160 protein-coding genes, 1 tRNA gene, 7 pseudogenes and 3 riboswitches are annotated in these 178,548 nt (G+C 72.5%); of the genes and pseudogenes, 78 read left to right on the top strand and 90 right to left on the bottom strand.

Translation table 11 applies throughout. The annotated features are described in order from the left end of the window. Window positions 1–165: 165 nt before the first annotated feature. Window positions 166–1,311 (bottom strand): baeRF2 domain-containing protein, encoded by a 1,146-nt coding sequence (locus tag ACZ7GZ_RS15360; RefSeq protein WP_471024370.1) that lies wholly within the window; start codon window positions 1,309–1,311, stop codon window positions 166–168. Window positions 1,312–1,445: 134 nt separating this feature from the next. Here ACZ7GZ_RS15360 and ACZ7GZ_RS15355 point away from each other — a divergent pair, with 134 nt between their 5' ends. From ACZ7GZ_RS15355 to ACZ7GZ_RS15345, 3 genes are all read left to right on the top strand, one after another. Next, window positions 1,446–1,607, top strand: a complete 162-nt coding sequence (locus ACZ7GZ_RS15355; protein WP_471024369.1) for a hypothetical protein — start codon at window positions 1,446–1,448, stop codon at window positions 1,605–1,607. Between the two features lie 277 nt (window positions 1,608–1,884). After that, entirely contained in the window at window positions 1,885–2,580 is a 696-nt protein-coding gene (locus tag ACZ7GZ_RS15350) for a GAF and ANTAR domain-containing protein (RefSeq protein ID WP_471024368.1), read from the top strand. Window positions 2,581–2,792: 212 nt separating this feature from the next. After that, window positions 2,793–4,901 carry a SpoIIE family protein phosphatase gene (locus tag ACZ7GZ_RS15345; protein WP_471024367.1) on the top strand — a complete coding sequence of 703 codons (2,109 nt, stop codon included), beginning with the start codon at window positions 2,793–2,795 and terminating at the stop codon, window positions 4,899–4,901. A gap of 424 nt (window positions 4,902–5,325) precedes the next feature. Here the strand turns inward: ACZ7GZ_RS15345 and ACZ7GZ_RS15340 are convergent, their stop codons facing one another. Then, entirely contained in the window at window positions 5,326–5,544 is a 219-nt protein-coding gene (locus ACZ7GZ_RS15340) for a hypothetical protein (protein ID WP_471024365.1), read from the bottom strand. A 196-nt stretch (window positions 5,545–5,740) separates the two neighbouring features. On the opposite strand from ACZ7GZ_RS15340, the gene ACZ7GZ_RS15335 reads away from it, so the two are divergent. After that, window positions 5,741–6,961 carry a metallophosphoesterase gene (locus ACZ7GZ_RS15335; protein ID WP_471024364.1) on the top strand — a complete coding sequence of 407 codons (1,221 nt, stop codon included), beginning with the start codon at window positions 5,741–5,743 and terminating at the stop codon, window positions 6,959–6,961. A gap of 330 nt (window positions 6,962–7,291) precedes the next feature. Here ACZ7GZ_RS15335 and ACZ7GZ_RS15330 read toward each other — a convergent pair whose 3' ends face one another. Next, on the bottom strand, window positions 7,292–8,134 hold the full coding sequence (locus tag ACZ7GZ_RS15330; protein WP_471024363.1) for a trypsin-like serine peptidase: 843 nt from the start codon (window positions 8,132–8,134) through the stop codon (window positions 7,292–7,294). A 626-nt stretch (window positions 8,135–8,760) separates the two neighbouring features. Between ACZ7GZ_RS15330 and ACZ7GZ_RS15325 the strand changes: the two genes are divergently transcribed. The 4 genes and pseudogenes from ACZ7GZ_RS15325 to ACZ7GZ_RS15310 all read left to right on the top strand — a co-directional run bounded on the left by ACZ7GZ_RS15325 (window position 8,761) and on the right by ACZ7GZ_RS15310 (window position 11,350). Continuing rightward, window positions 8,761–10,029, top strand: a complete 1,269-nt coding sequence (locus ACZ7GZ_RS15325) for a S53 family peptidase (protein ID WP_471024361.1) — start codon at window positions 8,761–8,763, stop codon at window positions 10,027–10,029. Between the two features lie 140 nt (window positions 10,030–10,169). Beyond that, window positions 10,170–10,586: pseudogene (locus ACZ7GZ_RS15320) on the top strand (HAD-IC family P-type ATPase); the annotation flags it as partial. A gap of 40 nt (window positions 10,587–10,626) precedes the next feature. Then, window positions 10,627–10,916: pseudogene (locus tag ACZ7GZ_RS15315) on the top strand (ATP-binding protein); the annotation flags it as partial. 41 nt (window positions 10,917–10,957) lie between these two features. After that, on the top strand, window positions 10,958–11,350 hold the full coding sequence (locus ACZ7GZ_RS15310; RefSeq protein WP_471024381.1) for an SCO5389 family protein: 393 nt from the start codon (window positions 10,958–10,960) through the stop codon (window positions 11,348–11,350). A gap of 13 nt (window positions 11,351–11,363) precedes the next feature. Here the strand turns inward: ACZ7GZ_RS15310 and ACZ7GZ_RS15305 are convergent, their stop codons facing one another. The 5 genes and pseudogenes from ACZ7GZ_RS15305 to rpmG form a co-directional block, all read right to left on the bottom strand. Next, the gene (locus ACZ7GZ_RS15305) at window positions 11,364–12,116 is read right to left on the bottom strand and encodes a class I SAM-dependent methyltransferase (RefSeq protein WP_471024360.1); all 753 of its coding nucleotides are present in this window, start codon (window positions 12,114–12,116) and stop codon (window positions 11,364–11,366) included. A gap of 20 nt (window positions 12,117–12,136) precedes the next feature. Beyond that, window positions 12,137–12,331: pseudogene (gene rpsR / locus ACZ7GZ_RS15300) on the bottom strand (30S ribosomal protein S18); the annotation flags it as partial. A gap of 20 nt (window positions 12,332–12,351) precedes the next feature. Then, window positions 12,352–13,521, bottom strand: a complete 1,170-nt coding sequence (locus ACZ7GZ_RS15295; protein ID WP_471024358.1) for a CobW family GTP-binding protein — start codon at window positions 13,519–13,521, stop codon at window positions 12,352–12,354. Further along, window positions 13,518–13,775, bottom strand: coding sequence for a type B 50S ribosomal protein L31 (locus tag ACZ7GZ_RS15290; RefSeq protein ID WP_471024357.1), 258 nt, complete (start codon window positions 13,773–13,775; stop codon window positions 13,518–13,520). The genes ACZ7GZ_RS15295 and ACZ7GZ_RS15290 overlap by 4 nt, the downstream gene beginning before the upstream one ends. A 5-nt stretch (window positions 13,776–13,780) precedes the next feature. Beyond that, complete coding sequence (gene rpmG, locus ACZ7GZ_RS15285; protein ID WP_471024356.1) at window positions 13,781–13,945, bottom strand: 50S ribosomal protein L33; 165 nt, start codon at window positions 13,943–13,945, stop codon at window positions 13,781–13,783. A gap of 81 nt (window positions 13,946–14,026) precedes the next feature. Between rpmG and rpmB the strand changes: the two genes are divergently transcribed. Continuing rightward, complete coding sequence (gene rpmB, locus ACZ7GZ_RS15280; RefSeq protein ID WP_471024354.1) at window positions 14,027–14,263, top strand: 50S ribosomal protein L28; 237 nt, start codon at window positions 14,027–14,029, stop codon at window positions 14,261–14,263. Next, window positions 14,263–14,568: a 30S ribosomal protein S14 gene (rpsN, locus tag ACZ7GZ_RS15275; RefSeq protein ID WP_471024353.1), complete on the top strand. Its 306-nt coding sequence runs from the start codon at window positions 14,263–14,265 to the stop codon at window positions 14,566–14,568. The genes rpmB and rpsN overlap by 1 nt, the downstream gene beginning before the upstream one ends. An 86-nt stretch (window positions 14,569–14,654) precedes the next feature. On the opposite strand, the pseudogene ACZ7GZ_RS15270 reads toward rpsN, so the two are convergent. Then, window positions 14,655–15,008 (bottom strand): annotated as a pseudogene (locus ACZ7GZ_RS15270) (hypothetical protein); the annotation flags it as partial. A gap of 114 nt (window positions 15,009–15,122) precedes the next feature. Here ACZ7GZ_RS15270 and ACZ7GZ_RS15265 point away from each other — a divergent pair. Beyond that, on the top strand, window positions 15,123–16,691 hold the full coding sequence (locus ACZ7GZ_RS15265) for a YibE/F family protein (RefSeq protein ID WP_471024352.1): 1,569 nt from the start codon (window positions 15,123–15,125) through the stop codon (window positions 16,689–16,691). 380 nt (window positions 16,692–17,071) lie between these two features. On the opposite strand, the gene ACZ7GZ_RS15260 is transcribed toward ACZ7GZ_RS15265, so the two are convergent. The 14 genes and pseudogenes from ACZ7GZ_RS15260 to ACZ7GZ_RS15195 all read right to left on the bottom strand — a co-directional run bounded on the left by ACZ7GZ_RS15260 (window position 17,072) and on the right by ACZ7GZ_RS15195 (window position 31,310). Beyond that, complete coding sequence (locus ACZ7GZ_RS15260; RefSeq protein WP_471024351.1) at window positions 17,072–17,314, bottom strand: DUF5302 domain-containing protein; 243 nt, start codon at window positions 17,312–17,314, stop codon at window positions 17,072–17,074. Between the two features lie 211 nt (window positions 17,315–17,525). Beyond that, entirely contained in the window at window positions 17,526–17,747 is a 222-nt protein-coding gene (locus tag ACZ7GZ_RS15255; protein ID WP_471024350.1) for a hypothetical protein, read from the bottom strand. A 189-nt stretch (window positions 17,748–17,936) separates the two neighbouring features. Then, window positions 17,937–18,740, bottom strand: a complete 804-nt coding sequence (locus ACZ7GZ_RS15250; RefSeq protein WP_471024349.1) for an intradiol ring-cleavage dioxygenase — start codon at window positions 18,738–18,740, stop codon at window positions 17,937–17,939. A gap of 118 nt (window positions 18,741–18,858) precedes the next feature. Next, window positions 18,859–20,124 (bottom strand): PucR family transcriptional regulator, encoded by a 1,266-nt coding sequence (locus ACZ7GZ_RS15245; protein WP_471024348.1) that lies wholly within the window; start codon window positions 20,122–20,124, stop codon window positions 18,859–18,861. After that, window positions 20,121–21,536: a phytoene desaturase family protein gene (locus tag ACZ7GZ_RS15240; protein ID WP_471024347.1), complete on the bottom strand. Its 1,416-nt coding sequence runs from the start codon at window positions 21,534–21,536 to the stop codon at window positions 20,121–20,123. The genes ACZ7GZ_RS15245 and ACZ7GZ_RS15240 overlap by 4 nt, the downstream gene beginning before the upstream one ends. After that, on the bottom strand, window positions 21,529–23,280 hold the full coding sequence (locus ACZ7GZ_RS15235) for a DUF3556 domain-containing protein (protein WP_471024346.1): 1,752 nt from the start codon (window positions 23,278–23,280) through the stop codon (window positions 21,529–21,531). The genes ACZ7GZ_RS15240 and ACZ7GZ_RS15235 overlap by 8 nt, the downstream gene beginning before the upstream one ends. A 20-nt stretch (window positions 23,281–23,300) precedes the next feature. Next, entirely contained in the window at window positions 23,301–24,758 is a 1,458-nt protein-coding gene (locus ACZ7GZ_RS15230; RefSeq protein WP_471024344.1) for a class I adenylate-forming enzyme family protein, read from the bottom strand. 249 nt (window positions 24,759–25,007) lie between these two features. Beyond that, window positions 25,008–26,094, bottom strand: a pseudogene (locus ACZ7GZ_RS15225) (acyl-CoA dehydrogenase family protein). After that, window positions 26,091–27,047, bottom strand: a complete 957-nt coding sequence (locus tag ACZ7GZ_RS15220) for a 3-hydroxyacyl-CoA dehydrogenase NAD-binding domain-containing protein (RefSeq protein ID WP_471024343.1) — start codon at window positions 27,045–27,047, stop codon at window positions 26,091–26,093. The pseudogene ACZ7GZ_RS15225 and the gene ACZ7GZ_RS15220 overlap by 4 nt, the downstream one beginning before the upstream one ends. 37 nt (window positions 27,048–27,084) lie before the next feature. Continuing rightward, the gene (locus tag ACZ7GZ_RS15215) at window positions 27,085–27,840 is read right to left on the bottom strand and encodes an acetoacetate decarboxylase (protein WP_471024341.1); all 756 of its coding nucleotides are present in this window, start codon (window positions 27,838–27,840) and stop codon (window positions 27,085–27,087) included. 20 nt (window positions 27,841–27,860) lie between these two features. Next, complete coding sequence (locus ACZ7GZ_RS15210; protein ID WP_471024339.1) at window positions 27,861–28,631, bottom strand: crotonase/enoyl-CoA hydratase family protein; 771 nt, start codon at window positions 28,629–28,631, stop codon at window positions 27,861–27,863. A 26-nt stretch (window positions 28,632–28,657) separates the two neighbouring features. Beyond that, a complete protein-coding gene (locus tag ACZ7GZ_RS15205) occupies window positions 28,658–29,827 on the bottom strand; it encodes a CaiB/BaiF CoA transferase family protein (RefSeq protein WP_471024338.1) in 1,170 nt (389 codons plus the stop codon). 156 nt (window positions 29,828–29,983) lie between these two features. Continuing rightward, window positions 29,984–30,889: a LysR family transcriptional regulator gene (locus ACZ7GZ_RS15200; RefSeq protein ID WP_471024379.1), complete on the bottom strand. Its 906-nt coding sequence runs from the start codon at window positions 30,887–30,889 to the stop codon at window positions 29,984–29,986. 16 nt (window positions 30,890–30,905) lie between these two features. Next, the gene (locus ACZ7GZ_RS15195; RefSeq protein ID WP_471024378.1) at window positions 30,906–31,310 is read right to left on the bottom strand and encodes a discoidin domain-containing protein; all 405 of its coding nucleotides are present in this window, start codon (window positions 31,308–31,310) and stop codon (window positions 30,906–30,908) included. A gap of 276 nt (window positions 31,311–31,586) precedes the next feature. Here ACZ7GZ_RS15195 and ACZ7GZ_RS15190 point away from each other — a divergent pair, with 276 nt between their 5' ends. The 7 genes from ACZ7GZ_RS15190 to ACZ7GZ_RS15160 all read left to right on the top strand — a co-directional run bounded on the left by ACZ7GZ_RS15190 (window position 31,587) and on the right by ACZ7GZ_RS15160 (window position 39,350). Further along, window positions 31,587–31,979 (top strand): septal ring lytic transglycosylase RlpA family protein, encoded by a 393-nt coding sequence (locus tag ACZ7GZ_RS15190; RefSeq protein ID WP_471024336.1) that lies wholly within the window; start codon window positions 31,587–31,589, stop codon window positions 31,977–31,979. A 152-nt stretch (window positions 31,980–32,131) separates the two neighbouring features. Beyond that, window positions 32,132–33,274 carry a glycoside hydrolase family 19 protein gene (locus ACZ7GZ_RS15185; protein ID WP_471024335.1) on the top strand — a complete coding sequence of 381 codons (1,143 nt, stop codon included), beginning with the start codon at window positions 32,132–32,134 and terminating at the stop codon, window positions 33,272–33,274. Between the two features lie 18 nt (window positions 33,275–33,292). Next, window positions 33,293–33,784 (top strand): molybdopterin-dependent oxidoreductase, encoded by a 492-nt coding sequence (locus ACZ7GZ_RS15180; protein ID WP_471024334.1) that lies wholly within the window; start codon window positions 33,293–33,295, stop codon window positions 33,782–33,784. A gap of 463 nt (window positions 33,785–34,247) precedes the next feature. After that, complete coding sequence (locus tag ACZ7GZ_RS15175; protein ID WP_471024332.1) at window positions 34,248–36,743, top strand: SMP-30/gluconolactonase/LRE family protein; 2,496 nt, start codon at window positions 34,248–34,250, stop codon at window positions 36,741–36,743. Window positions 36,744–37,076: 333 nt separating this feature from the next. Continuing rightward, window positions 37,077–37,868, top strand: a complete 792-nt coding sequence (locus ACZ7GZ_RS15170) for a YhjD/YihY/BrkB family envelope integrity protein (protein ID WP_471024330.1) — start codon at window positions 37,077–37,079, stop codon at window positions 37,866–37,868. 226 nt (window positions 37,869–38,094) lie between these two features. Further along, window positions 38,095–38,925 (top strand): class II glutamine amidotransferase, encoded by an 831-nt coding sequence (locus tag ACZ7GZ_RS15165; RefSeq protein ID WP_471024328.1) that lies wholly within the window; start codon window positions 38,095–38,097, stop codon window positions 38,923–38,925. 5 nt (window positions 38,926–38,930) lie between these two features. Next, window positions 38,931–39,350 carry a hypothetical protein gene (locus ACZ7GZ_RS15160; protein WP_471024326.1) on the top strand — a complete coding sequence of 140 codons (420 nt, stop codon included), beginning with the start codon at window positions 38,931–38,933 and terminating at the stop codon, window positions 39,348–39,350. Window positions 39,351–39,371: 21 nt separating this feature from the next. Here the strand turns inward: ACZ7GZ_RS15160 and ACZ7GZ_RS15155 are convergent, their stop codons facing one another. The 5 genes from ACZ7GZ_RS15155 to ACZ7GZ_RS15135 form a co-directional block, all read right to left on the bottom strand. Then, entirely contained in the window at window positions 39,372–40,763 is a 1,392-nt protein-coding gene (locus ACZ7GZ_RS15155) for a diacylglycerol/lipid kinase family protein (protein ID WP_471024324.1), read from the bottom strand. Between the two features lie 61 nt (window positions 40,764–40,824). Next, complete coding sequence (locus ACZ7GZ_RS15150) at window positions 40,825–41,253, bottom strand: DUF7144 family membrane protein (protein ID WP_471024323.1); 429 nt, start codon at window positions 41,251–41,253, stop codon at window positions 40,825–40,827. A 66-nt stretch (window positions 41,254–41,319) separates the two neighbouring features. Further along, entirely contained in the window at window positions 41,320–41,751 is a 432-nt protein-coding gene (locus ACZ7GZ_RS15145; protein ID WP_471024321.1) for an SHOCT domain-containing protein, read from the bottom strand. A gap of 66 nt (window positions 41,752–41,817) precedes the next feature. After that, window positions 41,818–43,236: an MFS transporter gene (locus ACZ7GZ_RS15140; RefSeq protein ID WP_471024320.1), complete on the bottom strand. Its 1,419-nt coding sequence runs from the start codon at window positions 43,234–43,236 to the stop codon at window positions 41,818–41,820. After that, window positions 43,229–45,139, bottom strand: a complete 1,911-nt coding sequence (locus ACZ7GZ_RS15135; protein ID WP_471024319.1) for a glycoside hydrolase family 15 protein — start codon at window positions 45,137–45,139, stop codon at window positions 43,229–43,231. Before ACZ7GZ_RS15135 ends, ACZ7GZ_RS15140 begins: the two co-directional genes overlap by 8 nt. A gap of 310 nt (window positions 45,140–45,449) precedes the next feature. Here ACZ7GZ_RS15135 and ACZ7GZ_RS15130 point away from each other — a divergent pair. From ACZ7GZ_RS15130 to ACZ7GZ_RS15025, 22 genes and pseudogenes are all read left to right on the top strand, one after another. Continuing rightward, window positions 45,450–45,707 (top strand): annotated as a pseudogene (locus ACZ7GZ_RS15130) (penicillin-binding transpeptidase domain-containing protein); the annotation flags it as partial. A 581-nt stretch (window positions 45,708–46,288) separates the two neighbouring features. After that, complete coding sequence (locus tag ACZ7GZ_RS15125) at window positions 46,289–47,767, top strand: sugar transferase (protein ID WP_471024317.1); 1,479 nt, start codon at window positions 46,289–46,291, stop codon at window positions 47,765–47,767. Window positions 47,768–47,841: 74 nt separating this feature from the next. Next, window positions 47,842–49,158, top strand: coding sequence for a nucleotide sugar dehydrogenase (locus ACZ7GZ_RS15120; RefSeq protein ID WP_471024315.1), 1,317 nt, complete (start codon window positions 47,842–47,844; stop codon window positions 49,156–49,158). Then, window positions 49,148–50,413, top strand: a complete 1,266-nt coding sequence (locus ACZ7GZ_RS15115) for a glycosyltransferase family 4 protein (protein WP_471024314.1) — start codon at window positions 49,148–49,150, stop codon at window positions 50,411–50,413. Before ACZ7GZ_RS15120 ends, ACZ7GZ_RS15115 begins: the two co-directional genes overlap by 11 nt. After that, the gene (locus ACZ7GZ_RS15110; RefSeq protein WP_471024313.1) at window positions 50,410–51,786 is read left to right on the top strand and encodes a Wzz/FepE/Etk N-terminal domain-containing protein; all 1,377 of its coding nucleotides are present in this window, start codon (window positions 50,410–50,412) and stop codon (window positions 51,784–51,786) included. The genes ACZ7GZ_RS15115 and ACZ7GZ_RS15110 overlap by 4 nt, the downstream gene beginning before the upstream one ends. Then, the gene (locus ACZ7GZ_RS15105) at window positions 51,786–53,306 is read left to right on the top strand and encodes a Wzz/FepE/Etk N-terminal domain-containing protein (RefSeq protein ID WP_471024312.1); all 1,521 of its coding nucleotides are present in this window, start codon (window positions 51,786–51,788) and stop codon (window positions 53,304–53,306) included. The genes ACZ7GZ_RS15110 and ACZ7GZ_RS15105 overlap by 1 nt, the downstream gene beginning before the upstream one ends. A 3-nt stretch (window positions 53,307–53,309) precedes the next feature. Next, window positions 53,310–55,244 (top strand): asparagine synthase (glutamine-hydrolyzing), encoded by a 1,935-nt coding sequence (gene asnB, locus ACZ7GZ_RS15100; RefSeq protein ID WP_471024310.1) that lies wholly within the window; start codon window positions 53,310–53,312, stop codon window positions 55,242–55,244. 17 nt (window positions 55,245–55,261) lie between these two features. Next, window positions 55,262–57,433 carry a bi-domain-containing oxidoreductase gene (locus ACZ7GZ_RS15095; protein WP_471024309.1) on the top strand — a complete coding sequence of 724 codons (2,172 nt, stop codon included), beginning with the start codon at window positions 55,262–55,264 and terminating at the stop codon, window positions 57,431–57,433. Then, complete coding sequence (locus ACZ7GZ_RS15090) at window positions 57,430–59,397, top strand: alginate lyase family protein (RefSeq protein ID WP_471024308.1); 1,968 nt, start codon at window positions 57,430–57,432, stop codon at window positions 59,395–59,397. Before ACZ7GZ_RS15095 ends, ACZ7GZ_RS15090 begins: the two co-directional genes overlap by 4 nt. A gap of 8 nt (window positions 59,398–59,405) precedes the next feature. Next, entirely contained in the window at window positions 59,406–60,950 is a 1,545-nt protein-coding gene (locus ACZ7GZ_RS15085) for a right-handed parallel beta-helix repeat-containing protein (protein ID WP_471024306.1), read from the top strand. Window position 60,951: 1 nt separating this feature from the next. Then, window positions 60,952–62,184, top strand: coding sequence for an O-antigen ligase domain-containing protein (locus tag ACZ7GZ_RS15080; RefSeq protein WP_471024305.1), 1,233 nt, complete (start codon window positions 60,952–60,954; stop codon window positions 62,182–62,184). 2 nt (window positions 62,185–62,186) lie between these two features. Continuing rightward, entirely contained in the window at window positions 62,187–63,431 is a 1,245-nt protein-coding gene (locus ACZ7GZ_RS15075; RefSeq protein WP_471024304.1) for a glycosyltransferase, read from the top strand. Continuing rightward, the gene (locus tag ACZ7GZ_RS15070) at window positions 63,428–64,678 is read left to right on the top strand and encodes a class I SAM-dependent methyltransferase (protein ID WP_471024303.1); all 1,251 of its coding nucleotides are present in this window, start codon (window positions 63,428–63,430) and stop codon (window positions 64,676–64,678) included. Before ACZ7GZ_RS15075 ends, ACZ7GZ_RS15070 begins: the two co-directional genes overlap by 4 nt. Next, the gene (locus ACZ7GZ_RS15065; RefSeq protein ID WP_471024302.1) at window positions 64,675–65,469 is read left to right on the top strand and encodes a sugar phosphate nucleotidyltransferase; all 795 of its coding nucleotides are present in this window, start codon (window positions 64,675–64,677) and stop codon (window positions 65,467–65,469) included. Before ACZ7GZ_RS15070 ends, ACZ7GZ_RS15065 begins: the two co-directional genes overlap by 4 nt. Beyond that, entirely contained in the window at window positions 65,466–66,113 is a 648-nt protein-coding gene (locus ACZ7GZ_RS15060) for a PIG-L deacetylase family protein (RefSeq protein ID WP_471024301.1), read from the top strand. Before ACZ7GZ_RS15065 ends, ACZ7GZ_RS15060 begins: the two co-directional genes overlap by 4 nt. 3 nt (window positions 66,114–66,116) lie before the next feature. Then, the gene (locus tag ACZ7GZ_RS15055; protein ID WP_471024300.1) at window positions 66,117–67,142 is read left to right on the top strand and encodes an NAD-dependent epimerase/dehydratase family protein; all 1,026 of its coding nucleotides are present in this window, start codon (window positions 66,117–66,119) and stop codon (window positions 67,140–67,142) included. Continuing rightward, on the top strand, window positions 67,139–68,413 hold the full coding sequence (locus ACZ7GZ_RS15050; RefSeq protein ID WP_471024299.1) for a DUF4910 domain-containing protein: 1,275 nt from the start codon (window positions 67,139–67,141) through the stop codon (window positions 68,411–68,413). Before ACZ7GZ_RS15055 ends, ACZ7GZ_RS15050 begins: the two co-directional genes overlap by 4 nt. Then, the gene (locus tag ACZ7GZ_RS15045) at window positions 68,410–69,708 is read left to right on the top strand and encodes a hypothetical protein (protein ID WP_471024298.1); all 1,299 of its coding nucleotides are present in this window, start codon (window positions 68,410–68,412) and stop codon (window positions 69,706–69,708) included. The genes ACZ7GZ_RS15050 and ACZ7GZ_RS15045 overlap by 4 nt, the downstream gene beginning before the upstream one ends. Beyond that, entirely contained in the window at window positions 69,705–70,652 is a 948-nt protein-coding gene (locus ACZ7GZ_RS15040) for a glycosyltransferase family 2 protein (RefSeq protein ID WP_471024296.1), read from the top strand. The genes ACZ7GZ_RS15045 and ACZ7GZ_RS15040 overlap by 4 nt, the downstream gene beginning before the upstream one ends. Next, window positions 70,649–71,866: a polysaccharide pyruvyl transferase family protein gene (locus ACZ7GZ_RS15035; RefSeq protein WP_471024294.1), complete on the top strand. Its 1,218-nt coding sequence runs from the start codon at window positions 70,649–70,651 to the stop codon at window positions 71,864–71,866. The genes ACZ7GZ_RS15040 and ACZ7GZ_RS15035 overlap by 4 nt, the downstream gene beginning before the upstream one ends. Beyond that, window positions 71,863–72,414, top strand: a complete 552-nt coding sequence (gene rfbC, locus ACZ7GZ_RS15030) for a dTDP-4-dehydrorhamnose 3,5-epimerase (RefSeq protein WP_471024292.1) — start codon at window positions 71,863–71,865, stop codon at window positions 72,412–72,414. Before ACZ7GZ_RS15035 ends, rfbC begins: the two co-directional genes overlap by 4 nt. 7 nt (window positions 72,415–72,421) lie before the next feature. Beyond that, window positions 72,422–73,756, top strand: a complete 1,335-nt coding sequence (locus ACZ7GZ_RS15025) for a glutamate-1-semialdehyde 2,1-aminomutase (protein ID WP_471024291.1) — start codon at window positions 72,422–72,424, stop codon at window positions 73,754–73,756. 7 nt (window positions 73,757–73,763) lie between these two features. Here the strand turns inward: ACZ7GZ_RS15025 and ACZ7GZ_RS15020 are convergent, their stop codons facing one another. Together ACZ7GZ_RS15020 and ACZ7GZ_RS15015 are read right to left on the bottom strand one after the other, a co-directional pair. Further along, entirely contained in the window at window positions 73,764–74,444 is a 681-nt protein-coding gene (locus ACZ7GZ_RS15020; protein ID WP_471024289.1) for a phosphatase PAP2 family protein, read from the bottom strand. Window positions 74,445–74,964: 520 nt separating this feature from the next. Further along, window positions 74,965–75,894 carry a helix-turn-helix transcriptional regulator gene (locus ACZ7GZ_RS15015; protein ID WP_471024287.1) on the bottom strand — a complete coding sequence of 310 codons (930 nt, stop codon included), beginning with the start codon at window positions 75,892–75,894 and terminating at the stop codon, window positions 74,965–74,967. A 56-nt stretch (window positions 75,895–75,950) separates the two neighbouring features. On the opposite strand from ACZ7GZ_RS15015, the gene ACZ7GZ_RS15010 reads away from it, so the two are divergent. The 3 genes from ACZ7GZ_RS15010 (at window position 75,951) to ACZ7GZ_RS15000 (ending at window position 77,795) form a co-directional block, all read left to right on the top strand. Continuing rightward, window positions 75,951–76,418, top strand: coding sequence for a hypothetical protein (locus tag ACZ7GZ_RS15010; protein WP_471024285.1), 468 nt, complete (start codon window positions 75,951–75,953; stop codon window positions 76,416–76,418). Continuing rightward, on the top strand, window positions 76,415–76,963 hold the full coding sequence (locus tag ACZ7GZ_RS15005; protein WP_471024284.1) for an NIPSNAP family protein: 549 nt from the start codon (window positions 76,415–76,417) through the stop codon (window positions 76,961–76,963). Before ACZ7GZ_RS15010 ends, ACZ7GZ_RS15005 begins: the two co-directional genes overlap by 4 nt. 250 nt (window positions 76,964–77,213) lie before the next feature. Further along, window positions 77,214–77,795, top strand: coding sequence for a histidine phosphatase family protein (locus tag ACZ7GZ_RS15000; RefSeq protein ID WP_471024282.1), 582 nt, complete (start codon window positions 77,214–77,216; stop codon window positions 77,793–77,795). An 18-nt stretch (window positions 77,796–77,813) separates the two neighbouring features. Here ACZ7GZ_RS15000 and ACZ7GZ_RS14995 read toward each other — a convergent pair whose 3' ends face one another. The 5 genes from ACZ7GZ_RS14995 to ACZ7GZ_RS14975 all read right to left on the bottom strand — a co-directional run bounded on the left by ACZ7GZ_RS14995 (window position 77,814) and on the right by ACZ7GZ_RS14975 (window position 81,006). After that, entirely contained in the window at window positions 77,814–78,152 is a 339-nt protein-coding gene (locus ACZ7GZ_RS14995) for a hypothetical protein (protein ID WP_471024281.1), read from the bottom strand. Between the two features lie 145 nt (window positions 78,153–78,297). Further along, the gene (locus tag ACZ7GZ_RS14990) at window positions 78,298–79,050 is read right to left on the bottom strand and encodes a CbtA family protein (RefSeq protein ID WP_471024279.1); all 753 of its coding nucleotides are present in this window, start codon (window positions 79,048–79,050) and stop codon (window positions 78,298–78,300) included. A 22-nt stretch (window positions 79,051–79,072) separates the two neighbouring features. Further along, entirely contained in the window at window positions 79,073–79,294 is a 222-nt protein-coding gene (locus tag ACZ7GZ_RS14985) for a CbtB domain-containing protein (RefSeq protein WP_471024278.1), read from the bottom strand. Window positions 79,295–79,331: 37 nt separating this feature from the next. After that, window positions 79,332–79,471: riboswitch (cobalamin riboswitch) on the bottom strand. A 198-nt stretch (window positions 79,472–79,669) separates the two neighbouring features. After that, on the bottom strand, window positions 79,670–80,077 hold the full coding sequence (locus ACZ7GZ_RS14980) for a (2Fe-2S) ferredoxin domain-containing protein (RefSeq protein WP_471024276.1): 408 nt from the start codon (window positions 80,075–80,077) through the stop codon (window positions 79,670–79,672). A 56-nt stretch (window positions 80,078–80,133) separates the two neighbouring features. Continuing rightward, a riboswitch (cobalamin riboswitch) is annotated at window positions 80,134–80,248 on the bottom strand. Window positions 80,249–80,358: 110 nt separating this feature from the next. Then, the gene (locus tag ACZ7GZ_RS14975) at window positions 80,359–81,006 is read right to left on the bottom strand and encodes a methyltransferase family protein (protein ID WP_471024275.1); all 648 of its coding nucleotides are present in this window, start codon (window positions 81,004–81,006) and stop codon (window positions 80,359–80,361) included. A 219-nt stretch (window positions 81,007–81,225) separates the two neighbouring features. Between ACZ7GZ_RS14975 and ACZ7GZ_RS14970 the strand changes: the two genes are divergently transcribed. The 4 genes from ACZ7GZ_RS14970 (at window position 81,226) to ACZ7GZ_RS14955 (ending at window position 84,735) form a co-directional block, all read left to right on the top strand. Beyond that, window positions 81,226–82,059 carry a hypothetical protein gene (locus ACZ7GZ_RS14970; protein WP_471024274.1) on the top strand — a complete coding sequence of 278 codons (834 nt, stop codon included), beginning with the start codon at window positions 81,226–81,228 and terminating at the stop codon, window positions 82,057–82,059. Further along, window positions 82,056–83,360 carry a hypothetical protein gene (locus ACZ7GZ_RS14965; protein WP_471024273.1) on the top strand — a complete coding sequence of 435 codons (1,305 nt, stop codon included), beginning with the start codon at window positions 82,056–82,058 and terminating at the stop codon, window positions 83,358–83,360. The genes ACZ7GZ_RS14970 and ACZ7GZ_RS14965 overlap by 4 nt, the downstream gene beginning before the upstream one ends. 153 nt (window positions 83,361–83,513) lie before the next feature. Beyond that, complete coding sequence (locus tag ACZ7GZ_RS14960; RefSeq protein WP_471024271.1) at window positions 83,514–84,521, top strand: radical SAM protein; 1,008 nt, start codon at window positions 83,514–83,516, stop codon at window positions 84,519–84,521. Between the two features lie 4 nt (window positions 84,522–84,525). After that, the gene (locus ACZ7GZ_RS14955; RefSeq protein WP_471024270.1) at window positions 84,526–84,735 is read left to right on the top strand and encodes a radical SAM-modified peptide, FtsH ternary system-associated; all 210 of its coding nucleotides are present in this window, start codon (window positions 84,526–84,528) and stop codon (window positions 84,733–84,735) included. Between the two features lie 33 nt (window positions 84,736–84,768). On the opposite strand, the gene ACZ7GZ_RS14950 is transcribed toward ACZ7GZ_RS14955, so the two are convergent. The 14 genes from ACZ7GZ_RS14950 to ACZ7GZ_RS14885 all read right to left on the bottom strand — a co-directional run bounded on the left by ACZ7GZ_RS14950 (window position 84,769) and on the right by ACZ7GZ_RS14885 (window position 100,698). Further along, a complete protein-coding gene (locus tag ACZ7GZ_RS14950) occupies window positions 84,769–87,936 on the bottom strand; it encodes a hypothetical protein (protein WP_471024268.1) in 3,168 nt (1,055 codons plus the stop codon). Next, the gene (locus ACZ7GZ_RS14945; RefSeq protein ID WP_471024266.1) at window positions 87,933–89,588 is read right to left on the bottom strand and encodes a hypothetical protein; all 1,656 of its coding nucleotides are present in this window, start codon (window positions 89,586–89,588) and stop codon (window positions 87,933–87,935) included. The genes ACZ7GZ_RS14950 and ACZ7GZ_RS14945 overlap by 4 nt, the downstream gene beginning before the upstream one ends. A gap of 35 nt (window positions 89,589–89,623) precedes the next feature. Beyond that, on the bottom strand, window positions 89,624–90,298 hold the full coding sequence (locus tag ACZ7GZ_RS14940) for a hypothetical protein (RefSeq protein WP_471024265.1): 675 nt from the start codon (window positions 90,296–90,298) through the stop codon (window positions 89,624–89,626). Next, on the bottom strand, window positions 90,295–90,564 hold the full coding sequence (locus ACZ7GZ_RS14935; RefSeq protein WP_471024264.1) for a hypothetical protein: 270 nt from the start codon (window positions 90,562–90,564) through the stop codon (window positions 90,295–90,297). Before ACZ7GZ_RS14935 ends, ACZ7GZ_RS14940 begins: the two co-directional genes overlap by 4 nt. A gap of 3 nt (window positions 90,565–90,567) precedes the next feature. Continuing rightward, a complete protein-coding gene (locus ACZ7GZ_RS14930; protein WP_471024262.1) occupies window positions 90,568–91,362 on the bottom strand; it encodes a hypothetical protein in 795 nt (264 codons plus the stop codon). Window positions 91,363–91,392: 30 nt separating this feature from the next. Continuing rightward, window positions 91,393–92,598, bottom strand: a complete 1,206-nt coding sequence (locus tag ACZ7GZ_RS14925; RefSeq protein ID WP_471024261.1) for an AAA family ATPase — start codon at window positions 92,596–92,598, stop codon at window positions 91,393–91,395. 39 nt (window positions 92,599–92,637) lie between these two features. Further along, on the bottom strand, window positions 92,638–94,551 hold the full coding sequence (locus ACZ7GZ_RS14920) for an ATP-binding protein (protein WP_471024260.1): 1,914 nt from the start codon (window positions 94,549–94,551) through the stop codon (window positions 92,638–92,640). Continuing rightward, window positions 94,548–95,420, bottom strand: coding sequence for a hypothetical protein (locus tag ACZ7GZ_RS14915; RefSeq protein ID WP_471024259.1), 873 nt, complete (start codon window positions 95,418–95,420; stop codon window positions 94,548–94,550). Before ACZ7GZ_RS14915 ends, ACZ7GZ_RS14920 begins: the two co-directional genes overlap by 4 nt. Further along, window positions 95,368–96,459 carry a JAB N-terminal domain-containing protein gene (locus ACZ7GZ_RS14910; protein ID WP_471024257.1) on the bottom strand — a complete coding sequence of 364 codons (1,092 nt, stop codon included), beginning with the start codon at window positions 96,457–96,459 and terminating at the stop codon, window positions 95,368–95,370. Before ACZ7GZ_RS14910 ends, ACZ7GZ_RS14915 begins: the two co-directional genes overlap by 53 nt. Beyond that, the gene (locus ACZ7GZ_RS14905) at window positions 96,452–97,951 is read right to left on the bottom strand and encodes an effector-associated domain EAD1-containing protein (protein WP_471024256.1); all 1,500 of its coding nucleotides are present in this window, start codon (window positions 97,949–97,951) and stop codon (window positions 96,452–96,454) included. Before ACZ7GZ_RS14905 ends, ACZ7GZ_RS14910 begins: the two co-directional genes overlap by 8 nt. Beyond that, complete coding sequence (locus ACZ7GZ_RS14900; protein WP_471024255.1) at window positions 97,948–98,961, bottom strand: HesA/MoeB/ThiF family protein; 1,014 nt, start codon at window positions 98,959–98,961, stop codon at window positions 97,948–97,950. The genes ACZ7GZ_RS14905 and ACZ7GZ_RS14900 overlap by 4 nt, the downstream gene beginning before the upstream one ends. A 1-nt stretch (window position 98,962) precedes the next feature. Next, window positions 98,963–99,601, bottom strand: a complete 639-nt coding sequence (locus tag ACZ7GZ_RS14895) for a hypothetical protein (RefSeq protein ID WP_471024254.1) — start codon at window positions 99,599–99,601, stop codon at window positions 98,963–98,965. Further along, window positions 99,598–100,449, bottom strand: a complete 852-nt coding sequence (locus ACZ7GZ_RS14890; protein WP_471024252.1) for a CHAT domain-containing protein — start codon at window positions 100,447–100,449, stop codon at window positions 99,598–99,600. The genes ACZ7GZ_RS14895 and ACZ7GZ_RS14890 overlap by 4 nt, the downstream gene beginning before the upstream one ends. A 102-nt stretch (window positions 100,450–100,551) precedes the next feature. After that, window positions 100,552–100,698: a hypothetical protein gene (locus ACZ7GZ_RS14885; RefSeq protein WP_471024251.1), complete on the bottom strand. Its 147-nt coding sequence runs from the start codon at window positions 100,696–100,698 to the stop codon at window positions 100,552–100,554. Here ACZ7GZ_RS14885 and ACZ7GZ_RS14880 point away from each other — a divergent pair. From ACZ7GZ_RS14880 to ACZ7GZ_RS14860, 5 genes are all read left to right on the top strand, one after another. Further along, window positions 100,693–101,631 carry a protein kinase domain-containing protein gene (locus ACZ7GZ_RS14880; protein ID WP_471024249.1) on the top strand — a complete coding sequence of 313 codons (939 nt, stop codon included), beginning with the start codon at window positions 100,693–100,695 and terminating at the stop codon, window positions 101,629–101,631. The two genes, ACZ7GZ_RS14885 and ACZ7GZ_RS14880, sit on opposite strands and share 6 nt — an antisense overlap. A 13-nt stretch (window positions 101,632–101,644) precedes the next feature. After that, window positions 101,645–102,721, top strand: a complete 1,077-nt coding sequence (locus ACZ7GZ_RS14875) for a hypothetical protein (protein WP_471024247.1) — start codon at window positions 101,645–101,647, stop codon at window positions 102,719–102,721. Then, complete coding sequence (locus ACZ7GZ_RS14870; RefSeq protein ID WP_471024245.1) at window positions 102,718–104,883, top strand: hypothetical protein; 2,166 nt, start codon at window positions 102,718–102,720, stop codon at window positions 104,881–104,883. Before ACZ7GZ_RS14875 ends, ACZ7GZ_RS14870 begins: the two co-directional genes overlap by 4 nt. A gap of 66 nt (window positions 104,884–104,949) precedes the next feature. Then, window positions 104,950–106,125, top strand: coding sequence for a hypothetical protein (locus ACZ7GZ_RS14865; RefSeq protein ID WP_471024244.1), 1,176 nt, complete (start codon window positions 104,950–104,952; stop codon window positions 106,123–106,125). Further along, a complete protein-coding gene (locus ACZ7GZ_RS14860) occupies window positions 106,122–106,655 on the top strand; it encodes a hypothetical protein (protein WP_471024243.1) in 534 nt (177 codons plus the stop codon). Before ACZ7GZ_RS14865 ends, ACZ7GZ_RS14860 begins: the two co-directional genes overlap by 4 nt. Before the next feature lie 27 nt (window positions 106,656–106,682). On the opposite strand, the gene ACZ7GZ_RS14855 is transcribed toward ACZ7GZ_RS14860, so the two are convergent. The 11 genes from ACZ7GZ_RS14855 to ACZ7GZ_RS14805 all read right to left on the bottom strand — a co-directional run bounded on the left by ACZ7GZ_RS14855 (window position 106,683) and on the right by ACZ7GZ_RS14805 (window position 120,631). Beyond that, entirely contained in the window at window positions 106,683–106,811 is a 129-nt protein-coding gene (locus tag ACZ7GZ_RS14855; RefSeq protein ID WP_471024382.1) for a hypothetical protein, read from the bottom strand. Beyond that, a complete protein-coding gene (locus ACZ7GZ_RS14850; RefSeq protein WP_471024242.1) occupies window positions 106,808–107,695 on the bottom strand; it encodes a carbohydrate ABC transporter permease in 888 nt (295 codons plus the stop codon). The genes ACZ7GZ_RS14855 and ACZ7GZ_RS14850 overlap by 4 nt, the downstream gene beginning before the upstream one ends. Window positions 107,696–107,709: 14 nt before the next feature. Beyond that, window positions 107,710–108,672: a carbohydrate ABC transporter permease gene (locus ACZ7GZ_RS14845; RefSeq protein WP_471024240.1), complete on the bottom strand. Its 963-nt coding sequence runs from the start codon at window positions 108,670–108,672 to the stop codon at window positions 107,710–107,712. After that, the gene (locus ACZ7GZ_RS14840; RefSeq protein WP_471024238.1) at window positions 108,666–110,009 is read right to left on the bottom strand and encodes an ABC transporter substrate-binding protein; all 1,344 of its coding nucleotides are present in this window, start codon (window positions 110,007–110,009) and stop codon (window positions 108,666–108,668) included. Before ACZ7GZ_RS14840 ends, ACZ7GZ_RS14845 begins: the two co-directional genes overlap by 7 nt. Further along, a complete protein-coding gene (locus ACZ7GZ_RS14835) occupies window positions 110,006–110,986 on the bottom strand; it encodes a GNAT family N-acetyltransferase (protein ID WP_471024237.1) in 981 nt (326 codons plus the stop codon). Before ACZ7GZ_RS14835 ends, ACZ7GZ_RS14840 begins: the two co-directional genes overlap by 4 nt. 48 nt (window positions 110,987–111,034) lie before the next feature. Then, complete coding sequence (locus tag ACZ7GZ_RS14830; RefSeq protein ID WP_471024236.1) at window positions 111,035–112,231, bottom strand: exo-beta-N-acetylmuramidase NamZ family protein; 1,197 nt, start codon at window positions 112,229–112,231, stop codon at window positions 111,035–111,037. A gap of 101 nt (window positions 112,232–112,332) precedes the next feature. Continuing rightward, window positions 112,333–114,702 (bottom strand): glycoside hydrolase family 65 protein, encoded by a 2,370-nt coding sequence (locus ACZ7GZ_RS14825; protein WP_471024234.1) that lies wholly within the window; start codon window positions 114,700–114,702, stop codon window positions 112,333–112,335. Between the two features lie 2 nt (window positions 114,703–114,704). Further along, entirely contained in the window at window positions 114,705–117,026 is a 2,322-nt protein-coding gene (locus tag ACZ7GZ_RS14820) for a xanthine dehydrogenase family protein molybdopterin-binding subunit (RefSeq protein ID WP_471024232.1), read from the bottom strand. A gap of 36 nt (window positions 117,027–117,062) precedes the next feature. Then, window positions 117,063–118,058, bottom strand: a complete 996-nt coding sequence (locus tag ACZ7GZ_RS14815; protein WP_471024231.1) for an FAD binding domain-containing protein — start codon at window positions 118,056–118,058, stop codon at window positions 117,063–117,065. Continuing rightward, window positions 118,055–118,594, bottom strand: coding sequence for a (2Fe-2S)-binding protein (locus ACZ7GZ_RS14810; RefSeq protein ID WP_471024230.1), 540 nt, complete (start codon window positions 118,592–118,594; stop codon window positions 118,055–118,057). The genes ACZ7GZ_RS14815 and ACZ7GZ_RS14810 overlap by 4 nt, the downstream gene beginning before the upstream one ends. Window positions 118,595–118,765: 171 nt before the next feature. Beyond that, window positions 118,766–120,631: an ABC transporter ATP-binding protein gene (locus ACZ7GZ_RS14805; protein ID WP_471024376.1), complete on the bottom strand. Its 1,866-nt coding sequence runs from the start codon at window positions 120,629–120,631 to the stop codon at window positions 118,766–118,768. Between the two features lie 162 nt (window positions 120,632–120,793). On the opposite strand from ACZ7GZ_RS14805, the gene ACZ7GZ_RS14800 reads away from it, so the two are divergent. Further along, the gene (locus tag ACZ7GZ_RS14800) at window positions 120,794–121,699 is read left to right on the top strand and encodes a lysylphosphatidylglycerol synthase transmembrane domain-containing protein (protein ID WP_471024374.1); all 906 of its coding nucleotides are present in this window, start codon (window positions 120,794–120,796) and stop codon (window positions 121,697–121,699) included. A gap of 48 nt (window positions 121,700–121,747) precedes the next feature. Further along, window positions 121,748–122,512: a crotonase/enoyl-CoA hydratase family protein gene (locus tag ACZ7GZ_RS14795; RefSeq protein WP_471024228.1), complete on the top strand. Its 765-nt coding sequence runs from the start codon at window positions 121,748–121,750 to the stop codon at window positions 122,510–122,512. A 420-nt stretch (window positions 122,513–122,932) separates the two neighbouring features. Here ACZ7GZ_RS14795 and ACZ7GZ_RS14790 read toward each other — a convergent pair whose 3' ends face one another. From ACZ7GZ_RS14790 to ACZ7GZ_RS14780, 3 genes are read right to left on the bottom strand one after another with little or no spacing between them, the layout of a single operon-like run. Next, window positions 122,933–124,231 carry an FAD-dependent oxidoreductase gene (locus ACZ7GZ_RS14790; protein ID WP_471024227.1) on the bottom strand — a complete coding sequence of 433 codons (1,299 nt, stop codon included), beginning with the start codon at window positions 124,229–124,231 and terminating at the stop codon, window positions 122,933–122,935. Continuing rightward, window positions 124,228–125,703: an FAD-dependent oxidoreductase gene (locus tag ACZ7GZ_RS14785; protein WP_471024226.1), complete on the bottom strand. Its 1,476-nt coding sequence runs from the start codon at window positions 125,701–125,703 to the stop codon at window positions 124,228–124,230. The genes ACZ7GZ_RS14790 and ACZ7GZ_RS14785 overlap by 4 nt, the downstream gene beginning before the upstream one ends. Window positions 125,704–125,710: 7 nt before the next feature. Then, entirely contained in the window at window positions 125,711–127,141 is a 1,431-nt protein-coding gene (locus ACZ7GZ_RS14780) for an FGGY family carbohydrate kinase (protein ID WP_471024224.1), read from the bottom strand. Window positions 127,142–127,392: 251 nt separating this feature from the next. On the opposite strand from ACZ7GZ_RS14780, the gene ACZ7GZ_RS14775 reads away from it, so the two are divergent. The 3 genes from ACZ7GZ_RS14775 to ACZ7GZ_RS14765 all read left to right on the top strand — a co-directional run bounded on the left by ACZ7GZ_RS14775 (window position 127,393) and on the right by ACZ7GZ_RS14765 (window position 131,274). Beyond that, complete coding sequence (locus tag ACZ7GZ_RS14775; protein WP_471024223.1) at window positions 127,393–128,379, top strand: hypothetical protein; 987 nt, start codon at window positions 127,393–127,395, stop codon at window positions 128,377–128,379. Between the two features lie 83 nt (window positions 128,380–128,462). Further along, window positions 128,463–129,995: an amino acid permease gene (locus ACZ7GZ_RS14770; RefSeq protein ID WP_471024222.1), complete on the top strand. Its 1,533-nt coding sequence runs from the start codon at window positions 128,463–128,465 to the stop codon at window positions 129,993–129,995. A gap of 175 nt (window positions 129,996–130,170) precedes the next feature. After that, the gene (locus ACZ7GZ_RS14765) at window positions 130,171–131,274 is read left to right on the top strand and encodes a mechanosensitive ion channel family protein (RefSeq protein ID WP_471024220.1); all 1,104 of its coding nucleotides are present in this window, start codon (window positions 130,171–130,173) and stop codon (window positions 131,272–131,274) included. Between the two features lie 136 nt (window positions 131,275–131,410). Here the strand turns inward: ACZ7GZ_RS14765 and ACZ7GZ_RS14760 are convergent, their stop codons facing one another. Next, on the bottom strand, window positions 131,411–131,842 hold the full coding sequence (locus tag ACZ7GZ_RS14760; RefSeq protein WP_471024219.1) for a DUF7144 family membrane protein: 432 nt from the start codon (window positions 131,840–131,842) through the stop codon (window positions 131,411–131,413). Between the two features lie 33 nt (window positions 131,843–131,875). Beyond that, complete coding sequence (locus ACZ7GZ_RS14755) at window positions 131,876–132,346, bottom strand: SHOCT domain-containing protein (protein WP_471024218.1); 471 nt, start codon at window positions 132,344–132,346, stop codon at window positions 131,876–131,878. A gap of 404 nt (window positions 132,347–132,750) precedes the next feature. On the opposite strand from ACZ7GZ_RS14755, the gene ACZ7GZ_RS14750 reads away from it, so the two are divergent. Beyond that, entirely contained in the window at window positions 132,751–134,157 is a 1,407-nt protein-coding gene (locus tag ACZ7GZ_RS14750; protein ID WP_471024216.1) for a DUF2252 domain-containing protein, read from the top strand. Window positions 134,158–134,164: 7 nt separating this feature from the next. Here ACZ7GZ_RS14750 and ACZ7GZ_RS14745 read toward each other — a convergent pair whose 3' ends face one another. The 5 genes and pseudogenes from ACZ7GZ_RS14745 to ACZ7GZ_RS14725 form a co-directional block, all read right to left on the bottom strand. Further along, window positions 134,165–134,362 carry a hypothetical protein gene (locus tag ACZ7GZ_RS14745; RefSeq protein WP_471024214.1) on the bottom strand — a complete coding sequence of 66 codons (198 nt, stop codon included), beginning with the start codon at window positions 134,360–134,362 and terminating at the stop codon, window positions 134,165–134,167. Window positions 134,363–134,462: 100 nt separating this feature from the next. Further along, window positions 134,463–134,993 (bottom strand): hypothetical protein, encoded by a 531-nt coding sequence (locus tag ACZ7GZ_RS14740; RefSeq protein ID WP_471024213.1) that lies wholly within the window; start codon window positions 134,991–134,993, stop codon window positions 134,463–134,465. A 16-nt stretch (window positions 134,994–135,009) separates the two neighbouring features. Further along, window positions 135,010–136,830, bottom strand: a pseudogene (locus tag ACZ7GZ_RS14735) (MFS transporter); the annotation flags it as partial. Between the two features lie 51 nt (window positions 136,831–136,881). Then, window positions 136,882–138,246 (bottom strand): hypothetical protein, encoded by a 1,365-nt coding sequence (locus tag ACZ7GZ_RS14730; RefSeq protein WP_471024211.1) that lies wholly within the window; start codon window positions 138,244–138,246, stop codon window positions 136,882–136,884. A 115-nt stretch (window positions 138,247–138,361) separates the two neighbouring features. Then, entirely contained in the window at window positions 138,362–139,237 is an 876-nt protein-coding gene (locus ACZ7GZ_RS14725; RefSeq protein ID WP_471024209.1) for a YhjD/YihY/BrkB family envelope integrity protein, read from the bottom strand. Between the two features lie 291 nt (window positions 139,238–139,528). On the opposite strand from ACZ7GZ_RS14725, the gene ACZ7GZ_RS14720 reads away from it, so the two are divergent. From ACZ7GZ_RS14720 to ACZ7GZ_RS14695, 6 genes are all read left to right on the top strand, one after another. Then, on the top strand, window positions 139,529–139,987 hold the full coding sequence (locus ACZ7GZ_RS14720) for a DUF6325 family protein (RefSeq protein ID WP_471024208.1): 459 nt from the start codon (window positions 139,529–139,531) through the stop codon (window positions 139,985–139,987). A gap of 39 nt (window positions 139,988–140,026) precedes the next feature. Beyond that, entirely contained in the window at window positions 140,027–140,326 is a 300-nt protein-coding gene (locus ACZ7GZ_RS14715) for an SHOCT domain-containing protein (protein WP_471024207.1), read from the top strand. Between the two features lie 32 nt (window positions 140,327–140,358). After that, a complete protein-coding gene (locus ACZ7GZ_RS14710) occupies window positions 140,359–140,769 on the top strand; it encodes a DUF4186 domain-containing protein (protein WP_471024205.1) in 411 nt (136 codons plus the stop codon). 104 nt (window positions 140,770–140,873) lie between these two features. Then, complete coding sequence (locus ACZ7GZ_RS14705; RefSeq protein WP_471024204.1) at window positions 140,874–143,093, top strand: NADP-dependent isocitrate dehydrogenase; 2,220 nt, start codon at window positions 140,874–140,876, stop codon at window positions 143,091–143,093. Window positions 143,094–143,200: 107 nt separating this feature from the next. Further along, window positions 143,201–143,980 (top strand): N-formylglutamate amidohydrolase, encoded by a 780-nt coding sequence (locus ACZ7GZ_RS14700; protein WP_471024203.1) that lies wholly within the window; start codon window positions 143,201–143,203, stop codon window positions 143,978–143,980. A gap of 148 nt (window positions 143,981–144,128) precedes the next feature. After that, window positions 144,129–145,352: a cytochrome P450 gene (locus ACZ7GZ_RS14695; protein ID WP_471024201.1), complete on the top strand. Its 1,224-nt coding sequence runs from the start codon at window positions 144,129–144,131 to the stop codon at window positions 145,350–145,352. Between the two features lie 5 nt (window positions 145,353–145,357). On the opposite strand, the gene ACZ7GZ_RS14690 is transcribed toward ACZ7GZ_RS14695, so the two are convergent. The 3 genes from ACZ7GZ_RS14690 to ACZ7GZ_RS14680 are packed head-to-tail and all read right to left on the bottom strand — an operon-like array spanning window position 145,358 to window position 147,893. Continuing rightward, window positions 145,358–145,837, bottom strand: a complete 480-nt coding sequence (locus ACZ7GZ_RS14690) for a hypothetical protein (RefSeq protein ID WP_471024200.1) — start codon at window positions 145,835–145,837, stop codon at window positions 145,358–145,360. Beyond that, window positions 145,834–146,472 carry an RNA polymerase sigma factor gene (locus ACZ7GZ_RS14685; RefSeq protein ID WP_471024199.1) on the bottom strand — a complete coding sequence of 213 codons (639 nt, stop codon included), beginning with the start codon at window positions 146,470–146,472 and terminating at the stop codon, window positions 145,834–145,836. Before ACZ7GZ_RS14685 ends, ACZ7GZ_RS14690 begins: the two co-directional genes overlap by 4 nt. After that, window positions 146,469–147,893, bottom strand: coding sequence for a S8/S53 family peptidase (locus tag ACZ7GZ_RS14680; protein ID WP_471024198.1), 1,425 nt, complete (start codon window positions 147,891–147,893; stop codon window positions 146,469–146,471). Before ACZ7GZ_RS14680 ends, ACZ7GZ_RS14685 begins: the two co-directional genes overlap by 4 nt. An 85-nt stretch (window positions 147,894–147,978) precedes the next feature. On the opposite strand from ACZ7GZ_RS14680, the gene ACZ7GZ_RS14675 reads away from it, so the two are divergent. After that, window positions 147,979–150,582: a CHAT domain-containing protein gene (locus ACZ7GZ_RS14675; protein WP_471024196.1), complete on the top strand. Its 2,604-nt coding sequence runs from the start codon at window positions 147,979–147,981 to the stop codon at window positions 150,580–150,582. A gap of 7 nt (window positions 150,583–150,589) precedes the next feature. Here the strand turns inward: ACZ7GZ_RS14675 and ACZ7GZ_RS14670 are convergent, their stop codons facing one another. After that, window positions 150,590–152,299, bottom strand: a complete 1,710-nt coding sequence (locus ACZ7GZ_RS14670) for a LuxR family transcriptional regulator AbsR2 (RefSeq protein ID WP_471024195.1) — start codon at window positions 152,297–152,299, stop codon at window positions 150,590–150,592. Window positions 152,300–152,393: 94 nt separating this feature from the next. Here ACZ7GZ_RS14670 and absR1 point away from each other — a divergent pair, with 94 nt between their 5' ends. Beyond that, complete coding sequence (gene absR1 / locus ACZ7GZ_RS14665; protein ID WP_471024193.1) at window positions 152,394–153,479, top strand: beta-glucuronidase AbsR1; 1,086 nt, start codon at window positions 152,394–152,396, stop codon at window positions 153,477–153,479. 142 nt (window positions 153,480–153,621) lie between these two features. Here absR1 and ACZ7GZ_RS14660 read toward each other — a convergent pair whose 3' ends face one another. The 10 genes from ACZ7GZ_RS14660 to ACZ7GZ_RS14615 form a co-directional block, all read right to left on the bottom strand. Next, window positions 153,622–154,995 (bottom strand): NtaA/DmoA family FMN-dependent monooxygenase, encoded by a 1,374-nt coding sequence (locus tag ACZ7GZ_RS14660; RefSeq protein WP_471024191.1) that lies wholly within the window; start codon window positions 154,993–154,995, stop codon window positions 153,622–153,624. 25 nt (window positions 154,996–155,020) lie between these two features. After that, on the bottom strand, window positions 155,021–156,241 hold the full coding sequence (locus ACZ7GZ_RS14655; RefSeq protein WP_471024190.1) for an LLM class flavin-dependent oxidoreductase: 1,221 nt from the start codon (window positions 156,239–156,241) through the stop codon (window positions 155,021–155,023). 107 nt (window positions 156,242–156,348) lie between these two features. Continuing rightward, entirely contained in the window at window positions 156,349–156,459 is a 111-nt protein-coding gene (locus tag ACZ7GZ_RS14650; protein ID WP_471024189.1) for a putative leader peptide, read from the bottom strand. Window positions 156,460–156,672: 213 nt separating this feature from the next. Beyond that, complete coding sequence (locus ACZ7GZ_RS14645) at window positions 156,673–156,909, bottom strand: hypothetical protein (RefSeq protein ID WP_471024188.1); 237 nt, start codon at window positions 156,907–156,909, stop codon at window positions 156,673–156,675. A gap of 28 nt (window positions 156,910–156,937) precedes the next feature. After that, a complete protein-coding gene (locus ACZ7GZ_RS14640; protein WP_471024187.1) occupies window positions 156,938–157,957 on the bottom strand; it encodes a transporter substrate-binding domain-containing protein in 1,020 nt (339 codons plus the stop codon). A 42-nt stretch (window positions 157,958–157,999) separates the two neighbouring features. Beyond that, on the bottom strand, window positions 158,000–158,791 hold the full coding sequence (locus ACZ7GZ_RS14635) for an amino acid ABC transporter ATP-binding protein (protein ID WP_471024186.1): 792 nt from the start codon (window positions 158,789–158,791) through the stop codon (window positions 158,000–158,002). Next, the gene (locus tag ACZ7GZ_RS14630; protein WP_471024184.1) at window positions 158,788–159,768 is read right to left on the bottom strand and encodes an amino acid ABC transporter permease; all 981 of its coding nucleotides are present in this window, start codon (window positions 159,766–159,768) and stop codon (window positions 158,788–158,790) included. The genes ACZ7GZ_RS14635 and ACZ7GZ_RS14630 overlap by 4 nt, the downstream gene beginning before the upstream one ends. Window positions 159,769–159,954: 186 nt before the next feature. After that, on the bottom strand, window positions 159,955–160,104 hold the full coding sequence (locus ACZ7GZ_RS14625) for a hypothetical protein (RefSeq protein WP_471024183.1): 150 nt from the start codon (window positions 160,102–160,104) through the stop codon (window positions 159,955–159,957). Window positions 160,105–160,137: 33 nt separating this feature from the next. Further along, window positions 160,138–160,248, bottom strand: a riboswitch (SAM riboswitch). Window positions 160,249–160,325: 77 nt separating this feature from the next. Then, entirely contained in the window at window positions 160,326–161,213 is an 888-nt protein-coding gene (locus tag ACZ7GZ_RS14620) for a glutathione S-transferase C-terminal domain-containing protein (protein ID WP_471024182.1), read from the bottom strand. Window positions 161,214–161,289: 76 nt separating this feature from the next. Beyond that, window positions 161,290–161,412 (bottom strand): putative leader peptide, encoded by a 123-nt coding sequence (locus tag ACZ7GZ_RS14615; protein WP_471024180.1) that lies wholly within the window; start codon window positions 161,410–161,412, stop codon window positions 161,290–161,292. 180 nt (window positions 161,413–161,592) lie between these two features. On the opposite strand from ACZ7GZ_RS14615, the gene ACZ7GZ_RS14610 reads away from it, so the two are divergent. The 7 genes from ACZ7GZ_RS14610 to ACZ7GZ_RS14580 all read left to right on the top strand — a co-directional run bounded on the left by ACZ7GZ_RS14610 (window position 161,593) and on the right by ACZ7GZ_RS14580 (window position 168,777). Beyond that, the gene (locus tag ACZ7GZ_RS14610) at window positions 161,593–162,762 is read left to right on the top strand and encodes an NAD(P)/FAD-dependent oxidoreductase (RefSeq protein WP_471024179.1); all 1,170 of its coding nucleotides are present in this window, start codon (window positions 161,593–161,595) and stop codon (window positions 162,760–162,762) included. After that, window positions 162,759–163,061, top strand: coding sequence for a (2Fe-2S)-binding protein (locus ACZ7GZ_RS14605; protein ID WP_471024177.1), 303 nt, complete (start codon window positions 162,759–162,761; stop codon window positions 163,059–163,061). Before ACZ7GZ_RS14610 ends, ACZ7GZ_RS14605 begins: the two co-directional genes overlap by 4 nt. After that, a complete protein-coding gene (locus tag ACZ7GZ_RS14600) occupies window positions 163,054–164,445 on the top strand; it encodes an FAD-dependent oxidoreductase (protein WP_471024176.1) in 1,392 nt (463 codons plus the stop codon). The genes ACZ7GZ_RS14605 and ACZ7GZ_RS14600 overlap by 8 nt, the downstream gene beginning before the upstream one ends. 83 nt (window positions 164,446–164,528) lie before the next feature. Further along, window positions 164,529–165,425 carry a dihydrodipicolinate synthase family protein gene (locus ACZ7GZ_RS14595; protein WP_471024174.1) on the top strand — a complete coding sequence of 299 codons (897 nt, stop codon included), beginning with the start codon at window positions 164,529–164,531 and terminating at the stop codon, window positions 165,423–165,425. A 23-nt stretch (window positions 165,426–165,448) separates the two neighbouring features. Further along, window positions 165,449–166,450 carry a proline racemase family protein gene (locus ACZ7GZ_RS14590; RefSeq protein WP_471024173.1) on the top strand — a complete coding sequence of 334 codons (1,002 nt, stop codon included), beginning with the start codon at window positions 165,449–165,451 and terminating at the stop codon, window positions 166,448–166,450. Window positions 166,451–166,484: 34 nt separating this feature from the next. Continuing rightward, window positions 166,485–167,171, top strand: a complete 687-nt coding sequence (locus ACZ7GZ_RS14585; protein WP_471024172.1) for a GntR family transcriptional regulator — start codon at window positions 166,485–166,487, stop codon at window positions 167,169–167,171. 181 nt (window positions 167,172–167,352) lie between these two features. Further along, window positions 167,353–168,777, top strand: coding sequence for an amino acid permease (locus tag ACZ7GZ_RS14580; RefSeq protein WP_471024171.1), 1,425 nt, complete (start codon window positions 167,353–167,355; stop codon window positions 168,775–168,777). 299 nt (window positions 168,778–169,076) lie between these two features. Here the strand turns inward: ACZ7GZ_RS14580 and ACZ7GZ_RS14575 are convergent. Both ACZ7GZ_RS14575 and ACZ7GZ_RS14570 read right to left on the bottom strand, forming a co-directional pair. Continuing rightward, window positions 169,077–169,150 (bottom strand) — tRNA-Pro (locus ACZ7GZ_RS14575). Between the two features lie 44 nt (window positions 169,151–169,194). Beyond that, on the bottom strand, window positions 169,195–170,622 hold the full coding sequence (locus ACZ7GZ_RS14570; RefSeq protein ID WP_471024170.1) for an MFS transporter: 1,428 nt from the start codon (window positions 170,620–170,622) through the stop codon (window positions 169,195–169,197). A 192-nt stretch (window positions 170,623–170,814) separates the two neighbouring features. On the opposite strand from ACZ7GZ_RS14570, the gene ACZ7GZ_RS14565 reads away from it, so the two are divergent. Continuing rightward, window positions 170,815–171,393 (top strand): TetR/AcrR family transcriptional regulator, encoded by a 579-nt coding sequence (locus ACZ7GZ_RS14565; RefSeq protein ID WP_471024169.1) that lies wholly within the window; start codon window positions 170,815–170,817, stop codon window positions 171,391–171,393. A gap of 22 nt (window positions 171,394–171,415) precedes the next feature. Here the strand turns inward: ACZ7GZ_RS14565 and ACZ7GZ_RS14560 are convergent, their stop codons facing one another. Continuing rightward, complete coding sequence (locus tag ACZ7GZ_RS14560; RefSeq protein WP_471024168.1) at window positions 171,416–171,931, bottom strand: hypothetical protein; 516 nt, start codon at window positions 171,929–171,931, stop codon at window positions 171,416–171,418. 130 nt (window positions 171,932–172,061) lie between these two features. Between ACZ7GZ_RS14560 and ACZ7GZ_RS14555 the strand changes: the two genes are divergently transcribed. Beyond that, window positions 172,062–172,406, top strand: coding sequence for a cupin domain-containing protein (locus tag ACZ7GZ_RS14555; RefSeq protein WP_471024167.1), 345 nt, complete (start codon window positions 172,062–172,064; stop codon window positions 172,404–172,406). Here ACZ7GZ_RS14555 and ACZ7GZ_RS14550 read toward each other — a convergent pair. After that, complete coding sequence (locus tag ACZ7GZ_RS14550) at window positions 172,396–173,403, bottom strand: LacI family DNA-binding transcriptional regulator (RefSeq protein ID WP_471024166.1); 1,008 nt, start codon at window positions 173,401–173,403, stop codon at window positions 172,396–172,398. The genes ACZ7GZ_RS14555 and ACZ7GZ_RS14550 overlap by 11 nt on opposite strands. A gap of 122 nt (window positions 173,404–173,525) precedes the next feature. Between ACZ7GZ_RS14550 and ACZ7GZ_RS14545 the strand changes: the two genes are divergently transcribed. After that, window positions 173,526–174,686: a Gfo/Idh/MocA family protein gene (locus ACZ7GZ_RS14545; RefSeq protein ID WP_471024164.1), complete on the top strand. Its 1,161-nt coding sequence runs from the start codon at window positions 173,526–173,528 to the stop codon at window positions 174,684–174,686. A gap of 30 nt (window positions 174,687–174,716) precedes the next feature. On the opposite strand, the gene ACZ7GZ_RS14540 is transcribed toward ACZ7GZ_RS14545, so the two are convergent. Together ACZ7GZ_RS14540 and ACZ7GZ_RS14535 are read right to left on the bottom strand one after the other, a co-directional pair. Beyond that, a complete protein-coding gene (locus ACZ7GZ_RS14540; RefSeq protein WP_471024163.1) occupies window positions 174,717–175,358 on the bottom strand; it encodes a poly-gamma-glutamate hydrolase family protein in 642 nt (213 codons plus the stop codon). A gap of 9 nt (window positions 175,359–175,367) precedes the next feature. Beyond that, entirely contained in the window at window positions 175,368–176,399 is a 1,032-nt protein-coding gene (locus tag ACZ7GZ_RS14535) for a LacI family DNA-binding transcriptional regulator (protein WP_471024162.1), read from the bottom strand. A gap of 218 nt (window positions 176,400–176,617) precedes the next feature. Here ACZ7GZ_RS14535 and ACZ7GZ_RS14530 point away from each other — a divergent pair, with 218 nt between their 5' ends. After that, on the top strand, window positions 176,618–177,406 hold the full coding sequence (locus ACZ7GZ_RS14530; protein WP_471024160.1) for an SDR family oxidoreductase: 789 nt from the start codon (window positions 176,618–176,620) through the stop codon (window positions 177,404–177,406). 49 nt (window positions 177,407–177,455) lie between these two features. Next, window positions 177,456–178,460: a Gfo/Idh/MocA family protein gene (locus ACZ7GZ_RS14525; protein WP_471024159.1), complete on the top strand. Its 1,005-nt coding sequence runs from the start codon at window positions 177,456–177,458 to the stop codon at window positions 178,458–178,460. Window positions 178,461–178,548 lie beyond the last annotated feature (88 nt).

Below are 178,548 nucleotides of genomic sequence, written 5' to 3'. Positions count from 1 at the left end.
CCGCCTGCCGGGCAGGGAGCGGAATCCCTATCGACACACGCCCCGGGGCGCACGCCCCAACACTGATCGGCTACACCACGAAGCGGGACGCCATCGAGGGCTGACGGGGTTGCTGCCTCGCTCCATGTCCGACACTTCCTCTTCCTTCTCCGTACTCCGCCGTCGTCACACGGCAGTCGGCTCGTACGTCCAGCGCAGCAGCGCGCCCAGACCGCCTGCCGGAACATCCTCCGCAGCGTCCCCACCGGAGGGGGGAATGATCAGTACGTCGGCGGCGGTCACGGCTGCCGCCCGCAGCAGCGCGTCGTCGGCCCGTACCGCGACCGGATCGCTCTCGCCCGGGGTCTGTACGTCGCTCCGCCGCGTCGCGACCCGGTCAGGCTCGCCGCCCACCCACGTCTCACGGGCCAGATCCGCCCCGTCGGGCCGGATGAGCAGCGTGTCGATGCGATGCTCCCGGGCGGCTTCCACCAGGGCCGGGACGCCTTCCACCGCGTCCGTGGGCCTGTCCGTGCCCACCCGTCCGGCACGGAAGCGGTCGAGCGCCTCCTCGAAGCGGTGACGGGTGTGCTCCTGCCGGGCATGCTCGATGGCCTCTTCGAGCACTGCGGAGGAGGAACCGGCGGCGCGGCCGCCGTGCTCGGTCTCCACCGTGACCCGGCGGACAGCCTCGGGAAGCCGTTCGTGCACGGCAGGCCGTTCGCGGGGGTCACCGACCAGGACGACCAGGTCGGCACGGCACTCCTCGTACGCCGAGCTCAGTGCTTCGGCGATCTCGCCGGCATTGTGCTCCCAGGTGTCCTCGACCTTGAGCTGGAAATGCCGCTCGGACCAGTCGGCCGAGGCCGTACGGTGAACCGGCCACTGCCGCCCCTCGACCTGCCCGGCGTCCTGCGGGCCGGCCGCCCCGCGCACTTCGAAGTCGGCACCGGTCCGATCGATGTAGGCCACGAGACAGACCGGGTCCTGACCGCACAGTTCCAGCAGCGGCGTCAGGCGAGGCAGAGCGGCCCAGCAGGCGATCTGGCCCTGCGGCGGCCGGGCAAGACGATGGCTGAGCACCACTTCACCTCCGGCGGCGAAGACCACCCGCCCCGCCGGGTCCTGCGCGGGGCTGATGCTCATCAGGGCGTCGCGCACCGCCTGGGTGGTCGCCGCGTCAGCGCCCTGCTCCTCCAGGCTCGCGCATGCTTCCCGCACGGACAGTTCACGCCGCTTCGCCGCCGCCTCGTCGTTCTGACCAGGGTCGAAATACACGGTGCCCCAGGGGCCGGTGCGGTCGAAGAGCGGTTCCAGGAATGACAACAGCACTGTTCCTCCTCATGGGTCCCGTTCCCGGGCCGAGTGCCCGGAGCCCGACGACGGACACGTGGTACGACAGGCCGCGAAGCGGCCAGGTCGTCGAGCCCCTCATTCGAGCCGCGAGGTTACGCTCGCCGCGATCAATGCCCGCCAAGGTCGTCTGCTCCTCCTGCGGTGAACCACTGCACCAACAGGACGTCGCGGTGCGGACCGGACCCGGCTACCCGGCCCGGCTCCTCGACAGCCCCGACATACAGGCGCGCTGCGCCATGGGGGGGCACCCCGAGCGACTCGCCAACACGTGAACCGCGTCCGTCGACTCGGCCGTGCCCGTACCGCGGCACGCGTCACCTCCACCGCCCGCCGTCCTGGCCCCGACGGCACAGCGAAAGCTCCGGCCGGAGAGCGACTGAACGGCGGCACGACGACCATCGAGGTGGCCGTGGTGCACAGGGCGTGACCGCCGCGTGATACCGCGGGAGCTGCGGGTATCAGCACTGGCGAGACCCGGCCCATGGAACGGCTTGCCGTGGGAGGTGACAGGCAGTGGACCGGTTTGGTGACAGTCAGCGGACCCTGGACATGATCGAATGGCTCCTGGAGACAGCCTCCGTCCGAGAGTTCCTGCAGCATCTCGTCGACGATGCCGTCGGCGTCTCGGCCGCGGACGGATGTGGTGTGACGGTGCAACGGCGCGGACGGCCGCTGACCGTGGTCAGCACCGGAGGCGTGGCGGACAAGCTGGACGAGAAACAGTACGGCCAGGACGACGGCCCCTGCCTGCGGGCGCTGCGGACCGGGCAGATCGTGGACGTGCCCGACACGCTGGAGGAGACCCGCTGGGGTTCCTATCCGGGGTTCGCGGCCGACCTGGGCATCCGGTCCTCGCTGTCCCTGCCCGTCCGGGTGCGCAGCCACACGGCCGGGGCGCTGAACTTCTACGCCGCGGACCCCGACGCCTTCTCCGAGGACGACCGGCACGCGCTGGTGTCGTTCGCCGCACAGGCCGGCGGCGGCATCGCCCTGGCGCAGCGCCTGGCCGACTCGGAGGAGTTCACCCGCGACCTGCAGACCGCGCTGGCCTCCCGGAGCGTCATCGACCAGACCATAGGCTCCCTCATGCAACAGCGCCGGTGCACCGCGGAGGAGGCGTTCGACCTGCTGCGCCGACTGTCCCAGGAGACCAACCTCAAGCTCCGCGACGTCTGTGCCCGTCTGCTCACCGACCTGACCGGCCGGCCCCCGACACCACGGCCGCCGCTGCGGCCGCGACCGTGATCCCATGGCGGCTCGGTGTTGTGGATGCGCCTGTCCGGAGGGCCCCCTGCTCTGTAGGGTTGTAGGTGAGGTCACGCCGCACCGGCTGATGTGCCGGTGTGGAGGCGGCGACCGCGCTGGAGACGTTCCTTCGGAGACTGGGCTCCGTAGCCCCGGTGGCACGGCGACACGACGCCCATGACGAGGCCGGTCGGCCCACGAAGGAGCCTCTGGTGAACACCGGCAACGGCTACGACAGCGCCTCCGTCATGCAGTGGCTGCTGGAAACAGAGTCGCTGGAGGACTTCCTCCAGACGCTGGCCGACGCGGCTGTGGAGCTGACCGGTGCCGAGGGAGCCGGTGTCACCATCGAACGCGAGCACCGGCCCCTCACCGTCGTCAGTGCCGGCCCGGTGGCGCCGAAGCTGGACGAGAAGCAGTACGGTCAGGACGACGGCCCCTGCCTGCAGTCCGCCCGCACCGGCGCGGAAGTCCTGGTCGACGACATGCTCGGGGAGACGCGCTGGGGTGACTACCCCGCCTACGCCGTGGCCTGTGGGATCCGCTGCTCGCTCTCCCTGCCGATCGCCGCCCGTACGCACACCGCCGGCGCGCTGAACCTGTACGCCGCCCCGCCCGCCGCGTTCGAGAACGCCGATCTCAGCATGCTGCGCTCCCTGGCCGCTCAGGCCACCGGCGCCATCGCACTGGCCCAGCGCATCGCCGACGCGCAGGCGTTCGCCGAGCAGATGCGGACGGCGATGAGTTCCCGCTCGGTCATCGACCAGGCTCTCGGGGTGGTCATGGGCCAGCGCCGCTGCACGGCCGACGAAGCCTTCGACATCCTGCGTTCCGCCTCCCAGCACCGCAACGTCAAACTCCGCGACCTGTGCACCGAACTGATCACCAACCTCTCCGGCCGCCCCCCACCAGCCCAGAACTGCGGCCCCGACCATGAGCGTCCCGACCTGTGCGCCAAGTGCCGCGGCGCCGACCGGTGGCCGGCCGCCCCGCACGCCGGGGCTTCGTCGGCGGGTGCCCTACCGCGTGGCGCCGATCGAACACCTGGGTCTCGCCGCGGGCAGGACCCGAGCGTGCGTCGCCGGCACGGGCGGGCGCCGCCACGAGGGGCGGTGCCTGTGAACCCCGCGGCGCTGGGGCGGGTACTGAGCCGACTGCTGGAGGTCAGTCACAGGGCGACGTTCGAGCAGCTGCCCGGTCTGCTCGACGCCGCTGCCCGGGACGTGGGCGCCGGTGGGGCGCGGCTGTTCGTGGCGGACCTGCAGGAGGACGTGCTGCGGGAGGTCACGGGTGTCGGGCCGGACGCCGGCCACGGCGGGCACGTGGCACATATCGAAGGCACCCTGGCCGGCCGCACCTACCAGACACTCCAGATCACCGCACCGCCCGCCGGAGGCCCCTGCTGGACGCCGGTACTGGACGGCACCGAACGCCTGGGCGTCCTGCGCGTCGACCCGCTCCCCGGCACGGCCGCAATGCCCGGCCACGACGTCGTGCAGGCGCTGGCGTCGATGGCGGGACTGCTGCTGGTCTCCAAGCGGAGCAACAGCGATTCCCACGCCCGGCTCACCCGGACCCGGGAGATGGGCGCATCGGCGGAACTGCAGTGGGCGCTCATGCCGCCGCGTACCTTCGCCAACGACCGGGTCACGATCAGCGCCGTGATGGAACCCGCCTACCGGGTGGCCGGGGACACCTTCGACTACGCCATCGCCGGCGACACCGCGCACCTGAAAATCTTCGACGCCATGGGCCACGACACCTCGGCCGGCCTGACCGCGTCCCTGGCCATGGCCACCTGCCGCAGCCACCGCCGCTCGGGCGCGTCGCTCGCCGCCACCAGTCAGGCCATCGATGAAGCTCTGACCGAGCAGTTCGGCCACACCCGCTATGTCACCGGCATCCTCGCCGACCTCGACCTGACCACCGGAAAGCTCAGCTGGATCAACCGAGGACACCTGCTGCCCGTGGTCATCCGCGGCGGGCGCTGGGCCACCACCCTGCGCTGCCCGCCGGCCGCACCCATGGGCACCGGCCTGGACCTGCCCGTCCGGGTGTGCGTCGACCACTTGGAGCCCGGCGACCGGCTGCTGCTGTTCACCGACGGCATCACCGAAGCCCGCGACGCCCAAGGCGCGCTGTTCGGCCTGGAGCGCTTCACCGACTTCCTCATCCGCCAGCACGCCGACGGCCTGCCCGTCGCCGAGACCCTGCGCCGCCTGATCCACGCCGTCCTCGAGCACCACGACGGCCGACTGGACGACGACGCCACCGTCCTGTTCTGCGAATGGCACGGCAAACACCCCGATCGCTCCCCCTGACCGGGGTACCCGGGCGGCGAAGCAGAGCCCGGTAGGAGAGGCGTCATGGCTCAGCCTCCAGGTCCTCGCCCGGCCCGCACCAGCCGGGCCACCTGAACGGATCCAGGCGTAACGTCGAAGATGTGAGGACGGGAGGTGTGACGGCCCCCGCCCTCACCCGGAGCACGCACCCAGCCCGACCATGCCCGTTGAACATCGTCCGGCCTGGCCCCGTCGGCGACAGCGTCCGGACGGCAATCACCGTCGCCTGGTCCACGGCGGCACCACCGCGGCGACGCTCAGCAGATCGAGCAGGCCGGTAGGTGACGAGCCCGCACCGGTCAAGCGCCGGCCCCGGCCCTTCCGTCAGACGCCCCTTTCGCCCATACGCCGTTCTCCTCTCCCACTCGGTGGGAGCGCGCCGGATCGGCGACTTTCTGCCTCCTCAGTCCATAGTCACCGGGTTCGGGCCCACTGTCTCGAGATGGTCGCCCACCGCCACCCGGCGCCACCGCCGCGCACCGGCCGCCCCGTCGTCGTACGCCGCAGCGAACTCCTCACCGCCTGGCTCCGCCGCCCTGTGCCTCACGCGCTCGTCCGTACCCCGGACCTGGCCGCCGACGCCCGCCGCGGCCTGCGTGAAGCCCTCGTCCGTGATAGCCACTCTCAGCCTGGATGAACAGCGCCCGCGGACAGCGTCCTGATGGCGGCTGATGCCAAGGGAGGTGTCTGCGGTGGGATCTTGCCATCCGGTAGAGAACCCTTCGCCCCAAGGGGCCACGCTCATGAACGCCGGTCCGGCCGGCCCGAAGGCGACCGGATACAGTGCGCGAGACGGCAGCCTGTCAGGGAGGGGAAGCGTGACCGACACCAGCAGCACCCGGCCCGCCGAGGGTGAAGCGCAAGCGGCGCGGCAGAGCCGACTGCACCGCCTGATGCGCTACATCCCGCTGATCGCCCCCGTCCTGCTGTGGGCCGTGCCCTGCTGGGTGCTCCTGTACACCGGCCAGCACTGGCCGCTGCCTGTCACGCTTGCCGGCACCGCCCTGTTCGTCCTCGGCCTGATATGCATGCCGCTCGCGATGGTGCGCGGCCACGGCCGGCGTCAGCAGGACCGGGCGGCGATCGTCGGTGACACCCTGCTGGGCACCAGCTGGGTTCTGTTCACCTGGTCCGTTCTGCTCGGCGTCTTCTTGCGGCTCGCCCTGACCGTGGCCGGCGTCGGCGAGAGTCAGGACCGGGCCAGAATCGTCACGTGGGCCGTCCTCGGCACAACCGCCGTGCTGCTCGGCTGGGGGTACGCCGAGGCCCGCCGCGTGCCACGCGTGCGTCGACTCGACGTGCAACTGCCCCGACTGGGTGCCGGGCTGGACGGCCTCCGCGTCGTCCTCATCACCGACACCCACTACGGCCCGCTCGATCGTGCCCGCTGGTCGGCACGGGTGTGCGAGACGGTGAACACCCTGGAAGCCGACCTGGTCTGCCACACCGGCGACATCGCGGACGGCACGGCCGAACGCCGCCGCGCCCAGGCCGCCCCACTCGGAACCGTGCGGGCCACCCGGGCCCGTGTCTACGTCACCGGCAACCACGAGTACTACAGCGAGGCCCAGGGCTGGGTCGACCTGATGGACGAGCTGGGCTGGGAGCCGCTGCGCAACCGCCATCTGCTGCTCGAACGCGGAGGCGACACCCTCGTGGTCGCCGGCGTGGACGACGTCACCGCCGAGTCCTCCGGCCTGGCAGGCCACCGCGCCCACCTCGCCGGGGCCCTGAACGGCGCCGATCCCGACCTGCCCGTCCTGCTCCTGGCACACCAGCCCAAGTTCGTCGACCGGGCGGCAGCCGCCGGCATCGACCTCCAGCTCTCCGGCCACACCCACGGCGGTCAGATCTGGCCCTTCCACCACCTCGTCCGCATCGACCAGCCCGCCGTCGCCGGCCTCAGCCACCACGGCACCCGCACCCTCCTCTACACCAGCCGCGGCACCGGCTTCTGGGGCCCGCCCTTCCGCGTCTTCGCCCCCAGCGAGATCACCCTGCTCGTGCTCCGCTCCCCGCACCCGCCCACCTCGCCGTAGCACCGGGCAGGCCAACACATCCCCTTGGAGCAGTCCACCACTGGACGTAACGGGGAGCGTAGAGACGCCTCAAGGCGTTGCGGTTCTCACGGGCCAAGGACTACGACCTGGTTCGGCGCGGGGAGTTCCCGTGCCGCGTGATACGCATCGAGCGTAGACACACGTGTCGTTACAGCGTCCTTGCTCCGTGTACTCGAAAGCAGGAGCCGGAGTACAACGGTGTCCGCGTCGGACGCTGCATGCCGCCGTAGCCCGCCGCGCGAGGAAGCCCCGCCGGAAGCACTACCGGAGTACGGCTCTTCGCCGTGAGCGGATGCGGATGAAGTGGGCTCAGTCCTCGTCCTGGGCGCGTCGGTGGAGCTTCGCGATGTCGTCGTCGAAGTACGCGGCGTAGGAGACATCATCCTGGTCGCCGCCACCCTCGTGGCCGCCCAGGACGCCGATGACCGTGCCGGTGTGGCTCTTGGGGTCGTAGTCGGCGAGCCAGGGGCTGCCGCTGGTCCCGTCCCCGAGGTCGGTGCACCGGATGCGCAGCTGGGTGTCGCTGAACTTCGTGGTGTGGTTCTGGCATGAGATCGGGGTGTCACGGCTGGTGGGATAGCCGGTGATCTCGACCTTGTTGCCGAAGCCGCGGTTTGTGCCGAGGGCGTTGCCGCCCAGGAGGTCCTGGATGTCCTTGCCGTCCTTCTGGTCGAGGACGAGGAAGGCGACGTCGAGGTCCTCGTCCTGCGACTTGGCCCAGCGGTCATCGACGACCACCTTGCTCACCTTCCACAGGCCGGTGGGCTCGTCGCCGTTGCGGTAGCCGGGGGCGAAGACCAGGTCGTTCACCGGCTGCCCGGAGTCGGCGTCGAAGGCGCAATGGGCCGCGGTGATCAGCATGTTCCGGCCCGGACTCTGCACCACGCTCGCCGTGCAGAAATGGGCGCCCTGGTCATCCTTCTCGAAGACCGCGCCGATCCGGGCGTTCTCCTCGGTCCTGCGGGGGGTGTACGCGTTGCCGTCCTCGGCCGGGGCCGTAGCGGGGAGGTCCTGGTCCTGGTCCCGCGGGGACCGGCCCGGCTCGCCGGACTTGCCGAAACCGCCGCGCCCGCCGCTTCCGGCCGTATGGGTTACCGCCGTGGCGTCGCCCACCACTGCGGCTGCCGCGACGATGACCAGCGTCAGGGGCAAGACGGATTTCCTGGCTAGCGAGCGCACAAGGTCATTATCGACGCGGGCCGGGCATCCGGGAGGTGCTTCACCGGGAGGCTCCCGTCACAATCCGCCGTCCCCAAGACACCGGCCTGCCAGCCCACACCCGCAAGGACCTGGACACCGTCACCGCCGAGCTCAATAGCCGCCCACGCAAGGCGCTGAAGGTGAAGGTGACCCATGGATCACTTCGTACAGGAGCTGGCGCGGATGATGCGCGACGCCGAGGAGAACACGCTTTCCGCTCGACCGAGCCGTCCTTCTTCCACAGCCACAGCAGCCCCGACGACTCGTTCAGGCCCGTCCGCATCTCGTGGGCAGGGCGAGGAACATGCGGGCACACCACCATCAAGGGCGGTTCACTCGCTCACCTCGGCAGCCTCACAAGACCTGCATTGGCATGACCTTGACCAGCGGAAGACGGCGGCCGCATGGTGAACCAACCGGCCCGCAGCTGACCTGACATGCCGTCTGTCAACGCTGTTTCTCGTCATGTGGCCCTTCCCAACCGCCTGAAGCCGCACGGAGGCTTGATGCACCGACGCGAGATACCCTCCGGATCCCTGGTGATCCACCGCCATCAATCGAGACGCCGGACACGGAGGATGGCAGCCGGCCTGACGGCGATGCTCACCCTCACCGTCACTGCCCTCACCGTCGGCCTGGCCACCGGTGTCCAGGCCGACGCGCTCTCGTCCACCCCGCGCGCGTCCACCGCCGCGGGTACGCCGGGCTTCGGCTGTTTCCATCCCTTGCACGCGGGACAAGCCCGCTGTTTCGGCGTCCTGAAGGCCCACCGCACCACCTCGGGCCGCATGTCACCGTTCACCACCGGATCCCCGACCACGATGGGGTACGTACCGTCCGAGCTGCGTTCCGCCTACAAACTGGGCGGTACCTCGGGATCGGGCCGGACGGTGGCCATCGTCGACGCCATGGACGACCCGAAAGCCGAATCCGACCTGGCCGCCTACCGCAGGGCCTACGGTCTGCCGTCGTGCACCACCGCGAACGGCTGCTTCCACAAGGTGAACCAGAACGGCCACGCATCGCCGCTGCCCTCCGGTGACCACGGTTGGGCCGAGGAGATCAGCCTCGACCTCGACATGGTCTCGGCGACATGCCCTGGCTGCCACATCCTCCTGGTCGAGGCAAAGTCGGCGAACGTCCCGGATCTCATGACGGCCGAGGACACCGCCGCCACCACACCGGGCGTCGTCTCCGTCTCCAACAGCTGGGGTGGGTCCGAGGACAACACCGTCACCTCCCTCGACCCGCACTTCAAGCACCCCGGCGTCGCGATCACGGCAAGCTCGGGCGACTCCGGTTACGGCGTCTCCTGGCCGGCCTCCTCCCCGTACGTCACCGCCGTGGGCGGCACCTCGCTGAGCAAGGCGTCCAACTCCCGCGGCTGGACCGAGACCGCGTGGAGCGGCGCGGGCTCGGGCTGCTCGGCGTACGAGGCCAAGCCGTCCTGGCAGCACGACTCCGGATGCGCCAAGCGCGCCGTCGCCGACGTGGCCGCCGTCGCCGATCCCCACACCGGGGTGGCGGTCTACGACACGTACAACAGCTGCGGCGGCGCGTTGTTGTGCGACACCGAGCTGCAACTCGGTCTCGCACAGGGTGCCGACGGATGGGTCGAAGTCGGCGGCACCAGCGTGTCGTCACCGATCATCGCGAGCGTCTACGCACTGGCCGGAAACACCTCTCAGGTCGCCAACGGCGCGTATCCGTACAGCCACAGGTCGGCGCTCAACGACGTCACGTCGGGCAGCAACGGCTCCTGCGGCGGCACCTACCTGTGCACCGCCGGTCCGGGATACGACGGCCCGACGGGCCTCGGCACACCCCACGGCACCGGCGCCTTCTGACGGCGGCGCCCTCCGGCCGACAAGGGCTGGGCCCGCGTCGCACCACTGCGGCGCGGGCCCAGCCCCCGCCTTCTCCCAGCCCTCCAGCGGGCCGTAGACCACACGCTCTATGCAGTGCCTGGCCAGCCGGATACGGAATGGTGGTGGCCGACGGCACGCCGGCCGGAGTCCTGGGCATCGCCGACCGGCTGCGCCCGGACGCCACCGCCACCGTCGCCTCCCTCACCGCGCTCACCGGCACCGCGCCGACGCTGGTCACCGGCGTCAATCCCCGCGCCGCCGCCCGCCTGGCCGCCGAGGCCGGCATCACCGACGTCCGCGCAGGACTGCTCCCGCAGGACAAGGTGGCCGCGGTCCGGGAGCTGGAGCGGGCCGGCCGCAAGGTCCTCGTCGTGGGCGACGGCGTCAACGACGCGCCCGCCCTGGCCGCCGCCCACACCGGCATCGCTATGGGCCGGGCCGGCTCGGACCTGGCCCTGGAGACCGCCGACGCGGTGATCGTCCGCGACGAACTGGCCACCGTGCCCGCCGTGGTGGCCCTGTCCCGCCGGGCCCGCCTCCGACCTGCCGTGGAGCGGATACCGCACGGAGCACAGCCACGTGGGCGACGGCCTCATCGCCCACTGCGAGCAGTCCTCTTACGTCCGCGCCCAGGAACAGGGCCGCAGCCACGGTGAGCGGAGCCGCACAACACCCGCACCCTGGACCTGCTGCGCACGGCTGTGGACGCCCGCACCAAGGACTGGGCGGCCTTCCAGAAGCACGCCGTGGAGTTCCACCTGCGCAACGCCACCGCCTGGGCCGACGAGGCCACCGGCCAGGACCTCACCAGCCAGGTCGACCCGGACTTCCAGCACGGTCCCGCGGCACTGGCCGCCCCCGCCTGACCCCCCACCGCCCCGAGAACCAGAGAACAGGACAGCCCTTCATGTCGCTCGACGTCTCCCCGCAGCTGCTCGCCGAGGGCGAGAACGGCGAGGTGCGAGAGGAGGACTTCGTGGAAAGGGTACGCACGTCCCTGCCGTACGCCTACGATCTCATCGCCCGCCTGGTGCACGAACTGCGCCGCGGCACCGCGGAGTTCGCCGACAACCAGACTCCGCCGCTTTCCGAGAAGGAGCGCGGCCAGCTGCTGCGCGCCCTGTCCAGTGACGCCATCCGCGGCAGCCTGGAACGCCACTCCGGCATCGCCCTCGCCTTCCAGAACTGCCACCGCGTCGCCGCCTTCCACCCCGAGGCACGCGGCGGAGACACCCGCACCCGTTTCACTTCCCAGCACGCGCAGATCCTCAACCAGTCACCGGAGTTGCGCGACTGCTGAGCCACGCGCCAGGTCAGCGGATCGCGACGACGACGCAGCTGTCGCCGTACTGCCAGACGGCGCCGGCCCGCCCGAACCCCGCCTGCCGCAGCAGGCGGATGTGGTCCGGCAGGGACAGGCGGGCGGCGCTGTCGGTGCCGGTGGCCGACTGCCGCTGGCGGCGCTCGGCGAGCAGGTCGGCCAGCTCCGCGTCCTCGGCGACGGCCGTCCACCAGGAAGCCCAGTCCTCCTGGGCGAGCACCCGCTGCCGCTCGGCCCGACGGCGCCCCACGTACCCCGCCACCTCGGCGAGCACGGCGAGCACGGCGTCATTCTGCGGGAGGTGGTCGCCGTTGACGAGGACGCCGCCCGGCCGCAGCAGCGCGGCGAGTACCCGGTAGACGCGGCGCAGCGTGTTCGGGTCCAGGTAGTGCAGGGCGGTCGTCGAAACGGCCGCCTCCAGGGGGCGGTCGGGGGCCAGGGCCTGCGTCCAGCCGTCCTCGCCGATCACCGTGTCGACGTAGCGGGCCGCGTCCGCGTGGTGGGTGCGGGCCAGCTCCAGCAGCAGGGGGTCCTGGTCCGCGGCCACGATGTCCGCGTGCGGCAGCCTGCGGGCCAGGCGGGCCGCCAGTGCTGTGGCGCGGCACCTGGACCAGTACGTGGGACTGGTCCGGGTGGCACCGATGACCCGGCGGCCACGGACCGGGCTGATCGCCGTCCGGACCGACCGACACCGGCGCGGCATCGCCCGGCGCTGCTGGCCCACGCGCTGGGTTCGCTGCCCCACTCGGGGACCGCCGCGGCATGGGCCTGCGCTGTCTGCCGCTGCTGCTGACGCGTCACGTGGGTCACCCGACGGCTGCGGATCTTTCCGCGGTCGGAGATGAACTTCCGCAGCAAGTCGGTGTCCTTGTAGTCGATGTAGGTGATGCCGGCGGCGTCCAGCGGGTTGGTGCGCTGACGCTTGGCAGTCTGACGCCGGATGCTTGTGCGTCGGGTCATGGTGAGGTCGGTCCTCTCTTTCAGGTCACGGGGTCGAGCAAGTCGTCAAAGGCGTGCGGCAGTTGCTTCCAGCGGTCCCTGCCCGCCGCGTACTCGTCGTCGGTGAGCAGGCATGAGTCGAGCAGGGCCGACAGGCCGTCGCGGTCCAGGCCGGGCGAGGTGAAGGTGAGGTACTGGCAGCGGTCACCGTGTTCGGCGTGCCAGTCCACGGAGGCGGCGAGGCGGCGCTCGGCGGGCACCATCTCCCAGGCGGCGTCGGGCAGAGCTGCCAGCCAGGGCCCGGCCGACTCCACGCACAGCGCGCCGCCGGCGGCGTCCCAGGACAGCAGGGTGTCGGGGCGGTCCGCCAGCCAGAACCGTCCACGGCTGCGGGCGGCGGCGCAGGTGAGGTCCTCAAGCGCCGCGTACAGGCGCTGCGGATGGAAGGGCCGTTCGCGCCGCCAGACGAAGGTGCTCACCCCGTGCTCGTCGCACGACTGCGGCAGCAGCGCGCACGCAGGATGCACACGGGCGGCGGCCGCTGCCACGTCGAAGCCCGCCAACAGCGCTGCGCCCAGGGCACCGGCGCTCTCCACCCGTACGATTCGTGCGCCTGGTGTGAGCTGGGCGAGCAGCGCGTGGTCGGTGTCGTCGGCGACCTCGTCGCAGGAATCGTCGTCGCCGAGCGCGATCACCGTGGGGTACTCCAGCTGCCGGGCGAAGGTGTCGGCGACCGTGCGCCGGTCGGTCGGCGCGGCGGCGAGGCCGACGTCGGCCAGATCGTCGCCGTTGGACAGGTACGGCAGGACGAGTGCCGGGTCGACCGCGGTGGCGACCCCGGTCAGGGCCAGCGGTGCGCCCGCGGCGGCGACGACTCCGGCCATGGCCTGGGGCTCGACGGAGTCCCACAGTTCCACGACGGCCAGCCGGTACGTTCCCTCCTGGGCGAGCCGCAGCAGTTCGGGGACGAGATCCTCGCGAAGTGCGCAGCACGCGCAGTCGTTCACCAGGGGTGCGTCGCCACTGCCCAGCAAACCGTCGGCGTCACGCACCGTCCGGCGCACCGCGCTGTCCACGGCGCACGTCAGGTCGTGGTGCAGCGCGACCGAGCCGGGGACCGTACGCAGGATCTGCGCTACGGCGGCCCTGCGGGCGTCGGCGTGCAACCCGCCGACGATCACCACCGGCAGCCGCGCCTGACCGCCGATCACTGCTTGCTCCGTCCGCGCCCGTAGCGCCGCTCGAAGCGCTCGACCCGCCCCGCGGTGTCCAGGACCCGCTGGGTGCCGGTGTAGAAGGGGTGGCTCGCCGAGGAGATCTCGACGTCGATGACCGGGTAGGTGTTTCCGTCCTCCCATTCGATGGTCTTGTCGCTCGTGGCCGTGGACCGGGTGAGGAAGGCGTAGTCGGCGGCCCGGTCACGGAAGACGACCGGGCGGTACTGGGGGTGGATTCCGGGCTTCACGGCTCTCAGCGCTCCTCACGGAAGTCGACGTGGCGGCGGGCGACCGGGTCGTACTTGCGCAGGGTGAGCCGGTCGGGGTTGTTGCGGCGGTTCTTGCGGGTCACGTAGGTGTAGCCGGTACCGGCGGTGGACCTCAGCTTGATGATCGGGCGCAGTTCGTTACGGGCCATGGACAGCACCATACAAGAGATTGGTTTTCATTTTCATCTGGCGCTAGTGTGCTGCTGCATCCACCCCAAGGAGGAACAGCCATGTCCGCCCACTGCCAACTCACCGGCCGACAGCCCGGATTCGGGCACCACATCTCCCGCTCGCACCGGCGCAGCAAGCGTCGCTTCGATCCGAACGTCCAAAGCAAGCGCTACTGGCTGCCGAGCGAAGGTCGCCACGTCCGGCTCACGCTCTCGGCCAAGGGCATCAAGACGGTCGACACGATCGGCATCGAGGCCGCGGTGGCCCGCATCCGCGCCCGGGGAGGGAAGATCTGATGGCGAAGAAGAGCAAGATCGCCAAGAACGAACAGCGGCGCCTCGTCGTGGCCCGCTACGCCGCGCGCCGGGCCGCGTTGAAGGCGATCATCGCGTTCCCCGGAAGCTCGGAGGAGGACCGCACTGCCGCCCAGCGGGAACTGCGCCGACAGCCCCGTGACGCCAGCGCCGTCCGCCTACGCAACCGCGACTCCGTGGACGGCCGCCCCCGTGGCTACCTGCGCGCCTTCGGTCTGTCCCGCATCCGCGTACGCGAGATGGCCCACGCGGGCGAGCTCCCTGGCGTGACCAACAGCAGTTGGTAACCCGGCACGCCAGGGACTCACAAGGTGGGTACGGCCTACCCCGCACGCGGACGGCTTCCGCGTGCGGGGTAGGCCGTACCGGACGATCAGACGGTCGTCAGGGCGGTGTCGTCCACGACGAAGCTGGTCTGCAGCGAGGAGTCCTCCACGCCGTTGAACTTCAGGGTGACCGTCTGGCCCGCCAGCGAGGACAGGTCGAAGGTCTTCTGCGCGTACCCGGAGTTGTGGTTGAGGTTCGAGTACGTCGCCAGGGTCTTCGAACCGGCGGTCACCGTCAGCTTGTCGTACGCGGTGCTGCCGGTGGTCTCCGAGGTGTCGATGTGCAGGTAGAAGGTGAGCGTGGCCTTGCAGCCGGCCGGGATCGTCACCGACTGGGACAGCGTGTCGGTGTGCGAGGAGCCGTAGCCGTCGAGCCAGGCGTAGTACGAGCCGCCGTGCGATCTTCTGGCGATGCTCGGGCTGAGACCACGGCACAGCCGTTCCCGTACTCTGCCTCAGAGCCGCCGCGCAGGACCGGCTCTGGAGGGGGCACGGACAACCGCGAGGGAGACCGCATGGGAACCGCTGACCGGCAGAGCGCCGGAGACTGGAACCGGGTCGGCGACCCGCCCCGACCCAGAGGTGGTCGTCCGAGCGAGTACGGCCACGACTACGGGTACGGGAATCCTCCTGAGTCGATACCTCACCCCGGCTACGGACCCGATGCCGGCGCGGGCCACCTCCCCTCTCAAGAGACAGGCCACAGGCACTCACCAGCGACCGGCGCCGGACACGGTCCCGGAGCGAGCGCCGACGGTCACGGACACGGCCACTCGCACGGCCACAGTCACAGCCACGGGCCCGCCGCACCGGTCTCCCGGCACCTGCGCAAGGTCATCGCCGCGATCCTGATCCCCTTCACCGCCGCGGTCGTGGTGGGGCTCGTGGTGCTGTGGCCGGGCGGAGCCCCGCCGCACAAGCGCACCGGTGTCGGCTTCGACCAGCAGACCCAGCAGGCGACGGTCACCAAGGTCGTCGAGGTGGGCTGCAAGTCGGTGAACGCCTCCGGCGAGACCCCCACCGGCGACACCTCCACCGCCGAGGGCAACTCGGCACAGCAAGAGGCGAACGGCACCTGCCACAAGGCCACGATCCGGATCGACACCGGCAAGGACACGGGTCGCACCTTCACCGAGATCGTGCAGCCCGACCAGGCACGACAGCTACACCAGGGCGAGAAGGTCGTCACCGCCTACGAACCCTCCGCGCCCAAGGACCTGCAGTACTCGGTCACCGACGTCAACCGTCGCTTCCCCATGGGCCTGCTGGCCGGCATCTTCGCCCTCGCCGTCGTGGTGGTGGGCCGACTGCGCGGCGTGATGGCGCTGGTCGCCCTGGCCATCAGCTTCCTGGTGCTGAACTTCTTCGTCCTGCCCGCGGTCCTGCAGGGCTCGAATCCGCTGCTCGTGGCGGTGGTCGGATCGAGCGCCATCATGCTGATCGCCCTCTACATGTGCCACGGCCTGTCGGCCCGCACCTCGGTGGCGGTACTCGGCACCCTGCTCTCGCTGGCGCTGATCGGCATCCTGGGCTCGGCGTTCATCGGCTGGGCCGCCCTCACCGGCAACACGGACGACAGCACCGGCCTGATCCACGGCCTCTATCCGAAACTCGACATGAGCGGTCTCCTGCTCGCCGGCGTCATCATCGGCTCCCTCGGCGTGCTCGACGACGTCACCGTGACCCAGACCTCGGCCGTCTGGGAACTGCACGAAGCCAACCCCACGATGGGCTGGCGCGGACTGTACCGAGCGGGCATCCGCATCGGCCGCGACCATATCGCCTCAGTCGTCAACACCCTCGTACTCGCCTACGCCGGCGCCGCACTGCCCCTGCTGCTCCTCTTCTCCATCGCCCAGAGCGGCATAGGCACGGTCGCCAACAGCGAACTGGTCGCCGAGGAGATCGTACGGACCCTGGTCGGCTCCATCGGCCTGGTCGCCTCCGTCCCCGTCACCACCGCACTCGCCGCCCTGGTGGTGGCGGCGGACCGGCCCGGTCCACGCGCGGAAACGGCGGCAGCGGCAGCGGGGACGGCTGGCGGAGCGACCGCCGGCCGGCGCGGGCGTCGGCGGAAGCCTTGAGAGCACCTTGTTCAAGGTGGGGCCCGGCCAGAGAGTCCTTTGCCTGGCCACGGCCGCTTCCCAGAGGCCGGCGTCGAGAATGCGGGCGGCCTTCTTTCAACGCAGCCAGGCGGCAGGCACGGATGCTGACTGCGCCGGACGACATGGTATTCCGGCTACACGGCCACCAGTTCCCCTTAGAGGACGAGGCAAGTGGCCCCGCGCAACCGGAAGGGAAGACGTACCGCCTTCGGTAAGCACCTGTTCCGCGTTCGCGGGCTCCGCCCGCACGCCCGCAACGCGCACAGCGGTACGCGCACGTTGCGGGCCACTGCACGGGGAGCGCGAGTGGGTAGCGCTCAGAGTGCGGGTGAAGCGGCCGGATACCGGGACTGATCGACTCAGCCGCCGCTCTTGCGCCTGAACGACCGCTGGCTCGCAGCCGGGCCGTGCGCCGCACGCACCTTCGACGCATCGGGGTTGGCGGCCACATCAGCGGCGTCCGCCTGCGCACCGCGCTTGCGCGCCAGGGCTTCGCGGAACTTGCGCTTGAGGTCGTAGTTGCCGTCGCTGTCCGGCGTCAGAGGGGACGTCTCCGGGGCAGCCGGCTCCGAACCTTCCGTAGGTACGGGCTCTGCGGTCATGGTGACCTCCTGGGTTCGGGGGTGGGCAAGCACAGCTTGTCATGCCGGGCGCACTGCCGGGCGCCGGTGACATCATCGTGCTCCGTTCCGGCGGGTATCCCGCTCGGGGAACAAGGAGGTTCGCCTCGCAGGTGAGGCGCAACAGAACGGCTTCGGGCCGGACCGGGGGTCGATCCCGTGGCCAGGCCATTCGCTGCCAGGACAACGGCTGTCAGCCGTTGCGACGCACGAGGGCGGCCTTGCGGGCTTCGGCGAGCTTGCGGGCCTCGCCGGCCTTTCGGGACTTGCCGCCGACGCCGCGGGAGGGGTCCTTGCCGGTGCGGGCGTGACACCCGAAGCGGTCCGTCGCCGTAGCGCCCGCTGCCGGCAGGCGCCGGAGCAGTATCGAGCCGGCCGACCCCCGTGCGGCCTCACGATCAACGTCGCACCGCACACCTCACACGTTCGACTCCGGCTCATCCCCCATTCCTGGCCGCACCGCCCCGGAACGAAACCATCGCCTCCAGCCACGGGTCTCCGCGAAGGCTGCGCCGGTCGGCTTCGGCAGGAGCAGTGCGGCCGCACTCGCGCGTGCGGTGGCCGGCACCATGGCAGGGCCGGCCACCGCGGGCATCCGGGTGCGTCAGGGTGTGGCGGCGGGGTCGATGCCGAGTACGACGGTTCCGGTCACTCCCTTGCCGAGGTCGCTGCCTGCCTGGGTGAGGGTCAGCAGGGTCGATGACCCGCCGTTGCGGTAGATGCCGTCCCGCGCGTTGAGCGTGCGGGTGGCCGTGTTGTTCCGGTACGGGGACAGGGCGGCGACCCTGGTGTTGTACGCCTCCGGGAAGTAGAGCTGGCCCGTGTGGGACACGTGGCCGCCGTGGTAGGTCCCGTTGGACACGGTGCCTCCCACATGTGTCTTGACGTGGATGTGGAGAGCCCGGCCGACGTACCAGCCGGGGTAGATGGTGGTGAATTCCGCGACACCGGCGGAGTCGGTCAGCTGCACACCGCGCAGGAAGGTGGTGTCCGGGGTGGAACCTCCGGCGACATAACCGGAGTAGACCCCGAGGGCGTCGCAGTGCCAGATGTCGACCGCCGTCCGGGGCAGCGGGGCGCAGGTCGCTGCGTCGACCACCGTCACGCGGAGGGTCAGCGGAACACCCGCCTTCCCCTCTGTGATGTCCTTGCGGACCGTCTCCAGGTCCAGGTAGTACGGCCCCTCGGTCTGCTCGGGCGTGAGGACGCAGGCGGCAGCCGGCCGGGCCGCGGCCCGGTGCTCGGTGGCGGCGGTCGCCTGCGTGGCGGCGACACCCAGCGCGGCGACGCCGAGGGTGGCGCCGCCCAAGGTGGCTATGACGGACCTGCGGGTGGCACCCGTGGGAACGTCCGACGGCTCGAGGTCGCGCCGCGGCTCCGCGGTGTTGTGGTGGGGGGTGTCAGTCATGGCGTGAGCATGGCACCTGTGACGGCCCAAGGGATCGCACGGACGACCCACCAGGCAACCGCGTTACGAAACCCTCCATCGGTGCCTCGTGCGCCTACGGGGTCGCGTCTCGTTGAGCTCACGCGCGGCGCAGGACCTTCGACCCGTGCCAGCGGCAGATCGTGAGCGCGAAGTGGAGGTCGAAGGCGTTGGCGTCGAGGTCGAGGTGATAGTGCTCGACGGCGCGCTGGACGCGGTAGTGGACGGTGTTGCGGTGGACCATCAGCTGGTCCGCGGTGGCGGCGTAGCTGCGATGGGTGGCGAGGAAGACGCGGAGCGTCTCGCGCAGGAGTTCCCGGCGGCGGTCGTCCACTGCGAGGTCGCCGAGGGTGTCGGAGACGAACTCGGCCAGTTCGCGGGGCTCGTCGACCAGGAGGGCGACGGGCGCGACGCGGGCGAAGGCCACTACTTTCGGGGTGCCGGCCCCCGCGGAGAGGGCGAGGGCCTTGGCGCGGGCGGCGGCGCGGGTGCTGCGGCGGAAGCCGTCAAGGCCTGGGCGGACGATGCCGAGGGCGACACGCACGGGTAGCGCGGCGTCGGCCAGTTCGGCGGCGACGGTGTCGGGGTCCACCGGGCGGCCAGGCCTGACGGCGAGCCAGATCCGGGCGTCTGCCTCGTCCGTATGGACCAGCAGCGGACGACCCTGTGCGGGCAGGACGGTGCACAGCAGCGAGGTCAGCCGGTCGAAGACGGCGGCGGGGTCGGTGGTCGCCGTGGTGCCGTGGAGCCAGGCCTCGACGGCCAGATGGCTGGCGGACAACCGGTAGTCGAGAGCGGCCTCCGCCTGACGCAGATCGACGCTGGGGTTGTCGAGGAGCTGGTTGACCCAGTGCTGGCGCAGCATGCCGCGGGTGCCCACCCAGCGTTCGCGCTCCTGTTCGTAGGCGCGGCCCACCTGGTCGCAGACCCGGTCCAGGTAGGCCGAGCTGAGGCTGACCAGGGTGATCACGGTACCCACCGGGTCCGGCAACCCCAGTCGGACCGCCTCGCCGAGGACCAGGTCCATGCTCTGCGCATGGCCGAGACGGTAGGCACGCAGCAGCGCGGAGAGCGGAACGTCGCGCTGGGCGAGCCGGCGGGCGTAGGAGACGGCTGAGGCGGGCGCGTCCACGGTCTGCGGATCGATGCGGTTGATGATGACGTGCAGGGCAGTGACGATGTTCTCCGTGATGCTGGCCTCGAGCAGTCCGCGCAGCGGTTCGTCGTGTTCCAGATCGGTGATCGCCGCCTCGGTGGTGGCGACGAGCCGGGCGATGAACTCGTCCCGGCGCGCCTGCATCACCCGGGCCGCGAGGACGACCGGGTCCGGTGGCCCGTCCGCCCGCCGTTCCACGGGTGCCGTCACCGGGCCAGGTACCGCAGTGCGGAGCGGGCGGCGTTCGCACCGCACATGCCGTGCGTCCCGGCGCCGGGCGGGGTGGCCGCGGAGCACAGGTAGACGCCGGGGATGCCGGTGCTGTAGGGGTCGAGGGCGACTCGCGGGCGCAGCGCAAGCTGCACCTCGGTGTTGGCCCCGCCGATGATGTCGCCGCCCACGTAGTTGGGGTTGTACCGGGACATCTCCACCGCCGAGCGGACGGAGATGCCCATGATGCGTTCCCGGAAGCCGGGGGCGAACCGCTCGATCTGGCCGAGCACTGCCTCGGTGGCATCCCCGGTGTAGCCGTGAGGTACGTGCGCGTACGCGTACACCGGGTGGACGTCCCCGGCCGAGCGGCCGGGGTCGGCGAGGTACTGCTGGGAGAGCAGCACGAAGGGTCGCTCGGGCATGTGGCCCCGACTGGTCTCCCGCTCGGCGCGGACGACCTCTGCCAGGGTGCCGCCGAGGTGCACGGTGCCGGCCTCGCGGCAGGACTCGTTGGTCCACGGCACCCCGCCCGCCACGGCCAGGTCCACCTTGAACGCCGCTGGGCCGTGGCGCCAGCGCAGATAGGCGCGCCGGACGCGCGCCGGCAGTGCCGGACCGCAGATGTCGACGGCAGCGCGCGGGACGACGTCGAGCATCACGATCCGCGCGGGCCGGAGTTCGGTCAGCGAACGCACGGGCACGCCGGTCTCGATGGTGCCGCCGAGCTCGCGCAGCAGCGCAGCGAGGGCCTCGCTGATCACGCGGGAGCCACCGCGGGCGACGGGCCAGCCGTAACGGTGCCCGGCGGCGATGAACATCAGCCCGAGCGACGCGGTCAGCGGGCGGGTGAGCGGATGGAAGGCGTGCGCCGCCGCCCCCGCGAACAGCGCCCGGGCCTCCTCGCCGCGCCAGCGCCGGGCCACCGTCGTGGCCGGCTGCAGCGCCCGCGCCCCGAACCGGCCGAGGCGGACGGGATGCGCCGGCAGGTGCACCACCGGCCGCAGGACGTCCTCCAGCAGCGCGTCGAACCCCGCGGTCAGCGGGGCGAACAACCGCTCCCAGGCCGGACCGTCCGCGCCGAGCCCGCGCGCGGTCCGCTCCACGGAGCGGACCAGCACCCCCGCCCGTCCGCCGTCCAGCGGATGGGCCAGGTCGACCTCGGGCCACGCCCATTCGACGCCGTACCGCTCCAGGCCGAGAGTCCGCAGGAACGGCGAGCCGACGCCCAGCGGATGTACCGCGGAGCAGTGGTCGTGGAGCAGTCCGGGAAGGGTCAGTTCGCTACTCCGGGTGCCGCCGCCGATCTCGTCGGCGGCCTCCAGGACGGTCACCTTCAGGCCCCGCTGGGCCAGGGCGACGGCGGCGGCCAGCCCGTTCGGGCCGGCCCCCACCACGATCGCGTCACTCATGCGCGGCCGCCACCTCGGTCACCGGTCGCGGTGCCCCGACGGGCTCGACGGGGATCGCAGGCGTCTCGTCGTCGAGCCAGGGCTGTCGGATCACCATGTCCCGTACGTTCACATACCCCTCCTCGATCACGCCGCTTGCCGCGTCCACGATGCGGTAGTGCTGGCGCTGCCGGTGCGTCGGCTGGGACTCCAGCACGACGACGCGAAGGTCGCCCGGCGCGAAGTCGCATCGCTGCTGCACGGCGGCCACCAGCTGCTCGTTGTGCAGATGGCCGTCGCCGAAGTTCCAGCCGAGGACCGCTCCCGCCACCATCTCGCCCTCGCGCACATCGTAGGACTCCACGTCCTCGACGGCCCGCGGCAGCAGCCCGATCAACGCGCGGCCGTGGCTGTGCATCGCGCGCCAGGCCAGTCCCTGGTGCAGCAGCAGTTCGGCGGCCTCGGCGCCGTACAGGCGGGTGAGCTGGTCGACCGGCAGACCGGAGGCCTTGACGATGTGCCCGTTGAGGCGGTGCTCGGTGCCCTTGCGGAAGCACCACAGGCTGGTGGCCCAGTTGCCGGCGTAGTAGCGCATCGAGGGGAGGAACGACACCAGGTCGGGGCGGACATGGCCGAGCACCGGCACCACCACCAGGCTCAGCACCAGCACCGCTGCCAGCAGCGGGGAGTGCAGGCCGAAGGCGCCGACGGCGGCGTCGTGGCCGAAGAGGACGAGCGCGGAGTAGATGAAGAAGACGTTCCACTCCAGCGGCACGCCCATGGGGAAGGTCGACATGATGTGCAGATGGAAGACGACCATCACGGTCAGGGCGATCGCGGTGACGGTCCCGCCGTGCGAGAGGACCAGGACCAGGGGCACCGCGTACTCGATGACCGTGCCGCCGTGCGCGGCCGTGGCGGCGAGAGCGGACGGCCTGAGGTCGTCGGGATGGTGCCGGTACAGCCGGCGCTTGAACCAGGCCGGGCGCAGCGGACTGTTGCTGATCATCACCGCCACCACGAACGGGAAGTGGCGGTTGAGCTTTGAGGAGGCGGCGCCCCACCACAGGGCGAGCATGACCAGTTTCAGGGCGGGGGTCATGTCGCTCACCGGGAAGAGGAAGACCAGCAGCGTCAGTCCGTAATGCTCCGCGCGGGCGGCGAGGAAGACGGTCTTGTCGCGGAGCCCGAGCAGCGCGAGCGGTGTCGCGAGGAGGGCCACGCGCCACGGAGCCGGCACGCCGGACGCACCGGGGTCGCCGCCCTCGCCCGGTGCGCACAGCAGCCACACCGCCGCACCCAGGACCGCCGCGTACAGGGCCACGTCGGCCACCGTGCGCCGGGTTCCCGCGGTGAAGGGGATCCGTCCGGGCCACGGGGGCAGTCGTACGGTGCCGGGGCGCAGCCAGTGCAGGAAGGCGCCGACCGGCGGCAGGAAGTGTGAGCTGAGCGGACCCGAGCCGCAGCCGAGGCCCAGGACCTCGTACAGCAGCGTCCAGATGACGAGTTTCTGGTAGACGATCGGCTCGGCCCACCAGGAACCGAAGTGGGCGATGCTGCCGGCCCCGGGAGTCGCGGAGACGACCGCGACGCCGCCGACTGCGTACGCGGTGATCTTCACCAGGTACAGCAGGTGCACGATGCCAGGGGTGCCGAATCCATGCGTGGCCCAGTGCTCGGCGAGCGGCCTGATCCGCTGCCGGTAGGGGAGTGTGCGCCACTGCTGCGTGTCGACGTCCGCCGTGTTCGGTGCGAGGAATCCCATGACTGCTCTCCCGCTTCGGTTCAGCCGGCCACGGTGACGGCGGTGGTCCTGGCCCGCAGCGCGGGCTTGTCCGTCTTGCCGACAGGGTTCCTGGGGAGCCGGTCGACGCGGGTGATCTCGGTGGGCACCTTGAACCTGGCCAGCCGGGCCCGGCAGTGGTCGAGCAGTTCGCCGGCGTCGGTGGCCGCGCCCGGGCGCAGCGCCACGAAGGCCACCGGTACTTCGCCGAGCCGCGGGTCGGCGGCGCCCACCACGGCGGCTTCCAGCACGTCGGGGTGTTCGGCGAGGATGGTCTCGACCTCCTGGGGGTAGATGTTCTCGCCGCCCCGGATGATCATGTCCTTGATGCGGTCGACCAGCACCAGATAGCCGTCCTCGTCGAAGCGTCCGACATCGCCCGTGTGCAGCCAGCCGTCGACCAGGGTGCGGGCGGTCTCCTCCGGGCGGCCCAGGTAGCCGCGCATCACGTTGGGGCCGCGCACCACCACCTCACCGGTCGCCCCCGCGGGCAGGATCCGGCCCTGCTGATCCATCACGGCGACCCGCTGGCCAGGGAGCGGCCGTCCGACCGTGCCGGGCTTGCGCGGGCCGTCCAGCGGGTTGGTGGTGGAGGCGCAGGTGCCCTCGGAGAGGCCGTAGCCCTCCAGGATCGGGATGCCGTAGCGGCGCTCGAACCGCTCGATGAGCGCGGGCGGCATCGGGGCCGCCCCGCAGGCGGCGAACCGCACCGACGAGGTGTCGGGCCGTACCCGGTCCGGCAGTTCGGCCAGCATCGAATAGATCGCCGGGACCGCGGAGAAGCAGGTCGGGCGCACCGCGGCGACCAGGTCGAAGAAGGTTTCGGCGTGGAATCGCCCGGCCACCGTGACCCGTCCGCCGGCCAACAGCGGGGACAGTACGCCGACCACGATCCCGTTGACGTGGAAGAGCGGCAGGATCAGCAGACTGTGGTCGGCCTCGGAGAGCCGGGCGGTCTCGATCATCATCCCCGCCATGGCGGCGAGGTTGGCGTGGTCCAGCATCACGCCCTTGGGGCGCCCGGTGCTGCCGCTGGTGTAGATCAGCAGGGCGAGCGCATGCGCGTCCGTCTCCGGCGCGGCTGTGTCTTCGTGCGCGGCGCCCAGTTCGGCGACTGCGAGACATCCGGCGTGTGGCGACGGCTCCGCGGTGACGACCACTGAGGCACCCGCGTCGCCGAGCTGGTGTCGCACCTCGCCTTCGGTGAGCGCCGGGTTGACCGGTGTGACCGCCGCGCCGAGCCGCCAGGCGGCGAAGAGCGCGACGACGAAGTCCGCCGTGTTGGGCAGCAGCAGTGCCACCACGTCCCCGCGCCCGACCCCCCGTGCCCGCAGGGCCGCCGCGGCTCGGCGGACCCGGCGGGCGAACGCCGCGTTGTCCATGGCTGACACTTCGTCGGCGGTGCAGGGACCGTCCGGGGCCCGTCGGGCCCGCAGATCCGGCAGTTCTGCGATGTGCATGTCGGCTCCTCGTGGTACGTCGACGGACGTCGGGCGGACGGTGGGCCCGTCCCGACGCGGGACGGATGTCCGGTACGTGAGGAGAGACGGTACGAAGCGGCGGTGCTCGCGGCCCATGGGCGCGGACGACGACGCTCGCGGCGCGACTTGTGCGCGGCGCACGAAACCGGAGCGCGCGCCCGCAAGGGTCCGCGCCGGCCCCGGGGCACGCTTCACTCGGGGCCGGCGCGGGGTCGTGGGGAGCCCGGGTCAGACGAAGGCGCTCTCGCCGGTGACCGCCTTGCCGACGATGAGGGTGTTCATCTCGCGGGTGCCTTCGAACGAGTAGATCGCCTCGGCGTCGGCGAAGAAGCGGGCGATGTCGTAGGTGACGTACGCCTTCGCCAGCGCGGAGTGCTCGTCGCGGAAGACGCCGGCGTCCTGCAGCCGTGCGAGCTGGACCGAACTGCCTGCGTCGCTTGGCGTGGTCCAGCGCCAGTTCGTAGGCGCCGATCATCACGCCGAGGGCCTGCCAGGCGACCCCGCTGCGGGTGGCGCGGAGGATCTCCGCCACGTCGCGGAAGGAGTCGATCCGCTGCAGCCGGTTGGACTCGGGCACCTTGACGTCGGTCAGGGTGATCTCGGCGTTCTCCACGATCCTGAACGCGATCTTGTTCTCGATCTTCACCGGGGAGAAGCCCGGGGTGCCCTTCTCCACCACGAAGCCCTTGACCCTGTCGTCCGCCTCGTCGCGGGCCCAGACCACCACCAGGTCGGCGAAGGTCGCGTTGCCGATCCACCGCTTGGCGCCGTTGAGCACCCAGTTCCCGCCGTCCCGGCGGGCCGTGGTGCGCATGCCCCCGGCCACGTCGGAACCGCCGAGCGGCTCGGTCATCGCGAAGGCGCCGATGGTCTCCAGCGCGGCCATCGAGGGCAGCCAGCGGTCCCGCTGTTCCTGGTCGCCGCCGCGGTAGATGCTGTACATCGCCAGGCCGCTGTGCACGCCGAAGAAGGTGGCGCTGGAGGCGTCGGTGCGGGTGTACTCCATCGACAGCATGCCGACCAGCAGGTTGCTCCCGGCGGGCAGGGGGTCGCCGTAGCCCTCGTAGGGGACGCCGGCGAGTCCCAGCTCGCGGAACCTGCCGATGAGCTCGCGGGGGAACTCCCCCTTCGCCCAGTACTCGTTGACCAGTGGCTTGACCTCGGTGCGCATGAACGACCGGGCCCGCAGCAGCAGTTCGCGCTCGTGCGGCGGCAGCAGCGACTCGAAGTCGTAGAAGTCCGCGGCCAGCCGCTCGTCGACGGATGTCTCCTCGGTTGCCTTCTCGGATGCCTTCTCGGGCAGCAGGGCGGTCATGACCGGGTCTCCTTCTCCAGGCTGGTGGCGCTGTCCCGGGCGGACAGCACGGCGATCTGCCTCGCGTCGCGTTCCTGGGCCAGGTCGTCGTAGGAACGGGAGCCGTAGGCGTCCTCGACGGCCGCGACGAGCCGTTCGGTCTGCTCGGGGCTCTGCTCCGGGTGGCCGAGCGAGTCCCACATCCTCTGCATCGACACGCCGATGTGCTCGGCCATGTGCCGGTAGCCGCCGGGGCCGCCGCCGAGGTGCGCGCCGAGGAACGGCCCCACCGTCGCCCAGCGCAGGCCGAGCGAGTTCACCATCACGGTGTCCAGCTCCGCCGGGCTGACCACGCCCTGCTCGACCAGGTAGATCGCCTCCCGGCTGAGGGCGTTCTGCAGGCGGTTGCCGACGAAGCCGGGGATCTCCCTGCGTTCCACGACCGGCACCCGGCCGACGAAACGGTAGAAGTCCACGGCCCGCGCCACGCTCTCCTGCGAGGTGCGCTCCCCCGGCACCACCTCCACCAGCGGCACCAGGTGCGGCGGGTTGAAGGGGTGACCGATCAGGATCCGGTCGGCCTCCTCGATGGTGTCGGTGAACGCCGTGGCCGGGATCGCCGAGGAGGAGCTGAGCAGCAGCGCGTGTGCGGGGGCCGCGCCGACCAGTGTGGTGAACAGCTCCCGCTTGAAGTCGGCGTTCTCCGGCCCGTTCTCCTGGACGACGTCGGCGTCGCGCACCGCGTCGGCGAGGTCGTCGGCGATGTGCACCCGCTCGGCGAGGCCGTGCGTGTCCAGGCCCTGCGCGGCCAGCTGCCCGGCCGCCCGGTCGAGCGCCTCGGCGACCGCCTCGGCCAGGTCCGGCCGCGGGTCGGTGACGCGTACCCGCATGCCGTGGCCGGCGAAGAGCGCGGCCCAGGACAGGCCGATCGTCCCGGCACCGACCACCGCGGCGGTGGTGAATGGCTTGGTCATCACAAGTCTTCCTTCTGCGTACGTGCCATGGCCGCGCTCATCGCACGGGGTGGGCGGGGTAGGCCAGGTAGTCGTGAACCGGTTTGACCGGTGCCAGGGTCAGGTCGGTCAGGATGTGGCTGGCGGAGACGATCTCGCGCACCGGCAGATCGGCCAGCGGCGCCAGCGCGTGGGCGAACAGTTGCAGCCGGGCGGAGCCGGTCCAGGCGCCCTTCACCGTGATGTCGGTGATCTCGGTGCGCACCAACTGCGCCACCTGAGGCGCCCCGTCGAACCCGGGGACCAGCTTCAGCATGTAGGTCGGCACACCGACCTGGGCCACGGCCTCCTCGACCGACAGCTCGTAGTGCTTGTAGCCCATCGTGGCGGTCGCCACCCGTAGGGTGCCCACGTCGAGGACACCGACCAGCGCCCCGTGATCGACGTAGAGGGCGGGCGATCCGGCGGTCTTGGGATAGGCACTGGCCTCGCGGCCGGACGTGATGGCCGGAAGGTTGTCCAGGTACATCGCGTGCAGGTACTCGCCCCGCTCGCCTTCGTGGCGGACCGGGATCGCCTGGCCGGACTCGGTGTACGGCCCGTATCCGCTGACGTCGCCCATGCGCATGACCTCGAAGCGCACCAGCGGCTCGTCGATCTCCAGCGGTTCGGGCACGACGGCGCGCAGTGCCTCGTGGTCGGTGCGGTAGACGATGTTGAGGTACTCGCGGTTGGTGAAGCGAGGCACGACCGGCGGATAGGCCGGGTTGGTGAGCGGCGTCGCGATGTGCCGGGGGATGTCGTGCTGATGCATCGTGTCTTCTCCCTCGGGGCCTACCGGCCCTGCCAGACCGGGGAGCGGCGTTCGGCGAAGGCGGTCATGCCCTCGCGTACGTCGGCGGAGGCGGCGAGCCGGGCCATCTGCCGCCCCTGGACGGCGAACGCCTCCTCCTCGGGCGCGCCGTCGGCGGCGCGGACGAGTTCCTTGACGGCGGCCAGTGCCAGCGGGGCGTTCTGCGCGATCCGCTCGGCCAACCGCAGTGCGGTGGCGACGGTCTCCCCGGCCGGCACGACACGGTTGGCGATGCCGAGCCGCCCGGCCCGTTCGCCGGTGACCGGTTCGCCGGTCAGCAGCAGTTCCATGGCCAGGTGGTACGGGATGCGCTTGGGCAGCCGGATCGCTCCGCCGCCCGCCGCGATCAGCCCGCGGCTGACCTCGGGGAGGCCGAAGCGGGCGTCGTCCGCGGCGACGATCAGATCGCAGCCCAGGGCCAGTTCGAAGCCGCCTCCCATGGCCCAGCCCTCGACGGCGGCGATCAGCGGCCTGGTCGTGCGGGCCTGCGTCAAGCCGCCGAAGCCGCGTCCCGGGATCTCGGGCGATTCACCGGCCAGCGCGGCCTTGAGGTCCATTCCGGCGCTGAACGTGCCGCCCGCGCCGGTGAGCACGCCGGCCCGCAGGCCGGGTTCCGCCTCCAACTGGTCGAGGGCCGCGGACAGTCCGGCGGCGACGGCCGCGTTGACCGCGTTGCGCGCCTTCGGCCGGTCGATGGTGATGAGCAGTGTGGAACCGATGGTCTCGGTCCGCACCTCGGTGGTGCTGTTCATGGTGGGTGTCCTTGCTTGACGGCCGGTCAGCGGCCGGCGGCGAGTTCCTGGAAGACCTCTTCGGTGTGCTGGCCGGGCAACGGGGCGAGACGGCGGACCGAACCCGGAGTGGCGGAGAACCGCACCGGGATGCCGACCGAGCGGATGGCGCCCTCGCTGGGGTGGTCCACCACGTCGAGCAGCCGGCCACCGCGCACGTACGGGTCCTCGGCGGCCCGGTCGAGTTCGAGCACGGACGCCATCGGAATGCTGTGCTTGGCGCAGACCCGCTCCCACTCCGCGGTGGTCAGGCTCGGCGAGCACTCCTCCACCAGCTCCATCAGGGCATCGACGTCGTCATCGGCGATGGACTGGCCGTTGACACGCGGGTCCGCGGCGAGATCGGCGCGGTCGGCGGCGAGGAAGAAGTCCCGGAAGTTCTGCGGGTTGTACGGGATGACGCAGGCGAGGCCGTCCTTGGTGGGCACCGCACGGTGCCCCCTCTTCATCGACAGCGGGAACCCGGTGGGCCCCTCGGGCGGTTCGAAGGCATGGCCCGCCAGATGCTCGACGAGGTTGAACGCGATGAGCGTGTCGGTCATCGGGATCTCGACGTACTGGCCGGCGCCGGTGCGGTCGCGGTGGATCAGCGCGGCGAGCACCGAGTAGACGATGGTCAGCGCGCACACCTTGTCGCCGATGATCGTCGGCAGGTACGCGGGGGTGCCCAGCGCCCGGTTGGTCACGTCCACCAGACCGGAGGCGGCCTGCACGGTCTCGTCGTAGGCCGCGTTGCCCGCCCGGTCGGAGTCGCTGCGGAATCCCTGGGCGTGGGCGTAGACCAGGCCGGGGTTGCGGGCGGCGATATCGGCGTGGCCGAGGCCGAGGCGGGCGAGCGCACCCGGGCGCATGTTGGTGACCAGCACGTCGGCGCTGTCGACGAGTTCGAGGGCCCGTGCGCGGTCGGTGTCGTCCTTGAGGTTCAACGTCACGCTGCGCTTGTTGCGGTTGACGTTGAGGTTGAGCGGGGTCATGCCGGGCGTGGTGCGGTACGGACCCACCCGAACCGTGTCGGACGGGGACTCGATCTTGATGACGTCGGCACCGAGGTCGCCCAGGATCTGCGCCGCGTAGGGCCCCATCACCACCGTTGACAGATCGATGACCCGCACACCGTTCAGCGGACCTGTGGCGCCGGCGGCCGTGATGTCCATCATCGCTCCTGTTCACGCAGTAATTTCATGGCGAATGTTTTCCACCGACGACGTTATGCGTGAACAGACGGGAAGGGAATGATCAACTGGCGAACAAGGGTATGACCACAGCGGTCACACCGGGGCCGGAATTCCACGGAAAAGACGTGTGCCAGTCAGTCAGACGTTGATGACCTCGTTGAAGATCCGTCGGGCCCGGACAGCGACCTCAGTCAGGTCCCCGCCGGCGTTCGCCCTATCAGCGCGGAACAACAGGCCGGTTGTGAGGGTGGGTTGGAAGTCCTCGACGGGCAGCACGGCCACGTTGGCCAAGCGGTACAGGTGCATGGGGCTCTCCGGCGAGAGCATGGTCATCGAGAACGCGATACCGGAGGAGATCAGTTCCGAGCTTCCGGAATAGTCCGCCATTTTTATGCGGATTCTCTTCTTCACGCCGACCGAATTGAGATGGGCATCGATTTCCTCGAAATAGGCCGGGGTGGCGTCGTTCGGCGTGGCCACGTACGACAGGTCGGCCAGCTCCTCCAGGGTGACGGACTCCCGCCCCGCGAACCGGTCGGCCGGCACCGCGGCACCCAGCACCTCGCGCATCACCTCGATGATCTCCAACGCCGGGTCGGAGACCGGCAGCCGGGCCAGCGCCATGGCCAGCCTGCCGTCGCGCACCGCGTCCGCCAGGTCCGCCGACGTGCCGGGCCAGCGCTTGAGTTCGCACACCTCCCGGCAGGCGTCCTCCAGCAGCCCGACCCGCTCGCGCAGCAGCGGATGCACTCCGGCGGGCATCCCTATGAACAGCCGGTCCAGCCGTGGGCGCACCGTCTCGCTCAGCCGCCAGGGGATCGAGTTGACCCGTTCCAGGATGTCGCGCGCCATCGGCAGCAGCGCGGCGCCCGCCGGGGTCAGATCGACGCGGTGGGTGGTTCGCTCGAAGAGCTCGTGACCGAGTTCGCGTTCGAGGTCCTTGATCCGCTGGCTGAGCGGAGAAGCCGCCATGTGCAGTCTGCGCGCCGCCTGGGAGAAGTTGAGTTCCTCGGCCACGGCGACGAAGTAGCGCAGGTGCAGCATGTCCACGCAGGTCACCCTACCCACGGCAGGACAACTGGTAGGCCTTGGCGTAGGCGGCCTCCCAGGTGAGGGTGACCCGGGTGATCTGCTGGACGGAGCCGAGGTCCACCTGGAGCCACTGGGGATCGGCGAAGGCCGAGGGCCAGCGGGTGCCGGGGTTTCCGTCAACCGCTGCGGCGACGGGGAAGGACGCGCTCCCGGTCGAGGACGCGGTGGCGGGCCGCCCTTGGGCTGCAGGTCTGCGCGTGAGCGCAGGGAGAGGAAATCTGCATGGGGGGTCTCCGGATGCCGGGTGCGCGGGCGCGAGGGCTGCAGGAACAGCAGGCGTGAGAGCGCTCTCGGGGTTTGTACTCCCACCTCTGCCCGGCGTCAACAACTGAACGCGAGGCCGGTGGAGTTCACAGGAACGGGAACGGCACACCTGCGTCTGCGACGACGGAGCCGCGCACCAGCGCTGCGCGATCTCCACGGGGCCCGTTCAATTGGCCGATCCCAAGCCCTCCTCACCCTTCACCACTTGACGTGTCTGGTACAGACCTTCTAGGTTCCGGCCGACCGGCTCCATGAACGCACGCTGACTTCAGGCCAGTTGAGCCGGTGCATCGCCCCGTGCCCCCGTGTTTCCGAAAGGCTGTGATCGTCCTCCATGGCCGGACACTCCCCCACACGTTTCACCGCGTTACGGTGCAGCCTCGTCGTGGCCGCGCTCGCACTCTCGGCCTGTCTTCCGACGGCCTCCACCGCACTGGCCGCCCCCCAGAAAGCAGGCGACCAGTGTTGGGCCACGCACTACGGGCCCCAGCCACCGGGCGCCCTCACCGCCGACGGAGAACTCTTCGACAACAACGCGGACACCGCTGCGACTTCTCTCAGCCGCCGGCCTCAGCTGCCGTTCGGCACCCGTGTCCAGGTCACCAATGTCGCCAACGGCAGGTCGCTGGTCGTGCGCATCAACGACCGGGGCACCTTCGTCCAGACGCCCCAGGAACCCAAGTGCCTCGACCTGACCGACGGAGCCTTCGCCCGGCTCGGCGGAAGCCTTGAGCCCGACGCCGGTCACATCGTCGTCACCCAGCAAGTCCTGAACTGAGGGCGCCGTTCACCGCACCTCGCCAAGGCGGTCGCGCTCGACCCCGTGCGTCCCACGCCGTACCTCTGTCAGCCCGTCACCCGTCACCCGTCACCCGTCACCCGTCACCCGTCACCCGTCACCCGAGGACACGACCAAGGAGCGATCTCCGCATGTCCACCCCCCACGTCAGACGGCTCCTTCCCAGACGCATGGCCTTCGGCCGACTCGCGGCCGGTGCCGTCGTCGCCACCGTGCTCGCCGCACTCTTCACCACCGCGCCCGCCCACGCCGCCGACGGCCAGATCACCGGACTTGCCGGAAAGTGCGTCGACGTGGCCGGGGCGGGCAGCGCCAACGGCACCGCCGTCCAGCTGTACGACTGCAACGGCACCGCTGCCCAGCAGTGGTCCAGCCCCGGTGACGGAACTCTTCGGGCACTCGGCAAGTGCCTGGACGTCGTCGACCGCGGCACGGCCGACGGCGCGGCCGTCCAGCTGTGGGACTGCTCGGGAGGGGCCAACCAGCAGTGGGTGGTCACAACGGCCCATGACATCGTCAACCCGGCTGCGAACAAGTGCCTCGACGTGCGGGACAACAGCAGCGCCAACGGCACCCGTCTGCAGATCTGGAGCTGCACCGGGGCCGCGAACCAGAAGTGGAACGCCCCGGCGATCGGCGGCAGCAGCACCCCGTCCGGATTCGTCGTCTCCGAGGCCCAGTTCAACCAGATGTTCCCGAACCGGAACAGCTTCTACACCTACAGCGGCCTCGTCCAGGCCCTCGGCGCCTACCCGGCCTTCGCCAACACCGGAAGCGACACCGTGAAGAAGCAGGAGGCCGCCGCCTTCCTCGCCAACGTCAGCCATGAGACGGGCGGGCTGGTGTATGTGGTCGAGCAGAACACGGCCAACTATCCCACCTACTGTGACTGGAGTCAGCCGTACGGCTGCCCGGCCGGCCAGGCCGCCTACTATGGCCGTGGCCCCCTCCAGCTCAGCTGGAACTTCAACTACAAGGCCGCCGGTGACGCCCTGGGCATCGATCTCCTGGACAACCCCTGGCTGGTGCAGAACGACGCCTCCGTCGCCTGGAAGACCGGCCTGTGGTACTGGAACACCCAGTCCGGCCCCGGCGCCATGACTCCGCACAACGCCATGGTGAACCAGGCCGGCTTCGGGCAGACCATCCGCTCCATCAACGGTTCCCTGGAGTGTGACGGCAAGAACCCAGCCCAGGTGCAGAGCCGAGTCGACGCCTACCAGCGGTTCGCGTCGATTCTCGGCGTCAGCCCCGGCAGCAACCTGTACTGCTGATCGAACCCCGGTCACTTCGTGTTCTGCAGAGGCGCGGCGCCGTGGACGTCTTCCGGTGCGGTTCGTGGATGGTGTTCGCGATCTCGAAGGGCCCTGCCCCTGAGGCATCGATGCACCGCTGAGGGGACGTCGAAGCCGTTGCATCGCGGTCCGCCGTGGGCGCACTACGGCCCCGTGCCCCGCTTCCGCCCCGAGCGCTGGAGCCTGCGCGTCTTCGGCGCCACCGCGACCGGCGGGGAACACACTTGGACGTTCGACGAGCTCACGGCACTCCCCCACGTCACGGTCGTCGCCGACCTGCACTGCGCCACCGGCCCCACCTCGACGGACCACGAGTGGACGGAATCCCAGCCACCGCCGTACTGGATCTGGTGCCGTCCACGCCGGACGTCACCCACGTCATGGCGTAGGCGGAGTACGGATACGCGGCCAACCTCCGCCTCGCCGACTCCCCCACCGCCGAGACTCTCCTGGCCACGCATCACAACGGCGAGCCCCTCACCGGAGTAATAAACTCACCCGGTTTCCGGCGCTCGACACCTCCGTCATCGTCGGCCGACTGCCCCCTCGACCGGCCGTCGGCATGGGGGAAAGGACTGCGCGGTCACCCGCTCGCCAGCGCGCGACTACACGTCGGGGCGGCCGCCCGGCGAACGCCCAGGTGGCCGGGGCCGGTTCGAGGAGCATCTGGCTCACCGGCAGCCTGCGGCACCATGACACGAGCCTGGTCCTGCCCCTGCTGCTGATCCTCGAAGGGCGGCGGGCGACGACTCGGAGCGCGCCGCCGGAGGCGGCGAGCAGGAGAGCGTAGCCGAGCGCTGTCCAGCCGGAGGTGACGAGACGGACGGAGAACACGGCGATCGCCCCGGTGGCCACGGCGGCGGTGAGCTGCGGGCTGATCCACACGGGGGAACTCGCGGGTCGGCCTGCTGCGCTGACCGCGAGACCCGTAGGCCGATTCCATGCTGGTGTCATGCCCGACATCAATCCGCCTCGCATCTTCCTCGGCCACACGCCCGACAGGTTGCTGCTGTCCCGCGACGGACGCCTGCTCTACGCGGTCTGCGCCCGCGACCACGTCATCTGTGTGATCGATACGGCCACCGGCCGGGTGACGGCCACGATCCCCTGCCCCGACCTGCGCCGGCGCGCCACCCTTCTGCACGACGGCCGCCTGTACGCGACAGCCGGGGAGGGCGTCGTCGCGATCGTGGACACCGCAGCTCGTTCGGTGACGGGCACGATCACTCTCGGCGGTCGCCCGTCCGGGGGCGTCGTCGCTCCGGACGGGCGACTCGCCTACGTGTCACTGGGCAATGTGCCGCTGGACAGCAACATGGGCATCGCGGTGATCGACACCGCTGAGAACTCGGTGACCCGCACATTCGAGATCGATGTCCTCCCATCCATTCTTGCCATGTCGCCCACCGGCGATCGCATCTACGCCGCTGACGAAAACGGCGGGACACTCGCGGTAATCGAAACGGAGACCATGGGTACGCTGGGCGGCCCGATCGCCATCGGTGCGGACAATGAGGGGATCTTCGGCCTGGCGGTCGGCCCTGGCGGTGGGCGTGTCTTCGTGCCGTGCCTGGAGTCGGGCACCGTGCGCGTCGTCGACGCCGGCTCGCTTGAGTTGACGGCCGAGGTCAAGATCGACTCCGGACCGAAGGACGTGGCGGTGTCCCTCGACGGCAGCAGGCTGTACGTCGCCCAGTCCACACAGACCATCGCTGTCATCAACACCGACGACATGTCCGTCATCCGTGAGTTCGCCGCGGAAGGGGTGGACCGTCTGGTGATGTCGCCCGACGGGGAGCGGCTCTACGCCTCCTCTGTCGAGTCTGTGCTGGTTTTCCCGACCCGGCACAGTGTGGTCGCCACGGCACGCAAGTCGCAGGGCGTGGCCATGAGCCCGGACGGCCGGCATCTCTTCGCCACCCTCGCGGACGGGGACGCGGTCAGCGTCATCAGCAATCCGGAGACCCGGATCCCGGTCGGTCAGCGGCCGGTTGCGGCGGCGGCTCCGGGGGACGGGCACGACGTGTACGTCGCGGACAGTGAGGGAGGGAAGGTCGTCGTGATCGACTCCTCCATCGACGAAGTGGCCGACACCATCGACTTGGAGAGCCCTTTCTGCCTGGCAGCGGACCCGAGCGGTGCACACGTCTACGTTGTCGGGCCCGACCGGCTGTCGGTGATCGACACCCAGAGCCGCGCCGTGGTGGATCACGTTTCCGTCGAACACTCGGGGGGCGATCGATTTCTGGCGACGGACGGAAACCGCGTCTACGTCACCAACCCGCAGTCAGGAACGTTCACGGGGTACTCCACGCAGACGTTGCTGGCGGAAGTGACGTTCGCGCCAGGGCAAGACGTAGCCGAATTCTCCATGGGCCGTATTGCGCTGGCGGGGCCTGGACCCCGCGTCTTCTTCACAGGCGGCGACGTTGTGCTGGTCGTCGACTTGGCCGGCGGGCCCAGCGAGCAGTTCTTCTCCGTCGAGGGCGCACTGGACATGGCTGTGAGCCCCGCTGGCCCTGTCTTTGTCACCAGGGCAGGTATGGACGCGGTGACGGTGATCGACCCCGGTTCCCTGGCCATCGTCGGTGAACCGATCACGGTCCCCGGCGGCCCCGGCGCCGCGGTGGTCAGTCGGGACGGGCGAAGACTGTACGTGGCGGGCACCAACGACAGACGTGTGAACGAGGTGGACATCGCCACCCGTCGGACGAACAAACGGTTCCTGGCGTGCCCCGACCCGGGTCCCATGGCGGAGACAGCGGACGGGCGCCTCTGTGTCGCCAGCTCCACGATCGGCACCGTCTCGGTGGTCCAGACGCGGGAGAGGACGATCGCTGTCGGCGACAGGCCGACGGGCATCGCCGTGTCCGCGCATACATCGCGTGCTTATGTGGCCAACTCGGATTCGGGGACGGTCTCCGTGATCGACCTGGCCACGAAGGCCGTGACCGGCACTCCGTTCGCCGTCGGCGTCGAGCCCGTCGGTGTCGCCGTGGGCCCTGGCGGCAAGCCGCTCTATGTGGCCGACGGCTTCAATGCCAGCGTCGCCGTGGTGAACGTGGATGACGGCACTGTGATCAGGACCCTGGACAACATCGGCCTCCTGCTGCGCGGCCTGGCCGTCTCCCCCGGCGGGAATCTGCTCTACGTGGCCGACGCGCAGGCGCAGAAGGTGCTGGTGGTCGACATCGCGCAGGGGAACGTGGCGGGAACCATGGACCTGCCGAACCCCTTCGGGCTCGCCATGGCCGATGGCGGAGAGAGGCTGTTCGTCACGCTGCCCGGAGAGCACTGCATCGCCATCGTGGACCCGTCCACGCTGACGGAGACCGAGGGGCGGATTCAGCTGGGGGCTGCCGCCAGCGGTGTCTGCTTGGCCCCCGACGGCAACCGACTCTATGTGACCGATCCTTCCACCAACCTCGTCTCTGCCGTGGAGCTGTGACGTGCCGTCGGGCTCGGGCATGAAACGGACCAGGACGACATCCGTGCCGGGCTCGGTCTCTTCCCTCACCTGGTCTTCCCTGACGGCAATGCGCGTGCCGTGACCGCGAGATCGCCGCACTCCGGAAGGAGGGTGACCCGCGACGACGACACCCCCTGACGTGCGAGCGGCTCGACGAGGGAGAGGGCCCGGCTCGCCGCCCTCAGCGGGAGCGGGTACGGACGCCTGCAGGCCCATGCCTCTCGAGCCTGCGCGACACCGGCCGCTCGGCACGGTGTACTGCCTGATGTGCACAGTTGGCGGAGATCACCCGGTAAAGGTCGCGGCAAGGCCTTGTTCTGGACTCGGCTGAGCCAGGCATGGCAGGCGGCGGGCAGGCGCTTTGAGGCAAGTGCGGCGGGGCGTTTGTGGGCACGCCTCAGCGCGGCGGACTTCTTCGGCCACTCGTTCCAGCTGGCGTCGCTCGCCTTCCTTTGCTTCTTCCCGTTCCTGATCCTAGTCACCGCTGCGTTCGGCCAGGACGCCGCGAATGTCATGGCGGGATGGCTCGGACTGAACGAGCAGGCGGCCCAGGCCGTGGCCGGTCTTTTCAAACCCAGCCCTGGTTCGGTCACGCTCACGTTGATGAGCGCTCTGCTGTTGATCGCTGGGGCGGTCGCCGTGGCCGGCACCTTGCAAGGCTGGTATCAGTTCCTCTTCGGCGTGCCACCACGTTGGTGGCGGGACCTGGGGGCTCAGCTCACGTGGCTGGCGGCGCTGGTCGCCTACAGCGCGGCCCGGGCCGGGATGGGCGCGGCACTCGGATCGCGGCTGAGCAGCCTGTCCGGTTTCGTCCTGGCCCTGTTGTTCTGGTGGGGAACCATGCGACTGCTCCTCACCGGAGCGGTCACCTGGCGCTTCCTCCTGCCCGCGGCTGTGGCCACCGGTACCGCCTGGACCGGCCTCGGGTGGTTCTCCTCGCGCTTCTTCTCCGAAACGATCGTGGCCAACGATCAGAAATACGGCCCTGTGGGCGTCGTCATGGTCATCCTTTCCTGGCTGGTGGCGGTAGGTGTGGTCATCCACCTCGGTGCCGTCGTCGGACACGAGTTCGCCAAGCACCGCGCCATTCGCTCACAGCGCTGACATCGACGGGCGACCGGCGAAAGTCCGCTCTTCCCCTCGACCGGCCGCTGCGTTCCGCCCCGAACCCCTGCACCGGCCTCGGCGTGCCGCAACCGTCCGGGCGGCCCATACTTGTGATGACCCGGCTGGACCACACAGGCGGCGGCACCCTACTGGCGACCACCGCGTCCCTGTGCCGCGCACGACACAACCGGGCCCGTCCACCGCCGGAGGAGGTGGGTTCGGAATGTGCCGCTGGATCGTCTACTCGGGTACGCCTGTCCTTCTCAGCCAGGTCCTGTTCCAGCCGGAACACAGTCTGATCGATCAGAGCCTGCACTCCCGCCTGGGAGTGGAGACCACCAACGGTGACGGCTTCGGGATCGGCTGGTACAGCCCGGACCTTGCTACGCCGGCGGTGCTGCGGGACGTCGGCCCGGCGTGGAACAACCGGAACCTTCAGGAGGTCGCCCACCACGTCCGCTCGGGTCTGTTCTTCGCCCATATCCGGGCCACGACCGGAACAGCCGTGCAGCAGACCAACTGCCATCCCTTCCGGAAGGACCGCTGGCTGTGGATGCACAACGGCGTGATCCGCGAGTTCCACCGGCTCCGGCGTGACCTCGCGCTGGCCGTCGACCCCGCCCTCTACCCCGACATCGAAGGGTCCACGGACTCCGAGCTGATGTTCTTCCTCGCCCTGAGCTTCGGCCTCGCCGACGATCCGCCGGGTGCCGTCGCGCGCATGGCCGGTCTGGTCGAGAGCACGGGCCACCGGCACGGCGTGGAACACCCCCTGCAGATGACGGTCGCCGCGGCCGACGGGGAGAGTCTGTGGGCCTTCCGTTACTCCAGCGAGGGCGCCTCACGGTCGTTGTACTTCAGCTCCAAGGTGGACGCCCTGCGCGCGCTCCACCCGGACGCCTCGTTCCTGCGGGAGATCTCGGACGAGACGCGCCTCGTCGTCTCCGAACCACTGAGCGACCTTCCGGGAGCCTGGAACGAGGTTCCGGAGAGCAGCTACGGGATCGTCCAGCCGGGACGGGACTCGCTCCACCCCTTCAAGCCCCGTCGTTGAACCCCGTGCGACGCGCGACCTGCCAGGTCACGGACCTGGGGAGCGCCCTCCGCCGGCTGCTCGGAACGACCCGGCTGAGCATGCCGGAGTCCCCCTGGATGCGGCTCGCGTCGGCCGAGGTGCCCGGGAGCGTACGGCTGTGGCCAGCGCCGCACCGAGACTGGATCCTGATGGCGGCCGAGCCGATCACGGACGTGGACACCACCGCCTCCGACGTCCTCGAAGAGCTCGACGAGATCCTCAACGCGGAACACCCGGACCGTGGACCCGGGCCATTTCCTCCCCACGCTCGAGGCCGCCGTCAGCGAGTTCCGCCGTCGCACCGGCGCACGGTGGACCGCTCCCCCGCCCTCCCCGGCGGACGGCCGGCAGGCAGCCGGCTGACACGCCCCGCCCCGGCGGACGGCCGGCGAGCAGCCGGCTGAGACGCCTCGCCCCGACCGCCGTCAAACGGCCGCCGGGCTGCGCTGCCGGGCCGGACGGGCCAGGGCCAGGCGGAGCACTCGTCTCCAGTCGGCCGGGGGCCGGTGCGGCGGCGTTCCCGGACGGTGACGCGGGACACGCACCCGCAGGGCCCCGGGGACCACCCGGCAGACCACCGGAGCGGACAGTACGACGGACTCGCCGTCGATGCCGGCCGGGACCGTGTCCGTGTCGGCCTCGACGACCACTTCGGTGGCCGTCAGCCGGGTCACGCCCGGTGACCGCCGGCGCCCCAGGAGCCGGGTCGACACCCCGGCCGCCCGGCCAGGGGTGTCGACGCGTACGCAGAGCACCCCCAGTCGTCCGGAGTCCAGGCTCTCCCGGAGTCCGGGATGCGCCGAGTCGACGGCCACGGGCCGGTAGGGGTTGTTGCTGACGAGCAGGGCCTGCAGTCCCTCGATCAGCGTGTCACCGGCACGTATGCGCAGCCGTGGCGCCTGGGGGCCCGTGAGCAGAACGGGCAGCGCCTCCAGGACCGTGCGCAGTTTGGCGTCCCGGTAGGAGGGTTCGCGCACCACAGCCGCGTACGTTCCGAAGGACGCGTTGTTGACGAACACCCGGTCGGCGGCGAATCCGAGGTCGACGCGGGACTCGACGGCATCGGTGAACGCCTCCAGGGCGGCCGCCGGGTCGTCGCGGTCGAGACCGAGATCGAGGGCGAAGTGGTTGCGCGTTCCGGCCGGGATCACCATGAAGGGCACGTCATGCCGGGCCGCGACCTCGGCGACCAGAGCCTGGGTCCCGTCCCCGCCGGCCACGGCCAGCAGATCGGCCCCCTCGGCCACCGCACGCCGGGCCAGGTCCGCCACGTCCTGGTGCCGCACCGGATCCAGCACGACGACACGGGCGCCCGCCGCCCTCGCCTTCTCCACCAGGTGGAAGCGCTCCACCTTGCCCCCGCCGGAACGCGGGTTCATCACGACCCACGGATGCAGCGCCGCCGGCGACGGCCGGGGCTCGCGACTGTCTCCGCCGGAGCGCCTGATCGGGGTGATCGCGATCCGGGCGCCTGCGAGTGCCAGGATCCACAGGCCCAAGGACAGGCAGGCGGGCCACAGCATGCCGTGCGTGGCGAACAGGACCAGCGTCGCGACGGGAACCAGCACGGCAACGAGGGCTCCTGCGGCCCGGACGACTCCGAAGTGGGTGAGGGCCCACCACAGGCCGGCGGCCGTAAGGGCCACACCCGCCACGGCGACGAGCACCCAGAGCAGGCCCTTCAGCCCGGCGGTGACGAGCAGCACGAGTACGCTGCCCGTGAGGGCGAGGAGAGCCAGCCGGGCCCACGCCGCGGGCGTTCCGCGGTCGGCTGCCGATTCGGCAGCACGCGAGTCCCCGCACCGTGCATGTCGCACGTCGAGCGCCTCCCCGTCCCCTCACGTTGCGCGAGATGTGCCGTGCAACGGGCTCCTCGCCCTACCGGAAACCGGCCGAGGGTCGCTCGGTCCGCACGACGCACAGCGCCCAGATCACGAATCCGGAGATCGCGATCGCCACGATCGACCACAGCGGGTAGTACGGCATGGAGAGGAAGTTGGCGAGGACGAGGAATCCGGCGATGACCACGCCCCCGACCCGGGCCCACGTCGCCGCCTGGAACAGGCCCATGCTGACCACGACGGCGACCGCCCCGAGAACGACGTGGATCCAGCCCCAGCCGGTGAGGTCGTACTGGAAGACGTACCCGTGCGAGGTGACGAACACGTTGTCCTGGGCGATGCCCATGATGCCGCGGAAGATGTCGAGCACTCCGCAGATCATCAGCATGACGGCGCCGAACAGCATCAGACCGCCGGCCCATTGCTGCTTCGCCGATTCCGGTCGGGCTGCGTGTGTCTCACTCATGGCCTACCTCCTTGCGTGCTGCGTCGGACCAGCGCGATCCACGGTGTGGAAAGGCCCCTGACGCGGTCAGACACCACCACGGCCACCGCTCAGGACCAGTTCCTTCGCGCGGACGAACTCCTCCTCCGTGATGTCGCCGTGTTCCCTCATCGCGGACAGCTTCGCCAGTTCCTCGGCGCTGCTGGGCCGAGCACCGCTCGCCGCCTCGCGGACGTGGATGTCGAACTCCTTCTGCCGCGCCCGCACGTACGCCAGCTCGCGTTGACCCATGGTCTTCCCACGAGCGATCAGATAGACAAGAACGCCCAGGAACGGCAGCACGATGACGAAAGTGAGCCAGCCGGCCTTGCCCCACCCGCCCATATCGTCGTCGCGGAAGATGTCGAGGACGATTCTGAACAGCAGGAAGAACCACATGACCCACAGGGCGATCCAGAGGACAGTCCAGAAGGCGCTCAGCAACGGGTAGTCGTACGCCAGGTACATGTGCGAGTTCATGGTCGTTTCTCCCATACGGTCCGCGGACATCGGATCCGTCACCCTCAGTGTGTGCACGCCAACGGGCTACGCCACCTCACCCGGAACGGGTGAGTGCCGTGTCCCCGGTGGGCCGGTCCCCCGCGGGAGGAGTGCTGCGGCGGCCAGGCCGCCGAGCCCTATGACGGCCAGTGCGATCATCGCGGCGGCGTAGGCCCCCTTGGTCAGCCCGGAGACCAGGATGGTGCCGGCTATGGCCGTGCCGAAGGAGGAGCCGAGGTTGGACACGCTGCGGGACAGGCCCGAGATCTCCCCCTGCTGCTCCTCGGGGAAGCTCGACTGCACGACGTTGACCGACGGGGTCAGCATGACACCGAGACCGAGTCCGATCAGCAGGAGCCCGGGAACGAAGGCCCAGGCGGTCGGATAGGCGGCGACCAGGGCGATCAGAACCGCTACGCCGACGATGCAGACGACGAAACCGGCCATGATGAGCGAGCGCTGGGAACGCCGTCTGGCCAGTCGCTCGGCGGACAGCGACGTGACCAGCAGCCCCAGTGTGGCCGCGGTGAAGACGACTCCGGTCTGTATGGCGTCGTAGTGGCGTACGACCTGGAGGTAGGCCGCCACCGTGAAGGACGAGCCCAGGAGCATCAGCCATTGGACGTTCTGGGTGATGAGCCCGAGGTTGGATGTGCGGTTGCGGAACAGGGAGAGCGACAGCAGTGGTTCCTCCCCGGAGGCTTCCTTGGCGCGTGCGGAGCGGAAGAACCACCACAGGACGAGTGCGCCGAGGACCAGCAGCGCGATCATGAGCCAGATGTTGTTGTCCGCGGCCAGGATGCCCATGACGACGAGAACGAGACCGGCGGCGGACAGGACCGCTCCCGCGGTGTCGAACGACCGGGTCGGATCGGGCGGGAGCGGATCGTCGATGCGGCGGCTGAGGATGACGATCACTGCGATGACCAGGGCCTGGAACACGAAGGCCGCGCGCCAGCTGATCCAGGTGGTGATGAGTCCGCCGATCAGCGGTCCGGCAGCAGCGCCGATGCCACCCAGCGCCATGATGACCCCGAAGGCGCGGGCCCTCGAGGTCACGTCCGGGTACAGGAGAGTCGTGAGGATGTAGACCGGTGGGATGAGCAGGGCGGTGCCGACACCTTCGAGTATCGAGTTGCCCAGGATCAGGACGCCGAGCCCCGGGGATGCCGCGCTCAGCAGGGCGCCTGCCGCGTAGACGACGAGGCCGGCCAGGAAGCAGCGCTTGCGGCCGTAGCGGTCGGTCAGCTTGCCGCCGGGGATCATCAGCGCCGCCATCACCAGCAGGAAGACGGTGATCGCCACCTGTACGCCTTGGACAGTGGTGTCCAGGTCCCTGCTGATGTCGTTGATCATCACGTTCATGTTGGAGCCGGCGAAGCTGCAGATGAACTGCGCGAGGGCCAGGGCGGCCAGGACACGCCCGTGTCCTGCCCGCTCCTTCCGCGCGACAGTCTCAACCATGCGTGTCTCCGGTCGTGCCCTCGGCGGGCGTGGTGAGGCCGTGGGTCGCCGGACGCCGGTGACCGCCGGTCGGGGGCCTGGTCGCCGCCTTGCCCAGTTCCTCGTCGAGCGCCATGGCCGCGGTGACCAGAGCGAGGTGGGTGAACGCCTGGGGGAAGTTGCCGAGCTGTTCACCCGAGGGGCCGATCTCCTCGGCGAACAAGCCGACGTGGTTGGCGTAGGTGAGCATCTTGTCGAAGGCGTGCCGGGCCTCGTTGAGCCTGCCGCTGCGGGCGAGGGCCTCGACGTAGAAGAAACTGCACAGGTTGAAGGTGCCCTCCGAGCCGCGCAGGCCGTCGGGGGATGCCGCGGGGTCGTAGCGGTAGACGAGGCTGTCGCTGACCAGTTCCTCGTCCATGGCGTCGAGAGTGCTGAGCCAGTCGGGGTCTCGTGGCGCGAGGAAGCCGACCTTCGGCATGAGCAGGAGTGAGGCGTCCAGGACATCGGTGTCGTAGTGCTGTACGAAGGCCCGCCGCTTGTCGTGCCAGCCGCGCTGCAGGATCTGCTCGAAGACGGCGTCCCGGGCACGGGTCCAGCGGGCGGTGTCGGCCGGGCGGGAGAAGCGGGTGGCCGCTTGGATGCCGCGGTCGAAGGCCACCCATGTCATCAGCCGGCTGAAGGTGAAGTTCTCCCGTCCCCCACGGGTCTCCCAGATGCCCTCGTCCGGCCGGTCCCAGTGGTCGGCGAGCCAGTCCAGGACCCCGCTGAGCGCCTTCCACCCACGAAGCGCACCCATGTCGTCGCCAACGACCAGGGCATCCGAGCCCTCGCCGTAGATGTCGAGCTGCAGCTGATCGGCGGCAGCGTTGCCGGCCCGCACCGGACGCGAGCCCTGATAGCCCTCCAGGTGGTCGAGGATCTCCTCGGTCAGGTGGGGCTCGCCGTCGACTCGGTACATGATCTGCAGGGGGTCGCCGGAGGCCGTGGGCCCGGCCTCGATGCGGTCGCGCAACCAGTGACGGAAAGCCTGCGCCTCTTCGTGGAATCCCAAGTCGATCAGTGCTCTGACGGACAGCGCGGCGTCACGGATCCACGTGTAGCGGTAGTCCCAGTTGCGCTCACCGCCGATCTGCTCCGGCAGTCCCATCGTCGCGGCGGCGATGGGCGCCCCGGTGGGGCGGTAGGTGAGGAGCTTGAGCGTGATCGCCGATCGGTTGACGACGTCCTGCCATCGTCCGCGGTACGTGCAGGCGCGCAGCCACGACAGCCAGTACGTGCGACAGGTCTCGAATGCGTCGGCGACCTCTTCGAGAGAAGGCGGCTGGGGAACGGGAGCGCCGCTTGCCGTGCTGGTCAGCACGGCCGCGGCGGCCTGGCCGGCGGAAAGGGTGAAGCGGGCGGTGACGTCGTCGCCGTCGACTCCGAGCGGGAATCCGGTGGTGGACCGGACGTGCAGGTCGGCACCCGGTCCGCGGAAGACCACAGAATGTTCGTCGGCCCGTTCGAGTGTGTGGGAGGCCCTGCCGTAGTCGAAGCGTGGGCGGCAGGCGAAGGTGAAGGCCATACTGCCCCGCACGACACGGGCGACCCTGACCAGACGGTGGGTGTCCTCGGGCGCCGGCGATTCTATGGGCGTCATGAAGTCGGCCACCTCACCGACGCCGCCGGGCCCCATGAACCGCGTGACCAGGATGGCCGTGTCGGACAGATACAGCTGCCGGGTGGTCATGCCGTCGCCGTCCGGGAGCTCGGCGGCCAGACGGCAGTGTCCCCCGCGTTCGCTGTCCAGCAGTGACGCGAAGAGGCTGGGCGAGTCGAAGCGGGGCGTGCACCACCAGTCGAGGATTCCGTCGGAGGACACAAGGGCGGCTGTCTGAAGGTCGCCGATCATGCCGTGCTCGGCAATGGGCGGATATCGGTACATGTAACCTCCCGCGACTGCGCACATGTGCGCCCGGCAGCCGTCGTCTCCGGGCCCGCCAGGGTCCAAGATTCCGGCAAGCACGGTGGATGTCGCCTCACCCGTCGCGGGTGAAAGCGGTGACAGGGCGCAGCCGCACAGGCGCCGACGCGTCGGCGGCGCCTGTGACGAGCTCCGGCTTGAGGACCTCGACGCAGTTGGGGGCCATCCATTCCGCCACGCCGGTGACGGGTATGGCGGGGTCAGCTGTCGCCGGGTGTCTGAGGCAGGGACATGCGAACCGGGTCGAGCATGGCGGCCAGTCCGGTGGGGCGTCACGCAACTGCGCGAGATGATGCGTACCACCGTCACCGACGGCACGGCGAGAAGCCTGTCCGGCCTCTCGGGTGACATCGGCGCGAAGACCGGTACCGCGGAGGTCTCCGACGGCGAACCCGACAACGGATGGCTCGTCGCCTACCGCGGCAACGTGGCCGTGGCGTGCGTCGTGGAACAGGGAATCACCGGCGGTGGCTCCGCCGGCCCCATCATCCACAGCCTGCTGGCCGCTGTTCCCGCCGACGCCTCCTGAGGACCGCGAGCACGTGACAGCCGCGGGCAACGGCGCCAGATCCTCCCGGAGTCAACGGGCGCGTGGCGCAACGAGGCGCCGTAGAACGCCCGTTGCAACTAGCCGATCCTCACAGCTTGAGCACAAATTACATACATCCCCCTCTTCATACCGGCCCCGATGGTCTAGATTGACCGTGCTTCAGCTATTCGGGCACGAGGCGACCAGTAATGATCTATAGGTCCGGCGCTACGGAAAGCCGGCAGTCGCGTCCCCGGCGCCAGACGTGGGGGTGATCGGTTCTTGAAACCCGAGGGGGGCCTTGGGTGCGGGGAGCACCCGTGGTTTCGACGGTTTCACGCGCGCCTCGAGAGTCTGGCAGGGCATGCGCGTCCGCTGCCGCCAGGGTGCGTTGGTCAAGTGGCTCTGACGTAGCCGGGGTGTCATGCGCGGGGGGCGGGGGCCTCCCGCGGGGAGGAACAGCGCGGCACGGGGGGGGTGGGGGCCTCCCGAGGGGCGGAACAGTGCGGGGGGCGCCGCCCTCCGGGGGGAGGAACAGTGTGGGGCGAAGACGTCGAGCCACTGGGGACCTGGGGGGTTCTGTGCGGCGAGGGGGATTAGTCAGCCCGTCTCCGTCGGCGCGCGGGCGTCTGGCGAACGGGGCGATCAGCCAGCCCGCTATCGACTGGGAGCAGCGGTACCGCCGTACTGTGATCACCGGCGATACCGTGGCCACCGCCTTCGTGGTGGCGGCGATCGGCAATTTCTTCGGGGCCCGGGACGCGGCCAACTGGCATGAGAAGTGGGGGATTCTCGCATTCTGCACCGAGCTGCTGGTGCTGGGGGCGCTTGCGGTGACCCGGTCGTGGGCTCCGGCCGTGCTCGGCCAGGGCGCCGAGGAATTCCGCCGGCTCGGACGCTCACTGTTCACGGCGACCGTCGTACTGGCGCTCGGCGGGATCGCCCTCACCTCGCGCAACATCAAGCTCTGGATCTTCGTCGCGATCCCCGCGATCGCGTTCGTCACCATGACCGCGCGGTATCTGCTGCGCCTCTGGCTGCACAAACAGCGGAAGCAAGGACGGTGTCTGAGACCGGTGCTCGCTGCCGGGAGCCCGGCCACCGTGCGCGACCTGATCACTCGAACCCGCAAGTTCCCGCACATCGGCTGGCGGGTCGATGCGGTGTGCACGACGGACGGTCGCGGGCTCGACGGTGACCAACTGGACGGAGTGCGGGTCGTCGGCCGGCTGGCGGACGTCGCCAAGCACGTCCGCCACGACGGCTACCGTGTCGTCGCGGTCACCCCGGACCCGCACTGGTCACCGGACCGGCTGCAGCGGCTGGCCTGGAACCTCGAAGGCAGCGACGCCGAGATGGTCGTGGCCCCCGTGCTGATGGAGGTGGCCGGCCCGCGGCTGCACGTCGACGCGGTGCTCGGGATCCCGCTGCTGCGGGTCAGCATGCCGACCTTCACCGGGGGCCGCCGGGCGGTCAAAGGGGTCGTCGACCGGATGGGCGCAGCGATTCTGCTGATGCTGTTCGCGCCGCTGATGGTGTTCGTCGGGCTGCTCGTGCTGATGGACAGCCGGGGCGGGGCGTTCTACCGCCAGCGCAGGGTCGGCAAGGACGGCCGCGAGTTCACCATTCTCAAGTTCCGCACCATGGTCGCCGGGGCTGACAGGGCACGTGCCGGACTGGCCGACCGCAACGAGGGCGCCGGCCTGCTGTTCAAGCTCCGCCGGGATCCGCGGGTGACCCGGGTGGGAGCGGTGCTGCGCCGGTACTCGATCGACGAGCTCCCGCAGCTCTTCAACGTGCTCACCGGATCGATGTCGCTCGTCGGTCCGCGTCCTCCGCTACCGGAGGAGTGCGCTGCGTACGGGCCGGACATCCGGCGGCGGCTGCTGGTCAAGCCCGGACTCACGGGTCTGTGGCAGATCAGCGGACGCAGTGACCTGCCGTGGGAGGAGGCGGTCCGGCTGGACCTGCGGTACGTGGAGGACTGGTCGCTCGCCCTGGACACAGTGATCTTGTGGAAGACGCTGCGTGCGGTGGTCCAAGGGCAGGGGGCCTATTGATGCGCGGGGGTCGTCGTACGGCCGGCGTGCGGACCGCAGGCCGTAAGGGCCTGACTAGGGGGGAGGGACGGGTCATGAGAATCAGCGTCTTCGGGCTCGGCTACGTGGGCTGCGTGTCGGCCGCGTGCCTGGCGAGCCTGGGTCACGAGGTCATCGGGGTGGACGTCAACCAGGTGAAGGTCGACCTGGTCAACGACGGCAAGGCCCCGGTGGTCGAGGAGCGGATCGGCGAGCTCATCGCCGAGGTCGTGCGGACCGGAGCGTTACGCGCTACCGGCGACGTCCGCGAGGCGATCAGGGGCAGCGAGGTGTCGCTGGTCTGCGTGGGCACACCGTCGGAGCCCAACGGCAGCCTGTGCACCACGTACCTGGAGCGGGTCAGCGAGCAGATCGGCGCCGCGCTCGCCGAGCGGGGTGGGCGGCACACCGTCGTGTTCCGCAGCACCATGCTCCCGGGCACCTGCCTGAACGTGCTGGTGCCGATCCTGGAGAAGTACGTCGGCGGCACGGCCGGGGTGGACATCGGGGTCGCGGTCAACCCGGAGTTCCTGCGCGAGGGCACGAGCGTGCGGGACTTCTTCGACCCGCCCAAGACCGTCATCGGCGAGCTCGACCCGGCAAGCGGCGATGCGGTGATGGCGCTGTACGACGGCCTGCCCGGCGAGGTGTTCCGGGTGCCGGTCCCGACGGCCGAGGCGATCAAGTACGCGGACAACGCGTTCCACGGCCTCAAGATCGGCTTCGCGAACGAGCTGGGCGCGGTGTGCCAGGCGCTCGGGGTGGACTCGCACCAGGTGATGGACGTGTTCCTGGCCGACCGCAAGCTGAACATCAGCCCCGCCTACCTGCGGCCCGGCTTCGCCTTCGGTGGCTCCTGCCTGCCCAAGGACCTGCGCAGCCTGGTCCACGCGGCGCGGCGGGCCGACGTCTCGGTGCCCATCCTCTCCCACGTGCTGGCCTCCAACTCCGACCATCTGCAGCGCGCGGTGGACCTGGTCGAGCGCACCGGCAAGCGCCGGGTGGGCCTGTTCGGGCTGTCCTTCAAACCCGGCACCGACGACCTCCGCGAGAGCCCGCTCGTCGAGCTGGCGGAGAGGCTCTTCGGCAAGGGGTACGACCTGCGGATCCACGACGCCAACGTGAGCCTCTCCCGGCTGATGGGCGCGAACCGCGAGTACATCGAGAGCCGGCTGCCGCACCTCGCGCAGCTGCTCGCGGACTCCGTCGACGAGGTGCTCGAGCACGCCGAGGTGTGCCTGGTCGGGACCAGGGATCCGGCCGTGCTGTCGTCGCTGCCCCATGGGGACGGCCCGGTGATCGTCGACCTCATCCGCCTTCCCGACGCCGAGACGCGCCGGACCGAACCGGGGTACATAGGCCTTGCCTGGTAACGCGACCAGCGGCGACGGGCCGGACCGGCGCGCGCTGATCCTGGTGGAGAACCTGTCGGTGCCCTTCGACCGGCGGGTGTGGCAGGAGTGCACGACGCTGCGCGACGCGGGCTGGGAGGTGCACGTCATCTGTCCCCGGGGGGAGAAGCGGGACACGGAGCCGGAGGCGGTGATCGACGGGGTGCGGATCCACCGCTACCCGTTACGCGCGGCCACCGGAGGGCCGGCCGGCTACCTGCGGGAGTACGGATCGGCGTTGTGGCACACGGTCCGGCTGGCCCGCAAGGTCGGCCCGGTCGACGTGGTCCACGCCTGCAACCCGCCCGACCTGCTGTTCCTGCCGGCCCTGTGGCTGAAGCGGCGCGGCGCGCGGTTCGTCTTCGACCAGCACGACCTGGTACCCGAGCTGTACCTCTCCCGGTTCGACCGCGGCGAGGACCTGCTCTACCGCGCCGTGTGCGCGCTGGAACGGCGGACCTACCGGGCCGCGGACGTCGTGCTCGCCACGAACGAGAGCTACCGGGACGTCGCGGTACGCCGTGGCGGCCGGCGGCCGGAGGATGTCTTCGTGGTGCGCAGCGCGCCAGCGATCGACCGGTTCCAACCGGTACCGCCCGAGCCGCAGTTGAGGCGCGGCAAGCCTCATCTGTTGTGCTACCTCGGGGTCATGGGCCCTCAGGACGGCGTCGACTACGCCTTGCGGGCCCTTGCGAAGCTGCGCGACGACCTCGGGCGGACCGACTGGCACGCGGTGTTCGTCGGCGCCGGGGACGCCTTCGACGCGATGGTGGAGCTGTCCGGGCGGCTCGGTCTCTCCGGGCAGGTGCAGTTCACCGGGCGCATTCCGGACGCCGACCTGGTGCGCTACCTGTCCACCGCGGACGTGTGCCTCTCCCCCGACCCGCGCAATCCGCTCAACGACGTGTCGACCATGAACAAGGTCCTGGAGTACATGGCGATGGGCCGGCCGATCGTCTCGTTCGACCTGAAGGAGGCGCGCGTCTCCGCCGGTGACGCCGCCGTCTACGCGCCCGCGAACGACGAGGCCGAGTTCGCCGAGCTCATCGCGCTGCTCCTGGACGATCCGGAGAAGCGGGCCCGGATGGGCAAGATCGGCCAGGAGCGGATCAGCGGGCAGCTTTCCTGGCGGAACTCACAAGCGTCGCTGCTCGCCGCCTACGCCGCTGCCTGCCGTGACCGTCCTCCGGTGCCGGCAGGTGGGCCGGTCCGTACGGGGAAGAGGCCGCGCCATTGAGTGATGACACGATCCGCCTGGTCACGATCGGACGGATTCTCCGTCGGCGGTGGCGGCTTCTCGCCGTCCTCGCCGTGGTGGGCGCGCTCGTCGGCCACGGCACCTCGTTGCTGCTGTTTCCGCCGCGGTACACGACGTCGGCATCGGTCCTGCTGCCGGGCCAGTGGGAAGAGCGCGAACTGCTGACACAGGTGGACATCGCGACCAGCTCGGCGGTCGTCGACCGTACGGCCGCCGCGCTCGGCTGGGGCGTCAGCGGCGCCGATCTGCGAGACCGGGTGAGCGCCAAGGCCGCCGACGGGAACATCATCGAGATCTCGGGTACAGCCGACACCCCGGAGCACGCGCAGCGGCTCTCCGACCAGGTGGCCCAGCAATTCGTCACCTTCGCCGCGCGGATCACAGGCGGCGGCACCGGCCCGGAAGCGGCTACGGGGGCCGAGGCGCTGCGACAGAAGGTGGCGGAGACCAACCGCCGCATCACCGACCTGGCCGATGCGGCGGATCCGGGGCAGACCGTGGAGAGCGTGCAGGCCCGTACCGAGCTGGAGAAGCTGCGCACCGCGCTGCAGGAGGCCATGAAGAAGCTGGACGAGGCCGACCCGTCGACCAGCAAGGCCAACAGGGCCAGCATGGTCGTCATGGGGCCGGCGGCCCGGCCGGCCGGCGAGGCACCGCCGACGAGGATGCAGCTCATCGTCGCCGGGGCGCTGCTGTTCTTCCTGCTCGCGGTCATCGGCCATCTCGCCGTCGCACGGGTGAATCGCCGGCTGCGGACCGAACCGGAGATCGCCGCCGCGCTGGGCTCGCCGCTCCTCGGCACCGTCGACGTGCCTGGTGAACGGAGCGCGCACCGGCCGGAGGGCGGTGGCTCACGGGCCTGGATCCGCCGGCTCCTCGGCATCGACACCCGGTGGGACACACCGACCCCGCTCAGGTCCGGCGACGAGGCCGGCAGACGGCTGCGCTACCGGCGGGTGTGCGTTCGCCTCCGGAACCAGCTGCCGGCCCCCCGGCGGCTGCTGGTCGTCGTACCGGACGGCGACGAGATCGCCCGCCGGGCCGCCGGGGAACTCGTCGCCGAGGCCAAGAGCGATCCGCTGCTGCGGGTGGTGGAGGTTTCGGTGGACCGGCCGATCGTGCCGGACCGCGACACCGAGTCCGGAGCCGTGGTCGTCCTCAGCGCGGGCGGCTGGACCGCAGAGGAGCTCGCCGGCATCGCCGAGGCGTGTGCGGACGGCGGGCATGAGGTCGTCGGCATCGTCGTCGCCGGCACGGTCCGGGCCCGCCCGACGCGGACCGCCGGCCGTGCTCCGGATGAGGCCACTCTGGCGCTCGCGGTTCGCGGCCACGCGACGGGGGGTTCAGTGTGATGACGAGCAAGACCCCGGAGTCGTCGGCCGCCGCTCCGCTCCTCGACCTGCAGGCGCTGGTGGTGGCGGTACGCAGGCGCCGCCGTCTCTGGTGCACCCTGGCGCTGCTGGGGCTGCTGGTCGGCGCGGCGGTGGCGGTCCTGCTGCCACCGCCGCCGACCGCCACGACCAAGGTGCTGGTCGCGCACCAGGAGGACCAGCCGAACGACACCGGAACGCTGATCCGCACCGACGTCCAGCTGCTGGGGACCACGCGCATCGCCGAACAGGCCCTGCGGTCCCTCAAGTCCCCGGAAAAACCGGAAGACTTCATGCGGGACTACCGGGGTACCGGACTGACCAACAACCTGCTGCAGATCGACGTGACAGGTGACACCGACGCGGAAGCGGTGGCCCGGGCCAAGGCACTGGCCGACGCGTTCGTCGCGGACCATGTGAAGCGCATACGGGACACCGCGGACGCCGAGGCCAAGGCCCTGCTCGACCAGCGTGACCGCATGCAGAACGAGCTCGCCGAGGTCAACAAGGAGATCGGCGGCCGATCGCCGGACAGTGACCCGAAAGCGTCGGCGAGCATCGAGTCGCTCTTCGCCCGCCGGGCCGATCTCACTTCGCGGATCGCCGATTTCGCCCAGCGCGCCGAGGAGGCGCGCGTCGGCACGCCCCAGCTCATCGTCGGCACGCAGGTCGTGGACGCGCCGCGCGCGGTGCGGCACTCCCTGCCCAAGGCCGCCGGTACCAACGCGGTGATCGGGCTCGTCCTCGGGCTCGTCCTCGGGCTCGCGCTGGCCGCGGTCAGTACGGTGGTGGCAGACCGCCCCGTGCTGCGCCGGGACATCGCGGCGAACCTCGGCGCCTCGGTCATCGCGGAGCTGCCCCGCCGGTCGGGCAGGCTGTGGCAGCGCCGGCGGACCCGGGCGGCGCGCGAACGGCTCACCGGGACCCTGGCCCGCACCGTGCGCGGCTCCGCGGAGCCGCTGTCGCTGCTGGAACTGGGCTGTGCGCGCGACACGAGCGTGATCGCCCTGGACGTCGCCAGGGCGCTGGCGGCGGAGGGGCCGGTGGTCGTCGTCGACGGTCTGCCCGGCCCGCAGCTGGCGGGCCGCCGCCCGAGGCGAGGAGACCCGACCGTGGTCAGCGGCGAGCGGGCCGCGGCCGTGTCGCATCACGAGGGCCGGCTCGGCGTCGGCTCGGTGGCGCCCGGCACGGCGTGGACCGACCTCCAGTACCTCGGCACCCAGACCGTGCTCGTCGTGCGTGCCGGGCACGGCAGCGCCGCATGGCTGCACACCGTGGCGCGGCAGCTCGCGGACCAGTGCATTGCGGTGATCGGTGTGGTGCTGATCGACCCCGATCCGCGGGACCGGACCGACGGCACGCTGTGGGACGGGCTGCACATCGCGCTGCGGGGCCATGGCGAGCGGACGGCCCGGCAGCAGAAGGGGACGGGCCGGCGGCGGACGGAGCGGCAGCCGATGTGGGCCGCACGGGTCCCGGACAACGACCAGGAGGCGCGGTAGGACATGTGTGGCATCGCAGGCACTTACCGATGGCCGGACGGGAAGGTCGTGACCGACCGGCTCACCGATACCCTCGCCCACCGCGGTCCGGACGGGGCGGGCCGGTACGGCCACCCCGTCGGTGACGGCGAAGTGCACCTCGGGCACCGTCGGCTGGCCGTCATCGACCTGTCCGAGACCGGCGCCCAGCCGATGGTCTCGGACGGCCTCGCCCTGACCTACAACGGCGAGCTGTACAACGCGCCCGAGCTGCGTGCCGAGCTGGCAGCCGCCGGGGTGCGCTTCCGCGGTACCTCGGACACCGAGGTGCTCCTCGAGGCCTGGCGGCACTGGGGCACCGACTGCCTGCCCCGGCTGCGCGGCATGTTCGCGTTCGGGATCTTCGACGAACGCACCGGTGAACTGGTCCTGGCCCGCGACCAGTTGGGCATCAAGCCGCTGTTCCTGCTCCGGCGCGGCGAGGGCCTGGTGTTCGCCTCCGAGCTGAAGGCGCTCGCCGCCGCCACCGGCGGCAAGCTGGAAGTGGACCACGCGGCGCTGGTGGCCTCACTGCTGTACTACTGGGTGCCGGACTCTCGGTGCGCGTTCCGCGAGGCGGAGAAGCTGCCGCCGGGGAGCTGGCTGAGGTGCCGGCCCGACGGCCGGGTGGAACGCGGCCGGTTCTGGCATCTCAAGGACGTCGCCGCGGAGGGCCGGGAGCGGGCCCGGGCCGGCGAGCAGCCGGACGTGGCCGCCATCGTCGAGGAGTCGACCCGACGCCATCTGCTGTCCGACGTACCCGTGGCGACCTTCCTCTCCGGCGGCCTCGACTCCAGCTACCTGACCGCGCTGGCGGCCCGCGACCGACCCGGGATCTCCGCGTACACGATCGGGTTCCGCGCCGAGGACGCCAGGTTCGAGGCAATGCCGGACGACCTGCGCTATGCCCGGCAGGTGGCCCGGCGGTTCGGCGTCGACCTGCATGAGATCGAGATCGCTCCGAACGTGCTCGAGCTGCTGCCGCGGATGACGTACCACCTGGACGAGCCGATCGGCGACCCCGCCGCGATCAACACCTTCCTGATCTGCTCGGCCGCCCGGGAGGCCGGGGTCAAGGTGATGCTCTCGGGGATGGGCGCCGACGAGCTGTTCGCCGGGTACCGCAAACACCTGGCCAACCTGCTCGCGCTGCGCTACCAGCGCGTCCCGCGGCCCCTGCGCCGCGGCCTGTCCAGGGCCGTGGACCGGCTGCCGGTCGCCACGTCCCGCCGGGGGTACCGGTCGGTGCGCTTCGCGAAGCGGTTCCTCTCCTTCGCGGATCTGCCGGAGGAGACCGCGTTCCGGCGCAGCTACACCATGTACGACCGGGACGAGCTGCTCGCCCTTGTCGATCCGGACCTGGCCGGGACGGTCGACGACGTGCTGACCGAACACGCGGACGTCTACGAGGACAACGACCTGGACGACTTCGTCAACCGCATGTGCCTGGGCGACGCCCGGATGTTCCTGCCGGGCCTGAACCTCACGTACACGGACCGGTCGAGCATGGCGGCGTCGACCGAGGTGCGGGTGCCGTACGTGGACGTCGAGGTGGTCAAGGCGGCGTTCGCCGTGCCCGGCCATCGCAAGATCGTCGGACGGCAGGGCAAGGCCGTCCTCAAGGAGGCGGCCACCTCGATCCTGCCCCGGGAGATCGTGTACCGGCCCAAGGGCCTGTTCAGCGCCCCGCTGCGCGCCTGGATGAGCCGGGACCTGGCTCCGCTGGTGCGCGAGGTGGTCAACGACGGCGAGCTCGTCCGTTCCGGGTTCCTGCGCCGCGACGCCCTGACGCGCATGGTCGCCGAGGACGCCGCCGGGCAGCAGGACTTCTCCAAGCATCTGTGGCACGTACTGACCCTCGAGTACTGGTATCGCGACGCGACCTCCGGGTCCGGCCAGAGCACTCGGTTGACGGCTTAGGAATCACAGGAGTTCGTGTGAAGCAGGTTGTGCAGAACTACAAGAGCGGCGAGCTGGCGGTACTCGACGTTCCGGTGCCGGGGTGCAAGCCGGGCGGTGTGCTGGTCCGCAGCGCCTACTCGCTGATCTCCACCGGGACCGAGCTCATGAAGGTGTCCGAGGCCGGCATGTCGATGCTGGGCAAGGCCCGCTCCCGGCCCGACCAGGTGGCCAAGGTCGTGCAGAGCGTGGCCACCAACGGGGTGCCCGCCACCTACCGCAAGGTGATGGGCAAGCTGGACTCCTACACGCCGCTGGGCTACTCGCTGTGCGGGGTGGTCGAGCAGGTCGGCGCCGGCATCGACGACGTGAAGGTCGGCGACCTCGTGGCCTGTGCCGGCAACGAGCACGCGTTGCACGCCGAGTTGAACTGGGTGCCGAGGAACCTCTACACCCCGGTGCCGGACGGCCTCGCGCCGCGGCACGCGGCCTTCGGCACCGTCGGGTCGATCGCGATGCAGGGCGTCCGCCAAGGCGAGCCACAGCTCGGCGAGGTGGCGCTGGTCATCGGCCTCGGCCTGATCGGGCAGCTGGTGGTGCAGCTTCTCGCCGCCTCGGGAGTCCGCGTCGTCGGCGCCGACCCGGACCCGGTGCGCTGCGAGCTCGCCGAGCGCCTGGGCGCCGCGGCCTGCGGCGACCCGGCGTCCGCGGCCGTGGAAGCCGCCGTCGCCGAACTCACCTGCGGTCACGGCGTGGACCAGGTGTACCTGGCCGCCGGCGGGGGCAGCAACCAGCCCGTCGAGCTGGCCGCCCGGCTGAGCCGGGACCGCGGCCGGGTCGTCGACATCGGCAAGTGCCGCCTGGACCTGCCGTGGAACGCGTACTACGAGAAAGAGCTCGACGTCCGGTTCTCCCGCAGTTACGGCCCCGGGCGCTACGACCCGGAGTACGAGCTGGAGGGGCGCGACTACCCGATCGGCTACGTGCGCTGGACCGAGCGCCGCAACCTGGCGTGCTTCCTCGATCTCCTCGCCCGCGGCAGCGTCGACGTGGAGCCCCTGGTTTCCCACGTCGCCGACTTCGACGACGCCGTCGAGACGTACCGGAGCCTGAAGGACGGCGGCCTGAAGGCCGTGGCTGTGCTGTTCCGGTACCCCGGACAACGGGTGGAAGCGGAGGCCCCGGCGGTGGCCGTGCCCACCGTGGGCGGGAAGCCGAGTCCCGCCCGGGCCGCGAAGACGCCGGTACGGCTGGCGTTCGTCGGCGCGGGGAACTACGCGACGTCGATGCTGCTGCCGCACCTGACACAGCGCGACGGCGTCGAGTTGTCGACGGTCGTCACCACGACGGCGCTGTCCGCGGCCAACGCGAAGCGGAAGTTCGGCTTCGCCGAGGCGACCACCGATCTCGACGCCGTTCTCGGCGACACGTCCATCGACGCGGTGTTCGTGGTCACCCGGCACAGCTCGCACGCCGAACTGACCCGGAAGGCACTGCTGGCCGGCAAGACCGTGTTCGTGGAGAAGCCCCTGGCCCTCAGCGAGGACGAGCTGGCCGGCGTACTCGCGGCGGTGGAGGAGTCCGGCAACGACCGGCTGCAGGTCGGCTTCAACCGCCGGTTCGCACCGCTGCTGCAGGAGGCCAGGAAGCGGTTCGGCGCCCGCACGGGTCCGGCGAGCCTGCGCTACCTGGTCAACGCGGGCCGGCTGCAGCACGGCAGCTGGTACCTCCACCAGGGCACCGAGGGCTCGCGGTTCGCCGGCGAGGGCGGACACTTCATCGACACCACGAGCTGGCTGCTCGATGCCGACCCGGTCTCCGTGTACGCGGTCGCCACGTCCGGCAACGAGGACCTGCAGGTCGTCCTGCGCTACCCGGACGGGTCCACCGCCACCATCAGCTACGTCACCACCGGCGCGCCGGGCTTCCCCAAGGAGACGCTGGACCTGGTCGCGGACGGCAAGGTGCTGCGGCTGGACGACTTCGTCCGTGCCTCGGTCCACGGCCGCAGGAAGTGGGTCAGTTCACGGCTGCCCAAGGCCCGGGACAAGGGCCAGAACGCCGAACTGGCCGCGTTCATCAAGGCCGTGCGGACCGGCGGGCCGATGCCGGTACCGCTCCAGTCGCTGGTCGCCACCACGGCGGCCACCCTCGCCGTGCAGGCCGGTCTGGCCGGCGGTGCGCCGGTGACACTGGAGCGGGCGCGATGACCATGAGCGCGGGCTGGTACCTGCGGCGGCTGTCCCGGATGGGCCCGCGGGAGGTCGGCGGCCGGCTGGGCGACGCGGTGCGCAGGCGGCGGTGGCGGTCGGCGCGGCCGGACTGCCCGAGCGTGACCGGCGCCCGGTTCACCGCGGTACTGCCCGCCGGGACGATCGCCGCCATACCGCCGGATGCCGCGAAACGTCTCATCGCCCAGGCGGACCGGCTGATGTACGGGCACGCCGAGTACTTCGGGGTGGTCCGCGACGACCTGACCGACCCGGACTGGTGGTGCGACCCGAAGACCGGGCGCCGGGCTCCATGGGGCTACGCCTTCGACGTGCCGTACCGGAACGAGGACGCCGTCGGGGACATCAAGCAGATCTGGGAGCTGTCCCGGCACCAGTACCTCACCGTGCTCGCCGCCGCCTACGCGATCACCGGGAACGAGCGGTACGCCGAGCGCGTGGCCGAGCACCTGCGGTCGTGGTGGGCGGCCAACCCACCGCTGCGCGGCGTGCACTGGATCAGCGGCATCGAGCTGGGCATCCGACTGCTGTCCTGGGTGTGGATCCGCCGGCTGCTCGACGGCTGGCCGGGCGCGGCCGGGCTGTTCGAGGGCAACCCGGTGGCGCTGAACCAGATCTGGCACCACCAGCGCTGGCTGGCCGCCTTCCCCAGCCGGGGGTCTTCGGCGAACAACCACGTCATCGCCGAGGCCGCCGGGCAGTTCGCGGCGGCCTGCGCGTTCGGGTGGTTCCCCTCCTCGGCGCGCTGGCGAGCCGACGCGCTGCGGTCGCTGGAGCGGCATCTGCGCGGCAACACCTTCGGCTCCGGCCTCAACCGCGAGCTGGCCACCGAGTATCACGGACTGGTGCTGGAGCTCGGCCTGGCCGCGGTGGCCGAGGCCGATGCCGCGGGCAGGCCGGTCCCCGCGTCGATCCGGCTGGTGCTGCTGCGGATGACCGACGCTCTCGCGGCGGTCGTGGACAGCCGGTTACGGCCGCCGCGCCAGGGGGACGCGGACGACGGGCACGGTCTGGTCGTGGACGGCGCGGGCACAAACCGCTGGGCCTCCCTGCTGGCCACCGGGGACGCCGTGTTCGGTCGGCTCGCCTGGTGGCCGGCGGTGACCGGCACCGATGTGCGCACCCCGCTGCTGGCCGCGCTCATCCGGCCGTACTCGGAATCCGGAACCGCACCGGCCGTGACCCGCCCGGCAAGCCGACCGGCGCATTTCGCCGACGCGGGCATGACCATCCTGCGTGGTCCGGAGGAGATCTGGTGCCGCTGCGACGGTGGTCCGCACGGATTCCTGTCCATCGCCGCGCATGCTCACGCGGACGCGCTGTCCGTGGAGGTCCGGCACGACGGGGTCGACGTGCTCGCCGACCCGGGGACGTTCTGCTACCACGGGCAGCCCGAGTGGCGGCAGTACTTCCGGTCGACCCTCGGCCACAACACCCTGCAACTGGACGGCGGTGACCAGTCCGTCTCCGGCGGCCCGTTCCTGTGGACCCGGCATGCCCGCAGCCGCGTCCTGGCCGCGGACACGTCCGGCGCCTCCTCCGGGGGGACGGCCCGCTGGTGCGCCGAGCACGACGGTTACCAGCGCTCCGTGCACCGCCGCCGGGTCGAGCTGACGGCCGCGAGCCAGGAGCTGCGGGTGGTCGACGAGGTGCGCGGCCCGCGCCGGGACGTACGCCTGGCGTTCCACCTCGGCCCGGCGATCGCCGCGGACCTGGTGGAGAACCGGGCAGTGCTCACCTGGACCCGGGACGGCGAGGACCGCTCCGCGGTGCTCCACCTGCCCGGACAGCTGAACTGGCGGGCGCATCGCGGTGAGGCCGACCCGCCGCTGGGCTGGTACTCCGCCGGCTTCGGGCGCAAGGAACCCGCCACCACGCTGGTCGGCACCGGCGTCACCGACGGCACGGAGGGCTTCACCACCGTCCTCAGGTTCCGCGGCTAGGGGGGCGCGTGGGGATCAGGATGCGGCACTGGGTGTGGGCGGCGGCACCGCTGACGCTGGCCCTGCTGACGACGACCGGCTGTGAGAGCGTGCCGGGCGCGCGGGCGGATCCGACCGCTGCGCCGACCACGTCCGTGGCCCGGACGCCATCCACGTCCGTGGCCCGGGTGTGCGCCAAGCCCGCGGCCGGGCCGGCGAAGGCTCCGGCGGGCGCGGTGACGGTCGACCCCGCGGTGACCGGTGACCTGGCTGCGAAGACCAAGAGCAGCCCGCCGAACACCACGTTCTGGCTTCGACCGGGCAAGCACAGGCTCGAGCCGGACCGCTACGCCCAGGTCATCCCCAAGGACGGGGACACCTATATCGGCGCGCCGGGCGCGGTGCTCGACGGCCGGAAGACCAACCAGTACGCGTTCGGCGGCACCGCCCGCAACGTCACCATCCGCTACCTGACCGTGCAGGGTTTCGTCGCGCCGCAGAACGAGGGCGTGGTCAACCATGACTCGGCCGACGGGTGGATGATCGAGCACGCGACGATCCAGCACAACTCCGGCGCCGGGCTGATGGCCGGTGCCCGCCAGCGGGTCCGCGCCAACTGCCTGCGAGGCAACGGTCAGTACGGCATGAACGCGTACAAGGACGGCGACCCCGTCCGCGGCCTGGTGATCGAGGGCAACGAGATCGTGGGCAACAACACAGACGACTGGGAGCGGCGGCGAAAGGGCTGCGGCTGCACCGGAGGCGTCAAGTTCTGGGCCGTCAACGGCGCCGACATACGCGGCAACTGGGTGCACGACAACCGCGGAGCCGGGTTGTGGGCGGACACGAACAACAACGACTTCCGCATCGAGGACAACCTCTTCGAGGCCAACGACGGTGCCGCGCTGATCTACGAGACCAGCTACAACGCGGTCATCCGGAACAACACGATCCGGCGGAACAACTGGGTCGAGGGCCGCAGGTACGCCGACCGCGGCGACAACTTCCCGTACGCGACCGTCTACCTGTCCGAGTCCGGCGGAGAACCACGGATCCGAGCCCGCACCGACAAGATCGAGATCTACCGGAACGTGCTGGAGGACAACTGGTCCGGGATCACCCTGTGGGAGAACGCCGACCGGTTCTGCAACAGCCCGGCCAACACCTCGTCCGGTGACTGCACCCTGCTGGTGAAGAACACCCACCGCTGTGTACAGCCGGCGATCGCCAAGGCACCGCTGTACGCCGACTGCCGGTGGAAGACCCAGCGGGTGGACATCCACGGCAACCGCTTCGAGCTGGACACGTCCGTCGTCAAGTGCACGGAGGAGTGTGACCGCATGGCGGTGCTGGCCAACTACGGCACCTATCCGAACTGGTCGCCGTACCGGGGCGAGCGGGTGGCCGAGGCGATCACACAGAAGCAGCACAACCGCTGGCACGACAACGTCTACGTCGGACCATGGGAATTCGTCGCCTACGACCCGAGCCGGGTACTCGACTCCGGGCAGTGGCAGGGCACGCCGTACCAGCAGGACGCGGGCAGCACCTTCCGCGCAGGGGACGGTGGTTGAGATGGACACCGACCACACGCCGAAGATCGTCGGGACGGTCTGGGGGCTGCTGGTCCTCAACACGCTCGGCTCCGCCGGGGCGAAGACCATCGTCCCGCTGCCCCGCTCCCTCATCCAGATGGTCACCATGGGCGCGCTGGTCACCGCGTTCGCGCTGGCACTCGTGATCAATCTCCGGCTGCGCATCCGGGCCAGCGCCTACGTGTTCCTGCTCACCCTGCTGCTGGTGGCGAGCGTGATCTCCAGCGCGAACCTGGAGTCCGGGTTCGGCGCGCTGTTCCGCTGCTTCCGGCTGGCTCTCTTCGTCGGCACGCTGTGGCTGCTGAGCCGCTGGTGGGACGGCGGCCTGACGTTCGTCCGGCACCACATCCGGATGTACTTCGCGGTCCTCGGGTCGGTGGCCGCCGGCCTGGTCGTCTCACCGGGCGCGGCTCTGCCCGATCTCTACGGCGGGCGGCTGGTCGGCGCGTTGTGGCCGCTCACCCCGCCGCAGATCGGACAGTACGCCGCGGTGATCATCGGGCTCACCGTGCTGCTCGTACTGGGCGGCCGGACCGACAGGACCAGCGCGGTGGTGGTCATCGTGCCGTCATTCGTGCTGCTCGCGCTGACCCATACCCGGACCGCCACGCTCGGCCTGTTCATCGGGCTGGCGGTGGCGATCGGCTCGCTCGTCCTGACCAGCGCCGCCGCCCGCCGGTTCTTCACCTGGACGGTACTGTGCGCCGTGGTGGCCGCGGTGGGGTTCGCCTCCGCGCTGCAGGCGTGGTTCCTGCGCGGACAGAGCAAGGAGAACTTCTCCAACCTCACCGGTCGGGCCAAGGTCTGGGACGCCCTGCTGGCCGCGCCCCGGTCGACCTCGCAGCAGGTGTTCGGCGTGGGCCTGGGCGACAAGTCGTTCGGCGGGCTGCCGATCGACAACAGCTGGCTGGCCGTCTACAACGAGCAGGGTCTGGTCGGCGTCGCCCTCGTCGCGGCGGTCGTCATCGTGCTGGGCGGCGTCGCGTTGCTGCGGCCACCGTCGCTGCAGAGGGCCTGCGCGATCTTCCTGATCAGCTACTGCGCGATCGCGTCGTACACCGAGGCCGGTCTCGGCGACGCCTCGCCGTATCTGCTGCATCTGGCCCTGGCCGCCTCGCTCCTTGCGGTACCTGCCCCGGCCGCTCCCGTCTCGACGCTCGAAGTCCCTGGACGGCGCATCCCGCGATGGGCCCGGAGATCGGAGGTGGGGTGAGCATGCATGTCCTCGTGGTGCACAACCGGTACGCCTCGGCGCAGCCGAGCGGGGAGAACAAGGTCGTCGACCAGGAGGTGGAGCTGCTGCGCGGGGCCGGCCACCGGGTCGAGGTGTTCGAGCGGCGCAGCGACGACATCGCCGCCCGGTCCCTCCTCGGCAAGGCCGCGGTGCCGCTGCTCGTGCCGTGGAACCCGGCGGTCCGCACCGAACTCGCCACCCGGCTGCGCACCGAGAAGCCGGACGTGGTGCACGTCCACAACGTCTTCCCGCTCCTGTCACCCGCGGTCCTCGCCGCCTGCGCCGACGCCGGCGTGCCCGCCGTCGCCACGCTGCACAACTACACCCAGGTGTGCCCTCCCGGCACGCTGCAGCGGGACGGCCGGCCGTGCACCGAGTGCGTCGGATCGTCGGTACCGCTGCCCGCCGTCCGGCACGGCTGCTACCGCAACTCCCGCCTTGCCACAGTGCCGCTCGCGATCAGCCTGTCGGCCAACCGGCGGCGCTGGTGGTCCGGCGTGGAGCGGTTCTTCTGCATCTCCGCGGCGCAGCGCGACACCCTGGTGCGGGCCGGCATGCCGGCCGAGCGGCTGGCGGTGAAGCACAACTTCGTACCCGACCCGGACGACCGCCGAGAGGGCGACGGGGAGCATCTGCTCTACCTCGGCCGGCTCGCGGAGGCCAAGGGCGTACGGCTGCTCATGGCCGCCTGGGACGAGATCGCCGCCGAAGGCGGTGTGGGGGTGCCGCTCGTGATCGCCGGCACGGGGCCACTGGAGCCGGAGGTGACCGCCTGGGCGGCGGGCCGGGACGACGTGCGCTACGTCGGCCTGTTGGACACGGCGGAGTGCCAGAAGGCCATCGCGCAATCGGTCACCGTGGTGGCTCCCTCGACGTGGCTGGAGGCGTTCGGCCTGGTGGTCGTGGAGGCGATGGCGGCCGGGGTCCCGGTCGTCGCCGCCGGTCACGGCGCCTTCGTCGAACTCGTCGAGGACGGCGTGACCGGGCTGCTGCACCGGCCGGGCGAGGCAGCCTCGCTCGCGTCCCGCATACGCCGGATCGCGGCCGAGCCGGCCCGCAACCGGGAGATGGGCCGGGCGGCCCGGCTCCGTTACGAACAGGGTTTCAGCCCGGCGGTCGGCCTTGACCGCCTGGTGGAGGAGTACCGCACCGCGATCGCGGGTCGGTCAGCACTGGCTCGCGGTGGGGACACCCGCGCGAGCAGGGGGGATGGGGACGGTAGATGACACGATGCCGACTGTGCGGCTCGGAGGCGATGGCGAGCGTCGTCGACCTCGGGGCGACGCCACCGTGTGAGAGCTTTCTCGCCGCGGACCAACTGGACCGGCCGGAGCCGGCGTACCCGCTGCACCTGCGGGTCTGCACCGACTGCTGGCTGGCGCAGATCCCGCCGCTGATCACGCCGGAGGAGACGTTCAGCGAGTACGCGTACTTCTCCTCCTACTCGACCTCCTGGGTGGAGCACGCCCGTACGTTCGTCGCCGACGCCGTACAACGAGTGGGACTCGGCACCGACGCCTTCGTCGTCGAGGTCGCGAGCAACGACGGGTACCTGCTCAGCCACGTGGTGGACCGGGGGATCCGCTGCCTGGGCATCGAGCCGTCGGTGAACGTCGGCGCGGCGGCCCGGGAGGCAGGGGTGCCCACGCTCACGGAGTTCCTGAGCCCGGACACCGGCTCGGCCGTCCGTGAAGAGCACGGCCCGGCGGACCTGGTCGTGGCCAACAACGTGTACGCGCACATCCCCGACGTGGTCGGGTTCACCCAAGGGCTGCGCGCCCTGGTCGCCGACGACGGCTGGGTCTCCATCGAGGTGCAGCACCTGCTGACCCTGATCGAGGAGAACCAGTACGACACGATCTACCACGAGCACTTCCAGTACTACACGGTCGCCTCCGCGATCCAGGCCCTGGCGAGTGGCGGACTCACGCTCGTGGACGTCGAGTTGCTGCCCACGCACGGCGGCTCCATCCGGCTGTGGGCCCGGCCGGCCGAGGCGGCCGGCGAGCCGACGCAGCGGGTGGCTGACGTGCTGGCCCGGGAGAAGGCCGCCGGCCTGCAGGAGCTGTCCGGCTACACCGAGTTCTCCGCCCGGGTGGCCAAGGTGCGCCGGGACCTGCTCAAGTTCCTCATCGAGGCGGCCGAGCGCGGCGAGACGGTCGTCGGCTACGGCGCCCCGGGCAAGGGCAACACCCTGCTCAACCACTGCGGGATCCGGCCCGACCTGCTCCCGTACACGGTCGACCGCAACCCCTACAAGCACGGCAGGTTCACCCCGGGCACCCGCATCCCGATCCTGCCGCCCGAGCAGATCGCCACCGACAAACCGGACTACGTCCTCGTCCTCCCGTGGAACCTGCGGGCCGAGCTGGTCAAGCAGCTGTCCTTCGTGCACGAGTGGGGCGGTCGGCTGGTCTTCCCCATCCCGGAACTGAGCATCGTCGAGGTCGCGTCTCGAAAGGTCACAGCATGAAGGTCGTCCTGTTCTGCGGCGGTTACGGGATGCGCATGCGCAACGGAACCTCCGACGACGTGCCCAAGCCGATGGCGATGGTCGGCCCGAGGCCGCTGATCTGGCATGTCATGCGCTACTACGCGCACTTCGGGCACACGGAGTTCGTCCTGTGTCTCGGGTACGGGGCCCACCACATCAAGGACTTCTTCCTCAACTACGAGGAGACGACGTCCAACGACTTCGTGCTGCGGGGCGGGCGGACCGAGCTGCTGTCCACCGACATCGCCTCCTGGACGATCACGTTCGCGCAGACCGGCATCGAGTCGCCGATCGGGGAGCGGCTGCGCCGGGTGCGGCACCACCTGGACGGCGACGAGATGTTCCTCGCCAACTACGCCGACGTCCTCACCGACGCCCCGCTGCCGGAGATGATCGAGAACTTCGCCCGGCGCGACGCGGGTGCGTCGATGATGGTGGTGCCGCCCCAGTCCTCGTTCCACTGCGTGGACCTGGGCGAGGACGGCCTGGTGGGGGGCATCACCGCGGTGAGCGACATGCCGCTGTGGGAGAACGGCGGCTACTTCGTGCTCCGCCAGGAGGTCTTCGACCACATCCCGGAGAACGGGGACCTGGTCGCCGACGGATGCGCCCAACTGGCCAAGCACGGGCGGCTGGTGGCACATCAGCACCGCGGCTTCTGGAAGCCGACCGACACCGTGAAGGAACGGGCCGCGCTCGACGAGTCCTACACCCGGGGCGACCGTCCGTGGGCCGTGTGGGAACGGGACAACGCCGGGGTGAGCGCGTGATCCGCCTCGGCGCCGGGCGCCCGGACCGGATCGTCGCAGTGGGCGCGCACTGCGACGACATCGCCATCGGCGCCGGCGGCACACTGCTGACGCTGTGTCACGCACGGCCGGGCCTCCGCGTCGACGCGCTGGTCCTCTCCGGCGGCGGCAGCGAGCGCGAGCAGGAGGAGCAGGCCGCGCTCGCCGCCTTCTGCCCGGGGGCCGACCTGCGGCTCACCGTGCACAAGCTGCCGGACGGCCGGCTGCCCGTGCACTGGGACGAGGCCAAGGCCGCGGTCGAGGAACTGCGCGCGCAGACCGACCCGGATCTGATCCTGGCCCCGCGCACCGACGACGCCCACCAGGACCACCGCGGCCTGGCGCAGCTGATACCCACCGCGTTCCGCGACCACCTGGTCCTCGGCTACGAGATCGTCAAGTGGGACGGTGATCTCGGCCGGATGGCCGCGTACCAGCCGCTGTCGCCGGAGATCGCCGAAGAAAAGGTGCGGCTGCTGCAGGAGCACTACCCCTCGCAGCGCCACCGGCCCTGGTACGACCGGGAGGCCTTCCTCGGCCTTGCCCGGATCCGCGGCATCGAATGCCACGCGCGCTACGCCGAGGCGTTCGCCGTCACCAAACTCACGCTCAGTCTGGGAGATTGAACCTTGCGCGTACTACTGACCGGACACCAGGGCTATCTGGGCACCGTGATGGCCCCGGTCCTCACGGCCGCCGGGCACGAGGTCGTCGGCCTTGACGCCGGCCTGTTCGCCGGCTGCGTCCTCGGCCCGGCGCCCGCGGACCCGCAGGGGCACCGGGTGGACCTGCGCGACGTCACGGCCGAACACGTCGCCGGGGTGGACGCCGTGATCCACCTGGCCGCGCTGTCCAACGACCCGCTGGGATCGCTGGCGCCGGAGCTCACCTACGACATCAACCACCACGCGTCCGTGCGGCTCGCCCGACTGGCCCGCGACACCGGAGTACGGCGCTTCCTGTACGCGTCGACCTGCTCGGTGTACGGCGCCGCGGGCGGCGACGACCTGGTGACCGAGGACGCCCCGCTGCGCCCGGTGACGCCGTACGCGGAGTCCAAGGTGCGGGTGGAGGACGACCTGCACGCGCTGGCCGACGACGACTTCACCCCGGTGTTCATGCGCAACGCCACCGCCTTCGGCTACTCACCCCGGCTGCGCGCCGACATCGTGCTGAACAACCTGGTGGGCCACGCGCTCCTGTCCGGCGAGGTGCTGGTGCTCTCCGACGGCACCCCCTGGCGCCCGCTGGTGCACGCCGCCGACATCGCGCGGGCCTTCACGGCCGCGCTGACGGCGCCGCGCGAGGCGGTGCACGACCGCGCGTTCAACATCGGCAGCGAGACCAACAACGTCACGGTCGCCGAGATCGCCGAGCAGGTCGCCGAGGCGGTGCCCGGCTCCAAGGTGAGGATCACCGGGGAGAACGGGGCCGACCCGCGCTCCTACCGGGTGGACTTCTCCCGGTTCCGCGCCGCCATCCCCGGCTTCGACATCGAGTGGACGGTCAAGCGCGGCGCACTCGAACTCGCTGGCGCCTACCGGAAGTTCGGGCTGACCAAGGAGGACTTCGACCAGCGCTTCACCCGCCTCGCCGTGCTGCGCGCGGCCTCCGACGCCGGCACCGTCGACGACACCCTGCGGTGGCGCCGATGACCCATCCCGGCGAAGAGATGCACGCCCTGGTGGAGCGGATGTACCCGCTGTGCCGGAGCATCACCGGTGACGGTGTGCGCGCCACCCTGGAGATCGTCGGCGAGTACGTCCCGCTGCAGGTGCACGAGGTGCCGACCGGGACGCAGGTGCTCGACTGGACGGTGCCGCAGGAGTGGAACATCCGCGACGCGTACATCGCCGACAGCGCCGGGAACCGGCTCGTCGACTTCGCCGCGTCCAGTCTGCACGTGCTCGGCTACAGCGTGCCGGTGTCGGCGACCATGCCGCTGGCCGAGCTGCGCGGACACCTGCACACCCTGCCGGAACACCCGAACTGGGTTCCGTACCGCACGAGTTACTACAAACCGGAGTGGGGGTTCTGCCTGGCCCAGGAGACCCTGGACGCAATGCCGGACGGCGAGTACGAGGTGCGCATCGACTCCACACTCGCCGACGGACACCTCACCTACGCCGAGCACGTGGTCCCGGGACAGGTCCCCGACGAGGTGATCGTCTCCTGCCACGTCTGCCACCCGTCGCTCGCCAACGACAACCTGGCCGGCATCGCGGTGGCGACGTTCCTGGCCCGGGCGCTGGCGGAGGAAACGCCGTACTACACCTACCGGTTCATCTTCGCGCCCGGCACCATCGGGGCGATCACCTGGCTGGCCCGCAACGCGGAGCGGGTGGAACGGGTCAAGCACGGACTCGTGCTGGCCTGTGCCGGGGACCGGGGCCAGCTGACGTACAAGCAGAGCAGGCGCGGCGACGCGGAGATCGACCGGGTGATGCGGCACGTACTGGCCGCGTCCGAACGCCCGCACCAGGTCAACGAGTTCACTCCGTACGGCTACGACGAGCGGCAGTACTGCTCGCCCGGGTTCAACCTCGGCGTGGGCTCGCTCACCCGGACCCCGTACGCCGGTTACCCCGAGTACCACACCTCGGCGGACAACCTGGACTTCGTCTCCCCGGAGGCGATGGCGGACACCCTTGCCGTCTGCCGCGAGGCGTTCGCCCTGCTCGACCGCAACCGGAGCTACCTCAACCTCAGCCCCTACGGCGAACCACAGCTGGGCCGGCGCGGGTTGTACGACGCGCTCGGCGGCCGCAGCGACACCAAGCAGGCCCAGATGGCCATGCTCTGGGTGCTCAACCTCTCCGACGGCGAGCACAGTCTGCTGGACGTCGCCGAGCGGTCCGGGCTGCCGTTCGACACCGTCGCCGCCGCAGCCGACGCCCTGCGCGGCGCCGGGCTGATCAAGGCATGACGCCGATGACCACCGAGGAGGAGAAGACGACCAGACCGGCCGGATCCGCCAAGCGGGCCCTCGTCGGCCGGCTGTCCTGGGGGCTGGCCGACCAGGCGGCCTCCAGCATGTCCAACTTCGCGGTGGGCATCTACGTGGCCCGCTCGCTGGGGGTGACCGCGTTCGGCGTGTTCAGCCTCGCCTGGGTGACCTACGGCGTGGTGCTCAACATCTCCCGCGGCCTGGCCACCGACCCGCTCGTGGTGCGCTTCAGCGGTGTGCCGGACGCGTCCTGGCGCGGGGCGGTGGCCCGTTCGACGGGTACCGCCCTCGGCGTCGGCACCGCCATAGGTGCCCTGTGTCTGGCGGCCGGGCTCGGTCTCGGCGGTCGGCTGGGGCCCGCGTTCGCCTGCCTCGGCGTCATGATGCCGGGCCTGCTGCTGCAGGATGCCTGGCGGTTCGGGTTCTTCGCCGCGGGCAACGGGCGTAAGGCGTTCGTCAACGACGTCGTATGGGGTGTCGCGCTCGTCCCGGCCATGGTCGTCGCGGCCCAGGTGGGCAGCGTGGCCGCCTTTGTGCTCGCCTGGGGCGCGTCCGCCACCGTGGCCGCCGCGTACGGCTGCCTCCAGTCCGGCATCCGGCCCCGGATGGCCGAGGCGCGCGGCTGGCTTCGCGAACAGCGCGATCTCGGCTACCGGTACCTGGTCGAGAACGTCAGCCTCAGCGGCGCGAGCCAGCTGCGGGCGTACGGGCTCGGCGCGATCGTCGGGGTCGGCGCTGTGGGTGCGGTGCGGGGCGCCGAGCTTCTGATGGGCCCGTTCCTCGCCGTGCTGATGGGCCTGTCGCTGGTCACCGTCCCGGAGGCGGCACGCGTGCTGCGGCAGGCCCCGCACCGCCTCGGCCCGTTCTGCCTCCGGCTGGGCGGCGGGCAGGCCACCGCCGCGCTCCTGTGGGGCGGGGCCCTGCTGCTGATGCCGGACCCGCTCGGCGAACTCGTGCTCGGCGACGTCTGGCACTCCTCCTCGCAGCTCATCGCGGCGATCACCTTCAGCGTCGCGGGCGCCGGCCTCGGCACCGGCGCGGCGGCCGGGCTGCGCGCGCTCGGCGCGGCCCGGCGCAGCCTGCGCTGCCAGCTGTTCGCCTCCGCCTGCTACGTCGGCGGCGGGCTCGGCGGTGCGGCCGTGGCCGGCACGGTCGGCTCGGCCTGGGGTGTCGCCGCCGCGACCGTCAGTGGCTCGGCCGTGTGGTGGCTGCAACTGCGGTCGGCCCTGCGCGAGCGCCACCACAACTCCGTTCCCGAAGTGAGGACCTCATGACCGCCCACCCCAGGCTGAGCATCGGCCTGCCCGTGTACAACGGCGAGGAGTACCTCGCCGAGTCGCTCGACGCCCTGCTCGGGCAGACCTACGAGGACTTCGAGCTGGTCATCTCCGACAACGCCTCGACCGACGGGACCGAGGACATCTGCCGCAAATACGCCGCGCAGGACTCGCGCATCCGGTACATCCGGCTGCTCCGGAACGTCGGCGCCACGCCGAACCACAACTACGTCTTCACCCAGTGCCGCGGCGAGCTGTTCAAGTGGGCCTCGCACGACGACCTTTACGCCCGCGATCTGCTGCGGCGCTGTGTGGAGGCGCTGGACGAGCGGCCCGACGTGATCCTCGCCCACGCCGACCAGGCGGTCATCGACGGCGACGGCCAGCTGAAGGTGCCGTACGAGTACACGCTCGCCACCGGCTCGCCGCACGCGCCTGAGCGCTTCCGCAGCCTGCTGTTCGAGCCGGGCGGTGACGACTTCTACGGGGTGATGCGGGCCGACATGCTGCGCCGGGTGAAGCCGCTCGACAGCTACCACCACGCGGACCGCACGTTCGTCGCCGAGATCACCCTGCACGGGCGCTTCCACCAGGTGCCGGAGCTGCTGTACTTCCGCCGCGACCACCCCACCCGCGCCGAGCGGGCGAACCCGTCCAAGCGCGCCCGGTGCGTCAACCTCGACCCGCGCCGGGCAGGCCCGCTGCACCCGACGCCCCGGCTGCTCGCCGAGTACGTCTGGGGCTTCGCCGCGGCAGTCCGGCGGGCGCCGTTGTCCCCGGCCGACCGGCGCGCCTGCTACCGCCACATGGCCGCCTGGCTGACCAGCAGGGTACGGCCGGGCGCCGGCGAGCGGGTCGAGGACCGCGCCCCGGTCGACCCGGCCGCGCTCACCGTCTCCGTCGACGCCCTCGTCGCGGGCCGCGAGGGGCGGCGGGCATGAAGACGGCACCACGCGTGGGGTTGTTCGGCCTGCTCGGCTCCGGCAACCTCGGCAACGACGGCTCGCTGGAGGCCGTCCTCGGATACCTGCGCACCGAGCACCCGGACGCGGCCGTGGACGCCCTGTGCGGCGGACCCGAGGCCGTGACGACCCGGTTCGGGATCCCCGCCACGCGGCTGCACTGGAACCGCGCGGAGTACCGGACCGCGTCACGCGCGGGCGCGATCGCGTCGAAGGGCCTGGGCAAACTCGTCGACGTCTTCCGCACCGCCGCCTGGGTGCGCCGGCACGACGTGGTGATCGTGCCCGGCATGGGCGTCCTGGAGGCCACGCTGCCGCTGCGGCCGTGGGGCTTCCCGTACTCCCTCTTCCTGCTCTGCGCGAGCGGCCGGCTGCTCGGCACCCGGGTCGCGCTGGTCAGCGTCGGCGCCGCCGAGATCCGCAACCGGCCCACCCGGGCGCTGGTGCGCTGGTCGGCGCGACTGGCCAGGTACCGGTCGTACCGGGACGCCCAGTCCCGTGACGCGATGCGGGCGATGGGGGTGGACACCGCGCGCGACGAGGTCTACCCGGACCTCGCGTTCTCCCTGCCGACGCCGCAGTCGAGCGCGCCCTCGGGCTCGCCGGGCACGGTCTGCGTCGGCGTCATGGACTTCCACGGCGGCAACGACGACCGTGCCCGGGCCGAGGAGATCCACCGGCGCTACCTCGACGGGACGATCCTGTTCGTCCGCGCGCTGGTCGAGGAGGGCAGGCCGGTCCGGCTGCTCACCGGCGACCAATGCGATGCGCCGGTGGTCGACGCGATCCTCGACGCGGTGGACTCACCGCTGGTCACCGCCGCCGAGCCGGCCTCACTGGCCGACCTGATGAAGGAGATGGCGGCGGCCGACACCGTGGTCGCGGTCCGTTACCACAATCTGATCTGCGCGCTGAAGACCGGCACCCCGGTGCTCGCCCTCAGCTATGCGGCCAAGAGCGACGCGCTCATGGACCGGATGGGGCTCGGCGCGTACTGCCACCCGGCGCGCGAGGTCGACGCCGACCGGCTGCTCGAACAGTTCCGGACGCTGGAGAAGCGATCGGCTCAGCTGCGGCAGGTCCTCACCGAGCGGAACCTGGCCGCCGCACAGCAACTCGCCGACCAGTTCGCCGCCTTGACCGCGGCCCTGTTCCCGGCGGCCGACCACCACACCCTGCGGAAGGCTCCATGAAAGCGACCGAAGTCCCGGAGATCGCCGGCGCGTACCTGTTCGAGCCGACGCCGTACGCCGACGAACGCGGCTTCTTCTGCCGCACCTTCGACGCCGACGTGGTCCGCTCGGTGGGCCTCGATCCGGACGCCTTCGTCCAGGACAGCCTGTCCCGCTCCGTCCGGGGCGTGCTGCGCGGCCTGCACCTGCGCTCCGGCGCCGGCGAGGCCAAACTGGTGCGGTGCTCGTACGGGAGGGTCTTCGACGTCGTCGTGGACCTGCGCACGGACTCGCCGACCTACCTGGGCCGGGCCTTCTTCGAGCTGTCCGGCGAGACGCAGGCGACCCTGTACATCCCGGCGGGGTGCGCGCACGGCTTCCAGGCACTGACCGAAACCGCCGACACCTCGTACCGGATCGACCGCCCGCACGATCCGGCCGAGGACGTGACGATCGCCTTCGACGACCCGGAGCTCGCCATTCCCTGGCCGCTGCCGGTCACCTCGATGTCCCAGCGGGACCGGGAGGCGCCGAGCCTCGCCGAGGTCCTCAAGCAGAAGGAGAGTTGAGGCCGGCGTGGACACCGAAGAGACCGAAGAGCTCCTCCTGCCCCGGTCGCGGACGGCGAACGAGCGGCTGCACGCCATGATCCCCGGGGGCGCGCACACCTACGCCAAGGGCGACGACCAGTACCCCGAGAACCTGGCCCCGGTCATCAGCCACGGCCGCGGTGCCCACGTGTGGGACATCGACGGCAACCGCTACGTCGAGTACGGCTCCGGCCTGCGGTCGGTCAGCCTCGGCCACGCCCACCCACGCGTGATCGAGGCGGTGCGACGGGAACTCGACCGCGGCAGCAACTTCGTGCGGCCGTCCATCGTGGAGGTCGAAGCCGCGGAACGCTTCCTGGCCACGGTGCCGACCGCCGAGATGGTGAAGTTCGCGAAGAACGGCTCCGACGCCACCACCGCCGCGGTACGCCTCGCCCGCGCCGCCACCGGGCGCCCGCGGGTCGCCCTCTGCGCCGACCATCCGTTCTTCTCCGTCGACGACTGGTTCATCGGCACCACGCCGATGTCCGCCGGTGTCCCGGCGGCGACCACCGAGCTCACCGTGGCGTTCCCCTACGGGGACCTGGCCGCCACGGAGAAGCTGCTCACCCGGTACCAGGACGAGGTCGCCTGCCTGATCCTCGAACCCGCCACCCACACCGAGCCGCCGCCCGGGTACCTCGCCGGCCTGCGCGAACTGGCCGACCGGCACGGCTGCGTCCTGATCTTCGATGAGATGATCACCGGCTTCCGCTGGTCCGCGGCGGGCGCCCAGGGCCTGTACGGCGTCGTCCCCGACCTCTCCACGTTCGGCAAGGCGCTGGGCAACGGATTCGCCGTCTCCGCGCTGGCCGGGCGCCGCGATCTGATGGAGCGGGGCGGGCTGCGCCACTCCGGCGACCGGGTGTTCCTGCTGTCCACCACGCACGGTGCGGAAACGCACTCCCTGGCAGCCGCGATGGCCGTGCTCACCACCTACGTCGAAGAGGGCGTCACCGCGCGGCTGCACACCCTCGGCGAGCGGCTGGCCGCCGGTGTCCGCGACGCCGCGGCCGGCATGGGCGTCGGCGACCACATCGTCGTCCGGGGCCGGGCCAGCAACCTGGTCTTCGCCACCCTCGACGAGAACCGGCAGCCGTCGCAGCAGTACCGCACCCTCTTCCTGCGCCGGCTCCTCGCAGGCGGGGTGCTGGCCCCGTCGTTCGTGGTGAGCAGCGCGCTCGACGACGCCGACATCGACCACACCGTCGACGTGGTGGCCCAGGCTTGTGCGGTGTACCGGACGGCACTGGACGCCGGTGACCCCACCCCCTGGCTGGCCGGACGACCGGTGAAGCCCGTATTCCGCCGCTCGGCGTGACACGACGTCAGCGACGCGCCCGCCGGCCGTCGTCGACCGTCCGGTCGACCAGCCGGTCAGCCGTCCGGTCGACCAGCCACGCGGTCGCCGGTACCACCGCCAGCGCGGTGCACCAGCCGCCGAGGACGTCGGTCGGGTAGTGCGCGCCCAGGGCGACCTGCGCCCAGCCCATGGCGGCGCCGGCAACCAGCGCCGCGGCGAGCACGAGTGACGTGCCGGCCGTCCCGCCGAGGCCGAGCCGGCCGGTCGCGAGCAGCGCCACCACGAGGGCGAGCGCGGTGAGGAAGGCGGTGTGCCCGCTCGGGTAGGACAGGTTTCCGTCGTGAATGGTGCGTCCCACAAGGGACTTGAGCAGCGTCGCCGTCCCGACGGCCATGCCGGCGCCGGCAACGACGAGCACCGCCGCGCGCGGACGGCGAAGCAGCAGGCAGCCCGTCACGATGGGCACGACCAGCATCGCCGCTCCCACGGGCTCCCCCAGGAAGTCCATGGCCAGAGCGACGTGCCGCCACGGCGGCCCCACACCGTCCACCGACGCCGAGATCCGCGCGTCCATCGTGCCGGGCTTGCCGTCGCCGGCATACAGGACCCCGAGCACGACGACCATCAGCGTGGCGAGGGCCGCAATCGGCCCGAGCCACACGCGCAGCGACGGGGGCAGCACCACGGGCGCCGGCCGGCCGGTCACACGCCCACCGCGTCCGGTCGGCCTGCGGTAGCCTGCCGTGGCCGGTAGACGCTGTTCCGGATCTTGGCTTCGCGAGGCCGGGTGAGCGTGCGGCCCTTCATCCGACCGGCGGCCAGCCATGCATCAGCGCCTTCCTGTTTCCCCTGCTCCAGGGCCTCTTGAGGACTGCCCGGCCTGCTTTCGGTGACCAGCGAGAGCCCGCACTTCACCGCCGAACCCGACCGCCCCCCCCAACGGGTCCGACTTGGCCCGCGCGGGAGCCATCAGCCTGCTCACCACCGTAACCAACAATGCGGTCGCGGCACATCGCCGTTGGAAATTCCACGTGCCCACACTCGATCACACAGCAGCCTGCCGCAGGCGCTGCCCGATCCGACGCGGCTCCGAATCCGCCGCCGCGCCTTGCGGTACGTGCCCGACACCCCGAGCCTGTGGGCCGCGTACACCCATACAGGCATCTGAGCGGCCGAGACGCAGGGAGCCTTTGTGGCACGGGGGCGCGGCGTCAGCCTGGGGGAGGTCACCCCGCGTAGCGGGTGGCGAGGGTGCGTACCGTCTCGGCGATGCGGTCGCGGAGTTCGGCCGGCGCGAGGACCTCGACGTCGCTGCCCAGCCGCAGGAACTCCCGGTGGGCGTGGTCGACCGACTCGATGGGCACCCGGGTCTCCGTCCATCCGTCACCCGCGGGTGGCACGCCGAGGCGGCGGGCGCCCACCGGGGTGAGCCGTACCAGAGCCTCCCCGGTGTGCAGCCGGGCCCGGAAATCGGCCAGGTAGCCGTTCCAGTGCGTGGTCAGGTCGAACCCCGCCGGGATGGCGAACTGCTCTTCCAGCGGGCGGAGTCCGATGATCTGGTCGACCCGGTAGGTGCGGGTTCCGGACGGCCCGCCGGCGACCAGGTACCAGCGGCCGGCCTTGAGGACGAGCCCGTACGGCTCCACCCGCCGCTCGATCTCCTCCGGCGCCCGCCAGCGCCGGTACCGCAGGACCACCGCCCGCTGCTCCCACACCGCGGCGGCGACCGCGGCCAGGTGAGGCGTACGGTCGGCGTCGCCGTACCAGCTGGGGGCGTCGAGCAGGAAGCGTTCCTGGATCCGCCCGGCGTGCTCGCGCAGCTCCGCCGGGAGGGCGGCCCGCAGCTTGAGCCGGGCGGTGGCGAGGGCCTCGCCGAGGCCGAGCTCGGCGGCGGCGCCGGGGAGTGCGGCAAGGAACGCGGCCTGGGCCTCGTCCGCGGTCAGTCCGGTGAGACGGGTCCGGTAGCCGTCGACCAGCCGGTAGCCGCCCGCGTGTCCGGCCTCGCCGTACAGCGGGATGCCGGCGCCGGCGAGCGCCTCGACGTCCCGGTAGACCGTCCGGACGGAGACCTCCAGTTCCTCGGCCAGCTGCCGGGCCGTCATCCGGCCCCGGTTCTGGAGCAGCAGAAGGAGGGTGACCAGTCGGCTCGCACGCATGGCGCCCAGTATCCACTGACACTGGATGTCAGTGGAGCGTCCCTAACCTGCGGCGCATGGACGACTTCGACTTCCTGCACGGCTCCTGGGACGTGGCCAACCGCCGTCTCACCACGCCGCTCGGCCCCGGCCCCGGCACCTGGGCGGAGTTCCCCGGTCATGCGGTGGTCCGGCCGCTGTTCGGCGGTGCCGGCAACATCGACGAGATCACCTTCCCCACCCTCGGCCGCCAGGGCATGACCCTGCGCCTGTTCGACCGGGAGACGCAGCGCTGGTCGATCCACTGGGCCGACAGCCGGACGGGCCGGCTGGACCCCCCGGTGACCGGCGGCTTCACGGGCGACCGCGGTGACTTCCACGGCGAGGACACCTACGACGGCCGCCCGATCCGGGTGCACTTCACCTGGTACCGCCTCGGCCCGGACACCGCCCGCTGGGAGCAGGAGTTCTCCGCCGACGGCGGCAGTACCTGGGAGCACAACTGGACCATGGACCTCACCCGCACCAGGGGGGCCGACGCATGACGGTCGTCGAACTGCGGCAGTACACCCTGCATCCGGGGGGCCGGGAGACGCTGATCGAGCTGTTCGAGCGCGAGTTCGTGACCGGTCAGCAGGCGGCAGGCATCACCGTCGGCGGCCGTTTCCGAGACCTGGACGACCCGGACCGTTTCGTCTGGCTGCGCGCCTTCCCCGACATGGTGCACCGCCGGCGCGCGCTGGAGGCGTTCTACACCGGCCCGGTCTGGCGGAAGTACCGCGACACGGCCAATGCCACCATGGTGGACAGCGACGACGTCCTGCTGCTGCGGGGCCCGGGGTTCGCGCCGGAGCCGGGCACCCGCGAGGTGGTGGCGACGGTCTGCCGGCCGTCCGACGCGGCTGCCTTCGACGCGTACGCCGCCCGGCACCTGGGCCCGTCCCATGCGCTGCACCGCACCGAGCACGCCGAGAACGACTATCCCCTCCTGCCCGTCCGCACCGGGGAGGACGTCCGGGTCTGGTTCGGCCCGGCCGGGCCACCACCCTGGCCGGTACGGACGCTTCGGCTGGAACCCGTGACGACGTAGCGGGGCGTCGGCTCGCAAGCGCTCGGCACAGGGGCCGTACCCGGGGGGCGATGTCGACGGTGTTGCGACCCAGCGAGTAGGCGAGCACTCGCGCATGAGCCGGCCGGCTGGTGGTCCGGGGCGCCCGGAGGCCGGCCGCTGGTCAGTGCCGATCGCGTGCGTCGCGGACGTGGGTACACTGCTGAACCCCCCTGCCCAGCGGGCCTCCGATCCAGTCCCGCCCCCTGACAACAGCAGCCGGAGCGACCGCTTGACCAGCCGAGTTCTTCTCGTCTCCCCCGCCATGAGCGCGTCGCTGCGGCAGACGCGGTTCGACGACGGCGGCTCGCTCGACGACGGCGGCGCGGCGCGGGCCCGGGCGGCGGCCGGGTCGCTGCCCGCCGCGGGGCGTGTGTCCGTCTCCCCCAGCACGCGCTGCCGGGAGACGGCCACGGCGCTGGGCCTCGACGGGGTGCCGGTGCCGGAGCTGGCGGGGCTCGACGTGGGCCGCTGGCGGGGCCGCACCCTTCAGGAGGTGGGGGCGGCCGAGCCGGAGGCGGTGGGCCGCTGGCTCACCGACCCCGGCTGCGCACCGCATGGGGGTGAGTCCGTGCAGGACCTGTGCGCAAGGGTCGCGCGGTGGCTGGCCGACGCGCAGGCCGTGGAGGAGCGTGCGGTCGCCGTCGTCGAGCCGGAGGTGGTGCGGGCGGCCGTCGTCGACGCGCTGGGGATGTCCGCCACGGTGTTCTGGCGCCTCGACGTGCCGCCGCTGAGCGTGACCGAACTCAGTGGCCGGGCCGGGCGCTGGAACCTGCGGCTGGGGCGTCCGCCTGCCGCTCCGGACGCCGATTAGGCGCCGCCGGCCGGCGGTTCACGCTGCCGAGTCCCGGTGACGGCGCAGCAGGGCCGTTATCGCGCAGCGCAGGCAGGTGCCGTCGGCGCTCGGCTCCGTGGCTTCGCGGTCGGGGCATGTCGGCGGCGCCGGGTGGGACCGTCCCCGGCAGCCGTCCCCGGAGGCCGCTATCAGGGTTTCCAAGTCGTGCAGGAGCTGCTCGGTGCGCTTGGCCTGCTGGGCGAGTACCCGCACGCGGGCGCTCTGGCCGCCTGTCTGCCGTCGGCTGGCAACCAGTTGCTCGTATTCCCGCAGGGTGAGGGCGACCGCGTCGCGGCCACCGAAGGTGATGTGGCGGGGCTGTGGGGCTCTGGCCACTCGGTTCCTCCACTCCTCACCGAGGTGATCCGCGGCCGGTCCGCCGGATTCCGTGCCCTGCCGGTGGTCCCGTGCGCGTCGGTGTCCGGAGAACGCCGGAGGGCCCCCGGATGGTTCCGAAGGGCCCTCTGTTGTCCGGAAGGGGTCAGTGCGCGGCCGGAACCGCTCGCCCGCTCCCGGCCGTCGCCGGCTCGGGCTTCAGCAGGCGCTCGGCCAGCTCGCCGAAGAGGAGGCCGAATCCACCCCACAGAGTGGTCTGGATCGCCAGTGCCGAGAGCCGGAACCGCCACAGGAGGGTGGCCGGGAAGCCCTTGGGCACCTCGTTGACGACGGGCAGGAACTGGTAGGCCAGCCCGATCACGACGGCGAACGCGGCCACCGCGACGACCGTCGCCCACCAGGTGCCCAGGCGGGGAGCCAGGCGCTTGCCCAGGAGAGTGGCGGCGATCGCCAGCAGGACGCTGAGCAGCATCATCAGGAAGTACAGCGTGGTCCGCTTGCCGATGGTGTCGGCGTTGCCCACCGACGGCGGGTTGGCCGGGTACTTCAGGAACGGCACGACGTACACGGCGAGCAGGGCGCAGCCCGACAGCAGCAGTGCCGTGGCGCGCGGGCTGAAGCGGCCCACGCGGCCCAGGGCGAAGCAGAAGGCGAGCGCGGCGATGCCGCCGAAGGCGACGCCGTAGACGAGGACTCCCGTGGCGAGGCCGGCGGTGGACTGCAGGGAACGGGAGACGACCTCCATCTCGTGTTCATGGGAGTGGGCTTCCTCGAAGCTGATCGCCTTGTCGACGCTCGGCTCACCGAGGACGTACGCCACGACGAGGGCGAGCACGCCGGCCGCCAGGCCGGCGAGCATGCCCCGTACGAGGAGGTTCCGTACCGTTGCGGAGTTCATGGGTGTGCGGTGTCCCCTTGCCTCAGTGGCAGGGGAAACCGAGCAGGTGGCGGGCGTCGTGCACCCACTCGTGGACGTCGGTGCCGTTGAGCACGGAGGTGGCGCCCTGCTCGGCGCCGACGAAGTAGAGCAGGATCAGCATCAGGATGCCGAAGAAGACCGCCCAGGGAGCAATCGCCTTCAGCGGCAGCGTGGCGGGAACGACGGGGGTGGTGGCTGTCGGCTGGGCGACGGTCTGCGCCATGGCAGAACCTCCTCTGGGAGTTCGCGTCCCATCTCGGTGGTGCACAGGACGACGGCCACGGGTCTGACTCACGGGATGCCGCGGGGGCGTCTCGCATACAGTGGCGCGACCGTGCCGGATTCCCACCGGCTTCCGTCTCGCCGTCGTCGATATCGGACCGACCGTACCGCGTGTCGCGCGCACGGCCAAGACCGCCTCCGGCCGCCGTGATCTTTCCCTCTCACCAGGCGTGACGGTGCGAGGCCGGTGGGACGGCGGCGCGGGCGGGGTCCAACCCGACGGTCGCGGGCCGAAGTTGTGCGCGGAGTGCGCGTCGGCAGCTCGCCCCGCACGGTGGCGTCCTGCGCCGGCTCGGTGCCGAACCGGACCCCCGGGTCAACGGGGATCCGCACGGCGCCGCGGCGGTGTGAAGGTGTACAGGTCGAGGATGTCCGGCTGGGGAGCGACGCCCGGGCCGCCCGCCCGCACCCAGGTCACGATGTCCTCGGTCGCGTCCGGATCGTTGACGAGTCCGAGCCAGACCGGCCGCGCACCGGCGGCCCGGCCCGCCGTGGACGGCTGTACGACGATGACGTTGGCCTGGTCGCACACGTCGAGGCAGTCGGAGATCCGCACCGGCATCTCCGCCCTCAGCCGTGCGGTCTGCGCCATGTGATCGACCCCGGGCACCTTGGGACTGCCGCAGCAGCAGTCCCGGCACACGACGACCCGGCACGGTGCTGCCGCGCTTCCCGTCACAGCGCCGCCGGACGCCTCTCGCGTCGGCCTCTCGGACACGCCCATGCCACTCCCCTCCCGGGGAGATCCGCCCCGGAGTGCGTCGAGGAGGCGACCGCGTGAGTCTCTGGCTCCCGGGTCGTCGCCCGCCCGGCCTGCCCCCCCCGGGGGGAGGCCTGCCGGAACTCGCTCACCGGTCACAGTGGCGGGACCGCGCCGGATTCACACCGGCTTCCTCGGACCGCCGTCGCCCTATGTCGCCGGTCATCATGCCATCACCGGGCGGAGCGCCGCGTGTGCCGTCACCGCCCGCGCCCTTCGAGGCGCGGTGGGGGCAAGCGACTGGGCTACCGCTGCACGCTGCCCGCGGGGCGCCGGCCGGCCCGGTGGCCCGTGCGGCGTATGTGGGGGATCAGGGCCGGGACTTCGGCGCGGTAGGCGTCGTAGGCGGCGCCGAACTGCCGGGCCATCAGGCCGTCCTCGGTCCTGACCCGGTGCAGCAGCCAGGGGACGGCGACCACCAGGAACGCCACCCAGACGCCGAAACCGCAGGCCAGCATGGAACCGGTGACCAAGCCGAGCAGCCCGGTGTAGATGGGGTGCCGGACCAGCCGGTAGGGCCCGTCCGTCCGGAGCTCGTGGTGCTCCCGGACCGTCGGCACACTGGCCCACATCGTGCCCAGCACCCAGCGGGCCCACAGCAGCAGGGCGGTCGAGGCGACGGCGAGCAGGACGCCCAGGAGCGCCGGCGCCGGCTGCCAGTACTGCAGCCGGCGCCAGAAGCCCTCGGAGCGCCCGACCAGGGTGAAGAAGACGGCGACGCCCGCGCTCAGCAGCAGCCGGCGCGGCAGTGTGCGGCGCAGTCCGCGCACCCAGCCGCGCAGTCCGGACCGGCTCTTCACACCGAAGTAGACAGCGCCCGCGACCCAGGCCGCGACGAAGACGAGGACGCAGACGTCGATGGTCAGGACAAGTGCCGAGTGAAGAGAACCCATGTCTCAAGAGTGCTCCGCGCACCCAGCCGATCACCACCACCCACGGGTCGATGGAGAAGCCCCCGACCGGGATCCACCGGTCTCCACCGTCCTCCATCCACGGATGGAGAACGCGGAGGCAACGCCCGCGGGAGAGACGGAAGTTCGGGCGTGTCCCGGGTGGGACGCTGCTAGCCTGCGCGCAGGTGCTCGGGCGGGACAGGGGAGGAGCTGAACGCCGTGGTCCATGCGTTCGCCGTGTACCGGGACGCCATGCGCGAGGCGTGGGGAGACTGGTGGCTGGCCTGGCCCCTGCTGCAGAAGATCGCCGTGGGGGACGTCCTGCACGACTCGCGGGGGTCCGTCCGCGCGGCCGGGACACTGGCCGACCGCGCGATCACCTTCGACACGACGGCACCCGAGGCCCGCGGCGCGTTCGTGCACGACGCCGGCGGCGGGATCGAGGTCCGCTTCAAGGCCTCCGGCACCACGGACCCGCTGTTCACGGCCCTCGTCGACGCGGACGCCGGAGTCCTGCTGCGGTTCGCCCGGCAGCGGGCCGCGCTGGTGGCGTACCAGGGCCTGGCCGCAAGCGGCCTGACGGACACCCGTGCCCTGGCCGGCACACTCGTCCGCCGCTACTGGCAGGGCCGGTGGGAGGCCGGGCTGCTCGCCGTGACCGAGGTGGTCCGGGCCGACGCCGCCGCCGTGCTGGTGGCCGCCGAGGCGGGCGCCTCGGCCGAGCTGCGCCTCGCCACGTCCTTCGGCACCGGGCCGCTGCAACTGCTCGACCTGGCGGGCTCGGCGCGGCTCGCCGGCAGCAGACACCTGGGCTTCCAGTGGATCGGCGAGGCCCTCACGCCGCTCTTCCGGGTGGTACGGCTGCGCGGCACCTGGCTCGGCGGGGTGCGCGAGGAGTACGGGCCCGTGCAGCCGGGACGCGGCCTCGACGCCGAGCCGGTACCGCCCCTGCTGCTGGAGCAGGCCTCCGACGACCCGGCGGCCGTGCTCGAGGCCCCGCCCCAGCCGGCCGACGAATCCGAGACCGAGACCGAGCCGGCCGAGGACGCGTGACCGGCCCCGCCCCGCTCTCCGTCCGGCGCGCCGCCACGCGGCTGCACGCCGTCGCCGGGCTGGAGGAGGAACTGCGCCAGTGGCAGGTCGCCAGCCGCGCCGGCGGCCCGCTGGAGAAGCACCACAGCCAGCTGGAAGCGGTGCTCGCGCTGCTCGACGTGGGCGTGGCCGACGTACGGGCGCGGCTCGCGGACGGGCGCGGCGCCGAAGTGCCCGGCCGGGTCCTGGACCTGCACCATGTGTGGGACTACTACCGCACCCGGTTCCTGCTGCGCCGCGTCCGTGACTACCGCCGCTTCCTGGACGTCGCCGACGAGTTGGCGTGGGAGTGCTACGGCCCGGTCCTCAGGCTCGCCGGTGCCCGCGCCAAGGAGCCCCCACTGGTCGGTTTCAGCCGGGCGGCGGCGCCGCGCGCCCACCGCCGGGGCAGCGCCTACCACGATCTGCTGCCCCGTGGTGGCATCCACACCCGCGAGGGCCGCGAGGCCGCCGCGCGGCTGCCGTTCCCGGTCATCGACGTGCCCTGGTCCTTCGGCTCCCATCTGCCCGCCCTCCTGACGGTGGCGCACGAGGCCGCGCACCACATCGACGACGACCGCGGCCTCGGCGACGAGATCCGCCGGCGGGTCACGACGGCCGGTCTGCCCCCGGGGCGTGCCGTCCCCTGGGAGCGGTGGTCGGGCGAGGTGTTCGCCGATGTGTGCGCCGCCGTGCTGTGCGGGCCCGCCTACGCCGCCGTACTCGCCGAACTGCTCGACACCGGGGACGACGTGGACGAGCGGGACTTCGACGGCGCGCATCCGCCGCCCGGGGCCCGGCTGCGGCTGGCCGGTGCCGCCGCCCGGCTGGCCGGACACCCGGGCGCACCGGACAACAGCGGCGACGGTGACGGCGACGAGGCCCATGTCGTGGCGGGGGCACTGGTGCGGGGCGGCTGGTCCGGGCTGGACGGGCTGTCGCTCACCGACCTGCTCTCGGCCGGAGGTCCGCCCGGCCGTGCGGACGTACCCGAGGGGGCGCGGCGGCTGCTGGCGGGCGGCCCGTCCCGGTGCTCCACGGCGTCCGGGGTGCTGGCCGCGGCGGCACTCGCCTTCCAGCGCGACCCGGCCGCGTACGACCGGCAGGGCGTCGGCGAGCGGGCCGTGGCCGAGGTGCTGCGGCTGCGGTCCGCCGGCACGAGGGCGGCGCCCTCCGCGGGCCCGCCGGACGCCGGCCGCCGTTTCGCGCACACGGAGGCCGGGCGGGCGGTGCTGGCCGCGCTGGACGCCGGGCCGGATCCGGGCCGAGCGGATCTCTGGTGAGCGCCTGGTGCGGGCGGCCGTCCAGGGGGTTGCGCCGCAAACCCCCGGCCTCTGTCCACCCACCACCCGACTCACGTGGACTGCCGGAGAGTTGACCGGCCGGGAGCTACCCTGGCCATGGCGCACTGACCGGACGGGGGACGGTACATGGGCATGCAGTGGACGCCGGCGGTCCTCCACCGGCCGCGGCACGGACGGGTGCAGTGCGTGCTGTGCCCCTTCCGCTGTTCGCTGAAGGACGGCGAGGCGGGTCTGTGCGGGGTGCGCCGCCGGTCCGGGGACGGGCTGGAGACCGCGACCTTCGCGTCGTCGGTGCGGCACTGGGACACCGTCGAACGCAAACCGCTGTACCACTACCGGCCGGGCACGCCCTGTCTGACCCTGGCCGCGCCGGGCTGCACCTTCGCGTGCGACTACTGCATCAACCACCGTATGTCCCAGTACGGCCGGGTGGACTCCGTCCGCTGGGACGCCGAACCGGTGGACCCGGCCGAGGTGACCGGCGAGGCCGCACAGCGCTCGGGCTGCGTCGCGATCTCCTACACCGAGCCCTCGCTGGCCATCGAACTCACCGCCGCGCTCGCGGAGTCGGGCCGCCCGCTCGGTGTGGACGTGGTCTGGAAGAGCAACGGCTTCCTCACCGCCGAGGCCGTCGAGCTCGCGGCACGCCATGTCACCGCCGTCAACATCGACGTGAAGACCCTCGACGAACGCGACCACCGCGAACTGACCGGCGCCCGGCCCGGTCCCGTGCTCGACGCGCTCACCGGCCTGCGGGAACGGGGTGTCTGGGTGGAGGTGTCGACCCCGCTGATCCCCGGACTCACCGCCGGCCCCGGCACCCTGCGCCCGATCGCCCGGGCGCTGGCCGCGCTGGACCCCGCGATCCCCTGGCATCTCATCCGGGCCACCCCCGCCCACCGCCGCACCGGCCACGCGCCCACACCGGTGGCCGACCTCGAGGCCGGGGTACGGATCGGGCACGAGGAGGGGCTGCGGTATGTGTACGTAGAGCGGGCCCTGGGCGCCGACGGGCGGGCCACCCGGTGCCCGCGGTGCCGTACCACCGTGGTGGCACGGGACATCTGGGCCCTGGGCGGGAACGTTCTCGAAGACGGCAGGTGCCCGCGGTGCGGCGCCGAAGTGGAAGGACGATGGTGACACCATGGCCGAATACCGGATGGTCGAGCACATCCCCGACCTGATCCAGCCCGAGGAGTACGAGCAGCATCCCCAAGGGCGCCTGGTGCGGATCAGCATCCGCGTCGACGGCGGGGGCGTCCAGGTGCTCGGCGACGCCTTCCGGCCCGAGGTGCTGGAGCAGCTGCTTCAGACGCTGGGACCGGACGCGATCGAGCAGATGCTCTGCGGCTGACCGCGCGGCACCCCGGGCGGGCGGAGACCCGTCTCACTCGTCCGACAGCAGCGCCGTCAGTGCCGCCCGCAGCTCCTCCGGTGACGGCTCCGGTGGCAGTACCTGGCGGTGCCGGCCGGGCTCGCGCCAGGGGATGTGCGGGTAGTGCACGCGCAGTTCGCGCAGTCCCGGTCGCGGTGCGGGCCGCAGGTAGGGGTGCGACAGCAGCACCATCCGGGGCGGCCCGGACATGTCGGCGGTGAGCCGGGCGGCCACCACCTCGGCCTCCCGGAGCGCCGTCGGCGCGTCACCCGCCGTCAGCGGGCCGGCGGCCCACACCTGCACCAGGTCCTCCGGGCCCTGCAGGATCCGCGACCGCCACGGCTCGCCGAGCGGCACCAGAGCGCAGGGCCGCCCCAGTCTGAGCACGGTGGCGGCCATCAGATGAGCCGCGAGCCGCAGCACGGAACCGACCTTGCCGTGGGTGGCGGGCGTGTCGTCCAGCACCAGGACCAGGCCGTGCGGGTCGCGCGGCAGCCGGCCGCTGCTGGTGCGGTACAGCAGCTCGTCGCGGGCGTGCCGGGCCCTGAGCAGCTCGGTGGGCAGGGCGAGTTGGGTGGGCAGCAGCCGGTTGGCGGGGCCGTGCCGGGCCAGCCCGGAGCGGCCGGTGCCGCCCGCGCCGCCCATGGCGAGGCCGGTGTCGCCGTCCAGCAGCCTCAGGCCCAGCAGGGCGCGCTGCGCGGGTCCGGGCGGGGTGAGGGAGAGCGGGAACCGGCGCATCCGGGCCGGCAGGGTGGGGTCGGCTGCCACCGCCTCGGGGCCGAGGATGCGCAGCAGCGCGACCAGCCGGTCGTCCACGGTGCCCAGCGCCGCGGTCAGTTCGGTGAGGGTCGGTGCGGATCTGCGGGCGGGGATGGAGGAGCCGGTCAGCGCCCGGCCCAGGGCCTGGGCGAGATCGGCCGGGGTGACCTCGGGCGGGGCCAGATACGCCGGGACGGCGGGCAGGTCCGCCACCAGCAGCAGCGCCAGTCCCGCCAACGCGGGCCCCGGCCAGCCCAGTTCGCGCAGCGCGTGCAGGCCGCGGTGGTCGGCCAGGGTGCGCAGCCGGGGCGGGGTGGTGCCGTGCAGCAGCGCCAGTACGTCCGCCAGCAGGTCCAGCGGCACCCCGAACCCGTGGACGGCCGCGAGCACGGCGAGCCGTACCAGTTCCTCCTGGCCGTTGGGCGGGACCGGGGTGGCGGCGGTGCGCGGGCCGCCGGTGAACAGCTCCCACTGGACGGCGGCACCGGAGTTGTAGGTGGCCGCGAGCTGGTCGCCGACCGGTGACCAGCGCAGCGTCCACAGGTGCCCGCCGACCCCGTCCGGTGGCACGAGCAGCCGGACCCGGCGCGCCTCCTGCGCGTCCCAGACCTCGGCCACGGAGTCCTGGCCGGCGGACGCGAACGCCAGCAGCCGGGAGTCGGCGCACCAGGACAGCGCCGGCGCCCAGTCCCGGCCGCCGGCCTCACCGAACGTCTGCCGCCGCTGCCAGGTGCCGGTGTCCCAGACCACGACCGGGCCGCCGGCGCTGCCCGGGGTGGCGGCCAGCCGGCTGCCGTCCGGGGACCAGGCCACCTGGCACACCATGGCCTGTGGGTCGGGCCAGTCGAGCACCCGCACGCGGCGGCACCGGCCGGTGGGAGCGGCGCTCCAGACGATCACCCGGCCGCGGGTGCCGGCCGCGAGCAGCCGGCCGTCCGGGGACCAGGCGGGCCGGCGCACCCCGTCCTCCACGGGCAGCCGCTGCGGCCCGCCGCCGTCCTGGGCCAGGTCGTGCACCAGCAACTGCCGGGGGGCGGCACCGGGTTCGGGCGCCGCCCAGCGCAGCGGGCGCAGCGGATCGGCGGTGACCGCCTGACCTGCCGCGCGTTCGGCGAGCACCCCGCCGTCGCCCGGGTCCACCAGCCGGTTGACGCCCTGCTCGTAATGGGATGCCAGGACCAGGACCGGGCGGTCGCCGGCCAGGCAGGCGGCGTCGTACCAGCCGTGCGGGAAGCTCCGCACCGGCACCTCGCCGCGCGGGCGGGTCGCGTCGGCGGGGTACTCGAGGATGCGGCCCGGCCCGGCCTCGCACCAGTGCCGGGCGCCGTCCGGCGACCACACGAGGGCGGGGGCGACACAGCCCAGCCCGGCCTCCGGCAGGCGCAGCGCGCGCAGCACGCCCGGTGGCCGCTCCCCGGTGCGGGTGTGGACCTTGCCGACGGTGACACCCATCGCGTTGGCCCAGCGGCGCAGCGCGGCCGGGTCCCGGCGCCGGTGCGGGCGCGGCACCGCACCGGACGGCTCCCACACCGCGATGGTGTCCGTGTCGAGCCGGGCGGCGAACAGTCCGCTCGCCGACAGGCTCAGGTCGCCAGGGCCGGTGACCCGGCCGGGCAGCTGCCCGAGGATGTCCAGGCGCGGGCCGAGGACGCACAGCCCGTCCAGCTCGGAACCGGCGATCAGCACGGAGCCGTCGTGGCTGAACGTCAGCGCGTTCATGCGGTACGGCACGAACTCGCGGCGCAGTTCCCGGCCGGAGGCCGGGTCCAGGAGCCGTAGCCCCGCGTAGTCCTCGACGGCGATCGGCCGCCCCTCCGGGGAGCACGCCACGCGGCGCAGGCCCTCGAAGAGCCCGCCGAGCGTGCCCGTCATGGTGCCGCCGTGCGGTTCCCACAGCTGCGCGGACGTCGCCGTGGCCACGCACAGGGTGTCCTGCCGGCCCGGGACCCAGCACACCTCCACCACCGGGTCGACCCCGCGCAGCCGGGTCGCGGTGCCTTCGGCCCGGTACAGCAGCAGGACGTCGCCGGTGCGCAGGCCCGCCGCGAGCAGCCGGGCGTCGGGCGACAGGGCCAGGGCGGTGATCTCGCCCTCGGTGTGGAGCAGCGCGGGCAGCTCCACGGGTTCCCCGGTGTCGGCGTCGAGGAGGACCAGCCGGCCCGCGACCAGCAGGAACAGCCGGTCGCCGTCGGGGGTCCACACCGCCGCGTCGGTGCCGGGGTGCGGGTCCGTGCCGAGCGGTGGACCGGGCCAGGGCAGCCGCCATACGACGCGGCCCTCGTCGTCGTAGCGCACCACCGTGCCGCCGTGCACCACGACCAGTCCGGTGCCGTCCGGCGACAGGCACAGGCCGCGGGCGTCGGCCGCCGGCACGGTGAGGATGTGCTGGGCGCTCCAGGCGCCGGCCGGCGGTGTGCTCACAGGCCCTCGCCCAGCTCGGCCGCGGCCCGCTCGTACATCTGGGCGGCGCGCTGGAAGTGACCGGCCCGCTCCAGCAGTTCGGCGGCCTTGCGGTACTCACCGCGCAGGGAGTGCTCCATGGCGACCTGGTTCAGCCGCCGCCGTTCGGCCTCCGGGGTGTGCGCCGCGGCCGGTGCGGCGGGCTCCGGTTCGGGCATCACCGAGGCCAGCCGGTCCAGGAGCTCCCGGGCGGGCTCGGACAGTCCGGTGGCGAAGGCGGGCGGCGCGGGCATCCACAGCTGCCAGGCGGGTCGTACGTCGGCCAGGCGCAGCTGCCAGGCGCCGTCGCGGCACAGCACCGTGATGACGTCCGGGCCGAGGCCGAGGACCTCGTCGCGTGCGGTGTCCGGCAGCGGCGGGTTGAGGACGCAGCCGCTCTCCAGGTACAGGGCGCCGGGACCGGTCTGGTGGACGGGTACGCCGAAGGGCAGGGCCTGGCACAGTCCGGGCGGCTCGGTCACCAGGTGGCGGCCGGGTCCGAAGGCGACCACGGCGGTCTCGTGCAGCGGCCGGGTGCGCAGGAAGCGGCGCAGCGCGTCGAGTTCGCCGTCCGCGACCAGTACGGCGTCGACCCGGTGCGGGGCGCGTGCGCTGGCCACCAGGCGGACCGGCAGCGGCGGCCCGAGGAGGGGCACGGGCACCGGGGTGCGCACGGGTGCGGTGGCGGCCGGCACCGGGTGCGCGTCGAGGAGTTCACCCGCGGCGGCCTCCCCCAGTGGCCGCCACTGCCAGGGCGGTCCGGCCACGGCGCGCTCCACGACGAGGTGCCCCGCGGGCGGGACCTCCTCCAGCAGTGCGGCGTCGTCCAGCGGAAGCCGCAGCCGCACGTCGACCAGCAGCCGGCAGTCCGGGTCGGCCGCCCGGCAGGCCACGGTTCCCGGCAGCCTGCCGCAGGCCTCGACCAGTCCTGCGGGTACGGCGCCGTCCGCGGAGCTCAGCCGCAGCAGCAGCCAGCCCGCGTCCCGGCCGTCCGGTCCGAGCCGCTCGACGGGTGTGAAGGTGGTCGCCACGCCCGCGGCCAGGCAGCGGCGCAGCAGCCAGCGGGCCAGCGCGCCCGGTGCGAGGACGGCGACCTCCTTCAGGCCGGGCGGCGGGCCGGCCACCGGACTGTGGGCGGCGAGTTCGGCGAGGGACACCGGCTCCCATCCGGCGACGGTGGGCAGCTCGCCGATGGCCCGCGGGACGCGTGCGGCCGGCCGGTCGGGCCACAGCAGGCCGTCCGCGTCGGCCTCGCAGACCACGCCGCCGTACCCGGCCGCCAGGGGCAGGCCCGGCTGGTGTCCGGGGGTGAGCAGCGCCCACACGGAGGGGTCGTAGGGCGATCTGCGCAGGCCGGGCGGGCCCAGTTCCGCCGTGGCCGCGACATGGCCGAGGGCGGCGCGGGGGGACGGGAAACGGACCACGGCCGACCAGCCGGCCGGCTCGCCCCGCTCCCCGGGCTCGGCGGCCGGGGGTTCGCCGGGCGGCGCGGGCGGTGTGTCCTGGCCGTGCGGGGGCTTGGGGATCACGGTGATGGACCGTGAGCGGTCGGCCGGCGCGGGTACGGGCGGCGCGGGCTGCTGTGCGGGAAACAAGGGGAACGGCCGCTTCTTGCGCCGCCAAAGAGTACTCATGGATCCCCCGATGTATGGATCTGCCGATGCTGGCCCTAGTCCCGTGCCGGGTCCGGCGGCGCGGGTCCGGTGGGCACGCCGGTGGTGTCGCCGAGGGTGCGGGCGGCCCACTGCTGCCAGCGGTCGGCGCAGCCGCTGACGCCGGCCCGGTAGGAGGCCGCGAAGACCAGGGCGCCGAGGTCCGGGCGGCGGATGTGGTCCGCCGCGCAGACCGCCCACGCCTCGGCCTCGGCCCGCTCCCGGGCCGGGGTGAGCGAGCCGATACGCTCCGGCACGCCCGCCAGGGTGCGCAGCAGGGCCTCGTGCTCGCCGTAGGCCCGGGCCGCGGCCAGCTGCCGGCCCAGCCGGCGCCGCAGCCGCTCGCCCGCCGTCCGCGGCTGGGCGATGGCGAACAGGTGCTCGGCGGTGGCGTACGACCGGGTGAGGGTGACCAGGGTCCAGCCGGCGCGCAGCAGGTCGCCGCCCTGCTCGAAGCACTCGGCCGCCGCCTCGAACCGACGCGCGGACAGCAGGCATTCGGCGGCCCGGCCCGGCCGGCGGGCGCGCCGCCACAGGTCGGCGGCGCGCTCCGGGTCGCCGGCCTGCTCCCACAGCTCGGCCGCCTTCAGCGGATGGCCGGCCTCCTCGTGGCAGCGGGCGGCCTCGGCGTAGTCGCCCGCCTGCTCGTAGCAGCGGGCGGCGTACGCGAGGAGGTCGGGCGATCTGGTCATTCGTGGGCGCGCCTCGGTTCGCGGTGCTGTTCCCCGTCGGCCGGGTCGGTCTGCGCGGGCAGCTGCCGGAGCTGCGGTTCACGTTCCTGGTCGCGTACCTCTTCCGCCACGGGCCTGCGGTCCAGCACCCGGCCGATCGCGTAGGCGATCTCCTCGTGGGTGGCGTCGTGGTCCTCGATCCGGGTGGTACGGCCGATGTCGTCCACCTGGAACAGCTCCACCTCGCCGGTCTCGGCGTTGAACCGGAACTCGACCCTGACCCGCATCGCTCAGGCCTCCATCTCGAACTGGATGTTGAGCGTGCCGTCCGTCTCGTCGACCTGGATGTCCTGCACGCCGTGCTCGCGCGCGTACGCCACGATGGCGTCGCGGTAGGCCACGGCCAGCACCTCGTGCACCGGGCGCAGAAAGCCGGTCCGGGTGTCCCGCAGCCGGGCCTCGGCGTCCCGTTCGAGTTCCCCGCGGCGCCGCTCCGCCTCGGCGGCGGCCCGGCGTTCGGCCTCCGCACGGGCCTCGGCGTCGATCTCGTCGCGCTGCCCTGCCAGCCTGCGCTGGCCGGCGAGCCGTTCCCGCTCCTCCTGGCGGGCGGCCTGCTCCGCGGCCTCGCGGTCGGCGCGTTCCTGGGCCTGGGCGCGGGCGGTGCGTTCGGCCAGCGACTTGCTCAGGCCCGCCCAGCTGTCGTCGAAGTACCTCTCGGAGTGCTCGGCGGTGGCGTTCACGTCCACCGTGCCCCGCAGGGTGCGGGTCACCTCGGCCTCGGCGGTCACGATGTCGCTGAGCCGTGCGGTCATCTCGATCTCTCCGGTGTCGAGGTGGTAGACGACCGTGCCGCCGTCCATCTCGAGCCGGTAGGCGCCGTCCTGCCAGGTCCACCGGGTGTCGGCGCCGAGCGCGTCCTCGAACGCCCGGCGGGCCGGGGCTCCGAGCAGGGTGCCGAACTCCTCCCGCAGAGTGGCCTCGCCGGCCACCTCGGCGCTGGCCCGGCCCGTACGGCGCAGCTCTTCCTGCCATATGCGGGTGAGCCGGCTGGAGGCCCGGATGCGGACCCGTCGGGGATTGCACATGCTGGGGTACCCCCTCGTGTGTTCCCGCCCTCACTCGAACTGGTCGAGCAAGGCGTTCACTTCGGCAATGATACGAGACAGTTCTGCCTCGGTCTGGGTGTTCACCGGAGGATGCTCCCTCAACTCCCGCGACAGGTCGGCGAGTTTGTGGAGCCCTTCGACGACGCTCCACTCGCTGGGCCGCCGACCGGCGGTCAGCGGTGCGCCGATCTCCCGGGCGTCGAGCAGGATCTCGTGGTCGGGGCGGCGCCGTCTGGCCGGCTCCCCTCCGTGCTTCTCCACCACGGCCTGGACGGCCTCCTCGACCGTGGTCCGGTCGGCGGGGTCGGTCCAGATGTGGGCCAGCGGCCACAGGTCGACGGGTTCGGCGGTGCGCGACTCGCGCAGCAGCGCGGCCCCGGCGACGAGTTTCAGGCTGCGCACCAGCCGGCGGTCCGAGAGCCGCACCCCCTGGATCAGCAACTGCCGTACCAGTTCCCGGTGTTCGCCGAGGACCGGATCCAGGTCGACGTCCCTCAGCCGCAGGGTGAGCCGGCCCAGCCGTTCCACGGTCACCGTGCCCGAGCTGCGGTGGGCGCCGGTCCCGGCGGCGGTGTCCGTGCCCCGCGCCTGTTCGGCCGCCTGGACGGCGGCGGTGAACCGGCGGGTCTCGTGCTCCCAGCCCACCTGGAGCAGCCGTTCGAGGTCGGTGCCGCCCACCGGCTCCACCTCCAGCCGGATCAGGAACCGGTCCGAGAACGCGGTCAGGCCGGGGTCGTCGGGTATCTCGTTGGTGGCGCCCAGCAGGCTGATCAGCGGGGCGTTCTCGGCTCGTGCGCCGTTGTGGTAGCGGCGTTCGTTGAGCAGGGTCAGCAGGGTGTTGAGGATGGCGCTGCTGCCCTGGAACACCTCGTCCAGGAAGACGAGTTCGGCGGTCGGCAGCATGCCCTCGGTGCGCACCTGGTAGGCGCCCTGCCGGAACTGCTCGAAGTCCAGCGCGCCGAAGATCTCCGACGGTTCGGTGAACCGGGTGAGCAGATAGCTGAAGCGGCGGGCCTCGATGTGCCGGGCCAGAGCCGAGATGAGCTCGCTCTTGGCGGTGCCGGTGGGCCCGAGCAGCAGCGCGTGTTCCCGGCAGACCACGGCGAGCTGCAGCAGCCGCACCGCACGGTCCCGGCCGACGAACTCGCCGTCGAGCCGCCGCCGCACGTACTCCAGGTCCCTGATGGTGTCGACGGTGTCCTGGCCCCAGCTCACCGCGCCTCCCTCCTCGTGTCCCTCGTGTCCGCCACGGCGTCAGCGCCTCCCCGAGCGGCGCTGCTCGCGCCGTTTGCGCTGCAACTGGCCGACGATCTGGCCGAGTTGCTCGGGGCTGGGCGGCACCGGCGGGTCCTGGAAGTGAGCGGCGACGAAGGCGTCCCGGAAGACCGAGTGGATGTCGTCGCCGTTGCGTCCGCGCAGCGCCGACGCGATCAGCTCGTCCACCCCGCCGCTGACGTCGATGCCGAACTTCGCGGCGTGCAGGCTGATCATCTTCAGCCGGGCCTCGTCGTTGGGCAGGTCGATGGCGATGCTCTCGAAGCGGCTGGGCCGCAGCAGGGCCTCGTCGATCAGGTTCAGCCGGTTGGTGGTGCCGATCACCAGGGTCGGCACCTCCGGCCGGAAGCCGTCCATCTCGGTGAGGATCTGGGCGACCACGGCGTTGCCCGCGCGGGTACCGCCGTCGGAGTGCTCCGAGCGGCGCGAGGCGATGGAGTCGAACTCGTCGAAGACCACGACCGAGGGGGCGTTGCGGCGCGCCTCGGCGAAGATCTCCCGGACGTTGCGCTCGCTCTCGCCGACGTAGGTGCCCATGACCTCGGGTCCGGACACCACGAGGATGGTGGCGTTCATCCGGTTGGCGATCGCCTTGGCGAACAGGGTCTTACCGGTGCCCGGTGGGCCGTGGAAGATGAAGCCTCGCGGGATCAGCTTGGTGCGCAGGTGGTCGTGTTCGGGGGGCAGCCGGTGGTGGCCCATCACGATGTCGATGGCCCGCTGGATCTGGGCCTTGACCTCGTCGTAGCCGGCGATGTCGTCGAACCCGACGTCCGGTACCTCGAAGTTGCTGGACATCTGGGCCTTGAACGCCCGGATCGTGGAGTACAGGTCGCGGGCGACCGGCGCCGGGTGGTCCTTGTGGACGCTCATCGCGTAGCGCATGGCCTGGCGCAGCAGTACGGGGTTCATACCGGCGACGTGCTTGTAGAACTCGATGGGGTCGTACCGGTCGAACCGCTCGGCCTCGCCGACCGTGACCAGGGCCCGGCCCAGCGGCTGTTCCTCCTGGTCGTCGCGGAACCACACGGTGCGCGGGACACCGGTGATCGTAACGCGGGTGCTGAACCGCTCGGCCAGCACCTCGGGCACCGACAGCGAGGGCGCGGCGAAGGCGAGCATCACCCGCTCGGGCGCTCCGTGCAGCAGCTCGGTCACCTCCCGCGCCTCCGGGGAGAGCTGTCCGTCGGAGCCGCCGGCGAGGAGGTCGAGGTGCTGGACGACGAGCACGGTGTCGTCGTTGAGTGCGCGCACCAGCTCGCGCAGCCGGGCCAGCAGGCGCTGGCGCGGGTTCTGCTGCACCGGGGGGATGAGCTGCTCGCCGGGCGGCGGCTGCTCCTGCGGGTCGCCGTCCTCGCCCTCGGGGGGCTCCTCCAGCACCTCGGCCCGCAGTCCGGCCCGGGAGGCCATCTCCCGCCACAGGTGCGGCACCACCGGTTTCTCCGCCACGACCAGCACGGACAGCCGGGCCCGCAGCAGCGAGGCGACCTGGGCGATGTCCCGGCCGTAGGCGAGGACGGTCGCCTGGTCCTCGTGGAGTTCCGCGGGCTGCGGGTGCCGGTACACCGGCTCCTCGGGGGCGGCCTGTTCGCGGGGCGGTTCGGTGGTGTGGGCCGGGTCGGGCCGCTTGGTCAGGTCGGGCTGTGGCGCGGCCGGCGAGTACGCCGGTGCGTAGAGCGGGGTGCCGTGCGGCAGCTCCGACTGGAGCAGCAGTTCCGGTGAGACGGTCTCCCAGCTCAGCACGTCCCAGCCCGGTGGAAGCGGCAGGAGCAGCATGTACGGTCCGGAGGCCAGGGCCTGTTCGACGGTGATGTGCGGCGGCTGCCGGCGCAGCGCCGCCCGGGACGCCTCGTCCGGGGCGACGACGGAGATGCGGCGCACGGTCGTGGTCATGCGGTACTCCCCCCACTCGCTTCGAGCCGTTCCACCTGCCGGTACAGGCGTACGCCCGGCAGGTACGCGGTGCCGATGCCGGAGCGGGCCCGCAGCAGCCGCCGGTGCGAGCGCTCCAGCCGGGCGAGCGCGGCCCACCAGTGGGCGACCGGGCGGGCGGCGGCCAGGTCGGGCGGCACGGTCAGGCCGACGCGGGCCCGGCGTATCAGCGACAGGTGTGCCTCCGTGTGGCGCAGCAGGGCCGCCTCGTACACGTCGATCACCAGCTCCCGCTCGCTCATCCGGAGCTGGTCGAGCAGCCGGCCCCGCCACAGGGCCTGGGCCGGGGAGGCGGGGGCCTCGCAGTAGACGGTGGTGATCAGGCGGCGGCCCTGAGGATGGGTCAGCAGTACGTCCTCCAGGAGGAGTTCGGCATGGGTCTCGCCGACCGGGTCGGGCCGGTCCAGCAGGGCGGTCAGCGGTGAGGCGGCCCGGAGCCGGCCGGCCAGCACCGGGTCGGCGACGTGCGGCAGCGCGGGCGCGACCACCACGTGGTAGGTGAGCACGTCCCACAGCGAGCGGGCGGGCGGCACCGCGCGGACCGCCTCGGCCGCGAGCTGGGCCTGCGCCCGTGCGCCGACCGCGGCGGCCAGCAGGAGGGCCCCGGCGCCGACCGGCCGCCGCTCGCCGGCCGCGAGGGCGTCCAGCCGCAGCCGGGCCGCCGACTGCGCCGCCAGCCGGACGACGGCCGCGGTGACGTCGGGCGGCGGCGCGGCCAGCTCCTGCGGAGCTGTCAGCTCGCCCTCGGGCGGCGCCGGACGCGTGGCCGCGCCGGCGTCAGCGGCCGTCGACCACAACAGGACGCGCAAGGCGGTATCGACCGCGGTCATCTTTCACCCACTGTTCGCATTCGCGCACCGAGTCGCCGGAGCGCGCGTAGAAACGCAGCAGCCGCTCCTCGCCGGTGAGATTGATCAGTCCGGCGACCTGCCAGGGCTGGCGGAACGTGCCGAGGTGCAGATCGACGTCGATGCTCGACAGGCCCGAGTCGTTCCCGGAGAAGAGATGTGTGTGGTACCAGCCCATGAGCTGCCGGTCCTGCCCGGAGGCGGTGATGCGCTGGTTCACCTCGCGGAAGGAGTCGCCGGTGAAGGTGAAGTGCAGTGCTCCGGCGCCCGCGTGCTCGGCCGGTGTGACCTCATTGATCTCCACCAGATAGCGGTCGGCCGGCGCCTCGCCGGTGTCGTCAGCGCCTTCCGCGCGCTCCGGGCCGAGGACGCGCAGGACCTTGCCGAGCAGGAAACCGCCCTCCTCCAGCCGGCGGGAGAGTTTCATCTCCTGCAGATGGCCGTGGATGTCGCCGGACAGCAGGACCGTCACCTGGCCGAGCCCGGCCGCGTCGATGCCGAGGTCCGCCGGGTCCACGCCGGGCACCGGCGGCTCGGCCACCTTGCGCACGGTGAAACTGCGCCTGCTCTCGCGGAGGTTGAGGTCCATGGTGCCCTCGACCTCGGGGGTCGAGCGCCCGAGTGCCAGACCGCTCAGCGAGGGATGGTCGAGGCAGAAGCCCCACACCTGTTCGTCCGGGTCGAGCTGCTGCACCACGTGCTGCAGGACCGGGCCGAGCAGTTCCCGCACCGGGTACTCGCGGTCGATGACCGTCTCTCCGCCCTGGGAGACGATCACTCCCAGGCGGCCGATCTGGCTGCGCAGGTTGTGGATCGTGCGCGGGCCGTCCACCAGCCGGGGGTCCGGCCTGCGCACGTACCGCAGATGCATGATCAGCGGCTCGTCGGGTTCGCCGTCGGGCAGGTCCCGGCGCAGTCCTTCGACCATCAGCGAGGACAGGGTCATCTTGCCGACCAGGTCGAAGGACGTGCCCTTGTAGAGCAGCACCATGGCCGTGCCGGCGCGGTTCTCCTCACTCATCCGCGCTCTCCTCCACGCGCTGGACCTCCAGGAACCGGGAGCGGTCGGCCCGCTCGGTCAGGCCCGCCCGGGCCAGCCAGGTGGTGCCGCCGATCTCCTTGATGCGTTCCTGGCCCTCCCAGGAGAACGCCCAGGCGGCGGCGCCCGCGTCGAGGTATCCGCCGCGTTCGATGATGTCCTGCACGAGGCTGTCGAAGTCCCTGGCCATCCGGTAGTCGTGGGGCAGGATCTCGTAGTTGCGGTAGCGGGCCATGTCGATGAGCATCTGGCACAGCGAGTACATGCTCAGGTCGGGGGTGTAGTCCGTCATCAGCGGGCCGAGGCACACCGCGCCCTTGCGGTCCTCGTCGCGGGCGATGTTCGGGTGGAACACGTCCGACCGCCAGAGGACGCGCGGGGCCTGGATGGGGAACTCGGAGGGCATCCAGACGTCCAGCTCGTGCTGGTCGATGCGGCGGGGTTCGAGGGGCCAGGTCTCCAGGTCGTCGGGCGGGGCGAAACCGGGCACGTGCAGCTCCATCCGGTACTCCATCGGCAGCCGCTCGTCGTCCATGGCGACCAGCGTGAACTCGTCGTGTTCGGCGGCGAAGTCGACGATGTCGTCGCGGGCCCGGGCCAGCGCCTCGAAGCGCAGCAAGCCGTCGACGCCGGCCGTCGACTCGGCGGACATCTGCAACTGGCCGCCGTCGCGCACACCCTGGTTGTAGAGCGGCTGCTCGGGGTCGAGGCGGCGGGCCTCGCCGCTCTCGTCGCGGAAGTCGACCACGGCGCGCAGCAGATGGCCGTTGGCGTCCTGGGCGACCTCCGGCCGGTACTGCGCCCAGACGGCCGGGACGAGGTCGCTCGGCAGGGTCGTGTTGGGCACGTTCGGGATCTCGAACTGCTGGCCGTCGGGTCCCATGACCTCCAGGCGGGTGTACAGGGTGGGCCGGAAGTCGTACTCGCCGTAGAGCACTTCCACGTCGGGGGCGATGCGCGCGGCCCGTTCGCGCAGCCGGTCCAGCCGGTCCGGGAGCATCGCGGCGACCCGGAAGGCGGCCTGCCGGTGATCGGCGTACAGCTGGACGGCGTCGGCGTCGACCAGCTCGCGCACCAGTCTGAGCAGTTCGGGGTAGGCGTCGCTGCCCACGAACTCCACCGTCCGGTACAGCGTGTCGGCGTTCCCGGCGGTGCCGCCGTGCTCCCGCTCCTCCTCCTCGAGGAAGGCGCGGATCTTCTGCAGAGCCTGGTTGCCGGGCCAGCGGCCCAGCACCGTCTCCAGCAGCTGCTGGACACCGTCACGCTGTACGGCGCCCAGCTCCAGCGCACGCACCACCTGCCGCCAGTAGGCCCCGATCTCCTGGCCCGCGTCCCAGCGCGGCCGGGCCTGCTGCGGGAAGTCCATGTCGTCCAGGACTTCCTCGGCCTGGTTCTGGGTGCGGTAGAGCTCGCCCAGCAGGTTGACCAGTTCGCGTTTGACGTCGGCGGGGAGCTTGCCCGCTTCGTAGGTCATCGGGGTGTTCCTTTCCCGTCGGCCTCGGCCAGTTCCAGGTAGCGGATTCCGCGGGTGCGGCCGGTCGTGAGGACCGGCAGGATCTCGCGCGGCGCCACGCCGAGATCGGCGAGGCGGGCGCGCGGGGGCGCGTCGGCGAGCCGGGTGGACTCGCGCGGGGGCGGGGAGCCGGGCAGCGGCGCCCAGGTCATCACGGTCTCCTCGGGGGCCAGATGGTCGGTCAGGTGGGCCGGGGTGGACAGCACCGTGTCCGGCACGGGAGCCACCAGGTCGGCGGGGATACGGTGGTGCAGGGGGCAGTCGGGATCGCGGGGCACGGTCACCGGGGTCGCCGTACCGCCGGCGGCGTCCACCCGGATCACGCCCGGGCCGGTGGTGGCACCGCACAGCAGCCGTACCGCCGTCACCGCCAGCCAGGAGCCGATCAGCGCGGACACGGGCGCCGAGGCGCCGGCCTCGGGTACGGCGGCGTCGGCGCAGGCCCACGGGTCGTCCTGGGCGGCACGGTCCCGGGGGGTGAGACCGCAGCCGAAGCAGGGCCCGCACGGCTCGTACAGCCGTATTTCGCCGCCCCAGGCACTGGTGCCGCCGTCCAGCAGCGCGGCGCCCACCAGTTGGCAGCGGCCGGCGAGCTGGAGCCGGGCCGCCAGGCTGTCCAGGCAGCTGACGACCAGCGAGGCGTCCCGCAGTTCGGCCAGGCCCACCCCGCTGACCAGGGGGGCGGTACGGGCCTCGGCCCGGGTCACCGGGGACAGCGCGGTGAGTCTGCGGGCCGCGGTGGGCGCCTTGGGTTCGCCGATGTCGTCGGCGCGGAACAGCGGGGCGCGGCTGAGGTTGGACTCCGCGACCGTGTCGGGGTCGCACAGCACCAGACGGCCGACGCCTGCCAGGGCGAGCGCCTGGGCGCACTGGCTGCCCAGGGCGCCCACCCCGCACACCACGACGGTGGCCTCGGCCAGCCGCTGCTGGTCCCAGCCGCTGACGAGGGCGTGGCGGTCGAAGCGTCCCATGTCAGTTCCGCCTCAGGGTGCGGAAGTTCATGGGGCACTGCTGGACGGTCAGTTCGCTGCGCCACTGCTCGAAACAGCCGAGGCCGCGCGCCGGGTCCTGGTGGACGGCCTTGCGGCAGCCGGGGTCCCCGGGCGAGCAGGGGCAGACGACCACCGTCTCGAACAGCCGGAAGGTGTGCGTGCACACGAAGCAGGCGTTGCGCTGCCGCGGCTGCCCGAGCACCGGGTCGCCGGGCATCAGCCGCACGGTGTGCAGGGTGTCCGGCCGGGGGTCGGTGGTGTCGACGCCGCGGAAGAAGGCGGCCTGCGCCCCCGGGTCGGACGGGTCGGCGGGCGGGGCCTCGCCGCTGCAGGGCAGGTTGCGCAAGTGGTGGGTGACGTCGGTCAGTCTGCCGTCGTCGGCGTGGCGCAGATAGACGGTGTCGTCCAGCCGGAAGGTGTGGCCGCATACCCGGCAGGGGGCGCGGCGCGCGGAGCCGGGCCGCCGCCAGGTGCCGAGCCAGCGCGAGTCCACGGTGGTGGAGGCCGGGCCGTCGGCGCCGGCGACCTGCGGGTTGTCGCCGCGCTGCAGTCCGCGCTCGAAGGCGCTGGCGACGCCGGCCGGGGCGGAGGTGGCGGGGCGCGTGTCGGGCGTCGTCATGCCGCGCGGCCCCTTCGGGTGCGGTGGTGCACCGCGTCCGGGTCGTGGCCGCCCAGCAGGAGGGCCACGCGGGCGGCCTCGCAGGCCCGGTCGACGGCGGTGGAGTGGGCCAGGGATTCGTAGAAGCCCCTGGCGAAGGCGAGGGCGGCGTCGTCGGTGAGTTCGCCGCCGGTGCCCACGACGGTGTCGGCGCAGTCGAGCAGGCCGTGCGCGTACGCCGCCGACCAGCAGGAGTTGAGGACGACGCAGTCGAGCGGCGCGTACAGGGCGAGGGCCGCGGCGAGTGCCCGTACCGGGACCGGGGCGGAGGTGCCCGTCTCGTCCTCGAAGAGCAGCCGCCCGTCGTCCGTGCCGTGCCCGGCGAAGTGCACGATGTGCGGCCGGACCGATTGGAGCTGCGGCAGGATGTCGGACACCCGGGCCGCCGGGTGGGCCTCCACCGTCAGCCGGCCGGCGGAGCGGGCCGCCGCCTCCCGGACGACGCGCTGTTCGGCGCCGATGCGCAGCCTGGCCTCGTCGAGCGGCGCGGACATCAGGCACAGCACCCGCAGGCCGGCCGGCGCGCGCCGGCCGGCCAGGGCCGCGAGGCCCTCGTGTCCCGGGAAGAGCACGGCCGCCGCGGTGACGAGGTCGCCGAGCGTGACGCCTTGGAAGCGGCCCTGGTCGACGGTCCGGCAGACCGCGCGCCACCAGGAGGCGGCGGGCAGCTGGGAGAACGGCGGCAGCAGGGCGGGGCTGATTCCCAGGTCTTCGAGAAAGGCGTGACTGTTCGGGGCGTCCGGAAACAATTCGCCCAGTGTTTCGAATGCGCCGGCATCGCGCAGTTGTGTCCATGTCGGACTGGCCATCTGTTCGTCCCCCGAGCCAACTTCCGTCACGTATTGGGCCGTTGGTGAGAAGGGTACGCGCAGTGACGCTGCGCGGGTGTAGTTTCGGATTCCGCAGCACACTTATCGGGGGCGGGTTTGATCGAGCGTCTGGAAATGATCACCTGTGGTGGCCGCGATGCCGGAAAATCGATCTTCGAGATCGATTTCGATCGCCAGGGAGAAGTGTCCCGGGACGGGTTCCGAGAACGTCACGGTCTGCTGGTGCACGGCGGCGGCGAGCGTGTCGTGCAGCGCATCGCCCACACCGACGCGGCGCGCCGGGAGCTGGAACGGACCGTCAGGACGGCCGACGTGCTGGTGCGCCGGCTCGGCATCACCAGCTACCCGCCCGAACTCAGCCGCGTCATCGGCTACCGGGCGGACGGCCGGGCGCCCTACCTGGTCGCCACCCGGCGCGGCCGCCCCCTGTCCGAGATCGGCGACCGGTTACCGCTGGGGGCGGGCCAGTTGTGGGCCGTCGTGGACGGCATCCTCGCGGTGCTCCGGCACCTGAACGACCTGCGTCTGGTGCACCGGGACATCCGGCCCGAGACCCTGTGGTGGGACGGGACCACGGTACAGCTGGCCGACTTCGGTCTCACCCTGGACGAGGGCGAGCCCCGCGGCGCGGCGGCCGGCACCGACCCGTGGCGGTCCCCGGAACAGGCCAAGGGCCAGGGCCGGGCCGACTGCCGGGACGACGTCTACTCCGCCGGCGCCGTCATCTTCCACCTCGCCACCGGCGAGGAGGCCACCACGGCCGCGGACATGCGCGACCGGGTGCACTGGCTCGACGCCAGCCAGCGCACCCTGCTGGAAGGGGTCTTCACCGACGAGGCGCGTCAGCGGGTCAGCGGATACACGCTGCGGCTGCGCCGCGACACCCAGGCGGGCCGGAGCACCGGCTCCGGCCCGGGCACGTCCGGCCCGCCCCGGCTCGCCGAGGTCGAACAGCAGGCCCGCCGGCACTTCCACGAACTGCGCGCCCGGCAGCACGCCTTCAACCAGCGGCAGCACAGACAGTCGTACCCCCAGCCGCCCGCCGCTCCCCCGCGCACCGGCCCGGTCCCGCCCGTCACGGGCAGGCGGGCCGTCGTCCTGTCCGTCGCCGTGGCCGTCACGCTCGTATGCGTGCTGATCGCCGTCCTGGCGCTGACCTGACGGGAGGAGTGACATGGCAGCAAAAGTGAGGTGCCCCATCTGCCTCAGCATGGTCGACTGGGCGAAGGCCGAGACCGTCACCCTCACCGCGGACGGCCGGCCCGAACAGCTCGTCCGCCGCGAGGGCGAGGACGACGTACGCTGGAACCACCGCCGGCTCAACGCCTACCGGCTGTGCACGGGCGGCGGTGAGCCGCACGTCCTGCCGGGCCGCTACGGCGACTTCGGGGAGCCCCTGGTCATCGGCGTGGTCGGCGAGTCCGCGGCCGGCAAGAGCCATCTGCTCGCCGCCATGCTCGGCATGCTCTCCGACGTCGACCGGATGGCCCGCCTGGGCCTGGTCGTCGGGGGGCTCGACCTGAAACTGCACCAGCGCTATCTGAAGGACGTCGTCCGGCCCTTCCTCGACCAGGGTCAGGGCCTGGCCGGAACCCCCGCCCAGCCACCGGAGTTCACCGACGCCCTGTGGATCCACAACAGCAACACCGGACGCAATGCCGCGGTCGCCTTCTTCGACGTCTCCGGCGAGTGGCTCGCCGACCACGACGCCGAGGTGCCGTTCCTCGGCGCGGTCAGCGCCCTGGTCTTCGTGGTCGACCCGACCCGTATCCGCGGACTGACCACCGCCACCGGCAGCGTCACCGGCGACCCGTCCTTCGGTGTCGTCCTCGACAAGATCGGGCGGCTGCACGGGGTGGACGGCTCACAGTTCCTGCCGCTGCCGGCCGCCGTCGTGGTCGGCAAGTGCGATCTGCTGCGGCACCACGAACCCCTCGTCGACCGCTGGTTCCAGAACACCTCTCCCGACGAGGAGCTGCAGCTCGCCACCGTGGAGCAGGAGAGCGAGGACGCCTACGCCTTCCTCAGCTCCCGCGGCGCCGCCGGCTGGCTCGCCCCGTTCGTGCGCTGCGCCCGCTCCACGCTGCACTTCGCCACCGCGACCGGCCACAAGGCGGTCGAGGCGGACGGCGTCCAGCGCTCGCCGCACGGGAGCTTCGCGCCGCGCCGGACCCTCAAACCCATGCTCGCCCTCTTCGCCATGTGCGGGGTCCTCGACCCCGACGACCTCGGCCAGGGAGCTGTCCGATGACGACGGTCGACCAGATCCTCTTCGGCTGGGCCGAACGGGACCACGAAGGCAACGCCGGGGTCCGCCCGGTCGCCCACTCCGGACTGCGCACCCTCGACCGCTGGGCCAAGCGGCTCCAGTACGTCTGGGCCACCCAGGACGGCCAGGGCGAACAGCCGGAGGACTCGGCCAGCCTCGTCCACCTGGTGTTCGACGACGAGGCGGCCGTCCTGCGCAAGCTGCCCTCCCGCAACCCGCACGGCCGGGGCGGCGCCACGCTGACCCACGTCCTGGTCGGCGACCCGCGCGCGATCGACGCCGGGCTCGCCCTGGGACTGCACGACTGGCCGGGCTGGCGGGACCGCGAGCCGGACGGCGCCGGGGCGGACCTCGCCGCCCTCGACCTGGACGACCTGAGGGAGGCGGCGCGGCCCGGCCTGGCCGCGCTGCGCGAGAGGGTCGCCGAGGTCCCGGCCGAGCAGCTCACCGCGCTCGTCGCCCGGGTGCTCGCCGAGCCCGCGGAGGACTTCAGCGTCCTCATCCGGCCGCAGCTCGCACTGGCAACGATGACCGCCCTGTTCGACATCGCCGGGCCGGTCGCCGGCCGGCCCTGGACCTTCGCGAGCCGCGAGTCGACCGACAAGGGCGGCCATCAGCCCCGGGTGGTGTTCCTCGCCGCCCGGCCGCCGCAGTCGATGTACATCAACCAGCGCCGGCGCGTCGACGTGACCGAGCCCCCGCCGGACACGGACACCACCCGGTTCGCCGCCCAGCTGGTCCAGCTGTACCAGGAGGACGGACACACGGCGCTGGAGCGGATCCGTCCGCGGCACCCGCTGCACACCGCGCAGGACGTGGACGCCTGGCGGCGTACGGTGCCGATCGTGGACGGCCGGATCGCCGACCCACGGGTCCGCCTGGACATCTTCCTCGACGACTCCCTGCTCGAACGGGCCGTCGAGCGCGGTGTCCTGGTCCATGAACGGGCCCGCATGACCGGCGAGTTGCGCCGGCAGCCCGCGGAGTGGCTCCAGGCGGCACTGCGCCGCTGGCGCCGCCTGGAGCGACGGGCCGCCCGCCACCCCGAGCTGCGGGACCTGCTGCTGACCGAGGCCGTGGAGGCCTGCCTCGCCGGACAGGGGCCCGACGGGCTGGTGGAGGCGACGAGGGACGCGGAGCCGGCGCCCCCGGTGGTGGCCAGGATCTTCGGCCGGCAGGTGCCGCCCCCGGGCCTGGACCTGAGCCGGGCCGGACACCGGCGGCTGCTGATCGTGGCCCTCGCCCTGCGCATGCCCCCCGGTGCGCTGGACCACACCGACCTCCTCGCGGCCAGCCCGCCGCAGGAGCTGCTGGACCTCGTCGGGCACTACGCCGGCCGCTACCCGGAGGCCATGCACCTGGTGCTGCGCCACCTCGCGGACGCAGGCCCGAGCCCGGTCGCCGCACACCTGTGGTACGAGCAGGGCCTGCTGCTCGACCCGGTGGACCGTATCGCCGGCGGCGACCGCGTGAAGGAGGTCGACTGCTTCCGCCAGCTGCTCCTCGCCGCGCACGGCCCGCGGCTGGACCGCGCGGCCGCCGCGACCCTGGTGGAACGCGCCGGAGTCCGGGCGCCGCTGGGCCTGTACGCCGCCGCACTGGAACTCGCCGTGGACGACGGGGCCCAGCAGCGGATCCGCTACGAGCTGTCGGAGCAGTTCCTGCGGGCCGAGGGCTACCCCGGCCCCGGCGCGGGCTCCCCGTACGGGTCCCGGCCGGGCGGACCGGTACTCGGCGGCAGAACGACCCCGCCGCCGGGCTACGGCGCCCCCGGCCCGGTCCCGGCCACGCCGGGCGGGCCCCGGCAGGACCCGCCCGCCACGGGCACCGGCGCACAGCCGCCGGCCGCCGCGGGTGCGGACGCGTACCCGTCCTCCTCCTCTTCCCCACACGCGCACACCGCCTGGGTCCATCCGGCCGTCCCCGACCCCTCGCGGTGGGAGTCCCCGGCGCCGCCGCGGGAACCGGGCCGGTGGCCGGCCGACCCGCACGCCGACGGCGGCCCGCAGGAGCCGTCCGCACGCCGGCGGCGCGGACTCGGGGGCCTCGGCCAACTCGACGGCGTGGCGGTGGCCTTCGTGTCGGCGCTGCTCTTCGTCCTGCTCTGCACGCTCGGCTACATCCTGCTGACCTCCATGCCCTGACCTCGGATACGCCCGCCTCCCTCCCCGCTCCCCACACCGACCGCCGGACGACACGAATGACGCCGCATGACATCGACTGAAGAGGCAACACCGCCGAACCCCGGGCCGGTTCCCGCGCAACGCACCGGCTCCGCTTCGGAACTCGACGGCATCGCCGGGCGGATCCGCGCCCTGGCGAACCGTGCCCGCACCGACGGCTCCGACACCCGGGTCCTCGACCGGGTCGTCGCCGACCTGGAACGGGGCGGGACCACCCTCGCCGGCACCGATCTGGTCGCCGCCTACCCGCCCGAGGTGCTGCTCCCGGACGCGCCCTCGAAGAGCCGCGGCAGCCTGGAGGGCTGGCTCGGCGTCGCCCGCGACGTGCTGGTGTTCGCGCCCATCGCACTCACCTGGTGGCGGCTGCGCGGCGCCCTGGACGCCTACGACGCGACCCGCAGCCAGGACCCCTTCCTGCTCGGCTGGGCCCGCGGCTTCCCGCAGGGCAGCCCGCCCGCGCCGACCACCGTGACCCTGGGCACGTCCGCGCTCCACGTCACGCTGCTGATCCTGGCCGTCGTGCTGCTGACCCTGGTGCTGCACGCCCTGCAGCGCAGCCGGGAGCGGCGGCTCTCCCGTGAGGGGGAGCGCGGGCGGCTCGCCAACGAGCTGGCGCTGGCCACGTTCCTGCTGGCCACGCCCGCACGGCCGGCCGGCAAACCGCTGGACAGCCGGAGCGCCGAGAAGCTCGCCTCCCAGCTCAACGCCGGTACGGAGCTACTGGTGTCGGCGTTGCACCGGACCTCCCAGGAGATCACGGCCGTCCTGGAGACCGGGCCGGGCAGCAGGATCCAGAGCGCCCTGGACGGCTGGACGAAGACGGTCGACGAACTGACCCGGCTGATCCGGGGCCTCACCCCGCCCAGCGAACTGGCCCAGGACCTGATCCGGATCCGGGAGCAGAACGCCGAGGACGAGGCGAAACTGCGCGCCGCCATCGACGCGCTCGTCGGCGACCTGCGGCGCGCCCAGGAGACGACCGGGCAGGAGATCCACCGGCACGACCTCGCGGTCGCCGCGGTCCGGGAACTGGCCCGCAGTCTCGGGGAGACGCTGCTGGTCTTCACCGAGCGGGCGGAGAACCTGGTGGACTCCACCCGGAGCATCTGGCAGCTCGTCGACCGCCTCGACAGCCGCACCGGGCATCTTCCGCCCGGCGGCCTGGACAACGCCGACCCGCCGCCGTACGGGGGCCGTCCGTGAGCCGGCCGCCGCGGCGGGCGGCCGACGGGCGCACCGTGCTGCTCGCCGGGTGGCTCTTCGCCGATCTGCTCCTGCTGCTGCTCGTGATCGCGCTCGGCTCCCTGCCGCGCGAGCACCGCACGGGCGCGACGCCGAAGCCCGGCACGCCGTCCAGCCCGCCGCCGAGCACCCAGCCGGCGGAGCGCGGGCTGGTGCTCAAGCCGTGCAGCTTCACCGTGCGGACGGGCAGTGCCGGGTCCGTCCGGAAGCAGTTCGGCGCGCAGCTGCGCGGGGCCGGGGTGGCGGACCGTGCGGCGGGTTTCGTGCTCTCCTTCGGTACGGCGCCGGATCCGGGGCCGGGCCAGGAGGCCGCCGACAAGGTCAACTCGATGATCACCGGTGGGTTTTCGCACTTCAGGCATGCGCCGAAGCGGGGCTACTGGAAGGGCGGGCCGTCCGGCAAGGTGAGGATCGACGTCTTCTTCCTCGCCACGCCCGACGGTGACACCTCGTTCCCGAAAGGGTGTCACTCCTCGGACGACGACAGCTGACCGGGTGGCGGGGGCACGCAGGCGCAGTCACGGGGGCGGGGCCTGGATGCCCGGGCGGAACTTCGGGACCCGGAGGGTGATCTTCATGCCGGCGCCGACGCCCGTCTCGATGACGAGGCCGTGGTGGTCCCCCGGTCTCTTCCTGGGAAGCCTCACTTGAGGCCGCTGAGCATGACGCCGCGGACGTAGTACTTCTGCAGCAGCAGGAAGAGGACCAGGACCGGCAGGATGCTCAGGACGAGGCCGGCCATGACGATGGGCATCGTGCGGGTGGGGTCGACGTAGTCCTGCAGGAGCTGGATGCCGACGGGCAGGGTCATCACGTCCGGGTTCGCGGTCGAGACGAGCAGCGCCCAGATGTACTCGTTCCAGGCGTCGACGAAGGTCAGCAGGCCGAGCGTCACCAGCACCGGGGTGGTCTGCGGCACGACGATCCGCCACCACACGGTGAACTCCCCGGCCCCGTCGATGCGTGCGGCCTCCAGGACCTCGTCCGGGATCGAGAGCATGAACTGGCGGGTCAGGAAGATCCCGAAGCTGCTCACGAGGAACGGCATGGCGAGCGCCACGATGCTGACGGTCAGGCCCGCGCCGCCGCGCCCGGACAGGTCGTTGCCGCCGGCCAGCGGCCAGTGCACCAGGATCAGGAAGTGCGGGACGAAGAAGACGAACGGCGGGAACATCATCGTCGACAGGACGAGGCGGAAGACGAAGTCCCGTCCCGGGAAGCGCAGTTTGGCGAGTGCGTAGCCGGCGAGCGACGACGTAAGCAGCACCGATCCGGTGATCAGGGCGGTGGCGACGACGCTGTTGCGGAAGAGTGCCGGCAGGTCGAGCTGGTGGATCGCCGCCCGGTAGTTGGACAGGTCGAACGCCTCGGGCAGGAACCGGTACGGCAGCGTGCCGGCCTCGCCGGGCCCCTTGAAGGACGTCATCACCATGTCGAGGAACGGCACCACCGTGAGCACGGCGCCGGTCACCACCACCAGGTACGACAGCCACGGGACTCGGCGGCGGCCCGGGCGCCCCGCCCCTCTCATGCGTCCTCCCGCTCTCATGCGTCCTCCCCCTTGCGCCGGAAGATCCACAACTGCACCAGGGTGACCAGGAGCACCACCACGAACAGCACGAAGGCGGCGGCGCTGGCGGTGCCCCAGTCGCCGTAGCTGAAGGCCTGCCGGTACATCTCCAGGGCGGCCACATTGGTCGCGTCACCCGGCCCGCCCCGGGTCATCACGATGATCAGCGCGAACGACTGCAGGCCGGCGAGGAACTGGGTAATGCACACGAACAGCAGGGAGGGCCGCAGCAGCGGCAGGGTGATCCGCCAGAAGACGGTGACGGGCCCGGCGCCGTCGAGCGCGGCGGCCTCGTAGTACGAATCGGGAATGGACTTCAGCCCGGCGGTCAGGACGAGGATCGCCGAGCCGACCGAGGCCCAGGCCTGGACGACCACGACCGAGGGCAGTGCGGTGTCCGGGTCCTGCAGGAACGCCACCGAGCCGAGACCGAGGGCGTTGAGGACGCCGTTGACCAGACCGCCCGGCTCGTACATGTACTTCCACACGTTGCCGACGGCGACGACGGTCGTGACGATCGGCAGGAAGTACAGGGTGCGCCACAGCCCCTGGAACCGTAGCTTGTCGATGCAGGTGGCGACGAGCACCGAGCCGGCGAGTGCGAGGGCCACGGTACCCAGGGCGAACAGCAGCGTGTTGGTGAGGATCGGCGTCAGGAACGTCGATCCGTCCGCGAACAGGCCGGTGAAGTTGTCCAGGCCGACCGGATCGATGTCGCCGAGCCTGAACCCGGCCCAGCGGGACATCGACAGCAGCAGCGCGAACCCGAGCGGCAGGACCAGGAAGACCGCGAAGAACAGCAGCGCCGGCGCCAGGAAGAGGTAGGCGACGACGGCCTGGCGGCGCCGGTTGCGGGGACGGCCGTCCAGCACCGGGCCGGCGGTGTGCGACGGGGCCGCCGTCCCTCCGGCCGTCTCCGGCGCCAGGGCGTTCACCATGAGCGCGACACCTCCTGATCGACCTGACGGCGGATGGTGCGCAGGGCCTCGCCGACCGACTGCTGACCGGTCCACAGCGCCTCGATGTTCTTGCGCAGCAGCGACTTGGCCTGCTGCGCGCCCGGCACGTTCGGCTCCGGCACCGCGTACGCGAGCGCGTCCAGGAACGGGCGCAGGTTCGGATCGCCGCCCCGGCCCAGGAGTGCCCGCATGTCGTCGGCGCGGCCGGTCAGGGAGCCGACCGAGACCTGCAGGGCGCTCATCCGGGTCGCCGCCGTACCCTTCTTCACGGGCGCCTTCTCGGTGTTGAGCCAGCGCAGGAACTCCCAGGCCTCGCGCGGGTGTGCGCTGGCGGTGTTGACACCCAGCATGAAGCCGGTGGAGAGCGTGGCGCGCGGGTCGCCCGCCTCGGGGACGGGCACGGGCGCGATGCCGACATCGCGGTAGTCCCTGCCCATCAGGGGCTTCAGGCTCCCGGTCCACCAGCCGGCGCTGATCACCATGGCCACCTGACCGGAGGGGAACGCCTTGTAGACGTTGACGCCGGGGTCGCTCGCACCCGTGTCGACGAGGCGGTGCTCCAGTTCGAGCACGGCCCGGCCGGCCGGCGCGTCGATGGCGGTGCGCCTGCCGTCCGCGGAGACGAACCTGCCGCCGGCGGCGTTGAGCAGGGCGAGGGTCTGCCCGACGGTGGTGGAGTCGTCGTAGGCCGAAAGGCCGAACCCCTGGACCAGCGTGTTGCCGTACCGGTCCCGCCTGGCGGTGCGGTACGCCGTCTCCTCCAGCTCGCGCCAGGTGCGCGGCGGGCCGTCGAGGCCGGCCTCCCGCAACAGGCGCTTGTTGTAGTAGAGGGCGTACGTCTGCGCCTCGGTGGGGTAGCCGTAGACCTTGCCCGCCACCGACGCGGCGCCGACCGCGGCCGTGCCGTAGCCGCGCCGGATCTCCTCGGCGTGCTCGGACGGGGCGGGCCGCAGGACACCGGCCCGGACGAGCTGGCCGTTCCACAGGCAGTACGGGTGCAGGATGTCCGCGCCCTGGCCCGCGGCCTGCCGGACCATGAACGTGGTCAGCAGCTCCGTGAACTCGACGGCCTTCGTGCGCACCTTGACCCGGTCGTGCGTGGCGTTCCACTCGTCGACCGGGCCCTGCAGGGCCTGCTGCAGCTCCCCGCTCGCGTAGTGGGAGAGCAGGGTGAGGACGATCGGGTCCCCGGGCCGGCCGGTCCCCCGGCGCGGCGCGGCGCATGCGGAGGCGAGCAGCGCCGAGGGGAGCGCGAGGGCGAAGTGACGGCGGTTCAGACCGGCGGTGCGGCGGGGGCTGTGACGTGACGGCGTCACCGGGCGGCCTCCCGGCGCAACACGCGGAACACCCGGGTCGTGGTGAAACCCGCCTTGCGGTACAGGTGGCCCGCCGGGGAACGCTCGCCGGTCCACAGGAACCACGCGCCGTGCGCGCCGCGCGCCCGCATCCGCTCCAGGACCAGGTGGAGCAGGACCTTGCCGAGTCCGGTGCCGCGCATCTCCTCCAGCACGCCGAACGGGCCGAACCGCTCGTCGGCCGACGCGTACGCGCCGTGCATCGCCCAGCCGGCCAGGCGGCCCGAGGGGTCCCGGGCTACGACGATCCGGTCGAGCGGGGTGCCCGCGACCAGACACTCCCGGATCGCGCGTGCCCAGTCCGGGTTGAAGTGGTTCCCGGCGAGCGCGACGAGTTCCACCAGGTCGTCGTCGCAGGGGGTGGCGAACCGGTGGCCCTGCGCGGTCAGTTCGTCCAGGCGGTGGGCGACCTCGTCCGGGATCCGGTAGCCGACCAGGCCGCGGTCCATCGCCGCCGCCTCGTAGAGCGTGCGGAAGCCCAGGGATTCGAGGAGCCTCGCCGCCTCGGGGTAGGTCCCGGCGTCCAGGCCGGGGAGGACGTAGTTCGGGGTGTACGGGGAGAAGTCCACCGTGGTGCGGCCGTGGCCGTGCAGCCAGTCGAGGGCGTCGGTCAGCAGCCGGCGGCCGAGGCCGCGTCCGCGGGCGGCCGGGTCGACGAAGAAGAACGGGATCCAGCCCTGCTCCGGCTCCAGGTCGGTACCGGTCATCGGTGTCAGCCGGCGCACCGCGTAGGCGGCGCCGACGACACGGCCGCCGTCGACGGCGACCCGCAGCCCCGCGGGATCGAAGTTGGCGTCGAGCAGCACCAGGGAGCGGAAGCGGTCCGCGGTGACGGGGTCGGCCGGCGCGCTCCGCCGCCACACCGCCACCAGCTGTGGTCCGTCACCCACGCGAAAGCCGCGCACCTCGGCCCGGGATGTCGTCGTGCGATCGGTCATCGACGGGGTTGTCCTTCCCTCCACGGACCGCCCGGCGGGCAGCAGGACTCAGGCATAGAGCAGGGGGCCGGCGCCGGCCCAGTGGGCGGGGGGCGCCGGCGGGGCGCACAGCGGCAGCGGGTCGGCGCCCGCGTCGACGGTGTGCCGCAGCCGGTCGGAGCCCCACAGCAGGTCGATGAAGTGGCGGTGGCCGGTCCCCTCCGCGCCGCCGTCGGCGGTGTGCCAGGCGAAGTCGTCCGGGTACAGCCGCCGCAGCAGGGCGAGCATCGCCACGGCGGTGCGTACGGGAGCGAACGCCTCGCGGTCGGTGATGTGGAGCTGGACCCCGCGCAGCGGCCGTCCGGCGTGTTTGTGGAAGGTCGGTACGTACCGCAGATCACGGAAGTGCACTCCGGGCAGGGCGAGTTCGGCGAGTGAGGGGGCGAACCGCGCGTCGACGTACGGGGCCCCGACGATCTCGAAGGGCTGCGTGGTGCCACGGCCCTCGGAGAGGTTCGTGCCCTCGAACAGGCAGGTGCCGGGGTAGACGGCGGCGGTGGCGGGCGTCGGGATGTTCGGCGAGGGTGCGACCCACGGCAGGCCGGTGGCCCCCGCGTCCATGGCCCGCCGCCAGCCGACGGCCTCGATCACCGTCAGGTCGGCGCAGCGGCCCGCCACTCGGGGCACGATCGAGGCGTTGAGGTGCCGGGCGAGTTCGCCGCAGGTGAGGCCGTGCCGGACGGGTGTCGGGGCGCGCCCGACGAAGCTGGCCCAGGCCTCCTCCAGCAGCGGGCCCTCGCTGACGAGTCCGCCGAGCGGGTTCGGCCGGTCGGCGACCACGAACCGTACGCCCGTGCGGGCCGCCGAGACCATCAGGTCGAACATGGTCCCGGCGTAGGTGTAGTACCTGGCCCCGATGTCCTGCAGGTCGTACACCAGGGCGTCGACGCCGCTGTCGAGCAGCAGGGCGTCCAGGCGTCCGCCGCTGCGGCGGTAGGTGTCGTGGACCGGAAGGCCGGTGGCGGGGTCGGTCCGGGCGGCCTCGCTCCGGCCGGCCTGGGCGGTCCCGTGCAGCCCGTGCTCGGGGCCGAACAGGGCGACCAGCCGCGCGCCGGCCTCCAGCAGCGCGGGCGCGGCGGGACGCAGGTCGGGCAGGACGCCGGTGTGGTTGGTGACCAGCCCGAGCCGGCCGGGGCCGGCGAGTGCGGGCGACGCGTGCAGTCGCGCGATCCCGGTCGTCACCGCGACGCGGTCGTCCGTGCTCATCCTGGGGCCCCGTCTGCCGGTGACGTCTCGAAGCGGTTGTCGGAAATTTACTGGCATGTCCGGGAACTTGGCAATGAACCACTCACAGGGGTGCCGCGGACTCACTCCGGTACGACCAGCTGCGCCGTCTCCCCCGGTCCGACCGGTACGACCCGGTCGTGCAGGCAGACATCGATGAGTGAGCGGTCGGAGGACGGTACGGCGATCTCCAGCAGGCCGCTGCGCAGGCGCAGATGGACGCCCCAGTGGCCGTGGTAGCGGATGGAGAAGCCGTAGGAGGACAGTTCCGGCAGCGGGACCGGGTCGAGGTACAGGGCGCCGCTGCGGGTCTCCAGGCCGGTCAGTCCGCGCTGGACGAGGTCGAGGGTGCCGGCCATGGCGCCCAGGTGGATGCCCTCGCCGGTGGTGCCGCCCTGCAGGTCGGCGATGTCGCCGCGCAGCGCCTCCTGGACGAAGGCCCAGGCGCCGGCGCGGCGGCAGCGGGCCAGCACCCAGCCGTGGACCAGGCCGCTGAGGGTGGAGCCGTGGCTGGTGCGGTGCAGGTAGTGGTCGACGGTCGCGGTCCAGGTCCCCTCGTCGAGGCGGTAGCCCAGCCGGCCGAAGAGCGAACGCAGTTCGGCCGCCGAGAAGAGGTAGCCGAGCATCAGGACGTCGGCCTGTTTGGACGCCTTGTACCGGTTGACGGTGTCGCCCTCCGCCTCCAGGATCCGGTCCAGGCGCCGTATGTCGCCGTACCGCATGCGGTAACCGTGCCAGTCCAGCTCGGCGAGGTCGCCGTAGCCCTCGAACTGGCTGATCACCCCGTCGTGGAACGGCACGTGCAGGGTGCGGGAGATCTCCTCCCAGCGGGCGGGCTCGTCCTGTTCGAGTCCGGCGTTCTCGGCGAGCTCGCGGCGGCGCGGCTCGGGCAGGGCGTCGAGCAGCTCCAGGGCGCGGGCGAGCACCCAGGCGGCGGTGACGTTGGTGTACGCGTTGTCGTCCAGGCCCGGTGCCGCGGCACCGGGGTAGGCGTCGTGGTACTCGTCGGGGCCGACCACGCCCCGGATGCGGTGCCGGCCGAGGCGGTCGTCGTAGCCGGCCGAGTCCGCCCAGAAGCGGGCGATGTGCAGCAGCATCTCGGCGCCCTCGCCGTGCAGGAAGTCGATGTCGCCGGTCGCCTCGCAGTACTGCCAGATGTTGTAGGCCACCGCCGAGCCGACGTGGTGCTGCAGCCGGCTGTGGTCCGGCAGCCAGCGGCCGGAGCGGGGGTTGAGGTGGAGCTGCTGGGTCTCCTCGCGGCCGTCGCTGCCGCTCTGCCACGGGTAGAGCGCGCCGCGCCGGCCGAGGTCCCGGGCCGCCTGGCAGGCGGCGTCCAGCCGGCGGTGGCGGTAGTGGAGCAGCGCGCGGGAGACCTCGGGCAGGTGCAGGTTGAGGTAGGGCAGGACGAAGAGTTCGTCCCAGAAGACATGGCCGCGGTAGGACTCGCCGTGCAGCCCGCGCGCGGGGACGCCGACGTCGAGGTCTGCGGTGTGCGGCGAGAGGGTCTGCAGCACATGGAACAGGTGCAGGCGCAGGATGCTGCCCGCCTCTCCGGGGACCTCGAGCGTGGTGCGCCGCCACAGCTGCTCCCAGGCCGCGGCGTGCGCCTCCTGCAGCGCGTCGAAGCCGGGGGCGGCGCCGACGCGGTCGACGGCCGCCTGCAGCGCGTCGCCGATGGCCGGGTCGTGGGAGGTGTGCAGGGCGACGGTCTTGTCGACGGTGACGGTACGGCCGGGCGCCAGCCGCAGCCGCACGTGCTGGACGGCGCGCTCGGGTTCGGGCACCAGCATCACCGGCGCGTCGGCGGTCAGCCGGGCGGCGAGGCCGAACTCGATGCGGGAGGTGCGGGTGTGGCAGCGCAGCCATACGGTGTCGTGGGCGGCGATGCCGGTCCGCACGTGGATGAGGTGCCGGCCGTCCAGGTCCCGGTAGCGGGCCACGCCGGAGTTGGTGACCCGTCCGTCGAGCGCGGCCTCGACGTCCAGGTCGAGGCCGCCGCCCTCGACGGTGAACTCGGTGCGCAGCGCGGCGAGATGGGGGTCGGCGAGGTGGACGAGACGCAGCTGGCGCACCTGGAGCGTGGCCCCGCCGTCCAGGCCGTAGCCGGTGCGGCGTTCCAGCAGGCCGGGGTCGAGATGGAGCATCTGGTGGTGCTCGGCGACGGGGGCGGTGTCCGGGGTGAGCCAGGCGCCGCCCGCCGGACGGAAGCGCAGCGGCAGCCAGTTGGGGAGGTTGGCGATGTCCTCGTTCTCGACCCGGCGTCCGGCGACCTCGGAGGTGAGCCGGTCGTAGCAGCCGGCCGCGTAGGTGCCCGGGTAGTGGATGTCGTCGGCGGTGCACTCGGGCAGCGCCCCGCGGGTGGCGACGTAGCCGTTGCCCAGGGTGCACAGGGACTCCCGCAGGCGTTCCTCCTCCGGGCGGTAGCCCTCGTACTCCCAGGTCGGTCCCGGCACCGTCACCCTCCGGCGAGCAGGCCGGTGAGGACCCGGTCAGGGGTGAGGGGCAGGTGGCGGAAGCGGATCCCGGTGGCGTGGTGGACGGCGTTGCCGATGGCGGCGGCCGTGCCGACGATGCCGATCTCGCCGATGCCCTTGCTGCCCATGGGGTTGAGGTGCGGGTCGTCCTCGTCGATCCAGTCGGCCTCGATGTCGGGGACGTCGGCGTGCGCGGGCACGTGGTAGGAAGCGAGGTCGGCCTCGGTGAAGTCGCCGAATGCCCGGTCCATCGTGCTGTTCTCGGTGAGGGCCATGCCCAGGCCCATGATCATGCCCCCGGTGAACTGGGAGCGGGCGGTACGGGCGTTGAGGATGCGCCCGGCGGCGAAGATCCCCAGCAGCCGCCGTACCCGGGTCTCGCCGGTGACGGTGTCGACGGCGGCCTCGGCGAAGTGGGCGCCGAAGGCGTGCCGGGCGTAGGGGCTGTCGGCGTCGGCCCGTCCGGCGGTGTCGGCGTGGGTCTCGATGCCGTCGGCGGGCAGCGGTCCGGTGTGCGCGGCCAGCCGGGACGCCAGCCCGGCACACGCCTCGTGCACGGCCCAGCCCCAGGAGGCGGTGCCCAGGGAGCCGCCGGCGAGCCAGGCGGACGGCAGGTCGCTGTGCCCGATGTCGGTGCGGACCCGGTCGAGGGGCACGCCGAGGGCGTCGGCGGCGATCTGGGCGAGGACGGTACGCGCCCCCGTGCCGATGTCCGTCGCGTTGATCCGGACGGCGAAGGTGCCGTCGGGCAGGGCCCGGGCGGTCGCCGTGGCCGGGACGGCGCCGGCCGGGTAGGTGGCCGCGGCCACGCCGGTTCCGATGAGCAGCGGGCCCTCGCGCCGGACACCCGGCCGTGGATCACGCTCGGCCCAGCCGAAGCGGCGGGCGCCCTCGCGCAGGCACTCCACGAGATGCCGGCTGCTGAACGGTTTGCCGCTGCCGGGCTCGCGCTCGGGTTCGTTGCGCACGCGCAGCTCCACCGGGTCCATGGCGAGCGCGTCGGCGAGTTCGTCCACGGCCGACTCCAGGGCGTACATGCCGGGCGCCTCGCCGGGGGCGCGCATCCAGGACGGACTCGGCACGTCGAGCGGGACCACCCGGTGGGTGCTGAGCAGCGCCGGGGCGGCGTACATGACGCGGGCGGGCACCGCGGCCTGCTCCACGAACTCCTTCACGCGGGAGGTGTGGGTGATCACCTCGTGCAGGACGGCGGTGAGCCGGCCGTCCGGGTGCGCGCCGAGGCGCAGCCGCTGCTCGGTGGGGGCGCGGTGGCCGACGGCGGTGGGCAGATACCGGCGGGGGTAGGCGAGGGTGACGGGCCGGCCGGTGTGCCGGGCGGCCATCGCGGCGAGGACGACGTCGGGGCGCGGGGTGCCCTTGGAGCCGAAGCCGCCGCCGACGTGCTCGCAGACCACGGTGATCCGGTCCTCGGGCAGCCCGAACAGCTGGGCGAGCACGGACCGCACGGTCGTTCCGCCCTGGCTGGAGGTGTACACGGTGAGCCGGTCCCCGTCCCAGTGGGCGGTGCTGGTGTGCGGCTCCATGGGGTGGTTGTGCAGGGGCGGCACCCGGTAGACGGTGTCGACGCGGACCTCGGCGGCGGCGAACGCGGCCTTCGGGTCGCCGTGTTCGACGCGGCCGGGGAAGCCGGCGTTGGCCTCCTCGGGCTCGTAGGCGTCCCGGTGACCGGGGTCCAGGCCGACGTCGTGGGGTTCGGCCGCGCAGGTGACGCGGACGGCCCGGGCAGCGGCGCGGGCCGCCTCCAGGGTCTCGGCGACGGCCAGGGCCACGCACCAGCCCCGGTGCGGCACGTCCGGGCCCTGCAGGACGGCGAGCGTGGCGTCCTCGGGCTCGGCGAGCCGCGGTGCGTCGTCGGGGGTGAGGACGGATAGGACGCCGGGCAGGGCGAGGGCGGCCGAGGTGTCGACGGCGGTGACCCGGCCGCGCGCGACCGGAGCGGGCACGGGCCAGGCGTGGGCGCGGCCGGGCAGGGGGTGTTCGCCGGCGTAACGGGCGGCACCGGTGACCTTCTGCCGTCCTTCCCGACGCTCGACGGGGGCACCCAGGGCTCCACCGGGGGCCGGACACCCTTCCGACCGACGCTCGCCGGACGCCCCGGTGCCGGTGCGGCCGGGGGCCCGATGCCCCTCCGGCCGGAACTCGCCGGACACCCCGGTGTCCATGCGGCCGGGGGCACCGTGTCCTTCCGGCCGGCGCTCGGGGCGGGCCCCGGTGTCGGTGCCGGCTGCTGTGTGCGGTGTGTCCCGGTGCGTTGCCGGAGTGCCCGGGGGGTTGCCGGTCATGCGTTCCTCCTGCTCTCCTCGCTCCTCCCTACCGGCTCAGGCCGCCGCGGGTGCCGGGGCTAGACGGTTCAGGACGTCCAGGGCGAGGTTGTGGGCGAGGGACACCTTGTAGGTGTTGTCGCGCAGCGGCTCGGCGTGGGCGAGTTCCAGGTCCACGGCGCCTTCGAAGGCGGCGGGGGTGGCGGGGGCACCGAGCAGGGCCAGCTCGGCGTGCCGGGCCCGCCAGGGCCGGTGGGCGAGCCCCCCGAAGGCGATGCCCACCTGGTCGACGACGCCGCCGGCGACGCGCAGCACGACCGCCACGGAGGCGAGGGCGAAGGCGTACGACGCCCGGTCGCGGGCCTTGCGGTAGGCGGACGGGACGTCCGCGGTCGCGGCCGGGAGCAGTACGCCGGTGATCAGTTCGCCGGGGCGGATCCAGGTGTCCCGCTCGGGGTGCTCCCCGGGCAGCCGGTGGAACTCGGCCGCCGGAAGGCGCCGCGTGCCCTCGCTGCCGTACAGCTCCACCTGGGCGTCCAGGGCGGCGAGGGCGACGGCCATGTCGGACGGGTGGGTGGCGATGCAGTGCGGGGAGTGGCCGAGGACGGCGTGGTCGCGGTGGACGCCGTCCAGGGCGCCGCAGCCGCTGCCCGGCTCGCGCTTGTTGCAGGGCTTGTCCAGGTCCTGGAAGTACGGGCAGCGGGTGCGCTGGAGCAGGTTGCCGCCGGTGGTGGCGGCGTTGCGCAGCTGCCCGGAGGCGCCCGCGAGCAGCGCCTGGGACAGCGCCGGGTAGCGGTCGCGGACGCGCGGGTCGGCGGCCAGGTCGCTGTTGCGCACGGTGGCGCCGGCGCGCAGGGAGCCGTCGGGCAGCTCCTCGACGCTGTCCAGCGGCAGCCGGCCGACGTCGATGAGGACGGCGGGACGCTCCACGCCGAGTTTCATCAGGTCGACCAGGTTGGTGCCGCCGGCGAGATAGCGGGCGCCGGGGTGGGCGGCGTACGCCTCGACGGCCTCCTGGACGCTGCGCGGCCTGAGGTACCCGAAGCCGTTCACCGGATCACGTCCTCGACCGCCTCGATGATGCGCGGATAGGCGCCGCACCGGCACAGATTGCCGCTCATGCGTTCGCGGATCTCGGACCGGTCCAGCGCAACGGGCCGGCCGGAGGGGACCGCGGGGGCGGTGACCTGGGAGGGGTGGCCGGCCGCGGCCTCGGCGATCACGCCCAGGGCGGAGCAGATCTGCCCCGGTGTGCAGTAGCCGCACTGGAAGGCGTCGCGGTCGAGGAAGGCCCGCTGCAGCGGGTGCGGCTCCTCGCCGTCGCCGCCGAGGCCCTCCACGGTGGTGATCTCGCTGCCGTCGAGGGCGACCGCGAGCAGCAGGCAGCTGTTGAGGCGGCGGCCGTCGACCAGCACGGTGCAGGCACCGCACTGGCCGTGGTCGCAGCCCTTCTTCGACCCGGTGAGACCGAGGTCCTCCCGGAGCAGGTCCAGCAGGGTCCGCCGGTGGTCGATGTGCAGGGTGTGGGGTTTTCCGTTGACCCGGAGGGTGATCCCCGAGTCCGTCGCCAGTTCGTTTTTGCTGGTCATGGCAGGGGGCCTTTCGGACGTGCCCTGATCCGCCCAGACCGCGTATCCACCCGGCGGCGCCTCACACGTCCCGGAGGCCTTCCCTTCGGTCATGGGGACCTGGTGCAGAAGCCGACGCTGACGTCGGCACGGTTGGCGCCGGGCCTGAACAGGACGGTGAGCGCTGCGTACTCAAACCGGCCGCGCCTCGGCGAACTGCGTCCGGTACAGCTCCGCGTACCGCCCGTCGGCGGCCAGAAGCGCTTCGTGCGTGCCCCGTTCCACGATCCGGCCGGACTCGACGACCAGGATCTGGTCGGCGGCCCGCACCGTGGACAGCCGGTGGGCGATCACCACGGCCGTACGCCCCTCCAGAGCCTCGGTGAGCGCTTCCTGGACGGCCGCCTCGGAGGTGTTGTCCAGGTGGGCGGTGGCCTCGTCGAGGATGACCACGCGCTGCCGGGCCAGCAGCAGCCGGGCGATGGTCATCCGCTGGCGTTCGCCGCCGGAGAGCCGGTAGCCGCGCTCGCCGACCACCGTGTCCAGTCCGTCGGGCAGGGACCGGACGACCTCGGCGAGCCGCGCACGGCCGAGCGCGTCCCACAGCTCCTCGTCCGCGGCATCCGGCCGGGCCAGCAGCAGATTGGCGCGGACGGTGTCGTGGAAGAGATGGCCGTCCTGGGTGACCATGCCGAGCGTGCCGCGCAGGGACGCGGCCGTCAGGTCGCGGACGTCCGCCCCGCCGATGCGGACGGTGCCCGCGTCCACGTCGTACAGGCGCGGCAGCAGCTGGGCGATGGTGGACTTGCCGGCGCCGGAGGAGCCGACGAGGGCGACGGTCTCGCCGGGTTCGGCGCGGAAGGAGATGCCGTGCAGGACCTCTGCGCCGCCTCGGGTGTCGAGGGCGGCGACCTCCTCCAGGGAGGCCAGGGAGACCTGGTCGGCGGACGGGTAGGCGAAGCGGACGTCGTCGAACTCGACGGCGACCGGGCCCTCGGGGACCTCGACGGCGTCCGGCTTCTCCTTGATGAGCGGCTCGAGGTCCAGCACCTCGAAGACCCGCTCGAAGCTGACGAGCGCGCTCATCACCTCGACCCGGGCGCCGGCGAGCGCGGTGAGCGGGGCGTAGAGGCGGGTGAGCAGGAGAGCGAGGGACACGACTGCCCCTGCCTGCAGGGTGCCGTGCAGTGCGAACCAGCCGCCGAGGCCGTAGACGAGGGCCAGCGCGAGGGCGGAGACCAGGGTGAGGGAGGTGATGAAGACCGACTGCGCGGTGGCGGTGCGCACCCCGATGTCCCGGACGCGGGCGGCGCGGGCCGCGAATTCGGCGGACTCCTCCTCGGGGCGGCCGAACAGCTTGACCAGGGTGGCGCCGGGGGCGGAGAAGCGCTCGGTCATCCGGGTGCCCATGGCCGCGTTCAGCGCCGCGGCCTCCCGCTGCATACGCGCCATCCGGGTGCCCATGCGGCGGGCGGGCAGCACGAACACCGGCAGCAGCGCCATCGCGAGCAGGGTGATCTGCCAGGACAGGGTCAGCATCACCGCGAGGGTGAGCAGCAGGGTGACCAGGTTGCTCACCACGCCGGACAGGGTGTTGGCGAACGCGCGCTGGGCGCCGATCACGTCGTTGTTGAGACGGCTGACCAGCGCTCCCGTACGTGTCCGTGTGAAGAACGCGACGGGCATGCGCTGCACATGATCGAACACAGCCGTTCTGAGGTCGAGGATGAGCCCTTCCCCGAGCATCGCCGACAGGCGGCGCCCGACGATGCCGAGCCCCGCCTCCGTGAGGGCGACGAGCGCGATGAGCAGGGACAGCCGGACCACCGTGCCGGAGTCGTGCCCCGCCACGATCGCGTCGACGACGCGGCCGGCGAGCACCGGGGTGGCCACGGCGAGGAGGGCCGTCACCACCCCGAGCAGCACGAAACGGACGATGCCCGCGCGGTGCGGGCGGGCGAAGGCGGCGATGCGGCGCAGCGTGGCGCGGGCGAAGGGACGGCGTTCCGACTGCGCGTTCATCACGCTGTGCAGCTGCGTCCAGGCGGTGGTCTCCATGCTCATGGGAGAGACCGTAGAACCTCAACCTTCGTTGAGGTCAATGTTCCTGCCTTTTCACCCCCTGTTGGGGTGGCGCGGAGAACCTCTGCGGATGTGACCGCCCTCCCGCTTCCCCCGGTGCCGCGGGGACGACTCCCCCGTCGCGTCCCCGTCCGCCGGATGCTGTGCCTGGTGCCGCTCGCGCTCGTCGCCGTGGTCGCCGTACGGAACCGCTCCCTGCTCGCCGAGGGCTTCGGCCAGCTGCGCACCGCCTCCTGGCCGTGGCTGCTCGCGGCGGCCGGCGCCACCTGCCTGTCCTGGGTGGCCGCCGCGGTCACCCGCCAGGGCGCCGTGCTGCAGCCGCTGCCGAAGGGGCGGCTGCTGGCCACCCAGTTCGCGGCGGCCTCGGCCAACCATCTGCTGCCCACGGGGCTGGGCGCGGGCGCGGTGAACCTGCGCTTCATGACCGTGTGCGGGGTGCCGCTCGCCCGCTCCTCGGCCGCGCTCGCCCTGTACCTGCTGGCCGAGTCCGTGGGCCGGGTCGGTCTGCTGTCCGCGCTGCTGCTCGCCTTCCCCGGCACGCTCCGGCTCGGCCCCCTGCTGCCGGACGGATCGGTCCTGCCGCTGCTGCTGGGCGCGTCCGGCCTGCTGGTGGTGGCGGCGGTGGCGGCCCTGGTACGGCCGCTGCGCACGCGCGTGTACGCCTTCGTGCGGGACGCCCTCGGCGAGGCGCGGTCGGTGCACACCCGGCCGGCCCGCGCCCTGGCCCTGTGGGGCGGCTCACTGGCCTTTCCCGCCCTGCAGGCGGCGGGTCTCGCCGCGGTCGGCCAGGCGCTGCGGCTTCCGGTGCCGCCCGCCCACATGGCGCTCGCCTACCTCGCGGCGACCGTCGCGGTGGCGCTGGTGCCCACACCGGGCGGCCTGGGTTCCGTCGAGGCGGCGCTGATCGTGGCCCTGGTCGCGGTGGGCGGCCCGGCCGCGGTGGCCACGGCGGTGGTCCTGGCCTACCGCATCATCACCGTGTGGGCGCCGCTCCTGCCGGGGGCGTTGACGCTGGGGGCCCTGGTCCGGCTGAAGGTGATCTGAGGCAGGGTAGCCTTCCGCGTCACGAGCAGGCGAGAAGGAGGGTCTCCCGTGCGGGTCCGCGTGGAGCGCAACGAGTACGTCACCACGGTCGTCCTGTCCAGGCCGGAGGCCCGCAACGCGGTGGACGGCCCCACGGCCGCCGAACTGGCCGCCGCCTTCCGGGAGTTCGAGGCCGATGACGAGGCCCGGGTCGCGGTGCTGTGGGGTGAGGGCGGCACCTTCTGCGCGGGCGCGGACCTGAAGGCGATCGGCACCGGGCGCGGCAACCGGGTGGCGGAGGACGGCGACGGCCCGATGGGGCCGACCCGGATGCGGCTGTCGAAGCCGGTGATCGCCGCCGTCGCCGGACACGCGGTCGCGGGCGGCCTGGAACTCGCCCTGTGGTGCGATCTGCGGGTCGCGGAGGAGGACGCCGTGTTCGGTGTGTACTGCCGCCGCTGGGGCGTGCCGCTGATCGACGGCGGCACGGTACGGCTGCCCCGGCTGATCGGAGCCGGCCGGGCCATGGACATGATCCTCACCGGCCGGCCGGTACCGGCCCGTGAGGCGCACGAGATCGGTCTCGCCAGCCGCCTGGTGCCGACGGGGCGCGCCCGCGCCGAGGCCGAGGCGCTGGCCGCGCGCATCGCCCGTTTCCCCCAGGCCTGCCTGCGCAGCGACCGTGCCTCGGTCCTGGAGCAGCAGGGGCTGGACGAGGAGACGGCCCTGCGCGGTGAACTCCGCCACGGGCTGGGTGTCTTGGCGCAGAGCACGGAGGGCGCCGCCCGTTTCGCCTCGGGCGCCGGTCGGCACGGGTCGTTCACGGACGTGTGAGTGCGCGCCGCGGACCGCGGTCCAAGGGTCCGCACGAGCGCTGCCGGCGGAGGCGGTCCCGCGGGGGCGGGGCTGATCTCCCGGCCGCGGTCGGATCTGGCGGGCGCGGCCGATCACGCCGCCGCCGCACACCACCTCGCACGCGAACCCCGCTCCCCGCACCACCCCGCACGCGAACCCCGCTCCCCGCACACCGGCCTGCTACGGGCGTTGCTGATCGGTGCCGTCCCGGGGGCTGGGCAGCGGCCGTCACGGGGCTGCGCCCCGGACCCTGCCGGGGGCTTCGGCGCTGGGCCCCGGCGGCCTCTCCCACCGGCCGTCCGTCTCGCTCGGCCGAGAGGCAAGAGGGGCGCGGGCGCCGGCCGGGCACCGGCCCTGGGTGAGGCCGGCTCCGAGCACGCCGGGTGCCCGCCGGCCCGCTCAGCCGACGCTCAGCCGTACCTCGCCGCCCTTCGGGTCGACGCGGTCGTGCCAGCGTGCGGTCAGGGTCAGGGTGCGGTTCGGCAGCGCGGTCCCGAGTCCCGGCCGCTCGCGGTGCAGGAGGCGGCCGTCCTGATGGATCCGCAGGACCGGGCGGGTCAGCGGGGCGCTGGTGCGCAGGACGTAACGGGCGGGCGGCGCGGCTTCGTCGATGCGGTTCGGGGCGATCCAGCGCAGCGGCGCCTCGACGGTGAGCGGCACTCCGGGGCCGGGCCAGGGGGTGCCCGCGAGGAAGTCCAGGACGTGACCGGCCGCCCTGGCGCCCTCACCGGCCGCCGTACCGGCGCGCTCGACGGCGTGCAGGAGGTTCCCGGCGGCGAAGACCCCGGTCCGCGAGGTGTGCAGGGCGCCGTCGACGGCGGGGCCGCGGGTGCCGGGGTCCAGGGCGAGGGCGCCGCGGCGGGCGAGTTCGTGGTCGGGGACGAAGTCGCCGGTGAACACGACGGTGTCGCAGACCAGTACCGCCGTACGGCCGTCACGGTGCCGGACGCGGACGCCGGACAGGCGGCCGTGCCCGAGGAGTTCGGCGACCGTGGTCTGCGTCAGCAGCGGAATGCCGTGCCGCAGCCGGGCCGTCCGGGCGCGGGCCCGGCCGCACTGGGCCCGCGCGTGTTCCGTGACCAGGGCGACGACCTCGGCGCCGGCCGCGCGCACGGTGCCGGCCGCCGCGTACGAGACGTCCTCGGCGCCGACGACGACCGCACGGGTGCCGATGCGCTGCCCGAACAGATGGACCGCCTGCTGGAGTTCACCGGTGGTGTAGACGCCGGCGGGGCGGGTGCCGGGCACCAGCCGGGCGGTGCGCGGGCGTTCCCGGGCCCCGGTGGCCAGGACGACGGCCCGCGTCTCGAGGGTCTCGGGCCCACCGGGGCCGACGGCGCGGAGCACGAGGCCGCCACCGGCGCCGGTGATCCCGGGCACGACGCCGTCGACCGGGGCCTCTCCGGCCACCGGCGCGTCGGTCCCCGCCCAGTCCAGGGCCGTCACCCCGGTCCGGATCACCGCGCCCGCGCGGCCGGCGGCCTCCGCCAGCCGGCGGGCGTATCCGGGACCGGTCAGCGGACGCGTCCACGTGCCGAAGCCGCCGTGTGCGCAGTGCCGTGGGACTCCCCCGGGCTCGGCCTCCCGTTCCAGCACCTCCACGTGCCCGGCACCGGCGGCGGCCAGCCGTGCGGCGGCGGCGAGTCCGGCGGGGCCGGCGCCGACGACGAGGACGTCGACACGGCGGGGGCTCGTCATGACCGGTCCCTTCCGAACGGCTCCCGTCGCCCGGGCCCCCCGCCCGCCGGCGCCCGTGCCGCCGACCCGCCTTCGGGAAAACCCCGTTCGAACAGGTCCCGCACCGCCGCCCCGCAGTAGAACCCCTGGCAGCGGCCCGCACGGGCGCGGGTGCGGCGGCGCAGGCCTTCCAGGGTGCGGGGCGGGATCGTGGCGGTGAGGGCGTCGCGGATCTCACCTCGGGAGACGCGCTCGCAGTGGCAGACGAGGGTGCCGTACTCGGGGTCGGCGGCGATGAGGCCGGGCCGTTGGCAGGGGCGTGGAAAGGCCTCGCCGAGGTTGGGCATGGTCACCGGATCCGGCTCGCGCACCGGGCCCAGGTCGAGCCCCGTCCCGGCCAGCAGACCGGTGACATGGGCGGCGATGGCCATCGACGCGGTCAGGCCGGTGGAGCGGATGCCACCGACGGTGACATACCCCTGCTCGGGGTGAGCGGCGATCCTGTAGTCCTCCTGTCCCGTGGCCGCGCGCAGCCCGGCGTAGACCGCGGTGACCTCCTCGTCGAGCAGGGCGGGCAGGATACGGCGGCCCTTGTCCCGCAGCCCGGCCAGGCCCTCGGCGGTGGAGCCGGTGGCCCGCTTGTCGTCGAGGTCCTCGGCGGTGGGGCCGAGCAGCACGTTGCCGTGGACGGTGGGCGCGACCAGGACGCCCTTGCCGAGCGCGGTCGGGACGGGCAGGAGGATGTGCCGGACCAGCGGGCGGGCGAGCTTGTCGTACACCAGGAGCTGGCCGCGGCGCGGGGTGACGGTGAAGTCCTCGTGGCCGAGCAGCCGGTCGACGCTGTCGGCGTGCAGCCCGGCCGCGTTGACGAGCCGGCGGGCGCGCAGGGTGCCGCGCGACGTGGTCAGGCGGTGACCGTCCTCCCACCTCACCTGCCGGACAGCGGTGTTCAGGTGCAGGTCCACTCCCGCGCGGACCGCCTGGGTGGCGTACGCCAGGGTCGTCGTCCAGGGGCAGATGACGCTCTCCCCGGGCACGTGCAGGGCGCCGAGCGCTCCGGGGCCGAGGTGGGGCTCACGCGTGGAGAGCTCGTCGGGGCCCAGCACGGACGTCTCGCGGTAGCCGTTGCGCTCGGCCTTCTCGGCCAGCCGGGGCAGGGCGGCCAGCTGTTCCCCGTCCCAGGCGACCAGCAGGGCGCCGACGCGTTCGACGGGGATGCCGGTCTCGGCGGCGTAGGCGCCCAGCCGTTCGTAGCCCTCGCGGACCACCCGGGCCTCCAGGGTGCCGGGCACCGCGTCGAAACCGGTGTGCAGGATCGCCGTGTTCGCCTTCGACGTGCCCTGCCCGACATCGTCCTGAGCCTCCACCAGGGCGACGCCCAGACGGGGCCGGCGGGCGAGTTCGCGGGCGAGGGCGCAGCCGACGACTCCGGCGCCGACGATCACGACGTCGTACGTCCGGCTCGGCAGCGGGCCTTCCCAGGTGACGGTCATGCGCCGGTCATGCGCCGAGCAGGGCGGCCACGGCGGTGCGGAAGCGGGCGCGGTGTTCGGCGGCCCGGTCGGCGGTGATGCGGGGTTCGTACACGGCGGCGGGCTTCCGGTCGGGCAGTGCCTGTTCGACGGCCAGGGTACGGTCCGCGCCGAGGCGGGCCAGAGTGGCCGCGCCGAGTGCGGTCGCGTCGGGCAGCGCGGACACCTCGACGGGGCGTTGCAGCAGGTCGGCCTGGGTCTGCATGAGCAGGGCCGAGCGGGTCAGGCCGCCGTCGACGCGGAGGGTGTCCAGCGGGGCGCCGAGGTCGGCGGCGGCCGCGTCGGCGAGTTCGGCGACCTGGGCGGCGATGCCCTCGCACAGGGCGCGCACCAGATGGCCGGGGCCGGTGCCGAGGCCGAGCCCGGTGAGCGAGCCGCGCAGGTCGCCGCGCCACCAGGGGGCGGCGAGTCCGGCGAGGGCGGGCACGAAGGTGACGCCGCCGCTGTCGGGGACGGCGCCGCCGACGGGGTCGAGGTCGGCGGCGGAGGAGATGACACCGAGGTCGCAGAGCCAGCGGACGGCGGAGGCCGCGGTGTAGACCTGGCCGTCCAGGCAGTAGGCGGTGGTTCCGGCCAGCCGCCAGGCCACGCAGCTGACCAGGCCCGAGCTGCCGCGCCGGGGGCGGTCGCCGGTGTGCGCGAGCAGGAACGCGCCGGTGCCGTAGGTGCACTTGGCGGCGCCGGGCGCGGTGACGCGCTGGGCGAGCAGGGCGGCCTGCTGGTCGACGGCCACACCGGTGAGCGGGATCTCGCGCCCGAACGCGGTTGTGGTGCCGATGTGCCGGGCGTTGTCGGTCACCTGTGGGAGCCGTTCGTCCGCCAGGCCGTACACCGCCAGCGCCCTCGGCGACCACTGCGCGGTGTCCAGGTCGAGGAGCTGGGTGCGGCCGGCGGTCGCGGCGTCGGTCACGTACGCGCCGGTGAGGCGGTGGACCAGCCAGGCGTCGGAGGTGGTGACCACGCCCTCGCGGGTGAGGTGGCGGCGGATCCAGGCCATCTTGGGCGCGGCGAAGTACGGGTCGAGGGGCAGGCCGGTCAGCTGCCGCAACTCCTCGGCGTGCACGGCGAGTTCGGCGCACACGGTCTCGGCGCGCCGGTCCTGCCACACCAGGGCGTCGGTGAGCGGGCGGCCGTCGGCCGGGTCCCAGGCGAGGACGGTCTCACCCTGGTTGGCGAGGCCCACGGCCACGACGTCCTCGCCGGCCTCGGCGAGCGCCCGCCGGCCGGCGTCGACCACGGAGTCGTACAGTTCGGCCGGGTCCACCTCGACCCGTCCGCCGGGCAGGTGCCGGGGGCGGACCCCGGCGAACGCGGAGCCGAGGACTCCGCGTTCCGGGCAGACCACGAGGGCCTTGGTGCCCGACGTGCCCTGGTCGACGGCGAGCACCGGCTCGGTCATCACGCCTTCTCCCCCTCGCCCCCGAAGATCACATTGCGTCAGCCTGCCGTTGCGCCACGTCCGCGTCAAGCTCCCGCGGACATTCAACTGGCCTGAACAAATGGTTGAGTTGACAACAATGGCAAGGCGGAACCCACACCTCTATAGTGACCGCCGACCAGCGCGCCACCCCACATCGCGCCCCCAGGAGGGCTGTTGCCACGCCACCCCGCCAGCTCGCCCGTGCGCCAGCGGCCCGGGACCGACGGCTGATGGCCAGAGAAGGCCTCCGCCCCTCCTACGACCCCGCCGGCCCCGACCACGCCCTGCGCGCCGCGCTCCAGGACCTGCGCACCGGCCGGTGGATGGCCATGCGCGCGCTGCTCGCGGACACCGTGCACGGGTGGCAGTGGACCCAGCGCACCCAGGTCCTCGCGGCGGCCGCCGCCGGCACCGACGTGGTGCGCACCTGGCTCGCGGAGGAGCCGCACAGCGTGCACGCCGCGGTGATGCACGCGCGGGTCGGCGTGGAGCGGGCGCTGCGGGCCCAGCGGGACAGGCACCGCCGTACCCATGAGTTGTGGATCGAGGCCTGGGACGCCGCCCAGTCCGCCACCCGGATCGCCCCGCACGACCCGGTGCCCTGGGTGTGCCTGCTGGCACTGGCCCAGCTGGATCCGGAGCAGCAGTGGGCGGAGCACCGGGTGGCCGCGCCCGAGCCGGTGCTGCCGCCGGGCCCCTGGGGGCTGCTGGCCGAGGCGGGCAAACGGGACCCGTACAACCGCGAGGCCCACCACCGGATGCTGCAGTTCCTGTACGCGCGGGGCGGCTCGGGCCGGCTCGCCGAGGCCGCCGGCTACGCGCAGTGGGCCACCGCGCAGGCCCCGCCCGGTTCCGCGCTCCACGTGCTGCCGCTGTACGTCCGTGTCGAGCGCTACCGGCGCGACAGCGGTCACGACGCGGCGCTCGACCTGCACTGGGTGGCGGAGGACGCGGCCCGGGAGGCGGGGCGCGCCCTGCGGTCCTGGTTCGAGCACACGGACCCCGTCGAGCGCTCCCTGCTGGACCTCAACCACCTGGCCCACGCCCTGTGGGGCTCGCTGCGGTTTCCCGACGCGGCCCGGGTGTTCGACGCCATCGGCCCGTACTTCACACCCCCGCCGTGGATGTACCGCACGCCCGACCGCGCCCGCGCCGTGGAGGTCTTCACCCAGGCCCGGGAGCGCTGCCGAACGGCCGCGGACGGCTTCCGCCCCTGAAGGCCCCTGAAACTCCCCCGACAGCACCCTGAAACCCCTGAACGCGCCCTGTCCCAAAGCCCGTTGAACCCGGAGGTCCCCGCATGTCCCCCACCCCCGACCCAGCGCCCACCCCGGGCCTGCCGCAGCAGGACGAGGAGCAGCGGCTGCGTGAACTCGGCTACCGGCCGGTGCTGGCCCGCCGCATGGGCGGCTTCGGCAACTTCGCGATCAGCTTCTCGGTGATCTCGATCCTGTCCGGCTGCATGACCCTGTACGGCTTCGGCCTCAGCACCGGCGGCCCGGCCGTGATGCTGTGGGGCTGGGCGGGCGTCGGCCTGTTCGTGCTGTGCGTCGGCCTCGCGCTCGCCGAGGTCACCAGCGCCTATCCGACCTCCGGCGCCCTGTACTACATGGCCGACCGGCTCGGCGGCCGGCGCTGGGGCTGGTACACCGGCTGGCTGAATCTGCTCGGCCTGCTCGGCGCGATCGCCGGCATCGACTACGGCGCCGCCCTGTTCACCGGCGCGTTCGCGAACCTCCGGTGGGGCTTCACGCCCACGCCCGGCAAGACGATGCTGATCTTCTGCGCCATCCTGCTGCTGCACGCGGTGCTGAACCTGTTCGGCGTCCGCCTGGTCAGCCTGCTCAACTCGGTCAGTGTGTGGTGGCACCTGGCGGGTGTCGCGCTGATCGTCGGCGCGCTCGCGATCGTCCCCGACCACCACCGGTCGGCGTCCTTCGTGTTCACGAAGTTCGTCAACGAGACCGGCTGGCACAACCCGCTGTACGTGGCCGCGATCGGCCTGCTGCTCGCGCAGTACACCTTCTCCGGTTACGACGCCTCCGCCCACCTATCGGAGGAGACCTCGCAGGCCTCGGTGTCCGCGGCGCGCGGCATCGTCCGGTCCATCTGGGCCTCCTGGATCGCCGGCTTCGTGCTGCTGGCCGGTCTGAGCTTCGCCATCCAGGACTACGACGCCACGCGCACCACCGCGACGGGTGTGCCGCCCGCGCAGATCCTGCTCGACGGCCTGGGCACCGACGGCGCGAGCGTGCTGCTGCTGGTCGTCATCGTCGCCCAGCTGTTCTGCGGCAACGCCGAAGTCGCCGCGGCCAGCCGGATGGTGTTCGCGTTCAGCCGGGACGGCGCGCTGCCCGGCTCGCACCTGTGGCGCAAGGTGAGCGCCCGCACCCAGACGCCCCTGGCCGCCGTGTGGCTGTCGGTGATCGTCGCCGGCGTCCTCGCCCTGCCCTCGCTGTACTCGGCGACGGCGTACAACGCGGTGACCGCCATCAACGTCATCGGCATCACCCCCGCCTACGCCATCCCCGTGCTGCTGAGACTGCGCGCGGGCGACCGGTTCCGGCCGGGGCCGTGGCAGCTGGGCCGCTGGAGCAGGCCGATCGGCTGGATCGCGGTGGTCTGGGTGGCCTGTGTGACCGTACTGTTCTGCCTGCCGCAGGCCTCGCCGGTCACCGCCGACACGATGAACTACGCCTCCGTGGCACTCGCCGTCGTCCTCGTCCTCGCGACCATCTGGTGGTACGTCGCCCGCCGCTCCTACGGCACCCCGACCGCAGCCGCGTACGGCAGCGACCGCGACCAGGCCGAACTCGCGGAGGGCATCGTCTGAGCCACCTGCCCGAAGAGCGCCGGTCCCGGTACGAACCGGTGTTCCGGATACGGCAGGATGAACGATCGCGCCGGTCACCGGAGTTCCGGGCCGGCGCGATCGCACTTCCCGCACATCGAGCAGGTGACAACGTGACGAGACTTCCCCACTTTGCAGCACGCCCCGGAGGTGACCGGTGAACCGCGCGCTGACCCTGGACGACCTCGTCCTCGCCGGCATCTCCCTCGCGGCGGGCCTGTTGCTCGCCTTCCTGTCGCGCACGCTGCTGCGCTGGCTGGCCAAGCACGCCAAGCGGACCCGCTGGAGCGGCGACGACGTCATCGTGGACGCGCTGCGCTCGGTCGTGCCGTGGGCGGCGATCGCGGGCGGCGCGGCGGCGGCTGCGGTGGTGCTGCCGCTGACCCGGACGGTGCGGCACCACACCGACCAGATGCTGGAGGTGTGGCTGATCCTCGTGGTGACGCTGTCCGCGGCCCGGGTGATCGCCGGTCTGGTCAGCACCCTCACCCAGTCCCGCTCGGGCGTGGCGGGCTCGGCGACCATCTTCGTCAACATCACCCGGGTGCTGGTCCTGGCGATCGGCTTCCTGATCGTCCTGCAGACGCTCGGCATCTCCATAGCACCCCTGCTGACCGCCCTGGGCGTCGGCGGTCTGGCCGTGGCCCTCGCCCTGCAGGACACCCTCGCCAACCTCTTCGCGGGCATCCACATCCTGGCCTCCAAGACCGTCCAGCCCGGCGACTACATCCGGCTGAGCAGCGGTGAGGAGGGGTACGTCGTGGACATCAACTGGCGCCAGACGACGGTCCGCCAGCTGTCCAACAACCTGGTGGTCATCCCCAACGGCCAGCTCGCCAAGGCCAACATGACCAACTACACGCACCCCGAGCAGCGGCTGACGGTGCTGGTGCAGGTCGGGGTGGGCTACGACTCCGACCTGGAGCACGTGGAGCGGGTGACGGCCGAGGTCGTCACGGAGGTCATGCGGGAGGTCGAGGGCGCCGTCCCGGACCACGAGGCCGCCGTCCGCTTCCACACCTTCGGCGACTCCCGCATCGGCTTCACGGTGGTCCTCGGTGTCGGTGAGTTCAGCGACCAGTACCGGATCAAGCACGAGTTCATCAAGCGCCTGCACCGCCGCTACCGCGCGGAGGGCATCAGCGTCCCGGCCCCCGCCCGCACCGTGACGCTGCAGCAGGGGGCGGTGGTGATCCCGCAGCAGCGGAGCGGGGAGGACCTCGCGGCGGGCTCCGCCCGGGACGACCAGCACGGCCGTTGAGCGGCCCAGGCCGGCCCGGGGGTGGCCCCGTGGCCGGCCGAGCGCGAGGTGGGGCCCGTCGCCGCCGGCACGCCGGATGAGGATGCCGCGTTCCGCGCGCCGGCGCGGTGCGGACAGGCGCGGGCGGAGGGGCGGGCTACGGGCTCTGCGCGGACTCCTGCCCCTGCACCACACAGAGGGCCCAGATGATGAACCCGGACAGGGCGATCATCAGGACCGACCACACGGGGTAGTAGGGCAGCGAGAGGAAGTTGGCGATGATCACCAGCCCGGCGATGCCCACGCCGGCGATGCGTGCCCACAGCGACGGCGTGACCAGGCCGAAGCTGACGATCACGGCGATCACGCCCAGGGCCAGATGGATCCAGCCCCAGCTGGTGAGGTCGAACTTGAAGACGTAGTTGGGCGTCGTCACGAAGATGTTGTCCTGGGCGATCGCCATGATGCCCCGGAACACGCCGAGCAGCCCCGCGATCAGCAACATGATGCCGGCGAAGGACGTCAGGCCGCCCGCCCACGCCTGCCTGGCGCTGTGCGGGTGGGCGCGGGTGGAGTGGCTCGTGGCCATGGAAGTACCTCGATACGTTCTCGTGGACGCGGTTCAGCGCCCGGTGGAGGTGGGCGTGGTGCCGGAGCGCCCGGCCGGGCCGGTCTCGCTGAGGACCAGCTCCTTGGCCCGGCGGAACTCGTCGTCGGTGATCTCACCGCGCGAGCGCATGCCGGAGAGCTTGACGAGTTCGTCGGCACTGCTGGTCCTGGCCGGAGCGCCCTCCGCGGTCTGCCGGACGTAGGAGTCGAAGGCCTGCTGCTGGGCACGCGCCTCCGCCAACTCCCGCTTTCCCATGCCCTTGCCGCGGGCGATGAGGTAGACGAAGACGCCCAGGAACGGCAGCACGATCACGAGGAGCGTCCAGCCGGCCTTGCCCCAACCGCTCATCCCGTCATCGCGGAAGATGTCGACGATGATGCGGAACACCAGGAAGAACCACATGATCCACACAAAGAACACCAGCATGGACCAGAAGACCCCCAGCACCGGGTAGTCGTACGCGAGGTACGTCTGCGCGCTCATGCCTCACCTCCGTCGGGATGCCGGCTCGCCGGGATTCGCCGAGCCGGTCTCTGCCGTTCTCACCATGCGCATGGTGCGGGAGGGATCTCCTCACCCGGGGCGGGTGAACGTGCAGGCCGCGGGGTCGGGCAGAGGGAGGACGCCGGACACCGGCGGCACGGGCCCGGTGATCGGCGGCGGTGACGGTCCGCGGCGGGGCGCGGGCGGAGCACGCCCGGCAGGGCGTACGGCACGGCGGCCGGCGGACCGGCAAGCCCCCGCCGGGCCGGATCACCCGGCGCGGGTGATCCCGCCGCCCGGTACGGCGGGTGGGCTGGAGCCGCGGGCGGACGGTCCGTGCGCATCGGCCCCGCCCGGGCCGGACCGGCGGCAAGGGGCCGGCCGCGGGATCAGGAGGGTGGACCATGACCGCGTCGAGTACCGTCACCGTCTCGTCGTCACCGGCCGAGCGAGCGGCCCACGGCAGGGACGCCCGCAGCCGCGCCCCGCGCTCGGGACACGGCGTGTTCGAGGCAGCGCCGGACCGGCCGGACGTGATCGACGTGCTGCAGCGCCAGTCGGCCGCCCGGGTGCCGGAACTGGTGCCGATCCGCTACGGCCGCATGCTGGAGTCCCCCTTCCGCTTCTACCGCGGGGCGGCCGCGGTCATGGCGGCGGACCTGGGCCCCCTGCCGGACACCGGGCTCCAGGTCCAGCTGTGCGGGGACGCGCATCTGCTCAACTTCCGGCTGCTGGCCTCGCCCGAACGGCATCTGGTCTTCGACATCAACGACTTCGACGAGACGTTCCCCGGCCCGTTCGAATGGGACGTCAAGCGGTTGGCGGCCAGCTTCGTCATCGCGGGGCGGGCCAACGGCTTCACGGCCACGGAACAGAACGACGCGGTACGCACCTGCGTGCGGTCCTACCGGGAGCGGATGCGGGAGTTCGCCGGCATGCGCACACTGGACATCTGGTACGCGCGGGACGACGCCGACCGGATGCGCGACCTGCTGGCCTCCTCGATGGACGAGGCGGACCGGCGCCGTACGGCCCGGGCGACCGCGCGCGCCCGCACCCGGACGCATCTGAGGGCCTACGCCAAGCTCACCCGGCGCACCCCCGAGGGCCGGCGGCTCGCGGCGGACCCCCCGCTGATCATTCCGCTGCGAGAGCTCCGGGGCGCGGCCTCCGACGGGGAGGACAAGGAACTCCAGACGCTGCTGGGGAGCTACGCGCGCACGCTTCCCGCGGACCGACGGCACCTGCTGCGCCACTACCGGCTGGTGGACCTGGCCCGGAAGGTGGTGGGGGTCGGCAGCGTCGGCACCCGCTGCTGGATCCTGCTGCTGCTCGGCCGGGACGACGACGATCCGCTGCTGCTGCAGGCCAAGGAGGCCCGGGAATCGGTCCTCGCGGCACACACGGACGGTGAACGGTACGACAACCAGGGCCACCGGGTGGTGGCCGGGCAGCGGCTCATGCAGACGGCCGGCGACATCTTTCTGGGGTGGACGCGGGTCATGGGCCTCGACGGGCACGAGCGGGACTTCTACGTACGGCAGCTGTGCGACTGGAAGGGCATCGCCCGGCCGGAGACCTGGGATCCGGACCTGCTGAAGCTGTTCGGCCAGGTGTGCGGGGCATCCCTGGCCCGGGCCCACGCACGGTCGGGCGATCCCATCGCCATCTCCGCCTACCTCGGCAGCAGTGACCGCTTCGACCGTGCGCTGACCCGGTTCGCGCAGGCCTACGCGGAGCGCAACGAGCGGGACTTCGAGGCCCTGGGCGAGGCCGCGCGCTCGGGACGGATCGTGGCGGCCGACCGGTGAGCGCCCGTCACTCCGGCAGCTGCCGCATCTCCACGACCCGCAGGCCCAGGGACTGGCAGCGGTTCAGCAGCCCGTAGAGGTGCGCCTCGTCGATGACACGACCGAACAGCACCGTCTGACCGGACATCCTCACGTGATCCAGCTCCGGGAAGGCCTTGGTGAGGGTCTCCGACATGTGTCCCTCGACACGGATCTCGTAGCGCATGTGCCGTTCTCCCGCCGCGTGCCTGCTGCGCTCCTCCCTGCGATCCTGCTCCGCCCCGGCACACCGGGCCTCACCCGGCACAGGTGATCCGGGCCGGGATTCAGTGCGTCAGAGCGAGCTTGAAGGCGATGATGGCCAGGCCCAGCAGCAGATTGACCACGGCGGTGCCCACGACCAGGCGCCACGACGCCCCAGCCCGCCGTGCGCCGGCCACGGACCAGCCCACCTGGCCGGTCACGGCGACGGCGACCGCCAGCCAGACCGCACCGCCGACGTCCAGTCCGAGCAGCGGGCTCACGGCGACGGCGACGGCCGGCGGGACGGCCGCCTCGACGATCGGCCACTCCTCGCGGCACACCCGCAGCACGGTCGGCCGGTCCAGCGCCCGTTGCGCGAGACGGGCCCCGAACAGTTGGGCGTGGACGTGTCCGATCCAGAAGACGAGGCCGGTGAGCGCCAGCAGCAGCACCAGTTCCAGGCGGGGGAACTTCCCCAGGACGCCGGCGCCGATCACCACCGACGCCGCGAGCATCGAGCCGTACACGGCACCCGTGTAGTCGGCGTGGGCGCGGCGCTCGGTACGGCGTTCCCGGGCCGGGGTGCGGCCGGTCGAGGACCCTGTGGGCTTCATGCTCAGTCCATGGTGTTCAGTCCACGGCGCCGGTCGCGCCGGCCGGTGCGCCGTCCTGCGACGGCCGCGGTCGGCGGGCCGGCACGGCCGGCAGGTGCGGGGTGACGAGGAAGGTCGCCAGCGTGATCCCGCCGGTGGCGAGGATCGCCGCCCTCAGACCGTCCAGCTGTGCCGAGGCGTAGGAGTCCGTGAGGGCGTCGACCTCGGACGGCGGCAGCCCGGCGCTCTGGGCGGCGGTGCGTATCCGGTCGGTGGGCACGAAGCTGACCCCGGCCTCCAGACGGACATGCGTCTGCTGACGGGCCTGGGCCGACAGCTGGGGGTGGGTGTCCACTTCCGTGGTGAACGCGTGAGCCAGCGCGCCGATGAGGATCGAGCCGATGAGCGCGGTGCCCAGCGCCGAGCCGAGGTTCTGTGCCGTGAACTGCAGGCCGCCCACCTCGCTGCGTTCGTCCTCGCCGACGCTGGACTGCACGACGTTGCCCAGCTGCGAGGCGAGCAGTCCCATGCCGACGCCGAGCACCGCCATGGCGCCGGCGAACTGGGCGTCGTCGATCTTCGGGTCGATGGTGGCGAGCAGCCACACGATGGCCACGGTCAGCGTCAGCAGGCCCAGCCGGACGACCCGGCGCGGCCCCATGGTGCGGCCGAGCCGGGCGGCGCCGAGGGAGGTGACGAGCATCGTGGCGGACACCGGCAGCAGCCTGAGCCCTGTCCGGAAGGCGTCGAAGCCCTGTACGACCTGCAGGTACAGGGGGATGGTGAAGAACAGCCCCAGCAGGATCAGGTTCTGGCTCAGCAGGGTGAGCAGGCCGGAGCGCAGGGGTGGCCGGCGGAACAGGGACAGGTGCACCAAGGGGTCGGCGCCCGCGGCCTCGCGTCTGCGCTCCCAGCGCACGCAGAGGGCCAGCACCGCCACGCCGGCGCCGACGACGAAGAGGGTGGGAGCGAAGCCGAGGACGGTGAAGGGCGGATTGCGCGGCTGCACCCAGCCCCAGGTGCTGCTCTGCAGCACGCCGAGCACGCCCAGCCCCAGTCCGACGGCCGAGAGGGCCGCGCCGACCACGTCCAGCCGGGGCGGCGGCCCGGTCCGCGCGGCCTCCTTGATCACCCGGTGGCACAACAGGACGAGGGCGACGACCACGACCTCGCCCGCGAAGACGAGCCGCCAGGTCAGATAGGTCGTCACCCAGCCGCCGAGCAGGGGCCCCACCGCGATGCCGGCCCCCGCCAGTCCGCCGATCACGCCGTAGGCGACGGCCCGCTCCCTGCCTCGGTAGGCCTCGGCGACCAGGGCCGCCATGGCGGGCAGCACCATCGCCGCCCCGAGTCCCTCGATCACCGACCAGCCCAGTGCGAGCACCCACAGGGTCGGTGCCACGGCGGTGAGGGCCGAACCGGTGCCGTAGACGATCAGACCGAGCAGGAAGAGGCGACGGCGGCCGTGGATGTCGCCCAGCCGGCCTCCGATGATCATGAACGCGGCCATGACCAGCGCGTACAGCGTGATGACGGCCTGGATGGCGGTGACCTCGGTGTGGAAGTCCTCGACCAGCTGGCTGATGGAGACGTTCATGACCGACGTGTCCAGGACCATCAGGAACTGGGCCGCCCCCAGCACCATCAGAGCTCGCCAGTGTCCCAAGGTGTCCACCACCTCACCGAGTGTTCCCGGGCGCTCGCGGCCCCGTCGGCGGCGGTCCCCGGTCTGTTCGGCCAGCAAAGCGCCGGGGGCGCGTCCGCGCCTCACCCGCCCCGGGGGAGCCCGCCGGCCGGATGCCGGATCACCCCGTGGTCGCGGGCCCGGCGCACCGGAGCCCGCGCGTCCCGGCCGCCCGCCGCCTCGGCGGCCTGCGGGGCCGTCGGCCCGCTCGGGCGGGTGCCGCCGTCACCGCTCGTCCCCGCGCGGACCGGGCGCCCCGCGGGCGGCGTCGAGCTGGACGCGGCCGGCGGCCGCCAGCAGGGCGAGCAGGGCGAGGACGCCGAGCAGCACGAGCACCAGCAACAGGACGGTGAGCACCGTCGGATGGTTCCACAGCGCGAACACCAGCGCGATGATCAACAGGGCGAGGAGCGCGATGGCCCGGCGGTAGACCAGCGCCCATGCGCCGACGCGCCCGGTGCTGATGTGGTGGGCGGCGGCCCAGCGCGCCGCGGAGTCCGCGGTGCGGTCGGAGTAGCCGCGGACGGCCACGGGCAGCCGCCCGGGGCCGACGAGATAGGCGCCCAGTGCGATCACCACGCCCAGCACGACGACCGTACGCAGGCTGACCCGCAGGAAGCGCAGGAGGGTGTCGAAGACGGCGGCTGCGGCGTCCTTGGACTGCACCTGGGGCGGCAGGTGGTCCAGGTAGTAGTGGCGTGCCACGACCAGGCCGATGGCCAGGACCAGGCAGGCGAAGGCGGCGCCCAGAGCGGTCCGCGCCAGGGCCCGGCGCCGGTGGTGGGCCAGGAAGACCCCGACGGCCCCGAGGAGGACCACGAGGACCGGGAACCAGTTCCCCACGACGTCGAGGAGATGGGCGCCCTTGCGGAACTTGGCGAGCTCGTCCGAGTGGAAGAGCACCAGCTGCTTGTTCACCTGCGGAATCTTCTCGGCGGGTTTCAGGCCGGCGTCGACCAGCTTCTGCTTGACCCGGTCGACGGCGGTGCCCACGTCCAGGGTGACCGTGCCGTCGCTGACTCCGACCGCGCCTCGTCCCTTGCCGGTCAGGGCGTGCACGACGGCGTTGTGGGCGACGCGGTTGGCATCGCGCCACACCGTCGCGAACGCGTCGCTCCGGACGACGCGGGTGGCGATCTTGGTCACGGCCTGGTCCACGGCCGAGTCGATCTGCGGTCCGAGCCGGCTGAGCGCGTCGGCGGCGCGCGGCGGCAGGCCCTGGGACTGCAGCCAGGAGGCGATGTCCCCGGCGACCTGCTTGCCGTCGACGTGGGCTCCCACTGCTTCGGTGATCCGGTGGACCGCCGCGTCCTGGACGGCCGGCTCGGTGGCCAGGGGTGCGACCGTGGCCACGTAACGGTCGGTGTCGAGCGCGATGTCGTGCACCCAGACGGCGAGGAGCGCGACGGGAACGAGGATGCAGGTCAGCACGATGAGCACGGCCGAGGCGGTGTTGCGCGCGACGCGGCCCGCGGCGGAGCCCTGGGAACGGCCCGCCGGCGGTTCGCTGCGGCTGCCGGCGGCTGCGCGCTCGCGGCCGGATTCCTGCGGGTCCGGCTCCGGTGGCTGTGGATCGGGCGGCTCGGTCACAGGGCCTCCGGCGCGATGGGGTGTCTGTACAGCACCATTGCGTCAGCCCCGCGGACACTTCGCGCGCGGGCCGGTCCGGACGGGTTACGCCGCTCACCCACGAGGAGGCACGGCGTCACGAGCCGCCCGCCGGACGGTCGCGCAGCGGAGGCGGGCTGCCGAGGCGGCGCGCCAGGAAGGGCTCCTGCGCCACTACGGCGCCCGTACCGATGCAGACGGCAGCGGCGACGCCCATCACGATCAGCCAGGACAGGAGCACGAACACGGACCCCAGGGGGCCGTAGCTGGCGAGGGCCCGGTCGAGGGCCCGCGGCATGTACAGCCGCGCGGTCAACGCCAGGCCGGTGAGGACGCTCGCCGCGATCAGGGCGCCCGGCAGCAGGGGCTTCCAGCCGACCATGCCGCCGAGCAGCAGATGCTGGGTCCACCACCACAGGCCCACCTGGCTCGCCCAGGTGAGGGGGACGCCGAGCCAGGCGCCGGCTCCGAAGCCGTCGCGCAAGGGGCCCTGCAGCACGAGGGCACCGAGCCACAGGCCCAGCCAGGCCAGCCACCGCCAGGGGGCGATCCGGGTGCCCGCGCGCGGGATCTCCCAGGCCCGCTTGCACAGGCGTTGCACGGCCCGGCTGACGGCGGTGGCCGACAGCAGCACCATCAGTCCGCCGATCACGCCGGTGGTCTGGTGAAGGTCGCTGCTAGCGGGGTCGAGCACCTGCTCCAGCTGGGTACGCGCCGAGTCGGTCAGCCCGAGGACCGCCGTCGTGGAGGAGACCAGCTGATGGCGCACCGCCGTCGGGGCGTACGCGGCGACGACGAACAGCAGCGGGACCGCGGTCAGAAAGCACTGCGCCGCGATCCGCGTACCGGAGTCGAAGATGTTCACCGACACCATGCGGTCCGCGAGATGCGTGACCAGGGGGAACCGGTTCTCCGCCCGCCGGTGCACCGACTTCGCCCAGGCGGTCAGCCTCCGAGCACGCCCCGCCGCCATCAGGGTCCCGGGGTAAGACTCCGCGGGGCCGCCCGGCCCGCGCCTGCTGACGGCACCCCGACGGTCGGCATGGCATCGCTCCCTTCGCTGGAACCAGGGTGCGGGGCCGAGCGCGGTCCGGCACTCCGGGACCGTCCGGCGGGTCACCGCCCACTGCGTGTGCGGGTCCTCGCGCCGCATGGTGGACTGGAAGGGCAACGGGGGGTGGCGAGCGTCCGGCTGCGAGCCGCTGCCGGGGGGGCCGACGGGCGGGCGCGGTGCCGGCTCGCATGCGTCCCGTGAGGAGAAGCCATGGACAGCGTCGAAGAGATGGGGCCGGTCGACTACCTGGTCATCGAGTTCCCCGGCAACCGTATGACGGGGGAGGCGTTCCCGCTGCTGGTCGATCTCGTCGACCGCGGCATCGTCCGGATCATCGACCTCGCCTTCGTCCGCAAGGAGACCGACGGCTCGGTCGTGGGTCTGGAGCTGCGGGACCTCGGCGACGAGATGGACCTGTCGGTCTTCGAGGGAGCCTCGGCCCGCGTGCTCGACCAGGGAGACCTCGACGAGGCTGCCAACGCGCTGGAACCGGGCAACTCGGCCGCGGTGCTGATCTACGAGAACCTGTGGGCCGCTCCCCTGGCCGCCGCGCTCAGGCGCAGCGGAGCACAGCTCGTCGCGAGCGGCCGCATACCGGTGCAGGCGCTGCTGGCGGCGCTGGACGCCACGGAGCAGACGGTGCCGCCCGGCGGCTCGGCGGTGGCCTGAACCCGCACTGCGCACGGACCCCATGGGAGATGACCGAACATGCCCGGACTGCTTCGAGGCGTCGCACGCACCGCCGTCGTCGCCGGAACCGCCACCGCCGTGTCCAACCGCGTCTCGCGGCGGCAGGCCGGCCGGTGGGCCCAGCAGGACTACGAACAACAACAGCAGCAGTACGCACAGCAGCAACAGGCGGCGCCCGCTCCCCCCGCACCGCCGGCCGCTGCCGCCGACGACATGACCGAGAAGATCGGTCAGCTCAAGCAACTGGCCGATCTGAAGGCCCAGGGAGTCCTGACGGACGAGGAGTTCGCGGAGCAGAAGCGGCTGCTCCTGGGCTGAGCCACGTCCCCGGGGGCTACCCTCGGCACAGCATGACCGCCTCGACCGACCCCCGATCCCTGGACCGGCGACTGGACGCGCTCGCCCGTCAGCCGTTCCGGGCGAGGTTCCACCTGCGTGGACGGGACCGGGCCGCCGCCGAGCTGAAGGGGCCGGCGACGCTGCGGTGGCACGCCTACGACCTGATCGCCCGGCGGCTGGCGCCGGCCCAGCCGCACAAGGACGGCAAGCAGACGCCGTACCGGGGCCACCCGGTCTTCGTGGCCCAGCACGCGACCGCCACCTGCTGCCGTGGCTGTCTGGAGCGCTGGCACGGGATCCCGAAGGGGCGGGAGCTGACCCGGGCCGAGCATGTGTACGTGGTGGACGTGATCTGCCGGTGGATCGAGCGTGAGATGACGGGCGGGACCGCGGGCGGCCCCGGCCCCGCACGCCCCGGCTGATCACAGCGGCGGCACCTTCCCCGGCCGGGACCCCTGTCGAACAGACACCGGTCACGAGATATCTTGATGTCGAGCAATGTTGCAGACGTGGAGCGGAGCACCCGGTGACTGACTCGACCATCATCTACACCTACACAGACGAGGCCCCGGCCCTGGCGACGCATTCGTTCCTGCCGGTGATCCAGGCGTACGCCTCGCAGGCCGGTGTGCCCGTGACCACCCGGGACATCTCGCTGGCCGGACGCATCATCGCCCACTTCCCGGAGTACCTGAACGAGGACCAGCGCATCCCGGACGCGCTGGCCGAGCTGGGTGAGCTGGCCAAGACTCCCGAGGCCAACATCGTCAAGCTGCCGAACATCTCGGCGTCCATCCCGCAGCTGAAGGCCGCCGTCGCCGAGCTGCAGGGCAAGGGCTACGCGCTGCCGGACTACCCGGACGACCCGAAGACCGACGAGGAGCGCGAGATCCGCGCCCGCTACGACAAGGTCAAGGGCTCCGCCGTCAACCCGGTGCTGCGTGAGGGCAACTCCGACCGCCGTGCCCCGGCCTCGGTGAAGAACTACGCCAAGACCCACCCGCACCGCATGGGCGCCTGGACCCCCGAGTCCAAGACCAACGTGGCCACGATGGGCGAGAACGACTTCCGCTCCACCGAGAAGTCCGTCGTCGTCGCCGAGGACGGCGCGCTGAAGATCGAGCTGGTCGGCGAGGACGGCACCACCACCGTCCTGAAGGAGTCCGTACCGGTCCTCAAGGACGAGGTCGTCGACGCCTCCGTCATGCGCGTCGCCGAGCTCGAGGCGTTCCTCGCCGCCCAGGTCGCCCGCGCCAAGCAGGACGGCGTCCTGTTCTCGGTGCACCTCAAGGCCACGATGATGAAGGTCTCCGACCCGATCGTCTTCGGTCACGTGGTGCGTGCCTTCTTCCCGAAGACGTTCGCGAAGTACGGCGCGACCCTCAAGGCGGCCGGCCTCACCCCGAACGACGGCCTCGGCGGCATCCTGAAGGGCCTGGAGAACCTGCCCGAGGGCGCCGAGATCAAGGCCTCCTTCGACGCCGAGATCGCCGAGGGCCCGGCCCTCGCCATGGTCGACTCCGACAAGGGCATCACCAACCTGCACGTGCCCTCGGACGTCATCGTCGACGCCTCCATGCCGGCGATGATCCGCACCTCCGGCCACATGTGGGGCCCGGACGGCCAGGAGGCCGACACCCTCGCCGTCATCCCGGACTCCTCCTACGCCGGTGTCTACCAGGCCGTCATCGAGGACTGCCGGGCCCACGGCGCCTACGACCCGTCCACCATGGGCTCGGTCCCCAACGTCGGCCTCATGGCGCAGAAGGCCGAGGAGTACGGCTCCCACGACAAGACCTTCGAGATCCCGGCCGCCGGCACGGTGCGCCTGACCGACCAGGCCGGCAACGTCCTGATCGAGCAGCCGGTCTCCCAGGGCGACATCTTCCGCGCCTGCCAGACCAAGGACGCCCCGATCCGCGACTGGGTCAAGCTGGCCGTCACCCGCGCCCGCGCCACCGGCGACCCGGCCGTGTTCTGGCTGGACGAGGGCCGCGCGCACGACGCCAACCTGATCGCCAAGGTCAAGCAGTACCTGCCGGAGCACGACACCGAGGGCCTGGACATCAGGATCCTGTCCCCGGTCGAGGCCACCAAGCTGTCGGTGGAGCGCATCCGCCGCGGCGAGAACACCATCTCGGTCACCGGCAACGTGCTGCGCGACTACCTGACCGACCTCTTCCCGATCCTGGAGCTGGGCACCAGCGCCAAGATGCTGTCGGTCGTCCCGCTGATGGCGGGCGGCGGCCTGTTCGAGACGGGCGCCGGCGGCTCCGCGCCGAAGCACGTCCAGCAGCTGGTCAAGGAGAACTACCTGCGCTGGGACTCCCTCGGTGAGTTCTTCGCGCTCGTCCCCTCCTTCGAGCAGTACGCCACCGCGACGGGCAACGCCCGCGCCAAGGTCCTCGCCGACACCCTCGACCGCGCCACGGCGACCTTCCTCAACGAGGACAAGTCCCCGACCCGTCGCGTCGGCGGCATCGACAACCGCGGCAGCCACTTCTACCTGTCCCTGTACTGGGCGCAGGAGCTGGCGAAGCAGACCGACGACGCCGGCCTGGCCAAGGCGTTCGCGTCGCTCGCCGAGACCCTCGCGGCGAACGAGCGGCAGATCGTCGACGAGCTGATCGCGGTCCAGGGCTCCCCGGCCGACATCGGCGGCTACTACCAGGTCGACAAGGCCAAGGCGGACGCGATCATGCGCCCGTCGGCCACCTGGAACGAGGCACTGGCGTCCCTCAGCTGACACCTGCGGCGCCCCAGCCGCTCACCTGAGCGACCCTCCGCCCCGGCCGGTACCCCCGGCCGGGGCGGAGCCGCATCCACACCACTGACAACACCCCGGAGCCGCCCGTGTCCTCGTTCGAACTCCTGCCTGGTGCCGCCGGGTCGCCCGTACTGCTGCACGTGCCGCACTCCGCGCGGGCAGTTCCGCAGGACGTGCGCCGGGGGATCGTGCTGGACGACCGTGCGCTGGAGCGGGAGCTGGACCTCATCACGGACGCGCACACCGCGGAGCTCGCCGAGCGGGCCGCCGGCCTGGCCGCCGTCACACCGTGGCGGTTCGTGAACCGGCTGTCCCGGCTGGTCGTGGACCCGGAGCGGTTCCCGGACGAGCGGGAGGAGATGACGGCCGTCGGCATGGGCGCCGTGTACACGCGGACCACGCAACGGGGCGAGCTGCGGCCCGCGAACACCGATCCGGAACCGCTGCTGGCACGGTACTTCCGGCCGTACGCGCGCGCCATGACCGAGGCGGTCGCGGACCGGCTGGCCGCGACCGGGCGGGCCGTGGTGATCGACGTGCACTCCTATCCGAGCGAGCCGCTCCCCTACGAGCTGCACACCTGCGGTCCCCGTCCCCCGGTGTGCCTGGGCACGGACGCCTTCCACACCCCACCGGAGCTGACCGAGGCGGCCCGCAAGGCGTTCGCGGCCTGCGGGACGACCGGGCTGGACAGCCCGTTCGCCGGAACGTACGTACCGCTGGACTTCTACGGCAGCGACGCCCGCGTCCGTGCCCTGATGGTGGAGATCCGCAGGGACGTCTATATGGCCGAGCCGGGCGGCCCGGCGGGGCCGGGGCTGGACCAGCTGGCGAACGCCCTGGCCGAACTCGTCAACGCTGCCTGAAGCGCCCCGACAGGGGCGCGGGGAACCGCGCGGTCGACCGAGAACGACGCCACGGACGCCCGACGGCACAAGGCGGCACCCCGGTAGGCGCCCCCCACCTGGCGCACTACCGCACGACAGCCGGAGGCACCTGTACCAGGGTGGTCGCATGACCGAGGAGACCACCCTCACCGGCCAGGCCCCGCCGCCCGTGCGCGACTGGCCCGCGTTCGACCTGGACGGGACGGACTTCGACCCGGTCCTCGCCGGCCTCATGCGCGAGGGTCCGCTGACCCGCATCCGGCTGCCGTTCGGTGAGGGCTGGGCGTGGCTGGCGACCCGCTACGACGACGTGAAGCTGATCACCAACGACCCGCGGTTCAGCCGAAGTGAGGTGACCCGCCGTCAGATCACCCGGCTGGCACCCGACTTCGCGCCCCGTCCCGGCTCGCTCGCCTGGGCCGACCAGCCCGACCACAACCGGCTGCGCAAGCCGATCGCCGGCGCGTTCACCATGAGCGCGATGAAGCGGCTGCGGCCCCGCGCGCAGGCGTTCCTGGACGAGCTGGTGGAGGGGGTCGTACGGGACGGGCCGCCGGCCGATCTGGTCGAGCGGGTGCTGGAGCCGTTCCCGATCACCGTCGTCAGCGAGGTGATGGGCGTACCGCCCGCCGACCGCGAGCAGGTGCACGCCTGGACCAGGGAGATCATCTCCACCACCGGGGCCGAGGCGGCCGGCCGGGCCAAGACCGGGCTGTACGGCTGGATCACCTCCGTCGTCCGGGCCGGCGCGCACAGCACGGACGAGGACGTCTACTCGATGCTCGGCCGGGCCGTCGCGGGTGGGGAGATCAGCGAGGAGGAGGCCGTCGGGCTGGCCGGCCCGCTGCAGATCGGCGGCGAGGCCGTCACCCACAACTGCGGGCAGATGCTGTACCTGCTGCTGACCCGGCCGGAGCTGATGGAGCGGATGCTCGCGCGTCCCGAGGCGCGCGGTCCGGTGCTGGACGAGCTGCTGCGCTACATCCCGCACCGCAACACGGTCGGGCTCGCCCGGGTCGCCCTGGCGGACGTGGAGATCGCCGGCCACCGGATCGCCGCGGGCGAGCCGGTCTACGTCTCCTACCTCGCCGCCAACCGCGACCCGGACGTCTTCCCGGACCCGGACCGCATCGATCCCGGCCGCGACCCGAACCCGCATCTGGCGTTCGGCAACGGCCCGCACTTCTGCACCGGCGCGGTGCTGGCCCGGCTGCAGACCGAGCTGCTGGTGGACACGTTGCTGGACCGGCTGCCCGGGCTGCGGCTCGCCGGGCCGGCCGAGCAGGTGCGGTGGCGGCACAAGACCATGATCCGCGGCCCGCGGACGCTGCCCGTCACCTGGTCCTGCTGACCGGTTCAGGCCCGCAGCCACTCCGTGACGATCACCTCCGCGCCGGCCCGCAGCCTGAGGGCGAACGGGCCGCCCGGTGCGGTGTCGCTGCTGAAGCGGCCGAGGGTGTCGACCATGACCGGGCGGGCGGTCTGCGGGCCGCCGAGCACCTCGATGCGCGCCGACTGCGGCGGCAGCACCTGACCGATCAGCCCGTCGTCGGTGACCTCGACGTCGACGGTGACCTCACCCGCCTGGAACGTCAGCATCCGCGGTGCGTCCGCGACGCCCCTGACCGGCAGCGCGTCGGCGAGCGAGTCGAAGGTCAGCTCGGCGAGCTTCGCGTCCAGGTCGTGCAACGCGTAGGCGTCCAGGGCCAGTTGGCGCAGGAAGTCGGGGACCGGGTCGAGGACGGAGGCCGCCTGGCGCAGCTCCTCCTCGAGCAGGGAGTCCGCCGACTCCTCGTCCGTCGCGCCCGGTTCCGGGAACCGATGGTCGTCGTTCACGCCGCACCCCGTGCGTCCATCCGGGCCCGCAGCCGGCGCAGACAGCGCTGGCGCAAGGGGCCGATGCTGCCGACCGCGATACCGAGCGCGGCCGAGATCTCACCGTAGCTGGGCGGCGGGGAGGCCACCAGCACGCGCAGCAGCTGCCGGCAGCGATCCCCCAGTCCGTCCAGCTCCTGCCACAGGCGGCGCACCCGCTCGGCCCGGTCCGCCGCCTCCTCCGAATCGATCAGCGACTCCTCGGGCGTCCGGTCGTCGCTGGCCCGGTCCAGCACCCGCGGGTCGTCCGTCAGGGTCAGCCGGCTCAGGGCCTTGAGCACCTTCAGGCACTCGTGGCGGGTGGTACTGGCCAGCCAGGAACCGGCCTTGTCGGGTTCGCGGATCCGGCCCAGGTGCTGGGCGAAGCGGAACCACACGGTCTGGTAGACCTCGTGCCCGTCGGCGTCGGAGAGCCGGTGTGCGCGCACGACCGACCACACGAGCGGACTCATCCCTTCCACCAGCGCTTTCCAGGCCGCGGCGTCCCCGTCGACGGCGGACTGGACCAGCGCGCCGACCTCTGTTCGGTCCACGGCTCCACCCCTCGTGTACGGCACGTCATGGTACGCCGTGGAGCGGAGCGTTCCTGCCCTCATGCGGGCACGGCCGGGGCGACGACGGGGACGGGGCGCCAAGTGGGCGGCCGGAGCGCCGGGACGTGCGCCCCGCGCACCTCGGCGGTGTCCGTGGTGACCGCGAGCAGGCGCGTGCGCGCCGCGCGCGGGTCGCGCTCCCGGTGCGCCGTCATATGGGCGGCGACCAGGCCCGCCACGACGGGTGTGGCGAAGGACGTGCCGCTCCACAGCGCGAGTCCGTCGAACATCACCTGGTCCGGCTTGGCCCCGGTGTTCTCCCGGCCCTCGCTCAGCACACCGGTGTGGCGCGGGAACTGACAGGTGCAGGGATAGTCGAAGCCGAACCGGCAGGCGTCGTAGGTGGAGTGCTGGTAGACGTACGGCACGGGGGTGCCGAATCCGGTGAGGGCGCTGGTGAGGCGCTCGCCCGGGGCGTAGGCCCGAACCCAGGGGCCGTGGTTGCTGAAACAGGCCGCGCCGTCGCCGTCCGCGCGCAGCGCGCCGACCGACAGCACACTGTCCGCGTACTCGGGCAGGGCGGCGTACGCGGCGGGCCAGAACGGCGTGTCACTGGCGTTGTTGCCGGCGGCGGCCACCAGCAGGGTGCGCTGCTCGCGCAGTTCGCGCATGAACGCGTCCAGGCCGATCAGACCGTCCCCGTTCTCGGTGGGGGTGCCGGCGGAGAGACTGATGATGTCGGGCCAGCCGCCCTGGTCGACCGCCTCGAAGAGCCGGGCGCCGAACTCGGACTCCAGGACGGCCCCGCAGTCGTTCAGGGTGCCCCGGACGGTCACGTCGGTGTTGGGTGCGACGGCCGCGAGGATCCCGGCGATGAACGTGCCGTGGCCGACGTACTGGCGCAGTACGCCGTCGGCGTCGGTCTCGGCCGACTGGGCGTCGCCGGTGGTGTGGGCGAGCAGCGGGTAGGAGCCGTGGTCGTGCACGAGACCGGTGTCGATCACGAGGACGCCGACGGCGCTGTGCGTGTCGTAACGGCCCTCGACGGCGGCCGGGTTGGCGAGTCCGGTGCGCGCGACGGGCACCGGTTCGTCGCCGGGGCAGGCGTTGACCGCGATGTGCACCACGTGGTTGCGGCCCACCAGCCTGCGGCCCCGGCGGTCCTCGGCCTCCCGCAGGGCGCGCAGCGCGTGCGGGACGGTGTCGTCGCCGGCGTCCGGGGCGTCGATCCGGATGCGGGTGACGCCGGTGCGGTTGGCCTGCGGACCGTCCCGGCGGACGTGGTCGGGGACGAGGCCGTCGGTCGCGGTGAAGTGGGCGCGCACGGTGTCCTCGACGACGCGGGCCTCCTCGCCGTCCCGGGCCAGGACGACCCCCTTCTCGTAGAGGAAACGGGCGTCCTCGTCCGGGCCCATGGCCAGCGTGACGCCGGACATGGACTGCTGGATGTGCGCGAACTGCTCGTGGAATCGCTGGGGTGCCATGACCTGTCCTCCCCCTGAAGACGGTGTTCGACAGTGAGAGTCGCGGGGCCACCGTCTGATACAGCAGGCCACTACCATGCGAGACGTGACAGCGGGAAGCGAGTCGGTTACCGAACTGCTGCCCTTGGTGTTCGCCGACCCGGGCGAGGCCCGGGCACGCGCGGAGCAGGTGCTGCGAGCCGGCCCGCCGCCGCTGCACGCCAGCGTCGCCCACCAGGTGCTGGGCATCTGGCAGCGGGACTTCGGCGATCTGCGGATCGCGCTGCGGCATCTGCGCCGGGCCCGGGACCTGGCCGCGCGCGCCGAGTCGGCCGACCGTGAGGCGGATGTGCTCGCGACGCTCGGGGTCGCACTGGTGCACGCGGGGCGCACGCGGCAGGGGCTCACCTCCTTCGAGCGCGGGGTCGCTCGGGGCAGCGGGCACACCCGGGCCCGGGTGCTGTACCGGCGGGCGTATGTCTGGTGGGTGCTGGGGCATCACCGGGAGGCGCTGGAGGACGTACGGCGGGCGCTGCCGGTGCTGCGACAGGCCGGGGACGACATCTGGACCGCGCGGGCGCTGACCCTGCGGGCGACGGTGCATCTGGCGCTCGGCGCGGTGGACCGGGCGGTCGCGGACTTCACGGCGGCGGAGCGGCTGTGGGACACCACCGGCCAGGAGCACGACAAGGCCGACGCGGTGGAAAGCCGGGGCCTCGCCGCGTTCCGGTCCGGGGACATCCCGGCGGCCCTGCGGCTGCTGGACCAGGCCGAGGAGCGGTACGCGAAACTCGGCACCCCCACCTACATGCTGTCCATCCGGCGCTGCGAGGTGCTGATGGCGGCCGGCCTCGCCCCGGAGGCGCTGGCCGAGGCGGACGCGACGATCGCGCTGCTGGACCGGATCGGCGGGCAGTCCACCCGCAAGGCCGAACTGCTGCTGGCCGCCGCGCGGGCCGCCCGCTCGGCTGGGGACCCGCACACCGCCGTGGCCCGCGCCGCCGTCGCCGTACGGCTGTTCGCGGCCCAGCGGCGGATGTGGTGGGAGACCCACGCCCGGCTGGTGCTGATCGAGGCACGGGTGGCGGCCGGGCGCCGCTCGGGGCGGCTGGTCGCGGACGCGGCGGCGGTCGCCGAGAAGCTGGCCTCCTACGGCGCCCCCGCCGCACCGGAGGCCTCCCTGCTCGCGGGCCGGATCGCGCTCACGCTGGGCTGGACGGCCGACGCGGAACGGCATCTGGCGGTGGCCGCGCGCAGCCGGCACGGCGGGCCGCCGCCGGCCCGGGTGACGGGCTGGGCGGCGCAGGCGCTCAGGGCACGCGCGGCCGGATCCCGGCGGGGTGTGCTGGAGGCCTGCCGGCGCGGCCTGGACGTGCTGGACGACCACCGGATGACGCTCGGCGCCTCGGAGCTGCGTGCCCACGCCACCGCGCAGGGCGCCGAACTGGCCGCGCTGGCCCAGGAGGTGAGCCTCGCCCACGGCACCCCGCGCCGGCTGCTGGAGTGGAGCGAGCGCTGGCGGGCGACCGTGCTGTCCGCGCCGCCCACCCGGCCGCCCGCCGACCCGGCACTGCAGAGCGGTCTGACCGCCTACCGGGAGATCGCGGCCCGCGCGGAGGAGGCCCGGATGGAGGGCCGCCCGGTGCCCGCGCTGGAACGCGAACAGCGGCGCCTGGAACGGGAGATCCGCTCCCGCACCCGTCACATACGCGGCGCCGCCCCGCACGAGGAGGACCGCTTCGACGTGGCCCGGCTGCTGGACCGGCTCGGCGCGGCGTGCCTGGTGGAACTGGCCGTGGTCGACGGCCGGGTGCACGTCCTGCTGTGCGGCCGGGGCCGGGTACGGCGGTTCGCCGGCGGTGCGCTGGCCGAGGCGGTGGCCGAGGCCGAGCACGTCCAGGCCGGACTGCGGCGGCTCGCCCACCCCGGCGCCGAGGCGCGACTGCCCCTGGTGGAGGCCGCCGGACTGCGCCTGCAGAAGCTGCTGCTGGCCGGCGCGGCGGCGCACCTCGGCACGGGACCGGTGGTGATCGTCCCGCCCGGGGCCCTGCACCGGGTGCCGTGGGCCCTGCTGCCCGCGCTACGGGACCGCGTCCTCAGCGTCTCACCGTCGGCGTGCAGCTGGCTGCACGCCCGCGAGACCGAGCCGCCGCCGGGCGGCCGGCACGTGCTGGTGCGCGGCCCCGGCCTCGCGACCGGCGGCGCGGAGGTGCCGGAACTGGCCGGCCGGTACGGCGTGGCGACGGTCCTGGAAGGCGACGCGGCCCAGGTCCCCCGGGTCCTGGAGCACCTGGACGGCGCGGCTCTCGCGCACATGGCGGCGCACGGCACGTTCCGCGCGGACAGCCCCCTCTTCTCGGCCCTGCGCATGGCCGACGGGCCGCTGATCGTGCACGACTTCGAGCGCCTCACCCGCAGCCCCTACCGGATCATCCTCTCCAGCTGCGACACGGCCCGCCTGGCCTCCGTGGGCGCCGACGAACTCCTCGGCCTGGTCACCGCGTTGCTGCCGCTGGGCACGGCCGGGGTGGTGGCGAGCAGTGCCCCGGTCAACGACGCGGCCGTGGTCCCCCTGATGCTCGCGCTGCACAAGGGCCTCGACACCGGACTGTCCCTGGCGGAGGCACTCCGGGATGCCCGCGCCACCCTGCCCGAGGACCCGGTGCACCAGGCAACGGGCTGGGCGTTCGCGGCGTTCGGGGCGGCATGAGAACGCCCTACGCGGACGCACACAGCAGCGGCAACGCTCCCCGATCACCGCTGCCAAGCCGGCTGTAGGCGCTGTACAGATGATTCCCCACCGTCCGCACGGACAAGGTCAACCGCTCGGCGATCTCCCGGTTACTGAGCCCCGCCGCCGCAAGCGCCACGATCTGCCGCTGCCGGACCGTGAGTTCACCGAGGACCAGCCCCGCCAGCGCCGGTGTGCGCGCCCCCTGGCACCGCCGCGCGAGCGCAACCGCCCGGGTACGGGAAACCCGCGCCGCACGCGGATCCCGGTGCACCCGTACCGCCTGCGCGTACGCCTCCGCCGCGAACAGCAGGAACCCGCGCTCCGCGAGACCCTCGGCGGCGCGATCCAGCGCGGCCCCGTCCCCCCGCGCCAGCGCCTGCGCATGCCGCGCCATGACACTGCCCGCGGGCAGCCGCCCGGCAACCCCGTCGGGCGCACCGAGGCGTACGGCGTCGTACCGGGCGAAGGCGTCGTCACCGCGGCCCTCCACCAACTCCCCTTCGGACAACCGGAGTTCCTGACGACACCCCGCATCCCCCGGCGCGCCGCGCAACCCCTGACGGGCCCACGCGGCAGCGTCCCGTACCTCGCCCCGCAGCCGGGCGAACCGGGCGCGGACGGCGGCGTAACCGGCCGGCAACACCGCGCCCTCCGCCACCAGCCACTCCCCCACCGGCGTCGGCACCGGCCGGACGTCCAGTTGCTCGATCCGCCGTACGAGCAGCCGGCGTTCGGCCTCCAGGACCGGGCCGTGCGCGGCAGGGGCACCGGCCGCCAGCCGACGGGCGCGCAGCCGGCCGGCCAGGGCACGCAGGGCCGGCCCGTGCAGCGGGTGGGCGAGGGTGGCGGCGCCCTGGTCGTCGACCTGGACCAGACCGTTCGCCTCCAGACGCTCCAGGACGTCCAGATCGAGGTCGTCCGGGGCCAGCGGCAGCGGCTCGGCGAACGCCAGGCGTTCCAGCATGTCCCGTTCGTCACGCGCGGAGCGCTCCAGCACCGGGTCGAGCCGCTCGCGTACGGCCGGGGTGACCGGCAGCGCTCCCCGCCAGACGCGCTCCCGCGTGCCGGGAACCGGAATCAGCCGCCCGGCCGACCCGAGCGCGGCGACCAGGTCGCGCAGCAGCCGCAGATCGCCGCGGCACATCCGGTGCAGGCGGCGCACGGTGAGCGGTTCGAGACGGGCGGCGGCGAGCAGCCGGGCGACGTCCTCGCCGGGCAGCGGTTCGAGGGCCAGCCGGGGCAGCAGCTCCCCGGTCCACAGCCGGGACACCGCGCCGGGTGCGGGCACGCCGTCCACCGCGGCGACGACCAGCCGGGTACGGCCGTGCACCGCGAGCTGGTGGACGAGGGCGGCGGAGGTCTCGTCGAGCAGATGGGCGTCGTCCACGACGAGGAGCCGTACGCCGGACAGGATCCGCAGCGCGCGCTGCGGCGAGACGGTGTCGGGCAGCAGGTGGGCGAAGGCCGCGAAGGGCAGTCCCCGGGCCTCGGGCGTGCCGGTCACCCGGGCATGCTCCGTGCCCCGGACCGCCTCCGCGATCAGGCGGGTCTTGCCGTGGCCTGCCGGTCCGGTCACCACGATGCCGGGCCGGCCGGCGGCCGACGAGGCGCGCACCAGCTCCAGTTCCTCCTCCCGGCCGGTGAACGGCCAGGGCGGTTCCAGCGTCTGTGTGTCCTGCTCGTAAGTCCTCACCTTGTGGTGAGCGTGCCTACTCACGTTTGATACAGGGTGACTTGAGTAGCCCCCGACTCAGGCGTCCGGCGCGGGCGGGCGGCACGCTGGCCACATGACCCCACGCCTGTGCTCGCTGCCCCGGCAGCCGGTCCCGTGCTTCGCACCGGGGCTGACCGCCGAGCGGCTGGGCGCGCTGCTCGCCGGGCGGCGGATGTGGGTCAACGGCACGGTGCTGCACTACGCCTTCTTCGACGACGCCGCAGGCGCCTCGGTGATCCCGGTGCCCCGGACCGGCGAGTTGCGCCGGGTGCCGTGGGGCGGCGGCGAGGAGCAGCGGGACGTGGTCCGCGACTGCTTCCGCGAGTGGCAGGGGCTCGGCATCGGCGTCACGTTCGCCGAGGTGGGCGACCGGGGCGAGGCGGAACTGCGGATCGGGTTCCAGACCGGCGGGGGTTCCTGGTCGGCGGTGGGGCGCGAGGCGCTGTCGGTCGGCCGGAGCGAGCGCACCATGAACCTGGGCTGGGACGTGACCGGGCCCGGGGAGCGCGGCACGGTCCTGCACCAGATCGGGCATGCGCTCGGCATGGTGCACGAGCACCAGAGCCCGTACGCCGGGCTCCACTGGGACGACGAGGCCGTGTATGCCGAGCTCGCGGGTCCGCCGAACTTCTGGAGCCGGGAGACGGCGTACACGAACGTGCTGCGTGAGCTGGACCCGGGCGAGGCGAGCGCCTCGGTGTGGGATCCGCAGTCGGTGATGACGTTTGCGTTCGGGCCGGGGCTGGTGCTGGAGCCGGAGCAGTACCGCGGGGGGCTGTCTCCGTCCGACGGCCCGTCCCCGGCCGACAAGGAGTTCGTGCTGCGCTGGTACCCGCCCGCCGGCCCGGCGGGGCCGGCCGTGCTGGTGCCGTTCCGGTCGGTGCCGCTCGGTCTCGGGCCGGGTGAGCAGGCCGACTTCGCCGTCGAGCCGCCGGAGTCCCGTGACTACACCGTGGGCACCTTCGGCGACGCCGACACCGTGCTCGTGGTGTTCGAGGAGCGGGACGGGGTGCCGCGCTTCCTCGCGGGGCACGACGACGGCGGCAGCCCGGACAACGCCGCCGTCCGGGTCCGGCTCGTCAAGGGCCGGCGCTATGTCGTCCGCGTCCGCCTGTACTCGACGTGGGGATCGGGAGAGACGGCGGTCATGTGCTGGTGACGGCACACGGACGACGACCACAGTCCGGCGCCGGGGGGAGCGGGCCGCGGACGTCACCTGCGGGGGAGGTGACGTCCGCGGTCACGCGACCATGGGGGGATGCCCAAGGGCCCGCCGGTCGGCGGGCCCTTGGGCGGGAACGTCATGACGCGGCCCGCTCCGACGGGCCGGCGTCCGGGTGGGCGAGGCCGAGGTGGTCGCGCAGGGTCGTGCCCTCGTACTCGGTGCGGAACACGCCCCGTTCCTGGAGCAGGGGTACGACCTTGTCGGCGAACGGGTCGAGACCGCCCGGGGTGATGTGCGGGACGAGGATGAAACCGTCGGAGGCGTCGGCCTGCACGAAGTCGTCGATGGTCTGCGCGACCGTGGCCGGGGAGCCGACGAAGGTCTGCCGGTTGCCGGTGTTGATGACCAGGTCGCGGATGGACCACTTGTTGGCCTCGGCGAGCTGCCGCCACTCACGGGCGATGGCGACCGGGTCCCGGTACATGCGCACCTGGGCGCGGCCCCGGGAGATGTGGTCCTCGCTCACCAGCGGGTCGACGTCGGGCAGCGGGCCCTCCGGGTCGTACGCCGACAGGTCCCGGTTCCAGACGAACTCCAGGTGCTTGAGGGCGGTGGCGCCGCTGACCTGCTGCCGGCGTACCTCGCGGGCGAGTTCGGCGGCCTCCTGGTCGGTGTCGCCGAGGACGAAGGTCGCGGCGGGCAGGATCAGCAGGTGGTCGGGGCGACGGCCGTACTTCGCGAGGCGGCTCTTGACGTCCGTGTAGAAGGCCTGGCCCTCCTTCAGGGTGGAGTGGCGGCTGAAGATCGCGTCGGCGCTGGAGGCCGCGAACTCGCGGCCCTCGTCGGAGTCGCCCGCCTGGAAGATCACCGGGCGGCCCTGCGGGGAACGCGGGACGTTGAACCGGCCGTGGATGTCGAAGTGCTGCCCCCGGTGCACGAAGGCGCCGGCCCGAGCGTCCTTCAGGAAGGTGCCGGTGGCGTGGTCGGCGAGGATCTCGTCACCGCGCCAGGAGTCGAAGAGTTCGTTGGCGGTGGCGAGGAACTCCTTGGCGCGGGAGTAGCGCTCCTCCTGGGGCAGGAAGCCGCCGCGGCGGAAGTTCTCGCCGGTGAACGCGTCCCAGGAGGTGACCACGTTCCACGCGGACCGGCCGCCGGAGAGGTGGTCTAGGCTGGCGAACTGGCGGGCCACCTCGTACGGCTCGTTGAACGTGGAGTTGATGGTGCCCGCCAGGCCCAGCCGGTCGGTGACGGCGGCCAGCGCGGTGAGAACGGTGAAGGTGTCCGGGCGGCCCACGACATCCAAGTCGTACAGCTTGCCGCCCTGTTCACGCAGCCTGAGTCCCTCGGCGAGGAACAGGAAGTCGAACTTGGCGCGTTCGGCGGTCTGCGCGAAGTGGACGAAGGAGCCGAACTCGATGTGGCTGCCGGCGGCCGGGTCGCTCCACACGGTGGTGTTGTTGACTCCGGGGAAGTGGGCGGCCAGGTGGATCTGCTTCAGCGGCTTGCTCATGGGGTGCGGCGTCCTCTCCGGCTGTTCAGGCGATGGCTGCTGCGTAGCGGTTGGCGGGGCGGGCGAGGCCCAGCAGGCCACGCAGGGTGGAGGCCTCGTAGGCGTCCCGGAAGCAGCCCCGGCGCTGGAGTTCGGGCACCAGGTCGCGGCTGATGCGGGGCAGGTCGTGGCCGGCGACGGCGGGCCGCAGCCGGAACCCGGTCAGCCCGCCCCGCGTCAGCTCCTCCAGCAGATCGGCCAGTTGTGCCGCCGTACCGGTGAAGACCAGGGCGTCGCCGGTGTACGGCTCGCCCGCCAGCGCGTCCAGCCGGTCCCGCCGGGCCTCGGCCTTGGACCGGCTGTCGTCGAGGAAGACCACGAGGTCAGCGAAGATGTGCAGGAGGTCGGCGGCACGGCCCGCCGCCCGCTGCTCTGCGCGGACCTCGGCGACGATCGCGCGGGCCTGCTCCACGTCGTGCGGGGTGACATAGCCGAGGTCGGTCCGGCGGGCCACGAGCCGGTACGGGACGCTCCGGTGCGCGAGGGCGGTGACCAGCGGCTGGCCCTGGGGCGGGCGGGGCGTGATCGAGGGGCCCTTGACGCTGAAGTGCGGGCCTTCGAAGTCGATGTAGTGCAGCTTGTCCCGGTCGATGAAGCGGCCCGTCGCCGCGTCCCGGATCTCGGCGTCGTCCTCCCAGCTGTCCCAGAGCCGGCGGACCACCTCCACGTAGTCGGCGGCCTCGTCGAACAGGTCGGTGATCACGTCCTGCGCCGCTGGGCTGTCGTAGGCCTCGATCCGGCCGATGGTCCGGCGGCCGAAGTGGGCGGCCTCGTCGGACCGGCCGCTGATCCGCACACGCAGGCCCGCGCGGCCGGCGCTGACGTAGTCGAGGGTGGCGATCGCCTTGGAGACGTGGAACGGCTCGGTGTGTGTGGCCACCACGGTCGGCACCAGGCCTATGTGCCGGGTGAGCGGGGCGACGCGGGAGGCGATGAGGACCGCGTCGAGCCGGCCGCGTACCTGGTCGGTGCGCTCGTCGGGGTGGAGGAGGTGCGAGGACTGCGGGCCGAGGCCGTCCTCGATGGTGACGAAGTCGAGCAGGCCGCGTTCGGCCTCGGCGACCAGATCGGCCCAGTAGCCGGCGGTGAACAGCTCGCGGGGGCGGGCGACCGGCTCGCGCCAGGAGGCGGGGTGCCAGCCGGTGCCGTCCAGGGCGACGGCAAGATGCAGCCGGGAAGAGGGGGTTGCGGAGGGGGCTGAGGACACGTGGGTGCCTTCCTTGATGTCCGGACGAGAACACCGGCTCGCGCGGGCAGGCGTCGGCGAGGCGAGCGCGGCAGGAGGAGACCCTGGCCTTGCGGCCGGGGGAAACGTCAGGGGCGACAGAGCGCGGCGGACACCCGCTGGAGATCTATGTGCGGCCGGGATGTCAACCGGACGGAGCGGTAGGGGCACGGGGCGGGCAGCGGAGGTACACGTGTCACGGCCGTCACCTCCGTCCGTCGGGCGCGGGGCGGGCCGGGTGAGCGACCGCCTCGCGGATCTCGTCGTGAGTCACAACGCGCCGCCGGCCGGGGTTGTTCCCGCGCTGCTGATCCGTTCGGGTGTTTCCGCGCCGCGGACTGGTACAGCCGGATCGCCGGTGTGTCGTCCGCGGTGGCGCGCAGGAACGGGGTGTCCCCACGCGACGGCACGGATCAGCCGGGTGGCGAGCCCCCGGCCGCGGTGCGGGGGTCCCCGGCCGAAGTCCCGGGGAGGCTGCGGCTGCCGTACGGTGGTCCCGGGGCCGGCGAGGGCGCACAGGCACGGCCCAGCCGTTCGGCGAGGTGCGCGTGCGGGCCGTCGAGGGCGGCCCGCACCGCGTTGTCGAGGAGTCTGCCGTCGGGCAGAGCCGGTGCGGCTCCGCCTCCGCGGAGTCCGGTCTGCTGGGGCACCGAGGCGGACTCCTCTCGGCTCGTTCGGTCAGGAATTGCTGAGCGGCAGTCCGGGCGGGTTGACCTCCGCCTTGGCGACGGCCTCGTCGGAGAGGTTGTAGGCGGCCAGCCACTTGGCGTACTGCCCGTTCTCGATCAGGTGGTTGATCGCGTCCGCGATCGGCTTGGCCAGCCCGCTGTCCTTCTTGGTGGTGGCCGCGATCAGTCCCTGGAGGCCTGCACCGGCCCCGGAGAAGGTTCCCGCGCTGCGGGTCGGGTTCGGCGACCCGGCGGTCTGGGTGACGTGGTAGGCGACCCCGGGGTTGGCCGCGAAGTAGGCGTCGATCCTGCCGCCGGTCAGCGCCAGATAGGTGGCGTTCTTGCTCTGGTAGTGCTTGACGGTGAGGTTCCTGCCCTCCTTCTTCAGCTTCGCCTGCCACTCCAGGAGGATCTTCTCCTGGTTGGTGCCGTTGTCGACGGCGACCGTCTTGCCCGCGAGGTCCCCGTAGTTCCCGTCGAACCTCCAGGTGCTCTTCTTCAGCACCTCGAAGCCCACGTTGTCCTTGCGGTAGGAGGCGAAGTCGTACTTCTTCTTGCGTTCCTCGGTGTCCGTGATGTTCGCGAAGCCGACGTCGGCCTTGCCGCTGTCGATGCCGACGAACATGTTCTCCCAGGTGTAGTCGGAGAGCTGGGGCTTCAGCCCGAGGACCGCGGCGACCAGGCGGGCGAAATCGGGTTCGGCGCCGGTGAGGGTCTTCTGGTCCGACCCGGTGTACGCCAGCGGCGGAAACCCGTCGGGCAGGGCGCCGACGGCGATCTTCAGTCGGCCGTTCTTGCGTACGGCTGCGGGCAGTTCGGAGCTGATGGACTTGACCTCGGAGACCTTCAGCTCCGTCTCCCTGGCCGCGCCGTTGGACACCCTGCCCACGGTCACCGTGCCGGCCGTGTCGGTCGTGGTCGCGGCGTCGCTGTCACCACCGCAGGCGGCGAGCCCGGTGGCGAGGGTGGCGACGGCGGTCGCCGCGGTGATGCCGCGTGTCAGACCGCGTCGGGAAAGGTGGCTGCGCATGGCTGTCCTTGTCGTTCGGAGACTACGGTGGATGCGGGGAGGTCACAGGACCCTGCTGAGGAAGTCCCGGGTCCGTTCGTGGCGCGGCTTGTCCAGGACCTCGTGCGGGGGGCCCTGTTCGACGATCCGGCCGCCGTCGATGAAGACGATCCGGTCGGCGACCTCACGGGCGAAGCCGATCTCGTGAGTGACGATCACGAGGGTCGTACCGCTGGTGGCGAGATCCCTGATGACGGAGAGCACCTCGCCGACCAGTTCGGGGTCGAGCGCGGAGGTGGGCTCGTCGAAGAGGATGATGCCGGGGCGCAGCGCGAGGGCGCGGGCGATGGCGACGCGCTGCTGCTGTCCGCCGGACAGCTGGCGCGGGTAGGCGCCGGTACGGTCACCGAGGCCGACCCGGGTGAGCAGCTCACGGGCGAGTTCGCGGGCCTCGGGCCGGGCGAGGCGGCCGGTGGCGACGGGCGCGGCGGCGACGTTGTCCAGGACGGTCAGATGCGGGAAGAGGTTGAAGTTCTGGAAGACGAAGCCGATGCGGCTGCGCTGGGCCAGGATGGCGCGCTCGCTCAGCTCCTTCAGCCGGCCGCCGTCGCCGCGCTTGACCCCGATCAGCTCGCCGCCGACGCTGACATGGCCGACCTCGGGCCTCTCCAGGTGGTTGACGACCCGCAGCAGCGTGGACTTGCCGGAGCCGGACGGGCCGATGACGACGGTGACCTCGCCGGGGCGCACGGTCAGGTCGATGCCGTCCAGCACGCGATGGGTGCCGTACCACTTGTGGACGCCGTGGACCTCCAGCGCGGCCGGGGTCGTCTCCAGGGTGTCGGTGGCGGTCATACGGCGGCCTCCCTGCGCAGCCGGGCCCGGAAGTCGGCGAGGCCCGCGCGCGCCTTCTGCAGCGGGGTCGGCGGCAGGGTGCGGGTGGCGCCCCGCGCGAAGTACCGCTCGACGTAGAACTGGACGACGGACACGGCGCTGGTGAGGACCAGGTACCAGACGGTGGCGACGATCAGCAGCGGCACGATGTCGCCGGGGTAGGTGCTGCCCATGGTCTGCACGGAGCCGAACAGGTCGAGCAGCGACACGTAGAACACCAGCGACGTGCTCTTGATCAGGCCGATGAGCTGGTTGACGTAGTTCGGGGTGATGGAACGCAGGGCCTGCGGGAAGACGATCCGGGTGAACTGGTAGCCCTTGGGCAGGCCGAGCGCGGCCGCCGCCTCGTGCTGGCCCTGGTCGACGGAGAGGATGCCGCCGCGGACGACCTCGGCCGCGTACGCCGCCTCGTTGAGGCTGAGTCCGATCACGGCGACCGTCATGTCGGTGGCGAGTCCCGACTCGTCGAAGGTGACGAAGGCGGGGCCGAAGGGGATACCGAGGCTCAACGTCTTGTACAGGGCCGAGAAGTTGTAGAGGAAGACCAGGACGACGATCAGCGGCACCGAGCGGAACAGCCAGGTGTAGGTCCAGCTCACGGCGCGCAGCACCGGGCTGCCGGACTGCCGCCAAAGGGCCAGCAGGATGCCGCCGAGGAATCCGGACACCGCGCTGAGCGCGGCGACTTCGAGGGTGACGAGGAGCCCGTCGAGGACCGTGGGCCGCAGGAACCAGTAGCGGAAGCGGTCCCACTGGTAGAACGGGTTGGTGGCCAGTCCGTGCAGGATCTGGGCGACGAGCACGAGGACGACGGCGGAGGCGATCCACCGGCCGGGCCGGCGCAGCGGCTGAACGCGTTGTGCGGCCAGGGGCTTGGGCGGGGCGCCGGCGGGCGGTGTCTCGGCGAGGGAGACGGCGGCGCCTGGGGGTTCACTCATGGCGGACTCCGGCTTGAGTCGGAGACCCCGGGCCGCGGGCGAGCGGGTGCGTGCCGCGACGGCACTACGGCACGAGGCGGCGCACGGCAGCGCACGGGGACCGGGGGCTGGGCGGGCGACGGCACACCTGGGGGCGGTGTGCCTCAGGAACGCGGGTCCGGACGGGGCGCGGGCCGGGAAGGGACGTCAGCCCCGGCAGCGGGCACGGCCCGGCGCGGTACACAGTGCGCTGTTGACGCGGAGCAGATCGACGGCGCGGTCGGCGACGAGGAGCCCGGCGTACGGCCGTACGCGGCCCTGGGGGCGGCTCAAGGCCGTCCTGGGAGCTGCGTGCATGGCGCCACCTGTCACTGTTCCGGCCCCGCGGGGCCCTCGCGCTTACCGAAACGTCATTCCGGTCCGGTCGTCACCTGGGGCACCCCACCGCGATGCGAGGGTTGCCGGTCAGCGAGCCAGGGCTTGGCGCTGACGCTCATGACCGTTCTGAGCCGCAAGTAAGGCAGTTGTCCGTCCGGATGTCAACGGCCGTCCGCCCACTGGACGTCACCCTGACGCGCTCACCTGCGGGAAGTACCCTCGGAATCCGCGGCATGACCCGCCCAGTCCAGGATCTGGACAGCGGCTCCGGCGGCTTCCAGACCCTGGCAACGGCCGTGGTGACGGCGGGAGATGCCGTCGAGGTCGAGATGGCGGCCGAAGGCCGGATGGGCGGCCAGGCGGCCGGCGTAGGCCCACAGGGCACGGTGGCCGGCGATGCGGTGCACGGCGGAGGCGTCCAGATGACAGCGGTGGACGGTGTCCAACTGCACCAGGGCCACCCACAGTTCGACGTCGGCGGCGGTGAGCCGGTCGTCGACGAGGTGCTCCTCGCCGGCCAGCCGGTTCTCCAGCCGGCCCAGCGTGTCGAGGAGCACGTCGAGGGCGGCGGCCCGCTCGGCCGGATCGGCCCCGGCCCGCCCGGCACGCTGCGCGGCCTCCTCGATCCCTTCGACGCACATCCGCTCGACGGCCTCGATCACCGACTCCAGGCCGCGCGGGTACAGGAAGACCCGGCCCTCGTGCGGGAAACGGTCGAGGTCGCGCAGGATGTCGGGGGCGTGGGTGCTGACGATACGACCGGACCAGTCGTCGCTGAGCACGGGCGCGAGGGCCGGTCCGGTGTAGTGGTGGGCGCTCGCCTCGTACAGCGGGCGCAGCGCGGAGTGGCCGCCGCCGGGACAGTCCGGGACGGCGGGCAGGAAGGTGACGGGACAGCCGGTGTCCAGGCCGAGGAGGCTGTGCCCGACGGCGAGGCGCAGCCCGGTGGGGCAGGCGGTCGACAGATGGAGCCGGTAGCGGTGCGGCACGGCGTGGTGGCCGCTGCGTGCGTCCCGGCCGAGCCGGCCCCGGAAGGCGGGGGCGGCGCGGTGGACGGACGGAACGGCGGCGAGCGGGGTGGTGGACATGCGTCTCCCTGGGTGGTGGACATGCAAAGGGGCGCGCCGCCGGGCGGCGTCGGCCGGCGGGCGCGAGCGCCCCGGCTCAGCGCTGGAGGCTGATCGCGCTGCAGACGCGCAGCAGGTCGATGTGACGGCGGGAGGTGAGCAGGGGGGCGCGCGACGGCCCACGGCCCGTTCGGCCGGTACCCGTTCCGAGGCGCCTCATGGTTCCCTACCAGTTCACTAGGATTCCCTGACTGGAGTGTCGATCCACCTCAAGGCGACGTCAAGGGGGCGTCCACCACCAGGACTCGTGGCCACCGCGCCGCGCCGACGCGAGCGACCGCCCCGGACCCTGCTCACCGAGACCCTCCTCAGAAGCAGCGACATGTGACATAGTACTGGCGTGCCGAAACGACTGACCTGCGACGTCGTAGTCGTAGGAGCCGGAATGGTGGGCGCTGCCTGCGCCCTGTACGCCGCCCGCGCCGGCCTCGACGTACGCGTGGTGGACCGCGGCCCGGTGGCCGGCGGCACCACCGGCGCCGGCGAGGGCAACCTGCTCGTCTCCGACAAGGAACCGGGCCCCGAACTCGACCTCGCCCTGCTGTCGGCCCGGCTGTGGGAACAGCTGGGCGACGAACTGGGTCCGGCGGTCGAGTACGAAACGAAGGGCGGCCTCGTCGTCGCCTCCACCCCTCAGACCCTCACCGCACTGCACGCGTTCGCCGACGACCAGCGCACCGCCGGAGTAGCGGCCCACCGGGTCTCGGCGGACCAACTCCCCGCACTGGAGCCCCACTTGGCCGCCGGCCTGGCGGGCGGCGTGCACTATCCGCAGGACGCCCAGGTCATGCCCGCTCTCGCCGCCGCCCATCTGCTCCGCGCCTCCGGCGCCCGCCTGCACACGGGCTGGACCGTGACCGGGGTGCTGCGCACGGCCGACGGCGCGGTGGCCGGTGTGCGCACCGACCGGGGCGACCTGCACGCACCGGCGGTGGTGAACGCGGCCGGCACCTGGGGCGGCGACGTCGCCACGCTCGCCGGTGTCCGGCTGCCGGTGCTCCCGCGGCGCGGCTTCGTCCTGGTCACCGAGCCGCTGCCGCGGATGGTCCGGCACAAGGTGTACGCCGCGGACTACGTGGCGGACGTCGCGAGCGACTCGGCCGCCCTGCGCACCTCCCCGGTGGTGGAGGGCACGGCGGCCGGACCGGTGCTGATCGGCGCCAGCCGGGAGCGGGTCGGTTTCGACCGCTCGCTGTCCCTTCCGGCGGTACGGGCGCTCGCGGCCGGGGCGATCGGGCTGTTCCCGTTCCTGCACCGGGTGCGCGCGCTGCGGACGTACGCGGGCTTCAGGCCGTACCTGCCGGACCACCTGCCGGCGATCGGCCCCGACCCCCGTGCGCCGGGCCTCTTCCACGCGTGCGGACACGAGGGCGCCGGGATCGGACTGGCCTGCGGCACCGGGCAGCTGATCGCGCAGACGCTCACCGGAAAGACACCGGAGCTGGATCTCACACCGTTTCGTCCGGAGCGGTTCGAGGGACGCGACACCGACGGAGGCGACACCCCGTGAATCCCCTGGAGCTGGCCCGGGCCCGGCCGGGCGAGGCGTTCACCGTCACCTTCGACGGACGCCCCCTCGCCGCCCTGCCCGGGCAGACGGTCGCGGCGGCGCTGTGGGCGGCGGGCGTGACGGCCTGGCGCAGCACCCGCGGCGCCGGCCGGCCCCGCGGGGTCTTCTGCGGGATCGGGGTGTGCTTCGACTGCCTGGTGACCGTCAACGGCCGGGCCAACCAACGGGCTTGCCTGGTGCCGGTGCACCCGGGCGATGTGATCCGCACACAGAAGGGGACGGGAGCAGAGCATGACTGAGCGAGCGCATCTCGCCGTCGTCGGGGCGGGTCCGGCGGGGCTCGCCGGGGCGCTCGCGGCGGCCGCCCGGGGCGTACGGGTCACGCTCGTCGACGCCGCCGAACAGGCGGGCGGCCAGTTCTACCGCCGGCCCGCCCGGGCCCTCGGCGCCCGCCGCCCCGAGGCCCTGCACCACCAGTGGCGCACCTGGGAGCGGCTGCGGGACGGCATCGACCGGCATACGACCGCCGGACACGTCACCCACCTGGCGGACCATCACGTCTGGTGCGTCCAGCGGGGGTCGGGCGACCGCCTCACCGTGCACGCGTTGCGCGGCCCCGCGCAGGAGGAGGGAGTCACCGTCCGCGCCGACGCCGTGCTGCTCGCCACCGGTGGCTACGAGCGGGTCCTCCCCTTCCCCGGCTGGACGCTTCCCGGTGTCCTCACGGCCGGCGGCGCGCAGGCCATGCTCAAGGGCGGCCTGGTGCTGCCCGGCCGCACGGTCGTGGTCGCCGGCACCGGACCGCTGCTGCTGCCGGTGGCCACGGGGCTCGCCGCGGCGGGGGCGCGCGTGGCCGCGCTGGTCGAGTCCGCCGACCCGAGGGCCGTACTGCGCCGCACTCCGGCCCTCGCCGCCGAGCCCGGCAAGCTCGCCGAAGGCGCCTGGTACGCCGGGCGGTTGCTGCGGCACCGGGTGCGCGTGCTGCCCCGGCACACCGTGGTGGAGGCGCACGGCACCGACCGGCTGGAGGCGGTCACGGTCGCCGCGCTGGACAGGGACGGGCGCATCAGGCCCGGCAGCGCGCACCGCATCCCGTGTGACACCCTCGCCGCCGGACACGGCATGCTGCCGCACACCGATCTCGCCGAGACCCTCGGCTGCACCCTGACCGGCACGGCGGTACGGGTCGACGACGAGCAGCGCACCGACGTGCCCGGGGTCTGGGCCGCCGGGGAGAGCACCGGTGTCGGCGGAGCGGCCCTCGCCCTCGCCGAGGGCCACATCGCCAGCCGCTCGATCGCCGCCCGCCTGTACGGCACCGTCCCCGACCCGCGCTCCTGGGCGGCGGCGGCCCGGACCAGGTCCCGGCAGCGGGCGTTCTTCGCGGCACTGGAGACGGTGTACGAGCCGGCCGCGGGCTGGGCGGACCGGATCACGGACGACACGGTGGTGTGCCGGTGCGAGGAGGTCACCGCCGGCGAGGTCCGTAGGGCGGCCGGCCCGCTCGGCGCGGGTGATCTGCGCACCGTGAAGCTGCTCACGCGGGCCGGGATGGGCTGGTGCCAGGGGCGTGTCTGCGCGCCCGCGGTGGCCGGCCTGACCGGATGCCCGCTCACCGCAGGACGCCGGCCGTTCGCCCGGCCGGTGCCGCTCGGCGTCCTGGCCGGGCTGCCTGACTCCTGAGCCCGGGACCGCCTCGGCCAGGGCCTGTCCAGGAACCACACCGCTCAGTAATATGTCACACGTCACCAGATTGGGGATCACGCATGACCCGCTCACCGAACCGCCCCTGGCGCGGCGTCCTCGTCGCCACCGCCCTCCCCCTGCGCGACGACCTCTCGGTCGACTACGACCGCTACGCCGAGCACTGCGCCTGGCTGGTCGCGAACGGCTGCGACGGCGTCGTACCGAACGGCTCGCTGGGCGAGTACCAGGTGCTCACCGACGAGGAGCGCGCCCGCGTGGTGGAGACGGCCGTGGCGGCGATCGGCGGCGAGCGGGTGATGCCGGGCGTCGCCGCCTACGGCTCGGCCGAGGCCCGGCACTGGGCCGAGCGGGCGGGTGAGGCCGGCTGCGCGTCGGTGATGCTGCTGCCGCCCAACGCCTACCGCGCCGACGAGCGCTCCGTCCTCGCCCACTACGCCGAGGTCGCCCGGGCGGGCCTGCCGGTGGTGGCGTACAACAACCCGACCGACACCAAGGTCGACCTGGTGCCCGAACTCCTCGCCCGGCTGCACGGAGAGGGCCACATCCACGGTGTCAAGGAGTTCTCCGGCGATGTCCGGCGCGCCTACCGCATCGCCGAACTCGCCCCCGAACTGGACCTGTTGATCGGCGCCGACGACGTCCTGCTGGAGCTGGCCGTGGCGGGTGCCAAGGGCTGGGTGGCCGGGTACCCGAACGCACTCCCGCGCGCCTCGGTGGAGCTGTACCGTACCGCGGTGGCCGGGGACCTCAGCGCCGCCCTGCCCCTGTACCGGCAACTGCACCCGCTGCTGCGCTGGGACTCGAAGGTCGAGTTCGTCCAGGCCATCAAGCTGTCCATGGACGTCGTCGGCCGGTACGGCGGCCCGGTGCGCCCGCCGCGCGTGCCGCTCACGCCCGAGCAGGAGGCGGCGGTCCGGGCGGCCACCGAGAAGGCCGTAGCCGCAGGGCTCGTCTAGACGACCGACAAGGAGGCCGGAGCATGCGCAGCAAGCTCGTCCTGCACGCCGTCGACTCGCACACCGAGGGCATGCCGACCCGCGTGATCACCGGGGGGACCGGGACGGTACCGGGTGCGACGATGAACGAGCGGCGGCTGTACTTCCGTGAGCACCGCGACCACATCAAGCGGTTGCTGATGAACGAGCCGCGCGGCCACTCCGCGATGAGCGGCGCGATCCTGCAGCCGCCGACCCGCCCCGACTGCGACTGGGGCGTCATCTACATCGAGGTCTCCGGCTATCTGCCGATGTGCGGGCACGGCACCATCGGGGTCGCCACCGTGCTGGTCGAGACCGGCATGGTGGAGGTCGTGGAACCGGTGACCACCATCCGGCTCGACACCCCGGCGGGTCCGGTGGTCGCCGAGGTGGCGGTGGAGGACGGCGCCGCGCGGAACGTGACCCTGACGAACGTGCCGTCGTTCGCCGTCGCCCTGGACCGCAAGATCACCCTGCCCGACGGCCGCACCGTCACCTACGACCTCGCCTACGGCGGCAACTTCTACGCGATCCTTCCGCTCGACGCCTTCGGTCTGCCCTTCGACCGCGCCCGCAAGGACGACATCCTCGCGGCCGGTCTGACGCTGATGGAGGCGATCAACGCCGAGGCGGAACCGGTGCACCCCGAGGACCCCTCCATCCGCGGCTGCCACCACGTCCATCTCTACGCACCCGGCGCCACCGCCCGGCACTCACGCCACGCGATGGCCATCCACCCGGGCTGGTTCGACCGCTCCCCGTGCGGCACGGGCACGAGCGCGCGCATGGCGCAACTGCACGCGCGCGGCGAACTGCCGTTGCACACCGAGTTCGTGAACGAGTCCTTCATCGGTACCCGCTTCACCGGCCGGCTGCTGGGCACGACCCAGGTCGCGGGCCGCCCGGCGGTCCTGCCCAGCTTCACCGGCCGCGCGTGGATCACCGGCACCGCGCAGTACCTCCTCGATCCCACCGACCCCTTCCCCGAGGGCTTCGTCCTGTAGACCGTCCTCTAGACTCAGCCCGGTGATGCGTGACATGGCACAGAACACGCGGGGTACGCAGATGCCCGCCCTGCCCCGGCTGGGCGGCCGGCGCAGCAGTTACCGCGAGCGGGTCGCCGACGCGCTGCGCGCCGCGCTGATCGCGGGCGAGCTGCGGCCGGGCGAGGTCTACTCCGCACCGTCGCTCGCCGCGCGCTTCGGCGTCTCGGCGACACCGGTGCGGGAGGCGATGCTGGACCTGGCCAAGGAGGGCCTGGTCGACACCGTGCCGAACAAGGGCTTCCGGGTCACCGCGGTCTCCGACCAGCAGCTGGACGAATACACGCACATCCGCGCCCTCGTCGAGATCCCGACCGTGGTCGAGCTGGCCCGCACCGCCGACCGTGTCTCACTGGAGGCACTGCGCCCGGCGGCCCGGGAGATCGTCACCGCGGCGGTGGCGGGCGACCTCATCGCCTACGTCGAGGCCGACACCCGCTTCCACCTCGGCCTGCTGGCCCTGGCCGGCAACGCCCACCTGGTCGAGGTGGTGGCCGACCTGCGCGGCCGCTCCCGCCTCTACGGTCTGACGGCCCTGGTGGAGGCCGGCCGGCTGCTCGCCTCCGCCGAGGAACACCTGGAACTCCTCGACGCGCTGCTGCAGCGGGACGAGAAGGCCGTACACGCGATCATGACCCGGCACCTGGGACACGTGCGCGGTCTGTGGGCGGCCGGGGACTGACGGCGGCCGTCCGGGCGGCACCGCACATCTCACGGCGTACAGGCCACCTGACCTCACTTTTTGCATGATCAGGCGGGTGCCGCAGCACAACGAACGGCGATTTTGCGGCGGACCGGGGCGTACCCGACCATGGCAGGCGTCCCGGCGATCCCGGGACATCTGTTCGATGAGAGGTCCCCCCATGCACGTCACCGGAACCGTCCCGCCGTCGGCTCCGGCCCCCTCCGAGAGCCACGAGGTTCCCACCGCGGGCACCCCTGGCGACAGCACCAAGCACGCGCGTCGCTTCGGCCTGCCGGTGGCGACCGCGCTGGTCATGGGCAACATCATCGGCGGCGGCATCTTCCTGCTCCCCGCCTCCATCGCCCCCTACGGCACGGTCAGCCTGGTCGCCTTCGCCGTCCTGACCGTCGGCGCGATCGCGCTGGCCCTGGTCTTCGGCCGGCTCGCCGCGCGCGACCCCCGTACCGGCGGCCCGTACGTCTACGCGCGCGAGGCCTTCGGTGACTTCGCGGGCTTCCTCGCCGCCTGGGCGTACTGGATCACCACCTGGGTGTCGAACGCGGCGCTCGCCGTCGCCGCCGTCGGCTATCTGGACGTGCTGATCCCGGTGGGCGACCACCGCTGGACCGCATGTCTGGCCGCCCTGGCCCTGCAGTGGCTGCCCGCCCTCGCCAACTTCGCCGGCACCCGGTACGTGGGGGCCGTCCAGCTCGTGTCGACCGTACTGAAGTTCGTGCCGCTGCTGCTCGTCGCGGTCGGCGGCCTGTTCTTCTTCGACCCCTCCCGGCTCGGGCCGTTCAACGCCAGTGGCCACAGCGCCGTCGGCGCCGTGTCCGCCTCCGCCGCCCTGCTGCTGTTCTCCTACCTCGGCGTGGAGTCCGCCGCCGTCAGCGCGGGCGAGGTCCGCAACGCCCGCCGCAACGTGGGACGCGCCACCGTCATCGGCACCGCGGGCGCCGCGCTGGTCTATCTGCTGGGCACCCTGTCCGTCTTCGGCACGGTCCCGCACGACCGGCTGACGACCTCCACGGCCCCCTTCTCGGACGCCGTGAACACGATGTTCGGCGGCGGCTGGGGCGGTACGGCGGTGGCGGTGGCGGCGCTGGTGTCGATGACCGGGTGCCTGAACGGCTGGACGCTGCTGAGCGCCCAGACCCCGTACGCCGCCGCCCAGGACGGCCTGTTCCCGGCCGCCTTCGCCCGCCGCCGCCGGGGTGTTCCGACGGTCGGCGTCGCCGTCACGGTCGTCCTCTCCTCCCTCCTGACCGCGTACAACTACCTGTCGGGTTCGGCGAAGGTCTTCGACGTCCTGGTCCTCGTCACCACGTTCACCGCGACCGTGCCGTACCTGCTGGCGGCAGCCGCGCAGATCTTCCACCTAGTCTCCGGCAGGTCGGTGGACCGCGCGCGCCTGGTGCGGGACTCGGTGGTCACCGCGATCGCGGCGGCCTTCTCCCTCTGGCTGATGGCCGGTGCCGGCTACGCGGCGGTGTACCAGGGCGCGCTGTTCCTGTTCGCGGGAGTCATCGTCTACGCGGTACTGGCGGCCCGGCAGCGGCGCCGGCCCGCGGAAACGGCCGAAGCGGTGTCCCCCGCCCGGTAGAGGGCGGCTCTTCCAGGAAGGGCAGCCTCGGTCAGGCCGGGGTCCGCCCTTCCTTCCGGCACGGTTTCCTCCTCGGGAGCGACGACGTCCTCCGCCACCGACGCGGGCATCGACCTCCTCGCCCACCACCGGGCAGTCGTCCGCGGGATGGTCACGCGGACAGCTGAGGCTGTGGGCGAGTTAGGCCCTCGCCCGTAGAGCCGCCGCCCGTGTCCATGGTCGACATCATCCAGGCCCCCGAAAGAGCGAGAGGCTGTTCCGGACCCGCCGAAACAGCCTCTGACCTGCGTCTTCGCAAGTCGGGACGACAGGATTTGAACCTGCGACCCCTTGACCCCCAGTCAAGTGCGCTACCAAGCTGCGCCACGTCCCGTCGCGTTCCCACCCGGGTGTCCCGTGTGATCACGCAGGTCAACCCTACCGCACCGGTGCGGGTGCCCGTGTCGTCTCCGTCGTGGCGGGGGTCGTCGTACGGCCGGGGCGGCGGGCCGGGACGAGCAGGGCCGCGCCGGCCGCGGCCAGGCAGAGGAGGGCGAGCAGGGCCCAGCCGTGGGTGTAGCCGGAGGCGTAGGGCAGGCCGGAGGGCTGGAGGCGGCCGGTGACCAGGACGCTGGTGAGCGCGGCGCCGATGGAGCCGCCGATGGTGCGGATGTTGGCGTTCATGCCGGTCGCGGCGCCGGTCTGCTCGGGCGGGACACTGCCGACGACGAGGTTGGCCATGGAGGCGAAGGCCAGTCCGATGCCCAGGCCGAACAGTCCGGCGACCACGGCTATCTGCCACGGGGCGTCATGCCAGAAGGTGAGGAATCCGCAGGCCAGCGCGCCGAGTGCGGCACCGGTGGCGAGGAGCGCCTTGGCGCCGACGCGGGGCTCCAGGCGCCCCGAGAGGATGCCGGAGACGAACATCGCCAGCAGCATCGGCAGCATGAGCAGGCCTGACGCGGTGACACTCGCGCCGAAGCCGTAACCGGCCGCGGACGGCGTCTGGACGAAGCCCGGCAGGAAGGACCAGATCGCGTACATGCCGGCGCCGAAGAGCAGGGCGGCCGCGTTGGTGGTCCACACCGCGGGCAGCCGCATCACGCGCAGGTCGATCAGCGGGGTGCGGGAGCGGGCCTCGGTCGTCACCCACACGGCGAACAGCACGACGGCGGCGGCGAACAGGCCGAGCACCTTCGGCGAGCCCCAGCCCCACTGCCCGGCCTGGCTCAGCGGCAGCAGCAGGGCCACGAGCCAGGCGGAGAGCAGCCCGGCGCCGTACCAACTCACCCTCCCCTGGGCCCGCTTGGGCGATTCGGGCACGTAGCGCAGGGCGATGAGGACGGTCGCGGCGACGATCGCCACGGGGATCCAGAAGAGCCAGCGGTAGTCGAGCGCGGAGACGATCGGCCCGGCGGCCACCATGCCGACCCCGCCCCCGGCCGCGATCACGGCGGAGAGGTTGCTGATGCTCCCGCTGATCTCGGCGGGCGCGAACTCGTCCCGGATGATGCCGAAGGACAGCGGGAACAGGGCGCCGCCGACGCCCTGGACGACGCGGGCGACGATGAGGACGCCGATGTCCGGGGCGAGCGCGGCGATCAGGCAGCCGGCGAGGACGGTGAGCAGGACCGCGACGAGTGTGCGCTTCTTGCCGACGAGGTCGCCGACGCGGCCGAGGATCGGGGTGAAGACCGAGGCGGACAGCAGGTAGGCCGTCATCACCCAGGTCGCGGTCGACTGGGAGGCGTGCAGGGCGTGCTGGACGGTCGGCAGGGCCGGCGCGATCAGCGACTGCAGCATCGAGAACACGCCGGCACCGGTCGCGAGAACGGCGAAGGTGAGGCGCGTGGACTTGCGGGGCATGAGGGAGCCTCTCCGAAGGGGGAGCGCTGTGGATGGGCGGAGGGGCTTCCTGCCGGGCACGTCTGCCCAGGGCGGAGCCGCCCCCGCACTGCTAAAGTGGAGGTACCCCTCCACTCTAGCGGAGGCGTACCTCCGGTTCAACTGAAGCGGATGTACCCCTCCGGTTCATCGATTCCCCTCCGGGAGGCAGCAGTGACGGCCACGCCGTTCCCCGTCGGCGAACTCGTGGCGGCCCGCCGGCCGCACCGCAAGGACGCCGCCCGCAACTTCGACGCCCTGCTCGCCGCCGCCCGGGAGGCGTTCGCGGAGCACGGCTCGGACGCCTCCCTGGAGGACATCGCCCGCCGCGCCGGCGTCGGCATCGGCACCCTGTACCGGAACTTCCCCACCCGCCGCGAGCTGTTCGAGAGCGTCTACGCCGACGAGGTCGACGCCCTGTGCCGGACGGCCGTGGAGCTGGCGGACCTGGAGCCGTGGGAGGCACTGACGGCCTGGCTGGACCGGTTCGCCGGCTACATGGTCACCAAGCGCGCGGTGCGCGAGGCGCTGAACGACGAGTCGGAGATCTTCCAGACCTGCCGCGACTCGATGTACTCGGCCGGCGGTCCGCTGCTGGAGCGGGCCCAGAAGGCGGGTGTGGCCCGCACGGACATGGACTTCACCGACCTGCTGCGGATGGTCGCCGGCATCACGGCCACGGTGTTCGACGACGACGCCCAGCGCGACCGGGTCCTCGCCATCGCCCTGGACGGCGTGCGCACCGGCCGCTGATCCCGCCGTCGGCAGGAGCCGCCTACTTGATCAGCGCGTTCGCCACCACCACGATCACCCCGAGCAGCGCGTCCCCCATCCCGATGACCACGGCCGTCGGCCACCGCCGCGCCGACCAGCGGGCGGTGAGGAGGCCGAGCACGAAGAGGATCACGATGTTGAGGGCAAACGCCGCGTACTCGACGCCCGTCGCGGGGAACCACCCCAGCCACGCGCCCGCGAGCAGCAGGACCGTGGGCAGCACGGCCGTGACCAGCGGCCACTCGTCCCGCATCGCGCGCAGCGCGTCCCACCGGCCGTGGGGGCGGCGCTCGGCGATGTAGTGGGCGTAGCCGTGGGCGAGGGCCGAGGCGAGCGCGGTCACCAGCACCCAGGCGGCGTCGTAGTCGCGGACCTCGGCGGATGTGTGGCCGTACTGGGTGAGCGCCGCCACCATCGAGCTGGCGAGGACGGCGCCGTACACCCCGCCGAACAACACCGCCTCGCGGGTGTCGTGTCGCCGGGGAGGTGCCGTGCCGACCGCCGTGGAGTCAGCCATGTCCTCCACGATCACCCGTGCCGCGTCCGCCCGCCAGTCCGCACGGACCGACGAAGTGTCCTCCCACCAGCCCCGATGCCCCACACACTGTCGGGCGCGAGGCGCGCGGGGCACTGGTTAGGGTCGCCGCATGACGCACAGCTTCGCGCTCCACATCCCCGACGCCGCTCTCGAACCCGAGCCCCTCTCCCCGGAGCAGATCGTCTCCGGGAACCCGGAGGTCACCGGGAAGGTGGTCTGGGAGTCGCCGGACGGCCGGCAGATCCGCGGCATCTGGCAGATCACGCCGGGCGTGGTCACCGACACGGAGGCGGACGAACTCTTCGTGGTGATCAGCGGCTCGGCGACGATCGAGGTCGCGGACGGGCCGACGCTGCGGGTGGGGCCGGGCGACATGGCGGTGCTGCGCGCGGGCGACCGTACGACGTGGACGGTGCACGAGACGCTGCGCAAGGCGTACGCCGTCAACCTCTGACTTCGTCGCAGGGCGGCGCCGTCGTCCCCCGGACCTCCAGCGTCGGTACGGCGAGGTGGACGCGCCCCTCGCCGTCCGGCCGCTCGAACCGGTCGAGCAGACAGCGAGCGGCGCGCCGGCCGATCTCGTACGGGGCCGTGTCGACCGTGGTCAGCCAGACGTGCCGCAACCGGGAGATGCTGGTGTTGTCGTAGCCGGCCACGGAGAGGTCGCGGGGCACCCTGAGGCCCAGTTCCCCGGCCGCCGACAGGGCGCCGACCGAGGCCATGTCGTTGACGGCGAAGAGCGCCGTCGGCCGCTCCGGGCGGCTGAGCAGGCGTACGGTCCCCCGGTAGCCGCCCTCCTCGGTCAGGTCGCCCGGCTCGACGACCGGTTCGGCGCCGTGGGCCCGCATCGCCGTCTCGAAGCCCTGCCTGCGCAGGGCGCCGACCGCGCCGTGGCCCGCGAGATGGGCGATCCGGCGGTGGCCGAGGCCGAGTAGGTGCTCGGTGGCGAGCCGGGCCCCGTGCTCGTCGTCCCCGGCGACGACGTCCACCCCCTTGGGCCGGGGCTCACGGGCGCCCGCCACGACCGTCGGCATCCGCCGCGCGAGCGCGCCGAGACCGCCCGCGTCGGGGACCGTGCCGACGATCACCAGCCCGTCCACACCGAGGTCCAGGAACGGTTCGGCCAGGTCGTGCCCCATCCGCCGGTTCAGCCGGGCGTCGGCGAGCAGCATGTGCAGGCCGGCGGCGTGCAGCAGGGAGTTGAGACCGTCGAGGAGGTCGACGAACCAGGGATTGCGCAGGTCGTCCAGGAGGACGCCCACGGTGCGGGTGCGCTGTTCGCTCAGGCTGCGGGCAGCCGCGTTGGGCCGGTAGCCCAGCTCGCGCACCGCGCGCAGCACGGCCTCCCGCTTCTCGGGGCTCACCGGTCCCGAGCCGCGCAGCACCAGCGAGACCAGCGACTTGGACACTCCGGCCCGCTCGGCCACGTCACGGATCGTCGGCGGTCTCATACCTTGGACCGTTCCATACGGCGTACCGCGCTGTCAAAGGGTTGACACCGTGCTCATGTCCGCACAAAGGTGGCCTGGAAGGAACATGGACCGGTCCAAACGGGTCTCGTGAAGGGGCTGTCATGGTGGATGAGCTGGGTGTCGCCGTCGTCGGGTTCGGCTGGATGGGCCGGGTGCACACCCAGGCGTACGCCCGTCTCGGGCACCACTATCCGCGGCTTCCGCTACGGCCCCGGCTGGTCACGGTCGCCGAGGAGGTGCCGGGGCGGGCCGAGGAGGCCGCCGAGCGGTTCGGGTTCGCCACCGCGACCCGCGACTGGCGCGAGGTGGCCGCCGACCCGCGGGTGCGGGCCGTCAGCATCACCGCCCCGAACTTCCTGCACCGGGAGATCGGCGTGGCGATGGCCGAGGCGGGCAAGCACATCTGGATCGAGAAGCCGGTCGGGCTGACCGCCGACGACGCCCGCGCGGTCGCCGACGCGGCCGCCAGGGCCGGCGTGCAGGGCGCGGTCGGCTTCAACTACCGCAACGCGCCCGCCGTCGAAGCCGCCCGCGATCTCATCGCCTCCGGCGGGATCGGCACGGTCACCCACGTCCGCATCCGGCTGTTCAGCGACTACGCGGCCCACCCGGACGGCGCCCTGACCTGGCGGTACGAGCGGGCGCGCGGCGGCAGCGGGGTCCTCGGCGACCTGGCCTCGCACGGCGCCGACCTGGCCCGCTTCCTGCTCGGCGACATCACCTCGCTCACCGCCGACACCGCGATCTTCCTCCCCGAGCGCGCCCGGCCGACCGGCGCCACCGCCGGTCACGCCCTCGCCTCCGGCGGCGAACCCGGACCGGTCGAGAACGAGGACTATGTCAACTGCCTGCTTCGCTTCGCCTCCGGCGCGCGCGGGGTCCTGGAGGCCTGCCGGGTCTCGGTCGGCGAGCAGAACACCTACGGCTTCGAGGTGCACGGCACGAAGGGGGCGGTGTTCTGGGACTTCCGACGGATGAACGAGCTGGCGGTGAGCCGGGGTACGACGTACCAGGACCAGCCGGTGAGCACGGTGTACGTGGGGCCGGGAGCCGGTGAGTTCGCGGCGTTTCAGCCGGGGGCGGCCAATGCGATGGGGTACGACGATCTGAAGGTGATCGAGGCGTATCGGTTCGTGCGGTCCGTGGCGGAGGGGGTGCCGTACGGGGCCACGCTCGCGGACGCGGTTCGCTGCGCGGCCGTGCTGGATGCGATGGTGCTGGCCGCTCAGCGGGGAACGTGGGTGGACGTCGATGCCAGCTGAGCACACCGCCTGAAGTGCCGCCCTGTGCCGTCAGGCGTCTGCGGCGCCGTCGTGGCTCGTCGCGCAGTTCCCCGCGCCCCTCTGGGGCGCTGTCCTGACCAGCGCCCCCACACCCGCCGTCAGCGCCTCGACCACCGGGCCCGGCGGGATGTCGGTGTCGTCGGTGGTGCGGGCCAGCAGGGGCAGCTCCACCTGGACTCCGCCGAGGCGGGTCAGGTTGACCGGGTTTCTGGGGTGTATGCCGCGCAGGCCGGACGGGATGGCCGCCAGGTCGGTGACGGTCGGGAAGTGCGGGGCATGGGCGGTGAGCGCCTCGGCCAGGACGTGGGCCGCGTCCCGGTGGCGTCCGCCGAGGAAGACGGAGCGCGGTGCCTGGGGACGCATATGGCCGTGCAGGGAGACGGTGAGGCAGACCCGCTCGAGGAACTCCCGCAGCAGCGCGCAGTGGTCGGCCGCCATGTGCGGCGACGGGACGTGCACGGGACGCCGTACCCCCGGCTGGGTGAAGACCAGGCTGGTGGCGCCGCAGCGACGGGCCACCGTCTCGGCGAGCTGGGCCGTGCCCCCTTCGTTACTGCCGTGCAGGGCGAGCAGCCCGATGCCGCCGCGGCCCGGTACGAGGGTCGCGACCATCGGAACGCCCTCGATCTCCACCTCTTCGGTACGTGTCATCGCTCCCCCTCAGCCGTCCGCCGGCGCGGGCATGTTATAGGGCGTGACGACCTGGATCGCCGACGGGAGCAGCGGTCCGGCGGGCGGCAGGGCGCCGTGGTGGCGCATGACCGCGTGACAGGCCTCGCGCAGATCGTGCCGCAGGTCGTGGTGGAGCACGGCGGACAGCCGGTGCTCGCGCAGCAGCCGGGTGTTGTCGTGGTCGAGGTCGTGGGCGATGAACACGGCGCACTGCCGGCCGAGGTCGGCGAAGGCGCGCAGGGTGGCGTTGTTGCCGCCGCCGATGGAGTACACGGCCCGGATCTCCGGGTCCCGTTCCAGAGCGGCGCGGGCCAGGTCGTACTGGGTGGCGTCCAGGCCCTGGCTCTCGGCGATCTCCACCAGGGTGCGCTGCGGGTGCCGGGCCCGCATGACGCTCCTGAAGCCCATCTCGCGCTCCTCCTCGTTGCGGAAGGAGCCGCTGCTGAGGCTGGTGAGGACGTTGCCGGGCCGGTCGCCGAGCCACTGGCCCATCAGATAGGCGGCGGTGGCGCCGGCGGCCCGGTTGTCGCTGCCGACGTAGCCGAGCCGGCCGCTGGCGGGCAGGTCGGTGACCAGGGTGACGACCGGGATGCCGGCCGCGGTGAGCCGGCCCACGGCGGCGGTGACCTCGGGGACGTCAGGGGCCTTGAGGATCACGCCCTGGGAGCCGCGCCGGGCGATCCGGTCCAGCGTCCTGACCTGCTCGGCGGCCGGTCCGGTCTCGCGGAAGTGGAAGCGGGAGCGGACCACCGCCGGGTGCAGGGAGGGCAGTTCGGCCTCCAGGGCGGCGCGCACGGCGGTGCTGAACCGCTCGGGGGCCTGCACCACGATGTCGACCATGAAGGTACGGCCGACCAGCCGCACCTGGGTGCGCTGCCGGTCGAGGTCGGCGATGGCGCGGCGCACCTCCTGGGCGGTGCTCTCGCGCACCCCTCCCCTGCCGTTCAGCACGCGGTCCACGGTGGCCTCGCTCAGGCCCGCCTGACGTGCGATCTCCCGGATGGGGAACGGGTGGCCCATGGCCCGGCTCCTTGAGGGGTTTTTGATGGCTTCCTGCTGGTTGTTCGAGGGGTTTGTACTGACAAGAATGACAGGGCCGCGCCGCTCCTGTGACCGGAAGAGGGACACCGATGTCCGTCGCCGCCGCATCCGCGAGGAGCGGACCCCGCAGCGGCTCCGTGCGGAGCCGGGGGCCGGTACGGAACGGCGAGAGAGCCGAGGAAGGCCAGGTTCAGGTCATGGGGCTTCGCGACGGACTTCTTCGGGAAAAGATCGTGCTGGTCAACGGGGGCAGCCAGGGGGTGGGTGCCGCGATCGCGCGGGCGGCCGTCCGGGAGGGCGCCGTCGTCGCGGTCACCGGCCGCCGCACCGAACCGGGTGAGGCGCTGGTGGCCGAACTGGCGGCGGCCGGGGGCAAGGCGATGTTCGTACGCGCCGACCTGGCGGATGCCGACCAGGCCAGGGCGGCGGTCGCCGAGGTGGTGGACGCCTTCGGCCGGATCGACTGTCTGGTGAACTCGGCGGGGCTGACCTCCCGGGGCACGCTGCTGGACACGACACCGGAGCTGTTCGACGCGCACATCGCGATCAACCTCAAGGGGCCGTTCTTCGCCATGCAGGCGGCGGTCGCCGACATGGTGGCCCGCAAGGCGCCCGGCACGATCGTCAACATCATCACCTCCTCGGCGCACGGCGGCCAGCCGTTCCTGGCGCCGTACGTCGCCGCCAAGGCGGGCCTCGCGGGCCTCACCCGCAACGCGGCGCACGCCCACCGCTGGGACCGGATCCGGATCAACGGCCTGAACATCGGCTGGACGGCGACGGAGGGCGAGGACGCCACCCAGCGCGCCTTCCACGGCGCCGGCGACGACTGGCGGGAGCAGGCCGCGGCGAGGCTGCCGATGGGCCGGCTCGGCCAACCGGACGAGATCGCCGACTTCGTGGTGTTCCTGCTGTCCGACCGGTCCGGCGTGGTCACCGGGTCGGTGATCGACTGGGACCAGAACGTCCTCGGCGGCCTCGACTGAACCCCCCTCTCTGCTCGTCCCCGTAAGAACTGCAAGGAGCGTCATCCTCATGCGCATCGGAATCCTCGGCCTCGGCCGCATCGGCGCCTTCCACGCCGAGACCCTCTCCGGACTGGACGCCGTCGAGTCGCTGGTCGTCGCGGACCCGTTCGCGGACGCCGCCAAGGCCGCCGCCGAGCGGTTCGGCGCCGAGGTGGCGGACTCCCCGGAGGCGCTGCTGGCGGCCGGGGTGGACGGCCTGGTCGTCGCGGCGGCCACCGACGCCCACCCGGCGCTGATCCGGGCGGGTGTCGAGGCCGGTGTCCCGGTCTTCTGCGAGAAGCCGGTCGCCCGCACCATGGCGGAGGGCGTGGCGGTGCTCGACGCCGTACGGGACAGCGGCGTGCCGATCCAGATCGGCTACAACCGGCGCTTCGACGCCGGTTTCACCGCCGCGCGGGCCGCCGTCCAGTCGGGCGAGCTGGGCAGGCTGCACACGGTCCGCTCCACGACCCTGGACCCGGCACCGCCCCCTGCCGCGTACATCGCCGCGTCCGGGGGGATCTTCCGGGACTGCTCCGTGCACGACTTCGACATCATCCGCTGGGTGACGGGCCGTGAGGTCACCGAGGTGTACGCGGTCGGCGGCAACCGGGGCGCCGACTACATCGAGGCGGCGGGCGACGCCGACACCACCGGCGCGATCCTCACCCTGGACGACGGCACCCTCGCGGTGGTCTCCAACTCCCGCCACAACGCCCGGGGTCATGACGTCCGCATGGAACTGCACGGCTTCACGGACTCGATCGCGGTCGGCCTGGACGACAGGCTCCCGCTGCGCTCGGTCGAACCCGGCGTGAGCTTCCCGGCCGGCACCCCGCACGACTTCTTCATGGACCGCTTCGCGGACGCCTACCGTGCCGAACTCACCGCGTTCACCGAGGTCGTGTCCGGCACCCGCCCCTCCCCCTGCACCGTCGAGGACGCCTTGGAGGCGGGCTGGATCGCCGAGGCCTGCACCCTGTCCCTGCACGAGCACCGGCCGGTGACGCTCGCGGAGGTCCGGCAGGCGTGAACCAGGGGGCGGGGGGGGGGGGGGGGGGGGGGGTGGGGGGGGTGGTGGGGGGGGGGGGGGGGGGCGGACGCCGTACCGTCGTCTCGGC

Source organism: Streptomyces sp. NPDC037288 (assembly GCF_055603265.1).
This window is presented reverse-complemented; position numbering and strand designations above follow the sequence as displayed.

Excerpts from the sequence above, each read along its gene's own strand:
- ACZ7GZ_RS15355 (WP_471024369.1), top strand. The coding sequence starts at position 1,446 with ATGCCCGCCAAGGTCGTCTGCTCCTCCTGCGGTGAACCACTGCACCAA.
- ACZ7GZ_RS15350 (WP_471024368.1), top strand. The coding sequence starts at position 1,885 with ATGATCGAATGGCTCCTGGAGACAGCCTCCGTCCGAGAGTTCCTGCAG.
- ACZ7GZ_RS15325 (WP_471024361.1), top strand. The coding sequence starts at position 8,761 with ATGGCAGCCGGCCTGACGGCGATGCTCACCCTCACCGTCACTGCCCTC.
- ACZ7GZ_RS15310 (WP_471024381.1), top strand. The coding sequence starts at position 10,958 with ATGTCGCTCGACGTCTCCCCGCAGCTGCTCGCCGAGGGCGAGAACGGC.
- rpmG (WP_471024356.1), bottom strand. The coding sequence starts at position 13,945 with ATGGCCCGTAACGAACTGCGCCCGATCATCAAGCTGAGGTCCACCGCC.
- rpmB (WP_471024354.1), top strand. The coding sequence starts at position 14,027 with ATGTCCGCCCACTGCCAACTCACCGGCCGACAGCCCGGATTCGGGCAC.
- rpsN (WP_471024353.1), top strand. The coding sequence starts at position 14,263 with ATGGCGAAGAAGAGCAAGATCGCCAAGAACGAACAGCGGCGCCTCGTC.
- ACZ7GZ_RS15265 (WP_471024352.1), top strand. The coding sequence starts at position 15,123 with ATGGGAACCGCTGACCGGCAGAGCGCCGGAGACTGGAACCGGGTCGGC.
- ACZ7GZ_RS15260 (WP_471024351.1), bottom strand. The coding sequence starts at position 17,314 with ATGACCGCAGAGCCCGTACCTACGGAAGGTTCGGAGCCGGCTGCCCCG.
- ACZ7GZ_RS15250 (WP_471024349.1), bottom strand. The coding sequence starts at position 18,740 with ATGACTGACACCCCCCACCACAACACCGCGGAGCCGCGGCGCGACCTC.
- ACZ7GZ_RS15240 (WP_471024347.1), bottom strand. The coding sequence starts at position 21,536 with ATGAGTGACGCGATCGTGGTGGGGGCCGGCCCGAACGGGCTGGCCGCC.
- ACZ7GZ_RS15235 (WP_471024346.1), bottom strand. The coding sequence starts at position 23,280 with ATGGGATTCCTCGCACCGAACACGGCGGACGTCGACACGCAGCAGTGG.
- ACZ7GZ_RS15230 (WP_471024344.1), bottom strand. The coding sequence starts at position 24,758 with ATGCACATCGCAGAACTGCCGGATCTGCGGGCCCGACGGGCCCCGGAC.
- ACZ7GZ_RS15220 (WP_471024343.1), bottom strand. The coding sequence starts at position 27,047 with ATGACCAAGCCATTCACCACCGCCGCGGTGGTCGGTGCCGGGACGATC.
- ACZ7GZ_RS15215 (WP_471024341.1), bottom strand. The coding sequence starts at position 27,840 with ATGCATCAGCACGACATCCCCCGGCACATCGCGACGCCGCTCACCAAC.
- ACZ7GZ_RS15210 (WP_471024339.1), bottom strand. The coding sequence starts at position 28,631 with ATGAACAGCACCACCGAGGTGCGGACCGAGACCATCGGTTCCACACTG.
- ACZ7GZ_RS15205 (WP_471024338.1), bottom strand. The coding sequence starts at position 29,827 with ATGATGGACATCACGGCCGCCGGCGCCACAGGTCCGCTGAACGGTGTG.
- ACZ7GZ_RS15200 (WP_471024379.1), bottom strand. The coding sequence starts at position 30,889 with ATGCTGCACCTGCGCTACTTCGTCGCCGTGGCCGAGGAACTCAACTTC.
- ACZ7GZ_RS15185 (WP_471024335.1), top strand. The coding sequence starts at position 32,132 with ATGTCCACCCCCCACGTCAGACGGCTCCTTCCCAGACGCATGGCCTTC.
- ACZ7GZ_RS15175 (WP_471024332.1), top strand. The coding sequence starts at position 34,248 with ATGCCCGACATCAATCCGCCTCGCATCTTCCTCGGCCACACGCCCGAC.
- ACZ7GZ_RS15165 (WP_471024328.1), top strand. The coding sequence starts at position 38,095 with ATGTGCCGCTGGATCGTCTACTCGGGTACGCCTGTCCTTCTCAGCCAG.
- ACZ7GZ_RS15150 (WP_471024323.1), bottom strand. The coding sequence starts at position 41,253 with ATGAGTGAGACACACGCAGCCCGACCGGAATCGGCGAAGCAGCAATGG.
- ACZ7GZ_RS15145 (WP_471024321.1), bottom strand. The coding sequence starts at position 41,751 with ATGAACTCGCACATGTACCTGGCGTACGACTACCCGTTGCTGAGCGCC.
- ACZ7GZ_RS15140 (WP_471024320.1), bottom strand. The coding sequence starts at position 43,236 with ATGGTTGAGACTGTCGCGCGGAAGGAGCGGGCAGGACACGGGCGTGTC.
- ACZ7GZ_RS15135 (WP_471024319.1), bottom strand. The coding sequence starts at position 45,139 with ATGTACCGATATCCGCCCATTGCCGAGCACGGCATGATCGGCGACCTT.
- ACZ7GZ_RS15120 (WP_471024315.1), top strand. The coding sequence starts at position 47,842 with ATGAGAATCAGCGTCTTCGGGCTCGGCTACGTGGGCTGCGTGTCGGCC.
- ACZ7GZ_RS15105 (WP_471024312.1), top strand. The coding sequence starts at position 51,786 with ATGACGAGCAAGACCCCGGAGTCGTCGGCCGCCGCTCCGCTCCTCGAC.
- asnB (WP_471024310.1), top strand. The coding sequence starts at position 53,310 with ATGTGTGGCATCGCAGGCACTTACCGATGGCCGGACGGGAAGGTCGTG.
- ACZ7GZ_RS15090 (WP_471024308.1), top strand. The coding sequence starts at position 57,430 with ATGACCATGAGCGCGGGCTGGTACCTGCGGCGGCTGTCCCGGATGGGC.
- ACZ7GZ_RS15080 (WP_471024305.1), top strand. The coding sequence starts at position 60,952 with ATGGACACCGACCACACGCCGAAGATCGTCGGGACGGTCTGGGGGCTG.
- ACZ7GZ_RS15075 (WP_471024304.1), top strand. The coding sequence starts at position 62,187 with ATGCATGTCCTCGTGGTGCACAACCGGTACGCCTCGGCGCAGCCGAGC.
- ACZ7GZ_RS15070 (WP_471024303.1), top strand. The coding sequence starts at position 63,428 with ATGACACGATGCCGACTGTGCGGCTCGGAGGCGATGGCGAGCGTCGTC.
- ACZ7GZ_RS15065 (WP_471024302.1), top strand. The coding sequence starts at position 64,675 with ATGAAGGTCGTCCTGTTCTGCGGCGGTTACGGGATGCGCATGCGCAAC.
- ACZ7GZ_RS15050 (WP_471024299.1), top strand. The coding sequence starts at position 67,139 with ATGACCCATCCCGGCGAAGAGATGCACGCCCTGGTGGAGCGGATGTAC.
- ACZ7GZ_RS15045 (WP_471024298.1), top strand. The coding sequence starts at position 68,410 with ATGACGCCGATGACCACCGAGGAGGAGAAGACGACCAGACCGGCCGGA.
- ACZ7GZ_RS15040 (WP_471024296.1), top strand. The coding sequence starts at position 69,705 with ATGACCGCCCACCCCAGGCTGAGCATCGGCCTGCCCGTGTACAACGGC.
- ACZ7GZ_RS15035 (WP_471024294.1), top strand. The coding sequence starts at position 70,649 with ATGAAGACGGCACCACGCGTGGGGTTGTTCGGCCTGCTCGGCTCCGGC.
- rfbC (WP_471024292.1), top strand. The coding sequence starts at position 71,863 with ATGAAAGCGACCGAAGTCCCGGAGATCGCCGGCGCGTACCTGTTCGAG.
- ACZ7GZ_RS15015 (WP_471024287.1), bottom strand. The coding sequence starts at position 75,894 with ATGCGTGCGAGCCGACTGGTCACCCTCCTTCTGCTGCTCCAGAACCGG.
- ACZ7GZ_RS15010 (WP_471024285.1), top strand. The coding sequence starts at position 75,951 with ATGGACGACTTCGACTTCCTGCACGGCTCCTGGGACGTGGCCAACCGC.
- ACZ7GZ_RS15005 (WP_471024284.1), top strand. The coding sequence starts at position 76,415 with ATGACGGTCGTCGAACTGCGGCAGTACACCCTGCATCCGGGGGGCCGG.
- ACZ7GZ_RS14990 (WP_471024279.1), bottom strand. The coding sequence starts at position 79,050 with ATGAACTCCGCAACGGTACGGAACCTCCTCGTACGGGGCATGCTCGCC.
- ACZ7GZ_RS14985 (WP_471024278.1), bottom strand. The coding sequence starts at position 79,294 with ATGGCGCAGACCGTCGCCCAGCCGACAGCCACCACCCCCGTCGTTCCC.
- ACZ7GZ_RS14980 (WP_471024276.1), bottom strand. The coding sequence starts at position 80,077 with ATGGGCGTGTCCGAGAGGCCGACGCGAGAGGCGTCCGGCGGCGCTGTG.
- ACZ7GZ_RS14975 (WP_471024275.1), bottom strand. The coding sequence starts at position 81,006 with ATGGGTTCTCTTCACTCGGCACTTGTCCTGACCATCGACGTCTGCGTC.
- ACZ7GZ_RS14960 (WP_471024271.1), top strand. The coding sequence starts at position 83,514 with ATGCAGTGGACGCCGGCGGTCCTCCACCGGCCGCGGCACGGACGGGTG.
- ACZ7GZ_RS14955 (WP_471024270.1), top strand. The coding sequence starts at position 84,526 with ATGGCCGAATACCGGATGGTCGAGCACATCCCCGACCTGATCCAGCCC.
- ACZ7GZ_RS14945 (WP_471024266.1), bottom strand. The coding sequence starts at position 89,588 with ATGAGTACTCTTTGGCGGCGCAAGAAGCGGCCGTTCCCCTTGTTTCCC.
- ACZ7GZ_RS14940 (WP_471024265.1), bottom strand. The coding sequence starts at position 90,298 with ATGACCAGATCGCCCGACCTCCTCGCGTACGCCGCCCGCTGCTACGAG.
- ACZ7GZ_RS14935 (WP_471024264.1), bottom strand. The coding sequence starts at position 90,564 with ATGCGGGTCAGGGTCGAGTTCCGGTTCAACGCCGAGACCGGCGAGGTG.
- ACZ7GZ_RS14930 (WP_471024262.1), bottom strand. The coding sequence starts at position 91,362 with ATGTGCAATCCCCGACGGGTCCGCATCCGGGCCTCCAGCCGGCTCACC.
- ACZ7GZ_RS14920 (WP_471024260.1), bottom strand. The coding sequence starts at position 94,551 with ATGACCACGACCGTGCGCCGCATCTCCGTCGTCGCCCCGGACGAGGCG.
- ACZ7GZ_RS14915 (WP_471024259.1), bottom strand. The coding sequence starts at position 95,420 with ATGACCGCGGTCGATACCGCCTTGCGCGTCCTGTTGTGGTCGACGGCC.
- ACZ7GZ_RS14910 (WP_471024257.1), bottom strand. The coding sequence starts at position 96,459 with ATGAGTGAGGAGAACCGCGCCGGCACGGCCATGGTGCTGCTCTACAAG.
- ACZ7GZ_RS14905 (WP_471024256.1), bottom strand. The coding sequence starts at position 97,951 with ATGACCTACGAAGCGGGCAAGCTCCCCGCCGACGTCAAACGCGAACTG.
- ACZ7GZ_RS14900 (WP_471024255.1), bottom strand. The coding sequence starts at position 98,961 with ATGGGACGCTTCGACCGCCACGCCCTCGTCAGCGGCTGGGACCAGCAG.
- ACZ7GZ_RS14895 (WP_471024254.1), bottom strand. The coding sequence starts at position 99,601 with ATGACGACGCCCGACACGCGCCCCGCCACCTCCGCCCCGGCCGGCGTC.
- ACZ7GZ_RS14890 (WP_471024252.1), bottom strand. The coding sequence starts at position 100,449 with ATGGCCAGTCCGACATGGACACAACTGCGCGATGCCGGCGCATTCGAA.
- ACZ7GZ_RS14875 (WP_471024247.1), top strand. The coding sequence starts at position 101,645 with ATGGCAGCAAAAGTGAGGTGCCCCATCTGCCTCAGCATGGTCGACTGG.
- ACZ7GZ_RS14870 (WP_471024245.1), top strand. The coding sequence starts at position 102,718 with ATGACGACGGTCGACCAGATCCTCTTCGGCTGGGCCGAACGGGACCAC.
- ACZ7GZ_RS14865 (WP_471024244.1), top strand. The coding sequence starts at position 104,950 with ATGACATCGACTGAAGAGGCAACACCGCCGAACCCCGGGCCGGTTCCC.
- ACZ7GZ_RS14850 (WP_471024242.1), bottom strand. The coding sequence starts at position 107,695 with ATGAGAGGGGCGGGGCGCCCGGGCCGCCGCCGAGTCCCGTGGCTGTCG.
- ACZ7GZ_RS14845 (WP_471024240.1), bottom strand. The coding sequence starts at position 108,672 with ATGGTGAACGCCCTGGCGCCGGAGACGGCCGGAGGGACGGCGGCCCCG.
- ACZ7GZ_RS14835 (WP_471024237.1), bottom strand. The coding sequence starts at position 110,986 with ATGACCGATCGCACGACGACATCCCGGGCCGAGGTGCGCGGCTTTCGC.
- ACZ7GZ_RS14830 (WP_471024236.1), bottom strand. The coding sequence starts at position 112,231 with ATGAGCACGGACGACCGCGTCGCGGTGACGACCGGGATCGCGCGACTG.
- ACZ7GZ_RS14820 (WP_471024232.1), bottom strand. The coding sequence starts at position 117,026 with ATGACCGGCAACCCCCCGGGCACTCCGGCAACGCACCGGGACACACCG.
- ACZ7GZ_RS14810 (WP_471024230.1), bottom strand. The coding sequence starts at position 118,594 with ATGACCAGCAAAAACGAACTGGCGACGGACTCGGGGATCACCCTCCGG.
- ACZ7GZ_RS14805 (WP_471024376.1), bottom strand. The coding sequence starts at position 120,631 with ATGGAGACCACCGCCTGGACGCAGCTGCACAGCGTGATGAACGCGCAG.
- ACZ7GZ_RS14800 (WP_471024374.1), top strand. The coding sequence starts at position 120,794 with ATGCTGTGCCTGGTGCCGCTCGCGCTCGTCGCCGTGGTCGCCGTACGG.
- ACZ7GZ_RS14790 (WP_471024227.1), bottom strand. The coding sequence starts at position 124,231 with ATGACGAGCCCCCGCCGTGTCGACGTCCTCGTCGTCGGCGCCGGCCCC.
- ACZ7GZ_RS14785 (WP_471024226.1), bottom strand. The coding sequence starts at position 125,703 with ATGACCGTCACCTGGGAAGGCCCGCTGCCGAGCCGGACGTACGACGTC.
- ACZ7GZ_RS14780 (WP_471024224.1), bottom strand. The coding sequence starts at position 127,141 with ATGACCGAGCCGGTGCTCGCCGTCGACCAGGGCACGTCGGGCACCAAG.
- ACZ7GZ_RS14775 (WP_471024223.1), top strand. The coding sequence starts at position 127,393 with ATGGCCAGAGAAGGCCTCCGCCCCTCCTACGACCCCGCCGGCCCCGAC.
- ACZ7GZ_RS14770 (WP_471024222.1), top strand. The coding sequence starts at position 128,463 with ATGTCCCCCACCCCCGACCCAGCGCCCACCCCGGGCCTGCCGCAGCAG.
- ACZ7GZ_RS14760 (WP_471024219.1), bottom strand. The coding sequence starts at position 131,842 with ATGGCCACGAGCCACTCCACCCGCGCCCACCCGCACAGCGCCAGGCAG.
- ACZ7GZ_RS14755 (WP_471024218.1), bottom strand. The coding sequence starts at position 132,346 with ATGAGCGCGCAGACGTACCTCGCGTACGACTACCCGGTGCTGGGGGTC.
- ACZ7GZ_RS14750 (WP_471024216.1), top strand. The coding sequence starts at position 132,751 with ATGACCGCGTCGAGTACCGTCACCGTCTCGTCGTCACCGGCCGAGCGA.
- ACZ7GZ_RS14745 (WP_471024214.1), bottom strand. The coding sequence starts at position 134,362 with ATGCGCTACGAGATCCGTGTCGAGGGACACATGTCGGAGACCCTCACC.
- ACZ7GZ_RS14740 (WP_471024213.1), bottom strand. The coding sequence starts at position 134,993 with ATGAAGCCCACAGGGTCCTCGACCGGCCGCACCCCGGCCCGGGAACGC.
- ACZ7GZ_RS14725 (WP_471024209.1), bottom strand. The coding sequence starts at position 139,237 with ATGGCGGCGGGGCGTGCTCGGAGGCTGACCGCCTGGGCGAAGTCGGTG.
- ACZ7GZ_RS14720 (WP_471024208.1), top strand. The coding sequence starts at position 139,529 with ATGGACAGCGTCGAAGAGATGGGGCCGGTCGACTACCTGGTCATCGAG.
- ACZ7GZ_RS14715 (WP_471024207.1), top strand. The coding sequence starts at position 140,027 with ATGCCCGGACTGCTTCGAGGCGTCGCACGCACCGCCGTCGTCGCCGGA.
- ACZ7GZ_RS14710 (WP_471024205.1), top strand. The coding sequence starts at position 140,359 with ATGACCGCCTCGACCGACCCCCGATCCCTGGACCGGCGACTGGACGCG.
- ACZ7GZ_RS14695 (WP_471024201.1), top strand. The coding sequence starts at position 144,129 with ATGACCGAGGAGACCACCCTCACCGGCCAGGCCCCGCCGCCCGTGCGC.
- ACZ7GZ_RS14685 (WP_471024199.1), bottom strand. The coding sequence starts at position 146,472 with ATGAGGGCAGGAACGCTCCGCTCCACGGCGTACCATGACGTGCCGTAC.
- ACZ7GZ_RS14680 (WP_471024198.1), bottom strand. The coding sequence starts at position 147,893 with ATGGCACCCCAGCGATTCCACGAGCAGTTCGCGCACATCCAGCAGTCC.
- absR1 (WP_471024193.1), top strand. The coding sequence starts at position 152,394 with ATGACCCCACGCCTGTGCTCGCTGCCCCGGCAGCCGGTCCCGTGCTTC.
- ACZ7GZ_RS14660 (WP_471024191.1), bottom strand. The coding sequence starts at position 154,995 with ATGAGCAAGCCGCTGAAGCAGATCCACCTGGCCGCCCACTTCCCCGGA.
- ACZ7GZ_RS14640 (WP_471024187.1), bottom strand. The coding sequence starts at position 157,957 with ATGCGCAGCCACCTTTCCCGACGCGGTCTGACACGCGGCATCACCGCG.
- ACZ7GZ_RS14635 (WP_471024186.1), bottom strand. The coding sequence starts at position 158,791 with ATGACCGCCACCGACACCCTGGAGACGACCCCGGCCGCGCTGGAGGTC.
- ACZ7GZ_RS14630 (WP_471024184.1), bottom strand. The coding sequence starts at position 159,768 with ATGAGTGAACCCCCAGGCGCCGCCGTCTCCCTCGCCGAGACACCGCCC.
- ACZ7GZ_RS14625 (WP_471024183.1), bottom strand. The coding sequence starts at position 160,104 with ATGCACGCAGCTCCCAGGACGGCCTTGAGCCGCCCCCAGGGCCGCGTA.
- ACZ7GZ_RS14620 (WP_471024182.1), bottom strand. The coding sequence starts at position 161,213 with ATGTCCACCACCCCGCTCGCCGCCGTTCCGTCCGTCCACCGCGCCGCC.
- ACZ7GZ_RS14615 (WP_471024180.1), bottom strand. The coding sequence starts at position 161,412 with ATGAGGCGCCTCGGAACGGGTACCGGCCGAACGGGCCGTGGGCCGTCG.
- ACZ7GZ_RS14600 (WP_471024176.1), top strand. The coding sequence starts at position 163,054 with ATGACTGAGCGAGCGCATCTCGCCGTCGTCGGGGCGGGTCCGGCGGGG.
- ACZ7GZ_RS14595 (WP_471024174.1), top strand. The coding sequence starts at position 164,529 with ATGACCCGCTCACCGAACCGCCCCTGGCGCGGCGTCCTCGTCGCCACC.
- ACZ7GZ_RS14590 (WP_471024173.1), top strand. The coding sequence starts at position 165,449 with ATGCGCAGCAAGCTCGTCCTGCACGCCGTCGACTCGCACACCGAGGGC.
- ACZ7GZ_RS14585 (WP_471024172.1), top strand. The coding sequence starts at position 166,485 with ATGGCACAGAACACGCGGGGTACGCAGATGCCCGCCCTGCCCCGGCTG.
- ACZ7GZ_RS14580 (WP_471024171.1), top strand. The coding sequence starts at position 167,353 with ATGCACGTCACCGGAACCGTCCCGCCGTCGGCTCCGGCCCCCTCCGAG.
- ACZ7GZ_RS14570 (WP_471024170.1), bottom strand. The coding sequence starts at position 170,622 with ATGCCCCGCAAGTCCACGCGCCTCACCTTCGCCGTTCTCGCGACCGGT.
- ACZ7GZ_RS14560 (WP_471024168.1), bottom strand. The coding sequence starts at position 171,931 with ATGGCTGACTCCACGGCGGTCGGCACGGCACCTCCCCGGCGACACGAC.
- ACZ7GZ_RS14555 (WP_471024167.1), top strand. The coding sequence starts at position 172,062 with ATGACGCACAGCTTCGCGCTCCACATCCCCGACGCCGCTCTCGAACCC.
- ACZ7GZ_RS14550 (WP_471024166.1), bottom strand. The coding sequence starts at position 173,403 with ATGAGACCGCCGACGATCCGTGACGTGGCCGAGCGGGCCGGAGTGTCC.
- ACZ7GZ_RS14545 (WP_471024164.1), top strand. The coding sequence starts at position 173,526 with ATGGTGGATGAGCTGGGTGTCGCCGTCGTCGGGTTCGGCTGGATGGGC.
- ACZ7GZ_RS14540 (WP_471024163.1), bottom strand. The coding sequence starts at position 175,358 with ATGACACGTACCGAAGAGGTGGAGATCGAGGGCGTTCCGATGGTCGCG.
- ACZ7GZ_RS14535 (WP_471024162.1), bottom strand. The coding sequence starts at position 176,399 with ATGGGCCACCCGTTCCCCATCCGGGAGATCGCACGTCAGGCGGGCCTG.
- ACZ7GZ_RS14530 (WP_471024160.1), top strand. The coding sequence starts at position 176,618 with ATGGGGCTTCGCGACGGACTTCTTCGGGAAAAGATCGTGCTGGTCAAC.
- ACZ7GZ_RS14525 (WP_471024159.1), top strand. The coding sequence starts at position 177,456 with ATGCGCATCGGAATCCTCGGCCTCGGCCGCATCGGCGCCTTCCACGCC.